The organism is Pseudomonas sp. RIT-PI-a (assembly GCF_001187875.1).
Lineage (GTDB): Bacteria > Pseudomonadota > Gammaproteobacteria > Pseudomonadales > Pseudomonadaceae > Aquipseudomonas > Aquipseudomonas coleopterorum.
In genome coordinates this window covers 115,344-346,029 of record NZ_LGIR01000012.1, presented here as the reverse complement: position 1 = coordinate 346,029, position 230,686 = coordinate 115,344, and the positions used below count along the sequence as shown (strand labels likewise).

The window sequence follows — 230,686 nt, the reverse complement described above, 5'->3', positions numbered from 1 at the left end:
ACATCAGCCCGGGCGAGCGCTACGGTGAGCTGCGCCGTATCGAGAACCGCTACAACGGTTCGGTGAACCACTATTTCCTGTGTGACCGCGGCCGCTTCGGTTATGGCTACGTCAACCGCAAGGATCGCCCACGCCAGCCGCTGCTGGCCGAAGGCAACCGCAAGCTGAGCCTGGACGAGGCGCTGGACAAGGCCGCCGACCTGCTGCGTGGCCGCAACATCGTCGGCATCGGCTCGCCACGTGCCAGCCTGGAAAGCAACTACGCCCTGCTCGAACTGGTGGGTGCCCAGCACTTCTACAGCGGTATCGAAGCCGGCGAGCTTTCGCGCATCCGCCTGGCCTTGCAGGTACTGCGCAGCAGCCCGCTGCCGATCCCGAGCCTGCGCGAGGTCGAAGACCACGACGCGGTGTTCGTGCTCGGTGAAGACCTGACCCAGACCGCGGCGCGCATGGCACTGGCACTGCGGCAATCGGTGAAAGGCAAGGCCGAGGCGATGGCCGAAGCCATGCGCGTGCAGCCATGGCTCGACGCCGCAGTGAAGAACATCGGTCAGCACGAGCTGAACCCGCTGTTCATCGCCAGCCTGACCGACACCAAACTCGACGACGTCGCCGAAGAGTGCGTCCACGCCGCGCCGGAAGATCTGGCGCGCATCGGGTTTGCCGTCGCCCACGCGATCGACCCGAGCGCACCGGCGGTGACCGGTCTGGACAGTGAAGCCCTGGAACTGGCGCAGCGTATCGCCGATGCCCTGGTGGCGGCCAAGCGTCCGCTGATCGTCAGCGGTACGTCGCTGGGTTGCAACGCCCTGATCGAAGCCGCAGGCAATATCGCCAAGGCCTTGAAGGGCCGCGACAAGGCCGGTTCGCTGAGCCTGATCGTCCCGGAAGCCAACAGCATGGGCCTGGCGATGCTCGGCGGCGACTCGGTCGACGACGCACTGCAGGCCGTGATCGATGGCCATGCCGACGCGCTGGTGATCCTCGAAAACGACCTCTACACCCGTGTCGACGCTGCCAAGGTCGACGCTGCGCTGAACGCCGCCAAGGTGGTCATCGTTGCCGACCACCAGCACACCCGCACCGTCGAGCGCGCCCATCTGGTCCTGCCGGCCGCCAGCTTCGCCGAAGGCGATGGCACCCTGGTCAGCCAGGAAGGCCGCGCCCAGCGATTCTTCCAGGTGTTCGACCCGGTCTACCTGGATTCCAGCATCCTGATCCACGAAGGCTGGCGCTGGTTGCACGCGCTGCGCAGCACCTTGCTGAACAAGCCGGTGGACTGGACTCAGCTCGACCACGTGACCGCCGCGGTGGCCAACAGCGCACCGCAACTGGCGCGCATCGTCGATGCCGCACCGTCGGCCTCGTTCCGCATCAAGGGCCTGAAGCTGGCCCGCGAACCGCTGCGCTACAGTGGCCGTACCGCCATGCGCGCCAACATCAGCGTGCACGAGCCGCGGACACCGCAAGATACCGACACGGCGTTCTCGTTCTCCATGGAAGGCTACTCGGGCTCCGTCGAACCGCGTCAGCAGGTGCCGTTCGCCTGGTCGCCGGGCTGGAACTCGCCGCAGGCCTGGAACAAGTTCCAGGACGAAGTGGGTGGCCACCTGCGTGCCGGTGACCCCGGTACGCGCCTGATCGAAAGCCAGGGCGATGGCCTCGGCTGGTTCGCCAGCGTTCCCGGCGCGTTTTCCCCGGCACGCGGCACCTGGCAAGCCGTGCCGCTCTACCACCTGTTCGGCAGCGAGGAGAATTCCTCGCGCGCCGCGCCGGTACAGGAGCGCATTCCCCAGGCCTACGTGGCCCTGGCCAAGTCCGAAGCCGACCGCTTGGGCGTAAACGACGGTGCCCTGCTCAGCCTGACCGTGGCCGGCCAGGCCCTGCGCCTGCCGCTGCGCATCAGCGAAGAACTGGGCGCCGGCCTGGTGGGCTTGCCCGCCGGCCTGGCCGGGATCCCGCCGGCGTTCGCCGGTGCGTCCGTCGAAGGCCTGCAGGAGGCAGCACAATGACCTGGTTCACCCCTGAAGTGATCGACATCATCATCGGTGTGGTCAAGGCCCTGGTCATCATGCTGGCGGTGGTCATCTGCGGCGCGCTGCTCAGCTTCGTCGAGCGTCGCCTGCTGGGCTGGTGGCAGGATCGCTACGGCCCGAACCGGGTCGGTCCGTTCGGCATGTTCCAGATCGCGGCCGACATGTTGAAGATGTTCTTCAAGGAAGACTGGAACCCACCCTTCGTCGACAAGGTGATCTTCACCCTGGCGCCGGTGGTGGCCATGAGCGCCCTGCTGATCGCCTTCGCGATCATCCCGATCACCCCTACCTGGGGCGTGGCCGACCTGAACATCGGCTTGCTGTTCTTCTTCGCTATGGCCGGCCTGTCGGTGTATGCCGTCTTGTTCGCCGGTTGGGCGAGCAACAACAAGTACGCGCTGCTGGGCAGCTTGCGGGCTTCAGCGCAGACCGTGTCGTACGAAGTGTTCATGGGCCTGTCGCTGATGGGCATCGTGATCCAGGCCGGTTCCTTCAACATGCGCGACATCGTCGAGTACCAGGCGCAGAACCTGTGGTTCATCATTCCGCAGTTCTTCGGCTTCTGTACCTTCTTCGTCGCAGGCGTGGCCGTGACGCACCGTCACCCGTTCGACCAGCCCGAGGCCGAGCAGGAATTGGCCGATGGTTACCACATCGAATACGCCGGCATGAAATGGGGCATGTTCTTCGTAGGTGAATACATCGGCATCATCCTGATCTCGGCCCTGCTGGTGACGCTGTTCTTCGGCGGCTGGCACGGTCCGTTCGGGATCCTGCCGCAACTGTCGTTCGTCTGGTTCGCACTGAAAACCGCGTTCTTCATCATGCTGTTCGTCCTGCTGCGCGCTTCCATCCCGCGCCCGCGGTACGACCAGGTAATGGATTTCAGCTGGAAGTTCTGCCTGCCACTGACCCTGATCAACATGCTGGTGACCGCCGCGATCGTGTTGTTGAACACGCCCGCCGGCACGGTTCAGTGAGGAATTGACCCATGTTCAAATATATCGGTGACATCGTAAAAGGAACGGGCACGCAGCTGCGCAGCCTGATCATGGTCTTCGGCCATGGCTTCCGTAAGCGCGACACCCTGCAATACCCCGAGCAAGCCGTGTACCTGCCGCCGCGCTACCGCGGCCGCATCGTGCTGACCCGCGACCCCGACGGCGAAGAGCGCTGCGTGGCCTGCAACCTGTGCGCGGTGGCCTGTCCGGTAGGCTGCATCTCGCTGCAGAAGGCAGAAACCGAGGACGGTCGCTGGTACCCGGACTTCTTCCGGATCAACTTCTCGCGCTGCATCTTCTGCGGCCTGTGCGAAGAAGCCTGCCCGACCACCGCGATCCAGCTTACGCCGGACTTCGAGATGGCCGAGTTCAAGCGCCAGGACCTGGTGTACGAGAAGGAAGACCTGCTGATCTCCGGACCCGGCAAGAACCCCGACTACAACTTCTATCGCGTGGCCGGCATGGCCGTCGCCGGCAAGCCCAAAGGTGCCGCGCAGAACGAAGCCCAGCCGATCAACGTGAAGAGCTTGCTCCCTTAAGGAAGAAAGATGGAATTCGCTTTCTATTTCGCGTCGGGTATCGCGGTGGTGTCCACCCTCAGGGTGATCACCAATACCAACCCCGTGCACGCCCTGCTCTATCTGATCATCTCGTTGATCGCCGTGGCGATGACCTTCTTCGCCCTGGGCGCACCGTTCGCCGGTGTGCTCGAAGTGATCGCCTACGCCGGCGCCATCATGGTGCTGTTCGTCTTCGTGGTGATGATGCTCAACCTGGGCCCGGCCTCGGTGCAGCAGGAACGGGTGTGGCTCAAGCCCGGTATCTGGGCAGGTCCGGTCTTCCTCGGTGCGCTGCTGCTGCTCGAACTGCTGTACGTGCTGTTCGCCAATCCCAGCGCTGCCGGTATCGGTCAGACCACGGTCGACGCCAAGGCCGTCGGCATCAGCCTGTTCGGGCCTTACCTGCTGGTGGTCGAACTGGCGTCGATGCTGCTGCTCGCCGCAGCCGTGACGGCGTTCCACCTCGGCCGCACGGAAAAGGAGTAAACAGATGCCCGCTATCCCTCTAGAGCATGGCCTGGCAGTCGCCGGCATCCTGTTCACCCTCGGTCTGGTCGGCCTGATGGTCCGCCGTAACATTCTTTTCGTGTTGATGAGTCTGGAAATCATGATGAACGCCTCTGCCCTGGCGTTCATCGTGGCCGGCGCGCGCTGGGGTCAGCCCGATGGACAGATCATGTTCATCCTGGTGATCACCCTGGCAGCGGCCGAGGCCTCGATTGGCCTGGCGATCCTGATGCAGCTGTATCGCCGCTTCCACACGCTCGACATCGACGCTGCCAGTGAGATGCGCGGATGAACCTGATCTTTCTGACCTTCGTATTCCCGCTGATCGGCTTTTTGCTGCTGTCGTTCTCCCGCGGGCGCTTCTCGGAAAACCTCTCGGCGCTGATCGGCGTCGGCTCCATCGGCCTGTCGGCGATCGTCGCCGCCTACGTCATCTGGCAGTTCAACGTTGCTCCACCGGAAGGTGGCGTATACACCCAACTGCTGTGGCGCTGGATGTCGGTGGACGGGTTCGAACCCAACTTCACCCTGTACCTGGACGGCCTGTCGATCACCATGCTTGGCGTGGTGGTCGGCGTGGGTTTCCTGATCCACCTGTTCGCCTCCTGGTACATGCGCGGTGAAGAGGGCTACTCGCGCTTCTTCGCCTACACCAACCTGTTCATCGCCAGCATGCTGTTCCTGATCCTGGGCGACAACCTGCTGTTCATCTACTTCGGTTGGGAAGGCGTGGGCCTGTGCTCGTACCTGTTGATCGGTTTCTACTACGGCAACCGCAACAACGGCAACGCAGCGCTCAAGGCGTTCATCGTCACCCGCATCGGTGACGTGTTCATGGCCATCGGCCTGTTCATCCTGTTCCAGCAACTGGGTACCCTGAACATTCAGGAGCTGCTGGTGCGTGCGCCCGAGCACTTCAAGGTCGGCGATTTCTGGATCGTCCTGGCCACGCTGATGCTGCTCGGTGGCGCCGTGGGTAAATCCGCTCAACTGCCCCTGCAGACCTGGCTGGCAGACGCCATGGCCGGTCCTACTCCGGTGTCGGCACTGATCCACGCCGCGACCATGGTCACCGCAGGCGTCTACCTGATCGCCCGGACCCACGGCCTGTTCGCCCTGGCCCCGGACATTCTGCATCTGGTGGGCGTGGTCGGTGGTGTCACCCTGGTACTGGCCGGCTTCGCCGCGCTGGTGCAGACCGACATCAAGCGCATCCTGGCTTATTCGACCATGAGCCAGATCGGCTACATGTTCCTGGCCCTGGGCGTTGGCGCCTGGGACGGCGCGATCTTCCACCTGATGACCCACGCCTTCTTCAAGGCGCTGCTGTTCCTCGCCTCCGGCGCGGTGATCGTCGCCTGCCACCACGAGCAGAACATCTTCAAGATGGGCGGCCTGTGGAAGAAGCTACCGCTGGCCTACGCCAGTTTCATCGTCGGCGGTTCGGCCCTGGCGGCCCTGCCGTTGCTGACGGCCGGCTTCTACTCCAAGGACGAGATCCTCTGGGAAGCCTTCGCCAGCGGCAACAATGGCTTGCTGTACGCCGGTCTGGTGGGTGCGTTCATGACCTCGCTGTACACCTTCCGCCTGATCTTCATCACCTTCCACGGCGAAGCCAAGACCGAGGCCCATGCCGGCCACGGGGTTGCCCACTGGTTGCCGTTGGGCGTGCTGATCGTGCTGTCGACCTTCATCGGTGCCTGGATCCATCCGCCATTGGCCGGTGTGCTGCCGCAGAGCGTCGGCCATGCCGGTGGCGAAGCCAAGCACAGCCTGGAGATCGCGTCGGGCGCCATCGCCCTGGCCGGTATCCTGCTGGCAGCCATGCTGTTCCTCGGCAAGCGCAGCTTCGCCACGTCGGTGGCCAACAGCGGTATCGGCCGGATGCTGTCGGCCTGGTGGTTCGCCGCCTGGGGCTTCGACTGGATCTACGACAAGCTGTTCGTCAAACCTTATCTGCTGATCAGCCACCTGTTGCGCAAGGACCCGGTCGACCAGGTGATTGGCTTGATCCCGCGTACGGCCAAGGGCGGCAACAACGCCATGAGCCGTACCGAGACCGGTCAGTTGCGCTGGTATGCCGCTTCGATCGCCGCGGGCGCCGTGCTGGTGCTCGGCGCTGTCGTGCTGGCGGCGGTCTGATATGAATCCTGTGACTTTGCGAAAGGAAACGAGCCCGTCATGATTTTGCCCTGGCTGATCCTGATCCCCTTCATCGGCGGCCTTCTGTGCTGGGTAGCGGAGCGCAGCAGCGCTACCCTACCCCGCTGGATCGCCTTGCTGACCATGTCCCTGGAACTTGCTCTCGGCCTCTGGCTGTGGGCCCATGGCGACTACACCCTGGCCCCTGCACCCGGTGGCGAACCGGCCTGGGCCTACGAGTTCAAGCTCAACTGGATCCAGCGCTTCGGCATCAGCGTGCACCTGGCACTGGACGGCCTGTCGCTGCTGATGATTCTGCTCACCGGCCTGCTGGGCATGCTCTCGGTGCTGTGTTCGTGGAAAGAGATCCAGCGCCACGTCGGCTTTTTCCACCTCAACCTGATGTGGATCCTGGGCGGCGTGGTCGGTGTGTTCCTGGCACTGGACCTGTTCCTGTTCTTCTTCTTCTGGGAAATGATGCTGGTGCCGATGTACTTCCTCATCGCGCTCTGGGGTCACAGCTCCTCGGACGGCAAGAAGACCCGGATCTATGCCGCGACCAAGTTCTTCATCTTCACTCAGGCCAGCGGCTTGATCATGCTGGTGGCGATCCTGGGCCTGGTGCTATTCAACTACAGCAACACCGGCGTGATGACCTTCAACTACAGCGACCTGCTCAAGGCTCAGTTGCCGGAACATGTCGAATACCTGCTGATGCTGGGCTTCTTCATCGCCTTCGCGGTAAAGCTGCCAGTAGTGCCTTTCCACTCCTGGCTGCCGGATGCCCACGCCCAGGCGCCGACCGCCGGCTCCGTGGACCTGGCCGGTATCCTGCTGAAAACCGCGGCCTACGGCATCCTGCGCTTCGCCTTGCCGCTGTTCCCCAATGCCTCGGCGGAATTCGCACCCATCGCCATGACCCTGGGCCTGATCGGTATTTTCTACGGTGCCTTCCTCGCGTTCGCGCAGACCGACATCAAGCGCCTGATCGCCTTTTCCAGCGTCTCGCACATGGGCTTCGTGCTGATCGGTATCTACTCCGGTACCCAGCAGGCCTTGCAGGGCGCCGTGGTGCAGATGCTGGCCCACGGCCTGTCGGCCGCCGCGCTGTTCATCCTCAGCGGTCAACTGTACGAGCGCCTGCACACCCGTGACATGCGGGAAATGGGCGGCCTGTGGTCACGCATCGCCTACCTGCCGGCGATCAGCCTGTTCTTCGCGGCCGCCTCGCTGGGCCTGCCTGGTACCGGCAACTTCGTCGGCGAGTTCCTGATCCTGCTAGGCAGCTTCACCGTGGCACCGTGGATCACCGCCGTGGCCACCTCCGGCCTGGTGTTCGGCTCGGTGTACTCGCTGATCATGATTCACCGTGCCTACTTCGGCCCTTCCAAGTCGGACGCGGTACTGGCCGGCATGGACAACCGCGAACTGATCATGGTGCTGGGCCTTGCGGGCCTGCTGATTCTGCTTGGCGTCTACCCGCAGCCCTTCCTCGACACTTCCGCCGCCACCATGACCGGTGTGCAGCAGTGGTTCGGCACCGCCTTCACTCAACTCGCTTCGGCCCGGTAAGAGCGCTATGGACCTGACGATTCAACACTTTATTGCGCTTGCGCCGCTGCTGATCACCACGGTCACCGTCGTTGCGGTGATGCTGGCGATCGCCTGGCGGCGCAACCATTCGCAAACCTTCCTGCTCTCCTGCGCGGGGTTGAACCTGGCGCTGCTGTCGATCCTGCCGGTGCTCAAGCTCACGCCCATCACCGTCACGCCGCTGCTGCAGGTGGACAATTTCGCCGCGCTGTACATGGCGCTGATCCTGGTGGCGACGCTGGCCTGCGTGACCCTGGCCCACGCCTACCTGGGCGATGGTTCCTCAGGCTACCCGGGCAACCGCGAAGAGCTTTACCTGCTGATCCTGATGGCGGCCCTGGGTGGGCTGGTACTGGTCTGCGCGCAGCACCTTGCCGGTCTGTTCATCGGCCTGGAGCTGCTGTCGGTGCCGACCTACGGGTTGATCGCCTACGCCTTCTTCAACAAGCGTTCGCTGGAAGGCGGCATCAAGTACATGGTGCTGTCGGCCGCAGGTTCGGCGTTCCTGCTGTTCGGCATGGCGCTGCTGTACGCCGATGCCGGCAGCCTGAGCTTTTCGGGCATCGGCCTGGCGCTGGCCGCCACCGGCGTGCCGAGTGCGCTGGCACAGTTGGGCCTGGCCATGATGCTGGTTGGTCTGGCGTTCAAACTCTCGCTGGTGCCCTTCCACCTGTGGACGCCGGACGTGTACGAAGGCGCCCCTGCACCTGTTGCCGCTTTTCTGGCCACGGCCAGCAAGGTCGCGGTGTTCGCCGTGGTGGTGCGTCTGTTCCAGCTTTCGCCCGTCGCCAGCAGTGGCGTGCTCAGCGATGTGCTGGCGGTGATTGCGGTGGCTTCGATCCTGATCGGCAACCTGCTGGCGGTGACCCAGAGCAACCTCAAGCGCCTGCTGGGTTACTCGTCCATCGCCCACTTCGGTTACCTGTTGATCGCGCTGGTTGCCAGCAAGGGCCTGGCCCTGGAAGCCATCGGTGTCTATCTGGTGACCTACGTGATCACCAGCCTGGGTGCCTTCGGCGTGATCACCCTGATGTCGTCGCCCTACAACGGCCGCGACGCCGACGCGCTGTACGAATACCGCGGCCTGTTCTGGCGCCGTCCGTACCTCACCGCCGTGCTGACCGTGATGATGCTGTCCCTGGCCGGCATTCCGCTGACGGCCGGTTTCATCGGCAAGTTCTACATCATCGCCACGGGCGTCGAATCGCAGCTGTGGTGGCTGACCGGCGCGCTGGTGATTGGTAGCGCCATCGGTGTCTTCTACTACCTGCGGGTGATGGTGACGCTGTACCTGATGGAGAAAAACCTGCGCCGCACCGATGCCCCACTGAAGTGGGAACAGCGCACCGGTGGCGTGATGCTGCTGGCGATCGCGGTACTGGCATTCCTCCTCGGCGTGTACCCGCAACCGCTGCTGGAACTGGTGCAACACGCCGGTTTCCAGTTGGGTTCGGTGGTGGTGAAAGGCTGAAGACTGACTGTATGAAAAAAACCCGCTTCGGCGGGTTTTTTTCTGGGTGTCAGTGGGGGCCTCTTCGCGGGCAGAGAGCTCGCCGCCCGCCCCGCTCCCACAGGTTTTCATTTTGTGGGAGCGGGGGCGGGCGGCGAGCTCTCTGCCCGCGAAGAGGCCCTCAAGCCGAACACTAAACATCCCACCACCGCGGAAACAGACTCTTGACCCGCGCCTCGGCAAAGCGGTCATCGATCAGCACCACCACCCCCCGATCCTCCTGACCACGAATCACCCTACCCGCCGCCTGCACCACCTTGCACAGCCCAGGATAAAGATAGGTGTAGTCATACCCCGCACCGAACAGCGCGTTCATGCGTCCCTTGATCTGCTCGTTCACCGGGTTGAACTGAGCCAACCCCAAGGTCGCGATAAAGGCCCCGATCAAGCGATCGCCCGGCAAATCGATGCCCTCTCCAAACGCCCCACCCAGCACCGCAAAGCCCACGCCCCGGCTGGTGGCGGTGAAACGGGCGAGAAACGCCCGCCGCGCGCTTTCGTCCATCTTGCGTGCCTGAGCCCATTGCTCGATGTCGGGATAACGCTCGGCCAGCAAGGCCTCGACCTGTTGCAGATAGTCGAAGCTGCTGAAAAACGCCAGGTAGTTGCCCGGTCGCGCCTGATACTGCCTGGCGATCAGCTCCACGATAGGCCCCAGCGACGCCTGGCGATGATTGAAGCGCGTGGAAATGTCGTCGACGATGCGCACCTCCAGCTGATCGGCACTGAACGGCGATTGAACATCGATCCAGGCGTGGTCCTTGGGCAGACCGAGCAGGTCGGCGTAATAGCGCCGCGGGCTGAGCGTGGCCGAAAACAGGACGGTGCTGCGGGCCGCAGCGATCCGCGGCCCGAGCAAGGGCGCCGGAACGATGTTGCGCAGGCACAACTGCGACTGCACACGCTTGCCGGGCGCATCGCGGCGGCTGACGTCGAACACATAGTGCTCGTCGAACAGCTCGGCGACGCGGGTGAACTGCAGCGCCTGAAAATAGAAGTCCAGCAACTGCGGATCGATGCCCTGGGGCTGGGCGTTCATCTCGTCGCCAATCAGGCTGATGCAGCGCAACAGCGTGAGGATCAGCTTGTCCGGCAAGCGCGCGTGCGCCTGATACGGCGCGAGTTGATCAGCGTGCAGCGCATTCCATTCGCGATTCAGGCGCTGCAACGGACTCTTGAGTTTGGCGGGCGGCGACACGCGTACGGCTTGCAGCGTGCGCTGGTCGAGGGTGGCGCTGTACATGCCGCGCGCCCGGTCGACCAGATTGTGGGATTCATCGACCAGCACCGCCAGGCGCCATTGACGCTCCTGCGCCAGGCCGAACAACAAGGCATTGAGGTCGAAGTAGTAGTTGTAGTCGCCAATGACGATGTCGGCCCAGCGCGCCAGCTCCTGGCTCAAATAGTACGGACAGATCTGATGCGCCAGGGCCGTCTGGCGCACTTGGGCCTGATCGAGAATCTGCAGGCGTACCGCGTCTTCGCGTGCCGCGGGCAGACGGTCATAGAAACCCTTGGCCAGCGGGCAGGATTCGCCGTGACAGGCTTTGTCCGGGTGCTCGCAGGCCTTGTCCCGCGCGACCATTTCCAGCGTGCGCAGCGGCAGGCCCGGCTGGCGATGCAGCTGCGCCACGGCCTCCAGGGCCAGGGCGCGGCCGGGGCTTTTGGCGCTGAGGAAGAAGATCTTGTCCAGTTGCTGCGGAACCATCGCCTTGAGTAACGGAAACAGGGTCGCCAGGGTCTTGCCGATACCGGTGGTGGCCTGAGCCATGAGGCAGCGCCCGGTGCTGACCGCCTTGTACACGGTCTCCGCCAACTCGCGCTGGCCGACGCGAAAGTCGGCATGGGGGAAGGTCAACGCGCGCAAGGCCGCGTCTCGCTCGGCGTTGCGGGCCAGTTCCTGACGCGCCCAGTTCAGGAAGCGCGAGCAGAGACGTTCGAAATGCGCCTCCAGATCCTGCGCCTGACACTGCTGGCTGAACACCGTCTGCTTGTCGTAGTCGACATCGAAATACACCAGGGCCACATCCATGCGCGTCAGCTGCAACTGCTGGCACATCAGCCAGGCATAGACCTTGGCCTGGGCCCAATGCAGTTGGCGATGGTTGTCGGGCTGCAGATCGAGGTCGCCGCGGTGGGTCTTGATCTCTTCCAGGCGGTTGAGCGCCGGGTCGTAGCCGTCGGCACGGCCGCGCACCAGCAGTTCATGGTACTGACCACTAAGGGTGACTTCGCTCTGGTAGCCGGCATCACGGCCCTGGGTGACCCGGCGGTGGCCGAGCATGCCCTCCTGAGCCGACGGCGAAGGCGTGAAGCGCAGGTCCAGGTCGCCGACCTTGGCCGTGAATTCGCATAAGGCCCGCACGGCCACGGTATAGCTCACGCGGCCTGTCCTGCCCACTCCACGTAGCAGACCTGCACCGGCAACCCATGGCGAGCACAGAACTCCAGCCAGCGCAGCTGGTTGTCCTGCAAGCGATCGCCCGGCCCTTTGACCTCGATCATCAGGTAGCGACCTTCGGCCGGCCAGAACTGGATGAGGTCGGGCATGCCGGTGCGGTTGGCCTTGACGTCTTCCAGGACGCGGTCGAAACAATGCTTGAGGTGCTGCGCCGGAATGCAGCCCAGCGCCAGCTCCAGCAAGGTTTCGTCGAGCATGCCCCAATGAACGAAGGGTGACTGCAGGCCCCGCTTCTCCTGCCAGGTCTGGCGGATGGTGTGCTTGTAGCGGCCGTCGTCCAGCTCACCCAGGCACGCGTCGAACAGCGCGCTGCGGCGCTGACGGAAGTCGGGCTGGTGAAGGTCGGCCGGACCGTTCTGGAACGGGTGGAAAAACGCGCCGGGCAACGGCGCGAAAATCGCCTTCCAGCACAGCAGGCCGAACAGGGCATTGAACAGGGTGTTCTCGACGTAATGCACCGGAGCGTCTTCGCTGTGCAGCGAGGCCGCCACACGGCGCTCGACGCTCAGGCGCTGCTCGCACAGCACAAGCGACAGGTCCAGGCGCGCGACCTTGGCGGCCTGACGCTTGGGTTCGGCAGGCAACCCCAGGTGTCGACGCAGGCGCGGCAACATCCGTGGCAATTGCTGCGCCTCGGCGGGATTCAGCGGCGCCAGGGTGGCCTGCTCGGCCAGCGCCAGCGCTTCGGCGAAGTCGCCGCACAGTTCGAGCACCCGAATGATCCGCGCCCGGGCCTGGGCAAACTCGCAGCTGCGGTATACCACCAAGGCTTGCTTCAGGTCCTGCTGGCGCTCGCAGGCATACCCCAGCCGGAACAACAGCTTCTGGCGACGGCTCTGCAACCACGATTTGTCGGTGGTCACCGCCAGCAACTGCCGGTGAATCTCTTTACACGGCAAACCGGCTTCGATGGCTTCGCTGCAGGCATGCAGGGCCAACCCTGCCGCCACATCGTCACGATGGGTCAGGCCCCGAGACTCGGGCGCCAGTTGCACAGACTCGTAACGGTAGACGCCCAGGTCGGCCAGCACGAACTCGGTCCAGCCCTGATGGAGGTTGCCGAAGAAGAGCAACCGCAGCCGATCGCAGAGCGCCTGCACGGTCAGGCAGTACAAGGTATCGGCCAACGTCGGACACCAGGCGGCGAAAGGCTGCGCCGGCCATTGCTGTTCGGCGAGGGCCAGCAGCAGTTGCGGCTTGGGCAACGACGGCTTGGCAAGATGGGCCGAAAAACAGGCGACGATTTCCGGCTTGAGCAACACCTCGCCCACCTGCTCCAGGGTCAAGGGTGCCTGATCCATCAGATAACCACTGGCCAGCAACGGCTCGGCGGCCTGCTTCGGGCAACCGATCTCGGCGTAGTCGAGGCGACTGGCGCGAAACATTTCGCCCTTGCGCATGATCATGCGCACCAGCAGCGCCTGTGACGGCTGCGGCAGCGTCTCGAAACACTGGATGAAACCCAGCTCCTCGGCGTCCAGCACGTCCAGGTAGCGTTGTTCGAGCCACGCCAGTACGCGACGGAAATTGGCCAGGTAGTAGAAAGGGTCTTCAAGCGGTGCAAATGCCACGTTGTCGCCAAACCAGAGTCGTAAAAGCCACTGGTTATACATACAGAAAAAGGCCAAGGCAATCGGAAATGGACCGATGGTGCCCTACACCGCGTGAGCTTCCAAGGCCAGTTCGAGTGCCTTGGCACAGCGCTCCCATTGCGTCATCGAGTGTCCGCAACCATTGAGGCGCAGGTGCTGATGGCAATGGCCCTGCAGGCTGAAAACATCCCCGGGGGCGATCAGCAACCGCTGTCTGCGCAGGTCTTCGAAGACGTTGCGCATGTCGACCGGGTAGCGCGAGCGCGCCCATATGCATGCCCCGCCTTCGGTCTTTGCCAATTGCAACCGCTCGTCCAGATGCTTGCGCAGGATTGCGGTGAAGGCCACGACCTGGTCGCGTAGCGATTCGCGCTGCGGGCTCAGACAGTCATCGTAGCCGCCGCCGCTGATGAATCGCGCCAGCACTTTCTGTCGCAGCGGCGGCGCCACCGTCGCGCGTTGCAGGCAGTACTGTTGCAAGCGGCCCTGCCAATGTCGCGACAGCAGGTAGGCGAAAGGTGCCTCGGCGCCTAAAAGATGCTGTAGCGACCCGAAGATCAGCAGACGTTGCGGTGACACCAGTTCACGAAAGCGCAACGCTGCCTCGAAACACAGGTCGCCCTCGGTATCGTCCTCCGCCACCCACACCCCGTGCCGTTCCAACAAGCTGGCAATGGCGCGCTTGTCGGCGTCATCGATGGCGGTACCGTGAGGTGCATGAAAAGACGCGCCGAGCACCATCAGGCGGACTTGCCGGCCCACAAGCACCTCCTGCAACCGCTGCATCGGCACCCTGCCCTGCGCATCGAGCGCCAGCTCCACCACTCGCGCACCCGCCTGCTGCAAGGTCCGCAGAATGCGCCAGGCGCACGGCACCAGCACAACGACCACGGCACCTTGCAGTTGCATCGCCGTCCAGGTCATGTGCAACACGCTCAGCAGATCGCTGCCGATGTAGACATCGTCGGCGCACCAGTGGTGCTCGAGGCAACGGGTATAGCGGGCCGCCAGGGCGTGGCGCAACTCCAGCTCGCCACAGGGCTGCACGGTACTGCCCAGCCCAGCGGGATAACGCCTGGCCAGCTCGATTTCGAAGCGCAGCACGGTTTTCAATGCGTCGGCTCTGGGCGCGGGTGCGGCTCGACTGAACACCTCCATGTTGGACTGGCAGGCACCTGCCAGGACGCGCTGGAGCAGATCGGGACTGGCCAGCGCCGGCCCGAACACCGCGGAGCCACGGGCGTAATAGCCCGACTTGGCCACCGGTTCGATGCGCCCTTCGGCCTCGAGCAACCCATAGGCGGCCTGCACTGTAGAAACGGAAACATCCAGCGTACGCCCCAATACCCGCAAGGACGGCAACTTGATGCGCGCCCCAGGCTCGATCCCGTCGATCAGGCGCAGCAGATAGCGGTAGACACCTTGGTAAGCGAACGCGCCGGCCTTGTCCTTGGCAGCGCCGTTCATGACAACCTGGGCCTCTGGTAGAGGCGCTGCAGCGTCGCCAGTGGCAGGCCGCTGACCGACTCCAGCCACTGCACGACCTGCGCAGGCACCTTGGACCCACGCAACCCCTGATGCAGATAAGGCATAGTCACTTGCATGCCGGGATGGCACACCGCCAGGAATGCCTCCAGACGTGCCCCGCGGTCATTGAACGGAGCGTATACGGCGCAGCTCACCTGGGCCGAGTCCATTCCATACCAGGTGCACAGACGAGCTTGCATCTGTTCTGCAGCGTCGCGTGGCAGCGCTCGGGATGAAAGGTGCACCAACTCTGCCGGACCCGGCACCACACGTGCGATGGAATCGCGAAACGCATCCAGCCCCTGCTCGAAGCTGCCAACGTGCAACTGTTGGTTGCGCAGCCCCCCCAGGTAAGCCAACCACACGATTAGCGGGTAGCGGGTTTCCCGTTGATCGAACAGCGCCTGCACTGGCTGGCAGCCCAGAAAGTGGCACAGCGCTTCGTCTCCAGCCACCAGCTCGCCGAGCAGGTCATGTGCACCCAGCAAATGCACACCGGCGGGCAGATCTATCCGTTGTCCGCGGGGCATGGCCTCAACGCCAGCATCGACGAGCTGCAGGCAATCGCTCGCTTGCAAATGATGACGCGAGACGCGCGCCCCACCCGCGCGGCGCCTTTCGCGCAGAGCCCACGCGACGAAGCGCTGGCGTTGCAACAGGGGTTGATCGAGCACGATGGCGTCGGCCGACGCCCGATAGCCCAGCAAGCGCTGGTAGATCCTAGCCATCGCGCGATACCCATGCTGCTGAAATGCTGCTGGCACCAAGGTGTCGAGTTCATGGGCAACGCCCAGCATTTCCGTGCGCAGGTTCAGGCGCCGTTGGTTGACGCTGGCATGACGGTATTCATAGGGCTGCAGCGTTTCGTTATCGAAGGCCAACAGTTCGACTCGTGGATCATCGTGCAGAAACAACGCGTTGCAGACCCTCTGTACATTGCTGTTGCGAGCATCGTCGAGCAAGGCCTGACTGCCGACCGCGGCGCGGATGAAAAAGGTCGGTTGGTTTCGCGCAGCCAAGGTCAGTTGCGCGGCTCGCAACAACGCCAGGTTGCAGTTGCCAGCGGTACTGCCGCAGAGCCGGTAGACGATTCGATAGCTGCCCAGACGCTGCGCCCCTCCGGCGGCCGTCATCAGCCGCTGGATCAATGGCTGAACCGCCATGCGCCGGGCGGGCGAAAAGGACCCCAGCAAACGTGACAGCACCTGCTGGTAAACATGATTCATGGCTTGCTGGTGCATTGCGCTCATGGGTGGTTTCCGAGTTCTGGCCAGGAACCCGCCGGAAGACTGCCACGCTTCGAACCGCGCTTGCCAAGCCCCGGAGACGGGCATAGAGCGCGCATTATGAAGAGCCGTCCTTCGATTAAAAGATACAGAAAGTCGGCAAAAGGCAGTGCAGATCAGCAGGGCACGGCAAGGCCGCACAAGCCTCATGAGGCGCTTGTACCGGCGTCGAGCGCAATCGGATGGATCTGAAAAAAGGAAGCGAAAGGTCTTACAAACCAGCGTGAATCAGAGGAAAAACACCAGGAAAACACGGCGCCCCAGGCAGGACGCCGCTTCGACAGGTTACAGCTGCAACGCGATGCGCCCGCCGCAAGGGCATTCGTCCATGGCCTTGTGCGCCTCGACGAACTCATCGAACGGATACACCTTGGCAACCTGCGGTACCAGTACCCGATCAGCCGTCATCTGGTTGATATCACGCAACGCGCGCTGCAACGCCTCGGCATCCTGGATGATGCCCAGTTCCGGCTTGCCGAGGAAGTTACCCAAGCAATGCACATGGAACTGGATGTTCTTCTGGAACGCGGCACAGGCCGGGAACGGCGTCTGGTTGCCGCCCTGCAGGCCATACAGGATCAGGCTGCCACGGGGCGCCAATACGTCACCCAGGACCGACATCTGCGGCCCGCCCAGGCCATCCAGCACCATGTCCACTCCGCGATTACCGGTGAACTTGTCGATCTGCATGAGCAGATCCTGTTCCTCGGTCACCACCACTTTCTCGGCGCCCAGCGACAGCAGATAGTCGCGCTCGGCGGGATTGCGCGTGGCCGCCACCACCTTCAAGCCCAGCGCCTTGCCCAACTGCACGAACGAAGGTCCGGCACAGTGGCTGGCATCGGTCACCAGGGCGGTCTGCCCAGGTTTGGCACGTGCCAGTTCGACGTAGGCGAAGTAGGCGATCAGCAACGGCGTGTAATGCACGGCCGCCTGGATCGGCGAAAGAATCTCGGGGTAGCGCGTCAGGGCCGTGGCCGGCAGCAGGATCGCCTCGCCATAGACCGGGTATTCGTTGGGGCTCTGCGCCGGAAAGCTGGCAACCTTGTCGCCGACCGCGAAACCTTCGACACCCTCGCCCACCGCGGTCACCACGCCCGCCATTTCCTGACCGAGGCCCGCCGGCAGGCGTGCTTGCGACGGCGCCAAATTCTGCCGCCAGAGCACGTCATACCAGCTGATACCGATCGCCTCGACACGGACCTGAACTTCGCCCGGAGCGGGCGATGCCACTGCGTGCTCTTCGCACGTCAAGACTTGCGCCGGGCCAAATTTATGAAAACGGATCGTGCGGGACATCGCAAACCTCGCCTTGTAAACCTTTAATGCCCTGAACTTTATCTGGGCATTCGCGCATAAGCTATCAGCGCCTGTTAATAGTCGACATGCTCGCCATCGATTCGACCCGGCAGCCGCTCTGCGGCGCGGACATGAGGATGGCCCAAACCGAAATTTTCCGGTGCAGGGTAGCAGCCTTTGCCCTTAATATTCACGCCTGCACCTCTTCTTCATGTTCCAGCGGGCCTATAGATGAACCGTAACGACCTGCGTCGCGTCGACCTGAACCTGTTGATCGTGTTCGAAACCCTGATGCATGAACGCAGTGTCACCCGCGCTGCCGAAAAGCTCTTTCTCGGCCAGCCGGCCATCAGCGCCGCGCTGTCACGCCTGCGCGGATTGTTCGACGACCCCCTGTTCGTGCGCACCGGACGCAGCATGGAACCCTCGGCGCGGGCCATGGAGATCTTCGCCCTGCTTTCGCCGGCGCTGGACTCCATCTCCACGGCCGTCAGCCGCGCCGCCGAGTTCGACCCGGCCACCAGCACGGCGGTGTTCCGCATCGGCCTGTCCGACGACGTCGAGTTCGCCCTGCTGCCCATGCTGCTCAAGCGCATCCGCGCCGAAGCACCGGGCATCGTGCTGGTGATCCGCCGCGCCAACTACATCCTCATGCCGGCCCTGCTCGCCTCCGGGGAAATCTCCATCGGCGTCAGCTACACCGACGACCTGCCGGCCAACGCCAAACGCAAGGTGCTGCGACGCAACCGCCCCATGCTGCTGCGCGCCGACACCAAGCCGGGCAACCTGACCCTCGACGAGTTCTGCGCCCGCCCCCACGCGCTGGTGTCGTTCGCCGGCGACCTGAGCGGCTTCATCGACGAAGAACTGAAGAAACACGGCCGCACCCGCCACGTGGTGCTCGCCGTCCCGCAATTCAACGGCCTGAGCACCCTGCTCGCCGGCACCGACATCGTCGCCACCGTGCCTGACTACACCGCCGATTCTCTTACCGCCGCCGGCGGCGTGCGCGCAGAGCCGCTGCCGCTGGACACGCCTTCGTTCGAGCTGCATCTGGCATGGCGGGGGTCGCAGGATAATGATCCGGGGGAGCGGTGGTTGAGGTCGCGGATTCAGATGTTTTTTGGGGATCCGGATAGCCTATAAGCATCGTAAAGCAAACCTTCGAGCTGACCTCACTGGCTTCCAATAGCCCACAAAGATCCATTCACACCGGTGACTTGCTGCATCAACTCGGTTTGACGGCACCAAATCAGAGATGCACCGCCGGCTTAGGCTGTCCAACCCCACGACCAGAAGAAACCTGCACCCTCACCGCAATCAACAGCGCCGCCAGCAGCATCAGCACACCCGCCGCAACGAACACACCCGCGCTGCCACCAAGGCTGAACATCGCTCCCCCGGCAGCGGCACCGGTGGCGATGGCGGACTGCACCGATGCCACCACCATGCCTCCCGCACTTTCCGCCTGGTCGGGCACCGCGCTGGCCACCCAGTTCGACCACGCCACCGGTACGCCGCCGAAGGCCAGGCCCCAGATCGCCACCAATAGTGCCTGCCCCGGCACCGAGGCCGGCAACAGCACCAATCCCAGTGCTGCAACGCCGACCAGCGCGGGCATCAATACGAGCGTGGCCAGCGGATGGCGCTCCAGCAGCTTCCCGGCCAACAGTGTGCCGGCGAAGTTCGCCACACCAAACCCCAGCAGCATCAGCGACAGCCCTTGCGCACCGATGCCGGTGGTCCCTTCAAGGAAGGGCCGGACATAGGTGAACATGGCAAAGTGGCCGCTGTGCACCAGCACGCAACCGAACATTCCCATGGCGATGCCCGGACGCAGCAGCACCTCGAGTACGGTACGCAGACGTGCCGGTCGACGTGGCGCAAGCCGCGGCAAAGTGAACGACTGGAACGCCAGGGTCACCATGCCGACCGCCGCCGCGGCAAAGAACGCGCTGCGCCAGCCATACAAGCCGCCCAGATAGCTGCCCATCGGCACGGCCACCACCGTACCGATGGCAATGCCGCTGAAAATGATCGACAGCGCCCGGGGCAACAACGCGCTCGGCACCAGGCGCATCGCGACCGCCGCCGCCATGCTCCAGAATCCGCCAAGGGCGATACCCAGCAGGATGCGCATCAACAGCAGCACGGCGAAGCTGGAGGACACGGCAACCAGCAGATTAGAGGCGACCATCAGCGTGGAGAAACCCAGCAACACCCAACGTCGGTCGATGCTGCGGGTCAGGCCTGGCACCAGTAAACCGGCGAACAGCGCCACCACGGCGGTCACGGTTACCGCTTGGCCGGCCAGCGCTTCGGAAACGCCCAGGTCAGTCGCCATCAGCGTGAGCAGACTGGCCGGCAGGTACTCCGCAGTCAATAAACCGAAGACGCCCATTGCCAGTGAGAAGACGGCCATCCACGCGGGGGTCGCGGGCGCCTCGTTCGCGCTGTCGCCAGCATGAGGTTCGGGTGGGGCATTGCATACACAGTCGGTCATTACTCGGATCTCCCAATTTTCATTGCGAGCCGCAGTCTAGGCGCCGAAGACTGGATGATCTATGATCCAAAAACCTTCATTTTTGACCAAAGCACCTGAACCATGTCGGTAGAACAGTTCGCTCTGTCCTCGGATCTCATCAACGAGTTGTTGCAGGGCATGCGTCTGCGTGGGGTCGACTACCGGCGTATCAACGCAGGTCCACGCTTCGGTCTGGGTTTCGCGGCAAAACCGGGGCACGCCTGGTTTCACTTCGTGGCCGTCGGGACTGCAGTGCTGCATATGGAGGATGGCACCACCTATGAGCTGTCTGCCGGCAACGCTGTGTTCATCTGTCATGGTGCGGGTCATGAGCTGCTTTCCCACCTTGGCGAGCCGGTTCAGGACATTGACCGTTTAAATGGAGCCGCCCTCGGGGATACCGTCAGCGCCGTGGATATCGGGACCGATGCCAGCCCCATGCCCAGTACCCTTCTGTTCAGTGGGTGTATGGAGTTCGAGCTAGGCAGTATCCATGGTCTCGGCCAGCTGATGCCGGGTCTGATGCTGATCGATGCCGGTGGCCAGCGCTATCCCGGGCTGGTGCCTATCCTGACGACCATGGAGCGCGAGGTCAGCGCTGCACGCGTCGGCTTCGCCGGTATTCTTGCGCGGCTGGCCGATGTGGTGGCTGCGATGATCGTTCGCGGCTGGGTGGAGTGCGCCTGCGGGAACGCTTCTGGCCTCGTCGCCGCCTTGCGCGATCCACGCCTGGCTGGCGCACTGCTTGCGCTGCATCAACAACCGGGCCGCGACTGGACGGTTGCGCAACTGGCAGAGCACTGCCATATCTCACGTTCAGTGTTCGCAGACCGCTTTCAAGTGACGATCGGCATGTCCCCGCTGCGCTATGTCACCGAACTGCGAATGCGGCTCGCGACCCAGTGGCTGACACTGGAACGGCTGCCGATCGAAGAAGTGGCGCAGCGTCTGGGCTATACCTCACAGGCCGCCTTCAGCCGTGCATTCAAGCGCATCACGGGCAAGACACCGGGTTTGAGCCGCAAGGCGAGGCAGCCTGCCGTTCCTTAGAATCCATACCCCTGACTCACTTGCCGCCCGTGACGTCGAGGAATGTACCGGTAACGAACGATGCCTCCTCGCTGGCCAGCCACAGAATCGCGCGTGCCACTTCCTCCGGCTGACCGCCGCGCCCCATGGGGATCGAGTCCTTGACACGATCGACCCGTCCCGGCTCACCGCCACTGGCGTGCATTTCGGTGTAGATATGTCCGGGGCGAATGCAGTTGACGCGTATGCCTTCGCGGGCCACCTCTTTTGCAAAGCCGGTGGTGAAGGTCTCCAGGGCACCCTTCGATGCCGCGTAATCGACGTACTCGTTCGGGCTGCCAAGGCGGGCCGAGGCCGAAGAGACGTTGATCACCACGCCGCCCGGACCGTTGTGACGGGTGGACATGCGCTTCACTGCCTGCTGGGCACAGAGTATTGGCCCAATGGCATTGACGGCAAAGATGCGCTGCATCCGCTCGTAACCCAGGTCCTCCAAGCGTGACTGAGGCGCCAGCACGCCGGCGTTATTGACCAGTACGTCGATGCGTCCGAATGTGCGATCGATGGCGGCGAACAACTCGGCCACCTCTTGGGGGTCCGCACTGTCGGCCCGCATTGCCAGGGCCTTGCGCCCCAATGCTTCCACATCCGCCGCCACGGCCAGCGCTGCGGACTCGTTGGCCACATAGCTGATAGCCACGTCATAACCTCTGGCCGCGGCCAGCCGGGCGGTTGCCGCACCGACCCCACGACTGCCTCCTGTGATGAGAATCAACGGTGCCTGCGAGACGTTGACCATTGAACTTAGCTCCTGAGCCGTTGGCTGTATCAGCCGATAATGAAAGTACCGCTGGCGATCACGCAGGCGAGCGCCCCCGCGACATCACGCTTTCAGGGATGCGTAGGACCATCCTGTAACCGACCAACGTTCTCATCGATGCGATGCTGAATCATCCGCAAAGTGTCTCGAGTGATAACGCCTGGATACAAATCCTCGGCAAGGGTTGCAAACCTACTGGCCACACCACAGATACGGTCGATCATTCTGCCTGCATCGTCGGGGGATATTTCAGCCTCTTGAGCGAGCCGCAGCATTTGCGCGCGAGAGATCGACAGCGCTTCACCCATCACATCCATCTGGTGATAACCGCCTGGTCCTTCGCAGAATGTTACGTCATAGGCTGGCGACAGTTCCCACTGACCCTCTTGCGTCATGATGTAGGCAAAGTTCTTGGGATGATCGTCCCGGTTGTTGAGCGCGACATTGAAGACCGCACGCTCGAAGGCCGTTGCCATTGCTCGCACGTCGTTGGTACACATCCGGGTGGCCCGCAAGAAATTGACATAGTCCAACACTCCCGGCGATCGATAATCGGCCCCGGTGAAAGCCGCAAGGCTCTGCATGGGTATACGCAAGCCCTTACGGCGGTCAAATCGCTTGCTGGCGAAGGCCGCGAGGCCATTGGGCAAACTGAAGTACTGTGTATCTGGGGTCTGGATGCCACACATGCGCAAGCATTCGGCGTAGATCATTTCGACCGCGCAGACTTCAGCATGCTCTTCCTTGGCAGGGAACTTGACCAACCAGGCTTCGAAACCCGGTGTGGCCGCTGTAGTAAATCCGCCTGTTGCGGGGTTGCGATACACCAGCGCCTTTGGCCTGGCGCCTTGCGGCGAGCCACCAACCAGCAGCAACGTCTGCAGGAATTCGCCACCTTCTCCTTGAAGCACTTCCTGGACGCCTGCAGCGAGCTGTTCCAATGGAATGTGAACGTCAGACGCTTGTCCTTCCGGGACCCTCGGTTCGAACGTCATCGCGCCCATGGCGTTATTGCCGATGTAGGCAAGCCGCTGCAACGGGCCAATACGCGCCGTGCTGAGTCCTCGAAGCCTGAACATGCGGTCCATCAGCAACATGCCCCACCCGTCCGGCAACGCGTCATAGACGGGACCTGGCAGGTGCAACTGGTGCTCCGGAAAGTCCTGGCGCAACAGAGCGCCCTGTAACGGCAGTGTGTAGGACGACAGCTCCAAACCTCTTTGTCTGGCTTCGTTGCTGTACTCGAATGCGATCAGCGGACGCCCCGTCAGGGCAGTCGTGGACACCAGTGTGCCCCACTTCCAGCGCTCGCCCCAGCCTTCGTAGAACACATCTACCTGCTCAGGCATTGCCGGCTTTCCTCGTTGAACGAACACGTTTGGCGCTGTTTTCATAGCGGCGAATGTCTTCGATGCTGTCCAGCTTGGGCAGGAATAGGCCCTCGAGCTCTCGGGTTCTGCCAAGGGCCATCGCTACCCTTACCACGTTCTCGAAGCCGACATTGCGCCCTGCTTCAAGGTTGGACACGGTATTGGCGCCGATACCGGCACGCCCCGCCAACTCGGCTTGGGTCATGTTCAACGCCAAGCGCTCAGTGCGCAATCGATCGCAAAGACGCTTGACGATCTCATCGGGTTTGCTGAAGCTCAATTCCAACATGGTTTGTACCTAGCCTGTGCTGTACAGACGCGATCGCTACGTTAACAATCTGGACTGGCCATCGCTAAATCCAATACTTTGTGGCCTATTTTCTATATCGACCATTAAGACACAACATAACAGATTTGATGAGGCTTGAGTTTTGAGAATGATGCTTCGGTTGTTCAGTCTGTGACAGAAGCTTTGCACTACCCACAACTCTCCAAGGCACCCCATGATCCGAGAACTCAAGACATTCATCTGCGTTGCGCAACGGGGCACCTTCGCGGCAGCCGGGCAGCAGGTGGGGCTGACGCAGTCGGCGGTCAGCGCGCAGATCAAGAGTCTTGAGCAGACTCTGGGTGTCAGGCTGTTCGATCGGACCGGGCGTGCGGCGACCATCAATGCTGCCGGGCAGCGGGCCATTCCGCTGGCTGAAGAAATTCTGCGGCTTTTCGAGCGTATGGGCGCGGCGGACAGTGGCAATGATTTTCACGGTTCGCTGCGCATTGGCGCCATCGGCACGGTGCAGACCGGGATCCTGCCGCAGGCGTTGGTGGCGTTGAGAAAGCAGGCGCCTTTCATAGAAACCCACCTGGTGCCGGGTGTGTCGTTGAACCTGCTCAGCCAGGTGGACGCGGGCGAGTTGGACCTGGCCATCATGATCAAGCCGCCGTTTGCGCTGCCCAAGGACCTGCATGCCGAAGTCATCGCGCGCGAGGCCTTCGTACTGATCGCGGCGAAAGAGGTTGCAGGCGACGACCCGCTGGCGATCCTGGCGCAACAGCCTTTTGTCCGGTATGACCGCGGCTCGTTCGGAGGCCGCCTGGTCACCCAGTTTCTCAAGGAACAGAAGCTCCACGTGCAGCAGGCACTGGAGCTGGACGAGCTGGACGCCATTGTCAAAATGGTCGGCAGTGGCCTCGGCGTCGCGTTGGTCCCCAAGGCGGGTCTGTGGCTGGAGCATTCGGCGGACGTGAGGGTGCTGGAGCTGCACGAGCTGACGTTTTTCCGGGAGATCGTATTGGTGTCGAAATACCGGCAAAAGCACTCGGCACTTTTCAACATCTTCAGAAGCTGCGTTCTGGAGGCCGGTGATGTGGGATAACGATGCAGCGTTTACAGCCGAAGATTGAACCGCTGTGGGGCAGTATGAACAATCATGGTGCAAAATCCTGATCGAATGCAGAATCAATCGAAATTTTCCGTGCTCAGAACACAGGATTTACGCTTTTATCTCACGCATTCGCGGACAAGAATGGCTTCAGATCAAAACAAAGCCATAGGAAATTACCGTGAGCCTTTCTCCTTTTCATCTCGCAATACCTGTCTACGACCTGGCGGCCACACGTCATTTCTACGGTGAAGTGTTCGGGCTCTCCGAAGGCCGCTCCAGTGCGCAGTGGGTCGACTTCGATTTCTACGGCCATCAACTGGTTATTCACGAGCACCCCAAGACGGCTTCCCAGGAAAGCGTGCACAGCAACCCCGTGGACGGTCACGATGTACCGGTCCCGCACTTCGGAATCATTCTGGAGTGGGCGCAGTGGGAGGCATTGGCCGAACGCCTGAAGGCACGCGGTACCCAGTTCGTGATAGAACCCTATATTCGCTTCCAGGGCCAGGTGGGTGAACAGGCCACCATGTTCCTCTTCGACCCGTGCGGCAACGCACTGGAGTTCAAGGCGTTCAAGGACATGAGTCAGCTGTTCGCCAAGTAATCCGTTACGCAGCGACCGTCGCCAGCAGAGCGACGGCGCACCCAGGCCTCCTCCTCTTCCCCGATTCAATTGCCAACCTCCCCTTGCAGCCGCCGCAGTGGCTTCGCAGTACGGACGTTGCGCTTCGAACAAAGGCATCAGGGCATCCGCATGCAGTGCGCGGATGGACGGTGCACTGCCGGTTTTTTGTTACGCCTTTTCAGGCAGCACTTTCTGCCATCCAATTTCATGGCCTCGAGCCAAAGCGGGAGGTATTCATGTCCGGTGTTCTTTCTGAAAGTACCCCAATGCGGCGCACTGACGTCGAGGCGAGCGTCACTCAGGGCTCAGCGCACTCAGCCGTGGTTGCCAGGCGTGCCGCCGTGGCTTCAGCAACTGGCACAGCGGTGGAATATTACGAGTTCAGCATCTACGGCTACATGGCAACCATCATCGCGCCCCTGTTCTTTCCCGGTGACAATCCGGCGGCGGCCCTGCTCGCCACCCTGGCGGTGTTCGGCATCGCCTTCGTCATACGCCCGATCGGTGGCGTACTGCTGGGTCGTCTGGCCGATCGTATTGGACGACGTCGGGTGCTGCTCAGCACCGTGATCGGCATGGGCACCGCTACGGCGCTGATTGGGGTGCTGCCCACCACCGCGCAGATCGGCCTCGCCGCGCCTGTGTTGCTGGTGCTGTTGCGCCTGTCCCAAGGTTTCTTCGCCGGCGGCGAAGTGGTGGGCGCTGCGGCGTTCGTGGCGGAGTCTTCGCCCAACGGCCGGCGTGGTTTCTTCGGCGCGTTCACGCCGCTGGGGGTCGCCGTCGGTGGGGCGCTGGGGGCGATTGTCTGCGGTATCACCACCGGGCTGCTCAGCGCCGAGCAGTTGCAGGCTTGGGGCTGGCGCATTCCGTTCTTTCTGTCCATCCCGCTGGTGATCTTCTCGTTCCATATGCGCCATAACGTCGAAGAAACGCCGGAATTCAAGGCTTTCCTGGCCAAGGACAAGCCCCCGGTTGCGCCGGTCAAGGAAGTGTTCGGCAAGAATCTGCCGGCGCTGTTGCGGGTCATCGTGTTCGCGTCTGCGCAGAATGCCGGCTATTTCATCGGCATGGTGTTCATGAACATCTACCTGACCACCTACCTGCATTTCGACAAGTCCAAGGTCTACTGGGTAATTGCAGTGATCAGCCTGTGCATGGCGGCGATGATGCCGTTCTGGGGCGGCCTGTCGGATCGCATCGGTCGGCGCAAGGCCTTGGCCATCGGCTTCGTCGGCTATGCCGTGCTGGTGGTGCCGATGATGATGCTGATGGATAGTGGCAGCCTGTGGATCGCGGCGCTGGCGATGTTTGTCGCCACCCTGCCCATGCCGATCGTGCAATCGGTGGGCTACCCCACCTACGCCGAGCAATTTCCGACTCGCGTGCGCTACACGGCAATGGCGATCAGCATCAACCTGGGTGCGATCCTGGGAGGCGGGATCACACCCTATGTGGTCACCTCGATCCTCACCCGAACCGGCAATCTGCTGGTACCGGGTTACTTCATGGCGGGTGCGGCGGGGGGCGCGCTGCTGGCCATCCTGACCTTGCGGGAAACGTCCAAGGGCAATCTGCTCAGATAGCCGCGGCAGCGGGAAACATCTGGTGTGCCTTTATCGCCAGCGACGATAAGGGCACCGTTGAACCTTCACAATCGCTTCCGAGTCGGACCATATGGGCCAAAGTGCCCCTGTCGTCCCCTCAGGAGCTTCAGAATGACCACCCCCAATCCTCAGCCGTTACCCCAGGACGCTGTGGCGGTAACCTCCCTGCATATTCTGACGGTGAATACCCACAAGGGCTTCAGCCCGCTGAACCGGCGCTTCGTGCTGCCCGAGTTGCGCGAGGCCGTGCGGACGCTGGGCGCCGATGTCGTGTTCCTGCAGGAAGTGCTCGGGATGCATCGCTCCCATGGCCAGCGCTACGACAACTGGTCGGACGTTCCCCAATACGAGTTCCTGGCCGACAGCATGTGGCCGGTGTACGCCTACGGCCGCAATGCGGTGTACCCCGATGGCGATCACGGCAATGCGCTGCTGTCGAAATTCCCCATCGTGCGCCACGAGAACCTCGACGTCAGCGTCACCGGAACCGAGGAACGTGGTCTGCTGCATTCGGTTCTCGACGTGCCCGGGCACGGCGAAGTGCACACCATCTGCGTGCACCTGGGGCTGCGTGAGAGCCAGCGCCAGCAGCAGCTGACATTGTTGTGCCGGTTGCTCGACAGCCTCGACCCCGCTGCGGCCGTCATCGTTGCCGGCGATTTCAACGACTGGCGCGTGCGCGCCGACGAAGCCCTGGCCGGCTGCCACATGACCGAAGTGTTCGTCGAAGCCTTCGGCAGCGCGGCCAAGACGTTCCCGGCGCGACTGCCGCTGCTCAGGCTCGACCGTATCTACATTCGCAATGCGACGGCCCACATGCCCAAGGTGCTGTCGCGCAAACCCTGGTCCCATCTTTCCGATCATGTGCCCCTCGCAGTGGAGGTTCGCCTATGAGCGAGCAATGGCGTGACAACAACGAAATCCAGCTGCTGATCAATGGCGAGGAGTTCTTTCCGGCGGTCTTCGAGGCCATTGGCCAGGCTCGTGAAGAAGTGTTGATCGAGACTTTCATCCTCTACGAGGACGAAGTGGGCAAGAATCTGCAACGGGTGCTGATCGAAGCGGCGCAACGTGGCGTGCGCGTGGAAGTACTGGTGGACGGCTATGGCACGGCTGAACTGAGTACTCAGTTCCTGCGCGAACTGGCCGACGCCGGTGTGCAGCTGCTGGCCTTCGATCCGCAGCCGCGGGTGATGGGCGTGCGGACCAACCTGTTCCGTCGCCTGCACCGCAAGATCGCCGTGATCGACGGCGAAATCGGCTTCGTCGGCGGCATCAACTACAGCTCCGACCACCTGGCCGACTCGGGCGAGCCGATGGCCAAGCAGGATTACGCGGTGCGCGTGCGTGGCCCCATCGTGGCGGATCTGCACCGTGCCACTCTGGCCCTGCTCGATCGCACCAGCAAGGTCGTACGCAGCCGCGCACCATGGCGCTCGCGCAGTCCGTCGCCGGACGCCGACAGTGCCAGTGCCCGGCTGATGCTGAGTATCCGCGACAACGATCAGCACACCACCGATATCGAAGAGCAGTACCTCAAGGCCATTCGGGGCGCACGCGAACGGATCATCATTGCCAACGCCTATTTTTTCCCCGGCTACCGCTTCCTGCGCGAACTGCGCAACGCGGCCCGCCGCGGCGTGGACGTGACGCTGATCCTGCAGGGCATGCCGGACATGCCGCTGGTGCGCCTGTGCTCGCGACTGCTCTACAACTACCTGCTGCGGGACGGCGTGGTCATCCGTGAATACTGCCAGCGGCCGTTGCATGGCAAGGTCGCGGTGATCGACCGGGAATGGTCGACCGTGGGTTCCAGCAACCTCGATCCGTTGAGTCTGTCGCTGAACCTCGAGGGTAACCTGATCATCAAGGACCGCCGCTTCAACGAGCGCCTGCACGATCACCTGGAGGAACTGGCGCGCAGCACCTGCAAGTCGATCAGCCTGCAACGCGTGCTGCGCGGCTACTGGTGGCGGGCGCCGATCATCTTCCTCACCTTCCACTTCCTGCGGCATTTCCCGGCGATGGTCGGGTTCATTCCAGCGCATTCGCCCAAGCTGGTGCCGTTGATCGATGTCGAACCGCAGCATTGCCAGGCCCCAGTGCTGGATCGCAAGGAGACGGTATGACGACCTCATCGCCGAGCGCGCCGAAGGCTTCGCCGAAATCCAGCAAGTGGGTGTGGGCCAAGCGCGGCATGACCGTGTTGTGTTTCATCCTGGTCCCGGTACTGGTGTTCATGCTGGTGAAGAACCTCGACTGGCAGGAGGTCAAGCATGCGCTGAGCTCCTACAAGCTGAGCACCTTGCTGATCGGCGCCGGTATCGTCGCGGCAAGCTACCTGACGTTCGCCAGCTATGACGTGCTGGCCAAGCGTTACATCGGCCACGAGGTGCCCAACCGGCAGGTGCTGCCACTGGCATTCGTCTGCTACGCGTTCAATCTCAACCTGGGCTCGTGGGTGGGTGGGATCGCCTTGCGTTACCGGCTGTACTCCAAGCTGGGCCTGGATGCCACGGCCATCACCAAGATCGTGAGCCTGTGCCTGATCACCAACTGGCTGGGCTACCTGTTCGTCGCCGGGACGCTGTTCGCCATGGGCCTACCGGCGCTTCCCGAGGGCTTCAAGATCGGCAGCACCGGGCTGCAGATCATCGGTGTGGTGATCATCCTGCTGGGGCTAGCGTATCTGGCGGCCTGCCGCTTCTCGAAGAAGCGCACCTGGACCATTCGCAAGCAGGAGATCCTTCTGCCCTCGTTCAAAATGGCGCTGACCCAGGCCTGCCTGGGTGCGTTGAACTGGAGCTTGATGGGTCTGCTGGTGTGGTCGCTGCTGCCGGATAAAGTGGGCTACCCGACCATTCTGGCGATCCTGCTGATCAGCAGCATCGCCGGGGTCATCACGCACATTCCAGCGGGCTTGGGTGTGCTGGAAACCATCTTCATCACCTTGTTGCAGGGCCAGTACTCCAAGGGTGCGCTGCTGGCGGCGTTGATCGCCTACCGTGCGCTGTATTTCCTGTTGCCGCTGGCGATTGCCTGCGTGGTATACCTGGTGCTGGAAAAACGCACGCGCACCATCGAGAAGCACCGTGAAGCGGATGCAGGCACCGGCGCCAGCTAGTCCGGTCTAGATGCGCCTGGCCAACATCGAGCGCACGGTGGAGGTCAGGTGATCCAGGGTGAAGGGCTTGGTCAGCACCTGGGAAGCGGCGGTGGACAAGCTCTCGGCGTCTACCTTCTGATCCGCGTAACCGGTGATGAACAGCACTTTCAGATAGGGTTCGAGCGACCAGGCGGCGTCCGCCACCTGGCGGCCGTCGAGCCCACCGGGCAGGCCGATGTCGGTGATCAGCAGGTCCGCCTTCACTCCGCCCTGCACCAGAGATAGACCTTCAACGCCATTCGCCGCTTCCAGCACGCGATAACCTTTTTCCCGCAACGCTTCGCCAACCATCTGCCGCAGCGTACCTTCGTCGTCGATCAGCACGATGGTTTCACCCGTGGCATCGGTGTCCATCGGTGAACCGCTGGGCAGCGGCAATGGCGCGACCACTTCGCCTTCGTGCCGCGGCAGGAACAGGTGCATCGCCGTGCCCTGCCCGGGCGTGGAATCGATGCGGATCTGCCCGCCGGACTGGCGCACGAAGCCGTAGACCATCGACAGGCCCAGCCCTGTGCCCTGCCCCAGCGGCTTGGTGGTGAAGAACGGATCGAAGACCCGCGCCACGGTCTGCGGGTCCATGCCAGTGCCACTGTCGGTCACGCTCAGGCACACGTACTGACCCGGCTGCAGATCGTTCTCAGTGCGAGCCCGAGCGAACTGGTGGTGATTGCGTGCGCGCAACCACAGGCTGCCGCCTTCGGGCATCGCATCGCGCGCGTTGATGCACAGGTTGAGCAGTGCGCTTTCCAACTGGTTGGCGTCCACGCGCACCCACCACACATCGTCATCGCTCTGGGCGCTGAATTCGATGCTCGGGCCCAGGGTCTGGCGAATCAGGTCTTCGAGGTCGGCGATCAGCACCGGTGGCTCGACGGCACGGGGTGCCAGGGTCTGACGCCGGGAGAAGGCCAGCAGTCGGTGGGTCAGCGTCGCGGCCCGAGCCGATGCACCCAATGCAGCGTCGATGTACCGCTTGAGCTCAGTGGTGCGGCCCTGTTCGACACGCTGGCGAAGCAGCTCCAGGCTGGCACTGATGCCCGTCAGCAGGTTGTTGAAGTCGTGGGCCAGGCCGCCGGTCAACTGCCCGACCGCTTCCATCTTGAGGCTGTGGCGCAGTTGCTCTTCGACCTGCTGCAGCATCACGGCGCGCTCGCGCTCCTCGGTCACATCGCGGCCCACGGAGTGGAACGCGTTGTCCGTGGGCACGGCGGCCCAGGCGATCCAGCGATAGCTGCCATCGCGGTGCCGCACTCGGCAGGTCATATCATGCAGGCGTTCACCGCGGTACAGCGGCACCATCGCAACGGCCACGGCATCGTGATCGTCGGGGTGAATCAGGTCGACCGCATGCCGGCCCAGCAGCTCTTCGGCATCCCAGCCCAGTACCCGCGACCAGGCAGGGTTGATGGCCCTAACCTCCAGCTTGCGGCTGGTCACCAGCATGATGTCGGACGACAGGTCCCAGAATCGGTTGCGCTCGGCCGTACGTGCCATGGCTTCGCGTTCGAAATCCTCGGCGGCCTGCTCGGCCTTTTCCCTGGCCTGCAGGGTCGCCGTGGTTTCGATGACCGTATCGAGCATACCGACGATAGTGCCGTGCTCGTCGCGCACCGGGCTGTAGCAGAACGTGAAGTACGCCTGCTCGGCCCTGCCGTTGCGATGGATGATCAGGGGAAAGTTTTCGATGAAGGTCGCTTCGCCTTCAAAGGCGCGGTCCATGATCGGCTTGATCTCGTCCCACACCTCGCTCCAGACGATGTGTATCGGTACCCCGAGCGCTGGCGGCTTGCCCGTCAGCAAGGGCGCGAACGCATCGTTGTACAGCATGATGCGTTCGGGACCCCAGGCCAGACAGCCGGGAAAGCGCGACGCCAGCAACATATCGACGGCGATGCGCAGCGCTGCAGCCCAACTGTGGATCGGTCCCAGTGGGGTCGCTGCCCAGTCGTGGCAGCGTACTTGCTCGCTCATGCCCTCTCGGGAAAAGGGAAATGGCTCGGTCATGTTCAACTCAGGCAGTGGATCGCGCAGCAACCATAGCATCCGCACGGGTCTGCGGCGACCCACCTGTGCCTCTGCGGCTCAGGAAAAACCGGTCACCGCGTGCGGTACATAGGGCTTTTCCAGGCGCGCCGTTTCTTCTTCGGTCAACGACAGCTGCAGTGCAGCCAGGGCGTCATCCAACTGCGCGGCCTTGGAGGCACCGACGATCGGCGCCGACACGCCGGGCTTGTTCAACACCCAGGCCAGCGCTACCTGGGCCATGGGCACGCCACGTTCCTGGGCGATCTGCTCGACCACATCGATGACCTTGCCATCCTCGGCCTCGGTGGCGGCATAGAACGACTGCCCGGAAATATCGGTACGGGTGCGTTCGGTCTGCACGCCGTGTGGGCGGGTCAGCCTGCCACGGGCCATCGGGCTCCAGGGCATCAGGCCCACGCCTTGGTCCAGGCACAGCGGAATCATCTCGCGTTCTTCTTCGCGGTAGATCAGGTTGAGGTAGTTCTGCATCGAGACGAAGCGGCTCCAGCCATGACTGGCCGCGACCTGCTGGGCCTTGGCGAACTGCCAGGCGTACATCGACGAAGCGCCTATATAGCGCGCCTTGCCGGCCTTGACCACGTCATGCAGCGCTTCCATCGTCTCTTCGATCGGCGTGTGGTAGTCCCAGCGGTGGATCTGGTACAGGTCGACGTAGTCGGTGCCCAGCCGTTGCAGGCTGGCATCGATGCTGGCCATGATCGCCTTGCGCGACAGGCCCTGCTCGTTGGGCTTGTTCGAGCCCTCCCACATGTTGGCCGGGAAGAACACCTTGGTGGCGATCACGGTTTCTTCGCGACGGGTGAATTCCTTGAGCAGCTTGCCGACGATGACTTCGGACGTGCCGGCCGAATAGCTGTTGGCCGTGTCGAAGAAGTTGATGCCCTGCTCCACCGCATGCTTGATGATCGGGCGGCTGGCGTCTTCGCCCAGGGTCCAGGGGTGGGTACCGGCATCGGGTTCGCCGAAGGTCATGCAGCCCAGGCACAGGCGGGAGATATCCAGGCCGGTGTTGCCCAGCTTGACGTATTTCATGGAGAGGCTCCTGCGGTGGACCGCGCGACATGCCGATCCGATGCCCGTTACCTTAGCGCCCACTGCCCACCAACATAACCCCCAGGCGTCGCACCTGAGCTATGCAGAAATTCACAAGCGCGGCAGCATGGCCATGCAGGTGCGCACGAATTCGCTGACCGCCTGGATGCGTGGCGTAGCGCGCACGTCTTCATGGAACGCCATCCAGACTTCGATGTTCAGGGTGTCCGCTTCCGGATCGACCCGTTGCAGGGCATGTTCGGCAGCGATGAACGCCGGCAGGCAGACGATACCCGCCGCGCCGGCGGCCGCCAGTGCCTGCACGCGCAGATCATTGCTGCACAGCACGAACTCGCCCCCCTTGGCCTGCTCCACCAGCCAGCGATGCTGGAGGGATTTGGCTTGCGAAGCGTCGTAGCCGATGAAGCGCGGCTTCGCTGCCTGCGCCAGGTAAGCAGGGCTGGCGTACAGCGCATAGTCCAGGTGCCCGAGCAGACTGGCCACCAAAGTCGACTCCAGCGGCCGCGCCAGGCTGACCGCCACGTCCGCCTCCCGGCGCGCCAGCGAGGTCCGCGACTTGGGGCCCACCAGGCGCAGCGACAGCGCCGGGGGCTGCGCCAGCAAGGCACCGGCATGGGGTGCGATCAGGCTACCCAGCAACACCGGCGGCGCCGACAGCACCACTTCGCCCTGCACGTCCGGCTGGTCGGCACCGGCGTAATGCTCCAGGGCGAACGAAGAAGCGCTCATCTGCTCGGCGAACTCGGCAATCCGCAGCCCCTGGTGCGTCAGTACGTAGGCGCGAGAGCGGCGGTCGACCAGCTTGAGGTTGAGCGCAGTTTCCAGTGAAGCAATACGCCGGGCCACGGTGGCATGGTCCACCGCCAGCGCCTTGGCCGCCGACGCCAGCGAGCCGGCACGCACGAAGGCCGCAAAGTGCCTCAGATCTTCCCAATCGAACATGGATACCCTCGTCAGTGAGGGGGCATGATACCCATGGATCTGTGCAAACACCTGTACCGGCTGTACAAGCCGCGTGCGACCCCGTTGTTGCTACCTGGATACGTCGTTGACCTTGAACAGCCACTCGAAGGCCTGCGGCAAGGTAGGGGAAGCGCTGTCGATCGGCTGCACGGCGATCTGGTCAGCGGTACGTTTGAACAGCGTCTTCACGCCCGGCAACACAGCGACTGGCATGCCTGCGGCCAGCAGTTGCCGCTCCGCTTCCTCAACCTCCTTCAAGCGCCGCGGTGCATGCAGTACGTGGGTGCGGATCAAGGCGCCGAGGAAATCACGCAGGCTTGCCTGGTCGATATCGCTCAATGCATCGTGCAACTTCTCGCTGACACGCTGTTTCTCCGCTGCCATGAAGCATTCGATGGTCAAGGCTTCCAGACCCTTGGTGAACACGCTTCGGAGGATCTTCAGCGCCGCAGCATCGCCGGCCGCGCCCTCCTCGACTGGTTTGAGCGGTGCGTCGATGGCGGAGAACAACGTCAGCGCCCGATCGATACCCGTACCCGCACCCAGCAGATTGGTCTTTGCATGAGTCAGGGCGATGGCCCCAAGGATCGCCACGTCAACGTAGCCGATTCCACGCTGAGCTGCAGAGTGGGCCGCGGTTCTGATCAGGGCTGGATCGGCGGTGGTCATGTCCACGTAGAGCGCCTCCCTGGCCATGTGCTCAAGGGCCTGCTCGGCCACGACCAGCGAAACGGTGCCGAACACACACGACACCACGACATCGCAGTCCGGCGCGAGCTCCGCCACCGATGCGCGGATGTCCTGGCCTGACTGTTCTGCAAACGCTGTTGCGGCAGTCGATGGCTTCAAGTCGCACAGGACCACTTCATGTCCGGCCGCAGCCCAGGGACGCGCATAGGTCAGCCCGACTTCGCCCGCACCGATTATTCCAATTCTCATGTCTTCATCATCCCGATTCAGTGAGCGGCGTAGGCGCCTTTGTAGGTTCCTGCAGCGATCTGCGCCAGCATTTCAGCCTCTTTCTGTTCAGTCGCATGGCAGTCGCGCAACAGCGCTGCAGCGCGTGAAGGGGCGAAAGCGACGATACCGTCGTGGTCACCCACCACGAAGTCACCTGGCGATACGATCATCCCGTCGATGCTGACCGGAACGTTTATGTCACCCGGTCCGTTCTTGTACGGGCCCAAGTGGATACCGGCTCGCGCGAACATGGGAAATGAACCTTTGCCCAAGGTTGCCAGGTCACGGATCGCACCGTCGACCACCACCCCGGCAGCACCTCGTTTTTCAGCAATCGCAGCCATGATGTCGCCCATCAAGGCGCGGCTGATGTCGCCACCGCCATCGACCACCAGCACGTGGCCCGGTTCGAGCAACTCCAGTGCCTGATGAATCGCACGGTTATCGCCTTGAGCGACTTTCACGGTCAGCGCAATGCCGGCCATGGTGCCTTCGATCCTGTGGAAGGGCCTCAACGCTGCGCCGGGCAGGCGATCCAGACAGTCACTGATGATCGAGGTCGAGGTTCGAGCAAACAAGGTGACCAGTTCGTCACGTTCGGATGTAGCAAGCACTGCGGTCATAGACCTTTCTCCGATGGCAGATGTAATGAGCATAAACCTGTCGGCAAATAGAAAAAGCGATATTATGCAATGCACAAACATTCTATTTGGGAATGATCATGATCACATTGCGTCAACTGCTTGCCTTGCACTGGATCGAGCGTCTGGGTACGTTCGAGCGCGCTGCTGACCATCTGAGCACCACTCAATCGGCCATCTCCAAACGTGTTCAGGAGCTTGAGGCTTCGACCGGTATGCAGCTGTTCGACCGCTCGCAACGCGGCGCCAGGTTGACCAGCGCTGGCGAGGAACTGCTGGTGATAGCGCGAGAAATGCTCAACCTCGCCGAACGTATCGACTCGCTCAAGGATGGCACGCAAGTGGTCAATCGACGGCTGAGGCTGGGTGTCACAGAACTGACGGCGTGGACCTGGCTGCCGCGACTGATCACCCGATTGGTGGAGGATTTCCCCGGCCTCACCATCGAACCGGAAGTCGACATGAGCCGCAACCTCCATGAAAGACTCATGGACGACATGATCGATTTGATCATCATCCCCGACACCTTCACGGCGCCGGAGGTAAGCTCCATCGCGCTGGGTAATGTCGAGAATGCATGGATGGCCGCGCCGGGCCTGATTGCCCACGAGGGGGTGCTTGACCTGGCCGAACTGGCCAAATACCCCATGCTGGTCCAAGGCAAGAAATCAGGATCGGGCTTGTTCGTGAACAAATGGCTTCGCACCTTGGGTATCGATCTGCCCAAGACACTTTCGTCAGACAGCCTTACGGCCATGCTCGGCCTGACCGCAGCGGGGCTCGGGGTGACCTATCTGCCACTGGAATGCTTTCGACCGCTGGTGGATGAAGGCAAATTGACCATCATCCGTACCAACCCTGAGCTGCCACCGGTGCCGTACATGGCCATGTATCGCAATGATCGTCCTTCTGCGTTCATGACCGAGGTGGCGGCACTGGCGGTGGAGCTGTGTGACTTCACTCGGCAATTGCAGCGCTGAACCAGCGGCGCAGCCCGCCCACCCGCTTCAGCCCGCGGCAGGCTCGGCCGTATCGGCCGGCTCCGCGATGGTCAGCACGAATGCCAGCGCGGCAAGCGAACACACCCCAAGGAAGATGAACACGGCGGTCCAGCTGTAGCTGTCCAGCAGAAAACCGGTCACCAAGGGCGCTATCGCACCGCCCGCCTGCCCGGCGCTGTTGACCAGCGAAGCGGCCACCGGGTAAGTGCTGCGGCTGGTAAGGCCCATGGAGTACACCGAGAAAGACGAGTAGCCGATGTTCAACAGGAAACCGGTGCCGAACAAAAGCAAGCTCACCGCCAACAGGCCATTGGGGGCGTAGACCAGCGCCACCATCATCACGCACGTGGCGACCGCGCTGATCATCATGGTCGGTTTGCGACGACGGTCCAGAATCCGATCGGAGAACCAGCCGCCGACGATGTTGCCCAACACGCCACCCGCGAACGGCAAAGCGGCGATGAAGCCAACCTGCATCAGTTCGAAATGCTTCACTTCGCTCAGGTATTTGGGCAACCAGGCCAGCAGCACATTGACCACGCCGGTCATCAGCAGGTAGCCCAGGCCGCAACCCCAGATGTTCCATGAGGCGAACACCGATTTCGATGAAGCCAACGGTGTCACGCGCTGGTAGCGCAGCACCTTGTCCAACGCACCGAAGTCTCTCTGGCTGCGCTTAGGCCCACTTTCGGCCGGCGTCTGATCTTCGATGTGGTCGGCTTCAGCGCCGTTGACCCGTTTGCAGGCACGCGGGTCATTGGGCACCGTCCACCACCAGATCAATGCCAGCAGCAGGCCGGGAATGGCGAACACGATGAACATGGTGCGCCAGTCGTAGAGCATGATTATCGCAGCGCCGATAGGGGGAGCGATCACGGCGCCCATTTTGGCGGCCGATAGAAAAGCGCCCGTGGCCAGGCCTTTCTCACCCGCCGGAAACCAGCGGTTGATGGTGCTGAGCATCGACAGCGGAAGCGCTGCCTCTGCGATACCCAAGGCTGATCGATAGATCTTGATCATGCCGAAGTTATGCGCGGTTCCAATCAGCAGCGTCACGATGGAGGTCAATGTGATCGACACCGGCGCAACGAGACGAACGCCCAGGCGACTGATAATGAAGCCCGCTGGAATCTGCCCCAGTGAATAGAACAGGAAGAAGGCGCTGACCAGCATGCCCGCCTGGGCATTACTGGCGCCGAACTCTTTCTGGATGTAGGGCAAGGCAATGCCGATGTTGGCACGATCCGCGGCTGCCAGCATGTACACCACGACGATGACGGACAGAACTATCCAACGATACTTCGACCTGGCCGACCGAACGGCAGCTGCGGAGTGGGCTAATTCGACCATGAGTGTTCCTTTATTATGGTTGTTCGATGGCCGAATCATGGTCAGTGCGCATGAATAGAAAAAGCGATAAATAAGCACAACGAACCATTCCATGGTGGCATGGCATGTGGAAATCAGCGTCCCGGATATAAGTCATCGACGACCCACACTGTCCGCGCTCGGTCAGCTCATGACTAAAGCATGTGCCCTGTCCAGATACCCTGCGCGACCAACTGCGAGGCCAGTTCGACGAAGGTTTCGCTCACGTGCCGAGCTGCAGGACTGACCTGACGATCGGCAGGCGACACCATCACCAGCTTGCGCATCGGCGTCGGGTCCACCAAAGGTGCCGCGCACAGCGTACCGTTCTGCAAATGACCGTAGATCGACGCCAGAGGCAAGGCGGTGAAGCCAAAGCCGTGTCGTACCAGCTCGATCATTGCCCCTAGCGAATCTGCTTCTACACTGGCGCAGATCGTGAAGCCGGCCTCTGCGGCACACTGATCCATGATCTTGCGCAGGCCGTGGCGCGGGCTGGGCAAAATCATCTGTTCAGGCGCCAGCGTCGAAAACCGTACCGGCGTGTGCATCGACAATCCGGCAGCAGGCGGGCCTACCAGCACCAGATTTTCCATCATCACCGGCACGATCCGCAGGGTATGCAAGGGCGCCAGGTCGTAGGAGATGGCCAGCTCCAGCTCACCGCGCTGCAACCAGTCCATCAGATAGCCGCTAAACGCGGAAGAGAAACGAATCGATAGATCCGGGTTGGCTTCGCGTATTCGCTTGACCAGGCGCACGGTCACGATTTCGGCAATGGTCGGAGTGGTACCGATGGCCACCGACCCACGGAATGACAAGTGCTCGCCTGCCACCGAGGTGCGTATGGCGGCGAGCTCGGCCATGATCCGAGTCGCGTGCTGAAGCACTTCACTGCCTGCTGCAGTGATGATCATGCCGCGCCCATGCCGTTCGAACAGATAAACGCCCAGTTCTTTTTCCAGCAACCGAATCTGTCGGCTGAGCGCCGGTTGCGCGATGTGCAGTCGATCCGCTGCCTTGCTCAAGCTACCCAGCTCGGCAACGTGTATGAGGGTTTTGAGCTGAACGACATCCATGGACAGGCCGTGACGCAAAGAGGAACACAGGCGGCAGTCTAGACCGCAGTCGATGCCCGAGCTAGACAATTCAGGCATATCAGTTAGTAGCCTGCTGCCCTTATTGAATCGCCCGCCCTGGAGTAGTTTGAACCGCAGGTCGCCATCCCCGTAGCGGCCCCATGACAACAATAAGATCAGAGGGTCTGCATCATGCCCAAACCATTGCTTCATATTGAACAAGCTGACGACAGTACCCGCCCGCCCAATCGCATCAGGGCGATCGTAGGTGCCTGCTCGGGCAATCTCGTGGAGTGGTACGACTTTTTTATCTACGCCTATACCGCCATTTACTTCGCGGCGTCGTTCTTTCCCAAAGGCGATACCACCACGCAGCTGCTGGCCACAGCAGGTGTCTTTGCCGTCGGCTTCTTCATGCGCCCACTGGGCGGCTGAATTTTCGGCTGGGTCGCCGATACGCGAGGGCGCAAGGTTTCGATGATCATTTCGGTCTTCATGATGTGTGGTGGCTCCTTGCTGATCGCCGTGATGCCGACTTATGAAACAGCGGGCATTGCAGCACCGGTCATGCTAGTGGTGGCTCGTCTGATCCAGGGGTTGTCGGTGGGAGCCGAGTACGGCACGGGTGCGACCTACATCAGCGAAATCGCTACGCCGGGGCGGCGCTGCTTCTATGGGTCATTTCAGTATTTCACCATTATTGCCGGGCAGCTGCTGGCGCTCTTCACCGTGGTGATCCTGCAGCAAACGCTCAGTGATGAGCAACTGCGCGACTGGGGCTGGCGCATTCCCTTCTTCATCGGTGCCGCCAGCGCCGTGGTGGTGGTCTACCTGCGTCGTTCGATGCACGAAACCGCTACGCACAAGGACATGCATCGCAAGGGCGCAGGCTCACTGCGGGGTCTCCTCAAGCACAAGCGCGCGGTCGCGCTGGTCATTGCGTTCACCATAGGTGGATCACTGTATTTCTACACCTTCACCACCTACATGCAGAAATTCCTCGTCATCTCGGCGGGATTCGATGCAGCCACAGTCAGCTTCATCATGACCTGTGCACTGATCGGTTTCATGCTGTGCCAACCGCTGTTCGGTCTGCTGGCGGATCGCATCGGTATCAAGGCGCACATGCTGATGTTTTCAGGTCTCGGGATCCTGCTGGTGATTCCACTGCTCATGGCGATCCGTTCGACTCACGATCCGATTGTGGCCTTCGCTCTGGTGTTCGCCGGCCTGGTCATCGCTTCGCTCTACACACCCATCGCAGGCATCGTCAAGGCCGAACTGTTTCCCCCAGCGGTACGCGCCCTCGGCGTCGGTTTCCCGTATGCGATCGGCAACGCTGCATTTGGTGGCACTGCGGAATACGTGGCGCTGTCGTTTCGCGCCGAGGGGGCGGAAACCTACTTTTTCTTCTACGTTGCGGCCGTGCTCTGCGTGACATTCATCGCCTCGCTTCTGATGCCCCATCTAGGTCGTCACGGGTACATCAGCGGCGACGGCAACATCGAGGAGAACACTGGGAGGCACTCGCGCAAGGCGCAGGCCGCCAAGGCATCGACTTGATCGCGAGCTATGCCGCCGCGGCATATCTCAAAGAGAAAAACGGTAGTCGTCATGCCTCGTGGGTGGCGCCATGATCCATAAAAACAAAAGCAGCAATGGAGACAATCATGTCATCGAAAGAAGCTGAAAATGGCTGGCAGGAAGACGTCTTTCGCATCCTCAAGGCTCATGACGTCAAGCACGTCGTGTTCGTTCCGGATGCCGGTCACTCGGCGGCGATCCGTATGTCCTATGCCGATCCCGATATCAATGCGGTGGTGTTGACGACCGAAGAGGAAGGTATTGGCTACCTTGCCGGGGCCTGGCTGGGCGGCGAACGAGGGGCATTGTTGATGCAGTCCAGCGGTGTCGGAAACTGCATCAATACCTTGGCGCTGCAGAATTGCGCGGGGTTCCCACTGCTGATGGTGGTGACCCTGCGCGGTGACTGGGCCGAGTTCAACGCGTGGCAGAACCCCATGGGGCAGGCTACAGAGGCCTCACTGCGATTGATGAACGTCATGACCTGGCGCGCCGATGTTGCCGAAGACGTCGCACCGCTGCTTCACGGTGCTGCCACCATGGCGTTCAACGGCGATGCCGCCACTGCGCTGCTGCTGGGCCAGCGTCTGATTGGAGAGAAAAAATGGATCAAGTAAGCGCCACTCATACGCTGTGCCGCCGTGAGGTGGTGCGCACACTTCTTGCCGATCGTCAGGACTTGTTGGTGGTGACCGGGCTGGGCTCGGCGTCCTACGATGTCATGGCCGCAGGTGACGACCACGGCAACTATTATCTATGGGCCGCCATGGGCAGTGCGATCACCGTGGGCCTTGGGCTTGCCAAGGCTCAACCGGAAAAGTCGGTGGTGGTCGTTACGGGTGACGGCGAATTGCTGATGGGCCTGGGGGCGTTGGCTACCGTTGCCCTGCAAAGGCCGGCCAACTTGACCGTTGTGGTACTGGACAACGGCCACTTCGGCGAAACCGGAATGCAGGTCAGTCATGCCGGATTTGGCCTCAAACTCGATCAGGTAGCCCAAAGCTGCGGCTTCGCCTGGACCACGGAGATCCGCGAGATCACCGGCATACACGACCTGCGCGAGCGCTTGGGCACACGCGAAGGCGTGAAACTGGCAACGGTGAAGATCAAGGCGGAAAATCCGCCAAGGGTCCTGCCCCCACGTGATGGCCACTACATCAAGAACCGCTTCCGCGCGGCGCTTGGCCTGCAACCGATCTGAGCGTTCCACATGCCCTCGCGGGCGGCCGCTCCAATGGCCCCACCGCGCGTGCGCGGCGGGGGCCTGTCACGACCATCGAGATGACACGCATGCATCCCCCTACGCTGGAAAGCGCGCAGGCCCCCGACGCTGCGAGCAAGGTCCTGCTCGCCGCCCGCGCGCTGTTCGTCGAAGAAGGTTACGCAGCCACGAGCATGCGCCAGTTGGCGGCGCGTGTCGGCGTGCAACCCGGCAGCCTGTACCACCACGTCGCCAGCAAGCAGGATCTGCTACTCGACGTGCTGATGGACATCGCGACCACTCGGCTGGACGCCTGGAGGTACGGCGCCTACACCCGCAACGTGGTGGGCTATCTGCGTTTTCGAATGGATCGCCAGGCGGCTCATCCAGACGAAGAGGCCTTGTTACGGTACGAATCACGCCACCTTACCCGCGAGCAACGCCTGTGCCTGGAGACAGCCCTGGCTCAATTGCAGCAACCGTTACGCGACTTTCTGGCGAAGGATCGTCGACCGGGACGTTATGTGGCGCAAGACCAGGCACGATCGTTCGAAGCCCTGCTGGCGCTGATCGACGCCGCCAACGACATGCGCCTTCGACCCATGCCGGTCGAGGCGTCCTGGATTCAGGGCTGGATCGAACAAACCAGCCGGGCTCTGCTAGACAGACGCAGAGTGGCGAACGAAGGGTAGTACCGAGAGCACCAGAACCAGGCTGATCAAGGCCAGTACACACAGCGCCGACAGCACGCCCATTGCGCCGAAATGCTGCTGCAGGTAGCCACAGGCCAAGGGGGTGATCGCCTGACCGATCAACGAAAGCCGCGACATCTTGCCCATCATGGCCACGTACTGTGCCGGTGGCATCAACGCCAGCGGCAACAGTCCACGCACGATCGCGCGCAGCCCGTTGCCCAGCCCGAACAGCACCAGCCCGACGGCGGTAGCGCCTGGCGCACAGGCGACCAGAAACAAGCCCACGGCGATCAGCACGACGGAAATCAGTGCCGTCCAGATCGGATGGCGCTTGCCTGCCAGCATCTGCAGGATCCTTGACGACACCTGACTGGGCCCCAGCAGCGCCGCCAGCGCAATGGCGCTGGCGAGCGAATGACCCAGCCCCTGCAGGACCGCCACCAGTTGCACCGAGACGGCGGTCATGATGATCGCGCCCAGGGCGAAGATCCAGATAAGGCGCAGGTACAACCGCCGATCCAAGCCATTGCTGTCGACCGGGGTCGTGGCTGCGCGCACCTCGAGTCGGCGTACCTGAGGCAGCACCTTGAGGTACAACGGCGTGGCCAGCACCAGCAAGACCGCATAGCCGGTACAGGTGTAGCGCCAGCCAACGTGTTCGATGAGCCACGCGACGGCCGGCCAGGTGAGGGTCGTGGCAAATCCCGAAATCAGGGTAATGCCGGTGATGGCCCTGCTGGCACGCTCGGCATAGAGGGCGCCCAGGGTGGCAAACAGTGCCTCGTAGAGGCCTGCAGCCATGCCGACGCCAATCACGACCCAGGCCAGTATGAACACCGGCAATGTTTGACTGGCTGCCATGATCGCCAGGCCGGCGGCAACGATCATGCCGCTGCCGGCAAGCTGCACACGACCACCATGACGTGAGACCAGGCGACTCGACAGCGGGGCCAGCAACGCGCTGGTCATCAGGCCCAGAGACAGCGCGCCATACACCCAGTGACTGCCCCAGCCGGTTTCGCGCGCGATAGGCTCGCCCATGACCGCGAGCAGGAAGAACGACCCACCCCATACCAGAATCTGCAGCGCACCCAGGCAGAAGATGCCAGGCGTGGTAGGAAGAGGAATCTGAGCTTGCACGGGAAACCTTCAAGATGACGGGGCTGGCGGAAGGGCGCGCGGCGAACCCTGCACGAGTCGATGCGAGATCCATCGAATCTGACGCGCTTGGCCATTCTAGAGCGCTCCCTCTGCAGGCGCTAAACAATGTCGTTATAACAGCTAGAGGACGATTGCATCGGTGCGTGCTGCACCAGGCGCAAAGCGCCCGCTCTCGGCGCAGAGAAAAAACGCTTGCCGAAGCCTATTCTTGGTATACCATAATACCAGATACACACCCTCCAAGAAGGAAACAGGCATGAGCTTCGAGATCCGCAAAATCGTCACCTACTCCGAAGAGACCCGCATCGAAGGCGGCAAGGCCACCGACACTCCGGTGACCATGGTCGGCCTCGCGGTCGTCATCAAGAATCCCTGGTTGGGCCGCGGCTTCGTGGATGACTTGAAGCCGGAGATCAAGGCCAACTGCTCGGACCTCGGGGCTTTGATGGTCGAGCGTCTGGTGGCCAGCATCGGTGGTGCCGACAAGATCGAGGCTTACGGCAAGGCTGCGGTGGTCGGTGCAGATGGCGAGATCGAGCACGCTTCGGCCGTGATCCATACCCTGCGTTTCGGCAACCACTACCGCGAGGCGGTGCAAGCCAAGAGCTACCTGAGCTTCACCAACAAGCGTGGCGGGCCCGGCACCTCGATCCAGATCCCGATGATGCACAAGGACGACGAGGGCCTGCGTTCCCATTACGTCACGTTGGAAATGCAGATCGAGGACGCGCCGCGCGCCGACGAAATCGTCGTGGTCCTGGGCTGCGCCAACGGTGGGCGCCTGCATCCGCGCATCGGCAACCGCTACATCGACCTGGAAGAACTGGCCGCCGAAAAGGCCCAGTGATCCACCTGACTCAGGAGCGCTCCATGATTCGGCTTACCGCTGAACGCACTGCGGCCGGTACCAGTTACCTTGCCGCCGGTGACGGCCCGCCCGTGGTGTTCATCCATGGCGTGGGCTTGAACAAGGAAATGTGGGGAGGCCAGTTCGTCGGGCTTATGCCGCACTATCGGGTCATCGCCTACGACATGCTGGGGCATGGCGCCAGCGCGCAGCCCGCGCCTGACACGGCGCTGCTGGGTTATGCCGACCAGTTGCTCGAAGTGCTGGATCACTTGCAGTTGCCGGCGGCCACGGTCATCGGGTTCTCGATGGGTGGGCTGGTGGCACGGGCGTTTGCCTTGCACTATCCCGAGCGGCTACAGGCCCTGGTGGTGCTCAACAGCGTGTTCAATCGCAGCGCCGAACAGCGCGCCGGGGTGATGGCACGCACCGGGCAAGCTGCCGAACACGGCCCCGATGCCAACGCCGAGGCCGCGCTGTCGCGCTGGTTCAGCCGCGAGTATCAGGCGGCCAACCCGGCGCAGATCGCGGCGCTGCGCGAAACGCTGGCCGGCAACGATCCCCAGGGCTACCTGACCACTTACGAGCTGTTCGCCACCCAGGACATGTACGGAGCCGACGAACTGGGCCGCATCCAGGCGCCGGCGCTGATTGCCACGGGCGAACTCGATCCGGGCTCCACGCCGCAGATGGCCCGTGAAATGGCCGAGCGCATCCCCCACGCCGAAGTGGCGATACTCTCCGAACAACGGCACATGATGCCCGTGGAATCACCTCGGCTGGTCAACCAGACGTTGTTGAAATTTCTTACCCGGGCCCAGCGCCTGGACAATCAGGCACAGGGGATCGTCGCATGACCCTTTCACGCTTTCAGATGTGCATCGACGGCCAGTGGGTCGATGCGCTGTCCGGCAAGACCTTCGAAAGTCACAACCCGGCGCTCGCGCAACCCTGGGCGCTGCTGCCCGACGCCGACGAGGCCGATGTCGACCGCGCCGTGCAGGCCGCACAGCGGGCATTCGAATCGCCGGCCTGGCGCGGGCTGACCGCCACGGCGCGGGGCAAGCTGCTGCGCCGGCTGGGCGACCTGATTGCCGACAACAAAGAGGCGCTGGCGCAGCTGGAGAGCCGTGACAACGGCAAGCTGATCCGCGAAACCCGCGGCCAGGTAGGCTACCTGCCTGAGTTCTTCCACTACACCGCAGGCCTGGCCGACAAGCTGGAAGGCGGTACGCTGCCGCTCGACAAACCTGACCTGTTCGCCTACACCGTGCACGAACCCATCGGCGTGGTCGCCGGGATCATTCCTTGGAACAGCCCGCTGTACCTGACGGCGATCAAGCTGGCGCCGGCCCTGGCCGCCGGCAATACCATCGTCCTCAAGCCATCCGAACACGCCAGCGCGACCTTGCTGGAGCTGGCCCGCCTGGCCCTCGAAGCCGGCATTCCGCCGGGCGTGGTCAACGTCGTCACCGGCTATGGGCCGAGCACCGGCGCCGCCCTCACCCGCCACCCGCTGGTGCGCAAAATCGCCTTTACCGGCGGTGCCGCCACCGCGCGGCATGTGGTGCGCAGCAGCGCCGAGAACTTCGCCAAGCTGTCGCTGGAACTGGGCGGCAAGTCGCCGAACATCATTTTCGCCGATGCCGACCTGGACAGTGCCATCAATGGCGTGGTGGCCGGCATCTACGCTGCCTCCGGGCAAAGCTGCGTGGCCGGCTCGCGCCTGCTGGTGCAGGACGAGATCTACGACGAGTTCGTCGAGCGTCTGGTGGAACGCGCCCGACGCATCAAAATCGGCAACCCGCAGGACGAAGCGAGCGAGATGGGCCCGATGGCCACCGCCCAGCAATTGGCCGTGGTGGAAAATCTGGTCGCGCAAGCCGTGCAAGAAGGCGCTACCCTGCGCATGGGCGGCCAGCGTGCGCAGACCGACAGCGACGGCTGGTACTACCAACCGACGCTGTTCGAGTGCGACAGCCATTCGATGAAAATCATGCAGGAAGAAGTGTTCGGTCCGGTGGCGTCGGTGATTCGATTCTCCACTGAAGCCCAGGCGCTGGCCATGGCCAACGACTCGCAATTCGGCCTCGCGGCCGGCATCTGGACCCGCGACCTGGGCCGTGCCCATCGCCTGGCCCGCGACGTGCGCTCCGGCATCATCTGGGTCAACACCTACCGCGCGGTATCGGCCATGGCACCGATCGGTGGCTTCAAGAACAGCGGCTATGGCCGTGAAAGCGGGATCGATTCGGTGCTGGCCTACACAGAACTCAAAACGGTATGGATCAACCTGTCCCAGGCCCCCATGCCCGACCCATTCGTGATGCGTTGAGGTAATTTGAAATGATAGAGCCCGGCATCTACAAAGAAGTGATGGCCTCCTTCCCCTCCGGGGTGACGGTGGTCACCACGCTGGACCCGGAAGGTGGCATCGCCGGCATCACCGCCAGCGCCTTCAGCGCGCTGTCGATCGACCCGGCGCTGGTATTGTTCTGCCCCAACTACCAGTCGGACACCTACCCGATCCTGCGCGACAGCAAGCGCTTCGCCATTCACCTGCTGTCTGCCGACCAGCAGGCGGAGGCCTACGCGTTCGCCAGCAAGGGCAAGGAAAAGGCCCGCGCCATCGCCTGGCATCTCAGCGAGCTGGGCAACCCGCTGCTGGAAAACGCCACGGCGATCATCGAGTGCGAACTGTGGCGTGAATACGACGGTGGCGACCATGCCATCATCGTCGGCGCGGTGAAGAACCTGATCCTGCCCAGCGAGCCGTTGGCGCCCATGCTCTACCATCGCGGCAAACTGGGTGCGATGCCGAGCCTGGGCTGACCGACCCTGCGCTGGGCGCTCCTGTCGACCGGACCTGGGCAAATCACCGGTCGCGGGTCGGCAGCACCGGGTGGCGTGTTAGACTCGCCGCTGTTTTTTTGCCTTTTCAACAGAGCGGACCCGATGAAACGCCTGCCCCTCGACGACAGCTTCAAGGTCAATCGCAACCCCGTCACCCTGCGCGAAATCGTGCTCGACAAGTTGCGCAGCGCCATCATGAATTTCCAGCTTCTGCCCGGCGACCGCCTGGTGGAACGCGACCTGTGCGAGCGCCTGGGCGTGAGCCGCACCTCGGTGCGTGAAGCCCTGCGCCATCTCGAATCCGAAGGCCTGGTGGAGTTCGCCGACGCCAAGGGCCCACGCGTGGCGATCATCACCCTGGAAGACGCCCGCGACATCTATGAACTGCGCTGCGTGCTCGAGGGCCTGATCGTCCAGCTGTTCACCCTCAATGCCAAGGCCAAGGACATCCGCGCCCTGGAAAAGGCGCTGGCGGTCAACCGCAAGGCCCTTGAGGAACGCGCGTTATCGGACGTGCTCAACTCCGTCCAGGGCTTCTACGACGTGCTGCTCGAAGGCTCCGGCAATCAGGTCGCCGCGACCCAGCTGCGCCAGTTGCAGGCGCGCATCAGCTACCTGCGGGCCACCTCGGTGTCGCAGGAAAACCGCCGCGGCGTCAGCAGCGACGAGATGGAGCGCATCGTTGCCGCGATCAAGAGTGGCGATCCGATGGCGGCGCACCAGGCCTCGGTCGATCACGTGCGCGCTGCGGCCAAGGTGGCTTTGGAGTCGTTGCGCCAGCAACGCAACGACGACCACAAGGTCCGCGACATCGCTGCGCCCATCGCCCTCGACGAACCCCGTATCGGACGCTGACATGGCCACTCCCCGGTTCTGCCCACACTGCGGTGCCGGCGGCCTGAGCCTGGGCATTCCGGCGGGCGATACCCACGAGCGGACCTTCTGCGCCGGTTGCGGGCACGTGCATTACGTCAACCCGAAAGTCATCACCGGCTGCATCGTCGAAGCCGATGGCAAGTACCTGCTGTGCCAGCGCGCCATTCCGCCGCGACCCGGCACCTGGACCCTGCCCGCCGGCTTCATGGAAAGCGGCGAGACCACCGAGGAAGGTGCCCTGCGCGAGCTGTGGGAAGAAGCCGGCGTGCGCGCCGAGATCATCTCCCCGTACTCGATCTTCAGCGTGCCGCGCATCAGCGAGGTGTACATCATCTTCCGCGCCATGGCCCTGGAAGTGACGGACGACTTCGGTCCGGAAACCGCCGCGCGGCAATTCTTCGCGCCGGCGGACATTCCCTGGGACAGCATCTACTACCCCGCCATCCGGCAGATCCTGGAGCGCTACATTCAGGAACGCGCGACCGGTACCTACGGCATCTACATGGGCAATGACGACACCGGTCGCATTCACTTCATGCGCTAGCCGCCGATCGCCTCGCAACCCTCCACGATGATCACCTCGGCCCTGGCCGCACCTGCGCGCAGGCTGGCTGCGGCCTGGTATTCGCTGGACTGGTAGCAGGCCTGCGCCTGGGCGTACGAATCGAACTCGATGACCACACTGCGCTGCGGCGTGGCCCGGCCTTCCATGGCCTGCGAACGGCCGCCTCTAGCCAGCATGCGGCCGCCGTACTGGGCGAAAACCGCGGGTGCGCGCTGGGTGTAGAACCCGTATTGCGCCGGATCGGTGACGTCCACATGAGCAATCCAATAAGCCTTCATTTTCACCTCGACAGGGGGATTGTTTGCGTATTATGGTATACCACGATTCAGCTGATTGTCCCAATCGGTCAGCCACGATCGGTCAGCCCGGATCCGTATCCAAGTACGTATCAAAGATCCCGTAAAAGAAAGAGCCCGTGAAAGAGAGTGCAGGCATGGCGTTCAACAGCATCGAAGAAATCATCGAGGACTTTCGCCAGGGCAAGATGGTGTTGCTGGTGGACGACGAGGACCGCGAAAACGAAGGCGACCTGCTGCTTGCCGCCGACTGCTGCACGGCCGAAGCGATCAGCTTCATGGCCCGCGAAGCCCGTGGCCTGATCTGCCTCACCCTCACCGACGAACGCTGCCAGCGGCTGGGCCTGGAGCAGATGGTCCCCAGTAACGGCAGCGGTTTCGGCACGGCGTTCACGGTGTCCATCGAAGCGGCCAGCGGAGTCACCACCGGCATTTCCGCCGCCGATCGCGCCCGTACGGTCGCCGCTGCGGTAGCGCCACGGGCCGGCGCCGCCGACCTGGTGCAACCGGGCCACATCTTCCCCCTGCGCGCCCGTGAAGGCGGTGTGCTGACCCGCGCCGGGCATACCGAGGCCGGCTGCGACCTGGCCCGCCTGGCCGGTTTCACGCCCGCCTCGGTGATCGTCGAAGTCATGAAAGATGACGGCACCATGGCCCGCCGTCCGGACCTGGAACTGTTCGCCGCTCGCCATGGCATCAAGATCGGCACCATCGCCGACCTCATCCACTACCGCCTTAGCAACGAACACACGGTCACCCGCATGGGCGAACGCGAACTGCCTACGGTGCACGGTACGTTCCGCCTGGTCAGCTACGAAGACCGCATTCAGGGCGGCGTGCACATGGCCATGGTCATGGGCGACATCCGCCGCGATGAACCGACGCTGGTGCGCGTGCACGTCATCGATCCGCTGCGCGACCTGGTTGGCGCCGAGTACACCGGCCCGGCCAACTGGACGCTGTGGGCCGCGCTGGAAAAAGTCGCCGAGCATGGCGCGGGTGTGGTGGTAGTGCTGGCCAATCATGAATCGTCCCAAGCCCTGCTGGAGCGCGTCCCGCACCTGACCCAGCCGGTGCGCCCCTATTCACGCACCCAGACCCGCATCTATTCGGAAGTCGGCACCGGCGCGCAGATCCTGCAGGACCTGGGCGTCGGCAAACTGCGCCACCTGGGCCCGCCGCTCAAGTACGCAGGCCTGACCGGCTACGACCTGGAAGTGGTCGAAAGCATCCCGTTTCACGCGTCAACCACTGAGGCCTGAGCCTTGAACGGCAACGGCCCCTGAGGCAATCGATCCACCAGGTCTTCACGACCTGACTGCTCCCGATACGCGGGTGTGGAAACAGCCCGCTCAAACAATGACAAAAGAGGGCGTACACGATGGTATTCAAGAAACGTGCGATAGCGGCGTTGGCTGCTGCGACCCTGGCATTCACGGCAGGCACTGCCGTGGCGGCCGAGACGCTGAGTTTCGTCAGCTGGGGTGGCACCACCCAGGATGCGCAGAAGTCGTCATGGGCCGACCCGTTCAGCAAGAGCAGCGGCACGGCGGTGGTCATGGACGGCCCGACCGACTACGGCAAACTCAAGGCCATGGTCGAGAGCGGCAACGTGCAGTGGGACGTGGTCGACGTGGAAGCCGACTTCGCTCTGCGCGCGGCCAGCGAGGGTCTGCTCGAACCCATGGACTTCAAGGTCATCGACCGCAGCAAGCTCGACCCGCGCTTCGTCTCGGACTACGGCGTGGGCTCGTTCTACTTCTCCTTCGTGCTGGGCTTCAACGAAGGCAAGGTCGCCGCCGGCAAGCCGCAGGACTGGACCGCGCTGTTCGACACCAAGACCTACCCCGGCAAACGCGCGCTGTACAAGTGGCCCAGCCCAGGCGTGCTGGAGATCGCCCTGCTGGCCGACGGCGTCGCTGCCGACAAGCTCTATCCGCTGGACCTGGACCGGGCCTTCAAGAAGCTCGACTCGATCAAGAAGGACATCGTCTGGTGGGGCGGCGGCGCGCAGTCCCAGCAATTGCTGGCGTCCGGTGAAGTCGCCATGGGTCAGTTCTGGAACGGTCGCGTTTACGCCCTGCAACAAGACGGCGCCCCCGTGGGTGTGAGCTGGAAGCAGAACCTGGCCATGGCCGACTTCCTCGTCGTGCCCAAGGGTTCGAAGAACAAGGAGGCTGCCATGCGCTTCGTGGCCAACGCCACCGGCGCCAAGGGCCAGGCCGACTTTTCCAACCTGACGGCCTACGCGCCGGTCAACACCGAAAGCGTGCAGCGCCTCGACTCCGTCCTGGCACCCAACCTGTCGACCGCGCACGTCGACGACCAGATCACTCTGGACTTCGCCTACTGGGCCAAGAACGGTCCCTCTATCGCGACACGGTGGAACGAATGGCTGGTCAAGTGAAGCTGTCCTCGCCCTCCGCTCTGGGCAGCACCGGGGGCGCCGCCGGCGGCCCCGATGCACTGCATGCGGTCCAGCCACGAGCGAGCCTGTTCCAGCGCTGGCGGGGTTCGGGCAACCTGCTGCCGGCGCTGTTGTTCCTCGGCCTGTTCTTCTTCGCTCCACTCATCGGCCTGCTGCTGCGCGGCGTGCTGGAACCGACGCCGGGGCTGGACAACTACCGTGAGCTGTTCGCCAACTCGGCCTACGCCAGGGTGTTGTTCAACACCTTCTCGGTGGCCGGGCTGGTGACCCTGTTCAGCGTGTTGCTGGGCTTTCCCCTGGCCTGGGTGATCACCCTGGTTCCGCGCGGCTGGGGCCGCTGGATCTTCAGCATCGTGCTGCTGTCGATGTGGACCAGCCTGCTGGCGCGCACCTATTCCTGGCTGGTATTGCTCCAGGCGTCGGGGGTGGTCAACAAGCTGCTCATGGCGCTGGGCATCATCGACCAGCCGCTGGAGATGGTGCACAACCTCACCGGCGTGGTGATCGGCATGAGCTACATCATGATCCCGTTCATCGTGCTGCCGCTGCAGGCGACCATGCAGGCGATCGACCCCATGGTGCTGCAGGCCGGTGCCATCTGCGGCGCCAGCCCCTGGACCAACTTCTTTCGGGTGTTCCTGCCGCTGTGCCGCTCGGGGCTGTTCTCCGGCGCCTTGATGGTGTTCGTCATGTCGCTGGGTTACTACGTCACCCCGGCCCTGCTGGGTGGCGCACAGAACATGATGCTGCCCGAGTTCATCGTGCAACAGGTGCAATCGTTCCTCAATTGGGGTCTGGCCAGTGCCGCTGCGGCGCTGTTGGTGCTGATCACCCTGGTGCTGTTCTATTTCTACCTGAAGCTGCAACCGGAATCCCCGGTTGGCGCCAGCAATTCGAGGTAAGTCATCATGCTTCTTACCCCCAATGCCATGAGCCGGCGCCTGCGCGTCGGCCTCTACCTCACCACAGCTGCGATCGGCCTGTTCCTGCTGCTGCCGATCGTCTTCATCGTGCTGCTGTCGTTCGGCTCGTCCCAATGGCTGGTGTTTCCACCTCCGGGCTGGACTACCAAATGGTACCTGCAGTTCTTCGCCAACCCGGAGTGGATGGCGGCGGCCTGGTCGAGTCTGAAAGTCGCTGCGCTGACCACCGTCTTCGCCGTGCTGCTGGGCCTGCCCACGGCCTTTGCACTGGTGCGCGGCAAATTTCCGGGGCGCGAGCTGCTGTATGCGTTGTTCACCCTGCCGATGATCGTGCCGCTGGTGATCATCGCCGTGGCCGTGTACGCGCTGTTCCTCAAGCTGGGCTACACCGGCACGCTGTTCTCCTTCGTGGTCAGCCACGTGATCGTGGCCCTGCCCTTCACCATCATCTCGATCATCAACTCGCTGAAACTGTTCGACCAGTCCATCGAGGATGCCGCGGTGATCTGCGGCGCGTCGCGCCTGCAGGCGATCTTCAAGGTCACCTTCCCGGCGATTCGGCCGGGCATGGTGGCCGGCGGCCTGTTCGCGTTCCTGGTCTCGTGGGACGAGGTGGTGCTCAGCGTGATGATGGCCAGCCCGACCTTGCAGACCCTGCCCGTGAAAATGTGGACCACCCTGCGCCAGGACCTGACGCCGGTGATCGCCGTCGCCTCGACGCTGCTGATCGCCCTGTCGGTGCTGGTCATGGTGGTCGCCGAAATCATTCGTCGCCGTAACCCCGTCAACGCCTAGGAGCTGGACATGAGTGCAGTGATCAAACAACAACCGGCCGTGCAGGCCGGCGACACCCTGGTCAGCCTGCGCGGCTTGAACCGTCACTATGGCGACTTCGCCGCGGTTGACAACATCGACCTGGACATCAAGGACGGTGAGTTTCTGACCTTCCTCGGCTCCAGCGGCTCGGGCAAGAGCACCACGCTGTCGATGCTGGCCGGGTTCGAGACGCCCAGCTCTGGAGAAATTCTGGTCGGCGGCCAGTCACTGGTGAACGTGCCCCCGCACAAGCGCGGGATCGGCATGGTGTTCCAGCGCTACTCGCTGTTTCCGCACCTGTCGGTACGCGACAACATTGCTTTCCCTCTGGACATCCGCAAACTGAGCCGCGCCGAACGCGACCGCAAGGTCGATGCGATGCTCAAGCTGGTGCAGCTGGAGGCCTTCGCCCACCGCCGCCCGGCGCAGCTGTCCGGTGGCCAGCAGCAACGGGTGGCCATCGCCCGCGCGCTGGTCTACGAGCCGCGCATCCTCCTGATGGATGAGCCGCTGGGCGCCTTGGACAAGAAGCTGCGCGAAGACCTGCAGGACGAACTGCGGCAGTTGCACCGACGCCTGGGCATCACCATCGTCTACGTGACCCATGACCAGGAAGAAGCCATGCGCCTGTCGCAGCGCATCGCCATCTTCAGCCACGGCAAGATCGTCGGACTGGGCAGCGGCTACGACCTCTACCAGAACCCGCCCAATGCCTTCGTCGCGTCGTTCCTGGGCAATTCCAACTTTCTCAAGCTGACCACCACCAGCAACGGTTCCGCCACCTTCGAAGGCGCCAGCCTGGGCATGCGCCTGACCCCTGGCGCCAATGCCGGACAGCAGGTGCTGCTGATGGTACGTCCGGAGAAGGCCCAGGCCTTGAGCGTTGCCCAGGCGGCAGAGCAACCGCTATTGCCAGGCTGGAACCAGATTCCGGCCACCGTCACCGAGACCCTGTTCCTGGGCGAAAGCCAGACCTGCAGCGTTGTCACCCGAGGCGGTACGGCGATGACGGTCAAAGCCTTGTCAGCGGCCGGTATGCCCCTGCAGGCCGGTGAGCAGGTCCAGGTGCGCTGGGCAGCGGCGGACGCTTGCGTGTACACGCATTGGGAGGACGGCGATCTGAACAAGGCGGCCGGCACACACTGATCTGTCGACACACCCAGCAATCGCCGCAACGCAAAAGGCCCCGAACGATCGGGGCCTTTTTGCAACTGATCGCCGGGTAGCCAGCGCTACTTGGCGTATCCGGCCCGCAGTCGTTCGGCACGTTGCTGCTTGCGGGTCGCCAGGCAGTAGAACAGCGGACAGGTGACCACGATGCCCACCAGCCAGGACAGGTCCGCGCCTTCGACCAGATGGGCATAGGGACCGACATACAACGCGGTGTTGGCGAACGGCAACTGCACGGCGATGCCACAGGCGTAGGCGATGATCGCGTGCCAATTGAAGCGGCCGTACTGGCCGCCATCGGCTGCAAAGATCGACTCGATGTCGTAGTCGCCGTACTTGATCAGGTAGAAGTCGATCAGGTTGATGCAGGCCCACGGCACCAGTACCAGCAGCAGGGCCAGGATCAAGCCGATGAAGTCCTGGATGAAGTCGCCCGACGCGCCCACCGCCACCACACAGCACCCGCTCAACACCAGCGCCGACAGCACGATGCGCACCTTCACACTCGGCGTCCAGTGGGCGATGAACGTCTGTACGGCGGTGACGATGGCCAGTACCGCACCGTACAGGTTCAGCGCGTTGTGGCTGATGATGTTGAGCAGGAACAGCAACATCAGCACGGGGCCCAGCACGCCGGTCGCCTGCTCAACCGCAGTCATCGCTTCGGTGCCTGGCGGCGTTGCCAGCACTACCACGGCGCCGAAGCTGAACGACAGGATGGTCCCCAGCGTGGCGCCGGCGTAGGTGGCCCAGAACGGCTTGGCGATTCCGATATCGCTGGGCAGGTAGCGGGAGTAGTCCGACACGTAGGGCGAAAAACTGACCTGCCAGATCACCCCCAGCGACACCGTGGCGATGAACCCTGCCAGGGTGAACCCGCCTCGGGTCAGGAAATCGACCGGCAGCGGCTGACTGAACACGAAGGCGAAGCCGGCGAGCAGCGCGCCGCCCATGACCCAGGTGCCGATCCGGTTCAAGGTGTGAATGAAGCGGTAGCCGAGCACGCCGATGGCGGTCGCGGCCAGGGCGCCGATGAGGCTGCCCAGAGGCAATGAAATCGGCTCGACCATGGCGTGGATCGATTTCCCGGCCAGCACGATGTTGGAGATGAAGAAACCGACGTAGATCAACGCAGCGAAGAACACGATCAACAGCGCGCCGAACCGACCGAATTGCCCTCGACTCTGGACCATCTGCGGTATACCCAGCCTTGGCCCCTGCGCCGAGGACAGGGCAATGACCACACCCCCCAGGCAATGCCCCAACACGATGGCCAGCAACCCCCAGGCGAGATTGAGGTGGAAGACCTGGACCACCATGGCGCCGGTGACGATCGGCAACGGCGCGATGTTGGTGCTGAACCACAGCGTGAAGAGGTCCCGAGCCCGCCCATGGCGCTCGGCGTGGGGGACCTGCTCGACGGTATGGCTCTCGATCAATGGGTCTTGCGATGAACGCTCGGACATAGGGTTTCACTCGAGTCTGTTGTTGTTCTTGTAGGAATCCGGGTCACCAGGCGCGACCCGTTTCTGATAGACAAACCATATTACGGTATACCAAGAAAACGCAAGTGAGCGTCTGACCCCAACCTGTTTCAAAAGACCACCTGGACCGCAGCGCAGCTCTGAAATTGAGGGTTGCACAAACGATTCTTTGGTATACCATCAGACCAATAAATATTCGAACAAACCCGAGGTACCTTTGATGATCGATGCCGAAATCTACAAACAAGTCATGGGCTCGTTCCCCTCTGGCGTGACCGTGATCACCACGCTGGACGATCAAGGCCAGCTCGTGGGCATGACCGCCAGCGCCTTCAGTTCGCTGTCCATCGATCCGGCCCTCGTGTTGTTCTGCCCCAACTACAAGGCCGACTCCTATCCTCACCTGATTCGCAGCAAGCGCTTCGCCATCCATCTGCTCTCCAGCGACCAGCAAGCCGAAGCCTACGCCTTCGCCAGCAAGGGCAAGAACAAGGCCGATGGCATCGCATGGAGCCTGAGCGCGCTGGGCAATCCGGTCCTCGACAACGCCATCGCGGTCATCGAGTGCGAACTGTGGCGGGAATACGAAGGCGGCGATCACGCGATCATGGTCGGCGCGGTCAAGAATCTGCTGGTGCCCAGCGCCCCGCAAACCCCGTTGGTCTATTGCCGCGGAAAAATGGGTGCCCTGCCCACGTTCGCCTGACATATCCCACGCCATTGACTGTCCGGGCCACGGCACGCCCCTGGCCGGGACGAACCACCGCCAACAGATCCGAGGTAGGCAAGATGAAATTTTCGCTGTTCGTGCACATGGAGCGCTGGGACGAGAAGACCAGCCACCGCCAGCTTTTCGAAGACCTGACCGAGCTGACCCTGATGGCCGAAGAAGGCGGGTTCAGCACGGTGTGGATCGGCGAACACCACGCCATGGAGTACACCATTTCCCCCAGCCCCATGCCGCTGCTGGCCTACCTGGCCGGCAAGACCACGACCATTCACCTGGGCGCCGGCACCATCATCGCGCCGTTCTGGCACCCGCTGCGAGTTGCCGGTGAATGCGCCCTGCTGGACGTGATCAGCAACGGACGCATGGAAGTCGGCCTGGCTCGCGGCGCCTACCAGGTAGAGTTCGATCGCATGGCCGGTGGCATGCCCGCCAGCAGCGGCGGCAACGCACTGCGCGAGATGGTGCCGGTGGTGCGCAAGTTGTGGGAAGGCGACTACGCCCATGACGGCGATATCTGGAAATTTCCCACCTCCACCAGCGTGCCGAAGCCGGTCAGGACGCCACCGATGTGGATCGCTGCGCGCGACCCCGACTCGCACAACTTCGCGGTCGCCAATGGTTGCAACGTCATGGTCACGCCGCTGATGAAGGGCGACGAGGAAGTGGTCGATCTGAAGAACAAGTTCGAAGCGGCCCTGGCCAACAACCCAACCGTACCGCGCCCGCAATTGATGGTGCTGCGTCACACCCATGTTCACGGTAACGACGACCCCGAAGGCTGGAAGGTTGGCGCCACGGCGATCTCGCGGTTCTACCGCACCTTCGATGCCTGGTTCGGCAACAGGACCACCCCGGTCAACGGCTTCCTGGAACCCAGCCCGGAATCCAAGTTCGCCGAGCGCCCGGAGTTCGAACTGGAGAACATCCGCAAGAACACCATGATCGGCACACCCGAGCAGATCATCGCGCGCATCAAGCATTACCAGGAGTTGGGCGTCGACGAGTTCAGCTTCTGGTGCGACAACAGCCTGCCCCATGCCGAAAAGAAGAAATCGCTGGAGCTGTTCATCAATGAGGTGGTGCCGGCGTTTCGATAGCCTTGAAGCGTCAATGAAAGAACCGGGCACTTGCCCGGTTTTTTCATGAGTGACTGAAGCGAGAGGCGGCCTGCATTTCTTCGACAAGCACCTGCACAAGCCTCTGTGCAGGTAGCTCCCTGGCCAGCGGCGCACCCTGCCCCGCCCATTGTGCAGCAAAGTCGTGGCAGCCCTTGGCGCTGGCCGCCCCATGCAAGGCTTTGGCAGCGTCGTAGGCCAGCGGATACTCGGCTGGCAGAGGAACCCTGTCGGCCCCGGACTCCAGGTACAGGCGATTCGGAATGCCCCGGGCCGGGCGGCCGGATAGGTAGCTGGTCACCCGGGTCTGATGGGCCTTAGGACCTTTCAACGCTTCTCGATGCGCTGGCGTTGCACAGGACTCCGGGCACAGGATGAACGCCGTTCCCAACTGACAGGCGCTGGCGCCAAGCATCATCGCTGCATTGATTCCAGCCCCCTCCATGATCCCGCCTGCAGCAATGACTGGAAGATCCACCGCCGCAATGATAATGCGCAACAGCGCAAACAGCCCCATCTGCTGGTCTTTACCGAACGCATCATCGAACACGCCGCGATGCCCGCCGGCTTCATAGCCCTGCGCAACGATCGCCTGAACCCCTGCCTGCTCAAGCTGCCGGGCTTCGGACAACGTGGTTGCACAACCCATGGTGTAGATGCCCGCCGACTTGAGTTCTTCGATCCACTGCGCAGGCGGCGCGCCGAAATGAAAGCTGACGACAGCGGGCTTCTCTTCGACGAGCATGTCAAGCATGGCGCGGTCGTCGACAAAGCTTTTGTAGATTTCCTTCAGGACCGTTGGCGGTACACCCTCGAACTCGGCAAACAAACTCGCAAGATACTTCAGCCACGCTTCGTTTCTGGCGTGATCGAACACCGCAGGGCGATGGCAGAACATATTGACGTTGAAGGGGTTGCCCGTCAGCGCCCTGGTCTGCCAAATCAGCTCACGCCCCTGTTCTGGCGTACTGGCGCCCAGACCGATGGAGCCCAATGCGCCAGCGTTGGAAACAGCCGCTGCCAATTGCGGCGTCGAGACACCTACCATGGGCGCTTGAATGATAGGGTGCGTTATCCCCCACTCGGACAGCCTGTCGGGTTTTGGCATTTCTTATCCCTCCTCTCGATTGGTCGTGCGGGTTCGCGATCCAACCTGACCTGACCCGTACTAGGCCAGCTCTTCTGCTGGTCCGAAAAACTCATAATGCGCCTGGCCGTCCGGCACGCCCATTTCATGCAGGCTGCGCTTCATGAACGCCATGAACGGCTTGGGGCCCAGAAAATAGGCTTCGACGTCTCGGCCTGCGGGCATCCATTGTTGCAGCTGCTCTATCGAAGGCATGCCGACAGCATCGGGCTGTGCTGCTGAGTCGGCACTGGCTTGGTTATATACGATGTAGGCCTTGAATTGCGGAAAGCGTTGCGACCACTCGCAAAGCAAGTCCTTGAACGCTTGAGCCTGGGCATTTCTTGCGTAGTGGATGAAGACGACTGGACGCTCACCTGCCTGCAGCGCGGTCTCGGCCATGGCGATCGTCGGCGTGATGCCCACCCCGCCGCTGATCAGCACCAATGGCTTGGTACCTTCAGCCAGCGTGAAGTTGCCCGAGGGTGGAAACAGCTCGAGCACCGATCCGGCGATGACCTGGTCGTGCAGATAACTGGAGACCACACCAGTGGGCTCGCGCTTCACACTGATGCGCAGTCCCACCCCTGAGGATGGCGCCGACAGCGAGTAACTGCGACGGTACTCGGTCCCCTCGATGTTCAGACGCAGGCTGATGTATTGCCCCGGTTTGTGCGCGATGACCGGTTTGCCATCGACCGGCTCCAGGTAGAACGACGTGATCTCACTGCTTTCAGGCACTTTGCAGGCGACCCGGAACAAGCGCCCACCGCGCCACCCGCCCGGTGCTGCGGCAACGCTTTCGTACACCTGTTCTTCGGCACCGATCAGCAGGTCGGCGAGCTGTTGATAGGCTGCCCCCCAAGCGGCTATCACTTCATCGGTGGCGATGTTTTCACCCAGGACTTCACGAATCGCGCGCAACAGGCAGGCACCCACGATCGGGTAGTGCTCCGGAAGGATTTGCAGCGCGACGTGCTTGTTGACGATCTGGCTTGCCAGCGGTCCCAGGTTTTCCAGGCGGTCGATATTGCGGGCATACATCAGCACGCCGTTGGCCAGCGCCCGAGGCTGAGACCCGCTCGCCTGATGCGCCTGGTTGAACAACGGTCTAACCTCTGGATGGCCGTCCAGCATGATGGTGTAGAAATGGGTCGCCAATGCCTCACCCCCCGTTTCCAGGAGCGGGATGGTTGCCTTGATGATATCGCGCTGAGCGTGAGTGAGCATGTGAACTCCGGATGCAGATTAGTGATATCGTCATAGCAACCGTCATGCCATCAAAAAACCCCAATGAAATCAGGCTACCATTGGTTTTCAAGAGTCGTTTCGACTCGGTTAAAAAGACTCAGACATGAAAGATAAGGTCATTTCGACTCAGTCATCACGGGCGCTTCAGGCGCTTCTGCCCCTGCTGGGTGACCTCACGGCCGAGATCAGCGCAGAACATCGTTACCAGCGTGTGCTCGATGCGCTACGGGAGCTGGTGCCGACCGATGCCGTGGCCATTCTGCGTCTTGACGATCACGTGCTGATCCCCGAAGCCGCCCGTGGACTGGCGGTCGATGCCCTGGCCCGACGGTACCCGGTGGACAGCCACCCACGCTTGAAAGCCCTCATCGAGGCACCGGGCGCGATACTTTTTCCGCCCGACTGCCCTTATCCGGACCCCTACGATGGCCTTATCGGCGCCAGCGCGTTGCCGGTGCACGACTGCATGGGCTGCGCCCTGCGCATCAACGAAAAGATCTGGGGTGTTCTGACCCTGGACGCGTTGAAGGTGGGTCAATTCTCCGCAGACGATCTGCAGACAGTGGAAACGTTCGCGCGCCTGGCTGCCGCCACCGTGGTGGCCGCCGGGCATTTCGACCAATTGATGCGCGCCCTCGAGGGTGAACGCAAGCGCGCCGATGCCTACCGACTGGCCCACCAGGGCGGGCCTCAGCGCATGATCGGCACCAGCGAGGCATTCAAACAGTTGCTGGGGGAAATCGACCTGGTGGCGCCCAGTGAACTGACCGTTCTCATTACCGGTGAAACGGGGGTTGGCAAAGAGCTGGTGGCGCGTCGGCTCCACAGCCACTCTCACCGCGCCGACAAGCCGATGATCAGCGTCAACTGCGCCGCCTTGCCGGAACACCTTGTTGAAAGCGAACTGTTCGGGCACGTCAAAGGCGCGTTCTCAGGCGCCGTCGAGAATCGCCTGGGCAAATTCGAGATGGCCAGTGGGGGTACGCTGTTCCTCGACGAGATCGGCGAGCTGCCGCTGTCGGTGCAGGCCAAGCTGCTCCGGGTGCTGCAAGGCGGTGATGTACAGCGCGTAGGGTCCGACCGTTCCCATGTGGTCGATATCCGGCTGCTGGCCGCGAGCAACCGAGACCTGGCTGAAGAAGTTCGGACCGGCCGCTTTCGCGCCGACCTCTATCATCGCCTGACCGTGTATCCGCTGCGCGTGCCGCCGCTGCGAGAGCGCAAGGAGGATATTCTTCTATTGGCCGGCGCGTTCGCCGAAGAAAACCGGTACCGCATGGCACTGCCCCCGGTCAGGTTCGCCGCCCCCGCCAAACAGGCGCTCGGTCACTACGCGTGGCCTGGCAATGTTCGCGAGTTGGAACACCAGATCGCCAGGGCCGTGCTGAAGGCGAAAAAGCGGGTTTCAGGTTCAGCCCGTAAAGACATGCTCGTCCTGATGGCAGACGACTTCGACCTGCCGGCTGCGACGACAACACTCAAAGCAGAACTCCCTGAGTCGCCCGACCCCACTCGGTCTGCGCCTGTCGACTACAAGGCCGCCGTGGATGATTACAAGAGAGAGCTTCTGGAAGGCGCATTGATCCAGCATCGAGGCAATGTCACTGCCGCCGCCAGGAGCCTTGGCCTGGACCGAGCCAATCTGGCAAGGCTTGCGGCACGGCTTGGTGTCAGGGTTCAGCGTGTGTAGGCACAAGCTTCAATCCGTGCTCATTGCTGAGCATCGAGCGAGCTATCGCGAACTCATGCTACTGCTGTGCAATGACTGAACTTGACAGGACTTCCTCGTCAAATCAAAGATTTAGTAAAAAACGAGAACCGATCCTGGAGCCTGAAGAAACAACTCGATGCAAAACAAAAAAAACGAATCGCCCGCTAGTACCCTATAAACACCAACGCAGCAAAAAATCAGCAACTTTCTTCAATGGTAACGGCGCCCCTGGCTCAAAACCGGATCGCCCTCATTGCTCGTTATGGTTAATCAGATAATGTCGCCCTTTCAAAAAAGTGTGTTCCTTATAGCTGTCATGGCGCTGATCTGGGGCGCTGGCTTGCCGGTTTCAAAGATTGGTGTTCAGGCCTTGGGCGCTTGGCCATTCCGATTGGCATGCGCTTTTATCAGTGTTCTTTTCCTCTACGCCGTATTTTGGAAACCTGTGAATGCCCTCAGCACCACCTTAGACGCCATGCTTTATCTAAAGCTTTTCATTATCGCAATTCCAAATGTTTTTCTCGTTCCGGTTTTAAACAATATAGCACTGGAGCACCTAAGCATTTCCGACTCCACTTCCCTAATCTATACAATGCCTTGCTTTACCTCTTTTTTTGCGATGATACTCAATCGTAAACTCGATGGTTTTTCCATTGCTTCACTGACGTTCTGCTCAATAGGCATCTGGTTGATTATCGGAAAACTTGAATTTTCTTCAAGCCACTTGATCATCCTGTCAAGCGCCGTCTCCTGGTCGATCGGCTCCCTCATCGCCCAGCGATTGAAGACTGATATAGATTTTCGGGTCAAAGTATTCTGGCAGGTCACCTTCGGTTGCTTTTGCACCTTCCTAGTGTCCCCGCTATTTCTAGATTGGCCCACCGAAATCGTGGCGTTTCCTGGAAGCTTGTCGTTATCTGCTGCTGCGGCGATTCTGTTTATGGGCATCGTTGGGGGCGCGATCGTTTTTTATATCTGGTTCTACCTGATCAAACTTCAGAGCGCCGAATACGCAAGCTACGCGACTTTATTTTCACCTGTCATTTCTGTTGTGTTGGCCATGACCTATTTTGGTGAAAAACCTTCAGCCAGCACAATCATTGGCTTTGCCCTCATTCTTGCCAGTGCGTTGATCGTGAATATAGTGCGGCCTGCATGGGTTTCAAGAAGCCTCCACCCATAAAGGCTAGAAGCTGGCCACAGCAGATACCGCACTAAAATCCAAGTACAGGCGCTCTCAGGCGGGTACCATCAAACACCATGGTTTAGAATGACTATCGACCAGACAGCTCCAAATGCCCGTCACAGCTCAATAGCGCGTTCCACTTATCCTCGCCTACGTCTACAGGGACCACCCACCAATTGGTCGCAGTGTCGTAAGTGGCACCTGACAGAACTTTGACGTTCTCAATGCCTTCTACAGGTGGGTGTTTTGTGAAGTAAGCCTTGACGGACTGATCAAAAAAATCTTGACCTTTGTCAGGGCAAAACATATCGCCGCTATCATCACAGCCAGCTAATGCTGCTAGCAATGCAGCACCGATGAAGATACCTTGGCGCATAGGGCTCCTTATTTTCGACCACTGAAACTGATTTCCTGACTACCTTCTATGACGATCAGGTAGTTGTTGCACCCAAATCTATCGCCCCAAAACCTAAGGAAATCGGTGAGCTTTTCCTGCATGTACGTTCGGTTGCTATGGTCTGCATCATATGCATCTGGCTTCAACGTGCAATACCCGTCAAATTGCCATCCACCGTCAGATATGATTTCGCTTGCATGTCGCGCAGAGGCGATAGCTCGGAGTTCAAGGCCCTCACATGATTCAGCGCTCCACATCGAGAGCACTTGATCTGGAGCTGTGTGGATCGCAGGAATAGATAGCCACAACCAGGCGTTGTCTAATCCCGACATGACGCGTCGCTTTTCGTCCCTGGTTGTGGGTCAACGTTTGTGTTGTTGCCTGCACATGGGTTGGCTGTTCATCGTGCCGATGAGGATGTGCCCATGCTCAACCCCGACAGCGGAACGCTCACCCCCTGACCGTCCACAACTGCTCGATCTGCGTCGTATAACTCTGGCTCATCATCTCCCGACGCATGCCCCAGTCCGGGTTGGTCGGCACAGCCGCCGGACGCAAAGTCCCCCTGCCCCAGCGACCGTTGACCGCGTCGAGCACCTGCATCAGGCGTTCGGCGGTGGCCGGTTGGGCGCTGGCGAACAAGTCGTCGGTGAACTCGCCGCGCTGGCACAGGCCCAGCAGGAGTATTTCGGCCTTGCTGTAGGTGAAGCCGCTGCGAAAGATGAATTCCAGGCCCTGCACCGCTGCCTTGGTCAACAGGCGCACATCGTCGGTGGGGTACGGCAGTTGTACCACCACGCCGTTGGCGTACTTGGCTTCCAGAGGGTTGAGCATGCCGGTGCGGATGCTCACACGCAGCTGCCGACACAGCGAACGTTGCGCACGCAGCTTCTCCGAGGCCCGCATCACATAGCTGGCCACCGCCTCGCGGATCGGGGCGATTTCGGTCAGGCGCTTGCCGAACATTCGGCTGCAGCAGATTTCCTGCTTGGGCGGATCGGGGTCTTCAAGTTCCAGGCACGGTGTGCCGCCCAGTTCGCGGGCGGTCTTTTCGATCACCACGCTGAAGCGGCTGCGCAACAAGGCCGGATCGGCGCAGCTCAAGTCCCAGGCGGTGGCGATGTTCATGCCCTGCAGGTGTGCGCTCATCTTGCGGCCAATGCCCCAGACGTCGCTCACCGGGGTGACCTTCAACAGGCGATCGCGGCGGCCGGCTTCGCGCAGGTCCAGCACCCCGCCCAGCTGTTTGTGCCACTTCTTCGCGGCATGGTTGGCCAGTTTGGCCAAGGTCTTGGTGCCGGCAATCCCTACCCCCACCGGTATGCCGGTGCGCCGGTAGACCTGTTCGCGAATGTCGCGGCCCAGTGCGTCCAGGTCCTGGTGCATGCCGGTGAGGTCGGCGAACGCTTCGTCGATGCTGTAGACCTCCAGGGCGGGCACCATGGACTCGATGATGCACATCACCCGTTCGCTGATGTCACCGTACAGCGCGTAGTTGGAGGAAAAAGCCACGATGCCGTGCTGGCGCAGCAGGTCCTTGATCTGGAAATACGGCGACGCCATCTTCACCAGCGCCTTGGCCTCGGCCGATCGGGCAATCACGCAGCCATCGTTGTTGGACAGCACCACGATCGGCGTCCTGGCCAGATCCGGGCGAAACACCCGTTCGCAACTGGCATAGAAGCTGTTGCAGTCGATCAGCGCGAAGACCGGTTCATTCCTTTTCATGGGCACGTACGCTGAAGGTCACCACGCCCCAGATCAACATCTCGTCGCCTTCCATGATGTAGCGCGGCGGGTACTCGCGGTTGGCCGACTTGAGGATGACCTCGCGACCGCGCTTGTGCAGGCGCTTGCACATGGGTTCGCTGTTCACCGCAGCAATGACGACATGGCCATGTTCGGCCTCGATGGAGCGGTCCACGATCACCAGGTCGCCGCAGAAGATCCCCGCGCCCTGCATGCTGTCGCCCTGGATGCGCACCAGGTAGATATGCGGTGCGCGGATCTCCAGCAGTTCATCCAGCGAAATGCGCTGTTCCATATGGTCGGCGGCGGGCGAAGGAAAACCGGCCGGGACCTTGAATGAATACAGCGGATGCGCGGTGCTGCCCGGAGCGAGCGGGCCAAGAATAGTGATCATGGGATTGCCTGGTATTGATACTGTACGAATATACAGTTAACTTTGTACGACCTTGGAGGTCAACAACAGACCGCGACAATCTGACGGAGAACACCATGTGTGGTCGCTACTCGATGTACGAAGCGATGAACGTCTATCTGCGTGAATTGGCCCCGCGTCAGCAGGTCATCAGTTATGTCGACCCGCAGCCGCAGGCGCGCTACAACATCGCGCCGACGCAGCGGGCCATGGTGTTGCAGGGCACCGAGCAGGGCTTGTCGATCGATTCGGTGAAGTGGGGCTGGGCGCCGTTCTGGGCCCAGGGCAAACGCCCTGCCCCGATCAACGCGCGGGTCGAGACGGTCGCGACCGGAAAGTTCTTCAAGCAGCTGTGGCCCAACGGCCGCGTGCTGATACCCGCCAACGGCTGGTATGAGTGGGTCAAGGACGCCGATGATCCGAAGAAGAAACAACCCTGGTTCATTCATCTTGCGGACGACAAGCCGATGTTCTTCGCCGCCCTCGCCCAGGTCACGCCGGGGCTTGAGCCCGGTGAAGGCGATGGTTTCGTGATCATCACCGATGCCAGCAATGAAGGCATGGTCGACATCCACGACCGCCGCCCGGTAGTGCTGGCGCCGGAGCAGGCACAGGAGTGGCTGGAAGCCGACCTGAGTGCCGAGCGCAGTATCGAGATCGCCCAGCACGAAGGCCGGCCGGTGGCCGACTTTCGATGGCATGCGGTGGGCAAGGCGGTTGGCAATGTGCGCAATCAGGGTGCCGAGCTGATTGCGCCGATCGATGAGGCGTCCTGAAGCCGTATTCGCCGCCCGCTGAACTCAGCCGATAAGGTTGACCGACGAACCGGGTTCGAGTTGTTCCGTGCCCAGCGCGTGAATCAAAGTAATCGCCTGGGTCGACAGCGCCCGCAGGTGCACGGTGATCACTTCATCGACCCGCGTCACGTCCACCCACTGCCCGTGAAACTGCACAGCGAGACTGACGTCGCCCAAGCCGGGCGGTGGTGCCGGGAACACCCGCAACCCTTCCACCGCCGGACACACGCCCAGGTAATGCCGCTGCATCACGTCCAGCGCGCCGGACATCGCCGCCAGGTGCACGCCCTCGCGGACTCCGCTGTCGGACTTGGCGTCCAGATCCGTGCGCAGGCAATGCTGGTAGTACGTCCACGAAGCGTCGCTGTCGGTGTGGGCCAGCGCACCGGCGCAGACCGTTTTCGACAGGCTGGATTCGTGGAAGACGTGGCCCAGGTGATAGTCCATGGTCCGCCGGGCGATGTCGCTGTCGAATGGGTAGCGTAAGCGGTCGAACAGCGCCTGCAACTGATCCTGTGACAGCAGGTAGAACAGCATCAGGGTGTCGGCCTGCTTGCTCACCTGATAGTGGTCGCAGTGATCGCCCTGGGCTTCGAGCATCCAGTCCAGGCGCGGATTGTCTTCGCGCTTCCACTCGTCCGGCGCGGGCTGCAGCCTGTCGAAGCCTTCGAACTGGTCGAGCACGCCATCGGCGGTGAACGGCAGGAACATGTTGCGGCTGACATGCTCCCAGTGCGATGCCTCGTCGGGGCGCAGCGCCAGGCGCTCGACGAGGTCCTCGCGCAGGACGGTGGGCAACCGCTGTAGCACGTCCAGCGCGCGGCACAGGGTCCAGACGGCCATCAGGTTGGTGTAGGCGTTGTTGTCCAGGCCCGGTTGCTCGGCATGGGGGTAAGCGTTGTGGTACTCGTCGGGGCCGATCACACCTTCGATGACATAGCGTTGCCGAGACTCGTCATAGCGGGCCACGCTGGCCCAGTAACGCGCGACTTCGATGATCAGATCACCGATCTTGCCGGCCAGTTGCTGCTCGTCGCCGGTCGCCAGGTAGAGCGTCCAGGCGTCGTAGGCCACGGCCGAGCCGATGTGGCGCTGCAAGTGTGTAGGGTCGGGCACCCAGTGACCGGAAAGCGGGTAGTACTGGAACGGCTGGGTCTGCTCTTCGCCGTCGTGGGCGCTGCGCCAGGGAAACATGGCACCGCCGTAGCCCAATCGGGCCGCTCGACGCCGCGCGGCCGGCAGGCGTGTGTGGCGGTAGTCGAGCAGTGAACTGGCCAGTTCCGGACGGTGTGTGGCGAACAGTGGAAAGGCGAATAATTCGTCCCAGAACACTTGGCCGAAATAGCCTTCCTGCCAGCCGCGCGCCGGAAAGCCCAGGTCACGGCCGATGCTCAACGGCGAAACCGTTTGCTGGATATGCCATCCGGCGAACTGCAGCGGATGATCCACTGCCGGATCGGCCACGCGGATGCGTCCGTATTCCCAGGTGTCTTGCCACGCCTGTTGGTGGGCGGTCAGTAACGCTGCATAGGGGGCGTCGGGCAATGCCGCCATGCTGCTGGACAACCCATGGAATTCGTCATCGACCTGCACGATGACGCGCTTTTCCAGCACCAGCGGGCCTTGCTCGGGCCACTCCACCGTACCCTCCTGCACCAGGCGATCGTCCACCACCTGACCCTGCCACTGGCACGGCGCTACGGTCTGCACCGCCACCGCCACCTTGCGCGATGGGTCCTCCAGGGTCGCCACCACCCCTGCCCGGCCGTCGGGCAGGTGCTCCCAGCGATGGCTGCGCAGGCGTCGGCCTTCGTAGTCGCGGTCGCGCTCGATCAGGTAGTTGCCGCGGCTGTTGTCCAGCGTCGCACGCACGCGAAGGCCAGTCAGCGGTGTCTGCGCGTGCAGCTCCCAGCGCAGCACCGCCAGTTGCGCATTGGCCAGGCTGACGAAGCGGGTCTCTACCAGCTCGACCGGTGTCCCGCCCAGCAGCAACGACAACCGACGGGTCAGTACACCGCGCTGCATGTCGACGTGCTGGTGATAGCTGCGCAGGGTGTCTTCGGCAAGCTCGAACCATGGCTGCTCGTTCAGCGAAAAGGTCAGGCCAAAGGGGTCGGGCAGATTGACCAAGGCCGCAATATGGGTCGTGGTGCCGTTGACCTGGCGCGCGGCATCGTCGTACCAGCCTGCACGGTAGAGGCCGGGGTAATGCCCCTCTGGACGCGGCACGGCGCAGGCTTCGGGCGAACATGCGCGCCACGAGATCACTCCGTTGGCCAAGGTGAACAGCGCTTCGCGGCGCTGCTCGTCGTCGAGTTCGAAATGGTCGAAGGCCAGTGAGTGGGTCGCTCGATCCGTCATCGGCGTGGTCCACGGGCGTGCAACAGGGAAACAGCGGTAACCGGCGTGGGCGTCATGCAAGGATTCCTCGAGTGTGCAGGCGTCGATAGTCATCAATGCAGACCCATGCCACCGCTCTGGGTTCGGCCTCTTGGGGGGTGCGCAGTGGTTACAGCATGTAACTCTGGTAGAACGCCAGGGTCGCCTGATTCTTGTGCTTGGCTTCGAACATGATGTCGAAGCGCTCGAGAAACTGCAGGGCGTAGCGGTTGGTCCAGTGGTTCCACATCAGTTCGCTGTGGCCATAGAGGTCACGCTTGGAGACGACCTGCAGCAACGTCTCCATCTCCAGCTTCTGCTCGGCGGTGAAGCCCAGTTCCTGAAGGCGCTCCTGAGGCTGCGAGTAATGCATGACCGGCCGCACGCCCCGCCAACTGTCAATGATGCGATCCACGCGGGGATCGTCCACGGCGATGTAGTCGTTCTCGTTGATCCAGCAGTGGTGGATATCCAGCACCACCGGTGCCAGGTCGGCCAGTTGCAGGCAGTCGTCGACGCCGTAGGTTTTCTCTTCGTTCTCGAAGGTGATGCAGCGGCGCGCCACCTCCGACAAACGCGGCCAGATGGCGCGGATGCCTTCTGCACCGAGGCGACCGGCGATGTGCACGTTGCACTTGAAATCCTGGAACTGCACGCCGTAGCCCATCATGCGGATCATGTCGGCGTGGTACTCGAATTCCGCCAGGCTGTTTTCCACCACCGGGGGTTTGTCCGAGCCCAGCACGCAGAACTGACCGGGGTGGAAAGACAGGCGAATACCGGCACTGCGCGCGCGATCGCCCATCTGCGCGAAACGCTCGGCCAGCCAGGCCTGACGTTCGGGCTGCTGGTAGAACGCTGCCACCTGCGGATGGCTGTAGAACGGCAGCAGGTCGCTGCTCAGGCGCAGCATGCGTAGGGCTTCGGGCAGCTGCGCCACGTAATCGAGCAATTGCAGCTGTGCTTGCAGGTTGTGGGTGATCACTTCCTGAAGTTTCTCGTGGGCCACTTGGGTGGCGACGCTGTTCATCCAGCGCAGGGTGGTGGTTCGCGGGTTGTAGGCGCCTTCGATGAGCTTCAGTTCGGCCAGGGTCAGGGCGCGAATCGAATGTCGGTATTGGCAGGCGAAGCCGATGCGAGGGGTGTTCATGGGTGTGAAGGCCTGGTGTTCAGGTAGGTAGCCGATAGACCACTGCGGTGTCTATTCCTCTCGCCGAACATCCCCGCAGGCGGGCAAATTGACAGACGCCCTGCGCCGCTCTTAATCTGTAGCCAACAGATTGTAAATTGGTCATACCAATTTAGATTCGCTGCTGGCAGACCTCCAACAACAATCGGGGAACCCGAACCATGCCAATGACACCTGTGGCCCAGCCTGCCCTCCCTGTGCGGGGGATGACGCGCCCATGATCATTTCCGCTTCCACCGACTACCGCGCCGCCGCGCAACGTCGCCTGCCGCCCTTTCTGTTCCATTACATCGACGGTGGCGCTTACGCTGAACACACGCTCAAGCGCAACGTCAGCGACTTGGCCGATATCGCCCTGCGTCAGCGGGTGCTGCGCAACATGTCCGAGTTGAGTCTGGAAACGCAGTTGTTCGGTGAAACCCTGGCCATGCCGGTGGCGCTCGCGCCGATCGGTCTGTGTGGCATGTTTGCCCGTCGTGGCGAAGTGCAGGCGGCCAAGGCAGCGGATGCCAAGGGTATTCCGTTCACGCTGTCAACGGTGTCGGTCTGCCCGATCGAGGAAGTCGCCCCAGCCATTTCCCGGCCGATGTGGTTTCAGCTGTACGTGCTCAAGGATCGCGGTTTCATGAAGAGCGCCCTGGAGCGTGCTCGCGCCGCCGGGGTGAAGACGCTGGTCTTCACCGTCGACATGCCGGTGCCCGGGGCACGCTACCGGGATGCGCACTCGGGCATGAGCGGCGCCAACGGGCCGATGCGGCGCATGTGGCAAGCGGTGACGCACCCGGCCTGGGCCTGGGATGTGGGTCTGCACGGCCGGCCGCACGATTTGGGCAATATCTCTACCTACCGTGGCAACCCCACCGGGCTTGCCGACTACATTGGCTGGCTGGGCAGCAATTTCGATCCGTCGATTTCCTGGAAGGACCTGGAGTGGATCCGCGAATTCTGGGATGGACCGATGATCATCAAGGGCATTCTCGACCCCGAGGACGCCCGCGATGCCGTGAGTTTCGGTGCCGATGGCATCGTCGTGTCCAACCACGGCGGACGCCAGCTCGACGGCGTGCTGTCCAGCGCCCGAGCCCTGCCTGCAATCGCCGATGCGGTGAAGGGCGATCTGGCGATACTGGCCGACTCGGGTATCCGCAGCGGGCTGGATGTGGTGCGCATGATTGCGCTGGGCGCCGATACGGTTTTGCTGGGCCGCGCCTTCATCTATGCCCTGGCGGTGGCTGGCGGTGCGGGCGTGAGCAATCTGCTGAATCTGATCGAAAAGGAAATGCGCGTGGCCATGGTGTTGACCGGGGCCAAATCCATTGCCGAGATCGGCTCGGATTCGCTGGGGCGTTGAGCATTCGGTTCAGGGCAGCAGGTCGATCAGCTGCGGTTGCAGGGCGTGGGGTTGCACGTCGAGCACGACCAGGGTGACCGGCAGCTTGAAGGGGCGGCGGCCGGCGCTGCGGGGGTTGTGGTACAGGCCCTCGCCCCGCCATTGGATCAGCGGCTTGTGCGAATGGCCAGTAATGACCAGGCGGGGGTCGCCGCGCAATGCGGCGGGTACGTCGGCCATGTCGTGAATAAGCAAGGTGGGCCAGCCCTCGAGGTCGAAATGCAGCACATCCGCCACCGAATCGGCCCATGGCATGCCGACATCGTTATTGCCCGAAACGACCTGGACCGGAGCGATGGCAGCCAGGTGCTGGACGATGTCACCCTTGCCGATGTCGCCAGCATGAATGAGCCGTTCACAACCCTGCAGCGCTGCCACGGCCTCGGGCCGCAGCAGGCCATGGGTGTCGGAAATGATGCCTACTTTCACGGCGTGGTTCCCTGTGTGCGTCGTGCAGATCTGGACTGCAGGCCACCCGCGCAGGTTCCAACGAAGCCCCTTCGTTGGCGGCACAACCCTCATAGCGACGCTGCCGAATGCGCGGTGAGCCCTTCGCGGCCAATGACCGCTCCTACAGGGAATCCAGTACCTCTGTAGGAGCGGTCAGTGGGCGCGAATAGATGCTGCCGTGCATCAGGCGCACGGCGATAGCCCTACTTGGCGGTGATCACCGCCAGTTTGGTGATGCCTGCCTTTTCGATGGAGGCCATGGCCCTGGCCACTTCGCCATAGTTGACGCCGTCGTCGGCCTGCAGTTGTACGCGCACATCGGGGTCTTTCTGCCTGGCGGTCTGCAGGTTGGTCTGGAGCAGGTCCGGCTGGATTTCGTCCTTGTTGATGAACAGTTTGCCCTGCCCGTCGATGCTCACCACCAGCGGGTCCTTCTGTTCGGCAGGCGCCACCGCTTCGGTCTTGGGCAGGTTGATCGGGATCGAATTGGTCAGCAACGGCGCGGTGACGATGAACACCACCAACAGCACCAGCATGACGTCTACCAAAGGCGTCACGTTGATCTCGCTGAGCACCTCGTCCGTGTCTTGAGTGGAAAAGGCCATGTCAGGACGCCTCCTTCACTTTGTGGCCCGAAGCCGCAGCACCGCTGCGAGTCAGGGCCGGATGTTGCAGCACGCGGAAGGAATGCTTCTGCGCCAGGCTGTAGAAGTCATGGGCGAAATCGTCGAGGTCGGCGGCGGTCAGTTTCAGGCGACGCAGGAAATAGTTGTAGACCAGCACCGCTGGCACCGCGACGGCGATCCCCACGCCAGTGGCCACCAGCGCCGCGCCTATGGGGCCCGCCACTGTCTCCAGGCTCGCCGAGCCGGCCGCGCTGATGCCCTTGAGCGCCGACATGATCCCCCAGACCGTCCCGAACAGGCCGATGAACGGCGAGGTACTGCCGATACTGGCCAGCACCGCCAGGCCCGTTTCCAACGAGCGCCGCTCACGTACGATCTGCTGGCGCAGGGCGCGCTCGAGGCGATCCTGATGATTGATCGACTGGCTCAGGTCGGTTTGCGCCTGCTCGTTGACCTGGATGGCCGCGTAGCCCGACTGCGCGACCCGAGCCGCTGCACCGGGTTGTTCCTGAGCCAGATGGGCCGCCGAATCCAGGCTCGATGCCGCCCAGAACTGCTTGTGAAACTTGCGATCCTGGCCCTTGAGCCGAGCGAACTGCAGGCTCTTGAGCAATGCCAGCCCCCAGGTGGCGACGGAAAACAGGATGAGCAGCCAGATGACCGAGTGCTCGACGGAGGTGAAGGGAGATTCTGTCAGAAGATTCATGGTGAGGCTCTCTGTAGCAAGGCGTTGGGTGGTGCGATGCGCCTTTTGTCAGGTAGCCCGCTTCATGCAGCAAAAAAGTCGATCAGCGCAATTTGAAATCGATCGGTACGCTGACCCAGCCATCGACCGGGTCGGCACCCCGTTTGGCCGGAACGAAGCTCCAGCGCTTCACCGCTGCCAGTGCCGCGTCATCGAGCTGACTGCGACCGCTGCTGGTCTGCACCTGGATTTCGCTGGGCTTGCCGCTGGCCAGCACGTGAACCCGCAACAGCACGGTCCCTTCCCAGTTGCGACGCATGGCCAGGGCGGGATATTCGGGCGCCGGATTGTGCAGGTAGCCGGCATTGGCCGAAGCCGGTGTCAGCGGTTGCGGCGCAGGTGGTGCCGCAGGTGCAGGCGGCGTCGGTGCGGCCACGGGTTGCTGCGGTGCAGGCGGTTGCACAACCGGTTTGGCCACCGGCTTGGGTACCGGCTTCTTGACCACAGGCTGAGGCTTTGGCTTGGGCGGTGGTGGTGGTGCTGGCTTGGCCGCCAGTTCATCCTCGACAGGCGGTGGCGGTTCGACAACCGGCGCGACCGGCTCGGGCGGCGGCGGTGGCGTCTCTACCACCGGCGGTGGCGCAGGCTGGGAAAATTCGATCGTCATGGGTGGAATTTCTGGCGGCACTGTGGGCAGTACCGGTGTTGGCGTCTGACTGATCCAGTAGATCACCGCACCATGCAGTACCAGCGCGAACACGCCCAGCAATGCCGCCTCGCGGCGGCCGAGGATGCGCTTGGGCGCACGTTGCAGGCGCAGCTCGCCCAAGGGTTCGCGGAACACCCGGCCCAGGTCGAGCAATTCGCCGGGTACCGGATGCCACCGCACCTCCAGGGCGGCCTTGAGGTTGTTCATCAGTTGCTCCTGTTGACGGGTGATCGTGAAGAAGCGAGTCCAATCGGCCTCTTCGGCGGGCGAATGATGTTCAAACTCCGCTAGTTCGAAAAGTAATTGTTTGTTATTCCAAGCTTTCAATCCGGCATAAGGCACACTGACGGATCGGCTGGTTTGTAATTGCTGTTGGCCTATGAACACTTGGCCAACTTGACTGTTGCTCAGGCAACACTGAACGGGCCTAAGCATCGCGATTTTCTTCAATCAAATGATCGGGTTGCAGTTTTCACATCATGCAGCGGACGGTGGATCAATGGCGATGCGCAGCGCATGCTCATTGCGCGACACGACATAAGCTAATGCTCATAAGGTATTTAACGATCGTTTTTTATATCCATTAGTATCGCCTTCATTCCGTGTTTTACCGCTCGATCCCTTTCTTTTTATCCGCACCTTGAAGGCGCCGCCATGCAGCTTTTGACACTTCCCCCATCGCCCGCCCTCGCCACCTCCATCCGTGCCACTGCCCAGGTGTTCGAAGACCCGAAATCCAAGGCGTTGCTGGCCCATCTCGAACAGGTCGCGCCCAGCGAAGCCAGTGTGTTGATCATCGGCGAAACCGGCACCGGCAAGGAGTTGGTCGCGCGCCATATCCACAACCTCAGCGCAAGACGCAACAAGCCGTTCGTGGCCGTCAACTGCGGTGCGTTTTCCGAGTCGCTGGTGGAAGCCGAGTTGTTCGGCCACGAAAAAGGCGCATTTACCGGTGCCCTGGCGGCAAAGGCCGGGTGGTTCGAGGAGGCCAACGGCGGGACCTTGTTTCTCGATGAGATCGGCGACCTGCCGATGCCCATTCAGGTCAAGCTGCTGCGCGTGCTGCAAGAGCGTGAAGTGGTGCGCCTGGGTTCGCGCAAGAGCATTCCGATCAATGTGCGGGTACTGGCGGCAACCAACGTGCTGCTGGAAAAGGCGATCAATGCCGGCCACTTCCGCGAAGACCTCTATTACCGCCTGGATGTGGTCAGTCTGGAACTGGTGCCGCTGCGCGAACGGCCTGGCGATATCATTCCGCTGACCCGGCATTTCCTCGAGGTTTACTGCAAACGCCTGGGTTACGAACGCGCCACATTGTCGGCCGACGCCGAGCACAAGCTGCGCCACTACAGCTGGCCGGGCAACATTCGCGAACTGGAAAACGTCATTCATCACACCTTGCTGATCTGCCGCAACGGCGTGATCGAGCGCGATGACCTGCGCCTGTCGAACATGCGCATCGAGCGCGCCGATGACAGTCCGGCGGTGGACGATTCGGTGGAGGCGTCACTGGATCGGCTGTTCCAGCGGCTGTTCGACGAGCAGGTCGGCGACCTGCACGAGAAGGTCGAGGATGCCCTGCTGCGTTCGGCCTATCGGTTCAGCCATTGCAACCAGGTGCACACCGCCAACCTGCTCGGCCTGAGCCGCAACGTCACCCGCACGCGGCTGATCAAGATGGGCGAGCTGGCGGTGAACAAAAGGCGGTCGGTGACGGATCAACCAGAGGTGCGGGCTCTCCGTTTGTCGATCTGAGGGTTTTGTAGGGACCGTGTGATAAGTGGATGACTGGGCAGACGCGAACCTGTGGGAGCGGGTCTCTGCCCGCGAAGAAATCGCTGCAGTGGTTCAGGAACACCGCGGTGGATTCTTCGCGGGCAGAGACTCGCTCCCACAGGGGGGTTGTGAAGGCGCTCAAAAAAGCCCGGAGGTCGGGGGCGGTGTGCCTTTGAGCTGCCAGGTGCCTACTGCTGCGGCTTTCCAGTCGCGGGGGTTGTGATTGGCTACGGTGCGGGCGTTGCGCCAGTGCCGGTCCAGGTTATGGCCGCGCCCGGTCGTGGAGGCGCCGCCCACATCGAACACCCGTTCCGCCGCCTTGAGCGCGCATTCGGCGGCGATGTATTGCGCCTGCGCCACCTCGATCGCGGCCTCGTCCACCGCTGCCGGATCGAGCCCCGCCGCCCAGGCGCGATCGATCGCTTCGGCAGCCTTGAGCACCACCGCCTCCGCGGTGTAGGCACGCGCCGAAATCTCGCCCACGCTCAACGCCACATAAGGATCATCCACCGACTGCTCGGCGCTGCTGTGCTTGATCGGACGCGCATGATGGCGTGCGAACGCCACCGCATCGTTCAACGCATTGCGGGCGATTCCGGCCTGCACCGACGCCAGGAACACCTGCAGGAATGGCGTCACCAGTGTGCGCTTGCCCTCTTCCACCGTGCGCGTGCGCACCTCGTGGGCATAGACCTGCACGTTGTCCAGCCGCGTCGTGCCACTGGCGGTCAGGCGCTGGCCCATGGCGTCGAAATCGTCCAGCAGCACCAGCCCTTCGCGGTCGCGGGGCAGGATGAACGACAGTGGCTGGTCGTGCTCGTCCAGCGCCACCGCGCTGATCCAGTCGGCGTACAGCGAGCCGGTGCTGTAGAACTTGCTGCCGTTGGCCCGGTAGTGATCACCTTCGCGCACGATGCGGGCGCTGATGGCACCGTTGGCACCGCCGACTTCCCAACCGGCGTTGCCCAGCACCGCTCCTTGCAGGTAACGGGCGAACCAGAGCTGACGCTCCTGCTCGGCGCCTTCGGCCCGAGACACCAGCAGCCCTTCGATGAACGCGAAGCCCGGACGCAAGGCCTGGGCGACATTGGAGTCCACCGAGGCGATGCGCACCAGCAGGCCGATGACGTCCTTCACCGAGCCGCCAGGGCCGCCATAGCGGGTGGGGATGCGCAGGGTATAGAGCAACGCTTGGGCGATCTGTGCGACGGCCTCGTACGGCAGTTGCCGGTCGCGCTCGCGCGCAGCGGCGCCGGCCGCGATGGCCGGCAGCAACTGCTCGGCACGTGCCAGCAATTGCGCCACGCTCAGCGGCGCTACGGGTGGAGGGGAAGGCGTGACGGTGGCAGCGTGAGTCATGACGGGTTCCTGTCTGGAAATGGAGGGAAGGAGCAGCGCGACGCCTTCAAATGGCGATCTTCCACAAGCGGGATTCATCGAACAGCAGCACGGCGTTTTCCGGCTCCAGTGGCGGGGCCCGCAACGACACGCCAGCACTGGGCAGGCGTGGCACGGCGCCGAGCAGGCGTTGGGTGTACGGGTGCTGCGGCGACTCGAACAACTGCTCGACCGGCGCATGCTCGACCACCTGACCATGGCGCATCACCAACACCTCGTCGCTGACATGACGGATGACGCCCAGGTCATGGGAAATGAACAGGTAAGCCAGGCCCAGTTCGGCTTGCAGGTCGGCGAGCAGGTCCAGCACCTGGGCCTGGACCGAGACGTCCAACGCCGATACCGGCTCGTCGCAGACAATCACCTTGGGGTTGCTGGCAATGGCTCGGGCAATCGCCACTCGCTGGCGCTGGCCACCGGAGAGTTGCAGGGGCCGTCGCGTTGCCAGCTCGGCAGGCAAGCGCACCTGCTGCAGCAAGTGACGAATACGAGCCGCCTGGTCAGGCGCTGCGACGCCGGCCACGTCCAACGCATCGGCGAGAATCTGCCCGACGCTCCAGCGCGGGTCGAACGAACTGAGCGGGTCCTGATAGATCACGCTGATGTCGCGCCGCAGCGCCCGGCGCTGGCTTTCGGCGACCCGTGCGTCGGCGCTGCCGTTCCAGGGTTGATCGAGGAAGCGCACCTGGCCGTCGTCCGTTTCGAGCAGTCCCAAGGCCATGCGCGCCACGGTGGTCTTGCCCGAACCGGACTCACCGACGATGCCCAGGGTCTGGCCGGCGCGCAGCTCGAAGTCGACGCCGTCGACCACCTGGCGCACCTGCTGGTCAGGCCCGACATAGCGCTTGCCCAGGCCACGGGCGTGCAACAGCACGGGCTGATCGAGCCGTGGCGCGCGGGCAAGCGTGGCGGCAGGTTGACCAGGGCTGAGTCGGGTACCGCGCTCATGCTCCGCCGGAACCGCATCAAGCAGGCTGCGGGTGTAGGGATGGCGCGGCGCGGTCAGCACCTGGTGCATGCTGCCCTGCTCCACCACTTCACCGTGCTGCAACACCAGCACCTCGTCGGCCAGTTGCGCGACCACCGCCAGATCGTGACTGATGATCAACAACGAACTGCCCTGGGCCTTGATCGCCTGCAATACACCGAGAATCTGCGCTTGCACGGTGGCGTCCAATGCGGTGGTCGGCTCGTCGGCGATCACCAGGCCGGGATCAAGCGCCAGGGCGCTGGCGATCAACGCGCGCTGACGCAGTCCGCCGGACAATTCTCCCGAGCGTTGTCTGGCGCGCAGGGCCGGTTCCGGCACCCCGACCCGTTCCAGCAGTTGCAGCACCCGCGCGGCACGGGAAGCACGATCGCCCCAACCATGGGTCTGCAGCACTTCGAGGATTTCCTTGCCGACCGGCCGCAGCGGATCAAGCGAAACCAAGGCATCCTGCAACACGAAACCGATGTCCTTGCCGCGCACTCGACGCCACTGGCGGTCGCTCAGGGCGAGCAGGTCGAGATTACCGTATTGCAGGCGCCGTGCCCGCACCTGTGCGCCCTCTCCAGCCAAGCCGATCAGGCTGCGCGCGGTGACGCTCTTGCCCGAGCCGGATTCCCCGACCAGGGCCAGGGTCTTGCCCGGTTCCAGAGTAAACGACAGGTTGCGCACCACATTTTGCCCGGCGAAGTCCACGCTCAGGCCTTCGACGATCAGCGTCTTGTGGCTCATGTCAGGCGGCCCTCCAGGCGTTGTTGCAGATAGCGACCGGCAACCGTGGTCGACAAGGTGGTGAGTACGATGAACAGTCCAGGGAAAAACGTCAGCCACCAGGCGTTAGCAATGAAGTCGCGGCCCATGGACAGCATGGTGCCCCACTCCGGCGTGGGCGGCCGCGCGCCCAGGCCGAGGAAGCTCAGCGCCGAGGCCCAGACGATGGCCTGCCCCACACCCATGGTCAGGGTGACGATCAGCGGGCGCATGGCGTTGGGCAGCAGCTGTCGCCAGATGATGCGCCGAGTCGGGTGGCCCAGGGCGCGCGCCGCTTCGATGTAACCAGCGTTGCGCACCGCCAGCACCTGCCCACGGACCATCCGCGCATACCCCGGCGCGGCGCCCAGGCCGGTGGCAATGATCAGCGGACCGATGCCGCTGCCGAAGATGGCCACGAACAGCAACGCCAGAACCAGGCTGGGAAAGGCGAACAGGATTTCCAGCAACCAGCCCACACCGCGGTCGGTGCGCAGCCCGCCCAGGCCGCCGAGCAGGCCGAGAACAATGGCAATGCTCATCGCCAGCGCCGTCGCCGCCAAACCGACGAACAGCGACAGGCGCGCGCCGTGGATCACCCGTGAGTAGATGTCGCGACCGGACTGGTCAGTGCCGAACAAATGCGCCCAGCCGGGCGGATGAAAGGCGTCGCGCGGAACGATGGCCAGCGGGTCGCCGTGCGCGAACAGCTGCGGTGCCAGCGCGGCCACGATCACCAGCGTCAGGAAACCGATGGCCAGGCTCGCACCCAGACGGATCCGACGGGGTCGACGTTGAGTGCGCAGCGGCAGCGCCGGGCTTTCCAGAATCAGATCGCTCATGCCAGGGTTTCCTTCTGCCGTGGGTCGATCCACTGGTACACCAGGTCGACCAGAATGTTGGCCAGCACATAACCGGCCGCGACCACCAGGCTGATGCCGATGGTCAGTGGCAAGTCCTGCAGTTGCACCGCTTGATACAACTGACGGCCCAGGCCCCTGCGGGAAAAGATCACTTCGATCACCACGGCGCCGCTGATCAGCGCGCCGATCGCCCAGCCGGACAACGACACGCCGGGCAGCACGGCATGCCGCAGTGCGTGCCTGAAGCGCACCGCCGCGTCGCTCAGGCCACGGGTGCGTGCGGTCAGCACGAAGGGCTGGTCCAGGGTCAGTTCCAGGGATTCGCGGGTCACCTGGCCAATGAAGCCGGCCAGCGGCACCGCCAGCGCGATCGTCGGCAGCACCAGGGTCCGCCAGCCGTCGCTGCCCGCCGGTGGGAACAGGCGCAAGCCGAAGGCGAACACCGCCAGCAGCACGATGCCCAGCCAGAAATGCGGAAGGGCCGCGCACAGGGTTTCAGCCAGGGACGCCAGGCGCCCGACCCAGCTACGGCGACCGGCGGTGAACACGGTCAGGGCCAGCACCAGCAGCCAGGCCAGCACCAGTGCGCTCAAGGTCAGCTCCAGGGTCGGCCCGGCCTGCTCGGCCAGTACCCGCGCCACCGGCATATGCTGGGAATAGGACACCCCCAGGTCGCCCTGCACCAGGCGCACCAGATACAGCCCGTACTGGACCGCCAAGGGCCGATCCAGGCCGTACTCGCGGGTGACCTCGGCGACGGTCTCCGGGGTCGGGTTGCCGCTGGGTCCACCCAGGATGGCCTGTACCGGATCGCCCGGCAGCAGGCGCAGGGCGAAGAAGGTCAGCGTGGCGACGGCCCACAACACCAGCAGCCCGCCGCCCAGGCGCACGGCGGCGCGGCGGCCCAGACGAATCAAGCGCTGGCGGCGGGGGTCCGGGGAAGAAACGGTTAAAGATGTCGTGGTCATTTGTTCACCCAGGCGTCATAGAGGTAGGTCACCGCCAGCGAGGTTTCCAGACGAACCCCCTGGGTCGTCTTGTAGATGCCCAGCCGGGTGCTTTGCGGGTAGGTGGTCAGTTGCAGGTACTGGCTGGAGGCGACGGCCTGCGCCTGGTGGTACAACGCCTGGCGTTGGCTGGGGTCTTGGGTGGCCAGAGCCTGTTGCACCAGCTCGTCGAACTGCGGATCGCTGAAGCCTGCGGTGTTCTGGTGATAGCCGCCCACCCCAGCAGGCTGGATGAACGCGCTGCTGAAGATGATCCGCAGCACGTCGGCGGTGTTGGTGTTCCAGTAGCCAACGCGGATGTCGTAATCCCAATCGGCCTGGCGCTTGGTCGCCTGCACATCGCTCATCTGCTCCATGATCAGCTCGATGCCGGCTTGCCGCGTGGTGGCCTGCACCTGCTCCCACAGGGTGAATTCCGACGGCGGCGTGCGATTGCCCAGCACCACCGTCACCTGCAGGCGCTTGCCGTCCTTGAGGCGATAGCCCTCCTCGTCAAGGCCGGTCCAGCCGGCCTCGTCGAGCAGTTGCGCGGCGCGCGCCGGGTCGTAATCCTGGGCATGTTCGAAGTCGGGACTGTAGAAGCGGGTGGCTTTGCTCAACGGACCACCGGCGCGAGGAAACTCGCCGAAGTAGACGCTTTTCAAGGCACCGTCGATGTCGGCGCTGCGCACGAAGGCTTCACGCACCTTGATATCGTTGAACGGCGCGCGGCGGATATTCAGCGTGCCGTTGGTAGGGTTGCCGGGACGCTGGGCAATGATCAGTTGCAGGTCCGGGTTGCGGCGGGCCGCTTCGTGGGACTCGGGCGGCAGGACTTCGATCACGTCCACTTCACCGGCCTGCAGTGACGCGAACCGCACGGAAGGCTCCTGGATGAACTTCCAGACGATGCGATCCAGGTACGCAGGCCCCTGATGCTGGGCCGTGGGCGGCGCCGAGTTGTAGTGCGGATTGCGTTCGAGCACCACCTGGCTTTGCCGGTCCCAGCGCGCCACCTTGAACGGGCCGGTGCCGACCGGGCTTTCGCAGTTGACGTCGCGCGGACGCAGCAGGGCCTGGGGCGATTCGATACCGAGGAAGCCCTGGGCCAGCACTTCCAGAAACGCCGCGTAGGGTGTGGCCAGGTGCACCTGAGCGGTGTAGGTGTCGAGCACATCGGTGCGTTGGTACTGACGGATGTAGCCGCCCGCGGTGCTCGACTGGGTCTTGGGGTTGGCCATGTGGTCGAGGTTGGCCTTGACCGCTGCGGCGTTGAACGGCGTGCCGTCGGTGAAGCGCACGTCATCGCGCAGGTGGAAGGTGTAGGTCAGGCCATCGGGCGAAATGTCCCAGGTTTTGGCCAGCCAAGGTCCGATACGCCCCTCGGCGTCCATCGACACCAGCGAGTCGAGGACTTGCTGGGCGAGAAACACTTGCGGCATGTCGCCGGCGACGTGTGGGTCCAGGCAGGTCGGTTCGCGGTCGGTGGCATAGATGAGCGTGCCGCCGCTGACCGGGGTATCGGTGCGTGCCGCAGCGGTGGGATGGTTGTCACAACCGCTCAACAGGAAGCTGACGGCTAACAAACTGGCCCAAGCGATACCGCCATGGGGTGTTGCAGAAGAACGCGGATGAATGTCTGGCATGGGTCGGGCTGCGCCTTGTGTCGATGCTGAAGCTCACAAGGGGTGATTGCACAAGCCATGCCGACTGCCCCACCCCGCAGTTGCGGGGCTTTGCGGGTTTTGCTGGATGGACTGACGGGGCAGTTTGTTGAAGGGGTGTTGGCTGGCGGACAGTTGTCGGGGAGAAGCTGTCTCTGTGTTGCAGATCCGGTTTCATCGGTGAATCGAAAACCGTCTTCGCGGGCAGAGACCCGCTCCCACAGTGATGCGGATGAGTTTCGTCCTGTGAGATCAGGGCGGGCGACGAGCCCTCTGCCCGCGAAGGGCCCGGCCTTTCCACCTGGGCAGGGCGTACTCACACCAATGTGGGAGCGGGTCTCTGCCGGCGAAACGGCCCGGCGTTTTCCACTTGGGCAGGGCGCACTCACACCAATGTGGGAGCGGGTCTCTGCCCGCGAAGGGGTCTGGCCTGCCTGCCACGTTCACTCAGACCCACACAGCATCCCAGAGCGGATAGTCGCCCAAACGCTCGACCAGCCCAACCCGCAGCGGATTGGCCACCACATACCGCGCAGCGGCCACGACGTTCTCTTCGCGCCGCAATGCGCGGTCATGGAAACTCGCCTGCCAGAGTGGTCCGGCGCGGCCAGTGTGCCGGTTGAAAGACCTCGCAGAACGAGATTTCACCTCGCGGATCACGTTCGCCAGCGAGCTGGAGTGCAACTCGATCAGCCAGTGCAAGTGGTCGGGCATCAGTACCCATGCCAGCGAAGTTACACGCCCACTGGCCTGTGCCCGCCGTAGTTCGGTGACGACGTGCCGACCCAATGACCAGTCGAGGAAAACAGGCTGGCGTGCGAGCACGACGGTGGTGAGAGGATACGGACGTCCAGGCTCGGAATATCGGCCAAGACGCAGGCTTTTCGAGGTGTAGTTCGGCATGCCGGGCTCTTTGATGAAAAGCAGCAATGTATAGGGTCAGTGATGCTCGGGAACGGGTTGATGATCACTGGATGTGTCGTGGCCGAGGACGCTTTCGCGGGCAGAGACCCGCTCCCACATGGGCCAGGGGCGATCCGGGCGGTATGGCTGTGGGAGGCAGGGTAATGACTACTGCATGTGTTGTGGCCGAGGGCGCTTTCGCGGGCAGAGACCCGCTCCCACATGGGCTGGGCGATGCATGGGGTTTGGCTGTGGGATGCAGGGTAATGACTACTGCATGTGTTGTGGCCGAGGGCGCTTTCGCGGGCAGAGACCCGCTCCCACATGGGTGCGGGGGAGTTTCATCCCTGTGGGAGCGGGTCTCTGCCCGCGAAGGGGCCTGGCCTGCTTAGCGCATTTCCACCGGACTACGCCAACGCCAGCTCCTCATCGTACGGGTTCTGGGCCTGGCGGCTCCAGAGGCGGAAGTACTGGCCCTGCTGGGCCAGCAGGTCGTCGTGGGAGCCGTCTTCGATGATGCGCCCGTCTTCGAACACCAGGATGCGGTCTAGGTGGGCAACCGTCGACAGCCGGTGGGCGACGACGATCACGGTCTTGTCCTGCATGATTTCGTCGAGCTTCTCCTGGATGAACCGTTCGGTGATCGAGTCCAGCGCCGAAGTCGCCTCGTCCATCACCAGAATGGGCGCGTTCTTGAGCAACACCCGGGCGATGGCGATGCGTTGGCGTTGGCCACCGGAAAGCTTCACGCCACGTTCACCCACCAGCGACTCGGCGCCCTGATCCATGCCGTCGATGAACGCGCTCGCACCGGCGCGATGGATGGCCTGGGCCAGTTCCTGGGGGCTGGCATCCAGGCGACCGTAGTTGATGTTTTCGGCGATGCTGCGGTGAAACAGGCCCGGTTCCTGAGGGATCAGGCCGATCTGCTGATGAAGTGAATGCTGGGTCACCCTGCGCACATCCTGGCCATCGATCAACACCTGCCCTTGATTGACGTCGTACAGACGCAACAGTAGGTTGAGCAGCGACGACTTGCCCGAGCCGGAAGTGCCGACCAGGCCAACCCGCTGTCCCGCCGGGATGGACAACTGCAGATGCTCGAACACCGGCTTCTGCGGCGAATAACCAAAGCTTACATCGCGAAACTCGATGGCCCCGCGCACCGCGGCGAGCGGCTGCGCGTCGGGCTCGTCCACCACTTCATGGGGGCGGATCAAGGTGCGCACGCCGTTGGCGATGTTGCCGGTGGCCTCGAAGAAATCCAGGAAGCGCCGCGACAGGTTGGCGACGTCGGTGATGATCAATAGCGACAGGCTGGTGGCCATCACGAAGGTCGCGATGTCGATGCTGCCCAGGCGCCAGAGGTACAGGGCGATCAGCAGCATGCCGACCTTGAGTGACATTCCGCAGATCGACTGGAACCAGCGGATTTTCTCCATGTAACCGAACGAGCGGCCGGCGGCCTTCAGCTCGCGGTCCAGGTAATCGCCCAGGTAGCGATGTTCAAACGAATGCCGGGCGAACAGGCGGATGTTGGTCAGGTTGGACACCGCATCCACCACCTTGCCGTTGCTGGTGCTGCGCGCCGCCGAGTATTGCTGGGACAGCGGGTGACTGCGCTTGGCCAGGAAATAGCAGACGGTGATGAACGCCACCGACCAGCCGAGCATGAACAGCGCCAGCCAGACCGACGCTGTGGCCAATACCGCCACGGCCAGGGTCAGGGTGACCAGCAGCGGAATCAGGTCGAACAGCAACAGCGCCAGCGCCTGGCCCACGCCCATGGAGACTTCGGAGATCTTGTGCGCCAGGGCACCGGCGAATTCGCTGCTGACGAAGCGATGGGAGTGGCGCTGCAGGTAGGCGTAGACCGCGTGGGTCACGGTGCGCCGTTGCAGTGGCAAGACGCGGATATGCGCGCCGGTGGCGCCGCGGGTACACAGCACTTCGAGCACCAGCAGGCCGGCGAACAGCAGCAGCGGCCGGCCCAGACTTTGCCAGTCCAGATTGGCCGCGCTGGCGGTGCTGACCACGCGGGTGATCTGCCCCAGCACCCAGGGCACCAGCACCGTGCAGGTCACTGCCACTACCTGCAACAGCAGGATCGCCAGGTACCAACCCCGGAAATGGCCGACGAAGAAACGGGCGAAGGCGAAAGGCGTCTCCGGCAGCGACTGAATGTTCCAGCTGCGCAGGGCGTGTTGACGTTCCTTGTACGAGGGTTTCAAACGGTAGTCTCCGAGTGTCAGCGGCGCGGGCCGCGGTTGGGGTGTTGCGTTTCTACTGATGCACCGCGTATACCGCCGACGCGGCTCGCGCCGCTGCTACAGAGGAACGCGTGGACCGTGCGTCCGGTTTGGCGAGCGGACCGTGTAGCAGCGGTGCGAGCCGCGTCCGGTGTGCCGAGCGGACCGTGCAGCAGCGGCGCAAGCCGCGTCCGGTGTGCCGAGCGGACCGTGTAGCAGCGGCGCGAGCCGCGTCCGTTGTTTCAAGCGGACCGTGTAGCAGCGGCGCGAGCCGCGTCCGGTGTGCCGAGCGGATCGTGTAGCAGCGGCGCAAGCCGCGTCCGGTGTGGCGCGCGGACCGTGGAGCAGCGGCGCGAGCCGCGCCCGTTGTTTCAAGCGGACCCTGTAGCAGCGGCGCAAGCCGCGTCCGGTGTGCCGAGCGGACCGTGGCGCAGCGGCGCAAGCCGCGTCCGGTGTTTCAGGCGGACCGTGTAGCAGCGGCGCGGGCCGCGTCCGGTGTGCCGAGCGGATCGTGTAGCAGCGGCGCAAGCCGCGTCCGGTGTGGCGAGCGGATCGTGTAGCAGCGGCGCAAGCCGCGTCCGGTGTGGCGAGCGGATCGTGTAGCGGCTCGGGTCAGATCGCCAGGGGTAGATAGGTGAGCGCACGCAGGGCGCCGGTCTGCAGGGTCGGTACGGCGCTGAGCAAGGCTTGGGTGTAAGGGTGTTGCGGGCGGTCGAGGACTTGTCGCACCGCGCCCGCCTCCACCACCTCGCCATCCTTCATCACCAGTACATGGTCACTGACGTGGTTGATCACCCCCAGGTCGTGGGAAATGAACAGGCACGCCAGCCCCAGCCGATTCTTGAGGTCGTCGAGCAATTCCAGAATCTGCGCCTGCACGGATACGTCCAGCGCCGACACCGGCTCGTCGCACACCAGAATCTGCGGTTCGGCCGCCAGCGCGCGGGCGATGGCGATGCGCTGGCGTTGGCCGCCGGACAACTCGATAGGTCGCCGATCGATTACCGCAGCGTCCATCTTCACCAGCGCCAGCAAGTGCTGGGCCCGGCTCTCCCACGTTGCACGGGGATGACCCGCCACCTGCAACGCTTCGAACAGCACCTTTTGCACCGTGTAGCGCGGATCGAACGAGCTCAGCGGATCCTGGAACACCACCTGAATGCTGTGCCGAGCCTTCGCCTGCTGGGCCTTGTCGAGATCGGACCAGCGCTGGCCGTTGATCCACACCTGACCGCTGTCGGGACGTTCCAGTCCCAGGATCATGCGCGTAAGGGTGGTCTTGCCCGACCCGGATTCGCCGACGATGCCCAAGGTCCGACCACGCTCCAGGCGCAGGGATACATCCGCGACCACCCTGCGCACCCGCCCGTCCGGACCTGGGAACGACTTGCTCAGGTGTTCGGCGCGAAGCAGAACTTCGCCGGTTTGGGGCACCTCGGCAATGGCCGCCGCGTCACCGTAAGCGCGGCGAAAGTGCACCGCGGTACCGGCTGCCAGCAGGCTCTGGGTATAGGGATGGCGAGGATCGCGCAGGATCTGGTCGACACTGCCCTGCTCCACGATCACCCCGTGCTGCATCACCGCAATGCGTGTGGCCAGGCGTGCGACCACTGCCAGGTCATGGCTGACAATGAGCATGGCCGTGTCTGCCCCGCGCAGCGATTCGAGCAGGCTCATGACTTGCGCCTGAACGGTGGCGTCCAGCGCCGTGGTGGGCTCGTCGGCGATCAGCAGGCGCGGGTTGCAGGCGATGGCCGAGGCGATCAAGGCACGCTGGCGCAAGCCACCCGACAACTGGCCCGGGTGCTGGCGCGCACGCAATTCCGGCTCGGGAACTCCGACCGAGCGCAACAGCTCGATGACCCGCGCATCGCGCTGCTGGCGCTTCAGGTCGGTGTGCAGGCGCAGCGGCTCGGCGATCTCCTGGCCGACCCGTCGCAACGGGTCCAGGGAACCCAACGCATCCTGCATGACGAAGCCCAACTGGGCGCCGCGCAGTTGCAGCCAGTCCTTCTCGCGCAGCGTGCGCAGATCCCGCCCGGCGAATGACAAGCGCTCGGCGCGGACCTGAGCGTGCGCCCCTGTCAGCCCGGCCAGGGTACGCGAGGTCACGCTCTTGCCCGAACCGGATTCGCCCACCAGCGCCAGGCATTCACCGGCGCGCAACTGAAAGCTGATGCCGCGGATCACCGGCTGCGCCTGGCCGGCGAAAGCGACGTGCAGATCCTGTACATCAAGCACCGGCAGCGCTGGCTGAACAATGGCATTCATAAGCGTTTTCCTTCGCTGCGACGCAGCAGTTCACGGCCGATGGCGGTGATCGAAATGACGGTGAAGGTGATCGCCAGCGCCGGCCAGGCGACCAGCCACCAGGCGTTGGCTAGGAAGTTGCGGCCGATGGCGAGCATGGTCCCCCACTCCGGCGCAGGCGGCGGCGCACCAAAACCGAGGAAGCTCAACGCAGCGCCTGCGGTGATGTTGCCGCCAATGCCGATGGTGGCCAGGATCAACACCGGCTTGATCGCATTGGGCAGCACGTGTCGCCCGATCACCGCGGCGCGCCCCAGGCCCAGGGTGGTCGCCGCTTCCACGTAACCTGCGCCACGCACCACCTGAGTTTGCGCGCGCACCAAGCGGGCGTAGCGCGGCACGCTGGCGATGCCGACGGCGATGATCAGGTTCAAGGTGCCCTGGCCGAAGAAGGTGATGATCACCAGCGCCAGCAGCAGATCGGGGAACGCCAGCAGCACGTCCACGCTGCGCATGACCGCCGCGTCCAGCCAGCGTGGACCCAAGCCTGCGACCACGCCCAGCAAGGTGCCCAGTGCCAGCCCCATGGCCGTGGCCGCCAGGCCCAGCAGCAGCGAAGGCCGCACGCCGTGGATCAGGCGGCTGAGTACATCGCGGCCATTCTCGTCGGTGCCCAGCCAGTGCAACGCATCGGGCGCGCGATACGCCTGGCGCGCCACGGCATCGAGCGGGTCGATCGACGTCAACAGGCTTGGGGCGATGGCCGCCACCACCAGCAGCAGCACGAAGGCGCCGGCCAGCACCAGGCCTGGGCGCAACCGGGTGCGGGCGCGCCGACGGCCGATGCCGGCGTCCAGTGTGCCCGCCGGGACCGGGCCCAGCATCGTGGGCGATGAACTGATTGCCATGGACGATTCTCCGTACGGCAAGCGCCGATCAAGGCGCCGGGTTGGGGGTCGCGCGATGGATCTCGGCGATCTTGTCCAGCAGGGTCGGGGTGAATTCGATGTCCAGTGCACTGAAGTTGTCCTGTAACTGCGCCTCGCTCGTTTGCCCGGTCAGCACGCTGCTGACGAATGGCTGCCGGGCGACGAAGCCCAGGGCCAGTTGCGCAGGCGTATAGCCGTAGTCTTTGGCCAACTGCACGTAGGCGGCGATGGCGCGGCTGGCCGATTCGCTGTCGTAGCGGTTAAAGGTGCGGTACACCGAGGTCAAACGCGAACCCTGCGGTCGCGCGCCGTTCAGGTATTTGCCGGTGAGGGTGCCGAACGCCAGTGGCGAATAGGCCAGCAACCCTACCCCTTCGCGATGGCTGAACTCCGACAGCCCGCCTTCGTACAACCGGTTCAACAGGCTGTAGGGGTTCTGCACACTGGCAATGCGCGGCAGCCCGCGTTGCTCGGCCTGTTGGAGAAAGCGCGCCACGCCCCAGGGCGTCTCGTTGGAGACACCGATGTGACGGATCTTGCCGGCCTTGACCAGTTCGCCGAGCACCTCCAGGGTTTCTTCGATGGCAACACTGCCGCTGTCGTCGACATAGGGGTATTCACGTTGACCGAAGATATTGGTGGTGCGATCGGGCCAATGCAGCTGGTAGAGGTCCAGGTAATCGGTCTGCAGGCGCTTGAGGCTGCCTTCCAGCGCGGCGGTGATGTTGGCACGGTCGTGGCGGGGCAAGCCGCCGCGGGGGTGGCCGCCGGGGCCCGGCGGGGGGGGGGGGCCGATGATCTTGCTGGCCAGCACGATGTCGGCACGACGCCCGCTGCGTTGCAGCCAGGTGCCGATGAAGCGCTCGGTGCTGCCCCAGGTATCGGCATGGGTCGGCGTGGGATACATCTCTGCGGTGTCGATCAGATTGACGCCGTGCGCCAGGGCCAGGTCCAGTTGCCGATGGGCGTCCTGTTCACTGTTCTGATGGCCCCAGGTCATGGTGCCCAGGCCGAGCAGGCTGACGTTGAGGTCGGTGTTGCCAAGGGTGCGATATTTCATGGTTCGAATCGGTCCGTTGCAGGCGGGAGAGGTTCAGGCGCTGTGTGCGTACTGGCTGGCCGGATACGGCAGGCCCAGGTGATCGCGCAGGGTGTGGCCGCTGTATTCGTGGCGGAACACGCCGCGCTGGCGCAGCAGCGGCACCACTTCATCGACGAAGATCTCGACGCCGGAGGGAAACATGTCCGGCATGATGTTGAAGCCGTCGGCGGCACCAGCCAGAAACCAGTGCTCCAGGGTGTCGGCGACCTGCTCCGGGGTGCCGACCAGCAGGCGATGGCCGACCAGAATGCGCCGCGACAGTTGGCGGATGCTGAGGTTTTCCCGACGCGCCAGGTTCAGCTGGGCTTCGAGAAACCCGTGCGAGCCGCGTTCGAACGAGGCCACCGGGCCGATCTTGTCCCAAGGCAATGGTGCGTCGGGGTCCAGCTCGGCCACGCTCAGGCCGACGCGCGCCGCCACCTGATACAGCAAGCCTTCTTCGCCGTGGAAATCGTTGAGCCGATCGAAGCGCGCGTGGGCTTCAGCCTCGGTACTGCCGATCACCGTCGACAGGCCCGGCATGATCTTCAGGTGCGCCGGATTGCGCCCCCACTGCCGGGCGCGGTGTTTCATTTCCTGATAGAAGCCCTGGCCGTCTTCCAGGGTGGTCTGGGTGGTGAAGATCGCATCGGCGTAGCGCGAGCCCAGCGCCTTGCCGCCTTCGGAGGAGCCGGCCTGCACCAGCACCGGTCGGCCCTGGGGCGAGCGCGGCAGGTTGAGCGGGCCCTTCACTGAAAAGTGCTCGCCGACGAAGTTGGGGGTGTGCACCTTGGCCGGGTCGGCGAAACGGCCGCTGACGGCATCACCGATGATCGCGTCGTCTTCCCAGCTGTCCCACAGCTTGAGGGTGATGTCGATGAATTCGTCGGCGCGGGCGTAGCGGTCCACGTGCAGCGGCGCGCCGGCCAGGCCGAAGTTCTGCGCAGCGGCATCGCCGGCGTTGGTCACCACGTTCCAGGCCGCCCGGCCGCCGCTGATGTGGTCCAGCGAAGAAAAGCGCCGCGCTAGGTTGAACGGATCGTTGTAGGTGCTGGACGCAGTGGCGATCACCCCGATGCGTTGCGTGGCCAGCGCCACGGCGGTCAGCAGTACCGTGGGCTCCAGGCGACCGGCCGGGTGCTGCGCCACGTCGCCGCCCAGCGCCGGACCGTCGGCGAGGAAGATCGCATCCAGCGTGCCGCGTTCGGAGATGCGCGCGATGTTGCAGTAATACTCGGCGTCCAGATAGGCATTGGCCGGCACCTCCTCCGCCCGCCAGGCGGCTGCGTGGGCGCCGAAGCCGAGGATGTTCATGCCGATGCTCATTTGCGGTTTGGGGCTCATGACGGTTCCTTGGAAACGGTTCAGACGGCGCTGGCTTCGTCGTGCAGCGCAGTGGCGGGTTCGGACTGGGCGGCGTCGTGCGCAGCCTGCGAGGCGCGCCAGGCGGCATTCGGGCTGATGCCGTTGAGGTAGTAGTTACCCAGCGCCCGCTCGCGGTAGATCGCCGGGTTGTGCGAGGCCAGCGTGCGCGCGTTGCGCCAGTGCCGGTCCAGGCGCCGCGACTGGCTGGTGGCCGAGGCACCGCCGACTTCGAACAACAGCGTGGTGGCCTCCAGCACCTGCTCCAGCACGATCTGCTGAGCCTGAAAGGCGCGCACTTCGGCCTCGGTGTAATGGGCTTCACTGGCCTGCCCGGCACGTTCGGCCTCGTAGACGTTCTGCACCCCCTGGGCGACCGCCAGCACCTGGGTCTGCGCGGCATAGGCCAGGCTCGACAGGCGACCGACGACGCGCTGTACGAGTGGATCTTCCTTGGGGCTGGACTGGCCCGGGACGCCAAAGGCGCGGGTCCGGCCCTGAACGAACTCGCTGGCATCGCGCAGCACCGCCCGGGCGATCCCGGCCAGGGTCGCCAGGTGAAACAGTTGATAGAACGCCGAAATGTAGGACTCGGGACGCTGCTCGCCGGCTGCATAGCGGCGCAACACGTACTCGGACGGCACCGGGACATTGTCGAAACGCGTGGTGCCGCTGCCAGACAGACGCTGGCCGAAGCCGTCCCAGTCGTCATCGCGGGTCACGCCGGGCGCGTTGGTCGGCACCGAGACGCTGACGAAGTCCTCACCGGTCAGCGCCGACACGGCGATCCAGTCGGCGTACAGGGTGCCGGTGCAGTAGAACTTCTTGCCGTCCAGACGCCAGCGCTGCTCACCTTCAGCCGTCAGCGTCACGCTCTGCTTGCTGGTGTCGGTACGCTCGGCCATGGCCGCGCCCCACAGATCACCGGCAACCACCTTGCCCAGCCAGTACGCCTGGGACTCGGCTTCGTCGCGGGACAGACGGCCTTCGACGAAGCCGAAATGCGCGCGCAGGATGTGCGGCAGGTTCGAGTCGGCCTCGGCCAGCTCGATCAGCAGCTCGAACAATTGCGGCAGGCTGGCGCCACCGCCGCCCTGCTCGCGAGGCACGCGCAGCGCCCCGAAGCCGGCCTCACGCAGCCAGTTCACCGCATCGAAGGCCAGCTCGCGCTGCTGCTCGCGGGCCAGCGCAGTGTCCTCGATGCGCGCGAAGATCTCGGCAAGGGGGGCCCGCGGGCGGGCGTGGGGGAACCCAGCGGAAAACCGCCGGTACGCTGTTCAACACTCATGATCATTCCTTGCGTCATCGGGCTGCCGAGCAGCCATGAAAATTCGGGGCATGCGGACTTCACTCGCGGGTCGGCCCAGTGGTTGATCAGGTCCACCACCAGGTTCACCGCCACATAGATCGCCGCCGCCAACAGGGTGATGCCCAAGACCATGGGCACGTCCTTGGCATTGGCGGCATCGAGCATCAGCCGGCCGATGCCTTGGCGGGAAAACAGCAACTCCACGATCACCGCCCCGCCCAGCAGGCTGGCGAACACGAAGCCGGCCAGGGTCACCAGTGGCACCAGCGCATGGCGCAGGGCGTGGCGCAGGCGCACGCCGGTTTCGGACATGCCCCGGGCGCGCGCCATGGCGATGAAGGGTTGGTCGAGGATGTCTTCCAGTTCCTGACGCAGCACCTGGGTCAGTACGGCGGCGAGTGGCAGGGCCAGGGCCAGGGTCGGCAGGATCAGCGACTGCCAACTGCCCGATCCGGAAGGCGGCAGTACATGCCAGTGAAAGGCGAACACCAGCAGCAACAGGATGCCGATGACGAACGAAGGCGCCGACGACAGCACCAGCTCGGTCCCCGACACCAGCGAGCGCACCCACGGGCTGCGCTTGGCCGTAGTGATCGCGCTGATGACCGACAGCAGCACGGCCACCAGCGCCGCGCAGATCGACAGCTGCACCGTGGCGCCGATCTGTGCGCCAATGGCCCGCGTGACCGGAATGCGCAGGCGATAGGACTCGCCCAGATCGCCCTGGACCAGGCGAGCGATGTAGTGGCCGTACTGCACGATCAGCGGCTGATCGAGGCCGTACTCGGCGCGCACCCGCACGATCATCTCCGGGGTCGGCATGGATTCCGGGCCGCCGAGAATGGCCAGTGCGGGGTCGCCACCGCTGAGGTTGATGGCCAGAAAGGTCAGGCTGGCCGCGCCCCACAGCACCCCGACACCGGCCAGCAGCCGCCAGAAAATCCTGATTGCGATACTGTTCATTCAGCCTCCGGTTGCAGCCACAGGCTGGGCAGGAAAACGGTGTTGTGGGAGGTGTCGAAGATCACCCCGGCAAGGCGTTTGGAATACGCCACCAGTACATGGCTCTCGAACGACGGCACTACCGGCACCAACTCGGCCAAACGCTGCTGTGCCTTGCTGTACAGCGGTTGCAACTGCGCCGGATCGTGACTGCGCCGTGCCGCGGCCAACAGTCGATCCAGCTCGGCATCGCGAAAGCGACCGGCGTTCTGGCCGATGCGTTTTTCCGAGGTAATGGAGTCGCTGTGGTAGAGGATGTACAGGCCGTCCGGTGTATTGGTGTGCCAGTACCCGCCGCCAATCATCTGGAAATCGCCGGCATAGCGGCGGTCGGTCGCCTGCGCCACCGGCAGCAGTTCGATGCGCAGCTGGAAACCGAGCTTTTTCAGGTCCGCCTGAATCGCCACCGCCACAGCGCTGGAGAAGCTCGGGCTCTCGGCGGCCAACAGCGTCGCTCCCAGCCGCTGCCCGTCGCGGGGGCGATACCCCGCGGGGTCGCGCGCGATCCAGCCCGCCTCGTCGAGGGCAGCGTTGGCCGCCTTGGGATCGTAGGCCAGCACGTCCTTGTAGGTCGGGTCGTAATAGCGCGTATTGGCGGCGAGGAAATCAGCCTTGGGCCGGAACTCGCCAAAACCGATGATCCAGGCCAGGCCCTCGCGGTCGATGCCCTTGGCCACCGCACGACGCACGCGCACATCGTCGAACGGCGCCTTTTCCACGTTGAAGGTCAGGCTGCGAAACGGATTGCCCTTGCGAATGCGGCTGCGCAGGGTCAGCGCCGTCGACTCGCGAATGCCCTTGGCATTCTGCGGCGGCGCATCCAGGGTCAGGTCGGACTGTCCGGCCTCCAGTGAGGTGAAGCGGATCATCGCCTCGGGCACGAAACTCAGCTCGATGCGGTCGAGGTAGGCTTCGCCCTGGTGGCGTGTGACTGGCGGGGACCAGTCATAGCCTTTGCGGCGCACGAACACCGCGCCCTGGTCGCGGGTGTAGCTGTGCAGCACGAACGGTCCGGAGCCGACTGGATGCTCGGCGATCGATTTCGGCGCTTCGAGAATCTGCTTCGGCGAAATCATCCCCAACCAGGACTGCGCGAGCACGTCGAGAAACGGCGAGTAGGGTTCGCGCAAGGTGGCCTCGAAGGTGTATTCGTCGAGCACACGCCCCTGCACATAGGGCGCGATGTAAGCCGCAGCCAGCGGTGATTTGGTGGCCGGATCGCGCATGTGCTCGAGGTTGATCTTCACTGCCTGGGCGTTGAAGGGCTCGCCATCGCTGAAGGTCACGCCCTCGCGCAGGTGGAAGGTGTAGGTAAGGCCGTCGTCCGACACCTCCCACGATTTGGCCAGCCAGGGCGAGACGTTGCCCTGCTCGTCCTGATAGACCAGGCAGTCGTAGAGCAACCGCCCCAGCCACTGCACGTTGCCATGGGAAATGGAATGCACATCGAAGGTGCCGGTGTCGGCCGCGGTGGTCACCCGCAGGGTGCCGCCGCGCTTGCCCGGCCCGGCTTCGTGGTAGTCGCTGGCGGGATAGCTGATCAGGTCGCCGTCGACGATGCCATCGGTGCTCGGCGCGCGCGTGACCGGCGTACTGGTGGCATCTGTGCGGGGTACATCGGTACTGGGCGAACAGGCCGACAGCGCTAGCAACGTGCAGACGAGCGCGGTCCTGAGAAACACGAGTGTCATGAGCGGGCAGCCATCAGAAGTTGCAGGTCACACCGGTGAACGCGCCGAAGCCATCCCCCGGATAGAGCGCGGCCGTGTCCTGCCCCTGCGCGTTGTAGCCGGGCACGATGGCCGTCACGTAGTCCTTGTCACCCAGGTTCTTCAGGTCCACGTAGGCCTGCCACTGCTTGCTCGGTGCGTCGTAGCCCAGGCGTGCACCGAAAATCGTGTAGGACGGCGCATTGAATGTGTTGGCGTAGTCCACCGCCGAGCTGGACACGGACCGGACGTTGACGCCTGCGTAGAAGCCGTTGGCGTACTGGTATTGCAGCTCGGCCTGGTAGATGTGCTTGGGCAAACCGGGGAGTTCGTTCCTGCTGAACGAGGGGTCGTGGCGATAGTAGAAGTCGTTCAAAGTGTAAGCCTGGCGCCAGCTCAGGACGTCGCCATTGCTGCCCTGCCAGAGCCGCGTGGTCAGCCCCGCTTCGATGCCCTGGTGAATGGTCGGGGTGGCGTTGGCGGTCGTGACGATCGCCGCGCTGGTGTCGGTGGCGGCGGCAATCTGGGTCGTCAGCAGTTCGTTCTTGATCCAGGAGCGGTACAGCACCAGGCTGCCATCGAAGCGCTCGGACTGGCCGCGGATACCGAACTCCACGGTGTTGGCGGTCTGCGGCACCAATGGCTTGATGTAGTTGTTGGTCACCCCGGAGTTGGAGATCGACCACGAGCTGGGCGGGTCGATGGAGCGGCTGACGTTACCGAACACCTGCAGGTTCGGCGTCAGCTCGTAACGCAGCCCGGCCCGGGGTGCCAGGGACCAATCGTCATAGTCGTAACGCGTGGGGAAGCCGCTGGTGTTGGCTCGGTCGCTGAACGTCACGTCGATGTCGCGCTCGATCTGGATCGCCGAAACGCCGGTGCTCAGGTACAACCGGTCGGTCAGCCCCAGGTCGTTGCCCACGGTGAAGACACGGTCGGACGAGCCGTCGTACTTGACGTTCTTCTGCAGGATGCCAAGGTCCTTGTCACCGCGGTAGGTCTTGGCGCCGGCATTCAGGTGCTCGGTGCTGGTGAAGCCCAGGGTGGTGGTGCTGTCGAGCCCGAACAGTTGATCGTTGCGGGTGTATTTGAGCGAGGCGTTGAGGTCGCTCCAGTCCCAGTAATTCGGGTTGACCGGGCTGCGCCGATTGAGGATCTGCGGGTAGTCGTGGTAGCCGATGCCGAATTCCAGGGTCGCGTCGTCGTCGAAGGTGTAGGTGGTCTTGCTCGCCACCCAGGTCGACCCGCGTTTGGTGGAGTCGCCGCGGCTGGTGCGCGTGGCCGCATTGGTCTGGGTGCTGTCGTGTTTGAGCTGGGCACGGGTCAAGGCCCCGGCATTCTCGTGGAATTCCTCGCGATAACGCACGATCAGGCGGGTCTGCAGCTTCGGGCTGAAGCGGTAGCCGAAATTGCCCACCACGCCTTGGGACTTGCTGAAGGTGTAATCCTGATAACCATCGCGTCGAGCGTTGTCGACGCTGACGAAGTAATCCGCATCGCCCACCACACCACCGGTGCGCAGGGTCTGTTTCTGCCAGCCGAAACTGCCCCCCTCGAGCTTGATCTGGCTGCCCGGCGCGCTGTAGCCGGTGTGGGTGATGAAGTTGATGCCACCGCCCAACGACAAGGCGCCGTACTCGAACGCATTGGCGCCGCGCAGGATCTCGGTGTACTGCAGGCCTTGCCCGTCCAGCAGTTCGTACGGCGTGCCCCCGGCGCCGGTCAGGGCCAAGCCGTCGAAGAGAAACTTGGTGCCTTCGCGAAAGTAGCCGGGCGAAGCATTCGCGCCGGAACCACGGATGGAAATCTTGATCGCGTCATTGCCCCCCGCCGACTGCGCGTACACGCCAGGCTGGTAGGCCAGGGTGTCTTCGAGGCTGGCCGAACGGCCCTTATTGACCTCGGCCTGGTCGACCAGGCTGGTGCTACCGGGTACTTCCGCAAGCCTGGCCCGCGCCTGCTCGACCGGTGTCGCCTTGGCCGCCTGCACGGTGACCGTTTGCAAGCGTTGCTCGGCCGTATCGGCCAGCGCCGGCGTGACGTTGAACAACAGGCAGGCGCTCAGGCCTGAGGCAAGTTCGGTATAACGAAAAGCGCTGCTGCGCCGATTGTTCAATGACGGCGTAAAGGCATGTAACTTCAACGGTGTTGCTCCCACCCAATGAATATAAGGCGAGCTTCTATTGGTATAGTCGGACTCGGGTGATGACGTCTGCGACCTCATCGATAAAGTTGGAGATTGCAGTGTTCGTGCCAATCACCAAGTGCCCTAAACAAGGAACTTTTTTGATATCAGGTAGCGGCTGGATGTTTGAAATAGCCGCAACTGCTTAGTGACTGCTGCCCCAGCAACACTTGTGAGAGATAGCCTCCCGTAGGAGCGGTCCGTGGCCGCGAAGGGCGCGATTCGGTATGCCTGATACACCACAGCGCCCTTTTCGCGGCCGATGACCGCTCCTACGCCAGGCCAATGATCCCGTAGGAGCGGTCCGTGGCCGCGAAGGGCGCGATTCGGTATGCCTGATACACCGCGGTGCCCTCTTCGCGGCCGATGACCGCTCCTACGGTAGGCATTGAATTACCGGAAGCTGTACTGCACCCCCGCATACGCACCTATACCATCCCCCGGAATGATCGCCCTGACATCGTTGCCGTTGGCATTGAACGTCGGGCTGATGGAGGCGGCGTACTTCTCGTCGGTCAAATTGCGCAGGTCCAGATAGACATTCCAATCCTTCTTCGGCGAATCCCAGCCCAGTATCGCGCCCCACAGGTTGTAAGAACCGGCGTCCTTGGTGTTGGCAAAATCCACCGGTGTCTTGGAGGCGTAGTAAGTGTTCACGCCCACATAAACGCCATTGCTGAAGTCATAACGCAGTTCAGCCTGGTAATTGTGTTTGGGAATGCCGGGCAACCGATTGCTGCCGAACTGTTCGTCGTCGCGGTAGAAAAAGTCGCTATAGGTATAGGACTGACGCAAGTGCAACGAATCACCATCGTTCTGGTACAGCAGAGAATCCAGACCCAGTTCCACCCCCTGGTGAATGGTCTTGCTGGCGTTGTATTCGGAGGTCAGCGCATCGGCGGTGGAAGTGGCCTCTCTGATGATCACCGAGAGCAACTCATCCTGCACGTGGGACCGATAGAACGTCAGGTCCCAGTTGTTGTTGCCGAACTGCCCACGGGTACCGAATTCCAACGTATCGGCAATCTGCGGTTCAAGCTTCTGTCCACCGGAGTTGAGCCCGGTGGCCGGCCCGGACGTGAACACCTGCGCACCGGATACATAAGCCCACGACTGCTGGGCCTCGACCGTGCGACTGAGGTTGCCGAACAGCTGCCAGTTAGGGTTGATCTGGTAACGCACGCCCACCCTGGGGGCAAACTCCCAGTCGTTCTTTTCGATGGGGTTGTTGGGGTTGTCGGCCTCGCCACCCACCGGATACGACACCTTGGCCTTGCGCTGGAACTCCACGGCGGAAAGGCCTGCGCTGAGCCACAGCGTGTTGTCGATCCACTCGGTTTCATTGCTGGCGCTCAACACGGTGTCGGAGCCTTCGTACTCAGCCTTGCGCACCAACGCCCCGGACGGCAGGTTGGCGGTGATACCGGAAGGAATCCGCACCTTGGTCTTGGCGTAAGCATTCAAATGCTCGGTCCGCAGGGCGTTGAATCGGGTGATGCTGTTCTTGCCGAACAACGTGTCCAGGCGGTCGTATTTCAAACTGGCGGAATAATCGCTGAAGCCCCAGGTCGTGCGGTTGACGCCCTGTCGCGCGTCGATTGGATAGTCGTGGTAGACCAATCCCACTTCCAGGTTGGAATCGTCATCGAAGGTGTATTGGGTCTTGCTCGCTACCCAGGTCGAACCTGGCTGTTTGCGATGCGCACGTACGTTCACACTGGCCGGGTTGGCCTGCTCGGGATCGTCCTTCAGTTGCGCGCGGGTGATGTAACCAGGCGTCTCGTTATCGGTGGTGCGATAGCGGTAGTAGAGACGGGATTTCAACTGCGGCGAAAACTGGTAGCCGATGTTGCCGGCGAAACCGGCGCTCTTGCCTTTGGTTTGATCCTGAAAGCCGTCCGACGCCGAGTCGGTGAGGCTGACGTAATAGTCGAGCGGGCCCAGCACTTGCCCTGAACTGATCTGACGCTTTTGATAGCCGTAACTACCGGCCTCATAGCGCACTTGCAAGGGCGCGGAATTGTAGCCGGTCTTGGTCACGTAGTTGATCGCACCGCCCAGATACAACGAGCCGATATCGAAAGCATTGCCGCCGCGCAGCACTTCGGTATGACTCAGGCCCAGCGGCTCGAACAGTTCGTAGGGGGTACCGCCGGGCCCGGACACCGGCAGGCCGTCGAACAGGTAGAAGATGCCGGCGCGGAAATAACCCACGCCCTTGTTGATACCCGACCCACGAATGGAAATCCGTGTGCCGTCGTTGCTGCCGCCGCCCTGCGTAGCGATCACACCGGGCTGCAGAGCGAAGATATCGGTACTGGTCGACACGCGCCTCTTTTCTACGGTCGCTGAATCAACATAGTTGACTCCGCCTGCCACTTGCTTCAAAGCCGTTTCGGCGCGTTGGTTCTCGTCCAGCCTGGCACCCTGAACAACTACGGTACTGAGTTGACTGGTCGGCTTCTGCTCGGCCGATTCGGTGACGGGTGCGGCATGAAGTTGGCCGATAAACAGCAATGTCGCCCCAGCGCCCAGCGCCGACGGCAAGCGATTGCGTGCCGTCGTTGTTGCAATGACTTCCCCGTTCATTCCCTGCTCCTGCTTGACTCATATAACACCGCCCTGAATAAAGACGGTGCTTATTTATTGGCAACAGGGTGATAGCAGAGAGCGTGCCAGCTATTGAGCGGCCGAAACTCGTTGAAACCGTACATTAGAGCGGCCAAGTGGCCGCCAGCACACACTTGGTGATGAACGACTGCCTTGATTCGAACACTTGAAACTTCACTACAGCCCTGTCAACAAACACCTGATATCGATCATCCGTGGGAGCGGTCATCGGCCGCGAAGGCTTCACCGCCACTTGCCTGACACACCGCAGCGATCATTTCGCGGCCGCGGACCGCTCCTACAAAAAATACGATCGCACTCATTGGTGGGCGTGATCATCATCCGCGAAGAATTCTTCACCTAGTTATCGTGAACAATAAGCGCCTGGAGTCGTCAGCATGCCTGTCGTAAATTTGGAACCCGACGCCAACGACGGCGGGTTCCACCCTTACCAAGGAGGTCAACCATGCTCACCGATTGGGAAATGTGTATCCGCCTGCTGTTGGCTGCTCTGCTCGGCAGCCTGATCGGGCTCGAACGCGAGCGGCTGCTGTGGGCCGCAGGTCTGCGTACTCACATGCTGGTGTGCGTGGGCTCGTGCCTGCTCATGATCGTATCGTCGTTCGGCTTTCAGGATGCCCTGGCCATGGCGCACACCGAACTCGACCCCTCGCGGGTGGCGGCGCAGGTGGTTTCAGGTATTGGTTTCCTGGGCGCCGGCTCGATCCTGCTGCGCGGCGAAGTGATTCGCGGACTCACCACGGCGGCCAGCCTCTGGACGGTCGCCGCCATCGGCCTATCGGTAGGCGGTGGGCTGTACGTGGTCAGCACCGCCGCCACCTTTATCATTCTGGTGATCCTGATCGCCATAAAACCTATGGAGCGGGTCTACCGCAACCGCGTGCAGGTCCATGTCATCAAACTGATCGCCCCGTCGCAGACGCTTTCCCTGAAAAAGGTCAACGAAGTGATGGGCAACCGCGCGGGCAAGGTCAGACAATTCATCGTCGAAAAAGGCAATCGTGACGACACCGACAGCATCACCATCGAACTCAAACGCACTTCAGGCGCGCAGGCCAAGCAGATACTGGAGCAACTGCTGACCATCGACGGGGTTCAGGAGGATGCTTCCAGCCAATGAGCGTCGCCAAGCTTGAACACCAGCGTGTCACACACCCCGAAGACATCGGAGCGACGATCGCCGACCAAGGTACGAACCAGACGAAACCCGACCGACTCCGCGAGCTGGCGGCTGGCGGTGTTGGCCGAAGACGTCGTCAGGTACAAATGTGCTCCAGGCAACTGGGCAATCAGTGCCGTCAATGCTTCGCGCATCAAACCCCGGCCCTGGAATAATTGGTTCGCCCAGTAGCCTATCTCGTGGGAGCCATCGGCCTTGGGGGTGAAGCCGATACACCCCACCAGTTGCTGCGGGTGCTCGCGAGTCAGCAGGAAGAACTTTTTCTCCGCATCGTGGCGGACGAAATCGCTCTGCGCTCGCTGCAGGGTGTCCAGCGTATCGGTCAGTTCCCAGCGTGGCCGGCTCCAAACCAGAAACAGACGATGGGTTTCGTAACTCGCGTTCAAGGCATCCGCCAAGAGCTGTGCCAGGGCAACATTCGGGGCGACTATTTCAAGACGAGGCGTCAGCAGCGGCGTCTGCACCAGAGGCGGGATCAACTGGGTGCGATAACGCACCAGCGACAGAGATTCCCCATCCTCAACCACCGTTCGCTCGCTGCCGGGTTCGCGGACGAACCCAATGGCCTCATAAAACCCGATGGCCCGCTCGTTCCCCGCCAATACCCACGCGGTCACGTCGGTGTAGCCGTCGCGCGTGAGGTTTTCCTGGATGACCTGCCACAACTGGCGACCCAGACCTTGCGACCAGACCTCGGGCAGCAGATTGATAGCGCGCAGTTCGGCCGTAGCCGAACCCGCCTCAGCATCCCTGCTGGGCCCGAAAGAGGCCCAACCCAGGGCTTGCCCGCTTCGCTCGATCACCCACAACGACATTGTCCGCTGAACGATCGCCTCGCGTAGCACGTTTGCCCGCTGCTCCAGCTTGTCTTCAAGCGCCAGCAGGTAGGACGGTGAAAGAAGGTCTTGGTAGGCCGCCTGCCAGGCGGCCAGATGAACATGTGCGAGTTGTTGTGCATCCTCCATTTGTGCCGCTCGCAGACGAATCGTGCTTGAGTCACAAGTGCTTTGTTCGTACATGTGCCACATCCTTGTCGTTACTGGTACCCATGCGAAACCATACCTGGGTTGAGCGTACAGGCCAACGCACCGATCAAAACCGAAACGCAACGCCAGTCGTGACATTGAACGCATCCCCTGGGTAGAAATTGGCCGAATCCTGCCCGCGGGCGTCGTAGGTGGTGTTGGCTGCGGTGGCGTAGCGTTCGTCGGTCAGGTTGCGCATGTCCAGGAACACGTCCCAGCGTTTGCTTGGGGCTTCGAAGCCTATGCGGGCGCCGAGGATGGTGTAGGACGGCGCGCTGAAACTGTTGGCGTAGTCGATGAAGTAACTGGAGGCCGAACGCAGGTTGAGTTGGGCGTAGAAGCCTCCGGCCTGCTGGTACTGAAGCTCGGCCTGGTACACGTGGCGTGGCAGGCTGGGCAGTTCGTTGCCGCCGAAGGTGTTGTCGTGGCGATAGTAGAAATCGTTGAAGGTGTAGGCTTGGCGCAGGTTCAGCGTGTCGCCGTTCTCCCCTTCCCACAGCAGCGCATTCAATCCCGCCTCCACGCCTTGGTGAATGGTCGGGCTGGCGTTGGACGAAGCCACCAGTTGGTCTTGATTGGCCGAGGCCTGACGCACCACCACGGACAGAATCTCGTCATCGATCCAGGAGCGATAGAACGTCAGGCTGCCTTCGAAAATCCCGGCACTGGCACGTACGCCCAGCTCGGCCGTGGTGGCTTTCTGAGGTTTCACGTCGCGTATGAACGGCGAGCCGGTGCTGCCCAGCTGCCAGGTCACGGGCGGGTCGATGGAGCGGCTGACGTTGCCGAACAGCTGGATGTCCGGCGTCAGTTCATACCGCAGGCCCAGCCGCGGCGCGGTGTCCCATTCGGAGTAGTTCACGCCATCGGGAAACTCGCTGGTGTTCACCCCGGTGGTGTATTCGATCTCGGCCTTGCGTTTGATATTGATGAAAGAAAGCCCGGTGGACAGCCAGGTTCTGTCGTTGAGCTGCAGCTCGTTGCCCAGCGCCAGTACGCTGTCGCGCGAGCCAGTGTACTTTGTGTACTGCAACAGTTGCACGGTGCTGCGGCTGTGGGATTTGACATCGCCCAGGTAGGCCAGGGTATTGCTGAAGGTGATGCTGCTGTCGCTGGGCAGGCCGAACAGTTCGTCGTGGGCGCGGCGATAGCGCAGGACCACGCTGGTGTCCTTGGAGCGCCAGTCCTGCGGCGAAACCGAATAACGCCAGCCGTTGAGCAACGGGTAGTCGTTGTACCCCAGGCCCACTTCCAGGGTCGAGTCGTCGTCGAACCTGTAGGTGGTGTTGCTGCCCAGCAAGGTGGTGCCGTCCTTCTTGCGACCAGTGGGAACCTCGTTGCTGCGCGGATCGTGCTTGAGCTGGGCTCGGGTCAAGGTGTTGCCGTTGGTGAGCTGTTCTTCGCGGTAGCGCAGAAAGAAACGCGTTTCCAGTTTGGGGCTGAACACATGGCCGAAGTTGGCGATCAGGTCGCGGCCTTTGTTGGCCGTGTTGTCCTGATAGCCGTCGCGTTCGTTGTGCAGCACGCTCACGTAGTAATCGCTGTCGCCGACCACGCCACCGGTGCTCAGTTGCTGTTTGCGATAGCCGAAACTGCCGACTTCGAACCGTGCATAGTTGCCTGGGGACGTGCGTCCTGTGCGGCTGACGAAGTTGATCGCGCCCCCCAGCGACAGCGCCGTGTGCTTGAAGGCGTTGGCGCCGTACAGCACTTCGGTGTGATCGACTGCGGCCATGTTCAGCAGGTCTTCCTGAGTGCCGCCCGGCCCGGTGATCGGCAGTCCGTCGTAGAGGAATTTGATGGCCAGGGCATAGCCCTGATAGAAGGTATTCAAACCCGAACCGCGAATCGAAATCTTGTTGGCACCGGTGCCGCTGGTGGCCTGCGCGAACACCCCCGGTTGTAGCGCAAGTACGTCTTCGGCATTGGAGGCACGGCCTTTCTCGACTTCTTTCATGTCGACGACCGCGGTGGTACCGGGGGTCTTGTCCAGTTCGACCTTGGCCTTTTGCGCTTCGCTGCGCGCCGCGCCCGTCACCACCACCGTGGACAGCTGGGTATCCTCGGCGTGGGCCAGACCCAAACTGGTGACGGTGAACAATGCCACGCTGCTTGATACGAAAGCGCGATATGAACCACTGGGCTTGCGGCCCGATGTTGAACCCATGAATGAAGCTCCTGAACGCTACGAAAAGATGAGGAGCCTCTATTCGTATAGTCGCGCTCGCAGGGGCTTGAGCAGCTATCGTGCCAATCCGGAAAAAGCCGAACACTGGCCATACAGGCAGCATTGGCGCTGCAAAGTGATGCAACTTGTCGCCCAGGTGTTGATAGACGAACAGTTGGTTGCAGGCTTGCAACGATATAGAAACGAAAAAGCCCACGCTGACCTGATCAGCGTGGGCTTTTCTACAACCGTGTTACGTGTGCGGATCGATTAGACCGCAGCAACGACCTTGGCAGGTGGCTGAGTACGACGACCCAGTACACCGGCACCGGCGGCTACCAGACCCGAGATCACCAGGGTGATCAGCAGGATCCAGGCGCCTTGCGAAACGCGCTTGGCGGCCACTTCGGCAGCTTCACGGGCTTTCTGTTCGGCCTGAGCTTTCAGTTCCTGATACTTGGCATAAGCCTGACGGTAGCTGGCCTGGGCCTGATCGACGATCTGGTTGGCTTCAGCATCGGTCTTGTTGCCACGTGCCTTGATCAGATTGACCAGTGCTTCGCGGTCAGCAGCATCCCAAGCCTGGTCGCCCTTGGCTTTGATGCGATCCATCAGGCCAGACAACTGGTTGTCGGCTTGCTGAGGGTTCTCGGCGCTGCGCTGAGCGGTGTTCTGCGCGTCTTGTTGAGTCGCCTGAGCTTCCTGCTTGACGTTGTCGGGGTTCAGTTCAGGCTTGCCGGTCTGACGCATGGCCAACTCGAGTTCGCCCTGGATGTCGTCCAGATTGAATTCGATACCCTGCTGACGCAGTTGGTCCTGAATCTTGTCGCCCAGTGCGGGAGCGACTTGAGCAATGCCACTGCCCAGCGCCGACATGCCGCTGCCAGCCAGGTTCAGACCGCCACGGACCACGCCGGTGACTGCACTGGAAACCAGGTAGACAGTGATGAGCGAAACGCTCGCCCAGACCAGCAGACCGTGGAAAGCGCCTTCGCGCTGTGCCAGACGGCCAGCAGCCCAACCGCCCACGAACAGCGAGATGACCGCGCTGACCACGACCCAGATACCGGCACCGGTGCCGATGCCCGACAGCGGGTTGGCTTCTTGCATTGGATCGATGGTGGCTGTACCAATGGCGGTACCCAATAGGTTGAGCAACAGCGAAACCACCATGGCAAGTACCACACCGGCGAGAATCGCACTCCACGAAATTCGCTTGAGCAACGGCGCGGTTGTGGCGTGGTCATGGTAGACCGGGGTGGTGTAGCCGTCTGGAGCGATACGGTCATCGCGGATCATGATTGTAGTCCTTTGGGTCAGTGGCAGAACGAGTAGGTGAACTCGCTTACAGCAATGACCAAGGGCTTCGTGAAAAAGTTTTATAAAAACATTGAATATCTTTTTTCGGCTGTATGGACCGGCTTGATAGGCGTGACTGGCCGCAGTCACCTTCGCTGGTTACTATGCGCCTACAAGCCTTTGAATCTTTCACGCATTGCAGCCATGAGCACACGATGAGCACAGACCTGGACACGCTGTTCGACCGCACCGGCACGGGCAGTACCAAATGGAGCCGCTACCCCGAAGATGTATTGCCGATGTGGGTCGCCGACATGGATTTCGCCGCACCGCCTGCGGTCATCGAACGCTTGCAGACGCGTCTGACCCATCCGGTTCTGGGCTACAGCGTGCCCTCGGACGAACTGCGTCAGGTGCTGGTCGATTACCTGCGCGAGCACTATGACTGGCAGGTGCAGAAGCAGGACATCGTGGTCCTGCCGGGTGTGGTGCCTGGGGTCAACATGGCGCTGCACGGTCTGGTGGCCGAAGGTGAGGGCGTGGTGGTGCATACCCCCAACTATCCGCCGCTGCGCCAGGCGGCCGGGCACTGGAAGATGCGCAGCATCGAGGTGCCGTTGCGGGCCGACGCACAAGGTCAGTGGGCGTGTGGCCCGCAGCGGCTGCAGCAGGCGCTGGCCGAGAGCTCGGCGTACCTGCTGAGCAATCCGCACAACCCGATCGGCAAGACCTATAGCCGCGACGAACTGCGCACGATCGCCGAAATTTGCGTGGCGCAGGATGTGTTGATCATCAGCGACGAGATCCACGCGGACCTGCAGTTCGATGGACGTCGGCATATCCCTGTCGCGTCGCTGTCGCCGGAAGTGGCGCAGCGCACCATTACCCTGATGTCCGCAAGCAAGACCTACAACGTGGCGGGGCTCAAGACAGCCTTTGCAGTGATCCAGAATCCCTCGTTGCGCGCTCGCTTCGACGTGGCACGAGTGGGCATGGTCGACAGCGTCAATCCGCTGGGGATGGAAGCCACCCATGCCGCCTATGCGCAGCCGGGCGAGTGGTTGGAACAGCTGAAAACCTATCTGCAGGGCAATCGCGACTACCTGCTGGAAACGATTCGTACGCGGCTGCCCGGCGTCGTGGTGCATGCGCCACAAAGCACCTACCTGGCCTGGCTGGACTGCTCGGCTTTGGGCCTGGACAATCCGCAGCGGTTTTTTCTTGAACAAGCTCGAGTGGGCCTGAGCGCCGGCCCGGAATTCGGCGAAGGGCTGGAGCAATTCGTTCGCCTGAATTTCGGCTGCCCGCGCGCACTGCTGACCGAAGGCCTAGCCCGCATCGAACGCAGCCTGCAACATCGCACCCCGTAGCAGCGGCGCGAGCCGCGTCCGGGTTCGACGCGTTTATCCAGATACACCGCAGGTACCGCCGACGCAGCTTGCGCAGCTGCTACAGGGATTGCGACCGCGTCTGGCCTCACCGGCCCCACCGCATTCCCCTGTAGCAGCGGCGCGAGCCGCGTCCGGGTTCAATGCGTTTATCCAGATACACCGCAGGTACCGCCGACGCAGCTTGCGCAGCTGCTACAGGGATTGCAACGTATCCGGCCTCACCGGCCTCACCGCATTCCCCTGTAGCAGCGGCGCGAGCCGCGTCCGGGTTCGATGCGTTCGTCCAGATACACCGCGGGTGCCGCCGACGCAGCTTGCGCAGCTGCTACAGGGATTGCGACCGCATCCGGCCTCACCGGCCTCACCCCATTCCCCTGTAGCAGCGGCGCGAGCCGCGTCCGGGGTCGATGCGTTCGTCCAGATACACCGCGGGTACCGCCGGCGCAGCTGCTACAGGGGTGGATTTTCTGGAGGGTTGGTGGTGCGCAGCGCGTCTGCTGTCGCGGCGCCGGAGGCGGTGTTGTCGAATATGCACCATACCTCGGCGTCGGTGGCGGCTTCGGCCAGGAGCAGGCGCAGGTGTGCCAGATATTCAGCACTGTACGCGTCGTGATAGATGCGCGGCGAACCGTGCAGTCGCCAATAACGAAAGCCGCGCCAGCCTTCAGGGCTTATATCGGTGGCGATGCGTGAAGGATCGACCGCCGCTTGGGCAATGCGGTAAGCCTGCAGGATCGGCTCGGCCTCGACCCAGGAAGCATGGCGCGGTTCGAGCACCACATGGCCTGCAAATCGCTCGCGCAAACAACGGAAGAAATCCTCGGCAGCCTGCACTTCGAAAGCCAGAGACGGCGGTAATTGCACCAGCAGGCAGCCGAGCTTGCCGCCCAATTCACCACATTGCGCCAGGAATTCATCGAGGGCCGCTGCGCAGTCGCGCAAGCGCTGCACATGGGTGATCTGTTTCGGCACCTTGACCGAGAAGCGGAAGTCGTCGGGCACCGACGCGGCCCAGCGGGCATAGGTCTGTGGGCGATGCGGACGATAGAACGAACTGTTGATCTCCACGCAGCGCAGCCGCGAGGCGTAACGCCGCAAATGGGTGCCGTCGCCCGTGAAGTGCTCAGCGTACTCGCGCGGCAGGCTCCAACCGGCGCAGCCCACGCGCACCCGGTCCATGCTCAAAACAAGACTCCACCGGCTTCGCGCATGAAGATCTCCACGGTCTTGGGCCCCACACCGTCGAACTGTGCCAACCTGCGCTCAAAATCCCTGCGATCGGCACTGGCCTCACGCATCTGGCTGACACTGCCGCCGTACTCTGCCGTCAATGTCTTCGCCAAAGCGCTCAGCCGCGTCGCCGTGCTCTCGTCATAGCGCACATAATGCGCCTCGCCCAGCATGGCCACCAACTCGCGATGCGTGCAGTGGCCCAGCTTGCGCGGCGTATCGCGACCGTGTTTTTCGACCAGCACCCGATAGGCCTGAACGGCGATATCGGCCTGAATGCGCTTACCCATCAGAAAGCTGGCCAGCAACCACTTGAACAGGCCGTGCTGCTCGGTGATGTCGATGCCCAGATCCTGGGCAGTGATGGACTTGCTCATCGGCGGTATCCCTGATTGGCTGCGGCACGGACGCTGCCCGGTAGACGCCAGCCCCACTCGGCGGTTCGATCCGTCTTCCCGCACCAGACAGCACTGCGACGCGCGGGCCGTGCCGTTCCGGTCATTCGCCGCTACAATGGCGATCTTGACCGTGATGACTCTGACCAGAAAAACATGTCCCTGCCCAAGCACCACCTCGAACTGCTCAGCCCCGCACGCGACGTAGCCATCGCCCGTGAGGCCATCCTGCATGGCGCCGACGCCATCTACATTGGCGGGCCCAGCTTCGGCGCGCGTCACAACGCCAGCAACGAGCTGAGCGATATCGCCGAGTTGGTGACCTTCGCTCGCCGCTATCACGCGCGGGTGTTCACCACGCTCAACACCATCCTGCACGACAACGAACTGGAACCGGCGCGCAAGCTGATACACCAGTTGTACGACGCCGGCGTGGATGCCTTGATCGTGCAGGACCTGGGGGTCATGGAGCTGGATATTCCGCCGATCGAGCTGCACGCCAGCACCCAGACCGACATCCGCACCCTGGCGCGGGCCAAATTCCTCGACCAGGCCGGCTTCTCACAGCTGGTGCTGGCGCGGGAACTGGATCTGGGCGAGATCCGCGCCATTGCCGCGGAAACCGATGCAGCGATCGAGTTCTTCATTCACGGTGCGTTGTGCGTGGCGTTTTCCGGGCAGTGCAACATCTCCCATGCGCAGACCGGTCGCAGTGCCAACCGCGGCGACTGCTCTCAGGCCTGCCGCCTGCCCTACACCCTCAAGGATGACCAGGGCCGCGTAGTGGCCTATGAAAAACACCTGCTGTCCATGAAAGACAACAACCAGAGCGCCAACATTCGCGCGCTGGTCGAGGCCGGCGTGCGTTCGTTCAAGATCGAAGGCCGCTACAAGGACATGGGCTATGTGAAGAACATCACCGCCTACTACCGCCAGCGCCTGGACGACGTGCTGGAAGACCGTCCGGATCTGGCCCGGGCTTCCAGCGGTCGCACCGCACACTTCTTCGTGCCGGACCCGGACAAGACCTTCCACCGCGGCAGCACCGACTATTTCGTCAGCGAGCGCAAGATCGACATCGGTGCGTTCGATTCGCCCACCTTCACCGGCCTGCCGGTCGGACGCGTGGAGAAAGTCGCCAAGCGTGACATGCTGGTCGTCAGCGAGCAGCCGCTGTCCAACGGCGACGGCCTGAACGTGCTGGTCAAGCGCGAAGTCGTGGGTTTCCGCGCCAACATCGCCGAGCTCAAGGGCGAGTTCGACGAAGACGGTCAGAAGCGCTATCGCTATCGCGTCGAACCCAACGAGATGCCGGCGGGGCTATTCCAGTTGCGCCCCAACCACCCGCTCAATCGCAACCTGGACCACAACTGGCAGCAGGCGCTGCAGAAGACTTCCGCCGAGCGGCGCGTCGGCGTGGCCTGGCGCGTGCAGTTGAGCGAGCAACGTTTGCAACTGACCGCCACCAGCGAAGAAGGCGTGCGCGTGGATGTAGCGCTGGAAGGCCCGTTCGGGCCGGCCAACAAACCGGAGCAGGCGCTGGATCAGCTGCGTGACCTGCTGGGGCAACTGGGGACTACCCAGTACCATGCAACGGCCATCGAACTGGATGCACCGCAGGCGTTTTTCATTCCCAACTCGCAGCTCAAGGCGATGCGTCGCGAAGCGATCGAAGCGCTGACCACCGCGCGCGTGCAGGCCCATCCGCGTGGCAGCCGCAAGGCCGAGACGACGCCACCGCCGGTGTATCCTGAATCGCACCTGTCGTTCCTGGCCAACGTGTACAACCAGAAGGCTCGCGATTTCTATCATCGCCATGGGGTCAAGCTGATCGATGCCGCGTACGAGGCCCATGAAGAGCCGGGCGAAGTGCCCGTGATGATCACCAAGCATTGCCTGCGTTTCTCGTTCAACCTGTGCCCCAAGCAGGCCAAGGGCGTAACCGGGGTGAAAACCAAGGTCGCGCCCATGCAGTTGATTCATGGCGATGAAGTGCTGACCTTGAAGTTCGACTGCAAGCCGTGCGAGATGCACGTGATCGGCAAGATGAAGGGGCATATCCTGGACCTGCCGCAGCCCGGCAGTGGCGTCAATGTGGTGGGTCAGATCAGCCCGCAGGATCTGATGAAGACCATCCGCCGCGCGCCCCATTGATACGGTGGGTTGATCGCGCCGTGTCTGGGCTGTCGCATTGGCGCCCGACGCGGCCACCTAATACCTGTAGCAGCTGCGCAAGCTGCGTCCGATGGCACTGCGTGGGGTCAGATGATCCGCGTGGCCTGTGACGCGGCTCGCGCCGCTGCTACAGGGGAATGTGAGGCCGGATACTGATGCCGGCCCTGTTTCACAGCCGGAACTCAAGCACCTGCAATGAATATCTTCACCCGCCTCTGGCCGACCCGCCAACCGATCAATGCCCGGGAAAAATGGCGTGCCTGCATCGGTGCCGCCCTGGGCGTGCTGGTGGTCGGGGTGCTTGCAGCGCTGGGCCTGCAGGGGCACTGGGCCTCCGAGCACGGCGCCCTGGGGCTGGCCATCGTGGCGCCCATCGGCGCCAGCGCCGTGCTGGTGTTCGCCCTCCCCGCCAGCCCTTTGGCCCAGCCCTGGGCAGTAACCGGTGGCAATACGCTGAGCGCGCTGGTCGGCATTGCCTGCGCCAAATGGATTCCCGATCCGACCCTGGCTGCCGCCCTCGCCGTAGGCCTGGCAATCGCACTGATGCTCGCCGCCCGCTGCCTGCACCCACCCGGTGGCGCGGCGGCACTGTTGATGGTCGTGATGGGTTGCGAACACTTCGCCTATGCCGTCAATCCGGTCCTGCTCGATTCGCTGCTGCTGGTGGCCGCCGGCCTGCTCTACAACAACCTGACGCGTCGGCCCTGGCCCCATGTGCCTGCGACGCCCCAACCATCGGCCACAGGGAGATTCAGCCGCGCCGACCTGGACGCCGCGCTGGTGCACTACAACCAGGTCCTCGACGTCGATCGCAACGACCTGCAAGCGTTGCTCGAACTGGCCGAAGCTTCGGCCTACCAGCGCAACATGGGCGAGCTGCGCTGTGCCGAAGTCATGAGTCGGGAACCGATCACCGCACGCCAGGAGATGCCGCTACGCGAGGCCTGGGCACTGATGCGCAAGCACAAGATCAAGGCCTTGCCGGTCATCGATCGCCAGCGCCATCTGATAGGCATCGTCACCGTGGCCGATTTCATGCGGCAACTGGATCTGGACGCCCACGACGGCGTGGCCTGGCATCTGCGCGCCCTGCTGCGACCCGGACGCAATCGGCCAACGACCAGCAGCGTTGGGCAGATCATGACCCGTTCGGTGCGCGTCGCCAGCGCCGATCGGCTGCTGACCGAGCTGGTGCCGGTGTTTTCGGAGAACGGCCATCGGCACATTCCGATCATCGACAGCGAGCGCCGTCTGGTGGGCATCATCACTCAGTCCGACCTCATCCGCGCGCTGTACCGGGCGGTCAGCGCCTAGTTGGCGGGAGCATCGGGAAGCTGGATATCGGTCAGTCCCATCCGTGCCGCCTGCTCCAGAACCTGCTCGTCGCTGTCCTCGGCGGTGGGCATCACCAGGCTGTTTTCGCCGTCGCCGAAGTGCAATTGCAGCAGGTGCATCACCACAGCGTGGAGGCCCGGCTCGATCCGAGCCGGTGGCGTCCAGCTGCGCGGCTCACCGTTGAAGCGGTATTGGACGGATGCGGTTGCCATGGGACATCTCCTCTTGGTAGCGGGCGTGTGCGGGGGCTCGGCCCTGCAGCAACTGACTGAAGTGATCCGCCAGCGTTCCTTCGGTTCGGCGCGAGAGGCGCCGGGGGATTGTCTTGAACGTCTGCGTGCATGTGCTTTCTGAACACTGTGCTTTCTGAACACGGAACCGGGCAATGCCGTGCATTGCATCCCCACACCTGCAGGAGAAATGTGCATGAAGATCTTGATGGTTCTCACGTCCCACGATCAGTTGGGCGATACCGGCAAGAAAACCGGCTTCTGGCTGGAAGAATTCGCCGCCCCCTACTATGCCTTCATCGACGCCGGCGCCGATGTGACGCTGGTGTCGCCCAAGGGCGGCCAGCCACCACTGGATCCCAAGAGCGACGAGCCGGATGCGCAGACCGACGCCACCCGCCGCTTCGCCGATGATGCAGAGGCCAAATCTGCCCTCGCCGACACCTTTCCGCTGAGCGAAGTCGACCCCTACGATTTCGATGCCGTGTTCTATCCCGGTGGGCACGGCCCGCTGTGGGACCTGGCCGAAGACACGGATTCGAAGACCATCATCGAGGCGTTCTATGCCGCCAACAAGCCGGTCGCTGCCGTCTGCCATGCACCGGGTGTGTTCAAGAACGTGAAGTCGCCCGATGGCGATTCCATCGTCAAGGGCAAGAAGGTTACAGGCTTCACCAACTCCGAAGAGGACGCGGTCGGGCTGACGGATGTGGTGCCCTTCCTGGTCGAAGACATGCTCAAAGGCAATGGCGCAGAGTATTCCAAAGGTCCGGACTGGGGCAGCTATGTGGTCGAGGATGGGCACCTGATCACTGGGCAGAACCCTGCGTCCTCCGAAGCTGCGGCTCAAGCCTTGATCAAGCGACTGCAGCAGGAAGAGAGCGCCTGATTGGTGACTGCCTGACACACGGCGGCGCTCTGTTCGCGGCCGATGACCGCTCCTACAAGGGGTGCCGCGTAGGAGCGGTCCGTGGCCGCGAAGGGCCTCACCGGTTTCCCATGACACACCGTTGCGTTTTTTGCGGCCGGTGACCGTTCCTACGAGAAATGCTCGCACAGCGGCAATTTCAAATTTTCACGTTATATCGTAACATTCGCATCCCGATTTATTTTTGGATGCCTGCCCATGGCCGACGCTGCCCCTTCACCACCCTTTCCCAGTTCGCTTTCCACGGCCTCGACCCAAGCGGTATCACGCACGCGCATGCTGGCGATCGATGCACTACGTGGATTGGTCATGCTGTTCATGCTCGTCGATCATGTGCGCGAAACGTTTTTTCTGCATGTTCAGGTCAGCGATCCCATGGATCCGGTCAACACACCTCCCGAACTGTTCTTCACTCGCATCAGCAGCATGGTCTGCGCCCCGGTGTTCGTTTTCCTTACCGGCCTCTCGGCTTGGCTGTACGGACAATCCCATAGCCCACGGGAAGTCTCGATATTCCTCCTCAAGCGCGGACTGTTTCTGGTCTTTCTGGAACTGACGCTGGTCAACTTCGCCTGGAACGCGACTCTGGTGCCCACCACCTTGTGGCTGCAAGTGATCTGGGCCATCGGCCTGAGCATGATCGCGCTGGCCGCGCTCATCCATCTGCCCCGTACTGCGCTGGCGATCGTGGGTGTCGTCATCGTCGCCGGCCACAACCTGCTGGACGGCATCGTTCTGACCGCAGAGTCGCCCTTCTTCGAGATCTGGTCGATCCTGCACCAGCGCGCGTTCCTGGAAATCACCGAGTTCACCCGCGCGCGCACGACCTACCCCATCCTGCCGTGGATCGGCCTGATCGCCCTGGGCTACTGCGCCGGCCCCTGGTTCGGTCGCGACGCCGACCCGGCACGGCGCCTGCGTCTGCTGCTGAACTGGGGTGTGGGTTTGCTGGTGGGGTTCATTGCCATCCGCTACCTGAACGGCTACGGCGAAAAGCCGTGGAGCGTGCTGGATGACAACGTCCGCACCTTCATGAGTTTCATGTCGCTGACCAAGTACCCACCGTCGCTGCTGTACCTGATGCCCACCATGGGCGCCGGCCTGCTGCTGCTTGCCTTGTTCCAGCGCCTCGAAGGCCGCCCGGTGCTCGAAGTGCTGTCACGCTATGGCGGCGCGCCGATGTTCTTCTATGTGCTGCACCTGCTGGTGCTCAAAGCCATGTACCTGATCGCGGTGCAGATCTGGGGCCTCAATCAGGGCAAGTACTACGGCTTCGACAGCCTGAGCGGGATCTGGCTATGGACCGTGGCACTGGCCGTCGCACTGTACTTCCCCACCCGCTGGTTCGCGCATCTCAAGCAACGCCGCCGTGACATTGGCTGGTTGAAGTATTTCTGAGCAAACCATGGGAGCATGCAGGCACGACCGCTGGCGCCGGGTAGACGACCGTTGATCGCTGCCCGTCCCCGCCTGCCGGGAAATAAAAGGCGGTCGCGCAATTTAAATGCGTAGAGGGGGTCCGACCGGTAGGCGTAGTGCTAATATCATCATGATGTCAAAATGACATGTCGTGACAGGAGGTCGCCGCTCCCCTCCTTGCTTGGATCCTTCATATGCTTGCAGCTGTTCCCGAAAACGCTACATCGAACACCGCTTTGAAAGGTCTGGTCCAGGCAGCGGCGGCCATCACTCAGTGTTGCGGCGGCCTGCTCATCGAGGGTCCACCCGGTGCCTGGCGGGTGACCGCCGCCTACGGTACGACACGGGACGTGCCGGTCGATGCCGCCACCGAGTCCTGGCTGCGCATGCTGATGTCCTATGGCGACGTGGTCGACATCGGCGACGGCTCGCCCTTCATCCACTCGGTGCCGGATTTCCTGGGTTCGCTCGCAGACACCTACCGTGTGTGTATCGCTGTGAAGGACAGCAGCGATGTACTCGCCGGCATCGTCCTGCTGGCGCTGACACCGCCGTTCAAGTTGCTCAGCGCTGCGCAGATCTATGCGCTCAAGACCCACTCGGTCGCCCTCTACCACACCGCTCCGCCCCCGGCGGTCAGCAACGGCCCCACCGGGGTCATCGAGCGGCTGCGCCTGCTGGAGTCGGTGGTCGTGCATGCCAAGGATGCGATCCTGATCACCGAAGCCGAGCCGATCGACCTGCCCGGCCCGCGCATCGTCTACTGCAACCCGGCCTTTCTGGCGACCACCGGGTTCAGCCTGGAAGAGATCGTCGGCAAGACACCGCGCATCCTGCAATGCGAAGAAACCGATCGCAGCACCCTGGATCAGATCCGCGACGCGCTGACCCGGTGGCAACCGGTCGAGGTCGAACTGATCAACACGCGCCGCGATGGCACCCGATTCTGGGTGCAATTGAGCATCGTGCCCGTGGCCAACGAAAAAGGCTGGTTCACCCACTGGGTGTCGGTGCAGCGCGACATCAGCGAGCGCAAAGAAGCCGAAGAAGGCCTCAGACAAGCCCAGATCGACCGTGAGGAACAGGTGGCGCTGCGTTCGCGCCTGGTGGAGCGCGAGCGGATCCAGGAAGAGCTGACCTACGCGGCTTTCCACGATGACCTGACCCGTCTGAAGAACCGCGCTTACTTCATGGCGCAGATCCAGGAGGTCTTCAATCTGGCCCAGGCCGAGCGCGATGCGGCGGTGCTGTACCTGGACCTGGATCGCTTCAAATACATCAACGACGGCATGGGTCACCGCGCCGGCGACATCCTGCTGCAGATCGTGGCGCAGCGACTGCAATCCTGCCTCACCGGCAATGCTGTCCTGGCGCGCATCGGTGGCGACGAGTTTGCCATCCTCCACACCGGCGAGGCGTCCAAGCAGGCGGCCATCGACACCGCAAAACGCGTTATCCAGGCACTCGGCGTTGCCGTCGAAGTCGAGGGTCAGGCGATCTTCACCTCGTGCAGTGTCGGCATCGTCACCCTCGACGCCGCGCACACCGGTGCCGAAGACCTGGTGCGCGACGCCGACGTCGCCATGTATGCCGCGAAGAAGCAAGGCCCAGGCAAGTGGGCGCTGTTCGACCTGTCCATGCGCCAGGCGGCGGTGGACCTGCTGTTGATGCGCAATGCGCTGAAGCACGCCCTGGCGCGCGAAGAGTTCTACCTGGTCTACCAGCCCATTTTCCACGCCGGCTCGCGCCGCATCGCCGGCGTCGAAGCACTGGTTCGCTGGCAGCACCCGGTGCTTGGCAACGTACCGCCCGACGTGTTCATCGCTGTTGCGGAAGACATCGGCATCATCCACGAGATGGGCCGCTGGGTCATGCAGACGGCCTGCGCCGAGATCAAGCGCTGGGACGCCAGCCCCGCTGCGGGGTTGCGACTGAACGTCAACGTCTCCGGCGCCGAACTCAATCATGTGGGATTCGTGGCGAAGGTCGCGCAGATCCTGGAAAGCACGTCGCTGAGCCCACGCGATCTGCAGATCGAAATCACCGAATCGGTGTTTCTCAACGAGCCGGAAACCGTGGCCATCGCCCTGGCCGACTTGCGCAAGCTGGGCGTGCACATCGCACTGGACGACTTCGGCACCGGCTACAGCTCGCTGGGCTACATCGACCGCTACCCGATCGATTCGATCAAGATCGACCGTTCGTTCGTCACGCGCATGATGACCCACCGCCGCACCATCGCCATCGTCACCAGCATCCTGTCACTGGGCAGCGCGCTGGGCGTCGACATCGTCGCCGAGGGCGTGGAAACCCAGGACCAGTTGGACCGGCTGCAAGCGCTGGATTGCCCGTTCGTCCAGGGTTACCTGCTCAGCCCGCCGTTGCGGGGCGAGGAGATGAAGCATTTACTGGCCACGAAAAACAACGTTTAGGCACTGTTCGACGGATCCATGGAACGTCCGGAACACGCCCCGCTGGACTGATCACTGATCACTGATCACTGATCAGCGACGGGGCCGTCAGCCTGGTAGCGAGTCTCCATCACTACAGAAAGCGCGTCTGGCCGCCAGAACTCCTGATCGAATTCGACCGGCTGATCGTGCTCGGCGAAATTGAGGCGTTCGAGGTACAAGCTCGCAGACCCTACGGTCAGCTGCAGCAGCTCCGCCTGCTGTTCATTCACCGTGCCCGTCTGCATGACCAACTCACAGCGTGACTGAACACGCCCGAAGCGTTCTTTGAGCAGGCGTGTCAGAGACGTGTTGAGATCGACTTCGAGCAGCCCTGGGCACCAACTGGCCACCAGCGTGTTGAATTCCAAAAGGACAGGACGCCGATCCACCCAGCGACGACGCTGCAGATGGAACACCGGCTCCTGGATCGAGGCCAGTCCCATGCGGCTGGCCAGCCAACTTCCGGCTGGACGCAGTTCGGCCTGCAGGCATTCGGTCAACGGCGTACGGCCCTGGGCCGCCACGTACTCCATGAATCCAGTGATCCGAGTGGGGTCGTAGCGGATTCGTTGCGGGCTGACGAACCAGCCACGCCGGTTTTCTCGATACACCAGACCTTCGGCTTCAAGCTGCTGCAACGCCTGGCGCAAGGTGACCCGAGTGCAGCCGAAGCGCTCGGCCATCTCGCGCTCCGGCGCGAACTTGTGATCGGCCGGCGGCACTCCGCCGGCCATATCCTGCGCGATCTCATCTCGAATCCGCAGGTAATGAGGTGATACAGGATCGAAAGGCATTCACACATCCATGGGCGGTAAGAACGAACGGCCGGGTGGCCGACTGCTTGGATACACCAACCGTCACGATCTTACGTGTAAAGCGTACTTCTGGGCGATCTTCAGGCACCCGATGCGGGGCTGCGAGATTCCTGGCTCAGCAGATCGCGTCGCCATGCGCGATACCCGTAGAGCGCCAGCACGACAAAGCCAGCGTAGAGACCAGCGGTCAGATGCAACCCTTTATGCAGGTACATGGCTACGTACAGGCTATCCAGGACAATCCACAACAGCCAGGAAGATAAATATTTGCGCGCGGCCCAGACGCTGGCGACCAGGCTGAACGCCGTGAGGCACGCATCCAGCCACGGCACGGCAGCGTCGGTGAAGCTCGACATGACGGCACCCAGAAATACGGCGCCCAGTACGCCGGCGAACAGGCTCATCAACAACTCGCGAGACGTCAGACGCGCGACATGAACCCTGCCGTGATCCAGACCGCCCTTGCTCCAGCGCCACCAGCCATAGCCCTGAAGGAAGGCGAAAACCACCTGTAACAGTGTGTCGGAATACAGCTTTGCGTCATAGAAGATCCACGCGTACAACACTACCGCCACAACGCTCACCGGCCAGCACCAGCGTATGCGCTGAGTGGTCAGCCATACGCCGAGGATATTGATGATCACGGCGACGATTTCCAAAGTTGACATCGTTTATCCCTCGGTGAGAGGCAGCCATCATCTGCGCTGCCTTGAATGCGTATCCTGAAAATCCTTAGAAATTGACCGTGGCCGAGAGCCGGGCGGTGCGTGGCGCGCCTGGGAATAGATAGCCATCGCCCATGAACTCGCCGACATCGCGCCAGTAGCGTTTGTCGAACAGGTTATCGACGGTCAGGCGCAGCACGGTGTCGTAGCCTTCGACCTTGGTGCTGTAGCGCCCCCCGACATTGAACACCGTGTAACCATCGGCCTTGGCGCTGCCCTCACGATTGGCATATTTGCTGGCGCTGTACTGCACGCCACCCAGCAGTGCCAGGCCATTGAAACCGGGCAGGTTGTAATCGCCTTGCAGGCTGGCACGCACTTTTGGGACGTTGATGGCTTGGTGGCCGTCGTAAGTGTCGGTACCGCTGTCGACCACCCGCGCCCGGATGGCGGCAACGCTGGCCGCTATTTGCAGATTGGACGACACATGGCCATTAGCCGATAGCTCCAGCCCGGTATTTTTCTGCTTGCCTTGCTGCACGTAGGTGAACGTGCCGTCGTCGTTGGGGCGCGTGTACTGGAAATCCTGGGTGATCTGGAACAGTGCAGCGGTCAGGCTCAAGCTTTGCCAGTCGTGCTTGAGGCCCAGTTCGATCTGTCGGGACCGGGTGGGTGGCAGGATTTCTTCGGCATTGGTGCTGAACCAGGAGGCCTCGGTACCCAACGACAGACCTTTGCTGTAGCTGACATACAACGAGGTGTTCGCCGCCGGTTTGTAGATCAGCGCTGCCTGTGGCAGGAACTCGGAGCGCTGGGTATGCCGGGTGGTTGCGCCGTCGGCGTCGTAGGTTTCTTCATCCAGTCGTGTCTGACGCCCCCCGAGCACGGTCTGCCATTGCTCGTTCAAGGTGATGCGGTCAGTGGCGAAGAGACCATATTGACGACTGTCCAGCCGCCGATAGGTATGTCCCAGCTCCCCCGAATAAGGTTCGAACGTCACCGGCGTGGTGCCGATGACGCCGCTTCCCACCGTGACATTGACCAGTGATCGACGATCGATCAGTCGGCGCAACGCGCTGGTGCCCACGGTCAGGTCATGTTGAAGGGAAACGGTATCGAACTGGCCGTTGAGCGCCAACTGAGCTTCGTCATTGCGGCGGGTGTCATCAGGGCTGCGATAATCGGAAATGTCGTACTCACCCTCCGGGCTGAAGTAGTTCGGCACCGTTGCACTGGCGCAGCTGGCCGAACCGTAGCAGCCCCAGGCGAAGGCGCTGTAGTCGTCGATCACAACCCGACTGCGCGAGGCACTGAAGCTGGCTTTCCAGGCATCGTTGAAGCGGTATTCGTACAGCCCATCCAGATTCAGCGACTCGATACCGACCGGATTGGCCCAGCTCTGATAGGCCAATCGGTCCTTGGGATTCACGCCATGGGGCAGCGTGGTTCCGCCCAGCAATTGATAGCCCGGCACAGAGCCCTGCTCGCGGTTCTGATACTCGGCGTTGAGCTGCAACAGGCTGTTGGGGTCGATGCTCCAGTCCACTGCCAGGGACGCGAAGTCGCGTTTACCGTCGGCGTGATCCACGTAGGAACGAATGTCTTCGTGAGCCAGGTTGGTCCGTACCCCGAGCTGCTGTTCGCTGCCGAACCAGCCGCCCAGATCGGTCGCCAGATAACGCTCGCCCTGCTCGTTGGTGGAAACCGTCACCGAGCGCACGTTCTCCGGGCGCTTGCTTACATAGTTCACCAGTCCGCCTGGCTCGGACACGCCGCTTTGCAAACCGGCCAACCCCTTGAGTACTTCAACCTGCTGCTTGTTTTCCAGCGCTACGTTCTGCTCGCCGGTGATGGTCCGGCCATTGATTTTGTAGCTGCTCGCCGAGTTGAGCGAGAAGCCTCGCACCACGAAGTTTTCGTAATAGCCAACCGGCGCATAACTTTCGCCTATCGACGCGTCATTGCGTAGCACTTCACTGAGCAGGCGGGCCTGCTGATCCTTGAGTCGCTGCTCGGTAATCACTGCAATCGATGACGGCGAGTCGATCAGGGGCGCAGAGTCGAAGCCTCCTACCGCTGCCTTGCGCGCCTGGTATCCCGTGTCCTGCTCGCCGACCACCGTGATAGCGTGCAGCTCCACGGTATTGTCCGAGTCGTCGGACCAGGCCGCGGTGGACAACAGACTGCCGCTCATACCACAGGTCATCAAGAGGCCAGCGCTGAGCACGGTTGGAGAAAACCGGACGGCAGGCAACCGGGATGTTCGATACGAAAAGACCATTGAAACTCCTTGACTGGCCACCGGCTACCGGTCGATTGCCGGACAGCCAGTCGCGCATGAACCGCAGACGCAGGAACGCCCCGGCCCAGCTGAATTGAATGTCGAGTACCCGAAGGCGTCAGGCCGGAGCTGCTCCGGTGGTCATTGGCAAGCTGAGGTCGGCGGCCCACTCCTGAAGAGAACCGTCATAGATCAGGACATCCGTGAAGCCGATCAAGGTCAGCGCCAAAGCCTGTGCGGCGGCGGAAATACCGCCGCCACAGTACAGAATCAGGGCCGCTTTGGATGCTAGTAATGGTTCCAATGCATTGCGCAACGCGGGGGTCGCCCGATAGCACCCCTGCTCATCGAAGAGCATCCGGACCGGCAGATTTCGACTGCCGGGAATATGGCCGCGCCGGGCGTATCGAGTGACAGCCGTGCCATCGAACAGCCCACTCGACAGTGCACAGACCAGGGTACCTGGCTGCTCGCCTGCCATGACCGCCTCTACCCCGGCACGATCGATCCAGAAACCTTTCTCGAATCTGCTCTGCCACATGGCCGGTCGCGCCAGCACGGGTCCGCACTCTTCGGGTAATCCTGCCCTTCGCCAAGCCTGGATCCCGCCATCGAGCACCTGTGCCTGAACGCCAAGGCTGCGCAGCATCCACCACAGGCGTGCCGCCCAGAATCCGTCCTTTCGGTCGTACACCACGATGCGTCGCCGTGCACTGACACCCAGTTTCGCCAGGGCCGCGCTCAACGCAGCGGCCGTGGGCAAGGCGAAGCTGAAAGACGCTTGGGTGTCGCTCAGGGCCTGATAGAGGTCGGCGTGCAGTGCGCCGGGAAGGTGGCTCTGCAGCCAGCCTGCACGTCCGCTGTCCACTCGATAATCGCCATCGAAGCGAGGCGCGAGCAGCTCGACCGTGGCATCGAGAATCAGCAGTTGGGGATCCGCCAGCCGGCCGAGAAGCTCTCGGGCCGTGACGAGTACCGATGTGTTGTTCACCGATCGCGCCTCCCTTCCAGATCGGCGGCGCGCCGGCGCAGGTGTTCGAGCAACTGCCGACCGTGACTGCTTGCGAACCACTGCGTGTGGCCCAGCAGGTAGCGCTCGTAGGCAACGTCGGCGTTTTCACTGGAACCCACGATACCTTGGTAGTAGGCAACCTCCGACAGGGCAAAATCGACATGGACCAAAGGCAACAACGCAGCCAGAGTCAGCAGGTCCTCGGAGAGCAGGCGCCGCACGCTTTGATAGCCTGCCAGCATGGCGTCCACCGTTTCCAACGACGCGACCACCGTTTCGCCTTTTTCCTGCTCAAGCCACGCAATGGCATTTCGCTCTATGGCAGTGGCCAAATCGAACAGCGCGAACGTCTGATCCGACAATCCGAAGTCGAGCACGCTGGCGATCCGGGCATCTTCCGCATCCCCACTCCATAGCAGATTCGAAGCGTGCCAGTCGTTGTGAGTCCACAGTGGCGTCTGGTTTGCCAGCAGCGGGTACAACGCCTGGTGGTAGGGCATGTGCAGCTCGAGCAGATCCGCTTTCCAGCAGCGCCCCCTCAAATACGCGTCGAGCCCCGGATTGGCAGCAGCGGCGGCTTCAATTGCGGCGATCGGATCAGCCTGGCTGAACAGGCGGAAATTGGCCAGCAGCACTGACGCCTGTCGAGGGGTGGCCGAATAATCGCCGGCAGCGTCATGCAGGCGCGCCAAGGCTGCACCTGCCGTGTAGGCATGGTTCAAGTCTGCGAACGGCGTCCATGACAAGGCATCGCGGTAGATATCCTGCCCTGGCGCGACCCGGTGAACTTCGTACGTCCACTCCCCGTGCGCAATGGCGGTGTCGCCCTGCGCGTCGGCCAGGACTTCGGCTACCGGCGTTCCCTGCTGGCGCAAGTGCGCCATGAATCGATGCTCCTCGCGAAGCCAGGCCGGTTCACGCACTGAGCGATGATGGCGTTTGATGAACAGCGGCTGGCCTTCGGTGCTGACCAGGCAGGCTGCGGAAAAGGGTCGCGGGCTGTGCCACGTCAGTTCACGAACCTGGTCCAGAGCCACATAGCGTCCGAGCAACTGCTCGACATCCTCGATCGTGATCGCCGGCCAGTCTGCCTGCACCCGCTCCAGACCCACACCGTGGCCTACATTATGTGCTTCACTCATCAGGCAGTTTCCGGCAGAAAGGCGTTGGTGGTAGCGCCGCGCCAAGCGTCCGCGTTGCTGAGTACCTGATGCTCATGCAGCCAGTGTGAATAGGGTTCGAGCAGGCTTCGGCGCTGCGTCCCCCAAGCGCCGTCATGCAGCCATGTCGGAGCAATGCGTTGTAGCGACTGGGCCAGCAACTCGCTGGGGAAGTAGGGTGTCACTTGCTCGTAGGCCTGTAACGCGCTCAACGGGTCCTGCGCGGCTGCCATGAAGCCCCGGGCGGTCGCCTTGAGAAACGCCTTGATCAGGTCGGGATCGTTGTCGAGCAGGTCTTCATGGGCACCCAGCAGGTAGCTGTGATAGGCCGGTGCGCCGATCTCGTCAACTGGCCAGACAATACGACGGCTTTCATCGACGGCGCTGGTCATCAGGGCCTCCCACGCCCAGTAACCACCAAAACTGGCATCGGCTTCACCCATTGCAAGTTGCTCGGGACGCAGCTCGCGCACCCCCTTGTCGACAATGATCACCGCGTCAGGATCGCCCCCGTCGGCTTTCACCAGATGGCGAACCATGGCCAATCCGCGTGGAGTCGGATTCAGCGCCACGCGCCGTCCTTGAAGCTCGCGGGGGCGGGAAATGCCGGAATCGGTAAGGGTCTGAATGGCCTCGAGGCCGCGGTGATTGATGGCTGCAAGGCCGCGCAATGGCTGGCCCAGCGAACGCCGCACCAGTAATCGATTGCTTGGAAAGATCCCGAAGTGCACGGCTTTGCCCAGCAGGTGTTCCAGGGTATCGCCGCGCCAGGGGTCGTGCACGATCAGCTCGACATCCAGACCTGCGTCAGCGTACCAGCCCCGCTCGCGAGCCAGATACAAGCCTGCCGAATTCGGCCAAGGATGGAAGTACTCGAGCATTACCCGTACACCAGTCATCACCACGCTCCTGCTCGCCATCATCGATAGCGAGCGCTGTTTTTGAGTGGGCGATTTATAACGGTGAAATCTGGTATATACCAATATCGATTGTCGCTATGGATATAGCTGTCAGGCAGGTGCACCTTTCTGCGACCGCAAAAAGGCCATGGCTGCTCGATGTGAAGTATGATCCGCGCATCGGCACCACGCACCTGACCCACTGGTAGAGCGCGCGTGCCTTTTTCAAGGTCGACGAGGGAGTCTGAAACCACAATGAATAAAGTCGCTGCACTACTTGCTTTCGTCACGCTCGGTGGCTGTGCCGCCTATAGTGAAAGAGGGACCGGTGAAGGCGGTCGCGAGATCGGCAGCCATGGCTACACAGTGCGTTGCGACGCAACGCCGGCGAACCAACCGGGTTGCTATTCACCGCCTCCTTCTTTCTCATGGCGGCCGCTGCAGAACATCAAGTTCAAGCTGGGGCAGAACTGAGCCCACTGGGCAGGTGAACCCAACTTGAAACGCTGCGGGCCTGCCCACTACTAGCTGTAACCGACTTTGGCGTAGTAGAACGCCCCGCTGTAGCCGTAGGGCGTGTTGAGCCACAGCTTGCCTTCGTCGGTAGAAGGCTCGCCCTGACGGAACACCCGCTGGCCCTATGTGGCGGAACCAATGCTGGCGGTCCGGTAATCGTGACCGGCACGGTTGGTGTAGTCGTTGTCGGCGCCTTCTGCCGTCAAATTGACGAAGCCGCGATCACCCAGGGCGAAGCCGGTGTTGCCGCTGAGCTGGCGCTGGATCCCGTCGCCGTTCTTGTAGCTGCCGTACTTGGCCGATACCTGTCCGCCATTCCTTGATAAGTCAACTTCGGCGGTCGGATGGAATATAGCTTAAGGCTACCAATCATCGATCTGAAATAACGTTTAGGCCTATGGCTAGTGCGCGGTGCTCCCGCAGGGGGAAGACATCCAAACGAGGATCGCCCTCCCCCAGGAGGACGCGAAAGATCCATGTGGACTGCCCTCAAGGCTTCCAATGACCCCCTTCAACGATGACCAGATTGGGATCGGTGTCCGTTGGCAAGTCCTTGCGCACGTACTGGTCATAAAGCTTGAGCAGGGCTTTCTCTTCGCCAAGCTTTGCCAACTCCTCGTTCACCCAGTCGCGCAACTCGGTGTTGCCCTTCTTCACGGCCGGCGCGATAGGCGCTTCGTCACCCAGCTTCTCGGCAAGCACGCGATAGCCGGGGTTCTGCTTGGCCCAGTTGAACAGCACCAGGTTGTCCTGGGCGTAGGCATCGCCGCGGCCGCTGGCCAGGGCCTGCAGTGATTCGGAGTTCTTTTCGAACTTCAGCAACTTCCAGTCCGGGTGGTTCTTGGTCAACCACAGATCGGCCGTGGTGCCGGTGGTGACGATGGTGGTCTTGTCGGCCAGGTCATCGAGCTTCTGGACGCTGCTGGCATCGGCCACCAGCGCCTGCACGGCCACCCGCAGGTTGGGGTTGGTGAAGTCCACCACTTGGCTGCGCTCGGGTGTCACGGTCATGTTGGCCAGGATCAGGTCGACCTTGTCACTTTGCAGAAACGGTATGCGGCTGGCCGGCTCGACGCTGACGAACTCGATTTTCTTCTCGTCGCCCAGCAGGTCCTTGGCGAAGCGCTTGCCCAGGTCGGTGTCGAACCCGACGTATTCGCCTTGCTCGTTAACGAAACCAAAGGGCGGTTTGTCGCTGAATACCCCGACGATCAGCTTGTCGCGGGCCTTGATGGTTTCCAGGTAGCTGGTGGCAGGCTTCGCCGTCGCGGCCGGGGTGGCGGCCTTGGGCTCGGCCGGTTTGTCGCAACCGGCCAGCAGTCCAAGGGCGAGTACGGGTAGAACCAGGGCAGATTTGAAGTTCACGATGCTTTCCTTTTCGGCATGTTTTCTACGTAGGAAAACCTTTCCAGGAACTGCTGCGCGCGTGCGGTCTGCGGGGCGCTGAAGAAGGTTTCGGGATCGTTCTGTTCCGCGATGCGGCCGCGGTCCATGAACAGAATGCAGTCGGCCACCGCCCGGGCGAAGGCCATTTCGTGGGTGACGATGAGCATGGTCATGCCGCCCTGCGCCAGATCGAGGATCACCTCCAGGACTTCCTTGACCATTTCCGGATCCAGCGCAGCAGTGACTTCGTCGAACAGCATGACCTTAGGGTTCATGCACAGCGCTCGTACGATGGCGATCCGCTGCTGCTGGCCGCCCGAGAGCTCGCGGGGGTAGGCGTTGGCGCGCTCGGCCAGGCCAACCCGAGCCAGCAGCGCCTCGGCCTGCTGCCGCGCCTCCTGGGCATCGCGCTTCTGTACCTGCAGCGGCCCCAGCAGCACGTTCTGCAACACGGTCATGTGCGGAAACAGGTGGTAGCTCTGGAACACCATGCCGATCTGCTGACGCACCCGGCGCCAGTCGGCATTGGCGGGCAGTCGCTGGCCATCGAAAGTGAAGGTGCCGCTGTGACCCAGCTCCAGGCCGTTCAGGCAGCGCAGCAAGGTACTCTTGCCACAACCGCTGGGGCCAAGGATCACCACCACTTCGCCTTCGCTCACGCGCAGATCGATGTCGGTCAACACTGGTGTGTCGGCGAATTTCTTGCTGAAGCTTGCGAGTTCGATCAATGCACTCATGCGTGATTCCAGCGCCGTTCGAGCACGCGGGAGGCGGCCGACAGCGGATAGCAGACGATAAAAAAGAAGACGAACAGAAATCCGTAGATCAGCACCGATTCGTAGGTGCGCTCGATGATCTGCTGGCCGACCTTGGTAATGTCGACAACGCCGATCAGTACCGCCAGCGAGCTGGTCTTGAGCAAACGAGTGCAAACGTTGATGACCGGCGGGGTAAGGCGCTTGAGCGCCTGGGGCAGCAATACCCGGCCGTACAACTGGCCCAGGCCCAGGCCGATGGCCAGGCCCGCTTCGCGCTGCCCGCGGGGTATGGAACGCAGCGCACCGCGCACGACCTCCCCAATCTCGCTGGCGCCCCACAGCGACAGCACCAGCACCGCGCACCAGAACGCAGGCAGGCTGACGCCGAAGAAGATCGGCAGGCCAAAGAAGAACAGGTACAACCAGACCAGTACCGGAATGGCGCGAAACAGCTCCAGGTAGACCCTCAGCGGCACGTCCAACCAGCGTTTGCCGAGGCTGCGCAGCACGCCATAGAGCAGGCCGCCGATACTGCTGAACAGGATCGCCAATGCGGAAATACCCAAGGTGCGACCGGCCCCGGTGAGCAGTTGCGGTGCCGATACCCAGAGCAACTCAAGACCCGAACTGGCCATGTTGGAGCCTCCTTTCCAGCAGACCCAGCAGCAACGACAGCGGCAAGAACAGCAACACACACAGGCCGGTCATCACCGCCAGCATCTCGTAGGTCTTGTAATACAGGGCGATGTAGCTCTTGGTGGTGTAGAGAATTTCCGGCACGGCAACGGCTGACACCACCGTGGTTTCCTTGAGCAGGAACACGAAGTTGGCGAACAGCGCAGGCAAGCTGAGAATGCCTGCCTGGGGCAGGATCACGTGGCGCAGCAGCTGCCAGCGCGACAAACCGATGGACAGCCCCGACTCGATTTGCGCCTTGGGCACCGCTTCAATACCGGCACGCAGGATCTCGGTCAGGTACGCACCCCCCATGAACGTCATGGCAATGACGGCCGCCGCGAAACCGGAAATCCGTACGCCCAGAGCGGGCAAGGCGAAATAGATGAAGAACAGCTGGATCAACAGCGGTGTGTTGCGGGCGAGTTCGACGTACAGCGGCACCAGCCGATGCAGCAGCGGAACCTTGAACGTGGCGATGGCCGCATTGAGCACCGCAACGGCGAGTGAACTCAGGATGGCTATCAAACCGACCTGCAGAGTGACCCCAACTGCCTGCACGAAGGCGGGAAGCGTAGACAGCGCAAACGCGTAGTCGAAAGTCATCGTCCGACCTTCAAACCGTTGGAAATGGACAAAGCGAACATCGGAAGGCGCCTGCGTATGACGTGCGGGCGGTGAGTGTAATCGACCGTTCCAGATCCAATTAATACTGAATAAACATAAGCTTAGACAGCGATCGCCAGCTGTTCCTCAGGTAGCGGACTTCTTCTGGTTCCCATGGCGCCCGTTTTGCTGACCGGTGCCTTGATGGCAACCTCAATCAACGTTACCGAGGCGATAGCCTGTCATGAAAGGTAACACTGTGATGCTGAAACCCACCGAGGCCTGAGGCGTGAGCACGAGCGGGGATGTCTGGACAGGCAGGAAGCAGAGCTGAACGCGACCTGACCACTGCGATAAGACGAGCGATGAAGGTGTCGGAATGAAACGTGCATGATCACGTCAGCCCGCTGTCTTTTCACCGAGGGACCCTGCCCCATGCGCCATCTCGACACAGACTGTCTTGCCGCCTTCGTTGCGGTCATTGATTACGGCGGTTTCACCGCCGCCGGTGAGCGGATCGGCAAGACACAAGCGGCCGTGAGCCTGATGCTCGGTCGGCTGGAGGCCAGGGTCGGCCGCAAATTGCTGGAGCGCTCACGTCGCGGAGTGACCCTGACCGAACATGGCGAACGCCTGATCGGCTATGCGCGGCGCATTCAGATGCTCGAAGATGAGGCACTCACGGCCCTCGAATGTGGCCAGGAAGCCACACGCATCCGCATCGGCATGCCGGATGATTACCTGGAGACCCTGGGCTGTGAACTGATGCAGGCGTTCACGCAGCGTCATCCTCATCTTCAGGTGGAAATCATCTGTGATTTTTCCTCGCGTCTGGAAGCGATGATTGCCGAAGGCAGCATCGATATCGCCATCATCACCCGTGCCAATGGCAAGCTGCAGGGCGAGCTGCTGCGCTGCGAACCGATGCTGTGGTGCGCATCGCCAGAACACTTTCCCGAACAGCAACGCACCCTGCCGTTGTCGTTGTTCACCGACAGTTGCCGGGCAAGGCCGCAGATCATCGAAGCACTGGACCGCCTCGGTACGCCGTGGCGGGTGGTCAGTTCCTCATCGCATCTACCTGGCGTGATGCATGCTGTGCGTTTGGGTACGGCGGTCACGGTGCTGCCGGCGTCCGTGGTGCCGCCGGGCTGGCGAATTCTGCGCGGCGAGCAGTTTCCGGAACTGCCGAGCATCGAACTGGCGTTGCTGATGCCCGAGCATGCCTTGCTCAACACTCGCCGCCTGGCCCACTTCGTCCTTGACCGATTCCGGGCGGCGAGTGCGCCTCAGAGCAAGGCGATTGCGGCCTTGTAGCCGTCGAGCAGCATCTGCAGGGCCTCGTCGTCGTGGGCGAAAGTCAGGTAGACCCGGCCAAAGGCGAACGGCATGGTCATCACGCCCTGGCGACGCAAGGCCTTGTGCAGGGCGAGGGTCCAGTCGCTGTCAGCCACCTGCACGGCTTCGGCGTAGGTGAGCGGTGGTGTTGCAGAACGCCACAAGGTGAACACCGAGCCGTAGCCGGTGGTGCTGACCGCTATCCCCTTCTGCGCAAACGCAGCCACCAGATCGGCGCGCAGCTTGTCACCACGCGCAAGCAGAGCCGGGTAGTCAGCGCTCGCCAACTGTTTCAACGTGGCCAGTACCGCTGCGCACGCCGGCGGCGCGCCGCTGTAAGTCCCCGCACGGATGATCTTGCCCTGCTCGAACAACTCCATGTACTGCGGCTTGCCCACCAGGGCGGCCACCGGCACTCCGCTGCCGATGGCTTTGCCGACGGTGGCCAGGTCCGCTTCGGCGCCCAGCAGGGTACCGCTCAGACCAGGATGCAGGCGCAGCCCCATCAAGACTTCGTCGAGGATCACCAACGCGCCGTTGGCGTGGGCCAGGTCGCTGAGATGCTTCAGATAGCCTGGCGCCGGCACAATGCAGCCGGCATTGGCCAACACCGGCTCCACCACCACGGCGGCGATGTCGCTGCAATCGCGGAACAACTGCTCGGCATCAGCGAAATCGTTATAGCGCAACAGCAGCATGCCGTCCTGTTCAGGGCGCTCGTTACCCGCCATCAGCGCCGCCGGTTGCCCGGCGTTGCCAAAGGCCACCGCGTCGTACCAGCCGTCGTAACCCGCGGCGAACTTGGCAATGCGGGTGCGGCCGGTGACTACCCGAGCGGTTCGGCAAGCCAAGTGCACCGCTTCACTGCCGGTGTTGACGAAGATCACCTGGCTGAGCTCACCAGTGAAGCGGGCCAGCGCCGCGGCGGCACTCTCTTCGTCGGCATGCGCGAACGAGGGCATCGGGCCATTGCGCAGGGCGGCGCTGCTGGCCGCGACGACCTGGGCCTGGGCATGGCCTAGCATCGTCGCGCCAAAGCCCATGGCGGTATCGACATAGCGCACGCCCTGCTCATCCCACAGCCAAGGCCCTTCACTGCGGCCGACACCGAAGGCCTGGCCATCGATTTCAGGCAAAGCGCGGCCGCCGCTGGAAATTCCACCGATCAAATGTTTCATCTGCATTTCTCTACACAATGAGGGGGCTCAGTAGCCCATGACACGTGGCAGCCACTGGGTCAGGCCAGGGAAGAAGACCAGTAGAGCGATGGCGAATGCGGTGGCGATCCAGAACGGAATCAGCCGGCGCGATACGGCACCGATTTCGATGCGACCGACGTTGCACACCACGAAGATATTGGTGCCGATGGGCGGTGTGAACAGTCCCCAGCCCAGCGTCATGGTGAAGATCAGGCCGATCTGGTACGGCTCGAAACCGGCGGCCTTCGCCACGGGGACCAGGATCGGCGCGAGGATGATCATTGCAGGGCCCAGATCGAGCCAGAAGCCCACCACCTTGAGCACCAGAATCACCAGCAGAATGGTCATCAACGGCCCAGTGTGCATATCGACGATCCACGACGCCACGGTGTGCGGTACCAGTTCGAAGGTCAGTATCCAGCCGAACGGCATGGCCACGGCCATGATGATCATCACCGAGCCGGTAATCGTCACCGCTTCGGTCACAGCAGGGAACAGATCACGCCAGCCCAACTGTCGGTAGATCACGGTGCCCACCGCCAGCGCGTAAAGCACCGACAGCGAGGCGGCCTCGGTAGCCGTGGCAAAGCCGGTCACGATCGAGCCCAGCACCATGATCGGCATCAGCAACGCCGGCAAGGCACCCAGCAAGTCTCGGCGCAGTTCGGCCCAGTCCATCTTGCCCTCGACCTTTGGAAAGTGTTCGCGAACGCCGACCACATACGCCGTCACCATGAACACCGCCGCCAGCATGACGCCCGGGATGACCCCGGCCATGAACAGGCCGCCGATGGAGGTGTTGGTCAGCACGCCGAACATGATCAGAATCACGCTGGGCGGAACGATGATGCCCAGAGTGCCGGACGCAGCGGTCACCGCGGCAGCGAAGGCCCGCGGATAGCCCCGCTCCTCCATCACCGGGATCATCACCTTGGCCACGGTGCCCGTGTCAGCGGTGGCCGAGCCGGTGAGGCCGCCATAGACAAAGGCGGTGGCAACGTTGACCAGGCCCAGACCGCCGCGCAGGCGACCGAAGCAATGCTCGGCAACACGCATGATGCGCAGGGTGAGCCCGCCGCGGTTCATCAACTCGCCCGCCAGCAGGAACAATGGGATTGACGCGAGGGTGGACGAGTCGGCGCCGCGCAGGGTTTGCTGGGCGAGCCAGGCCAATGGCAGGTGCAGATCGCCGAACAGCAAGGCGGCAATGGTGCCACCCGCCATGGCCCACACCACCGGTAGACCGGCGAGCAACAGGCACACGAATGCCAGGAACAAGATCAGGACGGTCATGGGCGAACTCCGCTACGAGTCAGGCGGATCAGGCGGATCAGCGCAAGGACGGCAAGCATGGCGGCGGCACTGACCAGCGCTGCCGAGCTCAGGCCCGCCGGCCAGCGCAGCACCGGCGTCGGCGCCCAACCGGTGCGCGCGATGAACGCACTGCCGCTGTACAGCAACCAGCCGCTGATGCTCAGCAAAGCGAGGCTGGCGAAGGCGTCCAGGCCTCGCTGCACAGGGGCTGGCAACAGGTTGACCAGGCCTTGGAAGCGCACGTTTTCATGGCGGATCTCGGCAATCACGGTGCCGATGAAGGTCACCCAGATGAAGCCGAGGGTGGCGATCTCGAATGACCATTCGAACCCATGCAGGTTGAAATAGCGCGAGAACACTCCTGCCAGGATGGCCAGGAAGGTCACGGTGAACATGACCGCCCCGGCCACTGCCAACGTACGCTCCGGCCAGCCCTTGGGCGGCAGGTCCGGGTGTTGGGAAATAGACATGGTTACTGGCCCTGGGCGTCGCGACGCAACTGATTGACGAAGTCTTCACCCCAGACCTTGCCGAACTGGGCGTAGACCGGGCCGGCCAGCTCGCGGAACGGGCCGGTGTCGACCTCGTTGAACTTCACGCCCTTGGCTTCCATTTCGGTCTTGATCTTCGCGTAGACCGCTTCGAGCTGGGAGCGATACCAGGCGGTAGCGTCAACGACGGCTTTGTCCAGCGCGGCACGTTCGCTGTCGTCCAGGCCTTCGTAACGGTCTTTGTTGATGAACCAGAAGTTGGCAGACCACACGTAGTTGGACACCGAGACGTTCTTGGCCACTTCGAACCACTTCTGGTCGTAGAAATCCCGCAGTTCAGGCTCGACCCCGTCCACCACGCCCGATTGCAACGAGGTGTAGACCTCGCCGAACGGGATCGACTGGCCCAGGGCGCCAAGCTGTTTGATGGTGGCCAGAATGACCGGGTTGGGCGGAGTGCGGATCTTCAGACCGTTGAGGTCAGCAGGCTTGAAGATCGGGTGCTTGCTGTTGGCGAACTGGCGAAAGCCCGAGTCTAGGGCCGAGAGCATCACAAAGCCATGGTCCTGGCCCATGGTCAGGAATTTCTTGCCGGCCGGGCTATCCAGATAAGCATGGACCGCAGCGGCGTCCTTGAACAGGAAAGGCAGCGACAGGGCATTCAGGCGCGGGTCGATGCCGTCGGTCGAACCGCCCAGGCCGATATCGATCGCTCCGGCGCCGACCGAATCGACGATCGGGGCCTCGTCACCCAACTGGCCGTCCGGATAGAGCTGCACTTTCAGCTCGCCTTTGGTCTGTTCACTGACCTGCGCGGCGAAACGCACCATGGCCTGGTTGATCAGGCTTTCAGAGCTCGAGGCATGGGCCAGACGCAAGGTCTGCGCTGCCATCGCGCCGTTCGCGCCGATAAGCAGCGCCAGGCCGGTCAGGGCGCTGAGGGCGAGTTTTTTGCGGGGAAACGTTCCGAACATGGCGGCGACCTCTGGGTGAAATAGCGTCGAAGCTATTAATCACGACAGGTCGCTGGAGCGTCAATCGAGCGATGGCTATTTGCGATTAAGATCCGAAATGTGACCATACGATTATTTATGAAAGCGTGGGATCCCCCCGTAAAACCTGGTCGGATCGACCCCGGGCGCCAAACGCTCACCGGTCAAGCTCGCACTGATCAAGCAGATGTAAAACCTCGGCCGCGACCACGTGAGCATCGCTTTCTGGGCTTCACCCAGGCTCATTTCGCTGCAGCTCACAGCCGGTCAGGATGGCAATCAATCCGATCCTCACCCTTTGATAATGGTTCTTATCTCGTTTAGATTAGCGTCTTTCTTTTCAGGACCCTTCCATGTTCGAGTTGCAGGCCGCGTCCTTCTGCATTCCCGAGTGCACCCTTCTGCACCCCCTCGACCTGAGCCTGCCCCACGGCCAGATCATCGGTCTGATCGGGCACAACGGCTCGGGCAAATCGACCTTGATCAAGCTGCTGGCCCGCCAGCAAGCCGCCAGCCAGGGCACGGTCAAGCTCGATGGCGTGCCCCTGGCGGACTGGAAAAACCGCGACTTCGCCCGGCAGGTGGCGTACCTGCCGCAGCAATTGCCGGCCGCCGACGGCCTGAGCGTCCGTGAACTGGTGCGCTTTGGCCGCTATCCGTGGCATGGCGCGCTGGGACGCATGAGCGAAGAGGACCATGCTCAGGTCGAACAGGCCCTGGAGCTGACCCACACCCGCGCCTATGCCGAGCGCCTGGTGGACAACCTCTCCGGCGGCGAACGCCAGCGGGTCTGGCTGGCCATGCTGCTGGCGCAGAACAGCCGCTACCTGTTGCTCGATGAACCGACCTCGGCGCTGGACATCGCTCATCAGATCGAAGTGCTGGGCCTGATCCGTGAACTGAGCCACAAGCTGGACCTGGGCGTGGTCGTGGTGCTGCACGAGATCAACATGGCCGCGCGTTACTGCGATCACCTGGTCGCGTTGCACAGCGGGCGGCTACTCGTTCAGGGGCCACCGGCTGAGCTGATGAACGCTGAAGTGCTGGAGTCGATCTACGGCATCCGCATGGGGGTCATGGCGCATCCGGGCGATGGCTCGGCGATCAGCTTCCATTACTGAGTGCCGATGCCGGACTGAATCACGCCGGTACCCTGGCGGGATTCACCTTCAGCGGGCAATTGCCGCACAGCTCGAGCTCGGGCAAGAGATAACGCACGCAGCAGACCTTGCGCTCGCGGCGCAAGGTGGGTTGGCCGCTGGCGTCGTCGATGGGCAGGTAGCGCACCGGCTGGAACAGCGGGTTGCGGGTGCCATCGGGGCGTGTCTTGGTTTCCAGCAGAGCGCGGCCCGGCGCCAGGCGTTCGGCAGGCATGCCGGCCTTGGCCATCAGGTTGAGCAGGTTTTCGAAGTAGTTGCCGGCGTTGCTCCACAGCACCTTGGGCGACAGCTTGGTCTGGCTGGCCATGGCCTGGAACAACGGCTGCAGGTGATCGTCGAGCAGGCCTGCGAACAGCTCGAACGGCTCGTTCACATCGGCGGCGAACGGCGCGCCTTTGTCGCTCAGACGAAAGCCCTGGGGCAGCGCGCCTTCGTCCAGCAACAAGGCCGTATCGGCCAGCCCCAGCGGCAGGCGCCAGCGCAACAGCAACGTGGCGCCCATCACCGGCGGCAACAGCTTGACGATGTAGTGTTTGGCCCACAACGACACCCAGGCACGGCGATCGTCGCCGCTGTAGCGCTGACCGAATCGCCGCTGAAGCTCAGCGAAGGCATCGGGCGCCAGCAGCTCGTCGTACACCGTAGCTGGCCGCGGATCGTCGGCCAGCACCAACACGTCCCGGTAGGCTTCGAAATCGCCGCGAAACAGCGGCGCAAGCACTTCTATCATCAGCCCCTGGCACCTGTGGTCATGTGAATGAGAAACAGCATCATTCACCCAGCATATCCGATCCGTCGCTCCTGTTCAGCCATCACGCCGAGAGGCTTCGCCCAACCGCGCGGCGTGCGACGCTCGGGCGGGCCTGGTCGACGCCCTCCAGGCGCTGCTCCAGGGCAGCGGCGATCTCTCCCGAACGAGCCGGCAGCACCGACAGCAGCGTATCGCTCAGGCCGTGGGAATGCTGGCTGAAGCCCTGGATGAAGACCGGCGCTTCAAGCTCCGGGCGGGCGATCAACTGGTAGTCGCGGTCGACCCGGAAGTCGTCCAGATAGTCCTTCAGTGGAGCGAGCAGTTCGCGATGCGAGCGACGCTCGTAACCGGTGGCCAGAATCACCGCATCGTAACGCCGCGCTTCGGTGCTGCCGGTGGCCAGGTCGCGCAGTTGCAGTTGCACGCGGCCATCGACGTCAGTGGCGCTTTCGATCATGCGTCGGCAGAGGAAAGCATGGCGCTCGACGCCGGAGACTTTCTGGCGATAGAGCATGGCGTAGATGCGCTCGATCAGGTCCAGGTCCACCACCGAGTAATTGGTGTTGTGGTACTCGCGGATCAAACGCTCACGTTCGGTTTCGGGCTGATTGAACACCAGGTCGGTGTAATCCGGGCCGAAAATTTCGTTGACGAACGGGCTGTCGTCCGCCGGCTTGAGCACGGCGGCGCGCAGAATCATGTCGACCTGAACGTTGGGGTAGCTGTCGTTGAGGTCGATGAACGCCTCGGCGGCGCTCTGCCCCGCGCCCACCACTGCAATGCGCATCGGCTCGCCACGGCTGCAGGGTTGGGTGGCCATGGCCGACAGGTAGCGGGCATGGTGGAACACCCGTGGGTCGTCCTTGAACGAGGCGAACGCCTGGGGGATCTTCGGCGTGCCGCCGGTGCTGACGATCACCGAGCGGGTCTGACGCTGGACTTCGCGGCCCTGGTGCTGGCTGACCACGTTCAGGCGCTGCACCCGACCATCCCCTTCCACGATCGGCTCGACCCGCAGCACCTGCTCGCCATAGCGGCTCTGTTCGGCAAACTGCTGCGCGACCCAGCGCAGGTAGTCGTTGTACTCCATGCGGCAGGGGTAAAAGGTGCCCAGGTTGATGAAATCCACCAGGCGACCGTGGGCCTTGAGGTAGTTGACGAACGAGAAGCGGCTGGAGGGGTTGCGCAGGGTCACCAGGTCCTTGAGAAACGAAATCTGCAGTTCGCTCTGGGCGACCAGGGTGTTGCCGTGCCAGCTGTAGTCGGGCTGACGCTCCAGAAACAGCGCGTCGAACGGCCGCCCGCCCTGCTCTGCGCGCTCTTGCAAGGCGATGGCCAGGGCCAGATTGGACGGGCCGAAGCCGATGCCGATGAGGTCGTGGGGAGCCGTCGGGGTGAGGTGCTGCGTCATGTGACCGATTCCTTCCAGAAGAGGGTGAGGGAGCGAAGGCCGCCGGGTTGCGTGCGGCCTTCGGGTGACGTGTTCCTAGAAGACGCTCGTGGCCTCGGCAAATTTAGCAACCTCCGATCGCCTGCCGCTTTCGAGGGCCTTCAGGGCCTGCGCCAGATCGGCCATGAAGCCGGGGTGACGGACGATGTCCAGGTGGTGTGCACCCGCTACACAGCGCTGCTCGACCACCTCGACCAACCCGTTCCAGTCGCGCAGGCGCTCGCTGCGGGTCAGGGAGTCCTGGGCCTGCCAGACGTGCACCGCTATCGCCAGGGGTTCGAGCACATGACGCGCGGCTTTCAAGCGCTTGTCGAGCAATGCCCATTGTTCGAACTCGCGGGACAGCAGATCCGGTCCGTCGCAGGGCAATTGGCCGTCGTGGGCCAGTACGTGCTCGGCCAACGCGTCGCGTTCGCGCGCGTCCATCAGCGCGAACAACCCGCGCCATTGCGTCGCCATGGCCGAGCGCGCCAGCCAGTGTTCCAGCAGCGGTTGCGCGCGATCCCGGGTGGCAGCGTCCAGTGGCTGACGTGGATGAAAGGGCACCGACTCGAACACGTCCACCAGGCCGAGGAACTCGAGCTGGGCGCGCCCTTGCAGCAAGCGTGCGGTTTCCAGCGCCAGTTCGCCTCCGGATGACCAGCCGAGCAAGGCGCAGCGGCCCCCCTTGACGGTACGGACGATGTACTCGGCATATTCGCTGGCCAGCGCCAGAACGTCGTAACCGCGCCAGCGCTGCTCGGTGTAGACATGGCTGACGAAACCATACACCGGCCGATCCTCGCCCAGTGCCGCCACCAATGGCTTGAATTCGCTGCTGTTGACGATCAGCCCAGGCAGACAGAACAGCGGCACGCCGCTGCCAGAACGGCTCAGAAACACTACCTCGGGCTCGGCCACCGGCGGCGGTGTCAGGCACTCCGCCAAGACAGCAAGGCTGGAAGCATTGAGCACGTCCGCCAGGGTCAGCTTGCGCTCGCCTTGCAGCCCTTGTTTGCGGATGCGCGCGAGCAGCTTGAGGCTCAGCAACGAGTCGCCGCCCAGTTCGGTAAACGATGCGCTGCGTGGAATGTCGCTGCGTCCCAGCAGGTCGCACCACAGCTGCGCGAGGGCCTGCTCGGTCGGCCCTTGCGGGCCTTCGCGGGTTGGCAGCGCCGCCTCCACTGTGGGCAAGGCTCGCCGATCGAGTTTGCCATTGGCGGTGAGCGGCAGACTGTCCAGCACGGTCCAGTGAGACGGCAGCAGCGCGTCCGGCACCTGGCTTGCAAGGGACTGGCGCAACGTGGCTACGTCGGTCTCAGCCGCCAGCACCACATAGGCGTGCAGCTGGTGAGCGCCGTCTTCGTCAGCGACCGCGATCACCGCCGCCTCACCGACGCCGGCCAAGCGGAGAATGGCCGTGGCGACCTCCCCCGGCTCGACGCGATAACCGCGAATCTTTACCTGATCGTCGCTGCGCCCCAGGTACTCCAGGCTGCCATCGGGCAGGCGCCGGACGCGATCACCGCTGCGGTACAACCGCGCACCGGGCGCGCCATAGGGGTCGGGCACATACCGCTCTGCGGTCAACTCCGCACGCTCCGAGTACCCTTGGGTCACGCCAACGCCACCCAGGTACAACTCACCGACCACGCCGTCGGCTACCGGGTTGAGGTAGGCATCCAGCACACGCGCCTGTACGCCGGGCAGTGGCGTGCCGATGGGCAAGGTTCGCGCGCGCAGGCGATCGGCATCGGCGGCGTTCTGGCACAGCGCACCGACCGTGGTTTCGGTGGGGCCGTAGTGGTTGAACACGCGCAGCTGTGGAGCAAGCCGGCGAATCTCGTCGAGCAGCGCCCAGGACGTCGCTTCGCCGCCCAGGATCAAGGTGTGCCGCGGCAACACATGCAGCGGATCGCGGGCATTGAGCAGGGCCTGCAAATGACTGGGGGTGATCTTCAGCACGTCGCTGCCCTGCTCGCTCTGCCATTGGGCGAAGGCATCGGGGTCGAAGACCTGCTCTTCGTCGGCCAGGTGCAGTACACCGCCCTGGCTGAGGGCGAGAAACAGCACCGTGTGGCCGAGGTCGGCGGCCACCGTCGAGACCATGGCGAAGCGGCTGTGCGCGGGCAACTGCAGGCGCTGGCCGACGCCTGCGACATAGGCGGCCAGGTTGCCACGGGTGGCGACGACGGCCTTGGGCGTGCCACTGGAGCCGGAGGTATAGATCAGGTACGCCGGCAGTTCGGGCACCGTCCGCGGCCAAGGCAGCGGCGATGGCGGCACGTCCAGGTCCAGATCGAGGGCCAGCCACGCAAGGTCCGGCACCTGGGGATCGGCGCCCAGCACCAGACAGACCCCGCTGTCGGCCAATACCGCCGCCTGCCGTTCTGTCGGCCAGCGCGGATCGACCGGCACATAGGCAGCACCACACTTGAGCACCGCGAGGATACCGACGACCATGGCCGGCGTGCGCGCGCTCAGCAGCGCCACCCGTGCGCCGGGCCCGACGCCCTGGGCGAGCAGGCGCTGGCCCAAGGCGTCGGCTGCGCGTTCGACCTGTGCACGGCTGAAACTCATGCCGGCGCCGGTCAAGGCGACGGCATCCGGGTCGAGCCGGTACTGGTGCTGCCACAGGCTCACCACGTCCTGGGCCTCGACCGCCGGTTCGCACTCGTCGCTCTCGTGCTCAACGGCCAGTTCGAGCAGCCGCCGTTCGGGCTCATGGCTCACCGCTTCGGTCAATGACAACAACTGAGCGGCGAAGCGTTCGATGCGTACGGCGTCGAACAGGTCGCACGCATAGGCGATCGACACCTCGATGCCTTCGGCGCGGTCGGTGAAGTCGACGCTCAAGTCGAAATGCACCTCCCCTGCGGTCAGCCCTTCCAGGCTCATGGACAGCTCGGCAAAACGCTGCGGACGGCTGGCCGGTTGCTCGGTGCACTTGACCTGAAACAGCGGATGGGTGCCGGCCTCGCGCGGCGGTGCCAGCGCTTGCACCAGTTGGTCGAACGGCAGCTGCGCATGTTCCTGGGCCTCGAACAGGGTGCTGCGCACTCGATCCAGCAGCGCGGTGAAGCTCTGCCGCTCATCGACGGCGGTGCTCAACACGCTCAGGGTGGTGAAGTAGCCCACCACGCGCTGGGTTTCGGCGCGGGTGCGGTTGGCCAACGGCGAGCCGATGCGCACGCGGTCGGCGCTGCTCTGGCGGGCCAGCAGCAGCTTGAGCACGGCCAGCATGGCCATGAACGTGGTTGCCCCCTGCGCCTTGGCCAGGCTGCGCAAGCGCGCGCTGGTATCGGCGGACACCTGCACCCGGACGCTGGCACCGCGGGCATCGCGCTGTGCACTGCGTGGACGGTCCAGCGGCAGCGCCAGGGGCGTGTGGTCATCGCTCAGTTGCTGGCGCCAGTAGTCGAGCTGGCGCGCCTGTTCGCCCGCCTCCAGCCAGCGCCGCTGCCAGCCGGCGTAATCGGCGTACTGCACGGCCAGCGCCGGCCATTGCGGGGCGTGCCCTTGGCAACGCGCGGCATACGCGGCAGCCAGGTCTTCGATGATCAGGCCGATGGACCAGCCGTCGGCCAGAATGTGATGCAGCACAATCACCAGACGATGCTGCTGCGCATCCAGGCGGTGCAGTTCCAGACGCAGCGCCGGGGCGCCCATCAGATCGAAAGGCTTCTGGGTCAATACCCGAGCCCGCTGCTGCGAGCCGGCTTCGTCCAGTTCCAGGCACACCAGCGCTTGGAACTGATGCGGCTGAATGCATTGCTGCGGCTCACCCTCGGTGTCCTGGGCGAACGAGGTGCGCAGCGCTTCGTGCCGGGCACGCAGATCGTTGCAGGTCTGCTCCAGCGCCTGGACGTTCAGCGGGCCACCCAGGCGCAATACGCCCGCCAGGTTGTAGGCCGGGCTGTCGGGCTCGCGCTGCCAGGCGATCCACAGACCGCGCTGGGCCAGCGACAGCGGCGCTGTGGGCGAGCGCGGCACCGCGACCATGGGCAGGTCGGTGAAGCGCATGCCGTTTTCCTCGAGCCGAGCCAGGAAGGCCTGGCGACGCTCGGGGCTCAGCTCGGCAAACCGGTGGGCGATTTGATGCGGATCGATACTCATCTCAAACCTCGAATTCATCCAGCCAGCGGGCCATGTCGTTCAGCCGCTCGCGGTGATCGGCCGCTGCGGCGAACACGTCGCTGGGCAGTTGCCGGGCCAACTTCTGCACGGTGACGTGATCGAAGAAAGCGTTGATCGGTAGGTGACAGCCGTGACGCTGCTGCAACTGGGCGCGCACCTGCATGACGCTCAGCGAATGCCCGCCCAGCTCGAAGAAACTGTCGGTGACACCGATCTGCTCCAGACCCAAGACCTCGGCCCAGATCGCCACAAGGGCGCGTTCTGCATCGGTGCTCGGCGGGACATGGGCGCTGGTGCTGCCCTGCCCTTCGGGCTGTGGGAGGCGCTTGCGATCCAGCTTGCCGTTGGCCGACAGCGGCATGGCTTCGAGTTGCAGCAGTCGCCACGGCACCATGTACTCAGGAACGTGCTGGCCGAGGTGAAATTTAAGCGCAGCCTCATCGACGGCATCGCCGACCCAGTAGCCCAGCAGTTGGTTGTCGCTGGCGATGACCACGCATTCACGCACTGCCGGGTGAGCCAGCAGCACCGCTTCGATCTCGCCCAACTCGATACGCAGGCCGCGCAATTTCACTTGGTGATCGAGACGGCCGAGGTAGTCGATGGCGCCGTCGGCACGCCAGCGCGCCAGGTCGCCGCTGCGGTACATGCGTGAGCCGGGCGCGCCGTAGGGGTTGGCGACGAAGCGCTCGGCAGTCAGCGCAGGGCGACCCAGGTAGCCGCGCGCCAGGTTGACGCCAGCGATGTACAACTCGCCCGCCACCCCGACCGGCACCGGATTGAGGTCGGCATCCAGGATGTGGATCTGGGTGTTGGCGATGGGCCGACCGATCGGCACGCTGTTGCCGTCTTCGCGGCAGGCCCAGGCGGTGACGTCGATGGCCGCTTCGGTGGGGCCGTACAGGTTATGCAGTTCGCTGGACGTCTGCGCCAGCACCTGGCGCTGCAACTCGGCCGGCAGGGCTTCGCCGCTGCAGATGATGCGCTTGAGCGAGATACAGGCCGGCAATTCGCCTGCCGACACGAACGCCTGGAGCATCGACGGTACGAAGTGCAGCGTGGTGATGCCGTGCTCGACGATCAGCTCGCGCAACGCTTGCGGATCGCGGTGCGCACCGGGCGGCGCCATGACCAATGCGGCGCCGCTGAGCAACGGCCAGAAGAATTCCCATACCGATACGTCGAAGGTGTAGGGAGTCTTTTGCAATACCCGATCGTTGGCGGTCAGCCCGTATTCGGCTTGCATCCACTGCAATCGGTTGAGCAGACCTGCGTGTCGATTGCCGACGGCCTTGGGCTTGCCGGTGGAGCCCGAGGTGTACAGGCAGTAGACGAGGTTTTCCGGGTTGATAACGACGTTCGGCGAGGTGATCGATTGCGCGTCCAACTGCAGGCGCTCCAACGCGTGCACCGGCACCCTGACTTCGCCCGACCATGTGTTCAACAGATGACTCTGAGTCAGCAACAACGGACTGCCACTGTCCTCGAGCATGCCCTGCAGCCGCTCCCGCGGATGCTCCGGGTCCAGCGGCAGATACGCACCGCCCGCCTTGATCACACCCAGCAACGCCACCACCAACTCAACCGAACGCTCGGCACAGACGGCAACCGGTACATCCGGCCCAACGCCTTGAGCTTGCAGCCAATGGGCAAGCTGATTGGCGCGGGCATCGAGTTCGGCATAGCTCAAACGCGTGTCGCCGTGGACCAACGCCAGCGCATCGGGTGTAGCGCGCACCTGTTCGGCGATCATCGCCGGCAGGCTTGGATACTGCTGATACCCGCTATCGGTCGCGTTCCACGCCTTGATCTGCTGGACCTCGGCAGGGCTCAGCAAGGTCAGGCTGGCCAACGGACGCTGGCTGTCCTCAAACTGCGCCAACAGCCCGGCCAGGTGTTCGCTGAAGCGCAAGACATCGGCTTCGATGAACGCGTCCTGGCGGTAGCTGAACTCGATCTGCAACTGCGCGCCCGCGTGGATCACCAGGGTCAGCGGGTAATGGGTGGTTTCGTGGCGCTGCACGGGCGAGAAGCGCAAACCGCTGGCCTCACCGAGGGCCTGTTCCACCGGGTAGTTTTCGAACACCAGCAGCGTATCGAACAACGCCTGGCCACCCTGCCCGGCCCAACCCTGGATCTCGAACAGCGGTGTGTGTTCATGTTCGCGCAGCGCACTGTTCAAGCCCTGCAACTGCCTCAGCCAGTCGCCCAGCGGCTGCCGAGGGAGCGGCGTCTGAATCACCGGCAATGTGTTGATGAACAGGCCCAGCGTGCGCTCAGCCTCGGGCAACTGTGCCGGGCGACCGGCCACCGTTGCGCCGAACGCCACCGTGGCCTGCCCGCTGTAGCGCTGCAGCAACAGGCTCCAGGCACCTTGCACCAAGGTGTTCAAGGTGACCCGCTCGCGGCGGGCGATAGCGCTCAGGCGTGCGGTCGTCGCCGCATCGCATTGCCAGAGGTGCTGGCGGTGACCCAGGCCCTCGCCCGCGCCGCTCACCGTGCTGGCGAGCAAGGTCGGCTCGTGCAGATCGACCAGGCGTTCACGCCAGAACCGTTCGCGCTCGACCAGATCGCGTTGCTGCAGCCATTGCACGTAGTCGACGAAACGCCCGGCCGGTTCGGCAGGCGGCGTGCCGCGATAGTGCTGCAGCACCTCGGCAATCAGCCGCGACGAACTCCAGCCGTCGAGCAACAGGTGATGGCTGGTGAGAATCAACTGGTAGCGTTGCTCGTCCAGGCGCACCAGCAGCACGCGAAGCAGGGGCGCCCGCGCCAGATCGAAGCCTTGGTCACGCTCCTCGTTCGCCAATGCCTCGACCGCACCGTCGCCCTCGCTCCGGTCACGCCAGTCGAGCAGGCGCACCACCGACGGCACGCTGCGCCGCACGGCTTGCAAGGGCTGGCTCAACTCTTCCCAGAGGAACGCGGTGCGCAGCACGTCATGGCGAGCGACCGTGGTATCCCAGGCCTGTTGGAAGTGGGCTGCATCCAGGCCGTCGATGGCCAGGCTCAGTTGGTTGAGGTAATGGCTTTCATCGGGCGATTGCAAGGCATGGAAGAGCATGCCCTGCTGCAACGGCGACAGCGGATACAGCGCTTCGGTATCGGCGGGCAGTTGCAGGCCATCCAGCGTCGCTTGATCCAGCCCGGCCAAGGCGAAGTCCGAAGGCGTGAAACGCTGTGCGTCAGGCTTCAGGCAATGTTCGATGAGCTGCTGCAACTCATCGCACCAGGCTTGGGCCAAAGGTTCGACCCAGGCCGAGGCGAGCCGCGCGCCGCTGTACTGCCAGTTCATGTGCAGCTCACCCTGACGCACCTGGGCATTGATGACCAGCTCGTTGCCCAACGGCGCATCGGGCGCCTGATCGTCGCCGCCACGCTCGCGGGCAAGGCGGAACAAGCCCTGGCTCTCCATGCCCAGATCGGTCTGGCCAAGGTAGTTGAAGGTGATCGAGGGTTGCGACCCGGCAGCCAGTTCGCCGCGCACCTGCGGCTCGCCCAGGGAGCGCAGGATGCCGTAGCCCATACCGTGATCGGGGACATGGCGCAGCTGTTCCTTGATGCCGCGAATCGCCACGCCGGCGTCCGCCCCGGGGTCGGTGTGCAGGCGCACCGGGTAGACACTGGTGAACCAGCCGACGCTGCGGCTCAGGTCGACATCGCTGTATTGCGCCGGGACCTCGCGACCATGACCTTCCAGGGCCACCAGCACACTCTGACCGCCAGTGGCGCGCAAGACCACACGGGCCAGCGCGGTGAGCAGCAGTTCATCGACGCGGCTGCGATAGGCTTGCGGCGCCTGGGTCAGCAACTGACGCGTGAGGGGCTCGGCCAGGCGCACCTGACACTCGCGCACCTGGTCACGACGGCGGCTGCCCGCAGCGTCCAGCAGCGGCAGGCTGACGGCCCCGGCCGCAACCGTAGCGCGCCAGAAATCCAGCTCCGCCAGGCGCGCGGGCGCCTGCTCCAGGAGCACTTCGCCCCAGCGCTGGAACGCACTGGTCTTGTGCCCAAGGGTCGGCGTCCGGCCCGCCTGCAACTGTTCATACACACGTTGCAGATCATCGAGCAGGATGCGCCACGACACACCGTCCACCACCAGGTGGTGAGCCACCAGCAACAGGCGCTGCCCCTGCGCCATGTCGAGCAGCAGCGCGTGCAGCAGCGGGCCTTCGCTCAGATTCAGCAGGGCTTGGCTGCGGCTGCACGCCTGGGTCATTTGCGCGCTGTCGGTGACCTGCAACTGGTCCAGCGGCACTGTGGCCGTTTCGGCGTAAGACTGCTGCCAGTGCCCGTCGTCGTCCTCGACGAAACGCAGGCGCAGGGCGTCGTGGTGGGCCACCAAGGTCTGCAGGGCCGTTTCGATCAGCGTGGCATCCAGTGGTTCGGTCGGCTGCAGCAGGACGGACTGGTTCCAGTGCTGCCGCGCGCTGATCGGGCTTTCGAAAAACCACGCCTGGATCGGCGTCAAGGTCGCTGCACCGGTGACCGGCCCCTGCGCCTGGACGATACTTGCCTGGCGCTTGGCGACCTGGGCCAGGGCCCGAATAGTCTGCTGTTCGAAGACCTGCCTGGGCGTCAGCAGCACGCCGGCCAGACGCGCCCTGCCGACCAGTTGCAAGGAGACGATGGAGTCGCCGCCCAGCTCGAAGAAGTTTTCGTTCGCGCCCACGCGCTCCACGCCCAGCAGCTGTTGCCAAAGGCCTGCTAGCACGATCTCTACTTCCCCTTGAGGTGCAAGGAAATCGCCGCTCTGCGCATGCCAGTCCGGAATCGGCAATGCGACCCGGTCGAGCTTGCCGTTGGGCGTTACCGGCAATTGCGGCAACCACAGCAGGCGAGATGGGATCATGTAGTCCGGCAACTGCTCGGCCAGCGCCTGCTTGACCCGAGATTCCAGAGTCGATTCATCTGCCGTCGACGCGGCTACGCCATAGGCGACCAGCCGCACACCGGACGGTGAAGGCCGGGCCAGCACCACGCAGCTTTCGACCTCGGGGTGCTGCTGAATGCACGCCTCGACCTCGCCGGGTTCGATGCGATAGCCGCGAATCTTGATTTGCTGGTCGATGCGACCCACGTATTCGATGATCCCGTCGGCGCCCCACAGCACGCGGTCGCCGGTGCGGTACATGCGCGCACCGGGTGCGCCGAACGGATCCGGCACGAAGCGCTCGGCGCTGAGCGCCGGTCGGTCATGGTATTCACGGGCCAGGCCGCTGCCGCCCAGGTACAGCTCGCCGCTGACCCCGGCCGGCACCGGTTGCAGGCGCGCGTCGAGAATGTAGGCACGACGGTCACCCACCGGTCGGCCTATGGGCGCGTAGGCCGAGCGACAGGCCTGGCTCGCTGCGACCTTCCATACCAGCGGCGTGACCACGGTTTCGGTAGGCCCGTAGCCGTTGATCAAGGTGCGCGGCGCCAGGGTCTGGCGGATGCGTTCGAAGTTGGCCTGGGGCATGGCTTCGCCACCGAAGGAATACAGGTCCAGCGCCGGCGCCTGCCCCTGCGCCTGGGCTTCGGCGGCGAGCTGCGTCAGGTACACCGGCGGGAAGCCGGCGTTGGTGACCTGCTGTTCGGCCAAGGTCTGCAAGGTGCGCGCCGCTGACCACAGTTCTTCGTCGCGCAGCACCAGGCTGGCGCCACAGGTCAGGGCGGTCATCCAGCGCTCGTGGGCGCCGTCGAACGCGAATGAGATGAAGTGGAATTCGCGGGAGGCCTCGCTCATGTCGTACAGCGGCGCGGTGGCAGCGCAATGCATGGCCAGCGGACCATGAGCGACCGCAACCCCTTTGGGCGTGCCGCTGGAACCGGAGGTGTAGATCAGGTAGGCGAGATTCTGCGCCTGCACATCGACCTCGGGGGCGTGTTCGCTGTAGTCGTCGAGCGCCTGGCGGTCGAGGTCCAGCAGCGGCAGTCCCGGCGTTTCAGGCAATCTCTCAAGCGCCAGCTGCTCGGTGATCAGCAGGCTCATGCCACTGTCCTGCAGCACATAGCCCAGACGTTCGCGGGGGTAGTCCAACGCCAGCGGCACAAAGGCGGCACCGGCCTTGGCCACGGCGAGCAACGCCACCAGCAGCCGATTGGAGCGCTGCAGCGCCACGCCGACGCGCATCTCCGCACCGATGCCGCGGGCAATCAGGGCATGGGCCAGACGGTTGGCCTGCCGCTCCAGTTCACCTCGGGTGAGGGTCTCACCGGCGCAGATCAAGGCGACGCGCTGCGGATCGGCAGCGGCATGGGCGGCAATGCGCTGCGGCACACTGATGAACGCGTGCGGTGCGTAGTCCGAGGTGCCCCAGGCCATGACCTGGCGGTATTCGCGGCTGCCGAGCGGGCTGATCGCCGCCAGCGGCTGCTGGGCGTCTGCGATCAGGCCGAGCAGCAGGCTGTTGAGATGCTGCACCAGCGCCTCGACGCGCACCGCAGCAAACGCATCGCGGCGGTAGCCGAAGGTGATGTCCAGCGTCTCACCGGAGAAGATCGCCACGGACAACGGATAATGGGTGGCTTCACGCGTGCTCGATGCTTCGATACGCACGCCGCTGCGCTGGCGCATGGCGTAGTCGACAGGGTAGTTTTCGAACACCAGCAGGCTGTCGAACAGGCTTTGCCCGCTCAACCCTGCCCAACGCAGAATGTCCGCCAGTGGCGTGTGTTCGTACTCCCCCGCGTCGGCGCTGCGGGCTTGCAGCTCGCGCAGCCATTCACCCACTTTTTCGCCCGGCTCGCCACTGCCGATCACCGGAACGGTATTGATGAACAGCCCCACCACCGACTCGGCATCGTCGAGCGCCGTGGGTCGGCCCGACACGGTCGTGCCGAACGCCACCTGCGCCTGCCCGGTGTAGGTTTGCAGCAAGAGAATCCAGGCGCCCTGCACCAGGGTGTTGAGGGTCACCCGCTGGCGACGGGCGAATTGGCGCAGGCGCTGGGTGTCCTGGGCCGACAGGCCGCTGCGGATCACCCCATGACCGGTTGCATCGCTCAGACCTTGAGTGTCCTGGGCCGGCAGGCTTTGAGCGAGCAGCGTCGGTCCGTCCAGCGCAGCAAGGCGCGCCTGCCAGTACGCTTGCGCAGCCTCGCTGTCGCGGGTACCCAACCAGGCGATGTAGTCGCGATACTGGCTGCGGGGCGCCAGCGGCTGCTCGCCTGCGTAACGTTGCAGCACCTCGCCGATCAGGCGCGCACTGCTCCAGCCATCCAGCAGAATGTGGTGGAAGGTCCAGATCATGCGGCAACGGTTGGCGTCCAGTTGCAACAACTGCACCCGTTGCAGCGGCAGGCAGGTGAGGTCGAACCCTTTCGAGCGCTCTGCAGCCGCCCAGTCGTCCAGCGCCTGCTGGCTGAGCCCACGGGCATCGTGTACCTGAGCCACGGCCCGGCAGCGGCGCAGAACGGCCTGCAGCGGCACCTGAAGTTCGCCCTGGCCGAGGAACACGCTGCGCAAGGTGGCGTGCTGCTGCACGGTGCTGTCCCAGGCCTGCAGGAACCGCTGCAGATCCAGCCCTTCGAGCACCACATCGATCTGATTGACGTAGGCCGCCTGGGCATCGCCTTGCAGGCTGTGGAAGAGCAGGCCTTGCTGCAGGGGCGACAGCGGATAGAGGTCTTCCACGTCGCGTGCGGTCAGGGGCAAGGCGTCGAGTTGGGCCTGGGTCAGTCCGGCCAGCGGTACGTCGGCAGGTGTCAGCGCCGCGTTCGCCGGGGCCAGGCAGTGGGCGGCGAGCAGGCTCAGTTCGGCGCGCAGGTCGTCCAGCAGACACTCCAGTTGCGAGGGGCTGTAATGACTTGCATCGGCCCGGGCGTCGAAGTGCAGTTGGCCTTCCACCAGGCGTGCATTGACCGTCAATGCATGGCTGAGCGGCGCCTGGTCGTCGCGCTGCCGGCCCTGCGGTTCACTGGCCAGGGTGAACAGGCGCTGAGCGTCGAAGCCGGTGTCGTATTGGCCCAAATAGTTGAACATCACCTGTGGCGAGGCCTGCTCGGCGAGCGACGCCTGGGCGGACGACGGGCCCAGGTAGCGCAGCGCGCCGTAGCCGATGCCCTTGTTCGGCACCTGGCGCAGTTGTTCCTTGACCGCCTTGATGGCCGTGCCCAGATCGCCCAGGCCCGGACTCAGGCGCACCGGGTACAGGCTGGTGAACCAACCGACGCTGCGCTCGATATCCAGGCCGTCGCTGTAGGGCACGGGCAAGGCGTCACGGCCATGGCTTTCGAGGGCCACGCTCAGCGAGGTCTGGCCGCTGTGTCGGCACAGCACGCGGGCCAGGGCCACCAGCAGCAGTTCATCCAGACGCGTGCGGTAGGCGCCCGGTGCTTCCTTGTGCAGGCGGCGGGTCAGCTCGGCCGGCAGGCGCAGCCGGTGTTCCACGGCCTGGCCTTCGCGACCCAGGGCCTGAGCCGGTTGCCCTTGTGTCTGCGCGCGCCAGTATTCCAGTTCAGCGAGCAGCGCCGGGCTTTGCGCGAAGGCCAGCAGCCGTTCGCCCCATTGCCCGAAGCTGGCACCCACCGGCGCCAGCGTCACCACCCGACCGGCGCTGTGTTGCCGATAGGCGTGCTGCAAGTCCTCCACCAGCACGCGCCAGGACACGCCATCCACCACCAGGTGGTGAATCACGATCAACAACCGTTGGCTGCCGTCGCTCAACGCCAGCAACGCGGCGCGCAATACGGGCCCCTCGTTCAGGTCGAGGCTGGCTTGCAGGCGCTCGGCCTCGTGAAGCAAGGTTTCGGCGTCCGGGGCATCGATTTCCACCAGCAGGTCGTCGCGGGTGGACGCGGTGTAGCGTTGTTGCCAAGTGCCGTTGGCACCCTGGTGGTAACGCAGACGCAGGCTGGCGTGGTGCTCGGCCAGAGCCGCCAGACTGGCGCGCAGTGGCTCGGCCTGCAAGGCCTGCAATGGGCGCAGCAAGGCCGACTGGTTCCAGTGCTGAGGCTGGGCAATGTCCTGGCTGAAAAAATAGTGCTGGATCGGCGTCAGCGGCGCCGGCCCACTGGCCACGGTCGGCACTCGCTCTACACTCTGACAGGCGCTGCGTGCGGCCTGCGCCAGCGCGGCCAGGGTCGGGTGCAGGAACAGGTCTCGTGGGCTCAACTGCCACCCTGCCTGCCGCGCCCGACTGATCACCTGCAAGGACAGAATGGAGTCGCCGCCCAGTTCGAAGAAGTTGTCGGCGACACCCACCTCTTCGACGCCCAAGACCTCGGCCCAGATCGACGCCAAGGCCCGCTCGACCTCGCTGCGCGGTGCAATGTAGGCCTCGACGGCGACCTGCCCTTCGGGGGCTGGCAATTGCTTGCGATCGAGCTTGCCGTTGGCCGACAGCGGCATGGCGTCGAGCGGTACGAGGCGCCACGGCACCATGTATTCGGGCACGTGCTGGCCTAGATGTGTCTTGAGCTCGGTCTCATCGGTACCGCTGCCCACCCAGTAACCGATCAGTTTTTCGTCACGAGCGATGACCACGCATTCCTGGACGTTCGGGTGAGCCAACAGCACCGCTTCGATCTCGCCCAGTTCGATACGCAGCCCGCGCAATTTCACCTGGTGATCCAAGCGACCGAGGTAGTCGATGGCACCGTCGGTACGCCAGCGCGCCAGATCACCGCTGCGGTACATGCGCGAGCCGGGCGTGCCGTAGGGGTTGGCGACGAAGCGCTCGGCGGTCAGCGCGGGGCGACTCAGGTAGCCGCGCGCCAGGTTGATCCCAGCGATGTACAACTCACCGGCCACACCCACGGGTACCGGATTGAGATCGGCATCGAGGATGTGGATCTGCGTATTGGCGATGGGACGGCCGATCGACACGCTGCGACCGTCTTCGCGGCAGGCCCAGGCCGTGACATCGATGGCCGCCTCGGTGGGGCCGTACAGGTTATGCAGTTCGCTGGACGTCTGCGCCAGCACCTGGCGCTGCAACTCGGCCGGTAAGGCTTCGCCGCTGCAGATGATGCGTTCGAGCGAGGTGCAGGCCGGCAACTCGCCGGCTGATACGAACGCCTGCAGCATCGACGGCACGAAGTGGAGCGTGGTGATGCCGTGCTCAACGATCAGCTCGCGCAACGCTTGCGGATCGCGGTGTGCACCGGGCGGTGCCATGACCAATGCGGCGCCGCTGAGCAACGGCCAGAAGAATTCCCATACCGATACGTCGAAGGTGTAGGGAGTCTTTTGCAGCACTCGATCATGGGATGTCAGCCCGTATTCGGCCTGCATCCACTGCAGGCGGTTGAGCAGACCGGCGTGGCGATTGCCAACAGCTTTAGGTTTGCCGGTGGAGCCGGAGGTGTACAGGCAGTAGACGAGGTTTTCCGGGCTGATGAGAACGTCCGGCGCATTCGTGGGTTGGCCGCCAAGCGGCAGAAGCTCAAGTGCATAAACCGGTACGCGTGCCCAGGCGTCCATCAGGTGCTTCTGAGTCAGCAACAACGGACTGCCACTGTCTTCAAGCATGCCCTGCAGCCGCTCCCGCGGATGCTCCGGATCCAGCGGCAGATACGCGCCACCCGCCTTGATCACACCCAGCAACGCCACCACCAGCTCAACCGAACGCTCGGCACAGACGGCAACCGGAACATCCGGCCCAACACCCTGCCCTTGCAGCCAATGGGCCAGTTGATTGGCGCGGGCATCCAGTTCGGCATAGCTCAAACGTGTGTCGCCATGGACCAACGCCAGCGCATCGGGTGTAGCGCGCACCTGTTCGGCAATCAGCGCAGGCAGGCTCGCGTAGGATGGATAGTCTTCCTGAGTGGCGTTCCAGGTGCTCAACTGCGCCTGCTCGGCCGGGGTCAGCGGCGCCAGTTCATGCAGCGCGCGCTCGGGCTGTTCCAGCACCTGTTCGAGCAGGTGCACGAAGTGCGCGTGCCACGCCTGCACGGTGGCAGCCTCAAGCAGGTCGGTGGCGTAGCTGAAGGTCGCCGTGATCTGACCTTGAGGGTTTTCTTCGGTGGTCAGGGCCAGGTCCAGCTGTGCGGTCTGGGCCGTCTGCTCCAGACGCTCGAACACCAGGCCGCCCGCCTCCACCTCACGGTCGCCACGTTGCAAGTGGTTGAACAGCACCTGGAACAACGGGTTGCGGCCCAGGCTGCGCGCCGGTTGCAGCGCCTCGACCAGATGCTCGAAGGGCACGTCCTGGTGAGCCTGAGCCTGCAACGCCTGTTCACGCACGGCCTTGAGCTGGTCGACGAAAGACGCTTGCCGCGACACCTGCAGCGGCCAGACCTGAGTATTGACGAAACAGCCCATCAAACCCTGGGTGGCTGGGGACGTGCGATTGGCCACCGGAATGCCGATACGCACCTGCGACTGACCACACAGCCGGCCGAGCCACACCCCGTAAGCCGCCAGCAGGACCATGAACGGCGTGGCGTGCTGGGCGCGGGCGAACTGGCGCAGGCGCTGGCTGAGGGCGTCGGGCAAGGCTTTGCCGACCCGGGCGCCGCGGTAGCTGGGCAAGCCGGGCCGCAGATGATCCACCGGCAACTCCAGCACCGGTTCCTCGGTGCCCAGGCGCTCGCACCAGTATGCCAGTTGCTGCTCGCCCTCACCCGCTTCCAGCCACAGGCGCTGCCAACGGGCGTAATCGCTGTACTGAATCTCGAGGCTGGGCAAGGCATCGGCATCGCCCCGCAGACGGCGGGCGTAGCCGCTGGCCAGCTCCTCGACGAAGAGCTCGACCGAGACGCCATCGGCAACGATGTGGTGCAAGGTGACCAGCAAGGCATGCCGCTCGGCCTCGCAACGCACCAGGCACAAACGCAGCAAGGGGCCTTGAGTGAGATCGAACGGTCGTGTGGCCTGCTCTTGTGCCAGACGCGCCAACGCTGCATCGCGGGCCGACACCGATACGTCGCTGAGGTCTTCGCGGATCAGTGTCACGGTGCAGGCATCGACGTCGTGCACGCGCACCACCGGTTCGCCGTCCTGAGTGGGGAAGTCGCTGCGCAGCACCGCGTGTCGGGCCACGATGTCGGCAATCGCCGCCTGCAAAGCGGCCTCGTTCAGCTCGCCGGACAATTGCAGGCCGCCGGTGATGTGGTAGGCACTGGCGGTCGGCTCCAACTGCCAGAGCAGCCATAGTCGCTTCTGACTGTAGGACAACGGTGATTGCGCCTCGGGAGGTGCCGGGACGATTGGCAAGCGACGGGCGTCGATGCCTTTTGCGCGCAGTTGCTGCAGAAATATCCGCTGCTTTGGCGCTGGAAGCGCGTTGAACCGTTCCGCCAACGGGCGCAACGGATCGTCGCGCAGGCTCGGGCCGTGGGGTTGGCTCAGGTCGTTCATTCGATGCGCTCCAGTTCGTTCAGCAATTGGGTCATGGCGTCCACCTCCTCTTCAGGGGCGTGCGCCGGAATGTGCTCCAGGTGCCGAGCGAGCGCCTCGACGGTGGGCGTATCGAACACCGCGCCGAGATGAATCTGTACGCCCAATTGGTGGCGGATCTGCGAAGCCAGACGGGTCGCGAGCAGCGAATGCCCGCCCAGTTCGAAAAAGTCATCCGTCACCCCGACCCGCGCCACGCCCAGCACTTCGGACCAGATCCTTGCCAGGTCGCGTTCGGCGTCAGTGCGCGGTTCGACATGCCCTTTGACGACCTGAACCTCGATCTGCGGCAGGCGCTTGCGATCCAGCTTGCCGTTGGCCGACAGCGGCATGGTTTCGAGTTGCAGCAGTCGCCACGGCACCATGTACTCAGGAACGTGCTGGCCGAGGTGAAATTTAAGCGCGGCCTCGTCAACGGCGTCGCCGACCCAGTAGCCCAGCAGTTGGTTGTCTGCGGCAACCACCACGCATTCGCGCACCGCCGGGTGAGCCAGCAGCACCGCTTCGATCTCACCCAACTCGATACGCAGGCCGCGCAATTTCACCTGATGGTCGAGACGGCCGAGGTAGTCAATGGCACCGTCCTCGCGCCAGCGCGCCAGGTCGCCGCTGCGGTACATACGCGAGCCGGGCTCGCCGTAGGGGTTGGCGACGAAGCGCTCGGCGGTCAGCGCAGGGCGACTCAGATAGCCGAGCGCCAGGTTGACGCCGGCGATGTACAACTCGCCCGCCACCCCGACCGGCACCGGATTGAGGTCGGCATCCAGGATGTGGATCTGGGTGTTGGCGATGGGCCGACCGATCGGCACGCTGTTGCCGTCTTCGCGGCAGGCCCAGGCGGTGACGTCGATGGCCGCTTCGGTGGGGCCGTACAGGTTATGCAGTTCGCTGGACGTCTGCGCCAGCACCTGGCGCTGCAACTCGGCCGGCAGGGCTTCGCCGCTGCAGATGATGCGCTTGAGCGAGATACAGGCCGGCAATTCGCCTGCCGACACGAACGCCTGGAGCATCGACGGTACGAAGTGCAGCGTGGTAATGCCGTGCTCAACGATCAGTTCGCGCAGTGCTTGTGGATCTCGGTGCGCACCGGGCGGTGCCATGACCAATGCGGCGCCGCTGAGCAACGGCCAGAAGAATTCCCATACCGATACGTCGAATGTGTACGGAGTTTTCTGCAGCACCCGGTCACGGGTCGTAAGACCGTATTCGGCCTGCATCCATTGCAGGCGATTGAGCAGACCGGCATGGCGATTGCCGACGGCTTTGGGCTTGCCGGTGGAGCCTGAGGTGTACAGGCAGTAGACGAGGTTTTCCGGACTGATAAGAACGTCCGGCGCGCTCATCGGCAAACCGCTCAGGGGCAGATCTTCGAGCGCATAAACAGGAACATCCGCCTCGCCCGGCCATTTTTCCATCAGGTGATTCTGAGTCAGCAACAACGGGCTGCCACTGTCCTCAAGCATGCCCTGCAACCGCTCGCGCGGATGCTCCGGATCCAGCGGCAGATACGCGCCGCCCGCCTTGATCACACCCAGCAACGCCACCACCAATTCCACCGAGCGCTCGGCACAGACGGCAACCGGCACATCCGGACCAACGCCCTGCCCATGCAGCCAATGGGCAAGCTGATTGGCGCGGGCGTCCAGTTCGGCGTAGCTCAAACGTGTGTCGCCATGGACCAACGCCAATGCATCGGGTGTGGCGTGCACCTGCTCGGCGATCATCGCCGGCAGGCTTGGATAAGACGGATACCGAATATCCGTAGCGTTCCAGTCCGACAACTGACGTTGCTGCACCGCATCGAGCAGGCGCAGCTCGCCCAGGCGTAGCGAAGCCGTGTCCAGCGCCGGGGCTGCCATCGCCAGCAAAAGGTTGCGCAAATGCTCGCCGATCCGAGCCACGCTGTCCGCCGCGAAAGCGCTCAGCAGGTAGCTCATCTGCACATTCAGGGTATCGCCGGCATGGATCACCACGGTCAGCGGGTAATGGGTGGTCTCCCGCGAAATGACCTGGCCGAACCGCACGCCACTGCCGCTGCGCAAGGCGCTGTCCACCGGATAGTTTTCGAACACCAGCACGCTGTCGAACAGCGCCTGACCACCCTGTCCGGCCCAGCGCTGGATATCGAACAGCGGCGTGTGCTCGTGTTCGCGAAGCGCCAGATTCAGCGACTGCAGATCGCGCAGCCACTCGCCCAACAAACGCTCGGGGCCGGGCGCCTGAATGACCGGCAAGGTGTTGATGAACAGCCCGAGCATGCGCTCGGCATCGGCCAGCGCGGCTGGGCGGCCGGCCACGGTGGCGCCAAAGGCCACGCTGCGTTGCCCGGTGTAGCGCTGCAAAAGCAGGCTCCAGGCACCCTGCACCAGCGTGTTGAGGGTCACCCGCTCACGTCGGGCGAACGCCGCCAGTGCCTCGGTGGTCGCCTCGTCCACGTGCAGGCGCAGGTCGCCGTGCCCCGCCTGTTCGAGCACTGCTGGCAAGGCGTCGGCCAATCGCGTCGGCGCATCCAGGTGACGCAGCTGCTCGGCCCAGAACGCCTCGCTCGTCTGCGCATCCTGACGTGCCAGCCAGGCCAGATAATCGCGATAGGCGCTCGCGCTCGGCAGCGGCGACTCGCCGCGATAATGCAAGAGCACTTCTTCGAGCATTCGCGCGGTGGCCCAGCCATCGAGAAGGATGTGATGGCGGGTCCAGATCAGTTGGTAATCCCGTTCGCCCAGGCGCACCAGCAACAGCCGTTGCAGCGGCGGTTGGCGCAGGTCGAAGCCTTGGTCGCGCTGGGCGTCGGCCAGTTCGGCCAGGTCCAGACGCACCTGCTGCGCAGGGCGTGCGCGCCAGTCCAGGTGCTGCACCGGCGAAGGCAAGTGGCGATGAATCCATTGCAACGGTTGCGGCAGATCGCCGTCCCAGACGAAACCGGCGCGCAGGATCGCGTGTTCGCGGGTGACACGCTCCCAGGCCTCCGCAAACCGCAGGCCGTCCACGTCGCTCAGCGGCACGCTGACCTGATTGATGTAGGTGCTGCGAGTGTCGCCTTGCAGGGCATGAAAGAGCAAACCCTGCTGCAGTGGCGACAACGGGTACAGGTCCTCAAGGTCGGTCGCGGCGACCGGCAGGGCGTCCAGTTGCGCCTGAGTCAGCTGCGCCAGGGGAAAGTCCGCCGGCGTGACGCCCGCGGCCCCAGGGCTCAGGCAATGGTCGATCAGCCTGGCCAATGTCGCTAGATACCGTTGCGCCAGGGCTTGCACCACGACCGTATCGAAACGCTCGACGCCGTAGCGCCAGTTCACGTGCAGGCAGCCGTCACGCACCTGGCCGGTCACCACCCATTCGCTGTCGGCCCCGGCGCTGGGGTCCAGGGAAGCACCCAGGGGCTCATCGGCCCAGGCGAACAGGCCACCGGCCGAACGACCCGGGTCGAACTGGCCGAGGTAGTTGAAGGTGACCTGCGGGGCCGTCCGGGCCGCCAGCTGCTCTGCGAACTGGCTCTGGTCGAGGTAGCGCAGTACGCCATAACCCAGCCCCTCGCCCGGCACCGCGCGCAGCTGTTCCTTGATCGCCTTGATGGCTTGCTCCGGGTCGTCACTGCCAGGCGTCAGTTGCAGCGGGTACAGGGCGGTGAACCAGCCCACGCTACGGCTCAGGTCCATATCCGCATCGGCGTTGGGGGTGCGGCCGTGGCCCTCCAGGAGGATGTCCACCGCCGACTGACCACTCCAGTGGCACAGCGTCTGCGCCAGCGAGGTCAACAGCAGCTCGTTGATGCGCGTGCGATAAGCACCATTAGCAGCGCCGAGCAGCGCCTGGGTGCGCGCCGCATCGAGTTGCAGGCGCACCTGAGCGGTGTCAGCCAAGGCACGACTGCCCTGCGGATGCTGCACGTTCAGCGAAGCGGCCGAAGTCTGCGCATAGGCGCGCCAGTAGTCGCGCTCGGCATCGCTTACCCCCAGTCGCGCCTCATTGACGAGGTACTCGCCCCACGCCTTGAAGCTGGCCGTGCGCGGAGCCAGTTCAAGTGGCAAACCCGCCAGCGCCTGAGTGTGCAGCCGCGCCAGATCTTCCAGCAGGATGCGCCAGGATACCCCATCCACCACCAAGTGATGGGCGACCAGCAACAGCCGCTGGCTGCCGTCGCCCAGTTCCATGAGCACGGCCTTGAACAGCGGACCCTGGTCCAGATCGAAGCCACGCTGGGCGGCTTCACACAGCGCAGTGATCGCCTCGGATCCGGCTTCGCCCAGGCTCTGGCACTGCAGCAGCGAGGTCGTAGCTTGCCCGTGGTGTGCGCGCCAGCGGCCTTCGACACGCTGAAAGTGCAGGCGCAGAGCATCGTGATGGGCGTACAGCGCCGTCAGCGCCCGATCCAGCGCCTGTGGCTGAAGTGTTTGCAGCGGCCGCAGCAGCAACGCCTGATTCCAGTGGCCGGGGACAGGCACCGCCTGGGCGAAAAAATGCGCCTGAATCGGTGTGATCGGCCCCTCGCCCTGTACCGGGCCGTTGTCGACACGGGCGTGGTCCAAGGCCACCGCGACGGCTGCCAAGGCAGCGATGTGTTGATGCTCGAACACATCGCGTGGCTTGAGTTGCCACCCGGCCTGCCGCGCCCGGCTGATCACCTGCAAGGACAGAATGGAGTCGCCGCCCAGCTCGAAGAAGTTGTCGGCGACACCCACCTGTTCGACGCCCAAGACCTCGGCCCAGATCGACGCCAAGGCCCGTTCGACCTCGCTGCGCGGTGCGACGTAGGCCTCGACGGCGACCTGCCCTTCGGGCGTCGGCAGCTGCTTGCGGTCCAGCTTGCCGTTGGCCGACAGCGGCATCGCGTCGAGCTGTACGAGGCGCCATGGCACCATGTAGTCGGGCACGTGCTGGCCTAGATGGGTCTTGAGTTCGGCTTCATCGGTGTCGCCGCCTACCCAGTAACCGATGAGTCTCTCGTCACGGGCGATGACCACGCTTTCCTGTACGTTCGGGTGAGCCAGCAGCACCGCTTCGATCTCGCCCAGCTCGATACGCAGGCCGCGCAATTTCACCTGATGATCGAGACGGCCGAGGTAGTCGATGGTCCCGTCGGCACGCCAGCGCGCCAGGTCACCGCTGCGGTACATGCGTGAGCCAGGCGCGCCGTAGGGGTTGGCGACGAAGCGTTCGGCGGTCAGCGCGGGGCGACTCAGGTAGCCCCGCGCCAGGTTGATCCCAGCGATGTACAACTCACCGGCCACACCCACGGGTACAGGATTGAGGTCGGCATCGAGGATGTGGATCTGGGTGTTGGCGATGGGCCGGCCGATCGGCACACTGCTGCCGTCTTCGCGGCAGGCCCAGGCCGTGACGTCGATGGCCGCTTCGGTCGGTCCGTACAGGTTGTGCAATTCACTGGACATCTGCGCCAGCACTTGGCGCTGCAACTCAGCCGGCAGGGCTTCACCGCTGCAGATGATGCGTTCGAGCGATGTGCAAGCCGGCAACTCACCCGCCGACACGAACGCCTGCAGCATCGACGGCACGAAGTGCAGCGTGGTGATGCCGTGCTCGACGATCAGTTCGCGCAACGCTTGCGGATCACGGTGCGCACCGGGCGGCGCCATGACCAATGAAGCACCGCTGATCAACGGCCAGAAGAATTCCCATACCGATACGTCGAAGGTGTAAGGGGTCTTTTGCAATACTCGGTCACTGGCGGTCAGCCCGTATTCGGCTTGCATCCATTGCAGTCGGTTGAGCAGACCGGCGTGGCGATTGCCGACGGCTTTGGGCTTGCCGGTGGAGCCTGATGTGTAGAGGCAGTAGACGAGGTTTTCCGGACTGATGAGAACGTCCGGCGCGCTCATCGGCAAGCTGCCCAGGGGCAGATCTTCCAGTGCATAAACGGGAACACCCGCCTCGCCCGACCATTTTTCTACCCACTCACTCTGAGTCAGCAACAACGGACTGCCACTGTCCTCAAGCATGCCCTGCAACCGCTCGCGCGGATGCTCCGGATCCAGCGGCAGATACGCGCCGCCCGCCTTGATCGCGCCCAGCAACGCCACCACCAATTCCACCGAGCGCTCGGCACAGACGGCAACCGGCACATCCGGACCAACGCCCTGCCCATGCAGCCAATGGGCAAGCTGATTAGCGCGGGCATCCAGCTCGGCATAGCTCAAACGCGTATCGCCATGGACCAACGCCAACGCATCGGGCGTCGCACGCACCTGTTCGGCGATCAGCGCAGGCAGGCTCGGATACTGCGGGTAGCCGCTGTCGGTTGCGTTCCAGGCGCTCAATTGGTACAGCTCGGCAACATCCATCAGCGGCAGGCTGAACACCGACCGATCGGGCGCGGCGACCATGCCCTGCACGAGCTGAGCAAGATGCTGGCCCATGCGCGCGATGGTCGTGGCGTCATAGAGCGCGGTGACGTACTCCAGCCGGCAATCGATGCCGTCAGGGTTGGCAATGACATCGAGGGTAAGGTCGAAACGCGCACTCTCCAGCTCCACGTCCAACACCTGCACCTGCAATCCCGGCAGTTGCAGGGCCTGGGCATCCCGCGAATGGCGAAAGTTGAACAACACCTGGAACAGCGCCGTGTGATGCAGATCGCGGCTCAGATTCAGGCCGTCCATGACGCACTCGAAGGGAAAATCCGACTGCTCCAATGCGACACGGCTTTCCTCGCGCAAACGGCGGCACAGCGCACGCGTGGTCAGCGCAGGCTCCAGCCGTGCGCGGTACACTTGGGTGTTGACGAAGAAACCGACGATGTTCTGCACCTGGGCATGACTGCGCGCAGCATTGGGCACACCGACGGCAAAGTCGCGCTGGCCGCTGTAGCGCGCCAACAGCACTTGCCAGGCGCCCAGCAACACCACGAAGGGCGAGCACTGCTGCAATCGGCAGAATTCTCGCAGTGCCTGGGCCGTGCTGGCCGGCAGGCGAAGGTCATGACGCGCGGCTTCCAGGCGCGGTTCGGCGCGGCGCGGTCGGTCGCTGGGCAGTTCGAGCACGGGCACGTCCTGACCCAGATAATCACGCCAGTAGGCCTGTGCCTGGCGGCCGGCCTGGCCGGCCACGTACTTGCGCTGCCAGGTCGCGTAGTCGGCGTACTCCAGCGGCAGTTTCGGCAAGGCGCGGTCGTGGCCTTGCAGGGCAGCGGCATAGGCCTGGCCGAGGGCGGCAATCAGCAGCGGGTTCGACCAGGCGTCTGCAACGATGTGATGCAGGCACAACAGCAACACGGCACCGCCGGGGTAGCGCAGCAGACTGGCCCGCAGCAGTGGTGCCTGACCCAGGTCGAAGGGCACGGCAACGCGTTGGCGCAGGGCGGCTTGCAACCCTGTGTCGTCAGGCAGGTCGACGCATTCCAGATGAAATTCCACCTCGGGATCGATGACCTGCAGAGGTTGCCCATCGACCTGCACGAAACGCGTGCGCAGGCTGGCATGGCGCTCGATCAGTCGGCGCAGGGCAGTCTGCAAGGCCGGGACATTCGGCTGGCCTTGAATCTGCAGCGCGCGAGCCGAGTTATAGGCCGGGCTGTGTACGTCATATTGTTGAAGAAACCACAAACGGCGCTGGGCGAACGACAGCGGCGCCGGTCCATCTTCGGTGCGGCGGACCGGCCCGCTGGGTGTGGCTGGCGCTGCATCGTCCAGTCCTTCGTCATCCAGTAACAGGGCAAGCAACTCGTCGCGGTCGATATCGGTCATGGTCAATCCAGTTCGCAAAAGAGGGGGCCGACCGGGGCCGGCCCGGTGTCAGTGGGCGGCCAACCCTTTGGCGGCCAGGGCCTGGGCGCGCAGGTTGGCGCGCTCTTCGTCGCTCAGGCTGTCCAGCTCTCGGCGCAGACGGGCGATCTTCTCGAGGCGCGCTGGATCGGCGAGTTCACCAAGGGCGGCGGCCAGGCGGGCGGCGTCGGGGTGGTCGAACACCAGGCCCGGCGGCACTTCGAGCTTGAACAGGGTGCGCAGGCGCGCGACCAGCTTGATCACCAGCAGCGAGTGGCCGCCGGCCTCGAAGAAATCGTCGTCCACACCCAGCGTCGCAGGTGCACAGCCCAGCAGGTCGGCCATGGCATCGCGCAGGCAGGCTTGCAACTCGTTCTGCGGCGCCCGCGCCGGCGTCCGACGCAGCAGCTGGCCGGGATCGGGCAAGGCATGACGATCGATCTTGCCGTTGGCCAGACGCGGCAGGCTGGGCACCGCGAGCAGACGCGTCGGGCACAGCGCCTCGGGCAGGCGCTCGGCCAATGCCGCGAGTAACGGTTGCAGAGCATCATCGGTCTGGCCTTGGGCAAGCACGACGTAGGCGATCAGGCTGGCCATGCCTTCACTGGGTGCCCACAGCCGCGCAACGGCCTGCTCGACGCTGGGCAAGGTCAGCAGCGCCGCCTCGATTTCGCCGAGCTCGATGCGCTGGCCGCGCAACTTGACCTGATCATCCCGGCGTCCCACCAGTTGCAGGCCACCTTCGGCGCGGTAGCGACCCAGATCCCCGGAGCGATACAGGCGCTGGCCTGGATGGAAGGGATCGTCGATGAAACGGTCGTCATCGACCTGGTCCAGATAGCCGCGGCACAATTGCGCACCGCCGATGTACAGCTCGCCCAGGGCATTGGTGGGCACCAGGCGCAGGCGCTCGTCGAGCAGATAGACCCGGTTGCCTGCGAGCACGCGACTCAGCGGGACCCGCTCATCGTGGTCCGGCGCGTCCGTCCGCACGGGGTGGTAAAGCACACCGACGGTGGTTTCGGTCGGACCATAGTGGTTGAACAGGCGCAACGACGGCGCTTGCTCGCGCAGTTGCTCGACCAGCCTGCGCGGCGTGGCTTCGCCGCCGAAAATCAGCGTGCCGGGCAGCGGCGCCAAGCCGTTGTCCAGCAGCGCGGCGAAGTGCGACGGCACGAACTTCGCCACGTCCGGGCGCTCTCGAGCCAAAAAGCGGCCGAAGGCGGCACCCTCGGCAAGATCCGCCTCAGTGGCGATGACCAGCTCGGCGCCCACCTGCATTGCACCGAACAGCAAGGTATGGCCAAGGTCGACGCTCAACGGGCTGGTCAGCGCCAGACGCATGCCAGGCGCCAGGCCCAACGCTTCACTGGCCGCCTGGGCATAGTTGCGCAGCGCACCGTGTTCGACGAGCACACCCTTCGGCACCCCGGTCGAGCCGGAAGTGAACAACAGATACGCAAGGTGCTGATCGGTGAGCTGCGGCGGCTGGAACGGCAGCGGTTCTTCACTGCCCGCCTGCACCAGGCTCGCGCTCGGCCAAGGCCCCTGGGCGCTGCTTGACCCAGGATCACACAGCACCAGCGCCGGCGCTGCCCGGCTCAGCAGGTCGTGGCGGCGCTCGGCGGGCCAGCTCGGTTCCAGCGGCAGGTAGTACGCGCCGACGCTGAGGACGGCGAAAATATGCAGCACGGCCTGCAGCGAGCGCTCGCTTGCGATAGCCACGCACTGGCCGACGCCGACCCCCTGCCCTTGCAGCCAGCCGGCCCGGTGAGTCACGGCTTGGTGCAGCGCGGCGTAATCGAGGGACTGCTGGCCATCACTGAGGGCGATGGCCTGCGGGGTCTGCTGGGCATGCCGAGCGAGCCGCTGGGGTAGCCACTCGCCCGCCGCTGCCGTCTCGTCTGGGGCCAGGGCCAACAGGCGTTGGCGCTCCGTCGTGCCTACCGGATCGAGATCGGCCAGGGCCACGGCGCCATCGACCGGCAGGGTGTGCAGCAAGGTGCGCAGTTGTTCCAGCAGCCCCTCCAGGCTGGCGACGCTGTACACAGCCCCGCTGGCCTCGATGGCCAGGTGCAGGGTGCCGCCCCAGACGCGTGCGCGCAGCAGCAGTTCGAAGGCCGGACGGCTCGGGTAGGCCAGCACCTGCTCGGGCGCAAGGCGCGCGTGCTCGAAGGCGAACCCGGCCCGCAGTGGCGCGGTGCTGGTGGGTGACTGGATCGGGCAGTATTCCTGCCAGCCGAGATGATCGGCCAGACGACCTTCGGCCTGTTGCGACCATTGGGCGAAGAGCGCCGCAGGGTCGAGTTCGACACGCAGCGGCAGGACTTTTTCGAAAACGCCCAGGGTGTCTTCGAAGTGATCGTAGTCGCTGCGGCAATCGTGCAGCCAGCCACAGACGAACGCCTGCTGCCCGCTCAAACGTCCCAACAGCACCCACCACAGTCCTTGCACAACGAAGTCCAGCGGTTGCCCCAAGGCCTCCGTCACGGCCTGGGCGGCGCCCAGGGTCGACAGGGGTACGGCAAGCTGCGCGTCCAGGCGTGATGCCTGCGGTGTCGCCGAGCTGCCACGCACACCCAGGTGCAGCGCAGTGCCGCGGGCAGGGTCGACCTCGGCATGCTGCCAATAGGCCCGACCCTGGGCGGCGTCTTCGTCGGCGGCCATGTCCTGGCGCCACTGCACATACTGCTCATAGTCCACATCGCTGGAGACCGGCGTGCGGCCCTCCACCGATGCCAGCACATCGGCGGCCAGACGCTCCAGGCTGGGCGGATCGAGGGCCAGGGCAGCCGCCACGAATTCCACCTCGCAACGGTCCTGGGACAGGGCTCGCCAGCTGACCGCCAGCACCTCCCCTTCCTCCAGCGTCAATGCGGGCGCGGTGGCGTCCAGTTCCACCCAACGCACCGCATCGCCCTGGTTGGGACAGGTCTGGCGCCAGCCGAGGAAGCCGGGCACCTGCAGCCAGCGCGTTCCGAGAACGGGCTGACCAGCCGCATAGCGTTGCAACGCGGCTGCAAAGGTGGCTGACCCCTTCGAGGCGTTCACGGCGATGCGCAAGCGATGGCTGCCCGCGTCAGGGCGTGACGGATCGCGGCCCAGCAGGCACGCCTGCTGTTCGGGGCTCAGGGCAAAGGTGTGCAGCGCGCTTGAATCAAGGCTCAGGTCGGTCATTGCGAATATCCTTGAACAGAGAGGCCGGCCATCTGGCCCGAGCGCTCGTCGGTGTCTGCGGCAGCGTCATCGAACACGCTGCGGTCGGTCATCTCGCCCATGGCCACGACGATTCGCCGCGGACCTTCGAAGGGGTCGCGGGCGTGAGCCACGAGCATGTTGTCGAGCATCGCCACGTCGCCGCGCTGCCACTGGAAACGCACCGCGCAGGCTTCGTAGAGCTGGCCCAGTTTCTCCATGATCCCGTCGTCGATGGGCGTGCCGTCGCCGAAGTACACCTGGCGGGGCATGTGCTCGGCGCCGACGATGCCCAACAGGTCACGGCGCACGTCAGCCTGCAGGCAGTAGTCGTGGTGCAACTGGACCTGGTTGAAGAACGACTTCTCCCCGGTGAACGGATGGCGGATCACCGCCGGGCACGGCGTACGGGTCTGCAGGCCGCCGTTGGCCAGCCACTCGAACGCCACGTCCTGCTCGCGGCAGGCGGCCTCGACCACGGCGCGATCGTCGGTCTTGTAGAAGTCGCGCCAATCCACATCGAAACCGGGGGTAAAGGTGCGCACGTACAGCAGGCCCTTGCGCTCGAAGGTCTCGGCCAGCTCAGTCGGCAAGGCGCGGTACATGGCGCGGCAGTCGACGATGGGGGTCGCGCCGCCCACGGGCGATGGCAGCTCGCAGAAGAACCACTGCTTGCGCGGCCAGCGGCGCAGGTGGGCGCTTTCGTTGTGAAAGAGGATCATCTGCCGCTCTGGGTAAGGCGTGGAGCGGTAGGTGTTGCGCCCGCCCTCCTTCTTCGGCAAGTCGCCATAGGCGCCATACAGACCCGGCTGGATGGCCTCGGCGAACGCCTCGAAGTCCTGGGCGGTGTGCAACCCGAAGCCTCGAAACAGCAAACCGGCATGACGGCGCAGGTGGGTTTCGATGAACTCCCGATGCTGACTGGCCCAGGCACAGGGATCGAGATCGGCGCTGACCGGCTCGATCACCAGCGGGAATTCGCTGTCCGCCGTCAGCGGTGTGCAGCGTACCGCCGGCGTGGCTGCTGATGGCGTGGTCTGGCGGGTGAACGATTTGAGCTTGTCGCGCTTGGCTTCCAACCGCGAGCGACCGCTGGCCGGCGCGACGGGCGCAGGCTGCAAGGCACCCAAGGCAAGCGCAGACAGGGGCCGCTCAGGTGCGTCGAGAACCTGCTCGAGCAGGTCGATCCAGGCCGCGACCCAGGCGCGCACCCGCGCCTTGTCGAGGATCGCCGTGGCGAACACCCACTCCCCGCTCAGCCCTTGGGCATTGGGGGTAAGGAACAGGGCCATGTCGAACTTCGAGGTCTGCGCCGGCGCGGCCAGCAGCTGCGCGCTCAACCCCGGGACGGCGAACTGGCCATTGGGCATGCTGTGCAGCACGAACAGCGCCTGTACCAGCGGGTTACGCTGACGCTCGCGAGGTACGCCGCTGGCCTCCACGATCTGTTCGAAGGGTAGATCCGCCTGTTCGAAGACCGCCAGGGAATCCTCCCTGACCTGAGTCAGCCACCGACTGAACGGCTGCTGCGCATCGACCCGAGCGCGCAACGGGACGATGTTGACGAAGAAGCCAATGAGCTGTTCCAGCTCCGCCCTGGGCCGACCGGCGATGTCGGTACCGTAGACCAGATCATTTTGCCCCGTGACGCGATGCAGCAACCAGTCGAAGGCGGCACGCAGGACCATGAACAGGCTGGCACCGTGGGCCTGGCCGAGAGCTTCGGCACGGGCCACCTGCTCGGCGCTCAGCTGGAAGGTCACGCTGGCGCCGTCGCTCTGCGGCGTCGTCGGACGCGGACGGTCGGTGGGCAAGGCCAGGTGCTGTGGCGCACGGCTCAAGTACTCCGACCAGAAATCCCATTCCCGCTGGCGCTCGACGCTGCCTTCCTTGGCGTTCTGCCATGCCGCGTAATCGCTGTAGTGCAGGGTCAGCGGCGGCAACGCCGCTTCGCCACCGGTCAAGCGCGCCTGATACAAGACGCCCAGCGCCTGGACCAGCACGCCGAACGACCAGCCATCGCCGATCAGGTGATGCAGGCTCAGCAACAGCCGGTGCTCCTGATGGTTCAGGCGCACAAGGGTGACGCGCAGCAACGGCGCCTGCTGCAGATCGAAGGGTTGCCCGGCGGCTTCGGCTTCGGCCATGGCCAGGGCGGTGCTCTGTTCCGCATCGCGCAGCCCGCTCAGGTCGAGCAGCGGCAAGGCCAGTTCGAGGTGGTCGGCGTAGTGCACACGGGCCACCCCGTCGGGCCCTGGCACGAAGGCGCTGCGCAGGCTGGCCTGATGCTGCAGCAGATCATTCAAGGCGCCGTGCAGGGCGTCGGGTCGCAGCTCACCGCACAGCTGCAGTTGCGCAACCATGTTGTACGCCGCACGGCCCTGCTCACCGCCCAACTGCTGGGCCAGCCATAAACTGCGCTGCACCGGCGACATGGCGTGGGGACCGCTGATATCCAGGGGTTCCAGTGGCACCCCAGCCGCCAGGCGCGGCGCAGCGTCCACCATGGCTGCGACCTGGGCAAGGGGCCTGGCGGCAAACAGCGCACTGAGCGGCAGCTCGACGTCGAACTCACTGCGCACCCGTGCGACCACCTGCACCGCCGCCAGGGAATGACCGCCTTTGGCGAGGAAGACATCGTCGCGGCTGATCTCGCCCGCTTCGAGCACCTCGGACCAGATGGCAGCCAGACGCTGCTCGGTCTGGCCCTGGGGCGCATCTCCCGAGCCGCTTGCGAAGGTGTCCGTCAGCGGGCGGTGGTAGACGTGATAGGCGCCCAGCTCGCCGGTTTCCAGGCGCTGGCGGCAGGCCGAGCGTTGCAGCTTGCCGCTGGTGGTCTTGGGCAAGGCCGCCGGTTCCAGCAAGGCGATGACGCTGGCCGGTTCCTGCTGCGTGTCGCTGACCACGCGGTCGATGGCCTCGATCAACGTCTGCGGATCGAATTTCTTCTGCGTGCTGCGACCGATCTCGGCCGCGATACCGATGCACTCGCGGCCGTCGACCTGCACCGGGAAGGCCGCGACGCGACCTTTGCGCACCGCGTCGACGCCCTGCTCCACGGCTTTCTCGATGTCCTGCGGGTAGCGGTTCTGGCCGCGAATGATGATCACGTCCTTGGCCCGCGAGGTGATGAACAGGCCACCGTTGTAGAGAAACGCCAGGTCGCCGGTGCGCAGCCAGCGTCCGTCCGGCCGATCGAGGAAGGTCTTCGCCGTGGCCTCGGGGTTGCGCCAGTAACCGCGAGCGACGCTGGGGCCGCGCACCCAGATTTCACCGACGGTATGGTCTGCGACGGGCTCCAGCGTATGCGGATCCATCAGGCGCACCTGGTCGTCGAACAGCAAGCCCCCACTGCTGACCACTTCGGTGCCATCGGCGTCGGGCACCACTCGACCATGGGCCAGTTCTTCGTGGTCCACGTGCAGCGTGTAGTAAGGGCCACCGCGAATGTTGCTGGTGACCATCAGGGTCGCTTCGGCTAGCCCATAGCAGGGATGCAGCGTCGTCGCCGCTAGACCGGCCGCGGAGAAGCGCTTGACGAAATCGGCCAGGGTATCGGCGCGTACCGGCTCGGAGCCGCAGAACGCCACACGCCACCGGCTCAGGTCCAGCTCGGCGAGCAGGCTGTCGCGCACGCTTTCGGTACACAGGCGGAAAGCGAAATCCGGGCCGCCGCTCAGGGTGCCGCCATAACGGTGGATCGCTTCCAGCCAGCGTGCCGGGCGCGCAAGAAAGTGTTGGGTGGTCAGCAACACCAGCGGCACGCCGGCGTAGATCGGCTGCAGCATGCCGCCGATCAGGCCCATGTCGTGGTACAGCGGCAGCCAGCTGACGAACACGTCGCCCGGGCGGCTGCCGAAACCCATCTGCAGCAGGCGCTGATTGTCCAGCAGGTTGGCGTGGGTGACTTCGACGCCCTTGGGTTCGGAGGTGGAGCCGGAGGTGTACTGGAGCATGGCGATGGCCTCGCCCAATACCTCGCGCGGCTGCCAGCTTCGCGTCGGTTGCGCCTCCAGGTCCTGGACGCTGGCGACCACCGGCGCGCTTGCCAGGGTCAGGCCATCGCGCAACGCCAGCGATGCATCCAGTGCTGCCTGCTCACACAGGATCAGCGAAGGCTCGGCATCCATGGCCATGCCTTGCAGGCGTTCGGTGTGGAACTGCCGATTGCGTTCCGGTGGATAGGCGGGCACGGCGATCAGCTCGGCATACAGGCAGGCGAAAAACGCCACGATGTAGTCCGGACCGTTGGTCATCAGCAGCAGCACTCGGTCGCCCTTCACCGTGTGCTGGCCCAGGCAGGCGGCCAGGTGGCGGACCCGGGCATCGAGTTGAGCGTAGGTATAGAGTTCGGTGGTTTCGCTGCCGTCGCCGAGAAAGCGCAGCGCCAGTTGCTCGCCCTGGTGTTCGGCGCGCTGGGCCAGCATCTCGATGAGGGATCGGGGTTGAGGCTGGTGTGGGATGGCCATGGGGCGTCCTCCTGCAATCGCAAAAAATCGGGAAATCCGGGGGTGGCTCAACGCACGTCGGCACCGTGGGGCTCGGCCATGGCCACCACCACTTTGCGCGGGCCCTGAAACGGCGCTCGGCCATGGGCGGTGAGCATGTTGTCGAGCATCAGCACGTCGTCGTCCTGCCAGGCGAACTCGACCTGCTCCTGCTGCATCACACCGCGGATGTCTTCGAGCAGGGTTTCCTCCAGCGCGCTGCCGTCGCCGTAGTAGACGTTACGCGGCAAGTCCTCTTCCTCGACCAGGTCGAGCAGGGTTTCACGCACTTCCTCGGGCAGGTTGGACACATGGAACAGGTGCGCCTGGTTGAACCACACCGCGTCACCGGTACGCGGATGAGTCGCCACGGCCTGACAGACCTGCCGCGTGCGCAGGCCGCCATCGTCCTTCCATTCCAGGCCGATGCCGTGGGCCTCGCAGTAGGCATGCACGACGCTGCGGTCCTGGGTGTTGAACACCTGTTCCCAGGACACGTCCAGGCCGTTGCCGTAGTTGCGGGTGTACATGAGCCCCTTGCTGGCGAAGCGCTGACGAATCCGTTCGCCCACTCGCCGATAGATGGCCCGGCTGTCACCGATCGGCGTCGCCCCGCCCACCGGCGAGGCCTGCTGGCAGAAGAACCAGATCTTCATCGGCCAGTCGCGGGTGTAGGCCTGCTCGTTATGCAGGGGAATGTGCTGATGCGGCGGGTATTCGGTGGAGGTGTAGATCCCGCTGGTCACGTTGCTGCGTGGCGTGGAGCCGAATTCGTAAGTGAGCAGATCGGACCCGAAACCCACGGCGAAGCGGCGAAAGCGTTCGGCGTTCTGCACGTCGAAACCACGCAGCAGCACACCGCCGGCCTTGAGCAGTTGTTCATCGATCAGCGCCTGCAGATCAGGCAGGCACGCGGCCAGATCGAGACCCGGCTCGCGCGCCTCGATCAGCAGGGGCAACGGGGTATCGGCGTGTCGCAGAGGCCGGACATCGAAGCGTGAATCAAGCATGGAAGACTCCGCATACAGAGGAGCGCGCTCAGGCATGACTCAGCCCGGCGCGCGCGAGGAAGGAAGAAGCAAGCGAGGGGCGATAGGCCTTGGCCAGGGTCACCAATCGGCGTAGAAAGTCGGCACGCTGGCGGTGCAGGAAGAAATGCCCGCCGGCGCACATTTCCATCCGGAACGGCCCTGTGCATTCCATTTCCCAGGCCGCCAGAGCGCCGACCGCGATGCTGTCGTCGCGCCCACCGAACACATGCAGCGCGCACGGCAGCGGCTCGCGGCAAGATGGCCGATGGCGCTCACCCAGCAGGAAATCGGCGCGTAACACCGGCAACACCATGGCCAGCAACTCGGGGTCGTCGAGCACGACCTGGGGCGTGCCGTCCAGCCGCTGCAACTCGGCGAACAGCTCGGCATCGCTCATGGGCTGCGCCTGTGGGTTGCCAGCCCGCTGGCTGGGCGCGGTGCTGGCAACGGTGATGAGGGCGCTGGGCGCTTCGAGGCCTCGAGCGACCAGGGCGTGGGCCACTTCCAGGGCAACCACCCCGCCGACGCTGTGGCCGAGCATCAGGTAAGGCCCATCGATCAAGGACGCCAGTTCGTCCGCCAGGGTGGCGGCCAGGCTCGGCATGTCCACCTGCAACGGCTCGTCACTGCGATGGCCATGACCGGGCAGCTCGACCGGCTGCACGTCGATCCAGGCCGGCAAAACGGCACGCCATGCGGCGAACGGCATGGCGCTCGCCCCGGAACACGCGAAGCAGAACAGGCGGATGCAATCGGGTGGGACGGACACTGCGCGATCTCCTTAAAAGCAGTCGGCAAGCCGGAGTGGCCTTGCCTGGAACACTGCTGATAAGGACGAAACAAAACGGTGCAGAATTAAGCGTTATTGATAAAAATTATCATTTAGGGATAACCAGAACAGGAATCGCGGCCTGTCCTGAGCAGCCTGGGCAAACTCCGCCCAGGCTGCTGGCGAGAGGTGTCAGACCACAGGCTGCAAGGGCGCCGCCTGGGTCGACGCCTCGCGATGGACGATCTGGCCGCGCTCGAGCTTGATCAACTGATCGGCGAGATGGAAGTAACGGTCGTCGTGGGAAATGATCAACAGCGTCTTGCCCTGGGCGCGCAGTTCGGGCAGCAACTCGCAGTAGAACACCTCGCGGAACGCCGGGTCTTGGTCCGCCGCCCACTCGTCGAACACGATGACGGGCCGGCCTTCCAGACAGGCAACGATCAGCGCCAGACGCTTGCGCTGCCCCTGGGACAGTTCACGGGTGGAGAACGAACCGTTGCTGACACTGACCTTGTGATCCAGATGCAACTTCGCCAGCCACTCGCCGGCCTGGGTATCCACGCTCGCATCCGGCGCTTCGAGCAAGGTGTCGAACAGGTGGAAGTCGGAGAAGACCGCCGAGAACAGCTGGCGATAGTCATCCCACTCATCCTCGCCGACCGCTCGACCATCGACGCGTACCACGCCGCTTTCCGGGCGATACAGACCGGCAATCAGCTTGGCCAGGGTGGTCTTGCCGCTGCCGTTGCCTCCCACCAGAAAAGTGATTTCGCCGGGCTTGAGGGTCAGTTGCACCGGGCCGAGGGTGAACACTTCGTCCTCGCGCTCGCTGAAGTAACCATGGGTCAGGCCGTCGAGCGCCAGGGTCACGCCTTTGGGCGCCGGCGACGGCACGGGGGTCTGCCGCTGGGTTTCAGCCTTCAACTGCGCCAGGGTCGCTTCGATACGCGCACTGGCGACCCGCGCCTGACTCATCTGCGGCAGGTTCAGCAGTACCCCTTCCAGCGGCCCCATCATGTACAGAAACACCATCACGTAGCCGGTGATCACCGCCGCGTCGGAAGGAATCCACAAGCGCAGAAACAGCACCACACCGATCAGCACCAGGAACAGCAAACGTCCCCAGCCGCCAGTGATGGCAAACAGCATCAGCCCCTTGGCACGGTTGTGGCGCACCTGCTCGACGGCGCCGACCAAGACCTCGTCGAGAAAGCGCTGCGCCTTGGAGCGGTTGAGCTTGAGCTCCTTGGCACCCGAGACCATGGCGTCGAAATGACCGAAGAGTTCGTCCTGGCTGGAGCCGGCCTTGCGAAAATACTGAAGCATGTGCGAATGGCACAGGTGATAGCCCAGCGAACCGAGACCGATGGCCAGCACCGAGACCAGAAAGATCGCCCACGACAGATAGGCCAGGTACCCCAGGCAACCCAGCACCACCACGGCGCTGGTCACCAGCATGGGAAACCCGGTGAAGAAGTTCGACAAGGTGGTGGTGTCGTCGGCCAAGGCCGCCTGGATGCGCCCGCGCCCCGCCGTTTCCAACCCCCGCAGCGGCGCCGCGACCACATGCCGGGAGATGTGCAAGCGCAAGGTGGCCAGGCCCTGCTGGCTGAGGTGCGCGAACAGCGCCCGGGACAGCACCTGGCTGCCCATCACCAGGGCGATCACCAGCACGAAAGGCAGCGCGTAACCGGTGAGGTCTTGCAGCGATGCGTTCAGGGCCTGGTTGATCAGCGCCACCAGCAGCACGTTGGCCAGGCCGCAGACCAGGCTCGCGCCGATGGCCACGCCCAACCGCGTGCGCGAAGCGCGAACCAGCATACCGAACAATGACATGGGGTCTCCTTGAGAGTCGGCGGGCGCAGGCATCACGCCTGTCGCCGTCGATAGTTGGGGTTACACAGGTAAACGAAGCCGGCGGTTGATTCTTTACCGCGTTAAAGTCCATATGCCTACAGGGTATTGGGAAGCAAACGCAGTTGCTATAGACTCCCATTCTCGCCAGGAGGCGATCGTTCTGCTTCGGAGTCAGCCTGCAATGTCCCTTACCCGCCGTCGAGCCCTGACCGGCCTGGCGCTGCTGCCAGCCGCACTGTGCGGTTCGTCTCTGGTCGGCGCTGCCGACGCTGTCGTGCCAACCGCCGTAACCCAAGCAGCGCCGAAAGTCGATATCGTCAGCTTCGAGCCCGCCCTCACCGAAAGCCTGCTGGGCCTGGGCGTCGTGCCCCGTGCCGTGGTCAACGCCGGTTTCTATCGCGAGTTCGTCGCTCAGCCCTCCCTGCCCGAAGATGTCATCGACCTGGGCCCGAGTATCGAGCCCAACCTGGAATACCTGCAACGCCTGGCACCCGGCCTGATCATCGGCACGTCCTGGCAGCTCGAGGGTACCCTGCTGCAGCGTATCGCGCCGCTGCGCACCTTCGACATCTATGCGGCGAACGCCCAGCCCTATCGCAATGCCGGGCAAGTGTTGCTCGACCTCGGCGCGCTGGTCGACCGTCGTGCCCAGGCGCAAGCCTTGCTGGAACAGACCGACCAGTTGCTCGAAAGCCTGCGTGCCAGGCTCACCCCGGTCAAGGACCGCCCGGTGTACATCGCACGACTGAATCCGGATGGCCGTCACCTGCTGCTTTTCGGCGCCAAGGGCATGTACCAGGCCGTGCTCGACCGCCTGGGCCTGCGCAACGCCTACCAAGGGCGTACCAACGCCTGGGGCGGCAGCCCGGCGGTGGGCATCGAGACGCTGCTGGAACACCCGGATGCCGCATTCCTCTACTACACCAACCCCCGCGAAGCGGTCGCGGCGCAGCGCCGCCTGGACAACAGCCCCATCTGGCGCGCCCTGCCGATGATCCGCGAGGGCCGCATTCGGGCGCTGCCACGCTTCTACCCCAGCGGCGGCCTGCTGACCGCGCAACGCCTGGCCCTCTCGATCACCGAGCAGTTGCTCGCCATGGAAGCCGACCATGCCTGATTCCCCTTCACGCCTGCGTCGCCAGCCCGCCTGGCTGGCCCTTGGACTGCTGCTGATCGCACTGGCGTTGAGCGTGCAGCAGGCCAGTTCACTGCTTGCACACGGGTCATGGGATCACGTATTCGGCTCGGTGATACCCGACGACTTCTCAGCCCTGCTGGTTCGTTACAGCTACCTGCCGCGCCTGGTCGTCAGCCTCGTGGTCGGCGCCGCGTTGGCGCTGGCCGGGGTGATCTTCCAGCAAGTGCTGCGCAATCCGATCGCCGAACCGACCACGCTCGGGGTTGCCTCTGGAGCCCACCTGGCCCTGGCCACCTGTGCGATCTACGCACCGAGCCTGCTCGACGGTGGTCAGGAAGGCGTCGCCCTCATCGGTGCCGGACTGGGCATGCTGGCGGTGCTGGGCCTGGCCTGGAGCCGACGCATGTCACCGGTGGCGCTGATCCTGTCCGGGCTGATCATCAACCTGTACTGCGCGACGTTGAGCACCTTGCTGGTCTTGGCCAACCATGAGGTCTTGAACAACCTGTTCATCTGGCAATCAGGCTCGCTGAACCAGAACAGCTGGCAGGATGTGTATCACCTGGCGCCTCGTCTGGCGGCCGTGGCCGTGCTCGCCGCCCTGCTCGCTCGGCCGTTGGAAGTTCTTGGCCTTAATGACGCCACGGCCGGTAGCCTCGGCCTGTCGCCTGGGCGCATGCGCCTGCTGGCCCTGAGCGTGGCCGTGGCCTTGAGCGCCAGCACCATCGCCAGCGTCGGCGTGATCGGCTTCCTTGGCCTGGCCGGCCCGGCCCTGGCCCGACTGGCCGGCGCTCGCACATTGCGCCAGCGTTTGATCTGGGCGCCGGTGTTCGGCGCCTTGCTGCTGGTGCTCGCCGACCAGTTGGTCCAGGCCTCGGCGCGCGTGCTGGGTGCCGAAATGCCCACGGGCATCTTCACCGCCTTTCTCGGCGCGCCGCTGCTGCTAGTGCTGCTGAGCCGTCTGCATGAGACCCGCATCAATCCACCCGCCAACGCCGGCAACGTTCGCTCCCTTTCCCTCAAACGGACCCGTTGGGTACTGCTTGCGGTGCTGGTCGTGTCCGTTTACCTCGCGCTGACCTGGGGACGCGGCGCGGACGGCTGGTATTTCAGCAGCGGTGCGACCTTCGATGCGCTGCTGCCCTGGCGCGCGCCCAGGGTGGCCGCCGCGTTCGCCGCTGGGGTGCTGCTGGCCCTGGCCGGCACCCTGATGCAACGCATGACCGGCAACCCGATGGCCAGCCCGGAAATGCTCGGTGTCAGTTCCGGTGCGGCGTTGGGCGGCATTCTGGTGCTGGTCATCGTCCCCGGCTTCAACCCCTGGGTGCTGCTGGCCGCGGCCATCGCCGGCGCCCTGATCGCGTTGCTGGCCATCGTCGCGCTGAGCTGGCGCAGCGCCTTCGCGCCAGACCGCATGCTGCTCACCGGCGTCGCGCTGAGCACCCTGCTCAATGCGTTCGCCGCCTTGTTCATGGTCAGCGGCGATTCCCGGGTGCTGCTCATGCTCAGTTGGATGACCGGCTCGACCTATCGCATCGACGCCGGCCAGGCGCTGGTCGTCAGTGCCTTGGCGGTGCTGTTCCTGCTGGTCACGCCGCTGTGCAACCGCTGGCTGGCGATCATGCCCCTGGGCGCCGAGCGCACGCGGGCGCTGGGGATATCCCTGGGCGGCAGCCGCCTGGTCCTGCTGTTGCTGACCGCCGTGATGACCGCAGCCGCCACGCTGGCCGTCGGCCCCTTGAGTTTCGTCGGCCTGATCGCGCCCCACATCGCACGGATGCTCGGCGCACGCCGGCCGATCGCGCAATTGCTGCTCTCGGCCATGCTCGGCGGCACGCTGCTGGTGCTGGCCGACTGGCTGGGCCGCAACCTGGTGTTCCCGTGGCAGATCCCGGCGGGGATCTTAGCGACCTTCATCGGCGGGCCGTATTTCATGTGGCTCCTGGTGCGCAAGCGCTGAGCAGAATCAGCAAGGAAGCAGGTAAAGATGGGAATCAACCTTAAATAATTACGATTCCCATTCGTTACAATTCTACCTAAGCTATGCCCTGGAACCACCCGACCGGTCAGTACCCGGTAGGTTCCTGCGCGCTGGCCCACGCGAGAAGCCACTCACGGAGAAGCACCATGACCACGCCGAACTTCACCCTGCCCCTGGCCGACGGCCGCCACGTGATCGCCCAGGTGGCGGACGATGGCAACGGCAGTCTGGCAATCGAAGGGATCGAACCGGTGCACTTTTTCCGCCAGGACGGCCATGTGCGGCTGGAGAACCTGCCCGTGGCGTTCCCGGTCAGCGGCCTGCTCGCGCTGCTCGGTCAGGTCTTCTGCAATTCGTCACGCGTTCCGCAGCTTGAAGTCAGCGCCCCGCTCGCCCTCGACCGCGCGCGCGACGCGGTGCGTGAGGGGGTGTTCGATACCCTTCTAGGCCACGACGGCCGCACCGCACGCCTGGTCTGCGCCCGCAGCAGCTTCTGGCAACACCCGCTGCCCTGGCTCACCACTCCATCGGCCGCCGGCATGCCGCTGCGCTACACGTTCAGCGGCGACAAGCGTCACCCACAGCGACCACCGATCCCGCATGGCGAGGTCTACCGCCGCGAACTGCCGGGTTTGAAGACCACATTCACCCTGCGCACCGTCGACATCGGTCTGGACCTGGAACGCTTCAATCGCTGGATGAACCTTGAGCAGGTCGCGTTCTTCTGGGAGCAGACCGGCAGCCCCGAAGAACACGCCGAATACCTGCAACAAATGCTCGATGACCCACGGGTGCTGCCGCTGATCGGCAGCTACGACGGCGAGCCGTTCGCCTACTTCGAGATCTACTGGTGCAAGGAAGATCGCATCGCTCCCTATTACGACGTCCAGGACCACGACCGTGGCTGGCACGTGGTGGTCGGCGAGAGCAAGCACCAGAGCGCCGGCAAGCTCAAGGGCTGGTTCCGCTCGCTCATGCACTACATGTTCATCGACGAGCCGCGCACCCAGCGCATCCTCGGCGAACCGCGGATCGACCACACCCGGCAGATCGGCTTCCTCGAATCCCAGGGCTACGGCAGGCTCAAGACCATCACCCTTCCGCACAAGCAAGCCGCCCTGTTGCGCCTGGAACGCGAGACGTTCTTCGACGAGTACTGCCCGTAACCGCCGCCAATGGGACGCCCGCTGCTTGATGGGGATCATGCAGCGGGCGACATGATTTCAACTCACCAGAAAAACAACACTTCATACTCAGGAGCCGCCATGCCCGCAAAAAAAGTCTTCGTCTACCATCCGCTGACACTGGCGCTGTTGCTCGGTGGCTTGCCACTGAGTACAGCCTACGCCGCCGACAGCGCCAGCACTGCCGCCTCGAGCGGCACCCTGGAGCTGCAGGAAACCAACATCGACGCCAGGGTCCTCGAGAACCCGACTGGCCAGATCCGGGGTCCGGTGGCCACGCGCAGCACCAGCGCGAGCAAGACTGATTCGGCGATCAAGGACATTCCGCAGTCGATTTCGGTCGTCACCCGCGACGAGATGGACAACCGCAAGACCGACACCCTGGCCGAGGCCCTGAGCTACACACCAGGCGTGATCGCCCAGCCCGGCGGGTTCAGCCGGGTCGCCGACGACTTCGTGATCCGCGGCTTCAACGTCGGCTCGGGCACGGGCGGCATTCTGCGCGATGGCATGAAACTGCAAGGCAGCGTGTATGACGGCGGCATCGAACCCTACGGCCTGGAGCGCGTGGAAGTGGTCAAGGGCGCCTCTTCGGTGCTGTACGGCCAACTGTCGCCGGGCGGTCTGATCAACACCATCACCAAACGCCCGACCGATACGCCGCTGCATGAAGTCAACGTCGAGTACGGCAGCCATGCACGCAAACAGTACAGCTTCGACCTGGGCGGCCCGATCGACGACGCCGGGCAGTTCTCCTATCGTCTCACCGGCCTGTGGCGCGACAGCGACACCCAGACCACCGACGCGGACGACGACCGCCGTTACATCGCCCCCGCCTTCACCTGGCGCCCGAACGACAGCACCTCGCTGACCCTCCTGGCCAACTACCAGGAAACCCGAACCGGCTTCGCACCGCCGCTGGATTTCGACCTGACCACTTCGTCCCGCACCCGCTACCCCAAGGTCGACCGTGACCTGTTCACCGGCGAGCGCGGCTTCGATCCCTACAACAACTATTCGACCAGCATCGGCTACCTGTTCGAACACGACTTCACCCCCGACCTGAAAATCCGCCACTCGCTCCGCCACTTCGAGGCGGACCTGAGCTGGGACTACATGCAGGTCGCCGACACCGGCAGCGCCGCCCTGCGCAACCGGGGCCAGCTGGCGCGCCGACCCAGCATCCGCCGCGAACGCTCCGAAGGCTGGACCAGCGACAACAACGTGCAATGGACCCTCAACAGCGGCCGCTGGCAGCACACCCTGCTGGCGGGCGTGGACTACTACCACAAGACCTACGACTCCCATCGCTTCGCCGGCGCCAACTCCATATTCAACCCGGCCAACCCGGTGTATGGCGTGCCAACCAACGCCACATCCGCCAACACCGGCTCGGACTTGCACAGCGCCCAGGCGGGCGTCTACCTGCAAGACCAGATCAAGTTCGACGACAAGTGGATTCTGCTGCTGGGCGGTCGCCAGGACTGGGCCGAAAGCCGCACCTACAACTTCGCCAGCGGCGCCCGCACGCCACGCGATGACAAGAAAGCCACCGGCCGTGTCGGCCTCGTCTACCAAGCGGACAACGGCCTGGCCCCGTACATCAGCTGGAGCCAGTCGTTCCTGCCGGCGAACGTCTTCAACGCCAACGCCAACACCTCGTTCGATCCGACCGAGGGTGAGCAGTACGAGATCGGCGTGCGCTACACCCCGCCCGGTACCACGGCCCTGCTGAGCGCTGCGGTCTACGACCTCAAGCAGAAGAACTCGCTGAGCACCGACCTCACCGGCAACACCGTGCAGTTCGGCGAAACCCGCGCGCGGGGCGTGGAGCTCGAGGCCAAAGCGGACATCACCCCGAACCTCAGCGCCACCGCCTCGTACACCTACACCGATGCGAAGATCACCGACGATGCCGTGTCCGCCCGCGTGGGCACGCGCATCGACGGCGTGCCTTATCACATGGCGAACCTGTGGGCCGACTACCGCTTGACCGTCCTGGGCCTGCCTCAGGTCGTGGTCGGCGGCGGCGCCCGCTACATGGGCACCAGTCGTACGTCCAGCTCGGACGCCAACGAAAAGGTCTCCGCCTACACCCTGTTCGACGCGAAAGTCACCTATGAAGTCGACAAGAACTGGACCGTGGCCATGAAGGCGCAAAACGTCGCCAACGAGAAGTACCTGTTCTGCAACGCCTCATGCCGCTACGGCGACGAGCGAGCGCTGATCGGTTCGGTCAACTACCGCTGGTAACGGCTGACCAGACACACGGCGATCGGCCCCTCTGGCAGGTACCAGATCCATCTGGACCCCAAAGGAGCTGATCGTCGCCAAGACCCGCCTCACTTCGGCCACCTCACATGCTCGGGGTCCCCAAAATGACAACGGCGCGTGACCCTGCCACGCGCCGCGCGGTCACGCGTACTTCCTCAAGCCCCCATCGCTTCACGCAGGCTGGCCGGGCGCATGTCCGTCCAGTTGGCTTCGATCCAGGCCAGGCACTCGGCCTTGGACGCCGCTTCCCTCACCGTTGACCAACCCGCCGGCACGGCCTTGAAATCGGGCCAGATCGAGTACTGCTGCTCGTGATTCATCACTACCAGAAACATCGTGTCTTCGCGGTCGAACGCCATTGCCTTGCCTCCTGAAAATTACCCAACGTACCTGCGCGTAGCACAGGCCTACCCCTCAGAGACGTTCCACACCCACCCAAAATTAGCCTCCATTTGACGAGCGGGCTAATTCCTTCACGCGATCCACAAAACCTATGAATAGAACAATTTCTCATTTGACAATGAGAATCAACAACTCTACTTTGAGCGCCGTTACATGAGGACATACTTTCTGTCACTGCCCGCCGCAGGTATCAACATGCAGGATTCACGTAGCCCGGATAACTCACTCCACGACCTCCCCTCGCTGCTGCAGACACTCATTTCGCACCGCCAGGGCCTGATCAAAATCGCCGCGCAAATCACCGGATGCCGCAGCCACGCCGAAGATGTCGTGCAGGATGCCTATCTGCGAGTGCGCAGAATGAAAGCCGGCATGCTGCCCTTCAACGCCCAGCTCAATTACATCTTCCGCATCGTGCGCAACCTGGCCATCGACCACTACCGCAAGCAGGCCACCGAACAGCGCTACTTCGTTCAGGACGACCAGACCCTCGACACAGTCCCCCAGATGTCCAACCCGGAATCGATCAACGTCGACCGCCAGACCCTGGGCAAGGTCGACCGCGCCCTGGCCCAACTGCCCAAGCGCGCCCGCTACGCCTTCCTGATGTACCGCGTGCACGGCAAACCACAGAAGGACATCGCCACCGAGCTGGGCGTCTCGCCTACTTTGGTCAATTTCATGATTCGCGACGCGTCGGTGCACTGCCGGAAGTTCGTGGGAGCCGGGGCGGGTTTCTAGGATTTGGAAGGTGTGATGGGCAGGTGATGTTCGTGGCGTTCGAACATCATTCGCAGGAAGCTTCAGGATTGCTTGGTAGATCGGGCTTTGTATCCGTCACCCACTGGTAACGAAGAACGCAGGTGTACGGCACAAATGCCTATTCGAACCGGGCGTTCATTTCTTCCAGGCTCAAGGTCACATCGCTGTCTATGCCAGGCAGGCGCTCGATGGCTAGACGTTCAGAACGCAGATCTTCAAGCTCATCCTGCAGCGCTTGATAAGCGTCGACGCTCAGCAGCACGGCGGCTGGCTCGTGATCATCGATGATAACCAGATGCGGGACGGCGCCGCTGGTGACAGCTTCCAGGTGCACGCTGAAACACCCAGCCATCGCCGTAGCGGAGACCGCGCGCTGAACTCGGGTTGATGATGCACTCATGCGTCTTGCCCCTGTACCGATGATCCCGTTCCTTCCATGTGCGGAATCGGTTGATAGACGTGTTCAGCTCGCCCGACGCCTATTCATAAGCCCTGCAACCAGCAAAGCCAGGCCAGGCACCAGCAGCCCTATGGACGTCCATCCAAAAGCCTCCTGACCTGAGGCGCCGATCGCTGCGAAGGCACAGCCGACTGCGATCAGAGGGACGCTGGCGAAGTAGAACGGGTTGTTGGCTTTCTTGGCCATAGTGGATCCTCCTGATTTTCGCGAGTGAAAACTGTGTGCTTGCGGTCATCCATGACATCAGAATGAAGGTGGCGCCGAACGACGTCGAGTTGGCGACACGTGGAAAGACATCTGTTACAGGGCCGCGCCTTACGTGTGTCTATGTCCTTCATCCAGGCCAATGGCTATCAAAAGCTCCGTGATTAACCCTCTTTCAGCATGTACTTACCGATTTGAGCTCGGAAAATAAAAACCAATCACTAGCGTTACCAAAGGCAGCGCGCCCACCTTTATCAGTTCAAATATCTCCGCCCACGCCTTATTGTCAGGATTGAACGCATATCCCCCCATTACCAACAAAGAGACCACAAATAAACCGCCGAGTATCTGCTGAGCGAATTTGAGCCTATCGCCCTCTCCAAGCTTAACTGGCTTTTTGCCGTGATCATCTGACGCGAAAACATCCTCGATATTCCGGTCTCCCGCGTGCATATGCTCTTGCGTCATCAAACACCCACCACCCGACCAACGGCTTCAAGCGTGTGGTCATCTTTCTCGCGGACGATACCCAACGAGAATTTGCCGGGCTTGCTCTTCTCCTCGTCGGCGATGGCCAATAGCGCGAACGCTCGGCGCATGGCGTCAGCCTTGCTGATGCCGCGACGTGCGGCGATTTCGGTAAGGCGATCGTCAATCTCGGTGCTTAGGTCTAATGTCATGCGAGGCATGGCGACTCTCCCGTTGTGTCATGAAGTACTGCAATAGTACTGCAAATTTAAGCATCCCTTCCATCAAAACGCTTCATCAGAGTCCGTTACCAGGCCGCTTATTCGCTACCGAATGTAAAACCCTCTCCAACATCACCCCCTTGATGCATAGTGTCTTCGCTCGGCGCACCATCCGGGACATGAGTCCGATTTCCACCCTCCTCCGCCGCCTAGAAGACCTGATCCGCCTCGGCGATCGTGTTCCGATCACTGACGTCAAACATCGCTTGAAAACTACTCACCTACGCCCTCCTGACTCATCCAACGAAACGCCCACCCAACCTGTTTTCGCCCGAACGACCAAGCGTCTTGGTAGACTTGCCTCCCATAACGTTTCGTACAGATCCGACCTGTGTAGCACCCCCCTCGTCCGCCCGTTTTCCCAAGCGAATAATGGCCACGGCGAAAGCGGTAAAGGTCATAGTCAAGGTGGTACAACTTACCGCCCGCCCCACGAAAACACCCGAAAACTGGTACAAAATGCGCAGAGTAAAATGGTACAGAATGTAGCTGAAACGCCCGCCACACCTCGCCTGGAGCCCTCCCGCCGCTTCAGCGTTGCCCCCATGATGGATTGGACCGACCGCCACTGTCGCTACTTCCTGCGCCTGCTCTCGCGTCACACCCTGCTCTACACCGAAATGGTCACCACCGGCGCCCTGCTCAATGGCGACCACGAGCGTTTCCTGCGCTACGACGAGGCCGAGCATCCAATTGCGCTGCAGTTGGGCGGCAGCACGCCGGCTGATCTGGCGGCGTGTGCACGCATGGCGCAGGCACATGGGTACGACGAGGTCAATCTGAACGTGGGCTGCCCCAGTGATCGTGTGCAGAACAACATGATCGGGGCCTGCCTGATGGCGCATCCGGCGCTGGTGGCCGAGTGCGTCAAGGCCATGCGCGATGCGGTGTCGATTCCGGTCACGGTCAAGCACCGCATCGGGATAAATGGCCGCGACAGTTATGAAGCGTTGTGCGATTTCGTCGGGCAGGTGCGGGAGGCCGGCTGTCGCAGTTTCACCGTGCACGCGCGTATCGCCATTCTCGAAGGGCTGTCGCCCAGGGAAAACCGCGACATTCCGCCGTTGCGCTATGACGTTGCCGAGCGCCTCAAGGCTGATTTTCCCGACCTGGAAGTGATCCTCAATGGCGGCATCAAGACCCTGGAAGAATGTGCGGAGCACTTGCAGACGTTCGACGGGGTGATGCTGGGTCGCGAGGCCTACCACAACCCCTATCTGTTGGCGCAGGTCGACCAGCAGTTGTTCGGCAGCGACGCACCGGTGATCAGTCGTTTCGATGCGTTGCGGCAGATGCGTCCGTACATCGCCGCACATATCGCCTCGGGCGGTGCCATGCACCACGTCACGCGGCACATGCTCGGCTTGGGTACCGGGTTTCCCGGCGCGCGCAAATTTCGCCAACTGCTGTCGGTGGACATCCACAAGGCCGATGATCCGCTGGCGCTGCTCGATCAGGCCGGGGCGCTGCTCGAAGGCCGTTGATCGCTGGGCGGTGCGCCAGGGCCTGGCGAGGAGCGCATACTCGATCCATTGAACCGTCGCGCGGCAAGACACTCGAATGTAGATCTACCACCGCCCTTTCCCCTGCTGCACACCGTTGGCCCTTGAGCCAGACGCAGCGCTCGGGTAACGTCATCCATTCGCAAAGGACAGAGCACGCACATGACTTCCAAGCTGGAACAACTCAAGCAAATGACCACCGTCGTCGCCGACACCGGCGACTTCGACGCCATCTCCAAACTCAAGCCGGTCGACGCCACCACCAACCCGTCGCTGCTGCTCAAGGCAGCTTCCCTGGACGGTTACAAGGACTTGCTGCAAAAGACCATCAGCGACAGCAACGGTGACGTCGGCCTGGCCTCGGACACCTTCGCGGTCGCCGTGGGCACCGGCATTCTCAAAGCCATCCCGGGCCGTATTTCCACCGAAGTGGACGCACGCCTGTCCTTTGACGAACAGGCTCTGCTGGCCAAGGCCAGCCAGATCATCGACCTGTACGAAAAGGCCGGCGTGGGCCGCGAGCGCGTCCTGATCAAACTGGCCTCCACCTGGGAAGGCATCCGTGCCGCCGAGAAGCTGGAAAAAGCCGGCATACAGTGCAACCTGACGCTGCTGTTCTCCTTCGCTCAGGCACAGGCCTGCGCCGATGCCGGCGTGTTCCTGATTTCGCCGTTCGTGGGTCGCATCTACGACTGGTACAAGAAGTCCACCGGCCAGGAATACACCGGTGCCGAAGATCCAGGCGTGCAGTCGGTAACCCGCATCTACAACTACTACAAGGCCAACGGCTACGACACCGTGGTCATGGGCGCCAGCTTCCGCAACATCAACCAGATCGAACAACTGGCCGGTTGCGATCGCCTGACCATCAGCCCGGAGCTGCTGCACAAGCTGGCGGAAGATGAAGGCACCCTGGAGCGCAAGCTCAAGCCTGGCAATGCCAGCGAGCCAAAGCAGATCCTGACCGAGGCTCAGTTCCGCTGGGCATCGAACGAAGACGCAATGGCCACCGAAAAACTGGCCGAAGGCATTCGTCAGTTTGCGCGTGACCAGGAGAAGCTGGAAACCCTGCTCACTGCAAAAGTGTCCTGATTCAGCACGGCGACACATGAAAAAAGGCGACCGCAAGGTCGCCTTTTTTATGGCCGGAAGAGCTGTCTGGAAGTCTCAGCTGCGCTCGAGGGCGTTGACCAAGTCATGGAAGGCTTCACGGTTGGACTCGTTCAGACCCATGAGAATCTTGTGCGCCTCCAGCACCTTGGATCTTACGACATCTTCGGAAAGGTCCTGCGAGGGCAGATCGGTAAGGCAGTCGGGGCACGGAATAGGACGGCCAACGATGTTGAACACCTGATCGAATCCCATGGACTGCAACAGGCGCGTGATGTCCTCGTGGGTCGTCACCACGGTCGGCAGCAATCCTACTTTTTGCCGGGACATGATTGACAGCTTGGCCAGCAAGCCCAAGGTGGTGCTGTCGATGCTGCGGGTTTCGGTCAGGTCGATGACGATGGCGGAGAAATCCAGAGCGGTGAAGATCCGCTCGATCGTCGCATCCAGCGCCGAGCAAAGCGTCAGGCGCACCTCTCCCACGAATTTCAACACGAACGTGCCGCTTTGTTCCGCAAACTGGATTCTACCAGTACTCATGCAAGGTTCCTGCTCAGCACCATCAGGGCGATATCATCCGGCATCTCCCCAAGTGTGGCCAGTCCAAACGTTTGCCGCAAGCCATCCAGGCTGCCGCCCGCTGCGCTGACGATCTCAGGCAATGCAGCTTCTTTTTCCTTCAGCGTCTCACCCGGCAGCAGGTCCAGTATCCCATCGGAAAACAGGGTAAGGCTGAACTGCTCCGGCAACGCCATGACGTGATCGGTGTAGGTGGCTTCGTTGAACAGGCCGACCGGTAGACCACGCCCTTCCAGGTAACGCGTCCGTTCAGGGGTGTACAACACGGGAAGCGGCAGATGCCCGCCTATGCTGTAGGTCAGCAACCCGGTGTGCTCGTCAATCACGCCGCCGACCATGGTGACATGCTTGCCCAGGCGGGTGTTGATCAGACCACGATTGATATGGCCCAGCACGTCCGATGGCTTGAACTCGGGCATCGAACCACCGCGCCGTGATTCGAACATGAGGCGCGTGGTCATGAATTTCAACAGCACCGTGACGAATGCCGATGAAGCGCCATGGCCCGAGACATCGGCCAGATAGAACGCCACGCGATGCTCGTCGACCCTGAAGTAATCGACAAAATCCCCCGACAGGTACAACGACGGGATGATCTGGTGCTCGAAACTGAACCCGTCGGTGCTCCAGGGGTTCTGCGGCAGCATGTTCATCTGCACCTGGCGGCCGGCGGTCTGGTCCTCCTGCAACAGGTGCAGGCTGGCCTCCAGTTCACGGTTGGCCGTTTCCAGCTTCTCGCGATAGCGCCGGTTCTCCAGCAACAACCGGGAGCGATCCAGTGCGCGCCGAACCGAATGCTCCAGAACGGCCAGGTCTTCCAGGGGTTTGATCAGGTAGTCCGCAGCGCCCAGACGCAGTGCTTCGACGGCGTCGTTCATCACACCGGCACCGGACAACACAATGACGGGGATATCAGGCGACAGCTCGGTCACCTGGCGAATCAGGTCCAGGCCACCGACCTGCGGCATGCGCAGGTCGCAGATGACCAGATCGGGCTGCTGTTGCTCGAATACCTGAAGGCCCTGCAGGCCATTGTTCGCCTGCAGCACGCTGAAGCTGCTGTCTTCGAGGTAGGCCGCAAGGCTTGCGCGCACCACATCGTCGTCATCGATGATCAGCAGCGTTGCACTGGTTTTCTGCATGTGGGCAAACGGCGCCAGAAATTGGTTGTCGTAAGTAGGTCAGCAAAGTAAAACCTGGCGAAGACAGCAATGGATCGCCTACCTTTACTTCTAGCCTCTCGTAGAGGCGAATACAAGCGCTGGGTGCCCTGCGCATGCGGATGCAGAGGTGCCTTGTAAGGCGCAGACGGTACTCCCATCCGGCAAGCGTTTCAAGGGTGTTGCGACACGAGCCAGAGCGGCTCGCCCGGCAAATTACCCTTGGTTATAAAAACGTCAATAATAGCAACCAGATCGAAGGACAAGCCATGAGCGTCAATGATCGTGACTACAGTGAGAAACGTGATTTCATCCGCATGACCGTGGATGCCCAGGTCGACCTTCGGGTTGGCGACGTTGTAGTTCCCGCCGTATGCAAGGATCTTTCGAGCACCGGTATGCAGCTGGAAGCCCGCACCCAGTTGCGGGTCGGGGACCAGGTCAGCGTCCATCTGCCCTCGAACCACCCTACCCTCACCGACCTGAATGTTCAGGCCGAAGTGATACGCGTGGAAGATTCGGGGCACGAAGGCGCGCAGACCATAGGCCTGCATACGCTCAGCATGGAGTGAATGCAGGGCATGAAAAAGGCGACCCTCGGGTCGCCTTTTTCATGCCTGGTTACAATTAAAAATCGTCTTCGACCTGGCCATCTTTGACGCGGAACTCGCGGTTCTGCAGATAGGCATTGCGCAGGAAGATGTACTTGTCGCCGTTGATGAGCTTTTCCGCCGACAGCAGGCTGGCGCGGGTATCGACCACGTTCACGCCCAGTGTCGTGTTGCGGGTCGGTACATGGTCGATGTAGCGGTACGGCGAGGTGTAGGTGTCGGGGTACTTGGCGAACGCATCGCGGACGGTGCTTGGGCCCAGCAGGGGCAGAACCACGTAGGGTCCGCTGCTCACACCCCAGTATCCCAGGGTCTGGCCGAAATCTTCGTCGCTGCGCTGCAGGCCCATCTTGGTGCCCACGTCGAAGAAGCCGAACAGGCCGAAGGTGGTATTGAAGATCAAGCGCGCCGTATCGGTACCGGCCGCCGCAGGCTTGAGCTGCATGACGTTGTTGGCCAGGTTGCCGACATCGCCGATGTTGCTGAACACGTTATGGATGCCGTCTTCCAGAAACTGCGGGGTGATCCACTGGTAGCCCTGAGCCAGAGGCTTGAGTGCATAGGTGTCCAGGGTGTCGTTGACCCGGAAGATCGCACGGTTGACCGGCTCCCATGGATCTTCTTCCGCAGCCTGGGCGACCATGGGGGCCACGGCAAGTCCAAGGAGCAGACAGGCTCCAGCCACTCGGTCTATCACAGCTGAACCGGTCAGACGCATACAGGTTACTCCTTGAGATACGATTCGGCCGCAGGCGACCGTCCAAAAATTTGTGAGCCAGTATAAGGCGTCCAGACCCGATTAGGCAGTGCACTTGCGATCGCAGGTGGATGCCAGGTTCTGAACGTACCCATGCCAGACTTCCGGGCTGCCCTCAAGTTCACTCGCGGACGGGTTCGCAACCCTGCCAACCGCGAATCAGACAGGGTCGATACGGACCTTTGCGCACCGGGTGCGGTCCATGTAAGTGCCTATCACTCAAGGAGAACGTCATGCCAGCCCGCGAATTGCAAGAACAGCTCGATGAACTGCGCGAGCAACTGGACAAGAACCAGACGCTGTCGCTCGAGGAGCGCGAAGACATGCGCGCCTTGATGGAACAGATCAAGGCGCGCATGGAACTGGAAAACGCCACCGCCGACAACTCGGTCGCCGACAACGTGAACCTGGCCGTGGAGCGCTTCGAAGTCGATCACCCAGGCGTGGCCGGCGCGTTGCGCAACATTGTCCAGACCCTTGGCAACATCGGCATCTGAGCGCGTTACCCCTACAGCCGCCGTTCCCAGCGGCTGTTGAATCGCCGCGTTACTGGCGCACGAGTCGGCCGTTGGCGAAATCCAGTGCTTCGGTGCTGCGGTAGGGGTTGATGTCCAGGCCGCCGCGCCGCACATAGCGGGCGAACACGGTCAGCTTCTGCGGCTGCAGCAGGCGCTGCAGATCAGTGAAGATCCGTTCCACGCACTGCTCGTGAAAATCCGAATGCTGGCGAAAGCTGACCAGGTAGGCCAGCACGCTGGCATGGTCCAGCGCAGCGCCGGTGTAGGTAATACACACACTGCCCCAGTCCGGTTGACTGGTGACCGGGCAGTTGGACCGCAGCAGATGGCTGTGCAGGAACTCCTCGACAATCCTGGCCGGATCGCAACGCAGCAGTTCCGGCTGCGGGTGATCGTAGCTGCTGACCGTGATATCCAGATCATCGATGCACACCCCCGGCAGGCTGACCACGCCTTCGGCCTCCACCTCCTCCAACCGCCGCACCTTGACGCCCACCGGCTTGCCGGCTGCGCCGGACAGGTCCTGCACCAGCACCTTCTCGAGCGCGTCCACCGAGGCGAACGGCGTCTGGTTCAGCGAGTTCAGGTACAGCTTGAACGACTTGGATTCGATGATGTTCGGCGAATCCGCCGGAATGCTGAACTCACCGATGGCCACCACCGGTTTGCCCGAAGGCAGCAGCCAGGAAAGCTCGAAGCAGTTCCATACATCCACACCCGTATAGGGCAGCGTGTCGGCGCTCAGGCCCAGTTCGGCCCATTTCGCGGCGCGAGGAATGGGAAACAGCAAGGAGGGGGTGTAGGTGGAAACGTACTCGCTGGACTTGCCCAGCGGGGAATGTTCGGCTGCGGGGTGCATGACATAAACCTGACTGAATGAACGGCATCAGTCTAGCGAATTTGCCGCCGCCCTGCATGGCAACGGTGGCGCGGTTACAGGACCGCGCCACCGTTGCCATGGCTCACTCGTAACGCAAGGCGTGCGCAGGCTCGATCTGCGAGGCCCGATAGGCAGGATAGAGGGTCGCGAGAAAGCTCAGCACCAGCCCAGCCCCGCAGATCAGCATGACATCGCCTGCCTGCAGCTCCGATGGCAGGTTGCTGATGAAGTACACGTCCGAGGTGAAGATGTGCTGCCCAGTGACGCGCTCCAGCCAGCCGACGATGGTGCTGACGTTGATTGCGGCGATCACGCCCAGCACACCGCCGATCACCGTACCGGCCACGCCGATCACCGTACCCTGGACCATGAAGATGCCCATGATCTGCCGGGGCGTGGCGCCAATGGTGCGCAGGATGGCGATATCCGCGCCCTTGTCGTTCACTACCATGATCAAGGTGGCAATGATGTTGAACGCCGCCACCGCGACGATCATCAGCAACAGCAGCCCGATCATGGTCTTCTCCATCTTCATGGCGCTGAAGAGGCTGCCCTGGGTGTGGGTCCAGTCGTCGGCCTTGTAGCCCGTGCCCAGGCCCTTGACGATGGCGGCGCTGACTTCAGGGGCCGTGTACAGGTCTTTCAGCTTGAGCCGCACGCTCTGCACCTGACCCGGCTGCCAGCGCTGCATCTCGGCCGCATCCGCCGCGTTGATCAGGCCCATGGAACCGTCCAGTTCGGCACCGACCTTGAACACCCCCACCACGTTAAGGCGCTGCATGCGCGGGGTGATGCCACCGGGTGCAGTGCTGACTTCCGGCACGATGAGGGTGATCTTGTCGCCCACGTTCAGGCGGAAGCGCCTGGCCGTGATCTCGCCGATGACAACGCCAAACTCACCGGGCTTGAGGTCGTCCAGACGCCCCTGAACGATGTGATCGGCGACGATCGACACTTCGCCTTCGCGAGCCGGATCGACACCGCTGATCTGGATCGGCTGCATCATGCCCTTGTACGACAGCATGCCGTCGAGTTCGGTGAACGGCACGGCCGCCAGGACCTCGGGGTTTTTCATGGCTGCGGCAGCCACCGGCCGCCAGTCGTCCAGCGGTTTCACGCCCTGGATCATGGCATGGGGCACCATGCCCAGAATGCGTGAGCTCATTTCGCGCTGGAAGCCGTTCATCACCGACAGCACCACGATCATCGCGAGCACGCCCAGGGCGAGGCCGATCATCGACGTCATGGAGATGAACGAAATGAAGTTCTTGCGACGCTTGGCGCGGGTGTAGCGCAAGCCGACGAAGATTGACAAGGGTCTGAACATGCAGAGGTAACCCGTTAGAAAAAAGAAGCTAGATCGGCACCAGGCGGCCATCTTCCAGGCGCAGCACGCGGTCCATCTGTCGCGCCAGGCTCAGGTCGTGGGTGACCACCAGAAACGCGGTGCGCAGCGATACGCTGAGTTCGAGCATCAGGTCCTGAATGCCTTGCGCCGTGTGGTGGTCGAGGTTGCCGGTGGGCTCGTCGAGCATGACCAGGCCAGGCGTGTTCACCAGGGCGCGGGCAATCGCCACGCGCTGACGCTCACCCCCCGACAGCTCGGCAGGCTTGTGCTGCAACCGATGGCCCAGACCGACACGCTCCAGCAATGCGGTAGCACGCTGCCTGGCCTCGGGGATCGCAGTCTTGCCGATCAGCAGCGGCATGCAGACGTTTTCCAGCGCGGTGAATTCGGGCAACAGATGGTGGAACTGGTAGACGAACCCCAGAGCGCGGTTGCGCAGCAGGCCACGGGCCCGCTCGTTCAACGCCGAGAGCTCTTCCCCGGCCAGCCAGACACTGCCGCGGCTGGGCGTATCGAGCCCGCCGAGCATGTTGAGCAGGGTGCTCTTGCCCGAGCCGGAACTGCCGACGATGGCCACTCGCTCACCGGCGTGCAGCTGCAGTTGCAGGTTGTCCAGCACCACCACGGATTCCGGGCCTTCCTCGTAGGACTTGCCCAGGTTGCGACAACTCAATACTGCTTGTTCACTCATGCCCGACTCACTCATAACGTAACGCCTCCGCCGGCTGGGTACGCGCAGCGCGCCAGGCCGGATACAGGGTGGCGAGGAAACTCAGGACCAACGCCGCGCCGCAGACCATGAACACATCGTTGGCCATGAGTTGCGACGGCAGGTAATCGATGAAGTAGACATCGGCGTTGAGAAACTTGTGGCCGATGGCCTTTTCCAGCAAGGCAATGGCGGCGCTTACGTTCAAGGCCGCAAGAATGCCGACAGCGGCGCCGATCAAGGTGCCGACCACGCCGATCACCGTGCCCTGGACCATGAAGATGCGCATGATCTGCCCCGGCGTCGAGCCCAGGGTGCGCAGAATGGCGATGTCGCCCTTCTTGTCGTTGACCACCATCACCAGTGTGGAAATGATGTTGAACGCGGCCACGGCGACGATCAGCAGCAACAGCAGGCCGATCATGGCTTTTTCCATGCCGATGGCCTGATAGAGATTGCCGTGGGTGCGGGTCCAGTCGCGGGCATAGTAGGTCTGGTCGCCCAGTTGCTGGGCGATCTGCCAGGACACGCGTGGCGCCTGGAACAGATCCTCGAACTTCAGACGCAAGCCTTGCACCTCGCCGGCTTTCCAGCGGTGCAGCTTGCCCAGGTCTTCGAGGTTGGCCAGGCCCAGGTAGCCGTCCAGCTCGCCGGCACCGACGTGGAAAATGCCGGTCACGGTGAAGCGCTTCATGCGCGGGAACATGCCGGCCGGAGTGACGGTGACTTCCGGTGCCACGAAGGTCACCTTGTCGCCGACACCGACGCCCAGCTTGGTCGCGGCCTTGTCGCCGATCATCAGGCCGAATTCGCCGGGCCTGAGGTCATCGACCCTGCCCTGCTTGACGAAGGCGTCGATGATCGAGACGTTGTGCTCCTGCGCAGGATCGATGCCATTGAGCAGAATCTTCTGGACCTGCCCGTCATGGGTCAGCAAACCCTGCATCTGAGTGAACGGCGCGACCGCCGCCACCTGCGGATTCTGCCGAACCTGCGCGGCCAGGGCTGGCCAGTCGCCGATGGGTTGGCCGGATTCGACGGTAGCGTGGGGGACCATGCCCAGCACGCGGGTACGCATCTCGTGATCGAAGCCGTTCATGACCGACAGCACGACGATCATCACGACCACCCCCAGGGCGAGACCGATCATCGATGTGAGGGAGATGAACGACACGAAATGATTGCGTCGCTTGGCACGGGTGTAGCGCGCGCCAATGAAAACGAAAAGAGGTCTGAACATGTCGGGGCTTGTTCGGGTGAAAGAGGAGACGTCCTGCTGGCAGGGCGTGACGAGCAGCTTTACACTCGGACCATCGCCTCTACCCCGGGTTCGTCATGACGACATCAGATGAAGAAGATCGCCGCGAATACTATCGCATCGATGACCGCATCGCACTGGAAATCACCATACTCCCGGAGGTCGAGACGGCAGGTGAAGACGTGTTGCAGGATGCGTCACCGCTGTTCGACCTGCTCGGTGAAATGCACCTGGCCGAGTTCGAAACCCAGCACCTGCTGCGCCAGCTAAGCGAAACCAACCGCGCCGTGGAGGCTGTGCTCAAGGCGCAGAACCGGCGCATCGACCTGCTCGGCCAACTGGTCGCGCAGACCCTGCTGGAGCGTATCGGCGAACCTCGTCCGGTGGTGCTGTCCGAAGGTGGCCTGGCGTTCTTCCAGCAGCAGCCGATGACCGAGCGCACGCGCCTGACCCTGCGCATCGCGCTGATGCCACAGGCGCTCGGCCTGTCGCTCAAGGCAAGCGTCACCAGCTGCACTGCCGTGGGTGATGACCAGTTCGAGATCGGTACCCAGTTCATCGACATCAGCGACGCCCAGCGTCAACTGCTGGCCCGCTACATCCTGCACAGACAGCAACTACAACGCCGCCAGGCGCGCGAGCGGCAAGCCCCGGCCATCGATTGACCCACACATTCATTCAAGGAGCGAACGTGACGCTTATCTACGGCCATCGCGGCGCCAAGGGCGAAGCCCCGGAAAACACCCTCGCCAGTTTCAAGCAGTGCCTCGAACACGGGGTGCGTCGATGCGAACTGGACCTGCATCTGTCCCGAGACGGCGAGTTGATGGTCATTCATGACCCGACCCTCAAGCGCACCACCGGGCGCGGCGGCAAGGTCGTCGAGCACGATGCCCAGGCGCTGGTCACCTATGACGCGCGCAAGGGCGGCCCGGGCTGGGTGTCGCCCTGCCCCATTCCACGCCTGGAGGAGCTGTTCCAGGCATGCCCGTTCGAGCACTGGCAGCTGGAGGTCAAGAGCGCCTCGCGCACCCGCGCGGCGACCACCGTGCTGGCCATCCGCGAACTGGCGCAGCGCATGAACCTTCTGGACCGCATCACCATCACCTCAAGCTCGCGGGAAGTGCTGCGCGCGGCCCTGGAATTGACCCCGGACGTGGCACGCGGCCTGGTGGCCGAATATGCCTGGCTCGACCCGATCAAGGTCGCGCAGAGCTATGGCTGCGAAATGCTCGCGCTGAATTGGACGTTGTGCACCCCCGAGCGCCTGCTCAAGGCGCAGCGCCAGGGTTTGCATGTGTCGGTATGGACGGTCAACGAGCCTGCGCTGATGCGCAGACTCGCCGACTTCGGCGTGGACAGCCTAATTACAGACTTTCCCGGTTTGGCCAGCGCCACCCTCGGGAATCGCTGAAATCGGTCTCCCCGGCCGGCTCAGGCCACCGGCCGGAGCCGCTCAAAAAAGCCGGTTGAGGCCGTCGTAGGCGGCCACTCGATAGGCTTCGGCCATGGTCGGGTAGTTGAAGGTGGTGTTGACGAAGTACTTCAGGGTATTGAGCTCACCGGGCTGGTTCATGATCGCCTGGCCGATGTGCACGATCTCCGAAGCCTGGTCGCCGAAACAATGCACGCCCAGTACCTGCAGGGTCTCGCGGTGGAACAGGATCTTCAGCATGCCCACCGGCTCGCCGGAAATCTGCGCGCGGGCCATGCCCTTGAAGAACGCCTTGCCCACTTCGTAGGGCACCTTGGCCTGGGTCAGCTCATGCTCGTTCTTGCCGATCGAGCTGATCTCGGGAATGGTGTAGATCCCGGTCGGCACATCGTTGACGAAGCGCCAGCTGCCGTTGTCGACCACGCTGCCGGCCGCCGAACGGCCCTGGTCGTGGGCGGCGCTGGCCAGACTCGGCCAGCCGATCACGTCGCCCGCACCGTAGATCGTCGGCACCGAGGTGCGATACGCCTCGTCGACACTGATCTGGCCGCGTCCGTTGACCTTGATGCCGATATTCTCAAGGCCCAGACGGTCGGTGTTGCCGGTACGGCCGTTGCACCAGAGCAAGGCGTCGGCCTTGATTTTCTTGCCTGACTTGAGGTGCAACACCACGCCGTTTTCCAGGCCCTCGACCTTCTCGTATTCCTCGTTGTGCCGCACCATCACGTTGTTGTTGCTGAAGTGATAGCTCAAGCCCTGGGAAATCTCGGCATCGAGGAAACTGAGCAATTGCTCGCGGTTGTCGATCAGCTCGACCAGCACGCCCAGGCCACTGAAGATCGATGCGTACTCGCAGCCGATGACTCCGGCGCCGTAGATGATCAACTTGCGCGGCGTGTGGGTGATGCTCAGCACGGTGTCGCTGTCGTAGATGCGCGAATGGCTGAAATCGATGTCGGCAGGCCGGTAAGGGCGCGAGCCGGTGGCAATGATGACGCTCTTGGCGATGAGTTTTTCCTGCGCGCCGTTGGCGCAGATCACTTCCACCGTCTGCTCGTCGGAAAAACTGCCGGTGCCGAAGAACACGTCGACACGGTTGCGCGCGTAATAGCTGGTGCGCGACGCCACCTGCTTGGCGATCACCCGCTCGGCGCTCTTGAGTACGTCCGGGAACGAGAACCAGCGCGGCTCGCCGATGGCCCGGAACATGGGGTTGGTGTTGAACTGGATGATCTGCTTGACCGAGTGGCGCAGCGCCTTGGAAGGAATCGTACCCAGGTGGGTGCAGTTGCCGCCGACCTGGCGCCGACTGTCGACCATGGCCACCTTGCGCCCGGCCTTGGCGGCGTTCATCGCCGCCCCTTCTCCGGCGGGGCCGGAACCCAGCACCACTACGTCGTAGTTGTAGACAGCCATGCGTACTCCTTCAAATCTGGCCGGGCGCCACAGCGGCGCCTGCGGCTGGCGTGCCCTCATCAGGCATCGAAAAACATGCGGTGCATTCTATAGGAAGCGCAGGCACCGCGGATGTTCACCCTTAGTCGGCGCGTAGCCTATTTTCCGTGGCCCGCAACGTCAACGATTGCCTGCGACATTTTGCCACTCGAGCCCGGTCGCAGGCCCCTTCCGGTGCATAGGATCATGCGATTGCTGCGGTGGACGCCGGGGTGCCGGAGCCGGTCGCGGTTGCCAGAGCACTTTCATCGAGCAGTTCGAGCATCGCCGCCAGGTTCGGCGAGCCGGCGCCACGGCGCCAGATCAGCCAGGTGTGCAGCCAGCGAAAATCCTCGGCCAAGGTCCATACGCTGACGTTGCTGCTGCCCGGCATGCTCTCCAGCATGCTGCGCGGCATCAATGCCAAGCCGGCCCCGGCGCTGACGCAGGCGAGCATGCCGTGGTAGGACTCCATCTCGAAAATCTTGCCCGGCGCGGCGCCGTCGGCGACGAACCAGTTCTCGAAATGGCGACGGTAGGAGCAGTTGGCGCGAAAGGCATAAATGGTTTCGCCATTCACGTCCTGAGGTCGTGACACCGGCGCATGGCTGCGCGCGCTGACCAGGACCATCTCCTCGTCGAACACCACCCGTCCGTCGAGCAGCGGATGACGCAGCGGTCCGTCGACAAAAGCCGCTGTCAGGCGCCCACTCAACACGCTGTCGAGCATGTCGCCCGAAGGGCCGGTGGAGAGATCCAGTTCCACCTTGGGATAGCGGTGGTGATAAGCCGCCAGCAACGGTGGAATGCGCACCGCCGCCGTACTTTCCAGCGATCCCAGTGCGAAGGATCCCTGGGGCTCGGTACCGGACACCGCCTGGCGCGCTTCTTCGACCAGATCGAGAATGCGCCGGGTGTAATCCAGAAAGCTCCAGCCGTTGGGCGACAGACGCAGACGCAGTTTCTCGCGGATGAACAGATCGACCCCCAGTTCGCTTTCCAGTTGCTTGATCCGCGTGGTCAGGTTCGACGGCACACGATGCACCCGTTGCGCTGCAGCGGCGATGCTGCCCTCCTCCGCCACCGCGCGAAACAGCTCCAGCTGAGTCAGGTCCATACATTCTCCAAACGAGATGGTTTTGGTTATTATTATTCAGTTTTCATGATTAAACCATCCCCGTATCGTGGCTGACATCTTCTCTCGACAGGTGAACGCCATGACCCATGCCATCTCCATGAACCCCGCCACCGGCGCCGAGCTGCAACGCTTCCCGTTCGACAGCGAGGCGCAACTCGAACAGACCCTGGCCGGCAGCTTCGCCGCCTTCGAACAGTGGCGCTACGTTGCGCTGAGTGAACGTTCCGCCGTCATCGCACGCATGGGCGACGTCCTGCGCCAGATGGGCGAACCACTGGCGCAGATGATCACCCAGGAAATGGGCAAGCCCATCACCCAGGCCCGCGCCGAGGTCGAAAAGTGTGCCGGACTGTGCCATTGGTACGCTGAGCACGGCCCGGCGATGCTTGCAGCCGAAGCCACCCAAGTGCCTGGGCAGAAGGCGCGCATCGAGTACCGTCCGCTGGGGCCGGTGCTGGCGGTGATGCCATGGAATTTCCCGCTCTGGCAGGTCCTGCGCGGAGCCATTCCCGTGCTGCTGGCGGGCAATGGCTATCTGCTCAAGCACGCGCCGAACGTCATGGGCAGCGCCACCCTGCTGCGTGAAGCGTTCGATCGGGCGGGGCTGCCCCAAGGCCTGTTCGGTGTACTCAACGTGGAGCCAGCCGGTGTGTCGCGAGCCATCGCCGACCCGCGTGTGGCAGCCGTCACCGTGACCGGCAGCGTCGGCGCCGGCTCGGCCATCGCCGCTCAAGCGGGCGCAGCACTGAAGAAATGCGTACTGGAACTGGGCGGTTGCGACCCGTTCATCGTCCTGGCCGATGCCGACCTGGACGAAGCGGTCAAGGCTGCCCTGCTCGGCCGCTTCCAGAACACCGGTCAGGTCTGCGCCGCGGCCAAGCGCCTGATCGTCGAATCCAGCATTCTGCCGGCCTTCACCGAACGCTTCCTGGCCGCCACCCGGGCGCTGAAGGTCGGCGATCCGCAGCTCGACGACACCTACATCGGCCCCATGGCGCGTTACGATCTGCGCGACGAGCTGGATGGCCAGGTCCAGGCCTCCATCGCGCAAGGTGCCGAACTGCTGCTGGGCGGGCACAAGCTCGCCGGCGCTGGCAATTTCTACGCACCGACGGTGCTAGGCAACGTGCAGCCCGGCATGACCGCCTTCGATCAGGAACTGTTCGGCCCCGTGGCGTCCATCATCGAGGCGCGCGATGCGGAGCATGCGCTGGCACTGGCCAACGACAGTGAGTTCGGGCTGTCGGCGACGGTGTGGACGGCCGATGCCGAACTGATCGAATACTTCACCGAGCGCCTGGAAACCGGTGCGATCTTCATCAACGGCTACGGTGCGTCGGATGCCCGCGTGGGCTTCGGTGGCATCAAGAAGAGCGGCTTCGGACGCGAACTGTCACACTTCGGTGTGCGCGAGTTCTGCAACGCCCAGACGGTCTGGCTCGATCGCCGCTGAGCTGTTCAGGCAGCGGGCTTGTGCGGCATAGTCATGCATTGCATCGTCTACCCACGCGCCGAGGCCCCATGACCCGCACCGTTCTCCAGCAGTTTCCCGCGCAGCGCGACGACATCGGTGACCTGATCACCCGTCGCCCGCTGCCGGGCCCTGGCATCGAGCAACTCGATCCCTTCCTGTTTCTCAACCATCACGGCCCGCAGACCTACCCACGCAACAACCAAGGTCTGCCGTTCGGCCCCCATCCCCATCGCGGCTTCGAAACCGTCACGTTTATCCTGCAAGGCGAGCTGTCGCATCTGGACAGCGGTGGCCACGAGAGCATCATCGGGGCCGGTGGCGTGCAATGGATGACCGCAGGTTCCGGACTGGTCCATGCCGAGCTTTCGCCACAGTCGTTCAAGCGCGAGGGCGGCCCGCTGGAGATTCTCCAGTTGTGGGTAAACCTACCCGCACGCCTGAAGATGACTGCCCCGGCCTATGTCGGCCTGCAAGGCGCGGACATCCCCACGATCACTGAATCTCTGGCCGAAGTCCGCCTGATTTCCGGGGATTATGTTTCCAGTACACAGCATTCTGAGCGAGGGCCGATCGACTCGTTGACGGGTTTGTGTTTGATGACCGTGCACCTGCAACCTGGCGCCCGACTCTCGCTGCCAGCGCCGGTGGGCCAGAACGTCTTTCTGTATGTGGTTGACGGCCAAGCCAGCATCGCGGGCACCGCGCTGCAGTGCCATCACCTGGTCAAGCTCAGCGACACGCACGACAACGTAACCGTCGAGGCCACTGGCTCCGCCACTCTGCTCTACGGCCACGGCGAACCGTTGGGCGAGCCAGTGGCCAGTTACGGACCCTTCGTGATGAACACCCGCGAAGAGATCCAGCAGGCGTTCGCCGATTATCAGGCCGGCAAGTTCGGGCACATCCAGGGCTGAGTTCGTAGCGGTTTGCTGGAGCAAAACCTTATGAACAGGCCATACTCTGCATGAAGTCGACCCGATAATCACAAGAACCGGACTCATTCATGCAGAACAGCCTCAGCCCGATCGATCGGCGCATCCTGCGCCTGCTCCAACACGACGCCGACCTCTCGGCGGCGCAGGTCGCCGAACGCGTGGAGTTGTCCCAATCGCCGTGCTGGCGACGCATCCACCGCATGCAGGAGGAAGGGCTGATCGAGCGCAAGGTCGCCCTGCTCAACCCGAAAAAGCTCGGCCTGAGCATGACCATCTTCGTCAGCGTCAAGCTGTCGGGCCACGGCCGACGGCACCTGACCGAATTCGAGGAGGCCATCATCGGCTATCCGCAGGTGCTGGAGTGCTACACCATGGCCGGGGGCATGGATTTCATGCTCAAGGTGGTGGCCAAGGACATCGCCAGCTACGAGCGATTCCTGCGTGACCACCTGCTGCAGAAGCCCCACGTGCAGGAAGCCTACTCCAACATCGCCATGAGCGAAGTCAAACGCACGACCGAGCTGCCGCTGGAATGAAGGCTGGAAGGAGAAAAGAAAGAAAACGCAGACAAATCATTTGACATGCAAATGATAACGATTATTATTGAGCTCAACCGGTCGAGAGATCGGTTGGATAATCCGAAGGGCCTTAGGTCGGACCTTCAGATTATCTCCTCATCAGGCTAATCACGGTTTTTGACCCGGCTTTTTGCCGGGTCTTTTTTTGGCTCTTCAGGCTAATGAAGAGTGTTGCACGCCGTCGGTTTCGAACATCACCGACTTGGTGGCGCCACTGCAAAGATGGCGCGAATGATATCAAAAGAACATCGGAAAACGGAAGTCCGAACTCGCCTTCTCTCTACAGATGACCAGGATTCGCGCAAAAGGAGGTGTCCCCATGACCCCACTGCTCACGCCCTCTCATGATCTGTTGGACCTCATTCACGGCCAGCCGCACCGTCAACGCCTCTATCGGCAGTTGCGTGGCCTGCCGCGCCGAACGCAACAGGTGCTGCTCTACAGCCGTCTCGACGAACTGGACTACCCGGCCATCGCCCAGCGAATGCACCTGACCCTGGGCGACGTCGAACAGCGGATGCAGAGCGCGATGCGCGCCTGCTGCAAACCGCTGCTGCCAGGCCAGAGCCTGGCCATTCACTGGTACGTCAAACTGCAAAATCCGCTCACCACGGCCAGCGAGCGCATCGACTTCCGTCGCTGGCTCGACAGCGATGCCGCGCACCTGGCTGCCTTTCACGCCACCGAGCTGCAATGGCGCCAGTTGCTCGCGCCCGCCACGCTGCTGGGGCATGACCGCTGGCACCACAAGGCTCGGCAAGGGCTGGGGCTACGGGGGTGGGCGACGGCAGGCCTGGCCATGGCACTGGCCCTGGAGCTCATCAGCCAGAGTCTTTGAGCTTACTGAAACAGACCGAGCTGGCCGCCGATCAGCGTGTTGAAGTCGTCGTTGACGAACGGCAGGATCGCATCGGCAATGGGCTGCAGCTGTCGAGTCAGGTAATGCTCATAGTCGATGGGTGACTGACGCGCTTCCAGAGGTTCAGGCCCCGCCACCGTCATGACATAGCTGATCCAGCCACCACGTTGATACTGCAGCGGGCGCCCTGTGGATAGGTTGTGTTCATCGGCGATACGCGCCGCTCGGACGTGAGGAGGAACATTGCGCTCATAGTCGTGCAACGGCCTGCGCAGCCGCTTGCGGTAGACCAACAGGCCGTCCAATTCACCTTCCAGGGTCCGTTTGACGTAATCACGCACATACGCCTGGTAGCCCTGGTGCCTGAAGATTTTCGAGTAGAGCGCTTGCTGGAACTCGCGAGCCAGCGGCGACCAATCGGTGCGCACGCTCTCCAGGCCCTTGTAGACCATTTCGTCCTGGCCGTCGGCGCGCCTGACCAAGCCTGCGTAGCGCTTCTTGCTGCCCTCCTCCGCGCCACGAATGGTCGGCATCAGAAAGCGCCGGAAGTGGCTCTCGAACTGCAATTCCAAGGCACTGTCGAGCCCATGTTCGCGCCGCAGATGATCACGCCACCACTGATTGACCTCGACCACCAGTTCCTTGCCGATACGAGCGGCATCAGCCTCGTCGTGAGCGCCGTTGAGCCAGACGAACGTCGAGTCGGTATCGCCATAAATCACCGGGTACCCGCGCGCCTCGATCAGCTCGCGCGTACGGCGCATGATCTCGTGGCCACGCAGGGTGATCGACGATGCCAGTCGCGTATCGAAAAAGCGGCAGCCACTGGAACCCAGTACGCCGTAGAACGCATTCATGATGATCTTCAACGCCTGCGACAGCGGCGCGTTGCCCTGCGCCTTGGCCGCTTCGCGCCCTTCCCAGACACTTGCGACGATGGCGGGCAGGCAATGAACGGTGCGTGAGAAGCGCGCGCCGCGAAAGCCGGGCACCGAGTGCTCGTCGTCGGGATTGGCTAGGCCTTCGGCCAGACCCACCGGGTCGATCAGGAAGGTGCGGATGATCGACGGATACAGGCTCTTGTAGTCCAGCACCAGCACCGACTCGTACAGACCCGGCCGCGACTCCATGACGAAGCCGCCGGGACTGGCCTCGGGCGGACGTCGGCCGAGGCTGGGCGCGACGAACCCTTGGCGGTGCATCGCCGGCAGATACAGATGGGTGAAAGCCGCGATCGAACCGCCGCTGCGGTCTGCCGGCAGGCCGGTGACGCTAGCGCGCTCGAGCAGAAACGTGAGCAGCTTGGTCTTGGCGAAAATGCGTGTGACCAGTGCGCAGTCCTTGATGTTGTAACGTGCAAGAGCCGGCTTGTCCTCGGCGAACATGCGGTTGATCTCGTCCATGCGCTGGTACGGCGTGGAAATGTCCTTGCCTTCACCCAGCAAGGTCTGGGAAACGTTTTCCAGACTGAACGAGGGAAAATTCCAGGTCGCCGAGCGCAAGGCCTCGACGCCGTCGATGATCAACCGCCCGGGAGCGCCGGCGAAATAGTGATCGTTGCCGCTGCCGTGCTCGCGCCAGGTCATTTCGGCGCCCCCGCGGCCCAACAGCAACGGCACGTTGAGGCGCCTGGCATGTTCGTGCAGGACCCGCAGGTCGAACTGCACGACATTCCAGCCGATGATTGCGTCGGGGTCGTGATCGGCGAACCAGGCATTGAGGCTCTGCAGCAGTTCCACCCGGCTGTCCCGGTAGTGCAGAGCGAAATCCATCTGACGGGTATCGCCATTGGGCGGACCCAGCATGAACACGTCGCGCTGCCCGCAGCCCTCGATGCCGATGCAGTACAGCTCGCCCTGGGCCGTGGTCTCGATATCCAGGGATGCCAGGCGCAGTTGTGGACGGTAGCCCGGCGCCGGTTTGAGCTTGGCCTCATGGTATTGGCCATCGGCCTGCACTTGACCGTCGAAGGCCACACCGGCGGTGATGAAACGCTCCATCAGGTAGCGCTCATGGGGGCGAATGTCGGCCTCGAAGAGTTCTATTCCGGCTTGCCTGAGCATCGTTTCCACACGCTGCAACTGGCCGTACTGCCGACAGTACAGCCCGGCCACCGGGCGCTGGTCGAAATCACGCAGGGCCAACGGTTTGATCTCGACGCCGGCTTCGTCCTCGAGCAAGCGCCGCGCCTGCTCCTGGTGCTGCACGGGCAGGAACGCCACCGAGGGCTGCGCGGGCAGGCGCAGGAGGCGTGGGCCGGCGTCGGTCGCCAGCCACAGCTCGATCAGCGTACCTTCGGCGGTATCGCGCCAGTGTCGCGTCAGGATGAAGCCCTGTTGTGGGGTCACGGCAGCAGGCCTTTAACGGAAAATGTGGGCGCGGCAACGGCACGTCCGGCTCATATGAAGCAACATCATAAACTGTACATCCATACACATAAAGCTTGCCTGTGTCGGCACGTCTGGCATGCTAGACCTCTGTACAGCTTTCCGATCAGGTTCCCATGCGGCTGTTTCTCTGCGAAAAACCGTCCCAGGCAAAGGACATCGCCAAGGTCCTCGGCGCCACGCGTCGTGGCGACGGCTGCTGGCTGGGCAACGCCGTCACGGTCACCTGGTGCATCGGCCACCTGCTGGAGACCGCACCGCCGGACGCCTACGACGCCCGCTACAAGCGTTGGGTGCTGGCAGACCTGCCGATCATCCCGCAGCAATGGAAGATGCAGGTCAAGCGCAAGACCGCCAGCCAGTTCAAGGCGGTCAAGCGCCTGCTGGGTGAAGCTGGGGAACTGGTCATCGCGACGGACGCCGACCGCGAAGGTGAAATGATCGCCCGCGAGCTGGTCGAGCATTGTCGCTACCGGGGTCCGGTGCAGCGCCTGTGGCTCTCGGCCCTGGACGACGCCTCGATCCGCAAGGCGTTGGCGGCCCTCAAGCCAGGTGCCGAGACGTTCTCCCTCTACCACAGCGCACTGGGCCGCTCGCGGGCCGACTGGTTGATCGGCATGAACATGAGCCGGCTGTTCACCCTGCTCGGGCGTCAGGCCGGCTACCAGGGTGTGTTGCCCGTGGGTCGCGTCCAGACGCCGACCCTGCGGCTGGTGGTGGACCGCGACCGCAGCATCGCCGATTTCGTCCCCGCCGCCTATTGGGCCATCGATGTGCAACTGCTCGGCGAGCAGACCGAATTCACGGCGCAATGGATACCACCGACGGACAGCTGCGACGACCAGGGACGTTGCCTGAACCAGCCGTTGGCGCAACAGGCCGCTGCAGCGATGATGCAGGCGAACCAGGCAACGCTGACCAAGCTGCGCACCGAGCGCATGAAAGAGGCGGCTCCCCTGCCCTTCGACCTGGGCACACTGCAGGAAGTCTGCTCGAAGAAGCTTGGCCTGGGCGCCCAGGAAACGCTGGACGTGGCTCAGGCACTGTACGAAACCCACAAGGTCATCACCTACCCTCGCAGCGATTGCGGCTACCTGCCACTCAGCCAGCATGGGGATGCAGGCGCGATCATCGCCGCGCTGGGCCGCGCCGATCCCGGGCTGACGCCCTTGCTGCCCTACCTGGATGCCCAGCGCCGCTCACGCGCCTGGAACGACGCCAAGGTCGGTGCCCACCACGGCATCATTCCGACCGCCGTCGCTGCAACGGTAGACAAGCTGCAAGGCAAATACCGCGCGGTCTATAGCCTGATCCGCGCCCGCTACCTCGCGCAGTTCCTGCCCAATCACGAATACGACCGTACCCAGGCCGACTTCGACTGCGCGAGCCACGCGCTGCGTGCGGTAGGCAAACAGGTGGTCGAGCCCGGCTGGAAGCGCGCCATCCCACAAGCCCTCGGCGCAGCCAAGGGGCGCGAAGCACCGGCGCCACAGCCCCTGCCACGGCTGACCCAGGGCCAGACCTGCGCGGTGCGCGAAGTGAAACTCAAGGACCTGTGGACCCAACCGCCCAAGCCCTTCACTGAAGGCGACCTCATCAAGGCGATGAAGAACGTCGCCAAGCTGGTCGAAGATCCGCGCCTCAAGCAGAAACTCAAGGACACCACCGGAATCGGCACCGAGGCCACTCGTGCCGGAATCATCCAGGGCCTGATCGACCGCGGCTATCTGACCAAACAGGGCAAGGCCCTGGCCGCCGCACCTGCCGCCTTCAGCCTGATCGACGCGGTCCCTCGGGCCATCGCCGACCCGGGCACCACCGCCATCTGGGAACAGGCACTGGACATGGTGCAGAGCGGCGAGATGTCGCTGGAGACGTTCGTGGCCAAGCAATCGGCCTGGATGAGCAAGCTGGTGGAACGTTGTGCCGGGTTGCGCATGGTCATCAGCGGCCCGGCGCCGAAGAGTGCCACACCGTGGAAAAACAAACGCAAACGCAAACCCTCCAAGGCGGCCTGAGCTGCAACCCGTCGCTTGAAGCGCCGATACGGTCGGCTTGCTTTGTGAAATGGCGCAACACCCGGTAGGCTGCGCCGATCATTTTCCGCCAGGCCTTGCCCTTGATCGTGCTGCATGACATCGCTGTAGCCAGCGACTTCGACCCTACCATCAGCTGTGACCGCTGCGCGGCCAAATGCTGCCGGCTGGAAGTCATGCTGATCACCGACACCGGCGTGCCGGAACGCTTCATCGAAGTGGATGAATGGGGATCGGAAACCATGTCGCGTCTCGACGATGGCTGGTGCGCGGCGCTGGACCGACGCACCATGAGTTGCAGTATCTACCTGAATCGCCCGTTGATCTGTCGCGAGTTCGACATGGGCGGCCCGGATTGCCAGGAAGAGCGGCTGCGGCCGTAGGTGGCCGCGCCAGGGCTCAGATCACCTTGACCGCACGCCCGATGAACTGGATGGGGCCCGTCGGTCGGCCTGTCGTGGAACCCGACTTGGGCTCCAGGGTCAGCTCGAACAGCTGGTTGTTTTCCAGCGGTGGCAGTTTGTCCAGGGGTACATGCACGCTTTGCCCAGGCTCCACCAGCCCCAGGGAGACAGGGCCTTGCCAGCTGTCGGCCTTGGTCCAGAACTGCAAGGCTCGATCCGGCGGTACCGTAGTCTCGCTGAGGGGGATCAATTGCACCTCCCTCGAATCGCTGGCCTGCACGACCCAGCCCGGTGCTTTGTCCTGCGGCGCGATGAGCACGACCACATAGGCCGGTCCCGGCACTGGCGCGCGGACGTTGAACAACAGGGCGCCGAGCACCAGGGTTGCCGCCAGCCCGGCGCCCGCCAGGCCCCGCCATACACCCAGGCGGTTCCACCAGATGGGTACCGGCTGCGCGCCAGCGCTGTCCAGGCTGCGCTGGATGCGAGGCCACAAGGTCGCAGGCGTGGGTACTGGGTTGACGCGTTCGGCTAGCGGCAGCAACCGCGCTTCCCAGGCATCGACCGCGGCGCGCAGTTCACGATCCGTAGCCAATCGCCGTTCGACCTCTGCACGTTGCCCGGCGTCGAGCGTTCCCAGGACGTATTCGCTGGCCAGTTCTTCAGTATTCATGGGTTCTACCTGCTCGCTTGGTTCGCTCATCCCATGCACTCACGCAGCGCTGCCAGACTGCGTTTGATCCAGGCCTTGACCGTACCCAGCGGCGTTTGCAGCCGCTGAGCAATTTCAGCATGTGAATAGCCATCCAGGTAGGCGTGGTACAGGCATTGGCGGCGCTGCGGATCGAGTTGTTCCAGGCAGCCGTCGATTCGTGCGCTGCCCAGCACAGCCTCTGCTGGCTCCTCGGTCGCCAACCCGTCCAGATCTTCATCGTTGAGGGCTCGCACCCGGGCGTGGCGCCGAATATGGTTGAGCGCAAGGTGCCGGGTGATGGTGAACATCCACCCCCGCGCCGAGCCTCGTTGGGCATCGAAACTGGCCGCCTGGGTCCAGATCCGCACGAACGCGTCGTGCACGATGTCCTCGGCCAATGCCCGGTCGCCCACCAGGCGCAGGGCCACAGCCAGCAGGCGCCCGCCCTCGCGCTGATACAAACCCTGCAGTGCCTGGCGATCGCCACGAGCACACTTCTGCAAGGCGACTTCGTAATCGAATGGATTTTCCGGCAAGGACACGAAAGACCGCCATGGCAAGTGGAAGAATGAAGTTCGCTGGGCAGTGTAGCCCAGACGCGCGGATTTGCCGTTCCGCGCGCCGCTGCTACGACATCGTTACTTGGCGGACCAGAAAATGTAGTCGGCCTGGTATTTCACGGTTTCTTTCTGGCCCTTCTGCGCGGTGGTGCAGGCACTGGTGGGAGCCACGCCACCTTTGAGCGCGGTGCGCTGGATGTAGGTCACACCCTGCATGGCGCCCTTGCCTTCGGCGGGGTTGGCCTTTACCAATTGGTACGGCAGATTGCCGTCACCGGCTGGAGCCACGGCGACCTGAGTGCCGGTCACCTTGGAGCCGTCTGCCGACTGCCAGGTGGCGGGAGGGCCATAATAGGTGCCCACCTGCTTGCCGGCACGATCATCGAGGACCGCCTTGGGTCCGACGAACGTCCATTCGGTCTGGCCGGCGGCATTGGCCTTGTCACGGCATTCATAGGTGATTTCACCCTTGCCGACGGTTTCCATGGCGACCTTGTTACCAGCCGGAACCTGGACCGGGGCAGGCAGATCCATTTGCGCCTGGGCAGTGGTTGCCAAAGCGAAAGTAGCGGCGAAGAGGGCGTTGGCCAGGCAGAAACGGTGTGTGCTGTTCATCGCGTAAGCTCCAGAAGAGTGATCGAGGCGGCAGCGCCTTGTGTGGCTGCTGTAGGTACTACTCGCGAGCCGAAGCTTTGGATGCACGAAAAAAAAAGATTTTCCTATCGCGTCCATTTACATGCGGCGCAACCCCTGCCGCTTATTTGGGTCCATGCTTATGCCTGCCGCAAATTCCCGAGAGCCCTATGCCTTCCAACACCGCCGCCAGCGACAGCTGGCCACAGCGATTTCGCGACAAACCCTGGTTATGGACACTCACCGGCGTGCTATTGGCCGTCAGCGCCGTGGTCCTGGTGTGGAGCATCGTCAACGCCTTGCTGCACGCCGACCGTCAGCACGCCTGGTACGCCCTGCTCGGTGGTACCGGTGGCTTCGCGGCGACGGCACTGGGTGCGTTGATTGCCCTGGCGCTGCGGGAAATTTCCTCGAAGGTGCAAGACGTCATGCTTGGCTTCGCCGGTGGCATGATGCTGGCGGCCAGTACGTTCTCCCTGTTGCTGCCAGGTCTGGAAGCCGCCAATACCCACACCGACAGCCCTGCGCTGGCAGCGCTGGTGGTGATCCTGGGCCTGGGCCTTGGCGTCGGTCTGATGCTGGCGCTGGACAAGGTGATTCCCCACGAGCATGAGAACGCCGGCAGACACGGTCCCAACGCCGAGCGGATTCACCGGGTATGGCTATTCGTGCTTGCCATCACGCTGCACAACCTGCCTGAAGGCATGGCCATTGGCGTCAGCCTGTCCGATGGCAACCTGGCGGTCGGGATTCCGCTGACCAGCGCGATCCTGCTGCAGGATATTCCCGAGGGGCTGGCGGTGGCCATGTCGCTGCGGGCAACGGGCTTGAGTTCCGGCAAAGCCGCATTGGTGGCCATGGGCTCGGGCCTGATGGAGCCACTGGGGGCGATGGTCGGCCTGGGATTGTCGAGCGGCTTTGCACTGTCCTACCCGATCAGCATGGGCCTGGCGGCTGGTGCCATGATCTTCGTGGTGTCCCATGAAGTCATTCCGGAAACCCACCGCAATGGCCACCAGACCCCAGCTACGCTGGGCCTGATGCTGGGCTTCGCCGTCATGATGTTCATGGACACAGCACTAGGCTGAGGGTGGAGCGCCCTGAACGAGCCTGTGCGCGATCTGGGGCAGGACCTGCTCGCAGGGCTGTACGACCTTGACGCTGAGCAACCCATCGGCGCGGGTGCGTCCCAGGTTGATCGCGAGCAGACGCTTGCCCTGACGCGACATTTCCTGACACAGGCGAAAGCTTGAGTAGGCCATCAGCGAGGAGCCGACGATCAGCATGCCCGGTGCCGACTCCACGGCTTTCCAGGCCGCCTGCGCGTGCGCTGGTTCCACGCCCCCACCAAAAAAGACCACGTCAGGCTTGAGCATGTCGCTTCCGCAACAGGGACAGTGGGGCGTTCGGAAGGCCTCCAGAAAGCGCGCCGCCAGTTGCGCATCACCGTCGGGCGCAAGTACCGCGTGCACATCCTGCAAGTAGGGGTTCTGTTCTTCCAGCAACAACTGGACATCGTCGCGTTGCAGGCGCATTCCACAGTCCAGACAGACCACCCGATGCAGGTTGCCGTGCAGTTCGACGACATTGCGGCTACCGGCAGCATCATGCAGTCCATCGACATTCTGGGTGATCACGCCGCTGATCAGGCCTTGCGACTGCAACGCTGCCAGCGCCTGGTGGGCGGCATTCGGCGCAGCCTGGTGCACGCCGCGCCAGCCCACCATGGCCCGCGCCCAATAGCGCTTGCGCGTGGAGGCACTGGCGATGAAATCCTGATGCATGATGGGCGCATTGCCGCGCCTGACGCCTTCGGTATCGCGATAATCGGGAATGCCCGAAGCGGTACTGATACCGGCCCCGGTCAAGACCAGATAGGGCCCCTGCGCCATATGCTGGTACAGCGTATCGAGTTCGACCATGGCTGCATGCACCTCTGGTTGAGAGCTGTCGCCCGCGCGGGCGCCACCGTTCAAGTTTGCGACAGCGTGACCTGACTGAGCAATTCATCTACCGCCCTGGCGCATTGAACGCGGTAGTCGGCGTGCAGCAGGCACAGCTCGGAGCTACCCAGTAGCCGCAGCTTGGCGGCTTCGGCGACCGCTTGCATGTCGACGCCGCGCAACGCGAACTCTTCGAGCAGCGCCTGCATTGCATGGTGACGCTGGTCTGGACTGGACGTTGAAATCGACACGGTGGCTCCTCGGTGAAATCCTTGTTCGGGCTCATCCCATGACAATGACTGCCGGCGTCGAACAAATGCTTCGCCGCTGCGATGGACGGTCGTAGGCCAAAGGCCAGTTCTGCCATCGGGTTCACGCGCACGTCCCTGCAATCGCTTAGAATGACCGATGCGCATTGATCATCTATTCCGGAGCCCTACATGACCGCAGTCCCTACGAACACGCTTTGCATCTACCATGGAAACTGCGCCGACGGGTTCGGCGCAGCCTGGGTAGTGCGCAAGGCACTTGGGCCTGAGGTCGAGTTCCACGCCGCCGGCCACGGCCAGCTGCCTCCTGATGTCAGTGGTCGGCACGTGCTGATTGTGGATTTCGCCTACGATTACGAAACGCTCATGGCTATGGCCGCGCAGGCCTTGTCGATTCTGGTGCTCGATCACCACAAGACTGCCCACGCAGACCTGCTCAAGGTGCCGGTGGCCGGGGCCTTCGGCGAACCGGTCGAGGGCGGCAACGTGCACGCCCTGTTCGATATGAACCGTTCGGGTGCGGGCCTGGCCTGGGACTACTTCTTCGCCGGCCAGCCGCGCCCTGCCCTGATCGACCATATCGAAGATCGTGACCTGTGGCGCTTCAATCTGCCGGGTACCCGTGAAGTGCTGTCCAATCTGTTCAGCTATCCGCAGGATTTCACTGTGTGGGACACGCTGCTGGCAGCGCCCGTAGAGGATCTGCTGGCCGATGGCATCGCGATCGAAAGGCAGCGGCAGAAGACCGTGGCCGATCTGCTGCGGTCCACTGCGCGTCGCATGTCGATTGGCGGTCATGACGTTCCGGTGGCCAACATACCGTCGCTGTTCGCCAGCGATGCGGGCAACATCATGACCCAGGGCGAGCCATTTGCCGCGTGCTACTCGGACGGTCCCAAAGGCCGCTCGTTTTCACTGCGCAGCACGGATGAAGGCATGGACGTGTCCGAAATCGCCAAACAGTTCGGCGGTGGCGGTCATCGCAATGCGTCGGGCTTCCGCGTACCCTACGGCCATGAATTGACGCGTTGAGGCCAGGTGGAGTCGCCACCGTCCCCCGTTGTCTTGTTGGAGAGCGTCATATATGCCGCAGGAACGCCTGGATCTACTGAAGCTGCCCAAGGACGTGCGAGGTTCGATCAACGACTTGGTACGGGCACTGAATGCCGCGAGCACGAAGGCGGATGTAGAGCGCGAAGGCGCGCTCGAAATCGCGCTGATTCTGGGGCTGGAACAATCGCGCAAGCTCAAGCCTGCCGACATCGAAACGCTTTACATGATTTTCGACGATGCCAAGGAAGCGCGGCTGCGAGCCTTGCAGGATTGACCACCCGCACCGCCAGTCAAGCCGCCGCGCTGCCTTCGAAGGGTGCCTGACGCAGGCAGTTGCGTCCGGCGTCCTTGGCGGCATACAACGCCTGGTCCGCCGCCCCGATCAAATTGTGCGCCGTGACAAAGGGCGCAAGCCCCGTCGCTATTCCCACACTGATGGTTACCCGCGCCTCCGCACCCAGGGCCGGATGGGGCAGCGCCAGATCCGCCACCGCCGTGCACAGGTCTTGCCCCAGCTGTCTGGCCTCTTGGCCGTCGACCCCTACCCACAACACCAGCATCTCCTCCCCGCCGAAACGAAACGGCAGAGCGTTGGCTTGCGCGGACAACTGCTTGATGGTGGCACTGACCTGCTTCAAGCAGTTGTCCCCCTGAAGGTGCCCATAGCTGTCGTTGTAGAGCTTGAAATGATCGATATCGATGAGGATCGCCGTGACGCGAGTCGCCTGGATCCCCGCCGCCTGCCATAGCTGGGCCATGACATCGCCCTGATGTCGGCGGTTGAACAACTGGGTCAGCGGGTCGGTACGGGCCATGTCGGTGAGCTGCACCTCCAGCAGGCGTCCGCGCAGGGCATACAGGTAGCTCAAGCGGCTACCCCGCTCCAGAAAATACGACGCCATCAACAGCAGTACGACCGTGGAGCCGTATAGAAAGGCATTGGCGCGCCACGTGACCGGGTTCATGAACCCGGCAATGTGGGTGGTGACCAGCTGGATTCCCAACATGCTGGCCATGGCGGCTGCCGCAAAGCGAAACGGTAACTGCTGGATCATCGTGCAGTAGACCATCAGCAACAACATGCCTAGCTGATAGTGCAAGCGATAGGGGCTGTCGCTGTAGATCATCACCACCAGCGGCATCAGCGAGGACAATACCGTGGCCGTCGCCGAAACGGTTTCTAGCGTACGACGCGACGTCAGGCGCTGGGCCAGCAGCAGGATGGCGATGATCATCGGGGTGATCAGCAGCAGGCGCCCTACGGCTACGTAGGCAAACACGTCCTGAAGGGCAAGCCAGTCGCTGATCAGAAAGAGGTTGTAGATGACCGCGCCGCAAATGCCTGTCGACGTCAGAAATTGCAGGCGCTGACGCTGCGTGTCCGTCTCGTAGCGACGCTCCAGGGCCGGCTCGAAGGTGAGTCCGCCTACCCCGCCGGCGATGGCTTGTTCGACCATTGCCATGGTGTGCGGCTCAGGGGATTGGGCCAGTTGGGCTTGAACGGCTTGCATGGGACACCGGAGATGTGATTCAGAATTTTACTAGACTGCGCAATGATATCTTAGTGCCATTAGTGCAGGGCGATTGTCGGGCACCAATGGCATGAACGGTAGTGGGAAGTTACGAGCGGTCCGGCACAGTGAATCTTCCCGTCGGCGCCGTGTCCGATTTGCTAGCCCTCCAAATGATTGCCGCCATGGAAACGATTGTCGTCGTCGAAGATGAAACGCTGGTCCTTGAACTCCTGGTGGAGATTCTCGAAGACTTCGGCTATCACGTCCGAGCATTCGCCACGGCCGACGAAGCCTGGCAGCACATCGTCAACCGCCCTTTCCCACTCAAACTGCTGATCACCGACCTGCAAATGCCGGGCGATATCGACGGGGTGGAGTTGGTGAATCGCGTCCATACCCGCAACCCGGAAACACCAGTGATCGTCGCATCCGGTTTCCACGGGGCCGCGAACTCCCTGTGCGACAAGAAAGTGCATTGGCTGGGCAAACCTTTCTCGATGGACAAGTTGAAAGGCATCTGCGAAAAACTCGCACCTCCTACCCAGGCCTGATCGTGCCATCGCCCATGCGGCGGCAGTGACGCAGGCCCTGTGTATCCTTACCCGGAGCAGTAATGACCAAACGTACTACCCGAGTGACCGACGGCTTCACGGGCGATATCAGCAAGTCTGATCACAATATCTTCTTCGCCGCTGTCGAAACCACTCGTATGCCGATGATCATTACCGACCCCAAGATGCCGGACAATCCGATCATCTTTGCCAACAATGCATTCATCGAGATGACCGGTTATTCGTCAAACGAACTGCTGGGTCGCAACTGTCGCTTCCTGCAAGGCCCGGAAACCGATCCCGATACCATTGCCCAAGTCAGGGCCGCAGTGGAGGCGCGTCGGGAAGTGGCCGTCGAAGTCGTCAACTACAAGAAGGACGGCTCCAGTTTCTGGAATGCCCTGTTCATCTCGCCCGTGTACAACGAATCCAATGAGCTCATCTATTTCTTCGCCTCGCAACTTGACGTCAGTCGTCGTCGCGATGCCGAAGATGGCCTGCGTCAGGCCCAGAAGATGGAAGCTCTGGGGCAGTTGACCGGTGGTATTGCCCACGACTTCAACAACCTGCTGCAGGTGATGATCGGTTACCTGGACATGATCCAGCGCTCGGTCGACAAGCCGCAGTATGAACAAGAGCGCCTGCGGCGCAACGCCAGGCACGCCCGCGATGCCGCCGAGCGCGCAACCACGCTGACGCAACAGCTGCTGGCGTTTTCTCGCAAACAGAAGCTGCAAGGCCGCGTGGTGAATTTGAACGGCCTGATCGACAACTTCAAGGAAACCGCCGAGCGCACTCTGGCAGATACGCAGATCCGCTACAGCCTGGCCGAAGACCTGTGGAACTGCCGCCTGGACCCGACCCAGACCGAAGTCGCGTTGCTCAACGTGTTCATCAATGCCCGCGACGCCATGGAAGGCCGTGCCCGCCGCACCCTGGCCGTCGATACGCAGAATGTCACGCTTGATCGACAAGTGTCCTACGACGGGCTGATGCCTGGCCGCTACGTCAGTATCGCGATCACCGACAGCGGTCGTGGCATGCCGGAATCGATCGTCAACCGGGTCATGGACCCCTTTTTCACCACCAAGGAAGAAGGCAAGGGCTCAGGACTGGGGCTATCCATGGTGTACGGATTCGTCAAGCAATCCGGCGGCTCGGTGCGCATCTACTCCGAAGAGGGCATTGGCACCACCTTGCGCATGTACTTTCCTGCCGATGACAGCCAACCCCATGCCCTGACGCCAATCGAGGACACCCACGCCTATCCCGGTCACGAGAAAATCCTCATCGTCGAAGACCGGCCCGATGTCGCAGAACTGGCGCAGACCATTCTCGAGGAATACGGCTACAGCTGCGTCATTGCCTACAATGGCAAGGACGCCCTCGAGCAGCTCGAGAACGACGACTTCGACGTGTTGTTCACCGACTTGATCATGCCTGGCGGCATCAACGGCGTCATGCTCGCCCGCGAAGCCAAACGCATGCGCCCCAGCATCAAGATCCTGCTCACAACGGGCTACTCGGAAAACTCCCTGGAGCGCACCGACGTGGGCGGCACGGATTTCCAGGTGATTTCCAAGCCCTACATTCCCAGCGAACTGGCGAAGAAGATCCGCCGGGTGCTGGAAGGGCCCAATGGGGTGAGCTGATCAAGTTACTGCGCCGCGCCCTGCAAGGTAGGGCCAGGCGTCGAGCCTTTGCGGCGAGTCAGGCGCTTGCCCAATTGCACGCCCGGCATCTCGACGTACTTGTAGGTCAAGGCCGAGACCAGCAGCACCGCCGCCAGTTGCAAGACGACGATGCCGTTGTCGAGCCAGACACTGTGGGTCGAAATGTACTTGACCATGTTGGGCATGTCATGGCCTTGCAAGGTCTCCGTCAGGTCTGTGTGCAGCACTTTCGACAGCACGATGATGGCGCTCTTGAACACAAACAGAATGGCCGCGTGCGTCAAATAGATCGAGAACGACAAGGCGCCCAGCCAGACGAAGAAACGGTGGTGCAGCAGTCGCGAAACCACGCCGCGCTCGAACGAGAATGCCAGAATCAAGAGACAGAACAGCAGGCTGGCATAGACGCCCTTGTGATCGATGTCCGATACCAGGAGGCGATAGCTGCCCAGGACCAGGGCAATTTCCAGCAGGTTGAAGTCCACGGCGTCCAGGTCCAGGTCTTTTATGCGATCGTAGAGCACGTACAGGCAGGCACCGGCGAAGAAGCATGAAACACCGCGGAAGATCTCCAGCTTCAGCCAGGACTCACCGTTCCACAAAGTGATGAAGGCCGCCAGGGACATGATCGCGAAGATCTTGATCGTGCGGGTGCGCGCCAGCACTGCAATGACGCCGAATATCAAGTACAGGTAGTACTCGATGCTAATGCTCCACGCGGGGTAATTGAACGAGCCGGTCATGGCACTGTTCAGCCAGGATTGCAGCAGAAGCAGGTTGGGCAGGAATTCGTGCATCGACGTAGCGCCACTGAATGCCGGCTCGTTGAAACTGAACCCTTTCTTCTCAGCCAATGAGCGGCCCAGCTCCAGTGCCAGGTAAACGCCCAACATTGTCAGGTGCAGGGGATAAAGGCGCGCCGTGCGACTGATGAAGAAATCCTTATAATCAGTCGCGTTGTTCAAACGCTGGCCGTAGGTGTGGAACAACACGAAACCGCTGAGGATAAAAAAGAACTCCACGAACAGAAACGCGTGCTTGAAAAACTCGAGCTCGGCAATGCTTTGAACCACGTAAGTGTGGAACAGCACGACAGCAACCGCACAGAGACCGCGGAAACTATCGAGCACGACGAATCTTTTCATGGTTGATCCCAGAGTGTTGTAACCGTTGCCATCCCGGTGTCATGCCAAGAGACATGGCCCGTTGCCATTATTGGCGCAAAGCTAAACCAATCCTTTGGCGGGCACAACCGCAATCAGGCGCGCGGTACCTCTGACGCGCAACTGACATTGTGCAGACCAACAGACCACCACCGTAGAAGTACGTGCAGTTCGGGTACGCAGGCTTTTTCGGTCGCACAAAGAAAAACCCCGCAGACGTTAATCTGCGGGGTTCTCAATGATGGAGGCCGAGGTCGGAATCGAACCGGCGTAGGCGGATTTGCAATCCGCAGCATAACCACTTTGCTACTCGGCCTCAGACGCGAAACAAACCGCTGCTTCGCGAAAACAAACTAGCGCAGGAGAGATACTTCAAACCTTGAGCTAACCTTTTGATTAACCTGGATTTTTCTCATTCCTGCCTCAGGAATGGACGCAATTCTGGACTGCTTTGGAAAGCTTGTCAACACGCAGTATAAAAAACTTCCGCCACGCGCCCTTCCCGTCCAACCTCGACACACAGTATCAGAATCCCACCGCATGTCCGTCGCGACGACTGTCGCTGGCGGCTACGTAGCCGTGATCGGCATCGTCGGAGAGTCGCCAGATGAACTGGCCGGAACCGAAGTCCATATAAGGATCCTCCACCGACTTGAGTGCATGCCCTCTGCCGGTCAAGCCGCTGACCGCCTCGGCGTTCATAGTGGATTCGAGGTCGACCGAGAAATCCCGGTTGACCTTCCAGCGCGGCGCGTCGCAGGCCGCTTGCGGCTGTTGCTGGTAATCCAGCATGCGCACCAGCGTTTGCACATGGCCTTGCGGCTGCATGTCCCCACCCATGACACCAAAGCTCATTTGTGGGATACCGTCCTTGGTCAGGAACGCCGGAATGATGGTGTGGAAAGGTTTCTTTCCTTGAGCCACGACGTTGGCCGATGCAGGGTCGCTGGAAAATCCGGCACCGCGGTTCTGCAAGCTGATGCCGTAGCCTGGCACGACGATGCCGGAGCCAAATCCCATGTAGTTGGACTGGATGAACGAGACCATCATACCGCTCTCGTCGGCCGCTGTGAGGTAGACGGTACCGCCGGATTTGGGCATGCCGAAGCCAGGGTGACTGGCCTTGACCGGGTCGATCAACCGCGCACGATTGGCAAGGTAAGCAGGATCGAGCATCTGCTCAGGCGTCACCGCCATGCTGGCGGGGGCGGCGACGGAGCGATAGACATCGGCGAATGCGAGCTTCATGGCTTCTATCTGCAGATGCTGTGATTGCGCCGAATCAACCGGCAGGGCCGCCAGGGCGAAATGCTCGAGGATGCCCAAGGCGATCAAGGCCGCAATGCCTTGGCCGGCGGGGGGAATCTCATGAACCTCATGACCGCGGTAGCGTTGCGTGATTGGCTTGACCCATTCGGGCTGGTAACGGCGCAGGTCATCCAGCGCCAATCCTCCACCGGTTGCCTTAGCGTAGCCGGCAATGGCCTCGGCAATCTCGCCTTCGTAATAGGCTCGCCCGCCCTGCTGACCCAGCAGCCGAAGGGTACGGGCTGCCTCCTTGAAGATGAACTTCTCACCGGTAACAGGGGCGCGGCCGCCCGGCATGAAGGTGTCAGCGAACCCGGGCTGGTCATGCAGGGCTGGAATGGCCGCAGCCCATTTGTGTGCGACGATGGGGGCCAGGGTAATCCCTCGCTCGGCGATCTCGGCGGCCGGCTCCATTACATCGGCGAACGGCAGTTTGCCGAAGCGCTCGTGCAGCGCCGCCCAACCCGCCACTGCGCCGGGAACGGTCACCGCATCCCAGCCCCGAACCGGCCGCTTGACGTGCCCTTGGCCATCTTCGCCGTAGCGCTGGCGAAAGTACTCCAGATTCCATGCATGCGGCGCGGGGCCGGAGGCATCAAGCCCATGCACCTGCTGACCGTCCCACACCAAGGCGAAGGCATCGCTGCCCAGGCCGTTGGAGACTGGCTCGACCACAGTCAGGGTAGCCGCCGTGGCGATGGCGGCATCGATGGCATTGCCACCTGCCAGCAGAATCCGCACCCCGGCCTGCGCCGCAATGGGATGGGAAGTCGACACGACATTGCGTGCGAACACGGGAATACGGGTGGTGGGGTAAGGGTTGTGCCAATTGAAAGTCATGGACGTATCTCTAGCGTTGAGTGTTTCGAGCCGCACCGGGCCCCCAAAAAAACCCCCGCCGTTGCAGCCAGCGGATGAATTGCGCGCCGCACAGACCGATCAGCGCCAGCAGCACCACGCCGGAGAACATGGTCGCCAGGCTCATGCTCACCGAGCTCGAAGCGATCAGGTAACCCAGCCCGCGCTGCGCCGAGAGAAACTCGCCGACAACCGCACCAATGAGCGCCAGGGACACACCGATTTGCAGGCCTGCGAAGATTTCGCCAGCAGCCGAGGGCAACTTGACGTGCACCAGCAAGTACCAGCGCGAGGCGGAAAAAACCCGGCAAGCATCGAGCAATTCCGGAGGGGTGCGGCGAATGCCGTTGACCGTATTGACGAACAGGGGAAAGAAGCAGACCAGCGCGACCAGCACGACCTTGGACGCCATGCCGAAACCGAACCACACCAGGATGATGGGTCCCAGTGCAATCTTCGGCGTGGCTTGCAGACCGATCAACAGCGGATAGACGAAGCGCTCGAACGTTTGCGATTCGGCCAGCGAAGCACCAAGCACGATCGCCAAAACCCCGCCGATGAAATAGCCGCTGAGCATTTCCGCAAGCGTGGCGCCGATGTGAGGCCACAGGCTGCCGTCGGCGAAACCGCTGACCAGCGACTGGAATACTGCGCAGGGGCCTGGCAGTACATAGTCTGGTATGGCAAACACCGCCACGGCCAAGGACCACAACAGAATGACCCCAGCCAGGCTGATGAGCGGGTACAGCATGGCAGTGAGTCTATTCATGGGTGAAGTGCCTGCGCAGGTGTTGGCAAAGCGCCGTGAATTCAGGATCGGCTAGGGTTCCAAGGGTGCGCGGTCTGGCCAGGCAGATGGGTAATTGCTCGATGATCCGTCCGGGCCGCGGCGACATGACCAGGACCCTGTCGGCCAGGAATACGGCTTCCTGGATGCTGTGAGTGATGAAAAGCACCGACTTGCGGTGCTGACTCCAGATGCGCTGCAACTCCAGGGTCAATGACTCTCTGGACAGCGCGTCCAGCGCGGCGAAGGGTTCATCCATCAGCAACAGATCGGGATCGTGCAGCAACATCCGCGCGATCCCTACGCGCTGCTGCATGCCGCCGGACAACTCGAACGGGTAGTCCTTGGCGAAGGGTGCAAGCCCCACCAGTTCCAGCAGGGCCATGGCGCGTTCCCGCGCAGGCCCCGTCGGCAAGTCCAGGGTCCGTGCCGGCAACAGGACATTGTCCAGCACGGTCTTCCATGGCAACAGATTGGGTTTCTGGAACACCACGCCGGTGTGGCGTCCGGGGCCGGAGACTGTGTGCCCGGCGAGTTCTATACGCCCGCGTGAGGCCGACAGCAGACCGGCGGCCAGCTTGAGTATCGTCGACTTGCCGCACCCGGAGGGGCCCAGCAGGGCAACGAACTCACCAGGCTGTATGCTCAAATCGATGTCAGCCAGCGCTTCGATCGCACCGCGCCGAGTGGCGTAGGTAACCCCGACACCGTGCAACGCCAGAGCAGCGCTCATGGGCGTTCACCCTGCGCGCTCACGGCGCGATCGAGAAATGCCAGTACGACATCCCAACTGCGGCGGTTGGCCCGGGCATTGGCCAAGGCCGTACCGCCGCCGCCGATCACCCCCCCGGCTACCGGATGACGCTTGGCAATCAGCGTCGTGGGCACGTAGGGAAAACCGATGGCGTGCCCGGCGCCTTCATTGCATAGGTGCTGAGCCGGCCACGGATGCCCCGCAGCGCTCAACGCTTCGACGATGCGCGTACAATACTCAGTCGATGGCCAGAAGCCATCGTCGCTACCCGAGATCAGTAACACCGGACCGTTGATGCGCTCCACGGGAATACGTGCGGCCGCCACGTTATCGGCGGCCTGCTCCACTGTGCTGAAAGCGGGCGCCTGACGAATGGGCACCCCAGGTATCGGCGGCTGGTCGAAAGCGGACCAGTCGGCATGGACGTTGTTCCGCCAGACGTTGGGCAGCGGCTGCCCCTGCCACGTCCAGGCATCGGCGTCGCGGGCCTGGCCCGGGCGTCCGGCGCGCAGGGTGCCGTGCACAACGGCACTGGGTACGTAGCCGATCACTGCCGATACCTGGTATGCAAAGGTACTGGCCAACAACAACGCCAACTCACCCCCGCGCGAAAGGCCCGCCACGGCGATGAAATTATGACGAGGGGCGAGGCTGCGCTGCGCCCACTCCAGTGCCGTTTGAAAGTACTCCAGCGGCGTATCAGAAATGTACCCCGGGCGCCCCGGTGCTTTGAAATAAGCGAGCGCTACGCCAATGTAGCCATGGGCGGCATACAGCGCAGCGCGCTGCTCCGGCGTGCCGCCACCCGAGCCATTCAAAACGATGACCACTGGAAACGGGCCGTTGCCAGCGGGGAGAAATACGGTGCCCGACAGGCCGGCGTCGACGATAGGTCGACGACTTACTCCGGGGGCCAGGAATCTTTGGCCGAAAGTCGCGCAGGCAAGGCCGCCGCGCTCGTCCTCGATCTCCACATCGATGTTCAGCGGTGCAACGCTCTCGCTCAGCGATGAGTCGAGCGGTTCGCGGATCTGGCGCATGGCCCATACGCAGGCCATGGCTTGCGGCACATCCCAGTCGCCCGCCACCGGCGATTGCGCGTCGAGGTCCAAGCGACCGTCATCGGCAATCCGAAAATCCGCCTGGCTGCGCCACTGACTGCCATCAGGGTGCGCCAGCGTGGCTGTAAGCCTGGCGATTCCGGGCGTTGCACCGCGCGCCGTTATGCGCCGCGGTTGGTCGATCAGGCCGTCAGCCGCATCGATGAACAGTTGCAGGCTCACTTGGCTCCCTCCGCACGCTGACGCAGCGCTGACTTGTCGAAATCATTGAACGAGGTCACGAACTCATTGGAGAAAATTTGCTCAACCGGCAGTTCGGCAGTAGGAAATTCGCCAGCGGCAGCCATGGCGCCAATCGCCGCGCGGATCACCTTCAGGTCGTACTGCCCAGGCGCCCGGGCGCTGCCGTCAGGCCGATAGAGGGTGCGCTGCAAGCGTCGGCTGAGTAGAGTCTTGGCCTCTTCAAGGCCTTTGCCATCGGCGTCGGCCGGTTTGCTTTCCGGATGCTGCCGCCAGAAAGCCTGCACGCAGAACGCCGGATTGACCTCGCAGACGAACTGCGCCTGGGTGTAGGCACGACCGAAGCGGCGGATCAGATCAGGGTTGTCTCTGAAGGTGTCCTGGTGGGCGATGAAGCCATTACCCGGATTTTCCTGAAAGACATCCGGGTAGGCGATCCGGCGAATCGCGGTACCTGAAAGCTCCAGCATGTCGTCCCAGCTACTGTTGAAGTTCAAGGCATCGACTTTTCTGCTGCGTAACGCCTGAAATCCCGCGCCCAACGCGCCCACGGCCACGAACTCGACGTTCTCTCCCGGTTTCAGGCCGGCGACCTTGAGCGCCGCGCGGCTGTTGGGCAGGGTTCCCCACGTCAGAGCGCCAACGCCGATCTGCTTGCCCGCCAGGTCAGCCAGGGTCTTGATCGGAGAATCGGCCAGTACGGCGTACTCCAAGGTCTGGCTGGGCACACCGTTGTAGAAGTAACGCACCGGCAGCGGGTCCTTGCCGTGGAAATAACTGGAGATGACCGGCTCCGCCACAGGAAAACCGAAGGTGACTCGTTTGCTGGCGACCTGCGGCAGCAAGGCACCGGCGCCCTGGAAGATCAGTACCTTGACGTCCAGCCCCTGGTCCTTGAACAGACCCAGCGCCTCGGCCGCTGCGTAAGGGGCGCCGTCATGCACGGCGGGCGGAATCGCCAGGGCAACGGTGACCTCGTCGAGAGCATAAGCTGGAGTGGCACACGCCAGGGTGAGCGGCAGTAGATACGTGAGGCGCATATCGGATTCCTTGACCTGATGGGGATTGGGCTATTCGTCCGCTGCCTGAAGCCGCCGGTGGGCGTCCTGCAGCAAGGTGGTGCGGTCGATCTTGTTGGTTGTCGCCAACGGCAAGGCGTCGACGAACCAGATCCTGCGCGGGTGCTGGTAGGCCGGGGCATGCTCCAGCGTGAACGCTTTGATCTGCGCCTCGCTGGCGTCCGTCCCCTGGCGCAGCACCACGAAGGCCATGGGCTTGAAGCCCTTGATGTCGTCGACCACCGCGACCACGCAGGCCTGCTGGACCGCAGGATGGCGCTCCAGAAGCTTCTCCACTTCGCCGGGATAGATGTTCTCCCCACCGCTGACGAACATGTCGTCGCGGCGCCCGACATAGGTATAGAAGCCGTTGCGGTCGCGCTGAAACACGTCACCCGTGCTGTAGAAGCCGTCGGCGTCGATGGGGGCTGGCAAGTCCGGACGCCGGTGATAACCGATCATCAAGCCGGGACTTTTCAGCTCCAGAACGCCCTCTTCGCCCAGGCGCCCGGCAGCATCGCGCAGGCGCAGCTGCACCTGTGGATGGGCGTGACCTACCGATAGCGCTGGACTGGGCAGCCCTTTGGGATGCTGGCCGAAAACCACCGGGCCACCCTCGGTAGTACCATAGGCATTGATGACCCGCGCATTGGGCAGCAGATGATGAATGCTGTGGAGCAAGCTGGCGCTGACCGGCGCCGAGCCCATTCGGATCACCCGTACCGAACTCAGATCGGCCTGGGCCAATTGCGCCTGTTCCTGCAGCATCATGGCGATCATTGGCGGCACTGCCGTCAGCCAGGTGCAGCGATAGCGCTGGATGGCATCGATGTAACCCACTGCGTTGAACTGCGCCATCAACACCGTGGTTGCTCCGCAGGCCAAGCTCAGCAACGCCAGCGCAAGGGCATTCATGTGGTACAGCGGCGCGGCGATGAGCGGGCGTTCCTGCCCCAAGGGCGTAGCTTGCAGTCGTGTCCGGACCACCCACAGTTGGGCAGCATGGCTGAGTACCACACCCTTGGGTTTGCCGGTGGAGCCGGAGGTATAGAGGATCAAGGCAGGCTCGTCTGCCCGGGGCTGGAAGCTTGCGAACGGACCCGCGTCGAGAAATGCGTCCAGCCCGCGCTCGCCGCCCCGGACCAATGACACTTGCGCCAAGTTCACAGGTACAAAAGACGCCCGTGGTTCATCGCAGAACACCAGACGAGCGCCGCTGTCGGCGATCACGTACTCGACCAGCGCCTGCGGAAAACGATGGTTGACCGGCACGGCGACCAGACCTGCGCGCAGGATGCCCAGCAGCACTGCGATAAATTCGACGGAGTTTGCGGCCAGCAACGCGATGCGCTCGCCTTGGGCATAGCCACGGGCGTGCAGGCCCCGAGCGACACCACTGGCCAACCGATCCAACTCATCGAAGCGATAGCAGGTCTCGCCCTGCTCGCCATCCAGCCCGATGAAGGCCGCCTGATCGGCAGGGCTGTGCGCACCGACGACGTCCCCCAGATTTCGAATGGTCAGCCTCATGCAATGAACTCGAGCAACAGGTCGAACGCCGGCACCGCAATGGTCACTCGGGCTGCCTCGACGCGATGGTCCAGGCCCAGGCGCGCTGCGTGCCGCGCGAGCAACAACGGATCGGCGCCGCGAAACGTGATTGCCGCGAAGCGTTCGGCGCGCGGCGTGAGGGCTTGGGCCAAGGCTGCAAAGCGCTCCGTAAGCGTGGCCTCATCGATGATGTCGAGCACGAAGCCTGAATCGAATGCACCCAGTTTGGCGTATTGTCGACGGGTCGCTTCCGGGTCCTGGCTGACCACAGTCAGGCCGGCCAGCACCGTGGCGCCATTGGCATGGCCCAGCCACTCGGGGCGCCAGACCAGTTCCGGCGTCTGGTGATGGCAGAAGTAGACGCGACCTGCCAGGAACTGCCCGGGCACCAGGCGTACAGTGCCGAAGCGCGCTTCTGCCGCCGCGCCATCGATCTCCACCGGCCTGGAAAAATACTGCACCGGCTGTACCCGAAAACCTCGGTCCAGCAACGCTGCGTGGGTAGCTTTCGGATCAGCCGTGGCGACCACTAGTCCATCAATGCCACGCGGGCTGTCGAGGACCTCCAGGCGCAGGGTATTGGTACCCAATGGCAGGCCGATGAGCTCTAGATAACCCTCGGTGAACATTACCAAGTGGTTGATCGAACCCAGCGAGTGATGCCCCTGCGGTGTCAGGGTAAACCCCAACTGCCTGAACAGCGTTGCAGCAGCCTCGGTATCGAAGCGGGTGTTGATGACCAGATGATCCACGGCGACGCTCATGCTTCAGGCCTTTGCCGCAGGCGTGGCGTACACACCCCGACCGCTGGCGACCAAGTGGCCTTGGGCGTCGAACACCTGAGCCTCGGCGACCGAGAACTGCTTGCCGAACTTGATCACCTTGCCGCTCGCCCGCAAGTTGCCTTTGGCGGCACGGTGGTAATCCACACGCAGGTCGATCGTGGGCACGCCCTTGCCGGTTTTGGATACCAGGGCCCAGTCGGCCGTCAAATCCACCAACGCTGCGAGAATGCCGCCATGGGTGTAGCCGCCTTCGACGTTGACGACCCACTCTTCACGCCATGTGGCACTCAACTCGATGCTGCCCTCACCGACTTCGAGCACTTGCAGGCCCAACCATTGGTGGTAGGGGCCTTTGAGCAAAAGGGATTGGATTTCAGCGGCAGTGGGCAGGGTGACTTCAGTCATGGATGTATTCCTTTCAAGTGGAGAATGAACTTGGGCTGCGACATGACTCGCCGCAGCCGACAGGGCGATCATGGTGTGATGACGACCTTGCCCAGAACTTCGCGGTCGCGGATCAGCGCCAGCCCCTCTGCGGCCTGTTCCAAGGGCAGGACGCGATCGATCAGCGGGTCGATCTTGCCGTCGGCAATCAGGTCGAGCAGCCCGACCAGGTTCTCTTCGTAGAAACTGTTCGAACCCTTGATGTTGAGCTCGAAGCTCCACACGTAGCGCAGGTCTTCCTTGGGGTCATGCCCGGCAGTGGCACCGCATACCAGCAAGGTCCCCCCACGCTTGATGCACTTTAGCGATGGCAGCCAGGTATCGCCGCCGGTGAAGTTGATCACCACATCAACGCCCCCTTCGTAGTTGCGCCGCTGCGGTTTGCCGTACTGGGCAATCGCCCACTTGGAGAAATCAGTGTCGCGATAATTGATGACATGATCGGCGCCCAGGGCTTTCAAGCGCTCGGCCTTGGCATCGCTGCCAGCGCAGGCGATCACTTGCGCACCCAGCAATTTCGCGAGAATCACACTGGCAGTGCCGACCCCGCCGCTGGCACCGAGGATCAGCACCCGATCACCCGCCTTGACCGTGTCATGCGTCACCAGCATGCGATGAGCCGTGCCGTAAGCCACCGGCAACGCAGCCGCTTGTTCGAAACTCACCGCATCGGGCAGACGAATGAGTTGGCGGGCATCGACCAGCGCGTACTCGGCCATGCCGCCGTCGACCATCTCGCCCATCAAACCCACGTCAGGCTTGAGCGGATTGACCAACACCCGCTCGCCTTCCTGCCAACCCGAGACCCCGTCGCCAATGGCGCTGATGGTGCCCGCCAGGTCCAGGCCGATCACTACCGGCAGCGGTACCTTGATGCCCGGCATACCCTTGACGGTAAAGACGTCGTGGTAGTTGAACGAGGAGGCGCCGACGCGGATCAACACGTGCCCGGCTGCGACGGCCGGGATCGGCTTGTCGGTGACGACGTGCAGCCGGTCGAGGTCGCCGTGTTCGTCGAGTACCAGGGCTTTCATGGTTGTGCTCACAGTCGTTGTCTCCAGGGTCAGTTGAGGTGTTTGGATTGGGCGTAGGGCTCGGTCGCGAACAAGTCAGGCGTCAGGTCACCCTTGATCAGGCCGCCCGCAGCAAACACCTGATGCTGGCGACGCAGTGTGTCCAGGTCCTGAGGCTCGAAGGCCAGGCGGTTCATCGCGTTCCATTGGCCGGCATAGACCCGTGCGTCGTTGTCGGGCAGATTGGCGCTCTTCTTCAGGATCGCGACCACTTCATCGGGATGGGCGTCACCCCAGGCCAAGGTGTCACGCAGCGCTGCGATGACCTTCGCCACGGTCTGCGGATGGCCATCGACCAACCCGCTGCTGACCGCGCCGACACCGATGTACGGCACCGCATCGCTTTTGGTCAGGGTTTTCCATTCCTCGGCAAAGCTGCCCAGACGCTTGAGTTTGAGCTCATCGCCGACTTGGGCGATGGTCACCGAACGCAATGCGGCGGCGTCCACCTGGCGCTGAGCGAGGAACTGCGCAAGCCGCGACTCGTTGGCGCCCACGAGTGAAAAATCGTTGCTGCGGATGCCGTGATTGCCTTCGAGCACCGCGCTGGCGATCACCGCCACCGACGAGCCGGCAGGCGACATGCCGATCTTCTTGCCCTTGAGTTCGGCAAGGGTGTTGACCGGTGAATCGGCGGGCACTACGAATTGCACATCGGCCGGCTGGGTCGCGGCGAAGATCTTGATCGGCACGCCTTCCGCCGCCGAGCTGAACACCCCGGCCAAAGGCGCGCCGAAAGCCAGATCGATGGAGCCTGCAGCCAAGGCACGGACCGGCGCATTGACGTCGGGAAAGTGGAAAAACTCGGCGTCAATGCCGCGCCTGGCGAGGAAATCCTTGGCCTCCAGTACTGAGCCATAACCCAGGCTGACGCCGCTGGTCCAATAGCCGATCCGGACTTTCTCCGCCGCTTGGGCAGCAGCCGACAACGCAGCGCTCGCGGCAAGCGCGGCGACGATGATCAATTTGCGCATCTGGGGTTCAACCTTATGAGTTAAAGACTGTGGGTTTTCCAACGGAACAGCCAGCGTTCCAGGGGTTTGAGGACCCCGGCTTCAAGCAACAACATCAACGCCACCAGCAGCACCGTCCAGGCAAAGACCTGATCGCTTTGCACCAGGTCCGCCGCCTGGCGCAGGCGATAACCGATGCCGTCCGACGCACCCAGCGTTTCCGCGACCAGCGACACACGCCAGCCGAAACCGAACGCCAGGCGCGCACCGGCAAAGAAATGAGGGAGGATGCTGGGCAGGGAAATTTTCAACAGAATCTGCAGGCGCGACATGCGGAACGACTGCGCCAACTCGACGTATTGCCGCTCCACCGTCTGCGCGCCCTGCCAGACGTTGGTGAGGATCAACGGCATGGCGGTCATGAACACCACGAACACCGTAGTGGCATCGGAAATACCGAACCAGATGATCGCGAAAATGGCCCAAATGGCCGATGAGACCGTATTGAATACCGCAAGCAGCGGTTCGAAAAAAAGCGCCAGCATGCGGCTTGTGCCTAATGCCAGCCCGAGCGGCGTGCCCACTAGCACTGCAAGGAAAAACCCGCTGAAAACCCGCCCCATGGTCGCGCCGACGTCATGCAAAAAGGTTTCGCTGTGCAGCAGGCTAGTCAGCGCAGCGAAGACCTTCTGTGGACCGGGCAGTACGAACGACGGCATCCTGCCGGCGGCGTACCACCACACCACCGCAACTACGGCAAGCAGCGCAAGACGCTGCAATACAAGGCTGGAATAGTCCTTGGCCTGTCCCATCTCAGACCTCCAGCCGCAATTGCCGGACGTGCTCGGTCACCGCAGGATCGGTCGGGATACGCGGCCGCGGAAGTGTCAGCGACTTGACCGCGCGCACGCGCCCTGGCCGCGGATCGAGAATCACCACGCGGTCGGCCAGCACTACCGCCTCTTCCACATCATGAGTAACGAACACCACAGTCATGCCAGTAAGCGCGTGCAGGCGCAGCAGCTCGTCGTGCATCTGCCCGCGAGTGCTGGGGTCAAGTTTGGAGAACGGCTCGTCCATCAGCAGAATCCGCGGCTCCACCACCAGGCTGCGCGCCAAAGCGACCCGGCTGCGCATGCCGCCGGACAATTGGTGTGGCCATGCCTTGGCGAACGGGACCAGGCCGACCAGTTCCAACACTTGCGCTACCCGCTGTGCCCGCCTGCTCTTGCCCAGCGAAGAGGCCTCCAGGCCGAACGCAATGTTTTCCTGCACACTCCGCCACGGCAGCAAGCGATCTTCCTGAAACATGTAGGCAATTGCCTGCCAATCGTGAAAACGCTCGGCGGGCACCCCCTCGATGGAGAGGGAGCCATGGTCGGTCGGTAGCAACCCGGAGAGAATGTTGAGCAGCGTGCTTTTGCCGCAGCCAGAGGTACCCAGCACGGCGACGATCTCCCCTTGTGCTACATCCAAAGAGATATCACTCAACACCTGCAGCCTATCGAAGCGCTTGTTCAGCCCTCTGGCGCGGAACGCCGAGGGTGCGAGCTCGATATTCAGGGCCGCGTTCATCGGGCGAACCTCGCCGCTAGCATCGGCAGTGACGCTCCGGCTTCGCGAAGGCTGGCATAAACTTTTTCGAGAGTCATGGCCTGGAAGGTTTCGATGTGCCGGCGGGCAATGGACTCCACCCGTTTAGCATCGCCTTCCTCAAACGCGGTGATCAGCGCATTGTGATCGTGCTTGATCTCGGGTTTGGTGCCCTGCACGTTGAACCCGAGCGCCACCAGCCGGCTCATTTCATCCATCAGACTGGACAGCGTCCGCAGCAATCGCTCGTTGCCCGTGGCTTGGGCGATCTCCAGATGAAACGCCTTGTTGGCATCCATGAACACGTCGATCTGGTCCGGCAAGGGGGTCAGATGCCTGACCCGGCAGGCCGCCTCCAACGCTTTGAGTCGGGAAACATCCACCCTGCCGACCGCCAAGCGCGCGGCCAACGGCTCCAGTTGCACACGCAGCGTGAACACTTCCTCCACATCTTTCACGGTGATGGCCGCCACTTGGTAGCCCTTGCGTGGACGCGACGTGACCAGATGTTCGTGGCACAGCCGGGTCAGGGCAATGCGGCAGCTGCTCTTGCCGATGTCGTACATCTGCATCAAGGCAGGCTCGGTGATGTTCACGCCCGGCATCAAGCGGCACGACAGGATGTCACGACGAATGCGCGCATAGGCGGCATCGCCCTGGTTGCTACTATCGACACAAATGTCCGACGCGACGGATGACAGCGACATGAACGACCTACCCAAGTGTGTGAGCAGCTCACAGCGTTGGTCTGTGAGGCTTACTGGAGGCCGCTAAGCTAAAACAATTACGGTTGAACTCGAACGATTTGTTTGGGCTATGAATATGCCGGGAGCGCATATTGTGAGCGGCTCAGCGTGCGTAGGACGTGAGCATGTGAGTCGGCAAGGGATGGGCACGGTCTGAAAAAAGCAGCGTAGACGGTCGTCTCGGAGCTGATAGCAGAGTTTCGAACGGCCTGCCGGGTTTTTTCGAGGCAACGAAAAAAGGACCCGAAGGTCCTTTTTTCAATGATCAGCAGAATTCATGAAATCCTGCAGATCCAATTTGGAGCGGGAAACGAGACTCGAACTCGCGACCCCGACCTTGGCAAGGTCGTGCTCTACCAACTGAGCTATTCCCGCGTCGTGTTGACGGGCGCCATTCTATCTAATCGGCGACCCCCGTCAAGCCTTTGATTCAAAAATAGTTTTATTTTTTCTCAGCGGTCGTGCGCAAGTGCGGCCAGGCGGCGCGCAGGTATTGCAGCATGGACCACAGGGTCAACGCGGCGGCGACGATCAAAAGCGTATAGCCGACGATGACCCAGAAGGTCACGGCCTTGGGGTTGGCCAGCAGGATGACCAGGGCCAGCATCTGCGCGGCGGTCTTCCATTTACCCATGTTCGACACCGCCACCTGAGCTCGGGCGCCGATCTCGGCCATCCACTCGCGCAGCGCGGAAACGACGATCTCGCGGCCGATGATGATGGCTGCAGGCAGCGTCAGCCAGAAGTTGGCGTGCTCCTGCACCAGCAGCACCAGCGCCACTGCCACCATGAGCTTGTCGGCCACCGGGTCGAGAAAGGCGCCGAACGGCGTACTCTGCTCCCAACGACGGGCCAGATAGCCATCCAGCCAGTCGGTGGCTGCCGCGATCGCGAACACCGTACTGGCTGCCATGTAGCTCCAATGGTAAGGCAGATAGAACAGCAGTATGAAGAACGGTATCAGCAGGACGCGCAGTACGGTAAGCAAGTTAGGGATATTCATCGGCACAACTGGCTGCAAGGTGAGATGGCATTCTACTCGCTGTGCAGGTTCGCATAAATCGACTCTGCCAGCTTTTTACTGATTCCCGGTGCCTTGGCGATTTCTTCGACGCTGGCGCGGGCGATTTCCTGCAGCCCGCCGAAATGCTTGAGCAGTTCGCGACGGCGCTTTGGCCCAACGCCTGCCACCCCTTCAAGGGTGGAGGTACGTCGGGTCTTGCCGCGCCGTGCGCGGTGACCGGTGATTGCAAAACGGTGGGCTTCGTCACGGATCTGCTGGATCAGGTGCAGCGCCGGCGAATCACCCTTGAGCGTGAACTCGTGAGCCACGTCGTTGAGGTACAACGTTTCGAAGCCGGCCTTGCGCGTCGTGCCCTTGGCCACGCCGAGCAGGATCAGGTCGGGTATGGCCAGCTCGTTGAGGACGTCCCGGGCCATGTTCAACTGGCCCTTGCCACCGTCCACCAACAGCACGTCTGGCAGCTTGCCCTCGCCTGCCTTGATCTTGCTGAAGCGCCGCATCAGCGCCTGATGCATGGCCGCGTAATCATCGCCTGCGGTAACGCCATCGATGTTGTAGCGACGGTAGTCGGACTTGATCGGCCCTTCGGGGCCGAACACCACGCAAGACGCCACGGTGGCTTCGCCGCTGGAGTGGCTGATGTCGTAGCACTCAAGGCGCTGCGGGGGCTCGTCCAGGTTCAGCACCTCGGCCAGCGCATCGAAGCGCGCGGCGACGTGCTGGCGGTTGGCGAGGCGTGCGCCCAGCGCCTGCTCGGCGTTGGTCACCGCCAACTGCTGCCAGCGTGCCCGGGTGCCGCGCACGCGATGGCTGAGGCTCAGCTCGCGCCCACGCAGGGTGTCGAGGGCATCGAGCAACGCTTCGTGGTCTTCGGGAATGACATTGACGATCAACTCGCTGGGCAGATCGCGCTCGGAACTGCCCAGGTAGTACTGCGAGAGGAACGCCGACATGACCTCGGCGACCTCCTCTTCGATACCCACTTGGGGAAAGAAATTCTTGCTGCCCAGAACCCTGCCGCTGCGCACGGTGATGAGGTGCACGCAGGCACCGCCCGGATTGACGAAAGCGGCGATGACGTCGACGTCGCCGCTGCCGCCTTCCATGCTTTGCTGGTCCTGCACACGGCGCAGCAGGCCGATCTGGTCGCGCAGTTGCGCAGCCTCCTCGAACTGCAGGTCCATCGCCGCCTTCTCCATGCTGGCCGACAGCTCATTGGTCAGCTGGTTACTGCGCCCTTCCAGGAACATCACCGAATGGCGCACGTCCTCGGCATATTCCGGCGATTCCACCAACCTGACGCACGGTGCCTTGCAGCGTTTGATCTGGTGCTGCAGACAGGGGCGCGTACGATTCCTGAAATAGCTGTCCTCGCACTGGCGCACGAAGAAGGTTTTCTGCAGCAGGCTCAGGCTTTCACGGATCGCCCCGGCGCTTGGGTACGGGCCGAAGTATCGACCCTTGGCTTTCTTGGCGCCCCGGTGAATGCTCAGCCGTGGAAATTCGCCGTCGGACAGAAACACATACGGGTAGGACTTATCGTCACGCAGCAGAATGTTGTAGGGCGGCCGCCATTCCTTGATCAGGGTCTGCTCGAGCAGCAGCGCCTCGGTCTCGTTGGCGGTGATGGTGGTTTCGATCTGGTGGATCTTGCCCACCAGCGCGGCCGTCTTGGGCGCCTGGACGGTCTTGCGAAAATAGCTGGCAAGACGCTTCTTGAGGTTCTTGGCCTTGCCCACGTACAGCAGGCGCATGGCGTCGTCGAACATCCGGTACACGCCCGGACGTCCGCTGCAGGTGGCAAGAAAGGCACTGGGATCGAATGGAGCGGTCATGGTCAAAGGTTGGTGTCTACCATGCCATGCCGGACCGCCAGCAAGGTCAATTCCACATCACTGGTCACGGAAAGCTTCTCGAAGATCCGGTAGCGGTAGGTGTTGACCGTCTTTGGC

184 protein-coding genes, 2 tRNA genes and 3 pseudogenes (2 of these 189 only partly in view) are annotated in these 230,686 nt (G+C 63.1%); 71 read left to right on the top strand and 118 right to left on the bottom strand.

All coding sequences use genetic code 11. The annotated features are described in order from the left end of the window. The 8 genes in view from nuoG to nuoN are tightly spaced (at most 39 nt apart) and all read left to right on the top strand, a layout consistent with a single transcriptional unit that may run on beyond the window. On the top strand, window positions 1-2,012 hold the 3' portion of the coding sequence (gene nuoG / locus AC788_RS07820; RefSeq protein WP_049860091.1) for an NADH-quinone oxidoreductase subunit NuoG. Its footprint begins 706 nt before the window's first position; the window shows 2,012 of its 2,718 coding nt (coding positions 707-2,718); the start codon falls outside the window, past its left edge; the stop codon is at window positions 2,010-2,012. Further along, a complete protein-coding gene (nuoH, locus tag AC788_RS07815; protein ID WP_043190106.1) occupies window positions 2,009-3,016 on the top strand; it encodes an NADH-quinone oxidoreductase subunit NuoH in 1,008 nt (335 codons plus the stop codon). The genes nuoG and nuoH overlap by 4 nt, the downstream gene beginning before the upstream one ends. A gap of 11 nt (window positions 3,017-3,027) precedes the next feature. Further along, entirely contained in the window at window positions 3,028-3,576 is a 549-nt protein-coding gene (gene nuoI, locus AC788_RS07810; protein ID WP_043190109.1) for an NADH-quinone oxidoreductase subunit NuoI, read from the top strand. A gap of 9 nt (window positions 3,577-3,585) precedes the next feature. Beyond that, window positions 3,586-4,083, top strand: coding sequence for an NADH-quinone oxidoreductase subunit J (nuoJ, locus tag AC788_RS07805; RefSeq protein ID WP_049860090.1), 498 nt, complete (start codon window positions 3,586-3,588; stop codon window positions 4,081-4,083). A gap of 4 nt (window positions 4,084-4,087) precedes the next feature. After that, the gene (gene nuoK / locus AC788_RS07800; protein WP_043190115.1) at window positions 4,088-4,396 is read left to right on the top strand and encodes an NADH-quinone oxidoreductase subunit NuoK; all 309 of its coding nucleotides are present in this window, start codon (window positions 4,088-4,090) and stop codon (window positions 4,394-4,396) included. Then, the gene (nuoL, locus tag AC788_RS07795) at window positions 4,393-6,246 is read left to right on the top strand and encodes an NADH-quinone oxidoreductase subunit L (RefSeq protein ID WP_049860089.1); all 1,854 of its coding nucleotides are present in this window, start codon (window positions 4,393-4,395) and stop codon (window positions 6,244-6,246) included. The genes nuoK and nuoL overlap by 4 nt, the downstream gene beginning before the upstream one ends. A 39-nt stretch (window positions 6,247-6,285) precedes the next feature. After that, a complete protein-coding gene (gene nuoM, locus AC788_RS07790; protein ID WP_049860088.1) occupies window positions 6,286-7,818 on the top strand; it encodes an NADH-quinone oxidoreductase subunit M in 1,533 nt (510 codons plus the stop codon). 7 nt (window positions 7,819-7,825) lie between these two features. Continuing rightward, window positions 7,826-9,310 carry an NADH-quinone oxidoreductase subunit NuoN gene (gene nuoN, locus AC788_RS07785; RefSeq protein WP_049860087.1) on the top strand — a complete coding sequence of 495 codons (1,485 nt, stop codon included), beginning with the start codon at window positions 7,826-7,828 and terminating at the stop codon, window positions 9,308-9,310. Window positions 9,311-9,482: 172 nt separating this feature from the next. Here nuoN and AC788_RS07780 read toward each other — a convergent pair whose 3' ends face one another. The 5 genes from AC788_RS07780 to AC788_RS07760 form a co-directional block, all read right to left on the bottom strand. Further along, the gene (locus AC788_RS07780; RefSeq protein WP_049860086.1) at window positions 9,483-11,732 is read right to left on the bottom strand and encodes an ATP-dependent DNA helicase; all 2,250 of its coding nucleotides are present in this window, start codon (window positions 11,730-11,732) and stop codon (window positions 9,483-9,485) included. Next, on the bottom strand, window positions 11,729-13,423 hold the full coding sequence (locus AC788_RS07775) for a VRR-NUC domain-containing protein (protein WP_049860085.1): 1,695 nt from the start codon (window positions 13,421-13,423) through the stop codon (window positions 11,729-11,731). Before AC788_RS07775 ends, AC788_RS07780 begins: the two co-directional genes overlap by 4 nt. Window positions 13,424-13,465: 42 nt before the next feature. Then, the gene (locus AC788_RS07770) at window positions 13,466-14,869 is read right to left on the bottom strand and encodes an aminotransferase class I/II-fold pyridoxal phosphate-dependent enzyme (protein ID WP_049860084.1); all 1,404 of its coding nucleotides are present in this window, start codon (window positions 14,867-14,869) and stop codon (window positions 13,466-13,468) included. Beyond that, window positions 14,866-16,179: a hypothetical protein gene (locus AC788_RS07765; RefSeq protein ID WP_152965724.1), complete on the bottom strand. Its 1,314-nt coding sequence runs from the start codon at window positions 16,177-16,179 to the stop codon at window positions 14,866-14,868. Before AC788_RS07765 ends, AC788_RS07770 begins: the two co-directional genes overlap by 4 nt. A 321-nt stretch (window positions 16,180-16,500) precedes the next feature. Further along, the gene (locus tag AC788_RS07760; protein WP_049860082.1) at window positions 16,501-17,514 is read right to left on the bottom strand and encodes a zinc-dependent alcohol dehydrogenase family protein; all 1,014 of its coding nucleotides are present in this window, start codon (window positions 17,512-17,514) and stop codon (window positions 16,501-16,503) included. A gap of 231 nt (window positions 17,515-17,745) precedes the next feature. Between AC788_RS07760 and AC788_RS07755 the strand changes: the two genes are divergently transcribed. Continuing rightward, a complete protein-coding gene (locus tag AC788_RS07755; RefSeq protein ID WP_049860081.1) occupies window positions 17,746-18,660 on the top strand; it encodes a LysR substrate-binding domain-containing protein in 915 nt (304 codons plus the stop codon). A 106-nt stretch (window positions 18,661-18,766) separates the two neighbouring features. Here AC788_RS07755 and AC788_RS07750 read toward each other — a convergent pair whose 3' ends face one another. Continuing rightward, on the bottom strand, window positions 18,767-20,017 hold the full coding sequence (locus AC788_RS07750; RefSeq protein ID WP_049860080.1) for an MFS transporter: 1,251 nt from the start codon (window positions 20,015-20,017) through the stop codon (window positions 18,767-18,769). A 102-nt stretch (window positions 20,018-20,119) separates the two neighbouring features. On the opposite strand from AC788_RS07750, the gene AC788_RS07745 reads away from it, so the two are divergent. After that, window positions 20,120-21,088, top strand: coding sequence for an AraC family transcriptional regulator (locus AC788_RS07745; RefSeq protein WP_049860079.1), 969 nt, complete (start codon window positions 20,120-20,122; stop codon window positions 21,086-21,088). A 16-nt stretch (window positions 21,089-21,104) separates the two neighbouring features. On the opposite strand, the gene AC788_RS07740 is transcribed toward AC788_RS07745, so the two are convergent. The 3 genes from AC788_RS07740 to AC788_RS07730 form a co-directional block, all read right to left on the bottom strand. Further along, window positions 21,105-21,866 carry a glucose 1-dehydrogenase gene (locus AC788_RS07740; RefSeq protein WP_049860078.1) on the bottom strand — a complete coding sequence of 254 codons (762 nt, stop codon included), beginning with the start codon at window positions 21,864-21,866 and terminating at the stop codon, window positions 21,105-21,107. 92 nt (window positions 21,867-21,958) lie between these two features. Continuing rightward, window positions 21,959-23,236, bottom strand: a complete 1,278-nt coding sequence (locus tag AC788_RS07735) for a type II toxin-antitoxin system HipA family toxin (protein ID WP_049860077.1) — start codon at window positions 23,234-23,236, stop codon at window positions 21,959-21,961. Next, window positions 23,229-23,546: a helix-turn-helix domain-containing protein gene (locus AC788_RS07730; protein WP_049860076.1), complete on the bottom strand. Its 318-nt coding sequence runs from the start codon at window positions 23,544-23,546 to the stop codon at window positions 23,229-23,231. Before AC788_RS07730 ends, AC788_RS07735 begins: the two co-directional genes overlap by 8 nt. Window positions 23,547-23,760: 214 nt before the next feature. Here AC788_RS07730 and AC788_RS07725 point away from each other — a divergent pair, with 214 nt between their 5' ends. The 6 genes from AC788_RS07725 (at window position 23,761) to AC788_RS07700 (ending at window position 29,995) form a co-directional block, all read left to right on the top strand. Continuing rightward, a complete protein-coding gene (locus tag AC788_RS07725; RefSeq protein ID WP_049860075.1) occupies window positions 23,761-24,633 on the top strand; it encodes a LysR family transcriptional regulator in 873 nt (290 codons plus the stop codon). Window positions 24,634-24,820: 187 nt separating this feature from the next. After that, entirely contained in the window at window positions 24,821-25,246 is a 426-nt protein-coding gene (locus AC788_RS07720) for a VOC family protein (protein WP_043190159.1), read from the top strand. Window positions 25,247-25,608: 362 nt separating this feature from the next. After that, entirely contained in the window at window positions 25,609-26,850 is a 1,242-nt protein-coding gene (locus AC788_RS07715; protein WP_236690492.1) for an MFS transporter, read from the top strand. A gap of 132 nt (window positions 26,851-26,982) precedes the next feature. Further along, window positions 26,983-27,765 (top strand): endonuclease/exonuclease/phosphatase family protein, encoded by a 783-nt coding sequence (locus tag AC788_RS07710; protein WP_043190162.1) that lies wholly within the window; start codon window positions 26,983-26,985, stop codon window positions 27,763-27,765. Further along, a complete protein-coding gene (clsB, locus tag AC788_RS07705; RefSeq protein WP_049860073.1) occupies window positions 27,762-29,000 on the top strand; it encodes a cardiolipin synthase ClsB in 1,239 nt (412 codons plus the stop codon). Before AC788_RS07710 ends, clsB begins: the two co-directional genes overlap by 4 nt. After that, window positions 28,997-29,995, top strand: coding sequence for a lysylphosphatidylglycerol synthase domain-containing protein (locus AC788_RS07700; protein WP_049860072.1), 999 nt, complete (start codon window positions 28,997-28,999; stop codon window positions 29,993-29,995). Before clsB ends, AC788_RS07700 begins: the two co-directional genes overlap by 4 nt. Window positions 29,996-30,001: 6 nt before the next feature. Here the strand turns inward: AC788_RS07700 and AC788_RS07695 are convergent, their stop codons facing one another. From AC788_RS07695 to AC788_RS07675, 5 genes are all read right to left on the bottom strand, one after another. Further along, complete coding sequence (locus tag AC788_RS07695; RefSeq protein WP_049860219.1) at window positions 30,002-32,008, bottom strand: hybrid sensor histidine kinase/response regulator; 2,007 nt, start codon at window positions 32,006-32,008, stop codon at window positions 30,002-30,004. A gap of 111 nt (window positions 32,009-32,119) precedes the next feature. Next, complete coding sequence (locus AC788_RS07690) at window positions 32,120-33,115, bottom strand: aldo/keto reductase (RefSeq protein ID WP_049860071.1); 996 nt, start codon at window positions 33,113-33,115, stop codon at window positions 32,120-32,122. A gap of 111 nt (window positions 33,116-33,226) precedes the next feature. Beyond that, complete coding sequence (locus tag AC788_RS07685) at window positions 33,227-34,078, bottom strand: LysR family transcriptional regulator (RefSeq protein WP_049860070.1); 852 nt, start codon at window positions 34,076-34,078, stop codon at window positions 33,227-33,229. Between the two features lie 90 nt (window positions 34,079-34,168). Continuing rightward, window positions 34,169-35,038 carry an NAD(P)-binding domain-containing protein gene (locus AC788_RS07680; protein ID WP_049860069.1) on the bottom strand — a complete coding sequence of 290 codons (870 nt, stop codon included), beginning with the start codon at window positions 35,036-35,038 and terminating at the stop codon, window positions 34,169-34,171. A gap of 17 nt (window positions 35,039-35,055) precedes the next feature. Then, window positions 35,056-35,682 (bottom strand): RraA family protein, encoded by a 627-nt coding sequence (locus tag AC788_RS07675; RefSeq protein WP_049860068.1) that lies wholly within the window; start codon window positions 35,680-35,682, stop codon window positions 35,056-35,058. A 98-nt stretch (window positions 35,683-35,780) separates the two neighbouring features. On the opposite strand from AC788_RS07675, the gene AC788_RS07670 reads away from it, so the two are divergent. Continuing rightward, window positions 35,781-36,680, top strand: a complete 900-nt coding sequence (locus AC788_RS07670) for a LysR family transcriptional regulator (RefSeq protein ID WP_049860218.1) — start codon at window positions 35,781-35,783, stop codon at window positions 36,678-36,680. A 27-nt stretch (window positions 36,681-36,707) separates the two neighbouring features. On the opposite strand, the gene AC788_RS07665 is transcribed toward AC788_RS07670, so the two are convergent. After that, complete coding sequence (locus AC788_RS07665) at window positions 36,708-37,961, bottom strand: MFS transporter (RefSeq protein WP_201777936.1); 1,254 nt, start codon at window positions 37,959-37,961, stop codon at window positions 36,708-36,710. 263 nt (window positions 37,962-38,224) lie between these two features. Beyond that, the gene (locus AC788_RS07660) at window positions 38,225-39,148 is read right to left on the bottom strand and encodes a LysR family transcriptional regulator (RefSeq protein ID WP_049860066.1); all 924 of its coding nucleotides are present in this window, start codon (window positions 39,146-39,148) and stop codon (window positions 38,225-38,227) included. 192 nt (window positions 39,149-39,340) lie between these two features. Between AC788_RS07660 and AC788_RS07655 the strand changes: the two are divergent. The 4 genes and pseudogenes from AC788_RS07655 to AC788_RS07640 all read left to right on the top strand — a co-directional run bounded on the left by AC788_RS07655 (window position 39,341) and on the right by AC788_RS07640 (window position 42,625). Further along, window positions 39,341-40,711: pseudogene (locus tag AC788_RS07655) on the top strand (MFS family transporter). 107 nt (window positions 40,712-40,818) lie between these two features. Further along, window positions 40,819-41,349 carry a thiamine pyrophosphate-binding protein gene (locus tag AC788_RS07650; protein WP_082223613.1) on the top strand — a complete coding sequence of 177 codons (531 nt, stop codon included), beginning with the start codon at window positions 40,819-40,821 and terminating at the stop codon, window positions 41,347-41,349. Next, window positions 41,337-41,933, top strand: coding sequence for a thiamine pyrophosphate-dependent enzyme (locus AC788_RS07645; protein WP_049860065.1), 597 nt, complete (start codon window positions 41,337-41,339; stop codon window positions 41,931-41,933). Before AC788_RS07650 ends, AC788_RS07645 begins: the two co-directional genes overlap by 13 nt. A gap of 89 nt (window positions 41,934-42,022) precedes the next feature. Continuing rightward, entirely contained in the window at window positions 42,023-42,625 is a 603-nt protein-coding gene (locus AC788_RS07640) for a TetR/AcrR family transcriptional regulator (RefSeq protein ID WP_049860064.1), read from the top strand. On the opposite strand, the gene AC788_RS07635 is transcribed toward AC788_RS07640, so the two are convergent. Continuing rightward, complete coding sequence (locus AC788_RS07635) at window positions 42,593-43,768, bottom strand: MFS transporter (protein WP_082223612.1); 1,176 nt, start codon at window positions 43,766-43,768, stop codon at window positions 42,593-42,595. The two genes, AC788_RS07640 and AC788_RS07635, sit on opposite strands and share 33 nt — an antisense overlap. A 277-nt stretch (window positions 43,769-44,045) precedes the next feature. Between AC788_RS07635 and AC788_RS07630 the strand changes: the two genes are divergently transcribed. From AC788_RS07630 to AC788_RS07605, 6 genes are all read left to right on the top strand, one after another. Continuing rightward, window positions 44,046-44,636: an amino acid synthesis family protein gene (locus AC788_RS07630; protein ID WP_043190191.1), complete on the top strand. Its 591-nt coding sequence runs from the start codon at window positions 44,046-44,048 to the stop codon at window positions 44,634-44,636. Between the two features lie 23 nt (window positions 44,637-44,659). Next, window positions 44,660-45,493, top strand: a complete 834-nt coding sequence (locus AC788_RS07625) for an alpha/beta fold hydrolase (RefSeq protein ID WP_049860063.1) — start codon at window positions 44,660-44,662, stop codon at window positions 45,491-45,493. Further along, a complete protein-coding gene (locus tag AC788_RS07620) occupies window positions 45,490-46,971 on the top strand; it encodes an aldehyde dehydrogenase (protein ID WP_049860062.1) in 1,482 nt (493 codons plus the stop codon). Before AC788_RS07625 ends, AC788_RS07620 begins: the two co-directional genes overlap by 4 nt. An 11-nt stretch (window positions 46,972-46,982) precedes the next feature. Next, window positions 46,983-47,468, top strand: a complete 486-nt coding sequence (locus tag AC788_RS07615; RefSeq protein WP_049860061.1) for a flavin reductase family protein — start codon at window positions 46,983-46,985, stop codon at window positions 47,466-47,468. Between the two features lie 123 nt (window positions 47,469-47,591). After that, window positions 47,592-48,344 (top strand): GntR family transcriptional regulator, encoded by a 753-nt coding sequence (locus tag AC788_RS07610; protein ID WP_049860060.1) that lies wholly within the window; start codon window positions 47,592-47,594, stop codon window positions 48,342-48,344. A gap of 1 nt (window position 48,345) precedes the next feature. Beyond that, window positions 48,346-48,909, top strand: coding sequence for an NUDIX hydrolase (locus AC788_RS07605; protein ID WP_049860059.1), 564 nt, complete (start codon window positions 48,346-48,348; stop codon window positions 48,907-48,909). On the opposite strand, the gene AC788_RS07600 is transcribed toward AC788_RS07605, so the two are convergent. Next, complete coding sequence (locus tag AC788_RS07600) at window positions 48,906-49,208, bottom strand: DUF1330 domain-containing protein (protein WP_049860058.1); 303 nt, start codon at window positions 49,206-49,208, stop codon at window positions 48,906-48,908. The two genes, AC788_RS07605 and AC788_RS07600, sit on opposite strands and share 4 nt — an antisense overlap. Before the next feature lie 155 nt (window positions 49,209-49,363). On the opposite strand from AC788_RS07600, the gene ribBA reads away from it, so the two are divergent. The 5 genes from ribBA to AC788_RS07575 all read left to right on the top strand — a co-directional run bounded on the left by ribBA (window position 49,364) and on the right by AC788_RS07575 (window position 54,539). After that, a complete protein-coding gene (ribBA, locus tag AC788_RS07595; protein WP_049860057.1) occupies window positions 49,364-50,488 on the top strand; it encodes a bifunctional 3,4-dihydroxy-2-butanone-4-phosphate synthase/GTP cyclohydrolase II in 1,125 nt (374 codons plus the stop codon). Window positions 50,489-50,607: 119 nt separating this feature from the next. After that, complete coding sequence (locus tag AC788_RS07590; RefSeq protein WP_049860056.1) at window positions 50,608-51,633, top strand: ABC transporter substrate-binding protein; 1,026 nt, start codon at window positions 50,608-50,610, stop codon at window positions 51,631-51,633. Further along, on the top strand, window positions 51,618-52,556 hold the full coding sequence (locus AC788_RS07585) for an ABC transporter permease (protein WP_049860055.1): 939 nt from the start codon (window positions 51,618-51,620) through the stop codon (window positions 52,554-52,556). The genes AC788_RS07590 and AC788_RS07585 overlap by 16 nt, the downstream gene beginning before the upstream one ends. A gap of 6 nt (window positions 52,557-52,562) precedes the next feature. Beyond that, window positions 52,563-53,372, top strand: a complete 810-nt coding sequence (locus tag AC788_RS07580) for an ABC transporter permease (RefSeq protein WP_049860054.1) — start codon at window positions 52,563-52,565, stop codon at window positions 53,370-53,372. Between the two features lie 9 nt (window positions 53,373-53,381). Continuing rightward, a complete protein-coding gene (locus tag AC788_RS07575) occupies window positions 53,382-54,539 on the top strand; it encodes an ABC transporter ATP-binding protein (protein WP_049860053.1) in 1,158 nt (385 codons plus the stop codon). An 86-nt stretch (window positions 54,540-54,625) separates the two neighbouring features. Here the strand turns inward: AC788_RS07575 and AC788_RS07570 are convergent, their stop codons facing one another. Next, window positions 54,626-56,029, bottom strand: coding sequence for a purine-cytosine permease family protein (locus AC788_RS07570; RefSeq protein WP_049860052.1), 1,404 nt, complete (start codon window positions 56,027-56,029; stop codon window positions 54,626-54,628). A 238-nt stretch (window positions 56,030-56,267) separates the two neighbouring features. Between AC788_RS07570 and AC788_RS07565 the strand changes: the two genes are divergently transcribed. Together AC788_RS07565 and AC788_RS07560 are read left to right on the top strand one after the other, a co-directional pair. Further along, window positions 56,268-56,753: a flavin reductase family protein gene (locus AC788_RS07565; protein WP_049860051.1), complete on the top strand. Its 486-nt coding sequence runs from the start codon at window positions 56,268-56,270 to the stop codon at window positions 56,751-56,753. A gap of 83 nt (window positions 56,754-56,836) precedes the next feature. Next, on the top strand, window positions 56,837-57,874 hold the full coding sequence (locus AC788_RS07560; protein ID WP_049860050.1) for an LLM class flavin-dependent oxidoreductase: 1,038 nt from the start codon (window positions 56,837-56,839) through the stop codon (window positions 57,872-57,874). Window positions 57,875-57,917: 43 nt separating this feature from the next. Here the strand turns inward: AC788_RS07560 and AC788_RS07555 are convergent, their stop codons facing one another. Continuing rightward, window positions 57,918-59,000: an NAD(P)H-dependent flavin oxidoreductase gene (locus AC788_RS07555; RefSeq protein ID WP_049860049.1), complete on the bottom strand. Its 1,083-nt coding sequence runs from the start codon at window positions 58,998-59,000 to the stop codon at window positions 57,918-57,920. A gap of 60 nt (window positions 59,001-59,060) precedes the next feature. Further along, window positions 59,061-60,248: an NO-inducible flavohemoprotein gene (gene hmpA, locus AC788_RS07550; RefSeq protein WP_049860048.1), complete on the bottom strand. Its 1,188-nt coding sequence runs from the start codon at window positions 60,246-60,248 to the stop codon at window positions 59,061-59,063. Window positions 60,249-60,372: 124 nt separating this feature from the next. Here hmpA and norR point away from each other — a divergent pair, with 124 nt between their 5' ends. Beyond that, on the top strand, window positions 60,373-61,959 hold the full coding sequence (norR, locus tag AC788_RS07545; RefSeq protein ID WP_049860047.1) for a nitric oxide reductase transcriptional regulator NorR: 1,587 nt from the start codon (window positions 60,373-60,375) through the stop codon (window positions 61,957-61,959). 298 nt (window positions 61,960-62,257) lie between these two features. Then, entirely contained in the window at window positions 62,258-63,163 is a 906-nt protein-coding gene (locus AC788_RS07540) for a DMT family transporter (RefSeq protein WP_161804291.1), read from the top strand. A 91-nt stretch (window positions 63,164-63,254) separates the two neighbouring features. Here AC788_RS07540 and AC788_RS07535 read toward each other — a convergent pair whose 3' ends face one another. The 4 genes and pseudogenes from AC788_RS07535 to AC788_RS07525 all read right to left on the bottom strand — a co-directional run bounded on the left by AC788_RS07535 (window position 63,255) and on the right by AC788_RS07525 (window position 65,706). Then, a complete protein-coding gene (locus AC788_RS07535) occupies window positions 63,255-63,542 on the bottom strand; it encodes a hypothetical protein (RefSeq protein WP_049860045.1) in 288 nt (95 codons plus the stop codon). 163 nt (window positions 63,543-63,705) lie between these two features. Next, window positions 63,706-63,846: pseudogene (locus AC788_RS21275) on the bottom strand (Com family DNA-binding transcriptional regulator); the annotation flags it as partial. Between the two features lie 167 nt (window positions 63,847-64,013). Continuing rightward, a complete protein-coding gene (gene umuC / locus AC788_RS07530; RefSeq protein ID WP_049860044.1) occupies window positions 64,014-65,291 on the bottom strand; it encodes a translesion error-prone DNA polymerase V subunit UmuC in 1,278 nt (425 codons plus the stop codon). Continuing rightward, window positions 65,278-65,706 carry a LexA family protein gene (locus tag AC788_RS07525; protein WP_049860043.1) on the bottom strand — a complete coding sequence of 143 codons (429 nt, stop codon included), beginning with the start codon at window positions 65,704-65,706 and terminating at the stop codon, window positions 65,278-65,280. The genes umuC and AC788_RS07525 overlap by 14 nt, the downstream gene beginning before the upstream one ends. A 95-nt stretch (window positions 65,707-65,801) precedes the next feature. Here AC788_RS07525 and AC788_RS07520 point away from each other — a divergent pair, with 95 nt between their 5' ends. After that, window positions 65,802-66,500: an SOS response-associated peptidase gene (locus AC788_RS07520; RefSeq protein ID WP_049860042.1), complete on the top strand. Its 699-nt coding sequence runs from the start codon at window positions 65,802-65,804 to the stop codon at window positions 66,498-66,500. A 24-nt stretch (window positions 66,501-66,524) separates the two neighbouring features. Here AC788_RS07520 and AC788_RS07515 read toward each other — a convergent pair whose 3' ends face one another. Both AC788_RS07515 and uvsE read right to left on the bottom strand, forming a co-directional pair. Next, window positions 66,525-68,882 carry a glycoside hydrolase family 65 protein gene (locus AC788_RS07515; RefSeq protein ID WP_049860041.1) on the bottom strand — a complete coding sequence of 786 codons (2,358 nt, stop codon included), beginning with the start codon at window positions 68,880-68,882 and terminating at the stop codon, window positions 66,525-66,527. 148 nt (window positions 68,883-69,030) lie between these two features. Beyond that, a complete protein-coding gene (gene uvsE / locus AC788_RS07510) occupies window positions 69,031-70,050 on the bottom strand; it encodes a UV DNA damage repair endonuclease UvsE (RefSeq protein ID WP_049860040.1) in 1,020 nt (339 codons plus the stop codon). A gap of 256 nt (window positions 70,051-70,306) precedes the next feature. Here uvsE and lldD point away from each other — a divergent pair, with 256 nt between their 5' ends. Then, the gene (gene lldD, locus AC788_RS07505) at window positions 70,307-71,440 is read left to right on the top strand and encodes an FMN-dependent L-lactate dehydrogenase LldD (RefSeq protein WP_049860039.1); all 1,134 of its coding nucleotides are present in this window, start codon (window positions 70,307-70,309) and stop codon (window positions 71,438-71,440) included. Between the two features lie 9 nt (window positions 71,441-71,449). Here the strand turns inward: lldD and AC788_RS07500 are convergent, their stop codons facing one another. The 4 genes from AC788_RS07500 to AC788_RS07485 all read right to left on the bottom strand — a co-directional run bounded on the left by AC788_RS07500 (window position 71,450) and on the right by AC788_RS07485 (window position 74,156). Next, window positions 71,450-71,908: a metallophosphoesterase family protein gene (locus tag AC788_RS07500; RefSeq protein WP_049860038.1), complete on the bottom strand. Its 459-nt coding sequence runs from the start codon at window positions 71,906-71,908 to the stop codon at window positions 71,450-71,452. Window positions 71,909-72,132: 224 nt separating this feature from the next. Next, window positions 72,133-72,534: an ExbD/TolR family protein gene (locus AC788_RS07495; RefSeq protein WP_049860037.1), complete on the bottom strand. Its 402-nt coding sequence runs from the start codon at window positions 72,532-72,534 to the stop codon at window positions 72,133-72,135. Between the two features lies 1 nt (window position 72,535). After that, complete coding sequence (locus AC788_RS07490; RefSeq protein WP_049860036.1) at window positions 72,536-73,261, bottom strand: MotA/TolQ/ExbB proton channel family protein; 726 nt, start codon at window positions 73,259-73,261, stop codon at window positions 72,536-72,538. An 82-nt stretch (window positions 73,262-73,343) separates the two neighbouring features. Next, window positions 73,344-74,156: an energy transducer TonB gene (locus AC788_RS07485; protein ID WP_049860035.1), complete on the bottom strand. Its 813-nt coding sequence runs from the start codon at window positions 74,154-74,156 to the stop codon at window positions 73,344-73,346. A gap of 447 nt (window positions 74,157-74,603) precedes the next feature. Between AC788_RS07485 and AC788_RS07480 the strand changes: the two genes are divergently transcribed. Further along, entirely contained in the window at window positions 74,604-75,704 is a 1,101-nt protein-coding gene (locus AC788_RS07480; RefSeq protein ID WP_049860034.1) for a sigma-54 interaction domain-containing protein, read from the top strand. Window positions 75,705-75,863: 159 nt separating this feature from the next. Here AC788_RS07480 and AC788_RS07475 read toward each other — a convergent pair whose 3' ends face one another. The 16 genes from AC788_RS07475 to AC788_RS07400 all read right to left on the bottom strand — a co-directional run bounded on the left by AC788_RS07475 (window position 75,864) and on the right by AC788_RS07400 (window position 99,942). After that, on the bottom strand, window positions 75,864-77,084 hold the full coding sequence (locus tag AC788_RS07475; RefSeq protein ID WP_049860033.1) for an acyl-CoA dehydrogenase family protein: 1,221 nt from the start codon (window positions 77,082-77,084) through the stop codon (window positions 75,864-75,866). A 46-nt stretch (window positions 77,085-77,130) separates the two neighbouring features. Continuing rightward, window positions 77,131-78,843, bottom strand: a complete 1,713-nt coding sequence (locus AC788_RS07470) for a dipeptide ABC transporter ATP-binding protein (protein ID WP_049860032.1) — start codon at window positions 78,841-78,843, stop codon at window positions 77,131-77,133. Next, entirely contained in the window at window positions 78,840-79,703 is an 864-nt protein-coding gene (locus AC788_RS07465) for an ABC transporter permease (RefSeq protein ID WP_049860031.1), read from the bottom strand. The genes AC788_RS07470 and AC788_RS07465 overlap by 4 nt, the downstream gene beginning before the upstream one ends. Continuing rightward, on the bottom strand, window positions 79,700-80,692 hold the full coding sequence (locus AC788_RS07460; RefSeq protein ID WP_049860030.1) for an ABC transporter permease: 993 nt from the start codon (window positions 80,690-80,692) through the stop codon (window positions 79,700-79,702). The genes AC788_RS07465 and AC788_RS07460 overlap by 4 nt, the downstream gene beginning before the upstream one ends. After that, entirely contained in the window at window positions 80,689-82,356 is a 1,668-nt protein-coding gene (locus AC788_RS07455) for an ABC transporter substrate-binding protein (protein WP_082223610.1), read from the bottom strand. The genes AC788_RS07460 and AC788_RS07455 overlap by 4 nt, the downstream gene beginning before the upstream one ends. Window positions 82,357-82,821: 465 nt before the next feature. Beyond that, the gene (locus tag AC788_RS07450; protein ID WP_049860029.1) at window positions 82,822-83,277 is read right to left on the bottom strand and encodes an REP-associated tyrosine transposase; all 456 of its coding nucleotides are present in this window, start codon (window positions 83,275-83,277) and stop codon (window positions 82,822-82,824) included. A 407-nt stretch (window positions 83,278-83,684) separates the two neighbouring features. Next, complete coding sequence (locus tag AC788_RS07445; RefSeq protein ID WP_236690491.1) at window positions 83,685-85,508, bottom strand: ABC transporter ATP-binding protein; 1,824 nt, start codon at window positions 85,506-85,508, stop codon at window positions 83,685-83,687. 630 nt (window positions 85,509-86,138) lie between these two features. Beyond that, a complete protein-coding gene (locus AC788_RS07440; protein WP_049860028.1) occupies window positions 86,139-87,797 on the bottom strand; it encodes a dipeptide ABC transporter ATP-binding protein in 1,659 nt (552 codons plus the stop codon). Continuing rightward, complete coding sequence (locus tag AC788_RS07435) at window positions 87,794-88,660, bottom strand: ABC transporter permease (RefSeq protein WP_049860214.1); 867 nt, start codon at window positions 88,658-88,660, stop codon at window positions 87,794-87,796. The genes AC788_RS07440 and AC788_RS07435 overlap by 4 nt, the downstream gene beginning before the upstream one ends. 52 nt (window positions 88,661-88,712) lie before the next feature. Further along, window positions 88,713-89,765 carry an NADP(H)-dependent aldo-keto reductase gene (locus AC788_RS07430; protein WP_049860027.1) on the bottom strand — a complete coding sequence of 351 codons (1,053 nt, stop codon included), beginning with the start codon at window positions 89,763-89,765 and terminating at the stop codon, window positions 88,713-88,715. Between the two features lie 33 nt (window positions 89,766-89,798). Further along, window positions 89,799-91,130, bottom strand: a complete 1,332-nt coding sequence (locus AC788_RS07425) for an LLM class flavin-dependent oxidoreductase (RefSeq protein ID WP_049860026.1) — start codon at window positions 91,128-91,130, stop codon at window positions 89,799-89,801. Between the two features lie 20 nt (window positions 91,131-91,150). After that, window positions 91,151-92,362 carry an acyl-CoA dehydrogenase family protein gene (locus AC788_RS07420; protein WP_049860025.1) on the bottom strand — a complete coding sequence of 404 codons (1,212 nt, stop codon included), beginning with the start codon at window positions 92,360-92,362 and terminating at the stop codon, window positions 91,151-91,153. Beyond that, window positions 92,293-93,420, bottom strand: a complete 1,128-nt coding sequence (locus AC788_RS07415; RefSeq protein WP_082223608.1) for an ABC transporter permease — start codon at window positions 93,418-93,420, stop codon at window positions 92,293-92,295. Before AC788_RS07415 ends, AC788_RS07420 begins: the two co-directional genes overlap by 70 nt. After that, window positions 93,417-95,150 (bottom strand): ABC transporter substrate-binding protein, encoded by a 1,734-nt coding sequence (locus tag AC788_RS07410; protein ID WP_049860024.1) that lies wholly within the window; start codon window positions 95,148-95,150, stop codon window positions 93,417-93,419. The genes AC788_RS07415 and AC788_RS07410 overlap by 4 nt, the downstream gene beginning before the upstream one ends. Window positions 95,151-95,163: 13 nt before the next feature. Next, window positions 95,164-97,311, bottom strand: coding sequence for a TonB-dependent receptor family protein (locus AC788_RS07405; protein WP_236690490.1), 2,148 nt, complete (start codon window positions 97,309-97,311; stop codon window positions 95,164-95,166). Window positions 97,312-97,746: 435 nt separating this feature from the next. Beyond that, complete coding sequence (locus AC788_RS07400) at window positions 97,747-99,942, bottom strand: TonB-dependent receptor family protein (protein ID WP_236690489.1); 2,196 nt, start codon at window positions 99,940-99,942, stop codon at window positions 97,747-97,749. A 487-nt stretch (window positions 99,943-100,429) separates the two neighbouring features. Between AC788_RS07400 and AC788_RS07395 the strand changes: the two genes are divergently transcribed. Next, window positions 100,430-101,104, top strand: coding sequence for an MgtC/SapB family protein (locus AC788_RS07395; protein ID WP_043190299.1), 675 nt, complete (start codon window positions 100,430-100,432; stop codon window positions 101,102-101,104). Here the strand turns inward: AC788_RS07395 and AC788_RS07390 are convergent. Beyond that, window positions 101,080-102,183, bottom strand: a complete 1,104-nt coding sequence (locus tag AC788_RS07390) for a GNAT family N-acetyltransferase (protein ID WP_049860022.1) — start codon at window positions 102,181-102,183, stop codon at window positions 101,080-101,082. The genes AC788_RS07395 and AC788_RS07390 overlap by 25 nt on opposite strands. A gap of 73 nt (window positions 102,184-102,256) precedes the next feature. Beyond that, complete coding sequence (locus AC788_RS07385; RefSeq protein ID WP_049860021.1) at window positions 102,257-104,356, bottom strand: TonB-dependent receptor family protein; 2,100 nt, start codon at window positions 104,354-104,356, stop codon at window positions 102,257-102,259. Here AC788_RS07385 and AC788_RS07380 point away from each other — a divergent pair. Then, window positions 104,355-104,630, top strand: a complete 276-nt coding sequence (locus AC788_RS07380) for a hypothetical protein (RefSeq protein ID WP_049860020.1) — start codon at window positions 104,355-104,357, stop codon at window positions 104,628-104,630. The genes AC788_RS07385 and AC788_RS07380 overlap by 2 nt on opposite strands. Here AC788_RS07380 and AC788_RS07375 read toward each other — a convergent pair. Continuing rightward, the gene (locus AC788_RS07375; protein WP_049860019.1) at window positions 104,627-105,655 is read right to left on the bottom strand and encodes a hypothetical protein; all 1,029 of its coding nucleotides are present in this window, start codon (window positions 105,653-105,655) and stop codon (window positions 104,627-104,629) included. The two genes, AC788_RS07380 and AC788_RS07375, sit on opposite strands and share 4 nt — an antisense overlap. Before the next feature lie 215 nt (window positions 105,656-105,870). On the opposite strand from AC788_RS07375, the gene AC788_RS07370 reads away from it, so the two are divergent. Beyond that, window positions 105,871-107,025: a MalY/PatB family protein gene (locus tag AC788_RS07370; protein ID WP_049860018.1), complete on the top strand. Its 1,155-nt coding sequence runs from the start codon at window positions 105,871-105,873 to the stop codon at window positions 107,023-107,025. A gap of 471 nt (window positions 107,026-107,496) precedes the next feature. Here AC788_RS07370 and AC788_RS07365 read toward each other — a convergent pair whose 3' ends face one another. Next, entirely contained in the window at window positions 107,497-108,225 is a 729-nt protein-coding gene (locus tag AC788_RS07365) for a DUF72 domain-containing protein (RefSeq protein WP_049860017.1), read from the bottom strand. Window positions 108,226-108,227: 2 nt separating this feature from the next. After that, on the bottom strand, window positions 108,228-108,653 hold the full coding sequence (locus AC788_RS07360; RefSeq protein WP_049860016.1) for a DNA methylase: 426 nt from the start codon (window positions 108,651-108,653) through the stop codon (window positions 108,228-108,230). 174 nt (window positions 108,654-108,827) lie between these two features. On the opposite strand from AC788_RS07360, the gene AC788_RS07355 reads away from it, so the two are divergent. Together AC788_RS07355 and AC788_RS07350 are read left to right on the top strand one after the other, a co-directional pair. Beyond that, window positions 108,828-110,825, top strand: coding sequence for a peptidase U32 family protein (locus AC788_RS07355; protein ID WP_049860015.1), 1,998 nt, complete (start codon window positions 108,828-108,830; stop codon window positions 110,823-110,825). 216 nt (window positions 110,826-111,041) lie between these two features. Further along, window positions 111,042-112,160: an HPP family protein gene (locus AC788_RS07350; RefSeq protein WP_049860014.1), complete on the top strand. Its 1,119-nt coding sequence runs from the start codon at window positions 111,042-111,044 to the stop codon at window positions 112,158-112,160. Here the strand turns inward: AC788_RS07350 and AC788_RS07345 are convergent. Next, window positions 112,157-112,393 carry a hypothetical protein gene (locus AC788_RS07345; RefSeq protein WP_049860013.1) on the bottom strand — a complete coding sequence of 79 codons (237 nt, stop codon included), beginning with the start codon at window positions 112,391-112,393 and terminating at the stop codon, window positions 112,157-112,159. The two genes, AC788_RS07350 and AC788_RS07345, sit on opposite strands and share 4 nt — an antisense overlap. A gap of 214 nt (window positions 112,394-112,607) precedes the next feature. On the opposite strand from AC788_RS07345, the gene AC788_RS07340 reads away from it, so the two are divergent. The 3 genes from AC788_RS07340 to AC788_RS07330 all read left to right on the top strand — a co-directional run bounded on the left by AC788_RS07340 (window position 112,608) and on the right by AC788_RS07330 (window position 117,190). Continuing rightward, window positions 112,608-113,300: a type 1 glutamine amidotransferase domain-containing protein gene (locus tag AC788_RS07340; protein WP_049860012.1), complete on the top strand. Its 693-nt coding sequence runs from the start codon at window positions 112,608-112,610 to the stop codon at window positions 113,298-113,300. A 315-nt stretch (window positions 113,301-113,615) separates the two neighbouring features. Beyond that, on the top strand, window positions 113,616-114,737 hold the full coding sequence (locus AC788_RS07335) for a DUF1624 domain-containing protein (RefSeq protein ID WP_177327957.1): 1,122 nt from the start codon (window positions 113,616-113,618) through the stop codon (window positions 114,735-114,737). 215 nt (window positions 114,738-114,952) lie between these two features. Beyond that, window positions 114,953-117,190, top strand: coding sequence for a sensor domain-containing protein (locus AC788_RS07330; protein ID WP_049860010.1), 2,238 nt, complete (start codon window positions 114,953-114,955; stop codon window positions 117,188-117,190). 65 nt (window positions 117,191-117,255) lie between these two features. Here AC788_RS07330 and AC788_RS07325 read toward each other — a convergent pair whose 3' ends face one another. The 11 genes and pseudogenes from AC788_RS07325 to AC788_RS07280 all read right to left on the bottom strand — a co-directional run bounded on the left by AC788_RS07325 (window position 117,256) and on the right by AC788_RS07280 (window position 127,984). Continuing rightward, on the bottom strand, window positions 117,256-118,005 hold the full coding sequence (locus tag AC788_RS07325) for a UTRA domain-containing protein (protein WP_049860009.1): 750 nt from the start codon (window positions 118,003-118,005) through the stop codon (window positions 117,256-117,258). Between the two features lie 101 nt (window positions 118,006-118,106). Next, a complete protein-coding gene (gene pnuC / locus AC788_RS07320) occupies window positions 118,107-118,694 on the bottom strand; it encodes a nicotinamide riboside transporter PnuC (protein WP_049860008.1) in 588 nt (195 codons plus the stop codon). Between the two features lie 64 nt (window positions 118,695-118,758). Further along, window positions 118,759-120,972: a TonB-dependent siderophore receptor gene (locus AC788_RS07315; protein ID WP_049860007.1), complete on the bottom strand. Its 2,214-nt coding sequence runs from the start codon at window positions 120,970-120,972 to the stop codon at window positions 118,759-118,761. A gap of 118 nt (window positions 120,973-121,090) precedes the next feature. Continuing rightward, window positions 121,091-121,963, bottom strand: a complete 873-nt coding sequence (locus AC788_RS07310; protein WP_049860006.1) for a sulfurtransferase — start codon at window positions 121,961-121,963, stop codon at window positions 121,091-121,093. Further along, the gene (locus AC788_RS07305) at window positions 121,960-123,126 is read right to left on the bottom strand and encodes a phosphotransferase enzyme family protein (protein ID WP_049860005.1); all 1,167 of its coding nucleotides are present in this window, start codon (window positions 123,124-123,126) and stop codon (window positions 121,960-121,962) included. Before AC788_RS07305 ends, AC788_RS07310 begins: the two co-directional genes overlap by 4 nt. Then, a complete protein-coding gene (locus AC788_RS07300; RefSeq protein WP_049860004.1) occupies window positions 123,126-124,043 on the bottom strand; it encodes an ABC transporter substrate-binding protein in 918 nt (305 codons plus the stop codon). Before AC788_RS07300 ends, AC788_RS07305 begins: the two co-directional genes overlap by 1 nt. 527 nt (window positions 124,044-124,570) lie before the next feature. Then, window positions 124,571-124,876, bottom strand: a pseudogene (locus AC788_RS21965) (TonB-dependent receptor); the annotation flags it as partial. A gap of 172 nt (window positions 124,877-125,048) precedes the next feature. Continuing rightward, complete coding sequence (locus AC788_RS07295; RefSeq protein WP_049860003.1) at window positions 125,049-125,924, bottom strand: transporter substrate-binding domain-containing protein; 876 nt, start codon at window positions 125,922-125,924, stop codon at window positions 125,049-125,051. After that, window positions 125,921-126,682 (bottom strand): amino acid ABC transporter ATP-binding protein, encoded by a 762-nt coding sequence (locus AC788_RS07290; protein WP_049860002.1) that lies wholly within the window; start codon window positions 126,680-126,682, stop codon window positions 125,921-125,923. Before AC788_RS07290 ends, AC788_RS07295 begins: the two co-directional genes overlap by 4 nt. Further along, window positions 126,679-127,338 carry an amino acid ABC transporter permease gene (locus AC788_RS07285; RefSeq protein WP_049860001.1) on the bottom strand — a complete coding sequence of 220 codons (660 nt, stop codon included), beginning with the start codon at window positions 127,336-127,338 and terminating at the stop codon, window positions 126,679-126,681. The genes AC788_RS07290 and AC788_RS07285 overlap by 4 nt, the downstream gene beginning before the upstream one ends. Next, a complete protein-coding gene (locus AC788_RS07280; protein ID WP_049860000.1) occupies window positions 127,319-127,984 on the bottom strand; it encodes an amino acid ABC transporter permease in 666 nt (221 codons plus the stop codon). Before AC788_RS07280 ends, AC788_RS07285 begins: the two co-directional genes overlap by 20 nt. Window positions 127,985-128,419: 435 nt before the next feature. Here AC788_RS07280 and AC788_RS07275 point away from each other — a divergent pair, with 435 nt between their 5' ends. Beyond that, on the top strand, window positions 128,420-129,301 hold the full coding sequence (locus AC788_RS07275) for a LysR substrate-binding domain-containing protein (RefSeq protein WP_049859999.1): 882 nt from the start codon (window positions 128,420-128,422) through the stop codon (window positions 129,299-129,301). Here AC788_RS07275 and AC788_RS07270 read toward each other — a convergent pair. From AC788_RS07270 to AC788_RS07255, 4 genes are read right to left on the bottom strand one after another with little or no spacing between them, the layout of a single operon-like run. Further along, window positions 129,274-130,500 (bottom strand): aminotransferase class III-fold pyridoxal phosphate-dependent enzyme, encoded by a 1,227-nt coding sequence (locus AC788_RS07270; protein WP_049860212.1) that lies wholly within the window; start codon window positions 130,498-130,500, stop codon window positions 129,274-129,276. The genes AC788_RS07275 and AC788_RS07270 overlap by 28 nt on opposite strands. 27 nt (window positions 130,501-130,527) lie before the next feature. After that, window positions 130,528-131,814 carry a TRAP transporter large permease gene (locus AC788_RS07265; RefSeq protein ID WP_049859998.1) on the bottom strand — a complete coding sequence of 429 codons (1,287 nt, stop codon included), beginning with the start codon at window positions 131,812-131,814 and terminating at the stop codon, window positions 130,528-130,530. Next, complete coding sequence (locus AC788_RS07260; RefSeq protein WP_049859997.1) at window positions 131,811-132,305, bottom strand: TRAP transporter small permease; 495 nt, start codon at window positions 132,303-132,305, stop codon at window positions 131,811-131,813. Before AC788_RS07260 ends, AC788_RS07265 begins: the two co-directional genes overlap by 4 nt. A gap of 2 nt (window positions 132,306-132,307) precedes the next feature. Continuing rightward, complete coding sequence (locus tag AC788_RS07255; RefSeq protein ID WP_049859996.1) at window positions 132,308-133,300, bottom strand: TRAP transporter substrate-binding protein; 993 nt, start codon at window positions 133,298-133,300, stop codon at window positions 132,308-132,310. Between the two features lie 371 nt (window positions 133,301-133,671). Here AC788_RS07255 and AC788_RS07250 point away from each other — a divergent pair, with 371 nt between their 5' ends. Then, the gene (locus tag AC788_RS07250; protein WP_049859995.1) at window positions 133,672-134,439 is read left to right on the top strand and encodes an ATP-binding cassette domain-containing protein; all 768 of its coding nucleotides are present in this window, start codon (window positions 133,672-133,674) and stop codon (window positions 134,437-134,439) included. A gap of 19 nt (window positions 134,440-134,458) precedes the next feature. Here AC788_RS07250 and fhuF read toward each other — a convergent pair whose 3' ends face one another. From fhuF to AC788_RS07200, 10 genes are all read right to left on the bottom strand, one after another. Beyond that, window positions 134,459-135,208 (bottom strand): siderophore-iron reductase FhuF, encoded by a 750-nt coding sequence (gene fhuF, locus AC788_RS07245; protein ID WP_049859994.1) that lies wholly within the window; start codon window positions 135,206-135,208, stop codon window positions 134,459-134,461. Between the two features lie 82 nt (window positions 135,209-135,290). Next, window positions 135,291-136,640, bottom strand: coding sequence for a lysine N(6)-hydroxylase/L-ornithine N(5)-oxygenase family protein (locus AC788_RS07240; protein WP_049859993.1), 1,350 nt, complete (start codon window positions 136,638-136,640; stop codon window positions 135,291-135,293). Window positions 136,641-136,715: 75 nt separating this feature from the next. Then, window positions 136,716-140,774, bottom strand: a complete 4,059-nt coding sequence (locus tag AC788_RS07235) for a non-ribosomal peptide synthetase (RefSeq protein WP_049859992.1) — start codon at window positions 140,772-140,774, stop codon at window positions 136,716-136,718. 1 nt (window position 140,775) lies between these two features. Further along, on the bottom strand, window positions 140,776-153,084 hold the full coding sequence (locus tag AC788_RS07230) for a non-ribosomal peptide synthetase (protein ID WP_049859991.1): 12,309 nt from the start codon (window positions 153,082-153,084) through the stop codon (window positions 140,776-140,778). Then, window positions 153,081-160,820, bottom strand: coding sequence for a non-ribosomal peptide synthetase (locus tag AC788_RS07225; protein ID WP_049859990.1), 7,740 nt, complete (start codon window positions 160,818-160,820; stop codon window positions 153,081-153,083). The genes AC788_RS07230 and AC788_RS07225 overlap by 4 nt, the downstream gene beginning before the upstream one ends. A 48-nt stretch (window positions 160,821-160,868) precedes the next feature. Further along, complete coding sequence (locus tag AC788_RS07220; protein WP_049859989.1) at window positions 160,869-164,015, bottom strand: non-ribosomal peptide synthetase; 3,147 nt, start codon at window positions 164,013-164,015, stop codon at window positions 160,869-160,871. Then, entirely contained in the window at window positions 164,012-168,502 is a 4,491-nt protein-coding gene (locus AC788_RS07215) for a condensation domain-containing protein (RefSeq protein WP_049859988.1), read from the bottom strand. The genes AC788_RS07220 and AC788_RS07215 overlap by 4 nt, the downstream gene beginning before the upstream one ends. 47 nt (window positions 168,503-168,549) lie before the next feature. Further along, on the bottom strand, window positions 168,550-169,530 hold the full coding sequence (locus AC788_RS07210) for a TauD/TfdA family dioxygenase (protein ID WP_049859987.1): 981 nt from the start codon (window positions 169,528-169,530) through the stop codon (window positions 168,550-168,552). A gap of 28 nt (window positions 169,531-169,558) precedes the next feature. After that, complete coding sequence (locus tag AC788_RS07205) at window positions 169,559-170,320, bottom strand: thioesterase II family protein (RefSeq protein WP_152965722.1); 762 nt, start codon at window positions 170,318-170,320, stop codon at window positions 169,559-169,561. Between the two features lie 192 nt (window positions 170,321-170,512). Continuing rightward, the gene (locus AC788_RS07200) at window positions 170,513-172,159 is read right to left on the bottom strand and encodes a cyclic peptide export ABC transporter (protein WP_049859986.1); all 1,647 of its coding nucleotides are present in this window, start codon (window positions 172,157-172,159) and stop codon (window positions 170,513-170,515) included. Window positions 172,160-172,361: 202 nt separating this feature from the next. Between AC788_RS07200 and AC788_RS07195 the strand changes: the two genes are divergently transcribed. The 4 genes from AC788_RS07195 (at window position 172,362) to AC788_RS07180 (ending at window position 178,736) form a co-directional block, all read left to right on the top strand. Further along, window positions 172,362-173,297, top strand: a complete 936-nt coding sequence (locus tag AC788_RS07195; protein ID WP_049859985.1) for an ABC transporter substrate-binding protein — start codon at window positions 172,362-172,364, stop codon at window positions 173,295-173,297. Next, entirely contained in the window at window positions 173,290-175,278 is a 1,989-nt protein-coding gene (gene fhuB / locus AC788_RS07190) for a Fe(3+)-hydroxamate ABC transporter permease FhuB (RefSeq protein ID WP_049859984.1), read from the top strand. The genes AC788_RS07195 and fhuB overlap by 8 nt, the downstream gene beginning before the upstream one ends. Before the next feature lie 167 nt (window positions 175,279-175,445). Continuing rightward, window positions 175,446-176,465 (top strand): GNAT family N-acetyltransferase, encoded by a 1,020-nt coding sequence (locus tag AC788_RS07185; protein ID WP_049859983.1) that lies wholly within the window; start codon window positions 175,446-175,448, stop codon window positions 176,463-176,465. Between the two features lie 99 nt (window positions 176,466-176,564). Further along, entirely contained in the window at window positions 176,565-178,736 is a 2,172-nt protein-coding gene (locus tag AC788_RS07180; RefSeq protein ID WP_049859982.1) for a TonB-dependent siderophore receptor, read from the top strand. A 176-nt stretch (window positions 178,737-178,912) separates the two neighbouring features. Here AC788_RS07180 and AC788_RS07175 read toward each other — a convergent pair whose 3' ends face one another. Next, window positions 178,913-179,116: an MbtH family protein gene (locus AC788_RS07175; protein WP_049859981.1), complete on the bottom strand. Its 204-nt coding sequence runs from the start codon at window positions 179,114-179,116 to the stop codon at window positions 178,913-178,915. 238 nt (window positions 179,117-179,354) lie between these two features. Between AC788_RS07175 and AC788_RS07170 the strand changes: the two genes are divergently transcribed. Then, window positions 179,355-179,900 carry an RNA polymerase factor sigma-70 gene (locus tag AC788_RS07170; RefSeq protein ID WP_082223605.1) on the top strand — a complete coding sequence of 182 codons (546 nt, stop codon included), beginning with the start codon at window positions 179,355-179,357 and terminating at the stop codon, window positions 179,898-179,900. A gap of 139 nt (window positions 179,901-180,039) precedes the next feature. Here AC788_RS07170 and AC788_RS07165 read toward each other — a convergent pair whose 3' ends face one another. The 4 genes from AC788_RS07165 to AC788_RS07150 all read right to left on the bottom strand — a co-directional run bounded on the left by AC788_RS07165 (window position 180,040) and on the right by AC788_RS07150 (window position 181,274). Beyond that, window positions 180,040-180,321, bottom strand: a complete 282-nt coding sequence (locus tag AC788_RS07165) for a type II toxin-antitoxin system Phd/YefM family antitoxin (RefSeq protein ID WP_236690488.1) — start codon at window positions 180,319-180,321, stop codon at window positions 180,040-180,042. A 63-nt stretch (window positions 180,322-180,384) separates the two neighbouring features. Next, window positions 180,385-180,567: a hypothetical protein gene (locus AC788_RS07160; RefSeq protein ID WP_049859979.1), complete on the bottom strand. Its 183-nt coding sequence runs from the start codon at window positions 180,565-180,567 to the stop codon at window positions 180,385-180,387. Window positions 180,568-180,771: 204 nt separating this feature from the next. Then, on the bottom strand, window positions 180,772-181,053 hold the full coding sequence (locus AC788_RS07155; RefSeq protein ID WP_049859978.1) for a hypothetical protein: 282 nt from the start codon (window positions 181,051-181,053) through the stop codon (window positions 180,772-180,774). Beyond that, the gene (locus tag AC788_RS07150) at window positions 181,053-181,274 is read right to left on the bottom strand and encodes a CopG family transcriptional regulator (protein WP_049859977.1); all 222 of its coding nucleotides are present in this window, start codon (window positions 181,272-181,274) and stop codon (window positions 181,053-181,055) included. The genes AC788_RS07155 and AC788_RS07150 overlap by 1 nt, the downstream gene beginning before the upstream one ends. A 533-nt stretch (window positions 181,275-181,807) precedes the next feature. On the opposite strand from AC788_RS07150, the gene dusA reads away from it, so the two are divergent. Together dusA and tal are read left to right on the top strand one after the other, a co-directional pair. Continuing rightward, window positions 181,808-182,818 carry a tRNA dihydrouridine(20/20a) synthase DusA gene (dusA, locus tag AC788_RS07145; RefSeq protein ID WP_049859976.1) on the top strand — a complete coding sequence of 337 codons (1,011 nt, stop codon included), beginning with the start codon at window positions 181,808-181,810 and terminating at the stop codon, window positions 182,816-182,818. A gap of 180 nt (window positions 182,819-182,998) precedes the next feature. Then, window positions 182,999-183,928, top strand: coding sequence for a transaldolase (gene tal / locus AC788_RS07140; RefSeq protein ID WP_049859975.1), 930 nt, complete (start codon window positions 182,999-183,001; stop codon window positions 183,926-183,928). 75 nt (window positions 183,929-184,003) lie between these two features. On the opposite strand, the gene rssC is transcribed toward tal, so the two are convergent. After that, complete coding sequence (gene rssC, locus AC788_RS07135) at window positions 184,004-184,486, bottom strand: anti-sigma factor antagonist RssC (protein ID WP_043190372.1); 483 nt, start codon at window positions 184,484-184,486, stop codon at window positions 184,004-184,006. Beyond that, window positions 184,483-185,667: a two-component system response regulator RssB gene (gene rssB / locus AC788_RS07130; RefSeq protein WP_049859974.1), complete on the bottom strand. Its 1,185-nt coding sequence runs from the start codon at window positions 185,665-185,667 to the stop codon at window positions 184,483-184,485. The genes rssC and rssB overlap by 4 nt, the downstream gene beginning before the upstream one ends. Window positions 185,668-185,954: 287 nt before the next feature. Here rssB and AC788_RS21270 point away from each other — a divergent pair, with 287 nt between their 5' ends. Next, a complete protein-coding gene (locus AC788_RS21270; RefSeq protein WP_082223604.1) occupies window positions 185,955-186,257 on the top strand; it encodes a PilZ domain-containing protein in 303 nt (100 codons plus the stop codon). 55 nt (window positions 186,258-186,312) lie between these two features. On the opposite strand, the gene AC788_RS07120 is transcribed toward AC788_RS21270, so the two are convergent. After that, entirely contained in the window at window positions 186,313-187,014 is a 702-nt protein-coding gene (locus AC788_RS07120) for an MlaA family lipoprotein (protein ID WP_049859972.1), read from the bottom strand. A 272-nt stretch (window positions 187,015-187,286) separates the two neighbouring features. Between AC788_RS07120 and AC788_RS07115 the strand changes: the two genes are divergently transcribed. Next, window positions 187,287-187,550 carry a DUF4404 family protein gene (locus tag AC788_RS07115; protein ID WP_049859971.1) on the top strand — a complete coding sequence of 88 codons (264 nt, stop codon included), beginning with the start codon at window positions 187,287-187,289 and terminating at the stop codon, window positions 187,548-187,550. A gap of 49 nt (window positions 187,551-187,599) precedes the next feature. Here AC788_RS07115 and queF read toward each other — a convergent pair whose 3' ends face one another. The 4 genes from queF to AC788_RS07095 all read right to left on the bottom strand — a co-directional run bounded on the left by queF (window position 187,600) and on the right by AC788_RS07095 (window position 191,748). After that, window positions 187,600-188,430 carry an NADPH-dependent 7-cyano-7-deazaguanine reductase QueF gene (gene queF / locus AC788_RS07110; RefSeq protein WP_049859970.1) on the bottom strand — a complete coding sequence of 277 codons (831 nt, stop codon included), beginning with the start codon at window positions 188,428-188,430 and terminating at the stop codon, window positions 187,600-187,602. Window positions 188,431-188,533: 103 nt separating this feature from the next. Next, a complete protein-coding gene (locus tag AC788_RS07105) occupies window positions 188,534-189,778 on the bottom strand; it encodes a lipoprotein-releasing ABC transporter permease subunit (protein WP_049859969.1) in 1,245 nt (414 codons plus the stop codon). A gap of 28 nt (window positions 189,779-189,806) precedes the next feature. Continuing rightward, window positions 189,807-190,490: a lipoprotein-releasing ABC transporter ATP-binding protein LolD gene (lolD, locus tag AC788_RS07100; protein ID WP_177327954.1), complete on the bottom strand. Its 684-nt coding sequence runs from the start codon at window positions 190,488-190,490 to the stop codon at window positions 189,807-189,809. A gap of 7 nt (window positions 190,491-190,497) precedes the next feature. Continuing rightward, entirely contained in the window at window positions 190,498-191,748 is a 1,251-nt protein-coding gene (locus tag AC788_RS07095; protein ID WP_049859967.1) for a lipoprotein-releasing ABC transporter permease subunit, read from the bottom strand. 95 nt (window positions 191,749-191,843) lie between these two features. Here AC788_RS07095 and AC788_RS07090 point away from each other — a divergent pair, with 95 nt between their 5' ends. Next, complete coding sequence (locus AC788_RS07090; RefSeq protein WP_049859966.1) at window positions 191,844-192,431, top strand: PilZ domain-containing protein; 588 nt, start codon at window positions 191,844-191,846, stop codon at window positions 192,429-192,431. A 26-nt stretch (window positions 192,432-192,457) separates the two neighbouring features. Further along, window positions 192,458-193,180: a glycerophosphodiester phosphodiesterase gene (locus AC788_RS07085; protein WP_049859965.1), complete on the top strand. Its 723-nt coding sequence runs from the start codon at window positions 192,458-192,460 to the stop codon at window positions 193,178-193,180. Window positions 193,181-193,222: 42 nt separating this feature from the next. Here the strand turns inward: AC788_RS07085 and sthA are convergent, their stop codons facing one another. Together sthA and ptrR are read right to left on the bottom strand one after the other, a co-directional pair. After that, window positions 193,223-194,617 carry a Si-specific NAD(P)(+) transhydrogenase gene (gene sthA, locus AC788_RS07080; protein ID WP_049859964.1) on the bottom strand — a complete coding sequence of 465 codons (1,395 nt, stop codon included), beginning with the start codon at window positions 194,615-194,617 and terminating at the stop codon, window positions 193,223-193,225. A gap of 223 nt (window positions 194,618-194,840) precedes the next feature. Further along, window positions 194,841-195,752 (bottom strand): putrescine utilization regulator PtrR, encoded by a 912-nt coding sequence (gene ptrR / locus AC788_RS07075; RefSeq protein WP_049859963.1) that lies wholly within the window; start codon window positions 195,750-195,752, stop codon window positions 194,841-194,843. A 100-nt stretch (window positions 195,753-195,852) separates the two neighbouring features. Between ptrR and AC788_RS07070 the strand changes: the two genes are divergently transcribed. From AC788_RS07070 to AC788_RS07055, 4 genes are all read left to right on the top strand, one after another. Beyond that, window positions 195,853-197,226, top strand: a complete 1,374-nt coding sequence (locus AC788_RS07070; RefSeq protein ID WP_049859962.1) for an aldehyde dehydrogenase family protein — start codon at window positions 195,853-195,855, stop codon at window positions 197,224-197,226. Window positions 197,227-197,294: 68 nt separating this feature from the next. Then, window positions 197,295-198,161: a pirin family protein gene (locus AC788_RS07065; RefSeq protein ID WP_049859961.1), complete on the top strand. Its 867-nt coding sequence runs from the start codon at window positions 197,295-197,297 to the stop codon at window positions 198,159-198,161. Window positions 198,162-198,250: 89 nt separating this feature from the next. Beyond that, entirely contained in the window at window positions 198,251-198,718 is a 468-nt protein-coding gene (locus AC788_RS07060) for an Lrp/AsnC family transcriptional regulator (RefSeq protein WP_049859960.1), read from the top strand. Between the two features lie 361 nt (window positions 198,719-199,079). Next, window positions 199,080-199,598, top strand: a complete 519-nt coding sequence (locus tag AC788_RS07055; RefSeq protein WP_049859959.1) for a sigma factor-like helix-turn-helix DNA-binding protein — start codon at window positions 199,080-199,082, stop codon at window positions 199,596-199,598. A 2-nt stretch (window positions 199,599-199,600) separates the two neighbouring features. Here the strand turns inward: AC788_RS07055 and AC788_RS07050 are convergent, their stop codons facing one another. Further along, window positions 199,601-201,967 carry a DNA polymerase II gene (locus AC788_RS07050; RefSeq protein ID WP_049859958.1) on the bottom strand — a complete coding sequence of 789 codons (2,367 nt, stop codon included), beginning with the start codon at window positions 201,965-201,967 and terminating at the stop codon, window positions 199,601-199,603. Between the two features lie 155 nt (window positions 201,968-202,122). Here AC788_RS07050 and AC788_RS07045 point away from each other — a divergent pair, with 155 nt between their 5' ends. Both AC788_RS07045 and AC788_RS07040 read left to right on the top strand, forming a co-directional pair. Further along, on the top strand, window positions 202,123-204,024 hold the full coding sequence (locus tag AC788_RS07045; protein WP_049859957.1) for a DNA topoisomerase III: 1,902 nt from the start codon (window positions 202,123-202,125) through the stop codon (window positions 204,022-204,024). Window positions 204,025-204,125: 101 nt separating this feature from the next. After that, complete coding sequence (locus AC788_RS07040) at window positions 204,126-204,425, top strand: YkgJ family cysteine cluster protein (protein WP_082223603.1); 300 nt, start codon at window positions 204,126-204,128, stop codon at window positions 204,423-204,425. 16 nt (window positions 204,426-204,441) lie between these two features. Here AC788_RS07040 and AC788_RS07035 read toward each other — a convergent pair whose 3' ends face one another. From AC788_RS07035 to AC788_RS07025, 3 genes are all read right to left on the bottom strand, one after another. Then, window positions 204,442-205,149 carry an anti-sigma factor gene (locus tag AC788_RS07035; RefSeq protein WP_049859956.1) on the bottom strand — a complete coding sequence of 236 codons (708 nt, stop codon included), beginning with the start codon at window positions 205,147-205,149 and terminating at the stop codon, window positions 204,442-204,444. After that, window positions 205,146-205,682, bottom strand: coding sequence for a sigma-70 family RNA polymerase sigma factor (locus AC788_RS07030; protein ID WP_049859955.1), 537 nt, complete (start codon window positions 205,680-205,682; stop codon window positions 205,146-205,148). Before AC788_RS07030 ends, AC788_RS07035 begins: the two co-directional genes overlap by 4 nt. A gap of 96 nt (window positions 205,683-205,778) precedes the next feature. Continuing rightward, entirely contained in the window at window positions 205,779-206,315 is a 537-nt protein-coding gene (locus AC788_RS07025) for a DUF3455 domain-containing protein (RefSeq protein ID WP_049859954.1), read from the bottom strand. Window positions 206,316-206,503: 188 nt separating this feature from the next. Here AC788_RS07025 and AC788_RS07020 point away from each other — a divergent pair, with 188 nt between their 5' ends. After that, the gene (locus tag AC788_RS07020) at window positions 206,504-207,421 is read left to right on the top strand and encodes a ZIP family metal transporter (RefSeq protein ID WP_049859953.1); all 918 of its coding nucleotides are present in this window, start codon (window positions 206,504-206,506) and stop codon (window positions 207,419-207,421) included. Here the strand turns inward: AC788_RS07020 and AC788_RS07015 are convergent. Together AC788_RS07015 and AC788_RS07010 are read right to left on the bottom strand one after the other, a co-directional pair. Further along, window positions 207,413-208,267, bottom strand: a complete 855-nt coding sequence (locus tag AC788_RS07015; protein ID WP_269082570.1) for an NAD-dependent protein deacetylase — start codon at window positions 208,265-208,267, stop codon at window positions 207,413-207,415. The two genes, AC788_RS07020 and AC788_RS07015, sit on opposite strands and share 9 nt — an antisense overlap. A gap of 38 nt (window positions 208,268-208,305) precedes the next feature. Continuing rightward, window positions 208,306-208,527 (bottom strand): hypothetical protein, encoded by a 222-nt coding sequence (locus AC788_RS07010; RefSeq protein WP_152965719.1) that lies wholly within the window; start codon window positions 208,525-208,527, stop codon window positions 208,306-208,308. 189 nt (window positions 208,528-208,716) lie between these two features. Between AC788_RS07010 and AC788_RS07005 the strand changes: the two genes are divergently transcribed. After that, window positions 208,717-209,577, top strand: coding sequence for a DHH family phosphoesterase (locus AC788_RS07005; protein ID WP_049859950.1), 861 nt, complete (start codon window positions 208,717-208,719; stop codon window positions 209,575-209,577). A gap of 52 nt (window positions 209,578-209,629) precedes the next feature. Continuing rightward, a complete protein-coding gene (locus tag AC788_RS07000) occupies window positions 209,630-209,872 on the top strand; it encodes a hypothetical protein (RefSeq protein WP_049859949.1) in 243 nt (80 codons plus the stop codon). A gap of 16 nt (window positions 209,873-209,888) precedes the next feature. On the opposite strand, the gene AC788_RS06995 is transcribed toward AC788_RS07000, so the two are convergent. Beyond that, window positions 209,889-211,109: a GGDEF domain-containing protein gene (locus tag AC788_RS06995; protein ID WP_049859948.1), complete on the bottom strand. Its 1,221-nt coding sequence runs from the start codon at window positions 211,107-211,109 to the stop codon at window positions 209,889-209,891. Between the two features lie 128 nt (window positions 211,110-211,237). On the opposite strand from AC788_RS06995, the gene AC788_RS06990 reads away from it, so the two are divergent. Continuing rightward, the gene (locus tag AC788_RS06990) at window positions 211,238-211,663 is read left to right on the top strand and encodes a response regulator (RefSeq protein ID WP_152965718.1); all 426 of its coding nucleotides are present in this window, start codon (window positions 211,238-211,240) and stop codon (window positions 211,661-211,663) included. Between the two features lie 62 nt (window positions 211,664-211,725). Beyond that, entirely contained in the window at window positions 211,726-213,315 is a 1,590-nt protein-coding gene (locus AC788_RS06985) for a histidine kinase famiy protein (RefSeq protein WP_049859946.1), read from the top strand. A 5-nt stretch (window positions 213,316-213,320) separates the two neighbouring features. Here AC788_RS06985 and AC788_RS06980 read toward each other — a convergent pair whose 3' ends face one another. From AC788_RS06980 to gacA, 19 genes are all read right to left on the bottom strand, one after another. Beyond that, complete coding sequence (locus tag AC788_RS06980) at window positions 213,321-214,481, bottom strand: acyltransferase family protein (protein ID WP_049859945.1); 1,161 nt, start codon at window positions 214,479-214,481, stop codon at window positions 213,321-213,323. A gap of 260 nt (window positions 214,482-214,741) precedes the next feature. Next, window positions 214,742-214,815: transfer RNA gene (locus tag AC788_RS06975), tRNA-Cys, on the bottom strand. A 209-nt stretch (window positions 214,816-215,024) separates the two neighbouring features. Then, complete coding sequence (locus AC788_RS06970; RefSeq protein WP_049859944.1) at window positions 215,025-216,647, bottom strand: gamma-glutamyltransferase family protein; 1,623 nt, start codon at window positions 216,645-216,647, stop codon at window positions 215,025-215,027. Window positions 216,648-216,657: 10 nt separating this feature from the next. After that, window positions 216,658-217,434: an ABC transporter permease gene (locus tag AC788_RS06965; protein WP_049859943.1), complete on the bottom strand. Its 777-nt coding sequence runs from the start codon at window positions 217,432-217,434 to the stop codon at window positions 216,658-216,660. Beyond that, the gene (locus AC788_RS06960) at window positions 217,427-218,185 is read right to left on the bottom strand and encodes an ABC transporter ATP-binding protein (RefSeq protein ID WP_049859942.1); all 759 of its coding nucleotides are present in this window, start codon (window positions 218,183-218,185) and stop codon (window positions 217,427-217,429) included. Before AC788_RS06960 ends, AC788_RS06965 begins: the two co-directional genes overlap by 8 nt. Continuing rightward, the gene (locus AC788_RS06955) at window positions 218,182-219,489 is read right to left on the bottom strand and encodes an acyl-CoA thioester hydrolase/BAAT C-terminal domain-containing protein (protein ID WP_049859941.1); all 1,308 of its coding nucleotides are present in this window, start codon (window positions 219,487-219,489) and stop codon (window positions 218,182-218,184) included. The genes AC788_RS06960 and AC788_RS06955 overlap by 4 nt, the downstream gene beginning before the upstream one ends. After that, the gene (locus tag AC788_RS06950; RefSeq protein WP_049859940.1) at window positions 219,486-220,547 is read right to left on the bottom strand and encodes an ABC transporter substrate-binding protein; all 1,062 of its coding nucleotides are present in this window, start codon (window positions 220,545-220,547) and stop codon (window positions 219,486-219,488) included. The genes AC788_RS06955 and AC788_RS06950 overlap by 4 nt, the downstream gene beginning before the upstream one ends. 30 nt (window positions 220,548-220,577) lie before the next feature. After that, complete coding sequence (locus AC788_RS06945; protein ID WP_049859939.1) at window positions 220,578-222,095, bottom strand: class I adenylate-forming enzyme family protein; 1,518 nt, start codon at window positions 222,093-222,095, stop codon at window positions 220,578-220,580. Next, entirely contained in the window at window positions 222,092-222,880 is a 789-nt protein-coding gene (locus AC788_RS06940; RefSeq protein WP_049859938.1) for a VOC family protein, read from the bottom strand. Before AC788_RS06940 ends, AC788_RS06945 begins: the two co-directional genes overlap by 4 nt. Window positions 222,881-222,883: 3 nt before the next feature. Further along, window positions 222,884-223,306, bottom strand: a complete 423-nt coding sequence (locus AC788_RS06935; protein WP_049859937.1) for a PaaI family thioesterase — start codon at window positions 223,304-223,306, stop codon at window positions 222,884-222,886. Window positions 223,307-223,374: 68 nt separating this feature from the next. After that, window positions 223,375-224,379 carry a zinc-binding dehydrogenase gene (locus tag AC788_RS06930; protein WP_177327953.1) on the bottom strand — a complete coding sequence of 335 codons (1,005 nt, stop codon included), beginning with the start codon at window positions 224,377-224,379 and terminating at the stop codon, window positions 223,375-223,377. A 29-nt stretch (window positions 224,380-224,408) separates the two neighbouring features. Next, entirely contained in the window at window positions 224,409-225,392 is a 984-nt protein-coding gene (locus tag AC788_RS06925; protein WP_049859935.1) for an ABC transporter substrate-binding protein, read from the bottom strand. A 20-nt stretch (window positions 225,393-225,412) separates the two neighbouring features. Then, window positions 225,413-226,183 (bottom strand): ABC transporter permease, encoded by a 771-nt coding sequence (locus AC788_RS06920; RefSeq protein WP_049859934.1) that lies wholly within the window; start codon window positions 226,181-226,183, stop codon window positions 225,413-225,415. Between the two features lies 1 nt (window position 226,184). After that, window positions 226,185-226,946: an ABC transporter ATP-binding protein gene (locus tag AC788_RS06915; RefSeq protein ID WP_049859933.1), complete on the bottom strand. Its 762-nt coding sequence runs from the start codon at window positions 226,944-226,946 to the stop codon at window positions 226,185-226,187. Beyond that, the gene (locus tag AC788_RS06910) at window positions 226,943-227,671 is read right to left on the bottom strand and encodes a GntR family transcriptional regulator (RefSeq protein ID WP_049859932.1); all 729 of its coding nucleotides are present in this window, start codon (window positions 227,669-227,671) and stop codon (window positions 226,943-226,945) included. Before AC788_RS06910 ends, AC788_RS06915 begins: the two co-directional genes overlap by 4 nt. Window positions 227,672-228,009: 338 nt before the next feature. Further along, window positions 228,010-228,085, bottom strand: a tRNA-Gly gene (locus tag AC788_RS06905). A 67-nt stretch (window positions 228,086-228,152) separates the two neighbouring features. Then, the gene (gene pgsA, locus AC788_RS06900) at window positions 228,153-228,713 is read right to left on the bottom strand and encodes a CDP-diacylglycerol--glycerol-3-phosphate 3-phosphatidyltransferase (protein ID WP_049859931.1); all 561 of its coding nucleotides are present in this window, start codon (window positions 228,711-228,713) and stop codon (window positions 228,153-228,155) included. A gap of 32 nt (window positions 228,714-228,745) precedes the next feature. After that, a complete protein-coding gene (gene uvrC, locus AC788_RS06895) occupies window positions 228,746-230,569 on the bottom strand; it encodes an excinuclease ABC subunit UvrC (RefSeq protein ID WP_049859930.1) in 1,824 nt (607 codons plus the stop codon). 2 nt (window positions 230,570-230,571) lie between these two features. Next, window positions 230,572-230,686 carry the end of a response regulator transcription factor GacA gene (gene gacA / locus AC788_RS06890; protein WP_049859929.1) on the bottom strand. The gene runs 530 nt beyond the window's last position, so 115 of the gene's 645 nt are visible here — the last part of the coding sequence; its start codon lies off the right edge, out of view — the gene reads right to left on this strand; it ends in the stop codon at window positions 230,572-230,574.

What these genes read in the sequence shown, in the direction of transcription:
- AC788_RS07730 (WP_049860076.1), bottom strand. Translation starts at nt 23,546, where the DNA reads ATGTTGGAATTGAGCTTCAGCAAACCCGATGAGATCGTCAAGCGTCTT.
- AC788_RS07520 (WP_049860042.1), top strand. Translation starts at nt 65,802, where the DNA reads ATGTGTGGTCGCTACTCGATGTACGAAGCGATGAACGTCTATCTGCGT.
- AC788_RS06960 (WP_049859942.1), bottom strand. Translation starts at nt 218,185, where the DNA reads ATGAGCGCTGCTCTGGCGTTGCACGGTGTCGGGGTTACCTACGCCACT.
- AC788_RS07460 (WP_049860030.1), bottom strand. Translation starts at nt 80,692, where the DNA reads ATGACCACGACATCTTTAACCGTTTCTTCCCCGGACCCCCGCCGCCAG.
- AC788_RS07480 (WP_049860034.1), top strand. Translation starts at nt 74,604, where the DNA reads ATGCAGCTTTTGACACTTCCCCCATCGCCCGCCCTCGCCACCTCCATC.
- AC788_RS07725 (WP_049860075.1), top strand. Translation starts at nt 23,761, where the DNA reads ATGATCCGAGAACTCAAGACATTCATCTGCGTTGCGCAACGGGGCACC.
- AC788_RS07585 (WP_049860055.1), top strand. Translation starts at nt 51,618, where the DNA reads ATGGCTGGTCAAGTGAAGCTGTCCTCGCCCTCCGCTCTGGGCAGCACC.
- AC788_RS07350 (WP_049860014.1), top strand. Translation starts at nt 111,042, where the DNA reads ATGAATATCTTCACCCGCCTCTGGCCGACCCGCCAACCGATCAATGCC.
- AC788_RS07155 (WP_049859978.1), bottom strand. Translation starts at nt 181,053, where the DNA reads ATGACGCAAGAGCATATGCACGCGGGAGACCGGAATATCGAGGATGTT.
- AC788_RS07180 (WP_049859982.1), top strand. Translation starts at nt 176,565, where the DNA reads ATGCCCGCAAAAAAAGTCTTCGTCTACCATCCGCTGACACTGGCGCTG.
- AC788_RS07230 (WP_049859991.1), bottom strand. Translation starts at nt 153,084, where the DNA reads ATGAACGACCTGAGCCAACCCCACGGCCCGAGCCTGCGCGACGATCCG.
- AC788_RS07555 (WP_049860049.1), bottom strand. Translation starts at nt 59,000, where the DNA reads ATGCCAAAACCCGACAGGCTGTCCGAGTGGGGGATAACGCACCCTATC.
- hmpA (WP_049860048.1), bottom strand. Translation starts at nt 60,248, where the DNA reads ATGCTCACTCACGCTCAGCGCGATATCATCAAGGCAACCATCCCGCTC.
- uvsE (WP_049860040.1), bottom strand. Translation starts at nt 70,050, where the DNA reads ATGAACACCCCTCGCATCGGCTTCGCCTGCCAATACCGACATTCGATT.
- AC788_RS06915 (WP_049859933.1), bottom strand. Translation starts at nt 226,946, where the DNA reads ATGAACGCGGCCCTGAATATCGAGCTCGCACCCTCGGCGTTCCGCGCC.
- uvrC (WP_049859930.1), bottom strand. Translation starts at nt 230,569, where the DNA reads ATGACCGCTCCATTCGATCCCAGTGCCTTTCTTGCCACCTGCAGCGGA.
- AC788_RS07760 (WP_049860082.1), bottom strand. Translation starts at nt 17,514, where the DNA reads ATGTCCCGCACGATCCGTTTTCATAAATTTGGCCCGGCGCAAGTCTTG.
- AC788_RS07365 (WP_049860017.1), bottom strand. Translation starts at nt 108,225, where the DNA reads ATGGACCGGGTGCGCGTGGGCTGCGCCGGTTGGAGCCTGCCGCGCGAG.
- AC788_RS07475 (WP_049860033.1), bottom strand. Translation starts at nt 77,084, where the DNA reads ATGACTCACGCTGCCACCGTCACGCCTTCCCCTCCACCCGTAGCGCCG.
- AC788_RS07285 (WP_049860001.1), bottom strand. Translation starts at nt 127,338, where the DNA reads ATGGCCAGTTCGGGTCTTGAGTTGCTCTGGGTATCGGCACCGCAACTG.
- AC788_RS07210 (WP_049859987.1), bottom strand. Translation starts at nt 169,530, where the DNA reads ATGCTTGATTCACGCTTCGATGTCCGGCCTCTGCGACACGCCGATACC.
- AC788_RS07300 (WP_049860004.1), bottom strand. Translation starts at nt 124,043, where the DNA reads ATGACTGGTGTACGGGTAATGCTCGAGTACTTCCATCCTTGGCCGAAT.
- AC788_RS07175 (WP_049859981.1), bottom strand. Translation starts at nt 179,116, where the DNA reads ATGGCGTTCGACCGCGAAGACACGATGTTTCTGGTAGTGATGAATCAC.
- AC788_RS07470 (WP_049860032.1), bottom strand. Translation starts at nt 78,843, where the DNA reads ATGAGCCACAAGACGCTGATCGTCGAAGGCCTGAGCGTGGACTTCGCC.
- AC788_RS07355 (WP_049860015.1), top strand. Translation starts at nt 108,828, where the DNA reads ATGTCCCTGCCCAAGCACCACCTCGAACTGCTCAGCCCCGCACGCGAC.
- clsB (WP_049860073.1), top strand. Translation starts at nt 27,762, where the DNA reads ATGAGCGAGCAATGGCGTGACAACAACGAAATCCAGCTGCTGATCAAT.
- AC788_RS07590 (WP_049860056.1), top strand. Translation starts at nt 50,608, where the DNA reads ATGGTATTCAAGAAACGTGCGATAGCGGCGTTGGCTGCTGCGACCCTG.
- AC788_RS07425 (WP_049860026.1), bottom strand. Translation starts at nt 91,130, where the DNA reads ATGAGCCCCAAACCGCAAATGAGCATCGGCATGAACATCCTCGGCTTC.
- AC788_RS07275 (WP_049859999.1), top strand. Translation starts at nt 128,420, where the DNA reads ATGCGCCATCTCGACACAGACTGTCTTGCCGCCTTCGTTGCGGTCATT.
- fhuB (WP_049859984.1), top strand. Translation starts at nt 173,290, where the DNA reads ATGCCTGATTCCCCTTCACGCCTGCGTCGCCAGCCCGCCTGGCTGGCC.
- AC788_RS07690 (WP_049860071.1), bottom strand. Translation starts at nt 33,115, where the DNA reads ATGAAATACGTCAAGCTGGGCAACACCGGCCTGGATATCTCCCGCCTG.
- AC788_RS07645 (WP_049860065.1), top strand. Translation starts at nt 41,337, where the DNA reads ATGGATCAAGTAAGCGCCACTCATACGCTGTGCCGCCGTGAGGTGGTG.
- AC788_RS07390 (WP_049860022.1), bottom strand. Translation starts at nt 102,183, where the DNA reads ATGTACGAACAAAGCACTTGTGACTCAAGCACGATTCGTCTGCGAGCG.
- nuoH (WP_043190106.1), top strand. Translation starts at nt 2,009, where the DNA reads ATGACCTGGTTCACCCCTGAAGTGATCGACATCATCATCGGTGTGGTC.
- AC788_RS07580 (WP_049860054.1), top strand. Translation starts at nt 52,563, where the DNA reads ATGCTTCTTACCCCCAATGCCATGAGCCGGCGCCTGCGCGTCGGCCTC.
- AC788_RS07560 (WP_049860050.1), top strand. Translation starts at nt 56,837, where the DNA reads ATGAAATTTTCGCTGTTCGTGCACATGGAGCGCTGGGACGAGAAGACC.
- AC788_RS07575 (WP_049860053.1), top strand. Translation starts at nt 53,382, where the DNA reads ATGAGTGCAGTGATCAAACAACAACCGGCCGTGCAGGCCGGCGACACC.
- umuC (WP_049860044.1), bottom strand. Translation starts at nt 65,291, where the DNA reads ATGAAAAGGAATGAACCGGTCTTCGCGCTGATCGACTGCAACAGCTTC.
- AC788_RS07740 (WP_049860078.1), bottom strand. Translation starts at nt 21,866, where the DNA reads ATGGTCAACGTCTCGCAGGCACCGTTGATTCTCATCACAGGAGGCAGT.
- AC788_RS07290 (WP_049860002.1), bottom strand. Translation starts at nt 126,682, where the DNA reads ATGAGTGCATTGATCGAACTCGCAAGCTTCAGCAAGAAATTCGCCGAC.
- nuoK (WP_043190115.1), top strand. Translation starts at nt 4,088, where the DNA reads ATGCCCGCTATCCCTCTAGAGCATGGCCTGGCAGTCGCCGGCATCCTG.
- AC788_RS07535 (WP_049860045.1), bottom strand. Translation starts at nt 63,542, where the DNA reads ATGCGCCAAGGTATCTTCATCGGTGCTGCATTGCTAGCAGCATTAGCT.
- AC788_RS07600 (WP_049860058.1), bottom strand. Translation starts at nt 49,208, where the DNA reads ATGAAGGCTTATTGGATTGCTCATGTGGACGTCACCGATCCGGCGCAA.
- AC788_RS06995 (WP_049859948.1), bottom strand. Translation starts at nt 211,109, where the DNA reads ATGCAAGCCGTTCAAGCCCAACTGGCCCAATCCCCTGAGCCGCACACC.
- AC788_RS07695 (WP_049860219.1), bottom strand. Translation starts at nt 32,008, where the DNA reads ATGAGCGAGCAAGTACGCTGCCACGACTGGGCAGCGACCCCACTGGGA.
- AC788_RS07640 (WP_049860064.1), top strand. Translation starts at nt 42,023, where the DNA reads ATGCATCCCCCTACGCTGGAAAGCGCGCAGGCCCCCGACGCTGCGAGC.
- AC788_RS07235 (WP_049859992.1), bottom strand. Translation starts at nt 140,774, where the DNA reads ATGAGTATCGATCCGCATCAAATCGCCCACCGGTTTGCCGAGCTGAGC.
- AC788_RS07185 (WP_049859983.1), top strand. Translation starts at nt 175,446, where the DNA reads ATGACCACGCCGAACTTCACCCTGCCCCTGGCCGACGGCCGCCACGTG.
- AC788_RS07605 (WP_049860059.1), top strand. Translation starts at nt 48,346, where the DNA reads ATGGCCACTCCCCGGTTCTGCCCACACTGCGGTGCCGGCGGCCTGAGC.
- AC788_RS07680 (WP_049860069.1), bottom strand. Translation starts at nt 35,038, where the DNA reads ATGAGAATTGGAATAATCGGTGCGGGCGAAGTCGGGCTGACCTATGCG.
- AC788_RS07045 (WP_049859957.1), top strand. Translation starts at nt 202,123, where the DNA reads ATGCGGCTGTTTCTCTGCGAAAAACCGTCCCAGGCAAAGGACATCGCC.
- AC788_RS07095 (WP_049859967.1), bottom strand. Translation starts at nt 191,748, where the DNA reads ATGTTCAGACCTCTTTTCGTTTTCATTGGCGCGCGCTACACCCGTGCC.
- AC788_RS07750 (WP_049860080.1), bottom strand. Translation starts at nt 20,017, where the DNA reads ATGACCGACTGTGTATGCAATGCCCCACCCGAACCTCATGCTGGCGAC.
- AC788_RS06910 (WP_049859932.1), bottom strand. Translation starts at nt 227,671, where the DNA reads ATGTCGCTGTCATCCGTCGCGTCGGACATTTGTGTCGATAGTAGCAAC.
- AC788_RS07280 (WP_049860000.1), bottom strand. Translation starts at nt 127,984, where the DNA reads ATGACTTTCGACTACGCGTTTGCGCTGTCTACGCTTCCCGCCTTCGTG.
- fhuF (WP_049859994.1), bottom strand. Translation starts at nt 135,208, where the DNA reads ATGATAGAAGTGCTTGCGCCGCTGTTTCGCGGCGATTTCGAAGCCTAC.
- AC788_RS07525 (WP_049860043.1), bottom strand. Translation starts at nt 65,706, where the DNA reads ATGATCACTATTCTTGGCCCGCTCGCTCCGGGCAGCACCGCGCATCCG.
- AC788_RS07055 (WP_049859959.1), top strand. Translation starts at nt 199,080, where the DNA reads ATGACCCCACTGCTCACGCCCTCTCATGATCTGTTGGACCTCATTCAC.
- AC788_RS07225 (WP_049859990.1), bottom strand. Translation starts at nt 160,820, where the DNA reads ATGACCGATATCGACCGCGACGAGTTGCTTGCCCTGTTACTGGATGAC.
- AC788_RS07150 (WP_049859977.1), bottom strand. Translation starts at nt 181,274, where the DNA reads ATGCCTCGCATGACATTAGACCTAAGCACCGAGATTGACGATCGCCTT.
- AC788_RS07360 (WP_049860016.1), bottom strand. Translation starts at nt 108,653, where the DNA reads ATGAGCAAGTCCATCACTGCCCAGGATCTGGGCATCGACATCACCGAG.
- AC788_RS07565 (WP_049860051.1), top strand. Translation starts at nt 56,268, where the DNA reads ATGATCGATGCCGAAATCTACAAACAAGTCATGGGCTCGTTCCCCTCT.
- norR (WP_049860047.1), top strand. Translation starts at nt 60,373, where the DNA reads ATGAAAGATAAGGTCATTTCGACTCAGTCATCACGGGCGCTTCAGGCG.
- tal (WP_049859975.1), top strand. Translation starts at nt 182,999, where the DNA reads ATGACTTCCAAGCTGGAACAACTCAAGCAAATGACCACCGTCGTCGCC.
- AC788_RS07065 (WP_049859961.1), top strand. Translation starts at nt 197,295, where the DNA reads ATGACCCGCACCGTTCTCCAGCAGTTTCCCGCGCAGCGCGACGACATC.
- AC788_RS21270 (WP_082223604.1), top strand. Translation starts at nt 185,955, where the DNA reads ATGAGCGTCAATGATCGTGACTACAGTGAGAAACGTGATTTCATCCGC.
- AC788_RS07440 (WP_049860028.1), bottom strand. Translation starts at nt 87,797, where the DNA reads ATGAATGCCATTGTTCAGCCAGCGCTGCCGGTGCTTGATGTACAGGAT.
- AC788_RS07305 (WP_049860005.1), bottom strand. Translation starts at nt 123,126, where the DNA reads ATGAGTGAAGCACATAATGTAGGCCACGGTGTGGGTCTGGAGCGGGTG.
- AC788_RS07415 (WP_082223608.1), bottom strand. Translation starts at nt 93,420, where the DNA reads ATGAACAGTATCGCAATCAGGATTTTCTGGCGGCTGCTGGCCGGTGTC.
- AC788_RS07025 (WP_049859954.1), bottom strand. Translation starts at nt 206,315, where the DNA reads ATGAACAGCACACACCGTTTCTGCCTGGCCAACGCCCTCTTCGCCGCT.
- AC788_RS07345 (WP_049860013.1), bottom strand. Translation starts at nt 112,393, where the DNA reads ATGGCAACCGCATCCGTCCAATACCGCTTCAACGGTGAGCCGCGCAGC.
- AC788_RS07775 (WP_049860085.1), bottom strand. Translation starts at nt 13,423, where the DNA reads ATGTATAACCAGTGGCTTTTACGACTCTGGTTTGGCGACAACGTGGCA.
- AC788_RS06980 (WP_049859945.1), bottom strand. Translation starts at nt 214,481, where the DNA reads ATGAAAAGATTCGTCGTGCTCGATAGTTTCCGCGGTCTCTGTGCGGTT.
- AC788_RS07660 (WP_049860066.1), bottom strand. Translation starts at nt 39,148, where the DNA reads ATGGATGTCGTTCAGCTCAAAACCCTCATACACGTTGCCGAGCTGGGT.
- AC788_RS07380 (WP_049860020.1), top strand. Translation starts at nt 104,355, where the DNA reads ATGAATGAAGCTCCTGAACGCTACGAAAAGATGAGGAGCCTCTATTCG.
- AC788_RS07435 (WP_049860214.1), bottom strand. Translation starts at nt 88,660, where the DNA reads ATGCTGGGCCCGGTCCCGGCGGGCACACTGGACGCCGGCATCGGCCGT.
- AC788_RS06970 (WP_049859944.1), bottom strand. Translation starts at nt 216,647, where the DNA reads ATGACTTTCAATTGGCACAACCCTTACCCCACCACCCGTATTCCCGTG.
- AC788_RS07375 (WP_049860019.1), bottom strand. Translation starts at nt 105,655, where the DNA reads ATGATCCGCGATGACCGTATCGCTCCAGACGGCTACACCACCCCGGTC.
- AC788_RS07105 (WP_049859969.1), bottom strand. Translation starts at nt 189,778, where the DNA reads ATGTTCAGACCCTTGTCAATCTTCGTCGGCTTGCGCTACACCCGCGCC.
- AC788_RS06965 (WP_049859943.1), bottom strand. Translation starts at nt 217,434, where the DNA reads ATGAATAGACTCACTGCCATGCTGTACCCGCTCATCAGCCTGGCTGGG.
- AC788_RS07495 (WP_049860037.1), bottom strand. Translation starts at nt 72,534, where the DNA reads ATGGCCTTTTCCACTCAAGACACGGACGAGGTGCTCAGCGAGATCAAC.
- ptrR (WP_049859963.1), bottom strand. Translation starts at nt 195,752, where the DNA reads ATGGACCTGACTCAGCTGGAGCTGTTTCGCGCGGTGGCGGAGGAGGGC.
- AC788_RS07735 (WP_049860077.1), bottom strand. Translation starts at nt 23,236, where the DNA reads ATGCCTGAGCAGGTAGATGTGTTCTACGAAGGCTGGGGCGAGCGCTGG.
- AC788_RS07330 (WP_049860010.1), top strand. Translation starts at nt 114,953, where the DNA reads ATGCTTGCAGCTGTTCCCGAAAACGCTACATCGAACACCGCTTTGAAA.
- AC788_RS07430 (WP_049860027.1), bottom strand. Translation starts at nt 89,765, where the DNA reads ATGAAATATCGCACCCTTGGCAACACCGACCTCAACGTCAGCCTGCTC.
- AC788_RS07700 (WP_049860072.1), top strand. Translation starts at nt 28,997, where the DNA reads ATGACGACCTCATCGCCGAGCGCGCCGAAGGCTTCGCCGAAATCCAGC.
- ribBA (WP_049860057.1), top strand. Translation starts at nt 49,364, where the DNA reads ATGGCGTTCAACAGCATCGAAGAAATCATCGAGGACTTTCGCCAGGGC.
- AC788_RS07070 (WP_049859962.1), top strand. Translation starts at nt 195,853, where the DNA reads ATGACCCATGCCATCTCCATGAACCCCGCCACCGGCGCCGAGCTGCAA.
- AC788_RS07270 (WP_049860212.1), bottom strand. Translation starts at nt 130,500, where the DNA reads ATGAAACATTTGATCGGTGGAATTTCCAGCGGCGGCCGCGCTTTGCCT.
- AC788_RS07240 (WP_049859993.1), bottom strand. Translation starts at nt 136,640, where the DNA reads ATGACGCAGCACCTCACCCCGACGGCTCCCCACGACCTCATCGGCATC.
- AC788_RS06925 (WP_049859935.1), bottom strand. Translation starts at nt 225,392, where the DNA reads ATGCGCAAATTGATCATCGTCGCCGCGCTTGCCGCGAGCGCTGCGTTG.
- AC788_RS07370 (WP_049860018.1), top strand. Translation starts at nt 105,871, where the DNA reads ATGAGCACAGACCTGGACACGCTGTTCGACCGCACCGGCACGGGCAGT.
- AC788_RS07005 (WP_049859950.1), top strand. Translation starts at nt 208,717, where the DNA reads ATGACCGCAGTCCCTACGAACACGCTTTGCATCTACCATGGAAACTGC.
- AC788_RS07060 (WP_049859960.1), top strand. Translation starts at nt 198,251, where the DNA reads ATGCAGAACAGCCTCAGCCCGATCGATCGGCGCATCCTGCGCCTGCTC.
- AC788_RS07765 (WP_152965724.1), bottom strand. Translation starts at nt 16,179, where the DNA reads ATGAGCGCAATGCACCAGCAAGCCATGAATCATGTTTACCAGCAGGTG.
- AC788_RS07315 (WP_049860007.1), bottom strand. Translation starts at nt 120,972, where the DNA reads ATGGTCTTTTCGTATCGAACATCCCGGTTGCCTGCCGTCCGGTTTTCT.
- rssC (WP_043190372.1), bottom strand. Translation starts at nt 184,486, where the DNA reads ATGAGTACTGGTAGAATCCAGTTTGCGGAACAAAGCGGCACGTTCGTG.
- AC788_RS07170 (WP_082223605.1), top strand. Translation starts at nt 179,355, where the DNA reads ATGCAGGATTCACGTAGCCCGGATAACTCACTCCACGACCTCCCCTCG.
- AC788_RS07410 (WP_049860024.1), bottom strand. Translation starts at nt 95,150, where the DNA reads ATGACACTCGTGTTTCTCAGGACCGCGCTCGTCTGCACGTTGCTAGCG.
- AC788_RS07490 (WP_049860036.1), bottom strand. Translation starts at nt 73,261, where the DNA reads ATGAATCTTCTGACAGAATCTCCCTTCACCTCCGTCGAGCACTCGGTC.
- AC788_RS07450 (WP_049860029.1), bottom strand. Translation starts at nt 83,277, where the DNA reads ATGCCGAACTACACCTCGAAAAGCCTGCGTCTTGGCCGATATTCCGAG.
- AC788_RS07385 (WP_049860021.1), bottom strand. Translation starts at nt 104,356, where the DNA reads ATGGGTTCAACATCGGGCCGCAAGCCCAGTGGTTCATATCGCGCTTTC.
- AC788_RS06985 (WP_049859946.1), top strand. Translation starts at nt 211,726, where the DNA reads ATGACCAAACGTACTACCCGAGTGACCGACGGCTTCACGGGCGATATC.
- AC788_RS06930 (WP_177327953.1), bottom strand. Translation starts at nt 224,379, where the DNA reads ATGAAAGCCCTGGTACTCGACGAACACGGCGACCTCGACCGGCTGCAC.
- AC788_RS07335 (WP_177327957.1), top strand. Translation starts at nt 113,616, where the DNA reads ATGCTGGCGATCGATGCACTACGTGGATTGGTCATGCTGTTCATGCTC.
- pnuC (WP_049860008.1), bottom strand. Translation starts at nt 118,694, where the DNA reads ATGTCAACTTTGGAAATCGTCGCCGTGATCATCAATATCCTCGGCGTA.
- AC788_RS07675 (WP_049860068.1), bottom strand. Translation starts at nt 35,682, where the DNA reads ATGACCGCAGTGCTTGCTACATCCGAACGTGACGAACTGGTCACCTTG.
- AC788_RS07465 (WP_049860031.1), bottom strand. Translation starts at nt 79,703, where the DNA reads ATGAGCGATCTGATTCTGGAAAGCCCGGCGCTGCCGCTGCGCACTCAA.
- AC788_RS07485 (WP_049860035.1), bottom strand. Translation starts at nt 74,156, where the DNA reads ATGAACAACCTCAAGGCCGCCCTGGAGGTGCGGTGGCATCCGGTACCC.
- nuoL (WP_049860089.1), top strand. Translation starts at nt 4,393, where the DNA reads ATGAACCTGATCTTTCTGACCTTCGTATTCCCGCTGATCGGCTTTTTG.
- AC788_RS07160 (WP_049859979.1), bottom strand. Translation starts at nt 180,567, where the DNA reads ATGGCCAAGAAAGCCAACAACCCGTTCTACTTCGCCAGCGTCCCTCTG.
- AC788_RS07115 (WP_049859971.1), top strand. Translation starts at nt 187,287, where the DNA reads ATGCCAGCCCGCGAATTGCAAGAACAGCTCGATGAACTGCGCGAGCAA.
- nuoM (WP_049860088.1), top strand. Translation starts at nt 6,286, where the DNA reads ATGATTTTGCCCTGGCTGATCCTGATCCCCTTCATCGGCGGCCTTCTG.
- AC788_RS07755 (WP_049860081.1), top strand. Translation starts at nt 17,746, where the DNA reads ATGAACCGTAACGACCTGCGTCGCGTCGACCTGAACCTGTTGATCGTG.
- AC788_RS07745 (WP_049860079.1), top strand. Translation starts at nt 20,120, where the DNA reads ATGTCGGTAGAACAGTTCGCTCTGTCCTCGGATCTCATCAACGAGTTG.
- rssB (WP_049859974.1), bottom strand. Translation starts at nt 185,667, where the DNA reads ATGCAGAAAACCAGTGCAACGCTGCTGATCATCGATGACGACGATGTG.
- AC788_RS07395 (WP_043190299.1), top strand. Translation starts at nt 100,430, where the DNA reads ATGCTCACCGATTGGGAAATGTGTATCCGCCTGCTGTTGGCTGCTCTG.
- AC788_RS07035 (WP_049859956.1), bottom strand. Translation starts at nt 205,149, where the DNA reads ATGAGCGAACCAAGCGAGCAGGTAGAACCCATGAATACTGAAGAACTG.
- AC788_RS07000 (WP_049859949.1), top strand. Translation starts at nt 209,630, where the DNA reads ATGCCGCAGGAACGCCTGGATCTACTGAAGCTGCCCAAGGACGTGCGA.
- AC788_RS07200 (WP_049859986.1), bottom strand. Translation starts at nt 172,159, where the DNA reads ATGTCATTGTTCGGTATGCTGGTTCGCGCTTCGCGCACGCGGTTGGGC.
- AC788_RS07165 (WP_236690488.1), bottom strand. Translation starts at nt 180,321, where the DNA reads ATGAGTGCATCATCAACCCGAGTTCAGCGCGCGGTCTCCGCTACGGCG.
- AC788_RS07665 (WP_201777936.1), bottom strand. Translation starts at nt 37,961, where the DNA reads ATGCTGGCAGCCGCGGATCGTGCCAACATCGGCATTGCCTTGCCCTAC.
- AC788_RS07625 (WP_049860063.1), top strand. Translation starts at nt 44,660, where the DNA reads ATGATTCGGCTTACCGCTGAACGCACTGCGGCCGGTACCAGTTACCTT.
- AC788_RS07615 (WP_049860061.1), top strand. Translation starts at nt 46,983, where the DNA reads ATGATAGAGCCCGGCATCTACAAAGAAGTGATGGCCTCCTTCCCCTCC.
- AC788_RS06920 (WP_049859934.1), bottom strand. Translation starts at nt 226,183, where the DNA reads ATGGGACAGGCCAAGGACTATTCCAGCCTTGTATTGCAGCGTCTTGCG.
- AC788_RS07570 (WP_049860052.1), bottom strand. Translation starts at nt 56,029, where the DNA reads ATGTCCGAGCGTTCATCGCAAGACCCATTGATCGAGAGCCATACCGTC.
- lldD (WP_049860039.1), top strand. Translation starts at nt 70,307, where the DNA reads ATGATCATTTCCGCTTCCACCGACTACCGCGCCGCCGCGCAACGTCGC.
- AC788_RS07540 (WP_161804291.1), top strand. Translation starts at nt 62,258, where the DNA reads ATGTCGCCCTTTCAAAAAAGTGTGTTCCTTATAGCTGTCATGGCGCTG.
- AC788_RS06950 (WP_049859940.1), bottom strand. Translation starts at nt 220,547, where the DNA reads ATGCGCCTCACGTATCTACTGCCGCTCACCCTGGCGTGTGCCACTCCA.
- AC788_RS07120 (WP_049859972.1), bottom strand. Translation starts at nt 187,014, where the DNA reads ATGCGTCTGACCGGTTCAGCTGTGATAGACCGAGTGGCTGGAGCCTGT.
- sthA (WP_049859964.1), bottom strand. Translation starts at nt 194,617, where the DNA reads ATGGCTGTCTACAACTACGACGTAGTGGTGCTGGGTTCCGGCCCCGCC.
- AC788_RS07400 (WP_236690489.1), bottom strand. Translation starts at nt 99,942, where the DNA reads ATGAACGGGGAAGTCATTGCAACAACGACGGCACGCAATCGCTTGCCG.
- AC788_RS07255 (WP_049859996.1), bottom strand. Translation starts at nt 133,300, where the DNA reads ATGTTCGGAACGTTTCCCCGCAAAAAACTCGCCCTCAGCGCCCTGACC.
- AC788_RS07325 (WP_049860009.1), bottom strand. Translation starts at nt 118,005, where the DNA reads ATGCCTTTCGATCCTGTATCACCTCATTACCTGCGGATTCGAGATGAG.
- AC788_RS06945 (WP_049859939.1), bottom strand. Translation starts at nt 222,095, where the DNA reads ATGAGGCTGACCATTCGAAATCTGGGGGACGTCGTCGGTGCGCACAGC.
- AC788_RS07620 (WP_049860062.1), top strand. Translation starts at nt 45,490, where the DNA reads ATGACCCTTTCACGCTTTCAGATGTGCATCGACGGCCAGTGGGTCGAT.
- lolD (WP_177327954.1), bottom strand. Translation starts at nt 190,490, where the DNA reads ATGAGTGAACAAGCAGTATTGAGTTGTCGCAACCTGGGCAAGTCCTAC.
- AC788_RS07340 (WP_049860012.1), top strand. Translation starts at nt 112,608, where the DNA reads ATGAAGATCTTGATGGTTCTCACGTCCCACGATCAGTTGGGCGATACC.
- AC788_RS07195 (WP_049859985.1), top strand. Translation starts at nt 172,362, where the DNA reads ATGTCCCTTACCCGCCGTCGAGCCCTGACCGGCCTGGCGCTGCTGCCA.
- AC788_RS07455 (WP_082223610.1), bottom strand. Translation starts at nt 82,356, where the DNA reads ATGCCAGACATTCATCCGCGTTCTTCTGCAACACCCCATGGCGGTATC.
- AC788_RS07020 (WP_049859953.1), top strand. Translation starts at nt 206,504, where the DNA reads ATGCCTTCCAACACCGCCGCCAGCGACAGCTGGCCACAGCGATTTCGC.
- nuoI (WP_043190109.1), top strand. Translation starts at nt 3,028, where the DNA reads ATGTTCAAATATATCGGTGACATCGTAAAAGGAACGGGCACGCAGCTG.
- AC788_RS07710 (WP_043190162.1), top strand. Translation starts at nt 26,983, where the DNA reads ATGACCACCCCCAATCCTCAGCCGTTACCCCAGGACGCTGTGGCGGTA.
- AC788_RS07265 (WP_049859998.1), bottom strand. Translation starts at nt 131,814, where the DNA reads ATGACCGTCCTGATCTTGTTCCTGGCATTCGTGTGCCTGTTGCTCGCC.
- nuoJ (WP_049860090.1), top strand. Translation starts at nt 3,586, where the DNA reads ATGGAATTCGCTTTCTATTTCGCGTCGGGTATCGCGGTGGTGTCCACC.
- AC788_RS07260 (WP_049859997.1), bottom strand. Translation starts at nt 132,305, where the DNA reads ATGTCTATTTCCCAACACCCGGACCTGCCGCCCAAGGGCTGGCCGGAG.
- queF (WP_049859970.1), bottom strand. Translation starts at nt 188,430, where the DNA reads ATGCACCCCGCAGCCGAACATTCCCCGCTGGGCAAGTCCAGCGAGTAC.
- AC788_RS07630 (WP_043190191.1), top strand. Translation starts at nt 44,046, where the DNA reads ATGAGCTTCGAGATCCGCAAAATCGTCACCTACTCCGAAGAGACCCGC.
- AC788_RS07250 (WP_049859995.1), top strand. Translation starts at nt 133,672, where the DNA reads ATGTTCGAGTTGCAGGCCGCGTCCTTCTGCATTCCCGAGTGCACCCTT.
- dusA (WP_049859976.1), top strand. Translation starts at nt 181,808, where the DNA reads ATGGTACAGAATGTAGCTGAAACGCCCGCCACACCTCGCCTGGAGCCC.
- pgsA (WP_049859931.1), bottom strand. Translation starts at nt 228,713, where the DNA reads ATGAATATCCCTAACTTGCTTACCGTACTGCGCGTCCTGCTGATACCG.
- AC788_RS07515 (WP_049860041.1), bottom strand. Translation starts at nt 68,882, where the DNA reads ATGACGGATCGAGCGACCCACTCACTGGCCTTCGACCATTTCGAACTC.
- AC788_RS07090 (WP_049859966.1), top strand. Translation starts at nt 191,844, where the DNA reads ATGACGACATCAGATGAAGAAGATCGCCGCGAATACTATCGCATCGAT.
- AC788_RS07770 (WP_049860084.1), bottom strand. Translation starts at nt 14,869, where the DNA reads ATGAACGGCGCTGCCAAGGACAAGGCCGGCGCGTTCGCTTACCAAGGT.
- AC788_RS07610 (WP_049860060.1), top strand. Translation starts at nt 47,592, where the DNA reads ATGAAACGCCTGCCCCTCGACGACAGCTTCAAGGTCAATCGCAACCCC.
- AC788_RS07685 (WP_049860070.1), bottom strand. Translation starts at nt 34,078, where the DNA reads ATGTTCGATTGGGAAGATCTGAGGCACTTTGCGGCCTTCGTGCGTGCC.
- AC788_RS06940 (WP_049859938.1), bottom strand. Translation starts at nt 222,880, where the DNA reads ATGAGCGTCGCCGTGGATCATCTGGTCATCAACACCCGCTTCGATACC.
- AC788_RS06935 (WP_049859937.1), bottom strand. Translation starts at nt 223,306, where the DNA reads ATGACTGAAGTCACCCTGCCCACTGCCGCTGAAATCCAATCCCTTTTG.
- AC788_RS07220 (WP_049859989.1), bottom strand. Translation starts at nt 164,015, where the DNA reads ATGACCGACCTGAGCCTTGATTCAAGCGCGCTGCACACCTTTGCCCTG.
- nuoN (WP_049860087.1), top strand. Translation starts at nt 7,826, where the DNA reads ATGGACCTGACGATTCAACACTTTATTGCGCTTGCGCCGCTGCTGATC.
- AC788_RS07670 (WP_049860218.1), top strand. Translation starts at nt 35,781, where the DNA reads ATGATCACATTGCGTCAACTGCTTGCCTTGCACTGGATCGAGCGTCTG.
- AC788_RS07650 (WP_082223613.1), top strand. Translation starts at nt 40,819, where the DNA reads ATGTCATCGAAAGAAGCTGAAAATGGCTGGCAGGAAGACGTCTTTCGC.
- AC788_RS07215 (WP_049859988.1), bottom strand. Translation starts at nt 168,502, where the DNA reads ATGGCCATCCCACACCAGCCTCAACCCCGATCCCTCATCGAGATGCTG.